This is a genomic window from Citrobacter sp. RHBSTW-00017 (genome assembly GCF_013797615.1).
Taxonomy (GTDB): Bacteria; Pseudomonadota; Gammaproteobacteria; order Enterobacterales; family Enterobacteriaceae; genus Citrobacter; species Citrobacter braakii.
Window position 1 is genome coordinate 4,200,540 of the sequence record NZ_CP056899.1, and the last position, 230,686, is coordinate 4,431,225.

The 230,686-nt window shown below is 53.0% G+C and carries 210 protein-coding genes, 4 tRNA genes, 5 pseudogenes and 1 other annotated feature (2 of these 220 only partly in view); of the genes and pseudogenes, 95 read left to right on the plus strand and 124 right to left on the minus strand.

Features of this window, described 5'->3' with window-relative positions:
• A protein-coding gene (locus HV037_RS20250; protein ID WP_103283461.1) for a sodium:alanine symporter family protein crosses the window boundary here: on the plus strand, positions 1-1,139 show its 3' portion. The gene continues 292 nt to the left of window position 1, outside the view; 1,139 of the gene's 1,431 nt are visible here — the last part of the coding sequence; its start codon lies off the left edge, out of view; the stop codon is at positions 1,137-1,139.
• A 77-nt stretch (positions 1,140-1,216) separates the two neighbouring features.
• Complete coding sequence (gene yaaA, locus HV037_RS20255; protein WP_016155647.1) at positions 1,217-1,990, plus strand: peroxide stress protein YaaA; 774 nt, start codon at positions 1,217-1,219, stop codon at positions 1,988-1,990.
• 84 nt (positions 1,991-2,074) lie between these two features.
• On the opposite strand, the gene thrC is transcribed toward yaaA, so the two are convergent.
• The 6 genes from thrC to yjjY form a co-directional block, all read right to left on the minus strand.
• Positions 2,075-3,361, minus strand: coding sequence for a threonine synthase (thrC, locus tag HV037_RS20260; RefSeq protein ID WP_016155646.1), 1,287 nt, complete (start codon positions 3,359-3,361; stop codon positions 2,075-2,077).
• A 3-nt stretch (positions 3,362-3,364) separates the two neighbouring features.
• On the minus strand, positions 3,365-4,294 hold the full coding sequence (gene thrB, locus HV037_RS20265) for a homoserine kinase (protein ID WP_016155645.1): 930 nt from the start codon (positions 4,292-4,294) through the stop codon (positions 3,365-3,367).
• 1 nt (position 4,295) lies between these two features.
• Complete coding sequence (gene thrA, locus HV037_RS20270; RefSeq protein ID WP_075847926.1) at positions 4,296-6,758, minus strand: bifunctional aspartate kinase/homoserine dehydrogenase I; 2,463 nt, start codon at positions 6,756-6,758, stop codon at positions 4,296-4,298.
• A gap of 23 nt (positions 6,759-6,781) precedes the next feature.
• Positions 6,782-6,908, minus strand: a sequence feature (Thr leader region).
• A complete protein-coding gene (gene thrL, locus HV037_RS20275; protein ID WP_032337689.1) occupies positions 6,838-6,903 on the minus strand; it encodes a thr operon leader peptide in 66 nt (21 codons plus the stop codon). (Overlaps the previous feature by 66 nt.)
• Positions 6,909-7,114: 206 nt before the next feature.
• Positions 7,115-7,801, minus strand: a complete 687-nt coding sequence (locus HV037_RS20280; protein ID WP_016155643.1) for a tRNA/rRNA methyltransferase — start codon at positions 7,799-7,801, stop codon at positions 7,115-7,117.
• A gap of 399 nt (positions 7,802-8,200) precedes the next feature.
• Positions 8,201-8,341 carry a protein YjjY gene (gene yjjY / locus HV037_RS20285; RefSeq protein ID WP_042998021.1) on the minus strand — a complete coding sequence of 47 codons (141 nt, stop codon included), beginning with the start codon at positions 8,339-8,341 and terminating at the stop codon, positions 8,201-8,203.
• Between the two features lie 95 nt (positions 8,342-8,436).
• Here yjjY and arcA (HV037_RS20290) point away from each other — a divergent pair, with 95 nt between their 5' ends.
• Entirely contained in the window at positions 8,437-9,153 is a 717-nt protein-coding gene (arcA, locus tag HV037_RS20290) for a two-component system response regulator ArcA (RefSeq protein WP_001194359.1), read from the plus strand.
• A 60-nt stretch (positions 9,154-9,213) separates the two neighbouring features.
• On the opposite strand, the gene creD is transcribed toward arcA (HV037_RS20290), so the two are convergent.
• From creD to creA, 4 genes are read right to left on the minus strand one after another with little or no spacing between them, the layout of a single operon-like run.
• On the minus strand, positions 9,214-10,581 hold the full coding sequence (gene creD, locus HV037_RS20295; protein ID WP_103283460.1) for a cell envelope integrity protein CreD: 1,368 nt from the start codon (positions 10,579-10,581) through the stop codon (positions 9,214-9,216).
• A gap of 57 nt (positions 10,582-10,638) precedes the next feature.
• Complete coding sequence (gene creC / locus HV037_RS20300; protein WP_094760799.1) at positions 10,639-12,063, minus strand: two-component system sensor histidine kinase CreC; 1,425 nt, start codon at positions 12,061-12,063, stop codon at positions 10,639-10,641.
• On the minus strand, positions 12,063-12,752 hold the full coding sequence (gene creB, locus HV037_RS20305; RefSeq protein ID WP_016151622.1) for a two-component system response regulator CreB: 690 nt from the start codon (positions 12,750-12,752) through the stop codon (positions 12,063-12,065). Before creB ends, creC begins: the two co-directional genes overlap by 1 nt.
• A 12-nt stretch (positions 12,753-12,764) precedes the next feature.
• Entirely contained in the window at positions 12,765-13,238 is a 474-nt protein-coding gene (gene creA / locus HV037_RS20310; protein WP_016151621.1) for a protein CreA, read from the minus strand.
• A 211-nt stretch (positions 13,239-13,449) separates the two neighbouring features.
• On the opposite strand from creA, the gene robA reads away from it, so the two are divergent.
• Positions 13,450-14,319 (plus strand): MDR efflux pump AcrAB transcriptional activator RobA, encoded by an 870-nt coding sequence (gene robA / locus HV037_RS20315; RefSeq protein ID WP_003837295.1) that lies wholly within the window; start codon positions 13,450-13,452, stop codon positions 14,317-14,319.
• Here robA and gpmB read toward each other — a convergent pair.
• Positions 14,316-14,963: a 2,3-diphosphoglycerate-dependent phosphoglycerate mutase GpmB gene (gpmB, locus tag HV037_RS20320; protein WP_016151619.1), complete on the minus strand. Its 648-nt coding sequence runs from the start codon at positions 14,961-14,963 to the stop codon at positions 14,316-14,318. The two genes, robA and gpmB, sit on opposite strands and share 4 nt — an antisense overlap.
• 52 nt (positions 14,964-15,015) lie before the next feature.
• On the opposite strand from gpmB, the gene yjjX reads away from it, so the two are divergent.
• Positions 15,016-15,531, plus strand: a complete 516-nt coding sequence (gene yjjX / locus HV037_RS20325) for an inosine/xanthosine triphosphatase (RefSeq protein ID WP_016151618.1) — start codon at positions 15,016-15,018, stop codon at positions 15,529-15,531.
• A 76-nt stretch (positions 15,532-15,607) separates the two neighbouring features.
• On the opposite strand, the gene trpR is transcribed toward yjjX, so the two are convergent.
• Both trpR and sltY read right to left on the minus strand, forming a co-directional pair.
• Entirely contained in the window at positions 15,608-15,934 is a 327-nt protein-coding gene (gene trpR / locus HV037_RS20330; protein WP_019078321.1) for a trp operon repressor, read from the minus strand.
• Between the two features lie 89 nt (positions 15,935-16,023).
• Positions 16,024-17,961 carry a murein transglycosylase gene (gene sltY / locus HV037_RS20335; RefSeq protein WP_047358370.1) on the minus strand — a complete coding sequence of 646 codons (1,938 nt, stop codon included), beginning with the start codon at positions 17,959-17,961 and terminating at the stop codon, positions 16,024-16,026.
• Positions 17,962-18,369: 408 nt separating this feature from the next.
• Between sltY and ettA the strand changes: the two genes are divergently transcribed.
• Positions 18,370-20,037: an energy-dependent translational throttle protein EttA gene (ettA, locus tag HV037_RS20340; RefSeq protein WP_003019019.1), complete on the plus strand. Its 1,668-nt coding sequence runs from the start codon at positions 18,370-18,372 to the stop codon at positions 20,035-20,037.
• 99 nt (positions 20,038-20,136) lie between these two features.
• Here ettA and nadR read toward each other — a convergent pair whose 3' ends face one another.
• From nadR to serB, 3 genes are all read right to left on the minus strand, one after another.
• A complete protein-coding gene (nadR, locus tag HV037_RS20345) occupies positions 20,137-21,366 on the minus strand; it encodes a multifunctional transcriptional regulator/nicotinamide-nucleotide adenylyltransferase/ribosylnicotinamide kinase NadR (RefSeq protein WP_016151614.1) in 1,230 nt (409 codons plus the stop codon).
• A 65-nt stretch (positions 21,367-21,431) separates the two neighbouring features.
• The gene (radA, locus tag HV037_RS20350) at positions 21,432-22,814 is read right to left on the minus strand and encodes a DNA repair protein RadA (RefSeq protein ID WP_016151613.1); all 1,383 of its coding nucleotides are present in this window, start codon (positions 22,812-22,814) and stop codon (positions 21,432-21,434) included.
• Positions 22,815-22,897: 83 nt separating this feature from the next.
• Positions 22,898-23,866 carry a phosphoserine phosphatase gene (serB, locus tag HV037_RS20355; protein WP_003829946.1) on the minus strand — a complete coding sequence of 323 codons (969 nt, stop codon included), beginning with the start codon at positions 23,864-23,866 and terminating at the stop codon, positions 22,898-22,900.
• 115 nt (positions 23,867-23,981) lie between these two features.
• On the opposite strand from serB, the gene HV037_RS20360 reads away from it, so the two are divergent.
• A complete protein-coding gene (locus HV037_RS20360) occupies positions 23,982-24,623 on the plus strand; it encodes a YtjB family periplasmic protein (protein WP_103283459.1) in 642 nt (213 codons plus the stop codon).
• A 20-nt stretch (positions 24,624-24,643) separates the two neighbouring features.
• On the plus strand, positions 24,644-25,660 hold the full coding sequence (gene lplA / locus HV037_RS20365) for a lipoate--protein ligase LplA (protein ID WP_103283458.1): 1,017 nt from the start codon (positions 24,644-24,646) through the stop codon (positions 25,658-25,660).
• An 85-nt stretch (positions 25,661-25,745) separates the two neighbouring features.
• On the opposite strand, the gene deoD is transcribed toward lplA, so the two are convergent.
• From deoD to deoC, 4 genes are all read right to left on the minus strand, one after another.
• Complete coding sequence (gene deoD, locus HV037_RS20370) at positions 25,746-26,465, minus strand: purine-nucleoside phosphorylase (RefSeq protein ID WP_000224864.1); 720 nt, start codon at positions 26,463-26,465, stop codon at positions 25,746-25,748.
• Between the two features lie 199 nt (positions 26,466-26,664).
• Entirely contained in the window at positions 26,665-27,888 is a 1,224-nt protein-coding gene (deoB, locus tag HV037_RS20375; protein WP_016151610.1) for a phosphopentomutase, read from the minus strand.
• A gap of 50 nt (positions 27,889-27,938) precedes the next feature.
• The gene (gene deoA, locus HV037_RS20380) at positions 27,939-29,261 is read right to left on the minus strand and encodes a thymidine phosphorylase (RefSeq protein WP_016151609.1); all 1,323 of its coding nucleotides are present in this window, start codon (positions 29,259-29,261) and stop codon (positions 27,939-27,941) included.
• 179 nt (positions 29,262-29,440) lie between these two features.
• Entirely contained in the window at positions 29,441-30,220 is a 780-nt protein-coding gene (gene deoC, locus HV037_RS20385; protein WP_016155634.1) for a deoxyribose-phosphate aldolase, read from the minus strand.
• 261 nt (positions 30,221-30,481) lie between these two features.
• Here deoC and HV037_RS20390 point away from each other — a divergent pair, with 261 nt between their 5' ends.
• Both HV037_RS20390 and HV037_RS20395 read left to right on the plus strand, forming a co-directional pair.
• Positions 30,482-32,032, plus strand: a complete 1,551-nt coding sequence (locus HV037_RS20390; RefSeq protein WP_047358374.1) for a YjjI family glycine radical enzyme — start codon at positions 30,482-30,484, stop codon at positions 32,030-32,032.
• A complete protein-coding gene (locus HV037_RS20395) occupies positions 32,004-32,867 on the plus strand; it encodes a YjjW family glycine radical enzyme activase (RefSeq protein WP_029139758.1) in 864 nt (287 codons plus the stop codon). Before HV037_RS20390 ends, HV037_RS20395 begins: the two co-directional genes overlap by 29 nt.
• 32 nt (positions 32,868-32,899) lie before the next feature.
• Here HV037_RS20395 and HV037_RS20400 read toward each other — a convergent pair whose 3' ends face one another.
• The 8 genes from HV037_RS20400 to holD form a co-directional block, all read right to left on the minus strand.
• Positions 32,900-33,676, minus strand: a complete 777-nt coding sequence (locus tag HV037_RS20400; protein WP_053389011.1) for a metal-dependent hydrolase — start codon at positions 33,674-33,676, stop codon at positions 32,900-32,902.
• A complete protein-coding gene (locus HV037_RS20405) occupies positions 33,673-34,746 on the minus strand; it encodes a patatin family protein (protein ID WP_019078315.1) in 1,074 nt (357 codons plus the stop codon). The genes HV037_RS20400 and HV037_RS20405 overlap by 4 nt, the downstream gene beginning before the upstream one ends.
• A gap of 250 nt (positions 34,747-34,996) precedes the next feature.
• The gene (locus HV037_RS20410; protein WP_003019081.1) at positions 34,997-35,158 is read right to left on the minus strand and encodes a DUF1328 family protein; all 162 of its coding nucleotides are present in this window, start codon (positions 35,156-35,158) and stop codon (positions 34,997-34,999) included.
• Positions 35,159-35,285: 127 nt separating this feature from the next.
• Positions 35,286-35,903 carry a molecular chaperone OsmY gene (osmY, locus tag HV037_RS20415; RefSeq protein ID WP_016151602.1) on the minus strand — a complete coding sequence of 206 codons (618 nt, stop codon included), beginning with the start codon at positions 35,901-35,903 and terminating at the stop codon, positions 35,286-35,288.
• 306 nt (positions 35,904-36,209) lie between these two features.
• Complete coding sequence (prfC, locus tag HV037_RS20420; RefSeq protein WP_016151601.1) at positions 36,210-37,799, minus strand: peptide chain release factor 3; 1,590 nt, start codon at positions 37,797-37,799, stop codon at positions 36,210-36,212.
• Positions 37,800-37,891: 92 nt separating this feature from the next.
• Positions 37,892-38,572 (minus strand): pyrimidine 5'-nucleotidase, encoded by a 681-nt coding sequence (yjjG, locus tag HV037_RS20425; protein ID WP_016151600.1) that lies wholly within the window; start codon positions 38,570-38,572, stop codon positions 37,892-37,894.
• Between the two features lie 14 nt (positions 38,573-38,586).
• Positions 38,587-39,033: a ribosomal protein S18-alanine N-acetyltransferase gene (gene rimI, locus HV037_RS20430; protein WP_005123887.1), complete on the minus strand. Its 447-nt coding sequence runs from the start codon at positions 39,031-39,033 to the stop codon at positions 38,587-38,589.
• Positions 39,002-39,415 (minus strand): DNA polymerase III subunit psi, encoded by a 414-nt coding sequence (gene holD, locus HV037_RS20435; protein ID WP_003837254.1) that lies wholly within the window; start codon positions 39,413-39,415, stop codon positions 39,002-39,004. The genes rimI and holD overlap by 32 nt, the downstream gene beginning before the upstream one ends.
• A 103-nt stretch (positions 39,416-39,518) precedes the next feature.
• Between holD and rsmC the strand changes: the two genes are divergently transcribed.
• The 4 genes from rsmC to HV037_RS20455 all read left to right on the plus strand — a co-directional run bounded on the left by rsmC (position 39,519) and on the right by HV037_RS20455 (position 41,074).
• Positions 39,519-40,547, plus strand: coding sequence for a 16S rRNA (guanine(1207)-N(2))-methyltransferase RsmC (rsmC, locus tag HV037_RS20440; RefSeq protein WP_103283457.1), 1,029 nt, complete (start codon positions 39,519-39,521; stop codon positions 40,545-40,547).
• Positions 40,548-40,756: 209 nt separating this feature from the next.
• Positions 40,757-40,843: transfer RNA gene (locus HV037_RS20445), tRNA-Leu, on the plus strand.
• 28 nt (positions 40,844-40,871) lie between these two features.
• Positions 40,872-40,957, plus strand: a tRNA-Leu gene (locus HV037_RS20450).
• A gap of 31 nt (positions 40,958-40,988) precedes the next feature.
• Positions 40,989-41,074, plus strand: a tRNA-Leu gene (locus HV037_RS20455).
• Between the two features lie 38 nt (positions 41,075-41,112).
• Here the strand turns inward: HV037_RS20455 and HV037_RS20460 are convergent.
• Positions 41,113-41,388, minus strand: a complete 276-nt coding sequence (locus tag HV037_RS20460) for a DUF1435 domain-containing protein (RefSeq protein WP_032931271.1) — start codon at positions 41,386-41,388, stop codon at positions 41,113-41,115.
• Between the two features lie 216 nt (positions 41,389-41,604).
• Here HV037_RS20460 and HV037_RS20465 point away from each other — a divergent pair, with 216 nt between their 5' ends.
• A complete protein-coding gene (locus HV037_RS20465) occupies positions 41,605-42,681 on the plus strand; it encodes a GGDEF domain-containing protein (protein ID WP_016151597.1) in 1,077 nt (358 codons plus the stop codon).
• 108 nt (positions 42,682-42,789) lie between these two features.
• Positions 42,790-43,578: a siderophore-iron reductase FhuF gene (gene fhuF / locus HV037_RS20470; RefSeq protein WP_047414505.1), complete on the plus strand. Its 789-nt coding sequence runs from the start codon at positions 42,790-42,792 to the stop codon at positions 43,576-43,578.
• 29 nt (positions 43,579-43,607) lie between these two features.
• On the opposite strand, the gene HV037_RS20475 is transcribed toward fhuF, so the two are convergent.
• Together HV037_RS20475 and HV037_RS20480 are read right to left on the minus strand one after the other, a co-directional pair.
• Entirely contained in the window at positions 43,608-44,951 is a 1,344-nt protein-coding gene (locus HV037_RS20475) for a PTS sugar transporter subunit IIC (protein ID WP_016151595.1), read from the minus strand.
• Positions 44,941-45,081: a hypothetical protein gene (locus HV037_RS20480; protein ID WP_181022902.1), complete on the minus strand. Its 141-nt coding sequence runs from the start codon at positions 45,079-45,081 to the stop codon at positions 44,941-44,943. The genes HV037_RS20475 and HV037_RS20480 overlap by 11 nt, the downstream gene beginning before the upstream one ends.
• 235 nt (positions 45,082-45,316) lie before the next feature.
• Between HV037_RS20480 and HV037_RS20485 the strand changes: the two genes are divergently transcribed.
• On the plus strand, positions 45,317-45,778 hold the full coding sequence (locus HV037_RS20485) for a YbaK/EbsC family protein (RefSeq protein WP_016151593.1): 462 nt from the start codon (positions 45,317-45,319) through the stop codon (positions 45,776-45,778).
• A gap of 54 nt (positions 45,779-45,832) precedes the next feature.
• On the opposite strand, the gene bglJ is transcribed toward HV037_RS20485, so the two are convergent.
• The gene (gene bglJ, locus HV037_RS20490; RefSeq protein WP_029139757.1) at positions 45,833-46,510 is read right to left on the minus strand and encodes a DNA-binding transcriptional activator BglJ; all 678 of its coding nucleotides are present in this window, start codon (positions 46,508-46,510) and stop codon (positions 45,833-45,835) included.
• A complete protein-coding gene (locus HV037_RS20495; protein ID WP_016151591.1) occupies positions 46,471-47,196 on the minus strand; it encodes a response regulator transcription factor in 726 nt (241 codons plus the stop codon). Before HV037_RS20495 ends, bglJ begins: the two co-directional genes overlap by 40 nt.
• A 458-nt stretch (positions 47,197-47,654) precedes the next feature.
• Between HV037_RS20495 and HV037_RS20500 the strand changes: the two genes are divergently transcribed.
• From HV037_RS20500 to opgB, 6 genes are all read left to right on the plus strand, one after another.
• A complete protein-coding gene (locus HV037_RS20500; RefSeq protein WP_016155624.1) occupies positions 47,655-48,431 on the plus strand; it encodes a threonine/serine exporter ThrE family protein in 777 nt (258 codons plus the stop codon).
• Positions 48,422-48,895, plus strand: coding sequence for a threonine/serine exporter (locus tag HV037_RS20505; RefSeq protein WP_016151589.1), 474 nt, complete (start codon positions 48,422-48,424; stop codon positions 48,893-48,895). The genes HV037_RS20500 and HV037_RS20505 overlap by 10 nt, the downstream gene beginning before the upstream one ends.
• Positions 48,896-49,019: 124 nt before the next feature.
• Complete coding sequence (gene dnaT, locus HV037_RS20510) at positions 49,020-49,559, plus strand: primosomal protein DnaT (RefSeq protein WP_103283456.1); 540 nt, start codon at positions 49,020-49,022, stop codon at positions 49,557-49,559.
• Positions 49,560-49,561: 2 nt separating this feature from the next.
• Entirely contained in the window at positions 49,562-50,299 is a 738-nt protein-coding gene (dnaC, locus tag HV037_RS20515) for a DNA replication protein DnaC (protein WP_101700348.1), read from the plus strand.
• A gap of 70 nt (positions 50,300-50,369) precedes the next feature.
• Positions 50,370-50,861, plus strand: a complete 492-nt coding sequence (locus tag HV037_RS20520; protein ID WP_016151586.1) for a DUF2501 domain-containing protein — start codon at positions 50,370-50,372, stop codon at positions 50,859-50,861.
• A gap of 229 nt (positions 50,862-51,090) precedes the next feature.
• Positions 51,091-53,382 (plus strand): phosphatidylglycerol--membrane-oligosaccharide glycerophosphotransferase, encoded by a 2,292-nt coding sequence (gene opgB, locus HV037_RS20525; RefSeq protein ID WP_103283455.1) that lies wholly within the window; start codon positions 51,091-51,093, stop codon positions 53,380-53,382.
• A 106-nt stretch (positions 53,383-53,488) separates the two neighbouring features.
• Here opgB and HV037_RS20530 read toward each other — a convergent pair whose 3' ends face one another.
• Both HV037_RS20530 and HV037_RS20535 read right to left on the minus strand, forming a co-directional pair.
• Positions 53,489-54,934 carry a tagaturonate reductase gene (locus HV037_RS20530; RefSeq protein ID WP_019078309.1) on the minus strand — a complete coding sequence of 482 codons (1,446 nt, stop codon included), beginning with the start codon at positions 54,932-54,934 and terminating at the stop codon, positions 53,489-53,491.
• 13 nt (positions 54,935-54,947) lie between these two features.
• A complete protein-coding gene (locus tag HV037_RS20535; RefSeq protein ID WP_181500138.1) occupies positions 54,948-55,970 on the minus strand; it encodes a zinc-binding alcohol dehydrogenase family protein in 1,023 nt (340 codons plus the stop codon).
• A gap of 137 nt (positions 55,971-56,107) precedes the next feature.
• On the opposite strand from HV037_RS20535, the gene HV037_RS20540 reads away from it, so the two are divergent.
• From HV037_RS20540 to HV037_RS20550, 3 genes are all read left to right on the plus strand, one after another.
• Positions 56,108-57,022, plus strand: a complete 915-nt coding sequence (locus HV037_RS20540) for a GntR family transcriptional regulator (RefSeq protein ID WP_047414521.1) — start codon at positions 56,108-56,110, stop codon at positions 57,020-57,022.
• A 211-nt stretch (positions 57,023-57,233) separates the two neighbouring features.
• Positions 57,234-58,595 carry an MFS transporter gene (locus HV037_RS20545; RefSeq protein ID WP_016155619.1) on the plus strand — a complete coding sequence of 454 codons (1,362 nt, stop codon included), beginning with the start codon at positions 57,234-57,236 and terminating at the stop codon, positions 58,593-58,595.
• A 52-nt stretch (positions 58,596-58,647) separates the two neighbouring features.
• The gene (locus HV037_RS20550) at positions 58,648-59,163 is read left to right on the plus strand and encodes a GNAT family N-acetyltransferase (protein WP_019078305.1); all 516 of its coding nucleotides are present in this window, start codon (positions 58,648-58,650) and stop codon (positions 59,161-59,163) included.
• 39 nt (positions 59,164-59,202) lie between these two features.
• Here HV037_RS20550 and tsr read toward each other — a convergent pair whose 3' ends face one another.
• The gene (gene tsr / locus HV037_RS20555; RefSeq protein ID WP_181545566.1) at positions 59,203-60,864 is read right to left on the minus strand and encodes a methyl-accepting chemotaxis protein; all 1,662 of its coding nucleotides are present in this window, start codon (positions 60,862-60,864) and stop codon (positions 59,203-59,205) included.
• A 365-nt stretch (positions 60,865-61,229) separates the two neighbouring features.
• Here tsr and btsT point away from each other — a divergent pair, with 365 nt between their 5' ends.
• The 4 genes from btsT (at position 61,230) to HV037_RS20575 (ending at position 66,390) form a co-directional block, all read left to right on the plus strand.
• Positions 61,230-63,380 carry a pyruvate/proton symporter BtsT gene (btsT, locus tag HV037_RS20560; RefSeq protein ID WP_003830033.1) on the plus strand — a complete coding sequence of 717 codons (2,151 nt, stop codon included), beginning with the start codon at positions 61,230-61,232 and terminating at the stop codon, positions 63,378-63,380.
• Positions 63,381-63,429: 49 nt separating this feature from the next.
• On the plus strand, positions 63,430-63,624 hold the full coding sequence (locus tag HV037_RS20565) for a YbdD/YjiX family protein (protein ID WP_181500139.1): 195 nt from the start codon (positions 63,430-63,432) through the stop codon (positions 63,622-63,624).
• Positions 63,625-63,636: 12 nt separating this feature from the next.
• Positions 63,637-64,593: a GTPase gene (gene yjiA, locus HV037_RS20570; RefSeq protein ID WP_049040419.1), complete on the plus strand. Its 957-nt coding sequence runs from the start codon at positions 63,637-63,639 to the stop codon at positions 64,591-64,593.
• Positions 64,594-64,779: 186 nt separating this feature from the next.
• Positions 64,780-66,390, plus strand: a complete 1,611-nt coding sequence (locus HV037_RS20575; protein WP_249414951.1) for an NERD domain-containing protein/DEAD/DEAH box helicase — start codon at positions 64,780-64,782, stop codon at positions 66,388-66,390.
• Here the strand turns inward: HV037_RS20575 and HV037_RS20580 are convergent.
• A protein-coding gene (locus tag HV037_RS20580) for an IS3-like element ISSen4 family transposase (protein WP_103283453.1) occupies positions 66,383-67,503 on the minus strand; the annotation gives its coding sequence in 2 pieces (ribosomal slippage) (positions 66,383-67,245 and positions 67,245-67,503; 1,122 coding nt in all). The genes HV037_RS20575 and HV037_RS20580 overlap by 8 nt on opposite strands.
• 70 nt (positions 67,504-67,573) lie before the next feature.
• Between HV037_RS20580 and HV037_RS20585 the strand changes: the two are divergent.
• Positions 67,574-67,852: pseudogene (locus HV037_RS20585) on the plus strand (3'-5' exonuclease); the annotation flags it as partial.
• Positions 67,853-68,159: 307 nt separating this feature from the next.
• Here HV037_RS20585 and HV037_RS20590 read toward each other — a convergent pair.
• Both HV037_RS20590 and HV037_RS20595 read right to left on the minus strand, forming a co-directional pair.
• The gene (locus tag HV037_RS20590) at positions 68,160-68,462 is read right to left on the minus strand and encodes a BrnA antitoxin family protein (RefSeq protein WP_016155614.1); all 303 of its coding nucleotides are present in this window, start codon (positions 68,460-68,462) and stop codon (positions 68,160-68,162) included.
• Complete coding sequence (locus HV037_RS20595; protein ID WP_049269953.1) at positions 68,449-68,736, minus strand: BrnT family toxin; 288 nt, start codon at positions 68,734-68,736, stop codon at positions 68,449-68,451. The genes HV037_RS20590 and HV037_RS20595 overlap by 14 nt, the downstream gene beginning before the upstream one ends.
• A gap of 231 nt (positions 68,737-68,967) precedes the next feature.
• On the opposite strand from HV037_RS20595, the gene HV037_RS20600 reads away from it, so the two are divergent.
• From HV037_RS20600 to HV037_RS20610, 3 genes and pseudogenes are all read left to right on the plus strand, one after another.
• Positions 68,968-70,134: a restriction endonuclease gene (locus HV037_RS20600; RefSeq protein WP_019078303.1), complete on the plus strand. Its 1,167-nt coding sequence runs from the start codon at positions 68,968-68,970 to the stop codon at positions 70,132-70,134.
• 95 nt (positions 70,135-70,229) lie between these two features.
• Positions 70,230-70,385: pseudogene (locus HV037_RS24705) on the plus strand (type I restriction endonuclease subunit R); the annotation flags it as partial.
• Positions 70,366-70,598 (plus strand): annotated as a pseudogene (locus HV037_RS20610) (SymE family type I addiction module toxin); the annotation flags it as partial. The pseudogenes HV037_RS24705 and HV037_RS20610, both read left to right, overlap by 20 nt.
• A gap of 130 nt (positions 70,599-70,728) precedes the next feature.
• Here HV037_RS20610 and tssD (HV037_RS20615) read toward each other — a convergent pair.
• The 7 genes from tssD (HV037_RS20615) to HV037_RS20645 form a co-directional block, all read right to left on the minus strand.
• Positions 70,729-71,220 carry a type VI secretion system tube protein TssD gene (gene tssD / locus HV037_RS20615; RefSeq protein ID WP_016151575.1) on the minus strand — a complete coding sequence of 164 codons (492 nt, stop codon included), beginning with the start codon at positions 71,218-71,220 and terminating at the stop codon, positions 70,729-70,731.
• Positions 71,221-71,727, minus strand: a complete 507-nt coding sequence (locus HV037_RS20620) for a hypothetical protein (RefSeq protein WP_047414535.1) — start codon at positions 71,725-71,727, stop codon at positions 71,221-71,223. It abuts the gene before it with no gap.
• On the minus strand, positions 71,727-72,158 hold the full coding sequence (locus HV037_RS20625) for a tlde1 domain-containing protein (protein ID WP_249414952.1): 432 nt from the start codon (positions 72,156-72,158) through the stop codon (positions 71,727-71,729). Before HV037_RS20625 ends, HV037_RS20620 begins: the two co-directional genes overlap by 1 nt.
• A gap of 205 nt (positions 72,159-72,363) precedes the next feature.
• Positions 72,364-73,428 (minus strand): DUF2955 domain-containing protein, encoded by a 1,065-nt coding sequence (locus tag HV037_RS20630; protein ID WP_049041982.1) that lies wholly within the window; start codon positions 73,426-73,428, stop codon positions 72,364-72,366.
• Positions 73,418-74,485, minus strand: a complete 1,068-nt coding sequence (locus HV037_RS20635; RefSeq protein WP_049041984.1) for an HlyD family secretion protein — start codon at positions 74,483-74,485, stop codon at positions 73,418-73,420. The genes HV037_RS20630 and HV037_RS20635 overlap by 11 nt, the downstream gene beginning before the upstream one ends.
• A 5-nt stretch (positions 74,486-74,490) precedes the next feature.
• The gene (locus HV037_RS20640; protein WP_049041985.1) at positions 74,491-74,955 is read right to left on the minus strand and encodes a MarR family transcriptional regulator; all 465 of its coding nucleotides are present in this window, start codon (positions 74,953-74,955) and stop codon (positions 74,491-74,493) included.
• 148 nt (positions 74,956-75,103) lie between these two features.
• Positions 75,104-75,268, minus strand: coding sequence for a DUF1127 domain-containing protein (locus HV037_RS20645; RefSeq protein ID WP_016155606.1), 165 nt, complete (start codon positions 75,266-75,268; stop codon positions 75,104-75,106).
• A gap of 177 nt (positions 75,269-75,445) precedes the next feature.
• Here HV037_RS20645 and HV037_RS20650 point away from each other — a divergent pair, with 177 nt between their 5' ends.
• Entirely contained in the window at positions 75,446-76,858 is a 1,413-nt protein-coding gene (locus HV037_RS20650) for a PLP-dependent aminotransferase family protein (protein WP_047414541.1), read from the plus strand.
• Between the two features lie 51 nt (positions 76,859-76,909).
• Here the strand turns inward: HV037_RS20650 and HV037_RS20655 are convergent, their stop codons facing one another.
• Positions 76,910-77,413 (minus strand): Rpn family recombination-promoting nuclease/putative transposase, encoded by a 504-nt coding sequence (locus HV037_RS20655; RefSeq protein WP_103283452.1) that lies wholly within the window; start codon positions 77,411-77,413, stop codon positions 76,910-76,912.
• A 230-nt stretch (positions 77,414-77,643) separates the two neighbouring features.
• On the opposite strand from HV037_RS20655, the gene HV037_RS20660 reads away from it, so the two are divergent.
• The 3 genes from HV037_RS20660 to mdtM all read left to right on the plus strand — a co-directional run bounded on the left by HV037_RS20660 (position 77,644) and on the right by mdtM (position 80,723).
• Positions 77,644-78,459 (plus strand): AraC family transcriptional regulator, encoded by an 816-nt coding sequence (locus tag HV037_RS20660; RefSeq protein WP_103283451.1) that lies wholly within the window; start codon positions 77,644-77,646, stop codon positions 78,457-78,459.
• A gap of 48 nt (positions 78,460-78,507) precedes the next feature.
• Complete coding sequence (locus HV037_RS20665) at positions 78,508-79,158, plus strand: LysE family translocator (RefSeq protein WP_103283450.1); 651 nt, start codon at positions 78,508-78,510, stop codon at positions 79,156-79,158.
• 323 nt (positions 79,159-79,481) lie between these two features.
• Positions 79,482-80,723 carry a multidrug efflux MFS transporter MdtM gene (mdtM, locus tag HV037_RS20670; protein WP_075847890.1) on the plus strand — a complete coding sequence of 414 codons (1,242 nt, stop codon included), beginning with the start codon at positions 79,482-79,484 and terminating at the stop codon, positions 80,721-80,723.
• Between the two features lie 92 nt (positions 80,724-80,815).
• Here mdtM and metC read toward each other — a convergent pair whose 3' ends face one another.
• Entirely contained in the window at positions 80,816-82,006 is a 1,191-nt protein-coding gene (gene metC, locus HV037_RS20675; RefSeq protein WP_103283449.1) for a cystathionine beta-lyase, read from the minus strand.
• 30 nt (positions 82,007-82,036) lie between these two features.
• A complete protein-coding gene (locus HV037_RS20680; RefSeq protein ID WP_003019196.1) occupies positions 82,037-83,269 on the minus strand; it encodes a dicarboxylate/amino acid:cation symporter in 1,233 nt (410 codons plus the stop codon).
• 219 nt (positions 83,270-83,488) lie between these two features.
• Here HV037_RS20680 and HV037_RS20685 point away from each other — a divergent pair, with 219 nt between their 5' ends.
• From HV037_RS20685 to HV037_RS20700, 4 genes are all read left to right on the plus strand, one after another.
• Complete coding sequence (locus HV037_RS20685) at positions 83,489-84,415, plus strand: LysR family transcriptional regulator (protein ID WP_103283448.1); 927 nt, start codon at positions 83,489-83,491, stop codon at positions 84,413-84,415.
• Between the two features lie 75 nt (positions 84,416-84,490).
• Positions 84,491-85,771 carry a DUF445 domain-containing protein gene (locus tag HV037_RS20690; protein WP_016151562.1) on the plus strand — a complete coding sequence of 427 codons (1,281 nt, stop codon included), beginning with the start codon at positions 84,491-84,493 and terminating at the stop codon, positions 85,769-85,771.
• A gap of 97 nt (positions 85,772-85,868) precedes the next feature.
• The gene (locus tag HV037_RS20695; RefSeq protein WP_103283447.1) at positions 85,869-87,056 is read left to right on the plus strand and encodes an MFS transporter; all 1,188 of its coding nucleotides are present in this window, start codon (positions 85,869-85,871) and stop codon (positions 87,054-87,056) included.
• A gap of 190 nt (positions 87,057-87,246) precedes the next feature.
• The gene (locus HV037_RS20700) at positions 87,247-87,648 is read left to right on the plus strand and encodes a hypothetical protein (protein WP_094168650.1); all 402 of its coding nucleotides are present in this window, start codon (positions 87,247-87,249) and stop codon (positions 87,646-87,648) included.
• Positions 87,649-87,709: 61 nt separating this feature from the next.
• On the opposite strand, the pseudogene HV037_RS20705 reads toward HV037_RS20700, so the two are convergent.
• Positions 87,710-88,682: pseudogene (locus tag HV037_RS20705) on the minus strand (porin).
• A 45-nt stretch (positions 88,683-88,727) separates the two neighbouring features.
• On the opposite strand from HV037_RS20705, the gene HV037_RS20710 reads away from it, so the two are divergent.
• Positions 88,728-89,759: an IS630-like element ISEc33 family transposase gene (locus tag HV037_RS20710; protein WP_001752311.1), complete on the plus strand. Its 1,032-nt coding sequence runs from the start codon at positions 88,728-88,730 to the stop codon at positions 89,757-89,759.
• A 17-nt stretch (positions 89,760-89,776) separates the two neighbouring features.
• Here the strand turns inward: HV037_RS20710 and HV037_RS24710 are convergent.
• The 5 genes and pseudogenes from HV037_RS24710 to uxuA form a co-directional block, all read right to left on the minus strand.
• Positions 89,777-89,872 (minus strand): annotated as a pseudogene (locus tag HV037_RS24710) (porin); the annotation flags it as partial.
• Positions 89,873-90,048: 176 nt separating this feature from the next.
• Positions 90,049-90,258 carry a hypothetical protein gene (locus HV037_RS20715; RefSeq protein WP_016151558.1) on the minus strand — a complete coding sequence of 70 codons (210 nt, stop codon included), beginning with the start codon at positions 90,256-90,258 and terminating at the stop codon, positions 90,049-90,051.
• A gap of 647 nt (positions 90,259-90,905) precedes the next feature.
• Entirely contained in the window at positions 90,906-91,679 is a 774-nt protein-coding gene (gene uxuR, locus HV037_RS20720; protein WP_065554582.1) for a Uxu operon transcriptional regulator, read from the minus strand.
• 221 nt (positions 91,680-91,900) lie between these two features.
• The gene (locus HV037_RS20725; RefSeq protein WP_103283446.1) at positions 91,901-93,376 is read right to left on the minus strand and encodes a fructuronate reductase; all 1,476 of its coding nucleotides are present in this window, start codon (positions 93,374-93,376) and stop codon (positions 91,901-91,903) included.
• A gap of 78 nt (positions 93,377-93,454) precedes the next feature.
• Positions 93,455-94,639, minus strand: coding sequence for a mannonate dehydratase (uxuA, locus tag HV037_RS20730; protein ID WP_016151555.1), 1,185 nt, complete (start codon positions 94,637-94,639; stop codon positions 93,455-93,457).
• A gap of 260 nt (positions 94,640-94,899) precedes the next feature.
• Between uxuA and gntP the strand changes: the two genes are divergently transcribed.
• Positions 94,900-96,243 (plus strand): gluconate permease GntP, encoded by a 1,344-nt coding sequence (gene gntP / locus HV037_RS20735; protein ID WP_016151554.1) that lies wholly within the window; start codon positions 94,900-94,902, stop codon positions 96,241-96,243.
• A 48-nt stretch (positions 96,244-96,291) separates the two neighbouring features.
• Here gntP and HV037_RS20740 read toward each other — a convergent pair whose 3' ends face one another.
• From HV037_RS20740 to HV037_RS20750, 3 genes are read right to left on the minus strand one after another with little or no spacing between them, the layout of a single operon-like run.
• Positions 96,292-96,984: a lactate utilization protein C gene (locus HV037_RS20740; protein WP_103283445.1), complete on the minus strand. Its 693-nt coding sequence runs from the start codon at positions 96,982-96,984 to the stop codon at positions 96,292-96,294.
• On the minus strand, positions 96,977-98,404 hold the full coding sequence (locus HV037_RS20745) for a LutB/LldF family L-lactate oxidation iron-sulfur protein (RefSeq protein WP_103283444.1): 1,428 nt from the start codon (positions 98,402-98,404) through the stop codon (positions 96,977-96,979). Before HV037_RS20745 ends, HV037_RS20740 begins: the two co-directional genes overlap by 8 nt.
• A gap of 10 nt (positions 98,405-98,414) precedes the next feature.
• Positions 98,415-99,134, minus strand: coding sequence for a (Fe-S)-binding protein (locus HV037_RS20750; protein WP_016155592.1), 720 nt, complete (start codon positions 99,132-99,134; stop codon positions 98,415-98,417).
• 580 nt (positions 99,135-99,714) lie between these two features.
• Here HV037_RS20750 and HV037_RS20755 point away from each other — a divergent pair.
• Positions 99,715-101,268 (plus strand): L-lactate permease, encoded by a 1,554-nt coding sequence (locus HV037_RS20755; RefSeq protein WP_016151550.1) that lies wholly within the window; start codon positions 99,715-99,717, stop codon positions 101,266-101,268.
• A gap of 471 nt (positions 101,269-101,739) precedes the next feature.
• On the opposite strand, the gene pdxY is transcribed toward HV037_RS20755, so the two are convergent.
• From pdxY to HV037_RS20770, 3 genes are all read right to left on the minus strand, one after another.
• A complete protein-coding gene (gene pdxY, locus HV037_RS20760; RefSeq protein ID WP_016151549.1) occupies positions 101,740-102,597 on the minus strand; it encodes a pyridoxal kinase PdxY in 858 nt (285 codons plus the stop codon).
• A gap of 11 nt (positions 102,598-102,608) precedes the next feature.
• Positions 102,609-103,874: an aromatic amino acid transporter gene (locus HV037_RS20765; protein ID WP_016151548.1), complete on the minus strand. Its 1,266-nt coding sequence runs from the start codon at positions 103,872-103,874 to the stop codon at positions 102,609-102,611.
• Positions 103,875-104,062: 188 nt separating this feature from the next.
• On the minus strand, positions 104,063-105,433 hold the full coding sequence (locus HV037_RS20770) for a tyrosine phenol-lyase (RefSeq protein WP_016155590.1): 1,371 nt from the start codon (positions 105,431-105,433) through the stop codon (positions 104,063-104,065).
• A 778-nt stretch (positions 105,434-106,211) separates the two neighbouring features.
• On the opposite strand from HV037_RS20770, the gene symE reads away from it, so the two are divergent.
• On the plus strand, positions 106,212-106,574 hold the full coding sequence (symE, locus tag HV037_RS20775; protein WP_016155589.1) for an endoribonuclease SymE: 363 nt from the start codon (positions 106,212-106,214) through the stop codon (positions 106,572-106,574).
• 57 nt (positions 106,575-106,631) lie between these two features.
• Here symE and tssD (HV037_RS20780) read toward each other — a convergent pair whose 3' ends face one another.
• The 3 genes from tssD (HV037_RS20780) to HV037_RS20790 are packed head-to-tail and all read right to left on the minus strand — an operon-like array spanning position 106,632 to position 107,905.
• Positions 106,632-107,117, minus strand: a complete 486-nt coding sequence (gene tssD, locus HV037_RS20780; RefSeq protein ID WP_016151545.1) for a type VI secretion system tube protein TssD — start codon at positions 107,115-107,117, stop codon at positions 106,632-106,634.
• A gap of 18 nt (positions 107,118-107,135) precedes the next feature.
• A complete protein-coding gene (locus HV037_RS20785; RefSeq protein ID WP_016155588.1) occupies positions 107,136-107,462 on the minus strand; it encodes a DUF1493 family protein in 327 nt (108 codons plus the stop codon).
• A complete protein-coding gene (locus tag HV037_RS20790) occupies positions 107,456-107,905 on the minus strand; it encodes an STM2901 family protein (RefSeq protein ID WP_003830103.1) in 450 nt (149 codons plus the stop codon). The genes HV037_RS20785 and HV037_RS20790 overlap by 7 nt, the downstream gene beginning before the upstream one ends.
• Before the next feature lie 258 nt (positions 107,906-108,163).
• On the opposite strand from HV037_RS20790, the gene HV037_RS20795 reads away from it, so the two are divergent.
• Positions 108,164-109,036 carry a phosphorothioated DNA-binding restriction endonuclease gene (locus HV037_RS20795; RefSeq protein ID WP_103283443.1) on the plus strand — a complete coding sequence of 291 codons (873 nt, stop codon included), beginning with the start codon at positions 108,164-108,166 and terminating at the stop codon, positions 109,034-109,036.
• 569 nt (positions 109,037-109,605) lie between these two features.
• On the opposite strand, the gene HV037_RS20800 is transcribed toward HV037_RS20795, so the two are convergent.
• From HV037_RS20800 to HV037_RS20820, 5 genes are read right to left on the minus strand one after another with little or no spacing between them, the layout of a single operon-like run.
• Positions 109,606-111,939, minus strand: coding sequence for a primase-helicase zinc-binding domain-containing protein (locus HV037_RS20800; RefSeq protein WP_103283442.1), 2,334 nt, complete (start codon positions 111,937-111,939; stop codon positions 109,606-109,608).
• 14 nt (positions 111,940-111,953) lie between these two features.
• Positions 111,954-112,274, minus strand: coding sequence for a DUF5375 domain-containing protein (locus tag HV037_RS20805; RefSeq protein ID WP_103283441.1), 321 nt, complete (start codon positions 112,272-112,274; stop codon positions 111,954-111,956).
• Positions 112,271-112,498, minus strand: a complete 228-nt coding sequence (locus tag HV037_RS20810; protein WP_001216599.1) for a hypothetical protein — start codon at positions 112,496-112,498, stop codon at positions 112,271-112,273. Before HV037_RS20810 ends, HV037_RS20805 begins: the two co-directional genes overlap by 4 nt.
• Positions 112,495-113,046 carry a host cell division inhibitor Icd-like protein gene (locus HV037_RS20815; RefSeq protein ID WP_181624246.1) on the minus strand — a complete coding sequence of 184 codons (552 nt, stop codon included), beginning with the start codon at positions 113,044-113,046 and terminating at the stop codon, positions 112,495-112,497. The genes HV037_RS20810 and HV037_RS20815 overlap by 4 nt, the downstream gene beginning before the upstream one ends.
• On the minus strand, positions 113,043-113,309 hold the full coding sequence (locus tag HV037_RS20820; protein WP_181022907.1) for an AlpA family transcriptional regulator: 267 nt from the start codon (positions 113,307-113,309) through the stop codon (positions 113,043-113,045). The genes HV037_RS20815 and HV037_RS20820 overlap by 4 nt, the downstream gene beginning before the upstream one ends.
• Positions 113,310-113,848: 539 nt before the next feature.
• Here HV037_RS20820 and HV037_RS20825 point away from each other — a divergent pair.
• The 4 genes from HV037_RS20825 to HV037_RS20840 all read left to right on the plus strand — a co-directional run bounded on the left by HV037_RS20825 (position 113,849) and on the right by HV037_RS20840 (position 118,513).
• The gene (locus HV037_RS20825) at positions 113,849-114,592 is read left to right on the plus strand and encodes a capsid protein (protein ID WP_181022908.1); all 744 of its coding nucleotides are present in this window, start codon (positions 113,849-113,851) and stop codon (positions 114,590-114,592) included.
• A 3-nt stretch (positions 114,593-114,595) separates the two neighbouring features.
• On the plus strand, positions 114,596-114,835 hold the full coding sequence (locus HV037_RS20830; RefSeq protein WP_000468230.1) for an ogr/Delta-like zinc finger family protein: 240 nt from the start codon (positions 114,596-114,598) through the stop codon (positions 114,833-114,835).
• A gap of 15 nt (positions 114,836-114,850) precedes the next feature.
• The gene (locus HV037_RS20835) at positions 114,851-115,417 is read left to right on the plus strand and encodes a phage polarity suppression protein (RefSeq protein WP_103283438.1); all 567 of its coding nucleotides are present in this window, start codon (positions 114,851-114,853) and stop codon (positions 115,415-115,417) included.
• A gap of 342 nt (positions 115,418-115,759) precedes the next feature.
• A complete protein-coding gene (locus tag HV037_RS20840) occupies positions 115,760-118,513 on the plus strand; it encodes a TrlF family AAA-like ATPase (RefSeq protein WP_103283436.1) in 2,754 nt (917 codons plus the stop codon).
• 46 nt (positions 118,514-118,559) lie between these two features.
• Here the strand turns inward: HV037_RS20840 and HV037_RS20845 are convergent, their stop codons facing one another.
• Together HV037_RS20845 and HV037_RS20850 are read right to left on the minus strand one after the other, a co-directional pair.
• On the minus strand, positions 118,560-119,831 hold the full coding sequence (locus HV037_RS20845; protein ID WP_103283435.1) for an integrase arm-type DNA-binding domain-containing protein: 1,272 nt from the start codon (positions 119,829-119,831) through the stop codon (positions 118,560-118,562).
• 163 nt (positions 119,832-119,994) lie between these two features.
• Positions 119,995-120,079 (minus strand) — tRNA-Leu (locus tag HV037_RS20850).
• 220 nt (positions 120,080-120,299) lie between these two features.
• Between HV037_RS20850 and HV037_RS20855 the strand changes: the two genes are divergently transcribed.
• Positions 120,300-121,319 carry an NAD(P)-dependent alcohol dehydrogenase gene (locus HV037_RS20855; protein WP_103283431.1) on the plus strand — a complete coding sequence of 340 codons (1,020 nt, stop codon included), beginning with the start codon at positions 120,300-120,302 and terminating at the stop codon, positions 121,317-121,319.
• Between the two features lie 30 nt (positions 121,320-121,349).
• On the opposite strand, the gene idnK is transcribed toward HV037_RS20855, so the two are convergent.
• Positions 121,350-121,871, minus strand: a complete 522-nt coding sequence (idnK, locus tag HV037_RS20860) for a gluconokinase (RefSeq protein ID WP_049268591.1) — start codon at positions 121,869-121,871, stop codon at positions 121,350-121,352.
• A 217-nt stretch (positions 121,872-122,088) separates the two neighbouring features.
• On the opposite strand from idnK, the gene idnD reads away from it, so the two are divergent.
• From idnD to HV037_RS20885, 5 genes are all read left to right on the plus strand, one after another.
• A complete protein-coding gene (gene idnD, locus HV037_RS20865; protein ID WP_049268592.1) occupies positions 122,089-123,132 on the plus strand; it encodes an L-idonate 5-dehydrogenase in 1,044 nt (347 codons plus the stop codon).
• Positions 123,133-123,143: 11 nt separating this feature from the next.
• The gene (gene idnO / locus HV037_RS20870; RefSeq protein ID WP_016151510.1) at positions 123,144-123,908 is read left to right on the plus strand and encodes a gluconate 5-dehydrogenase; all 765 of its coding nucleotides are present in this window, start codon (positions 123,144-123,146) and stop codon (positions 123,906-123,908) included.
• A 187-nt stretch (positions 123,909-124,095) separates the two neighbouring features.
• Positions 124,096-125,415: a gnt-II system L-idonate transporter gene (gene idnT, locus HV037_RS20875; protein ID WP_016155581.1), complete on the plus strand. Its 1,320-nt coding sequence runs from the start codon at positions 124,096-124,098 to the stop codon at positions 125,413-125,415.
• A 52-nt stretch (positions 125,416-125,467) separates the two neighbouring features.
• Positions 125,468-126,466: a LacI family DNA-binding transcriptional regulator gene (locus HV037_RS20880; RefSeq protein ID WP_047358548.1), complete on the plus strand. Its 999-nt coding sequence runs from the start codon at positions 125,468-125,470 to the stop codon at positions 126,464-126,466.
• Positions 126,467-126,545: 79 nt separating this feature from the next.
• Positions 126,546-128,048 (plus strand): helicase HerA-like C-terminal domain-containing protein, encoded by a 1,503-nt coding sequence (locus HV037_RS20885; RefSeq protein ID WP_046275851.1) that lies wholly within the window; start codon positions 126,546-126,548, stop codon positions 128,046-128,048.
• A gap of 39 nt (positions 128,049-128,087) precedes the next feature.
• Here the strand turns inward: HV037_RS20885 and lptG are convergent, their stop codons facing one another.
• From lptG to HV037_RS24460, 3 genes are all read right to left on the minus strand, one after another.
• On the minus strand, positions 128,088-129,170 hold the full coding sequence (lptG, locus tag HV037_RS20890) for an LPS export ABC transporter permease LptG (protein WP_008786067.1): 1,083 nt from the start codon (positions 129,168-129,170) through the stop codon (positions 128,088-128,090).
• A complete protein-coding gene (gene lptF / locus HV037_RS20895; protein WP_016151506.1) occupies positions 129,170-130,270 on the minus strand; it encodes an LPS export ABC transporter permease LptF in 1,101 nt (366 codons plus the stop codon). Before lptF ends, lptG begins: the two co-directional genes overlap by 1 nt.
• 62 nt (positions 130,271-130,332) lie before the next feature.
• Positions 130,333-130,383: a hypothetical protein gene (locus HV037_RS24460; RefSeq protein ID WP_212723231.1), complete on the minus strand. Its 51-nt coding sequence runs from the start codon at positions 130,381-130,383 to the stop codon at positions 130,333-130,335.
• Positions 130,384-130,536: 153 nt separating this feature from the next.
• Between HV037_RS24460 and pepA the strand changes: the two genes are divergently transcribed.
• From pepA to HV037_RS20910, 3 genes are all read left to right on the plus strand, one after another.
• Positions 130,537-132,048, plus strand: coding sequence for a leucyl aminopeptidase (gene pepA, locus HV037_RS20900; protein ID WP_003025870.1), 1,512 nt, complete (start codon positions 130,537-130,539; stop codon positions 132,046-132,048).
• Between the two features lie 110 nt (positions 132,049-132,158).
• Complete coding sequence (gene holC, locus HV037_RS20905; RefSeq protein WP_181022909.1) at positions 132,159-132,602, plus strand: DNA polymerase III subunit chi; 444 nt, start codon at positions 132,159-132,161, stop codon at positions 132,600-132,602.
• Positions 132,602-135,457 (plus strand): valine--tRNA ligase, encoded by a 2,856-nt coding sequence (locus HV037_RS20910; RefSeq protein WP_016151504.1) that lies wholly within the window; start codon positions 132,602-132,604, stop codon positions 135,455-135,457. The genes holC and HV037_RS20910 overlap by 1 nt, the downstream gene beginning before the upstream one ends.
• A gap of 55 nt (positions 135,458-135,512) precedes the next feature.
• Here the strand turns inward: HV037_RS20910 and HV037_RS20915 are convergent, their stop codons facing one another.
• Positions 135,513-136,703 carry a DUF898 family protein gene (locus HV037_RS20915; RefSeq protein ID WP_103283429.1) on the minus strand — a complete coding sequence of 397 codons (1,191 nt, stop codon included), beginning with the start codon at positions 136,701-136,703 and terminating at the stop codon, positions 135,513-135,515.
• A 193-nt stretch (positions 136,704-136,896) separates the two neighbouring features.
• Here HV037_RS20915 and HV037_RS20920 point away from each other — a divergent pair, with 193 nt between their 5' ends.
• On the plus strand, positions 136,897-137,400 hold the full coding sequence (locus tag HV037_RS20920; RefSeq protein ID WP_016155577.1) for a GNAT family N-acetyltransferase: 504 nt from the start codon (positions 136,897-136,899) through the stop codon (positions 137,398-137,400).
• A 26-nt stretch (positions 137,401-137,426) separates the two neighbouring features.
• On the opposite strand, the gene HV037_RS20925 is transcribed toward HV037_RS20920, so the two are convergent.
• The 3 genes from HV037_RS20925 to rraB all read right to left on the minus strand — a co-directional run bounded on the left by HV037_RS20925 (position 137,427) and on the right by rraB (position 139,658).
• Positions 137,427-138,257, minus strand: coding sequence for a hypothetical protein (locus tag HV037_RS20925; RefSeq protein ID WP_019078255.1), 831 nt, complete (start codon positions 138,255-138,257; stop codon positions 137,427-137,429).
• A gap of 165 nt (positions 138,258-138,422) precedes the next feature.
• On the minus strand, positions 138,423-139,181 hold the full coding sequence (gene miaE / locus HV037_RS20930) for a tRNA isopentenyl-2-thiomethyl-A-37 hydroxylase MiaE (protein ID WP_019078254.1): 759 nt from the start codon (positions 139,179-139,181) through the stop codon (positions 138,423-138,425).
• A gap of 51 nt (positions 139,182-139,232) precedes the next feature.
• Entirely contained in the window at positions 139,233-139,658 is a 426-nt protein-coding gene (gene rraB, locus HV037_RS20935) for a ribonuclease E inhibitor RraB (RefSeq protein ID WP_016151501.1), read from the minus strand.
• A gap of 163 nt (positions 139,659-139,821) precedes the next feature.
• On the opposite strand from rraB, the gene argF (HV037_RS20940) reads away from it, so the two are divergent.
• Positions 139,822-140,829 (plus strand): ornithine carbamoyltransferase, encoded by a 1,008-nt coding sequence (gene argF / locus HV037_RS20940; RefSeq protein ID WP_103283428.1) that lies wholly within the window; start codon positions 139,822-139,824, stop codon positions 140,827-140,829.
• A 99-nt stretch (positions 140,830-140,928) separates the two neighbouring features.
• Here argF (HV037_RS20940) and HV037_RS20945 read toward each other — a convergent pair whose 3' ends face one another.
• On the minus strand, positions 140,929-141,381 hold the full coding sequence (locus tag HV037_RS20945) for a YhcH/YjgK/YiaL family protein (RefSeq protein WP_103283427.1): 453 nt from the start codon (positions 141,379-141,381) through the stop codon (positions 140,929-140,931).
• A gap of 487 nt (positions 141,382-141,868) precedes the next feature.
• Between HV037_RS20945 and HV037_RS20950 the strand changes: the two genes are divergently transcribed.
• From HV037_RS20950 to HV037_RS20975, 6 genes are all read left to right on the plus strand, one after another.
• Positions 141,869-142,849 (plus strand): IS5-like element IS5 family transposase, encoded by a 981-nt coding sequence (locus tag HV037_RS20950; protein ID WP_220131381.1) that lies wholly within the window; start codon positions 141,869-141,871, stop codon positions 142,847-142,849.
• A 404-nt stretch (positions 142,850-143,253) separates the two neighbouring features.
• A complete protein-coding gene (arcA, locus tag HV037_RS20955; protein WP_016151497.1) occupies positions 143,254-144,474 on the plus strand; it encodes an arginine deiminase in 1,221 nt (406 codons plus the stop codon).
• A gap of 9 nt (positions 144,475-144,483) precedes the next feature.
• Entirely contained in the window at positions 144,484-145,416 is a 933-nt protein-coding gene (arcC, locus tag HV037_RS20960) for a carbamate kinase (protein WP_019078251.1), read from the plus strand.
• Between the two features lie 55 nt (positions 145,417-145,471).
• The gene (gene argF / locus HV037_RS20965; protein ID WP_046275811.1) at positions 145,472-146,476 is read left to right on the plus strand and encodes an ornithine carbamoyltransferase; all 1,005 of its coding nucleotides are present in this window, start codon (positions 145,472-145,474) and stop codon (positions 146,474-146,476) included.
• 55 nt (positions 146,477-146,531) lie between these two features.
• On the plus strand, positions 146,532-147,935 hold the full coding sequence (locus tag HV037_RS20970; RefSeq protein WP_047499900.1) for a YfcC family protein: 1,404 nt from the start codon (positions 146,532-146,534) through the stop codon (positions 147,933-147,935).
• A gap of 144 nt (positions 147,936-148,079) precedes the next feature.
• Positions 148,080-148,559, plus strand: a complete 480-nt coding sequence (locus HV037_RS20975; RefSeq protein ID WP_003839609.1) for an arginine repressor — start codon at positions 148,080-148,082, stop codon at positions 148,557-148,559.
• Here HV037_RS20975 and HV037_RS20980 read toward each other — a convergent pair.
• On the minus strand, positions 148,556-148,678 hold the full coding sequence (locus HV037_RS20980; RefSeq protein WP_085951096.1) for a hypothetical protein: 123 nt from the start codon (positions 148,676-148,678) through the stop codon (positions 148,556-148,558). The genes HV037_RS20975 and HV037_RS20980 overlap by 4 nt on opposite strands.
• Here HV037_RS20980 and pyrL point away from each other — a divergent pair.
• The 4 genes from pyrL to ridA all read left to right on the plus strand — a co-directional run bounded on the left by pyrL (position 148,658) and on the right by ridA (position 150,669).
• Positions 148,658-148,759 (plus strand): pyr operon leader peptide, encoded by a 102-nt coding sequence (pyrL, locus tag HV037_RS20985; RefSeq protein WP_003025819.1) that lies wholly within the window; start codon positions 148,658-148,660, stop codon positions 148,757-148,759. The genes HV037_RS20980 and pyrL overlap by 21 nt on opposite strands.
• A 36-nt stretch (positions 148,760-148,795) precedes the next feature.
• Positions 148,796-149,731 carry an aspartate carbamoyltransferase gene (gene pyrB / locus HV037_RS20995; RefSeq protein ID WP_016151493.1) on the plus strand — a complete coding sequence of 312 codons (936 nt, stop codon included), beginning with the start codon at positions 148,796-148,798 and terminating at the stop codon, positions 149,729-149,731.
• A 13-nt stretch (positions 149,732-149,744) separates the two neighbouring features.
• Positions 149,745-150,206 carry an aspartate carbamoyltransferase regulatory subunit gene (gene pyrI, locus HV037_RS21000; protein ID WP_016151492.1) on the plus strand — a complete coding sequence of 154 codons (462 nt, stop codon included), beginning with the start codon at positions 149,745-149,747 and terminating at the stop codon, positions 150,204-150,206.
• Between the two features lie 76 nt (positions 150,207-150,282).
• Positions 150,283-150,669: a 2-iminobutanoate/2-iminopropanoate deaminase gene (gene ridA / locus HV037_RS21005; RefSeq protein ID WP_016151491.1), complete on the plus strand. Its 387-nt coding sequence runs from the start codon at positions 150,283-150,285 to the stop codon at positions 150,667-150,669.
• Between the two features lie 118 nt (positions 150,670-150,787).
• On the opposite strand, the gene HV037_RS21010 is transcribed toward ridA, so the two are convergent.
• Together HV037_RS21010 and mgtA are read right to left on the minus strand one after the other, a co-directional pair.
• Positions 150,788-156,889: an autotransporter outer membrane beta-barrel domain-containing protein gene (locus HV037_RS21010; protein WP_181500156.1), complete on the minus strand. Its 6,102-nt coding sequence runs from the start codon at positions 156,887-156,889 to the stop codon at positions 150,788-150,790.
• Between the two features lie 558 nt (positions 156,890-157,447).
• Positions 157,448-160,156 carry a magnesium-translocating P-type ATPase gene (gene mgtA / locus HV037_RS21015; RefSeq protein ID WP_103283425.1) on the minus strand — a complete coding sequence of 903 codons (2,709 nt, stop codon included), beginning with the start codon at positions 160,154-160,156 and terminating at the stop codon, positions 157,448-157,450.
• A 389-nt stretch (positions 160,157-160,545) separates the two neighbouring features.
• Here mgtA and treR point away from each other — a divergent pair, with 389 nt between their 5' ends.
• The 5 genes from treR to nrdG all read left to right on the plus strand — a co-directional run bounded on the left by treR (position 160,546) and on the right by nrdG (position 167,959).
• Positions 160,546-161,493: a trehalose operon repressor TreR gene (gene treR / locus HV037_RS21020; protein ID WP_016155565.1), complete on the plus strand. Its 948-nt coding sequence runs from the start codon at positions 160,546-160,548 to the stop codon at positions 161,491-161,493.
• 157 nt (positions 161,494-161,650) lie between these two features.
• Entirely contained in the window at positions 161,651-163,069 is a 1,419-nt protein-coding gene (gene treB / locus HV037_RS21025; protein ID WP_103283424.1) for a PTS trehalose transporter subunit IIBC, read from the plus strand.
• A 49-nt stretch (positions 163,070-163,118) separates the two neighbouring features.
• On the plus strand, positions 163,119-164,771 hold the full coding sequence (treC, locus tag HV037_RS21030; protein ID WP_103283423.1) for an alpha,alpha-phosphotrehalase: 1,653 nt from the start codon (positions 163,119-163,121) through the stop codon (positions 164,769-164,771).
• A 409-nt stretch (positions 164,772-165,180) separates the two neighbouring features.
• Positions 165,181-167,319, plus strand: coding sequence for an anaerobic ribonucleoside-triphosphate reductase (gene nrdD, locus HV037_RS21035; protein ID WP_016151477.1), 2,139 nt, complete (start codon positions 165,181-165,183; stop codon positions 167,317-167,319).
• A 175-nt stretch (positions 167,320-167,494) separates the two neighbouring features.
• Entirely contained in the window at positions 167,495-167,959 is a 465-nt protein-coding gene (gene nrdG, locus HV037_RS21040) for an anaerobic ribonucleoside-triphosphate reductase-activating protein (RefSeq protein WP_016151476.1), read from the plus strand.
• 21 nt (positions 167,960-167,980) lie between these two features.
• Here nrdG and HV037_RS21045 read toward each other — a convergent pair whose 3' ends face one another.
• The 13 genes from HV037_RS21045 to tssB form a co-directional block, all read right to left on the minus strand.
• Positions 167,981-168,502 (minus strand): hypothetical protein, encoded by a 522-nt coding sequence (locus tag HV037_RS21045; protein ID WP_049270665.1) that lies wholly within the window; start codon positions 168,500-168,502, stop codon positions 167,981-167,983.
• Positions 168,502-170,466, minus strand: a complete 1,965-nt coding sequence (gene tssI, locus HV037_RS21050; protein WP_103283422.1) for a type VI secretion system tip protein TssI/VgrG — start codon at positions 170,464-170,466, stop codon at positions 168,502-168,504. Before tssI ends, HV037_RS21045 begins: the two co-directional genes overlap by 1 nt.
• A gap of 27 nt (positions 170,467-170,493) precedes the next feature.
• Positions 170,494-170,775 (minus strand): type II toxin-antitoxin system RelE/ParE family toxin, encoded by a 282-nt coding sequence (locus HV037_RS21055; RefSeq protein ID WP_019078244.1) that lies wholly within the window; start codon positions 170,773-170,775, stop codon positions 170,494-170,496.
• On the minus strand, positions 170,765-171,013 hold the full coding sequence (locus HV037_RS21060; protein WP_103283421.1) for a plasmid stabilization protein: 249 nt from the start codon (positions 171,011-171,013) through the stop codon (positions 170,765-170,767). The genes HV037_RS21055 and HV037_RS21060 overlap by 11 nt, the downstream gene beginning before the upstream one ends.
• Before the next feature lie 97 nt (positions 171,014-171,110).
• Complete coding sequence (locus tag HV037_RS24765) at positions 171,111-171,239, minus strand: hypothetical protein (protein ID WP_016155557.1); 129 nt, start codon at positions 171,237-171,239, stop codon at positions 171,111-171,113.
• Between the two features lie 68 nt (positions 171,240-171,307).
• The gene (locus tag HV037_RS21065; RefSeq protein WP_016155556.1) at positions 171,308-171,781 is read right to left on the minus strand and encodes a hypothetical protein; all 474 of its coding nucleotides are present in this window, start codon (positions 171,779-171,781) and stop codon (positions 171,308-171,310) included.
• 42 nt (positions 171,782-171,823) lie between these two features.
• Entirely contained in the window at positions 171,824-174,325 is a 2,502-nt protein-coding gene (gene tssH / locus HV037_RS21070; RefSeq protein ID WP_103283420.1) for a type VI secretion system ATPase TssH, read from the minus strand.
• The gene (tssG, locus tag HV037_RS21075; RefSeq protein WP_103284439.1) at positions 174,316-175,263 is read right to left on the minus strand and encodes a type VI secretion system baseplate subunit TssG; all 948 of its coding nucleotides are present in this window, start codon (positions 175,261-175,263) and stop codon (positions 174,316-174,318) included. Before tssG ends, tssH begins: the two co-directional genes overlap by 10 nt.
• Positions 175,227-176,948, minus strand: coding sequence for a type VI secretion system baseplate subunit TssF (tssF, locus tag HV037_RS21080; protein WP_047414727.1), 1,722 nt, complete (start codon positions 176,946-176,948; stop codon positions 175,227-175,229). Before tssF ends, tssG begins: the two co-directional genes overlap by 37 nt.
• Positions 176,949-176,967: 19 nt before the next feature.
• Entirely contained in the window at positions 176,968-177,348 is a 381-nt protein-coding gene (locus HV037_RS21085) for a GPW/gp25 family protein (RefSeq protein WP_019078239.1), read from the minus strand.
• The gene (locus HV037_RS21090; protein ID WP_016155551.1) at positions 177,348-177,833 is read right to left on the minus strand and encodes an Hcp family type VI secretion system effector; all 486 of its coding nucleotides are present in this window, start codon (positions 177,831-177,833) and stop codon (positions 177,348-177,350) included. The genes HV037_RS21085 and HV037_RS21090 overlap by 1 nt, the downstream gene beginning before the upstream one ends.
• Before the next feature lie 18 nt (positions 177,834-177,851).
• Complete coding sequence (gene tssC, locus HV037_RS21095; RefSeq protein WP_016155550.1) at positions 177,852-179,333, minus strand: type VI secretion system contractile sheath large subunit; 1,482 nt, start codon at positions 179,331-179,333, stop codon at positions 177,852-177,854.
• Positions 179,334-179,352: 19 nt separating this feature from the next.
• The gene (gene tssB, locus HV037_RS21100; protein WP_016155549.1) at positions 179,353-179,865 is read right to left on the minus strand and encodes a type VI secretion system contractile sheath small subunit; all 513 of its coding nucleotides are present in this window, start codon (positions 179,863-179,865) and stop codon (positions 179,353-179,355) included.
• Between the two features lie 466 nt (positions 179,866-180,331).
• Here tssB and HV037_RS21105 point away from each other — a divergent pair, with 466 nt between their 5' ends.
• The 6 genes from HV037_RS21105 to HV037_RS21130 are packed head-to-tail and all read left to right on the plus strand — an operon-like array spanning position 180,332 to position 187,627.
• Positions 180,332-180,700 (plus strand): T6SS protein Cts2N, encoded by a 369-nt coding sequence (locus HV037_RS21105; RefSeq protein WP_233896679.1) that lies wholly within the window; start codon positions 180,332-180,334, stop codon positions 180,698-180,700.
• Positions 180,701-180,714: 14 nt separating this feature from the next.
• Complete coding sequence (gene tssK, locus HV037_RS21110) at positions 180,715-182,052, plus strand: type VI secretion system baseplate subunit TssK (RefSeq protein WP_103283418.1); 1,338 nt, start codon at positions 180,715-180,717, stop codon at positions 182,050-182,052.
• Positions 182,033-182,782 (plus strand): DotU family type IV/VI secretion system protein, encoded by a 750-nt coding sequence (locus HV037_RS21115; protein ID WP_103283417.1) that lies wholly within the window; start codon positions 182,033-182,035, stop codon positions 182,780-182,782. Before tssK ends, HV037_RS21115 begins: the two co-directional genes overlap by 20 nt.
• Positions 182,779-186,318 (plus strand): type VI secretion protein IcmF/TssM N-terminal domain-containing protein, encoded by a 3,540-nt coding sequence (locus HV037_RS21120; protein ID WP_103283416.1) that lies wholly within the window; start codon positions 182,779-182,781, stop codon positions 186,316-186,318. Before HV037_RS21115 ends, HV037_RS21120 begins: the two co-directional genes overlap by 4 nt.
• Positions 186,315-187,238 carry a type VI secretion system ImpA family N-terminal domain-containing protein gene (locus HV037_RS21125; protein ID WP_249414953.1) on the plus strand — a complete coding sequence of 308 codons (924 nt, stop codon included), beginning with the start codon at positions 186,315-186,317 and terminating at the stop codon, positions 187,236-187,238. The genes HV037_RS21120 and HV037_RS21125 overlap by 4 nt, the downstream gene beginning before the upstream one ends.
• The gene (locus HV037_RS21130) at positions 187,235-187,627 is read left to right on the plus strand and encodes a DUF4280 domain-containing protein (protein WP_016155543.1); all 393 of its coding nucleotides are present in this window, start codon (positions 187,235-187,237) and stop codon (positions 187,625-187,627) included. The genes HV037_RS21125 and HV037_RS21130 overlap by 4 nt, the downstream gene beginning before the upstream one ends.
• Before the next feature lie 66 nt (positions 187,628-187,693).
• Here the strand turns inward: HV037_RS21130 and HV037_RS21135 are convergent, their stop codons facing one another.
• The 11 genes from HV037_RS21135 to pmbA all read right to left on the minus strand — a co-directional run bounded on the left by HV037_RS21135 (position 187,694) and on the right by pmbA (position 197,215).
• Positions 187,694-189,607 (minus strand): PRD domain-containing protein, encoded by a 1,914-nt coding sequence (locus HV037_RS21135; protein ID WP_103283414.1) that lies wholly within the window; start codon positions 189,605-189,607, stop codon positions 187,694-187,696.
• A gap of 21 nt (positions 189,608-189,628) precedes the next feature.
• The gene (locus HV037_RS21140; protein WP_016151471.1) at positions 189,629-190,369 is read right to left on the minus strand and encodes a KDGP aldolase family protein; all 741 of its coding nucleotides are present in this window, start codon (positions 190,367-190,369) and stop codon (positions 189,629-189,631) included.
• Positions 190,366-191,484, minus strand: coding sequence for a DgaE family pyridoxal phosphate-dependent ammonia lyase (locus HV037_RS21145; protein WP_103283413.1), 1,119 nt, complete (start codon positions 191,482-191,484; stop codon positions 190,366-190,368). The genes HV037_RS21140 and HV037_RS21145 overlap by 4 nt, the downstream gene beginning before the upstream one ends.
• Positions 191,468-192,601: an amidohydrolase/deacetylase family metallohydrolase gene (locus HV037_RS21150; RefSeq protein WP_016151469.1), complete on the minus strand. Its 1,134-nt coding sequence runs from the start codon at positions 192,599-192,601 to the stop codon at positions 191,468-191,470. The genes HV037_RS21145 and HV037_RS21150 overlap by 17 nt, the downstream gene beginning before the upstream one ends.
• A gap of 58 nt (positions 192,602-192,659) precedes the next feature.
• A complete protein-coding gene (locus HV037_RS21155) occupies positions 192,660-193,304 on the minus strand; it encodes a DUF4310 family protein (protein WP_003830379.1) in 645 nt (214 codons plus the stop codon).
• An 11-nt stretch (positions 193,305-193,315) separates the two neighbouring features.
• Positions 193,316-194,092, minus strand: a complete 777-nt coding sequence (locus tag HV037_RS21160) for a DUF4311 domain-containing protein (protein WP_005134210.1) — start codon at positions 194,090-194,092, stop codon at positions 193,316-193,318.
• 22 nt (positions 194,093-194,114) lie between these two features.
• Complete coding sequence (locus HV037_RS21165) at positions 194,115-194,414, minus strand: DUF4312 family protein (protein ID WP_103283412.1); 300 nt, start codon at positions 194,412-194,414, stop codon at positions 194,115-194,117.
• 2 nt (positions 194,415-194,416) lie between these two features.
• Positions 194,417-194,779: an SFCGS family glycine-rich protein gene (locus tag HV037_RS21170; protein WP_003830384.1), complete on the minus strand. Its 363-nt coding sequence runs from the start codon at positions 194,777-194,779 to the stop codon at positions 194,417-194,419.
• Positions 194,780-194,789: 10 nt separating this feature from the next.
• Positions 194,790-195,098: a PRD domain-containing protein gene (locus HV037_RS21175; protein ID WP_016151467.1), complete on the minus strand. Its 309-nt coding sequence runs from the start codon at positions 195,096-195,098 to the stop codon at positions 194,790-194,792.
• A gap of 330 nt (positions 195,099-195,428) precedes the next feature.
• A complete protein-coding gene (gene cybC, locus HV037_RS21180; RefSeq protein ID WP_016155540.1) occupies positions 195,429-195,815 on the minus strand; it encodes a cytochrome b562 in 387 nt (128 codons plus the stop codon).
• Between the two features lie 47 nt (positions 195,816-195,862).
• On the minus strand, positions 195,863-197,215 hold the full coding sequence (gene pmbA, locus HV037_RS21185; protein WP_047358563.1) for a metalloprotease PmbA: 1,353 nt from the start codon (positions 197,213-197,215) through the stop codon (positions 195,863-195,865).
• Between the two features lie 95 nt (positions 197,216-197,310).
• Between pmbA and yjgA the strand changes: the two genes are divergently transcribed.
• Entirely contained in the window at positions 197,311-197,862 is a 552-nt protein-coding gene (yjgA, locus tag HV037_RS21190) for a ribosome biogenesis factor YjgA (protein WP_053389026.1), read from the plus strand.
• 63 nt (positions 197,863-197,925) lie between these two features.
• Here yjgA and HV037_RS21195 read toward each other — a convergent pair whose 3' ends face one another.
• From HV037_RS21195 to mpl, 5 genes are all read right to left on the minus strand, one after another.
• Positions 197,926-199,242 (minus strand): PTS transporter subunit EIIC, encoded by a 1,317-nt coding sequence (locus HV037_RS21195; RefSeq protein WP_049270638.1) that lies wholly within the window; start codon positions 199,240-199,242, stop codon positions 197,926-197,928.
• A 6-nt stretch (positions 199,243-199,248) separates the two neighbouring features.
• A complete protein-coding gene (locus HV037_RS21200) occupies positions 199,249-199,938 on the minus strand; it encodes a 6-phosphogluconolactonase (RefSeq protein WP_016155538.1) in 690 nt (229 codons plus the stop codon).
• Between the two features lie 16 nt (positions 199,939-199,954).
• A complete protein-coding gene (locus HV037_RS21205) occupies positions 199,955-201,277 on the minus strand; it encodes a 6-phospho-beta-glucosidase (RefSeq protein WP_103283411.1) in 1,323 nt (440 codons plus the stop codon).
• On the minus strand, positions 201,277-202,029 hold the full coding sequence (locus tag HV037_RS21210) for a MurR/RpiR family transcriptional regulator (RefSeq protein ID WP_049041861.1): 753 nt from the start codon (positions 202,027-202,029) through the stop codon (positions 201,277-201,279). The genes HV037_RS21205 and HV037_RS21210 overlap by 1 nt, the downstream gene beginning before the upstream one ends.
• 287 nt (positions 202,030-202,316) lie before the next feature.
• Positions 202,317-203,693 carry a UDP-N-acetylmuramate:L-alanyl-gamma-D-glutamyl-meso-diaminopimelate ligase gene (gene mpl, locus HV037_RS21215; protein ID WP_016151460.1) on the minus strand — a complete coding sequence of 459 codons (1,377 nt, stop codon included), beginning with the start codon at positions 203,691-203,693 and terminating at the stop codon, positions 202,317-202,319.
• Positions 203,694-203,868: 175 nt separating this feature from the next.
• Between mpl and fbp the strand changes: the two genes are divergently transcribed.
• The gene (fbp, locus tag HV037_RS21220; RefSeq protein WP_016151459.1) at positions 203,869-204,867 is read left to right on the plus strand and encodes a class 1 fructose-bisphosphatase; all 999 of its coding nucleotides are present in this window, start codon (positions 203,869-203,871) and stop codon (positions 204,865-204,867) included.
• Positions 204,868-204,919: 52 nt separating this feature from the next.
• On the opposite strand, the gene HV037_RS21225 is transcribed toward fbp, so the two are convergent.
• The 5 genes from HV037_RS21225 to ytfQ form a co-directional block, all read right to left on the minus strand.
• The gene (locus HV037_RS21225; RefSeq protein WP_016155535.1) at positions 204,920-206,032 is read right to left on the minus strand and encodes a methyl-accepting chemotaxis protein; all 1,113 of its coding nucleotides are present in this window, start codon (positions 206,030-206,032) and stop codon (positions 204,920-204,922) included.
• A 103-nt stretch (positions 206,033-206,135) separates the two neighbouring features.
• Positions 206,136-207,137: a galactofuranose ABC transporter, permease protein YjfF gene (yjfF, locus tag HV037_RS21230; protein ID WP_016151457.1), complete on the minus strand. Its 1,002-nt coding sequence runs from the start codon at positions 207,135-207,137 to the stop codon at positions 206,136-206,138.
• The gene (gene ytfT, locus HV037_RS21235; RefSeq protein ID WP_016155534.1) at positions 207,124-208,146 is read right to left on the minus strand and encodes a galactofuranose ABC transporter, ATP-binding protein YtfT; all 1,023 of its coding nucleotides are present in this window, start codon (positions 208,144-208,146) and stop codon (positions 207,124-207,126) included. Before ytfT ends, yjfF begins: the two co-directional genes overlap by 14 nt.
• 13 nt (positions 208,147-208,159) lie before the next feature.
• A complete protein-coding gene (gene ytfR, locus HV037_RS21240) occupies positions 208,160-209,662 on the minus strand; it encodes a galactofuranose ABC transporter, ATP-binding protein YtfR (protein ID WP_103283409.1) in 1,503 nt (500 codons plus the stop codon).
• A gap of 85 nt (positions 209,663-209,747) precedes the next feature.
• Entirely contained in the window at positions 209,748-210,704 is a 957-nt protein-coding gene (gene ytfQ / locus HV037_RS21245) for a galactofuranose ABC transporter substrate-binding protein YtfQ (RefSeq protein WP_016151454.1), read from the minus strand.
• A gap of 309 nt (positions 210,705-211,013) precedes the next feature.
• Here ytfQ and ppa point away from each other — a divergent pair, with 309 nt between their 5' ends.
• The 3 genes from ppa to HV037_RS21260 all read left to right on the plus strand — a co-directional run bounded on the left by ppa (position 211,014) and on the right by HV037_RS21260 (position 214,904).
• Complete coding sequence (ppa, locus tag HV037_RS21250; protein ID WP_003025726.1) at positions 211,014-211,541, plus strand: inorganic diphosphatase; 528 nt, start codon at positions 211,014-211,016, stop codon at positions 211,539-211,541.
• Positions 211,542-211,740: 199 nt separating this feature from the next.
• On the plus strand, positions 211,741-212,811 hold the full coding sequence (locus tag HV037_RS21255) for a YncE family protein (protein WP_103283408.1): 1,071 nt from the start codon (positions 211,741-211,743) through the stop codon (positions 212,809-212,811).
• A gap of 83 nt (positions 212,812-212,894) precedes the next feature.
• On the plus strand, positions 212,895-214,904 hold the full coding sequence (locus tag HV037_RS21260) for a TonB-dependent receptor (RefSeq protein WP_101700311.1): 2,010 nt from the start codon (positions 212,895-212,897) through the stop codon (positions 214,902-214,904).
• 42 nt (positions 214,905-214,946) lie between these two features.
• Here the strand turns inward: HV037_RS21260 and HV037_RS21265 are convergent, their stop codons facing one another.
• Genes HV037_RS21265 through tamA form a run of 3 tightly spaced genes read right to left on the minus strand, consistent with a single transcriptional unit; the run spans position 214,947 to position 220,800 of the window.
• A complete protein-coding gene (locus HV037_RS21265) occupies positions 214,947-215,291 on the minus strand; it encodes a gamma-glutamylcyclotransferase (RefSeq protein ID WP_029139743.1) in 345 nt (114 codons plus the stop codon).
• A 2-nt stretch (positions 215,292-215,293) separates the two neighbouring features.
• Entirely contained in the window at positions 215,294-219,070 is a 3,777-nt protein-coding gene (tamB, locus tag HV037_RS21270) for an autotransporter assembly complex protein TamB (protein ID WP_103283407.1), read from the minus strand.
• Positions 219,067-220,800 (minus strand): autotransporter assembly complex protein TamA, encoded by a 1,734-nt coding sequence (gene tamA / locus HV037_RS21275; protein ID WP_016155528.1) that lies wholly within the window; start codon positions 220,798-220,800, stop codon positions 219,067-219,069. The genes tamB and tamA overlap by 4 nt, the downstream gene beginning before the upstream one ends.
• A gap of 212 nt (positions 220,801-221,012) precedes the next feature.
• Between tamA and msrA the strand changes: the two genes are divergently transcribed.
• Together msrA and HV037_RS21285 are read left to right on the plus strand one after the other, a co-directional pair.
• A complete protein-coding gene (gene msrA, locus HV037_RS21280; protein WP_016155527.1) occupies positions 221,013-221,651 on the plus strand; it encodes a peptide-methionine (S)-S-oxide reductase MsrA in 639 nt (212 codons plus the stop codon).
• Positions 221,652-221,803: 152 nt separating this feature from the next.
• Positions 221,804-223,144, plus strand: a complete 1,341-nt coding sequence (locus HV037_RS21285; protein ID WP_003830418.1) for a hemolysin family protein — start codon at positions 221,804-221,806, stop codon at positions 223,142-223,144.
• A 67-nt stretch (positions 223,145-223,211) separates the two neighbouring features.
• Here HV037_RS21285 and HV037_RS21290 read toward each other — a convergent pair whose 3' ends face one another.
• Positions 223,212-223,418, minus strand: coding sequence for a DUF1107 domain-containing protein (locus HV037_RS21290; RefSeq protein WP_003025710.1), 207 nt, complete (start codon positions 223,416-223,418; stop codon positions 223,212-223,214).
• Between the two features lie 327 nt (positions 223,419-223,745).
• Between HV037_RS21290 and HV037_RS21295 the strand changes: the two genes are divergently transcribed.
• Positions 223,746-224,303 carry a YtfJ family protein gene (locus HV037_RS21295; protein ID WP_047358569.1) on the plus strand — a complete coding sequence of 186 codons (558 nt, stop codon included), beginning with the start codon at positions 223,746-223,748 and terminating at the stop codon, positions 224,301-224,303.
• On the opposite strand, the gene cysQ is transcribed toward HV037_RS21295, so the two are convergent.
• The gene (gene cysQ, locus HV037_RS21300) at positions 224,293-225,033 is read right to left on the minus strand and encodes a 3'(2'),5'-bisphosphate nucleotidase CysQ (RefSeq protein WP_016151445.1); all 741 of its coding nucleotides are present in this window, start codon (positions 225,031-225,033) and stop codon (positions 224,293-224,295) included. The genes HV037_RS21295 and cysQ overlap by 11 nt on opposite strands.
• Positions 225,034-225,220: 187 nt before the next feature.
• Here cysQ and cpdB point away from each other — a divergent pair, with 187 nt between their 5' ends.
• Positions 225,221-227,164: a 2',3'-cyclic-nucleotide 2'-phosphodiesterase gene (cpdB, locus tag HV037_RS21305; protein WP_016155525.1), complete on the plus strand. Its 1,944-nt coding sequence runs from the start codon at positions 225,221-225,223 to the stop codon at positions 227,162-227,164.
• Between the two features lie 48 nt (positions 227,165-227,212).
• Here the strand turns inward: cpdB and HV037_RS21310 are convergent, their stop codons facing one another.
• The gene (locus tag HV037_RS21310; protein WP_168188439.1) at positions 227,213-227,617 is read right to left on the minus strand and encodes a helix-turn-helix domain-containing protein; all 405 of its coding nucleotides are present in this window, start codon (positions 227,615-227,617) and stop codon (positions 227,213-227,215) included.
• An 85-nt stretch (positions 227,618-227,702) separates the two neighbouring features.
• Between HV037_RS21310 and HV037_RS21315 the strand changes: the two genes are divergently transcribed.
• From HV037_RS21315 to HV037_RS21325, 3 genes are all read left to right on the plus strand, one after another.
• A complete protein-coding gene (locus tag HV037_RS21315; protein ID WP_046275833.1) occupies positions 227,703-228,551 on the plus strand; it encodes an SDR family oxidoreductase in 849 nt (282 codons plus the stop codon).
• Positions 228,552-228,632: 81 nt separating this feature from the next.
• Positions 228,633-229,457, plus strand: coding sequence for an AraC family transcriptional regulator (locus HV037_RS21320; protein ID WP_047414772.1), 825 nt, complete (start codon positions 228,633-228,635; stop codon positions 229,455-229,457).
• Positions 229,458-229,533: 76 nt separating this feature from the next.
• Positions 229,534-230,499, plus strand: coding sequence for a DMT family transporter (locus HV037_RS21325; RefSeq protein ID WP_016151440.1), 966 nt, complete (start codon positions 229,534-229,536; stop codon positions 230,497-230,499).
• A 63-nt stretch (positions 230,500-230,562) separates the two neighbouring features.
• Here the strand turns inward: HV037_RS21325 and HV037_RS21330 are convergent, their stop codons facing one another.
• Positions 230,563-230,686, minus strand: the 3' portion of a protein-coding gene (locus tag HV037_RS21330) for a methyl-accepting chemotaxis protein (RefSeq protein ID WP_046275835.1). 1,430 nt of this gene lie beyond the right edge of the window; only the last 124 of its 1,554 coding nucleotides appear in the window; the start codon falls outside the window, past its right edge; the stop codon is at positions 230,563-230,565.

Genomic DNA, 230,686 nt, shown 5'->3' on the forward strand with positions numbered 1-230,686 from the left:
CGGCGATCATTGGTATGGCGACGTCATTTGCCGAGAGCTCTCTTGCCCAACTGTATAAAGAGCGCGACAGCAAGGGACAGTTTCGCGGCGGTCCTGCGTGGTATATGGAGCGTGGGCTGGGCATGCGCTGGATGGGCGTTCTTTTTGCCATCTTTTTACTCATTGCTTATGGTCTGATTTTTAACAGCGTTCAGGCAAATTCGGTCTCTCATGCGCTGACCTTTGCTTTTGATATCCCTCCCCTCTTTACCGGTATCGCACTGGCAATAGTGTCATTATTGGCAATCATTGGCGGCATTAAAGGCGTTGCCCGCCTGATGCAATGGTTCGTTCCGATGATGGCGCTGTTGTGGGTCGGTTGCAGCATCGTCATCTGTCTGTGGCATTTCGGACAGCTCCCCGGCATTATCATGACCATTATAAAAAGTGCCTTTGGCTGGCAGGAAGCCGCAGCCGGTGCCGCCGGGTATACACTAAGCCAGGCCATTGCCAGCGGCTTTCAACGCGGTATGTTTTCTAATGAGGCCGGAATGGGATCAACTCCGAACGCGGCCGCGTCAGCAGCATCCTGGCCTCCGCATCCTGCGGCACAAGGCATTGTGCAAATGATCGGAGTATTAGTTGATACGCTGATTCTCTGTACGGCCAGCGCGATAATTGTTCTGTTGGCTGGTAATGACGCCAGCTATGTACCGATGGAAGGCATCCAGTTACTCCAGAAAGCGATGGTTTCAGTGACGGGAGAATGGGGTGCCGGATTCGTGGCGTTAATTGTGATTCTGTTTGCCTTTAGCTCTATCGTGGCCAACTACATCTATGCGGAAAACAACCTCGTTTTCCTGAAGCTGGACAATATCCGCGTCATCTGGCTATTACGGATCGCCACCGTTAGCACCGTTATCGGCGGAACGTTAGTCAGCGTTCCGCTGATCTGGCAGTTGGCGGACATCATTATGGCGTGTATGGCCATCACTAACCTGACGGCGATTCTGCTGCTTTCACCGGTTGTGCAGACTATCGCCTGCGACTATCTACGCCAACGCAAACTCGGGGTGCGCCCAGAATTCGATCCGCGCCGTTATCCTGATATCAGACAACAACTTGCGCCCGAAAGCTGGGATGAGACGCCGCGCGGATAGCGCGGCAATCGCAACCATCGATCAATTCTGTCGTTTTTTTTGCTAAAGTCGCAGTAAATTTCCTGCAAGGACTGGATATGCTGATTCTGATTTCACCTGCAAAAACGCTCGACTACCAAAGTCCGCTGGCAACGACACGTCATACATTGCCCGAACTGCTGGATCACTCTCAGCAGCTTATTCACGTGGCGCGCCAACTCTCTGCTCCGCAAATTGGCAAGCTGATGGGAATTAGCGACAAGCTGGCGGATCTGAACGCCACGCGTTTCCATGACTGGCAGCCTGACTTCACGCCGGAAAACGCACGCCAGGCCATTCTGGCGTTTAAAGGCGACGTGTATACCGGACTGCAGGCTGAAACCTTCAGCGAAGCGGATTTCGACTTCGCTCAGCAACATTTACGGATGTTGTCCGGGCTGTATGGCGTTTTGCGTCCACTGGATTTGATGCAGCCTTACCGTCTGGAGATGGGTATTCGTCTGGCCAATGCGAAAGGTAAAGATCTCTACCAGTTCTGGGGAGATACCATCACCGATAAACTTAACGAAGCGCTGGAAGCGCAAGGCGACAGCGTAGTGATTAACCTCGCCTCGGATGAGTATTTTAAATCCGTGAAGCCGAAAAAGCTCAATGCGGAGCTTATCAAACCGGTCTTCCTCGACGAGAAGAACGGTAAGTTCAAAGTCATCAGCTTCTATGCCAAAAAAGCGCGCGGCCTGATGAGTCGCTACATTATTGAGAACCGCTTAACGCAGCCAGAACAGCTGACCGCCTTTAACAGCGAAGGCTATTTCTTTGATGAAGAAGCGTCAGGAAATGGCGAACTGGTGTTTAAGCGCCAGGAGCAGTAGTAAAAAGGCCGGATGGCGGCGAACGCCCCATCCGGCCGACAGGTTTTGTAGACCCGCTAAGCAAAGCACCAGCGGGCACAACCGTTAACCGCGGGTCATCATCAGCTTGCGCAGTTCAGCAAAATCAGCAGGCAGGTGATGAGAAAGCAGCGGCAGGTCCGCGCGTTCCGCCAGCGCTTTTGGCAGAGCCAGCGTCAGGTCAAGAATCTCTTCAACGCTTTCTTTAAACTTGGCCGGATGCGCAGTGCCGAGGAACAGGCCGTACTCGCCAGGGTTCAGTTGGTCACGCAGCGCACGGTAAGCCACCGCCGCATGCGGTTCTGAGGTGTACCCCATCTCATGCAGCTCACGCATCGTGTCCTGAGTAGTGGCATCGTCAACAGCGGCATAACCCAGCTCATTCAGACGCCAGATTTTACGGCGGAACAGTTCTTCCACCCGCGGCCAGTTATTTGGCTGGCTGACATCCATCGCATTCGACAACGTCGCCTGAGTCGCTTTCGGCGCCCACTCACCTTGTGCAAGAAAGCGTGGAACCGTATCGTTGACGTTGGTCGCCGCGATAAAACGCTTCACCGGCAAGCCCAGTGATTTTGCCAGCAGCCCGGCAGTCAGATCGCCAAAGTTGCCGCTGGGAACGGAAATAACCAGCTGATTACGCGCCTCTTGCGGCAGTTGAGCCACGGCCTCAAAGTAGTAACAGATTTGCGCCAGCAGACGGCTAATGTTGATTGAGTTAGCCGAATTCAGCCCCAAAGCTACCTTCAGCTCTTCGTCATCAAACGCCTGTTTCACCAGCGCCTGACAGGCATCAAAATCGCCATCAATCGCCACGGTTTCAATATTGCCACCCAGTGTACAGAACAGTTTTTCCTGTAATGGGCTAATCTTGCCGTTCGGATAAAGGATCACCACGCGCACATTTTTCAGGCCATAAAAGGCATGTGCGACTGCCGCACCAGTGTCTCCAGAGGTCGCCGTCAGAATGGTGACCGGTTTGTCGCCGCTGATATGCGTCAGCATCTGCGCCATAAAGCGCCCGCCAAAGTCTTTAAATGCAAGCGTTGGGCCGTGGAACAGCTCCAGACAGCCGATATCCGTGGCAACCTGAGCAACCGGCGCCGGGAAGGCAAACGCCGCACGCACGCGCTGTTCCAGAATCTCCTGTGGGATTTCATCACCGATAAATGCGGAAAGGATCTTCGCGCTGCGGCTAACGAAATCCTGGTTCAACATCTCATCGACTTCTGACAGATTGAATTCCGGCAAATCGTGCGGAAAAAACAATCCCTGATTCTTGCCAAGCCCTTGCGTGACGGCCTGTGCAAAGCTGACCTGTTCGTTATGATCTTTCAGATTATACAGTTTCATTGATTATCCCAGTACCCGTGCGCCCGCCGTGTCCAACCGGCAAATATGAACAAAGCCTTCCTGATTTTGCAGATAATTTTTACCCAGCCAGTCTGCTACACGCTGCGCCGTATCCGGCTTGTCGCACAAAGCGAACAGCGTCGGCCCCGAACCGGAGATGCCGCTGGCCAGCGCCCCGATTTCCGCTACCGCCTGACGCGCCTGGCTAAAGCCTGGCAGCAGGCGGGTACGGTATGGCTCAGCAATGACATCTTTCATCAGCTTCGCGGCAAGCCCTGGCTGACGGGAATAGCAGGCATGGATAAACCCAGCCAGATGCCGCCCGTGGGCGATACAGTCCTGACGGCGATACTGCGCAGGTAAAATCGCCCGCGCTTCTGCCGTCGACACTTTAATCCCCGGATACGCGAGGACCCACAGCCACTCATCAAAGCCTGGCACCTGCTGGCTGATAATGCCGTTTTCTTCGATCATTAACTGCATACCGCCTAAAAAGCACGGGGCGACGTTATCGTAATGAATACTGCCGGAGATACGCCCTTCCAGCTCACCCATTATCGCCAACAGGCGCGTATCGTTGAGCGGTTTACCGCAATGCTCGTTCATGGCGACCAGCGCCGCTACAACGGAACAAGCGCTGGAGCCTAACCCGGAGCCAATCGGCATATTTTTTTCCAGCGTCATCGCCACCGGAACGCTTTTACCCAGCTCCTGACAGAATCGCTCCCAGCACTGGTAGACAATATTTTCTCGCGGCTCAGGCGGCAGCTTATTGGCAAAGCGACCAAGGTTGTTAAGGCTGAAATGGTCAGCCGCCTCAACGGATACCACATCGCCTAACAGCGAACCGTCCACCGGAGTTACCGCTGCTCCGAGCACATCAAACCCGACGCTCATATTGGCGCTGGAAGCCGGGGCATAAACTCTCACCATGTCAGACTCCTAACTTCCATGAAAGGGTGCGTAGCAGGTCGGCAAATACGCCCGCCGCCGTCACGTCGTTACCCGCGCCGTATCCGCGCAGAACCAACGGTAGCGGCTGATAATAGTGGCTGTAAAACGCCAACGCGTTTTCACCGTTTTTCACTTTGAACAGCGGATCGTTGCCGTCTACTGCTTCTATTTTTACGCGACAGACGCCATCCTCTTCAATATTGCCAACATAGCGTAATACTTTCCCCTCATCACGGGCTTTCGCCACACGCGCGGCAAAGGCGTCATCCAGCTGCGACAATTTAGCCATAAACGCGGAAACATCACCGGAATCATCAAACTCTTTTGGCAGGACCGGCTCAATAACAATGTCAGAAAGCTCCAGCTCACGACCGGTTTCACGGGCCAGGATCAACAGCTTACGCGCCACGTCCGTACCGGATAGATCGTCACGCGGATCGGGTTCGGTATAGCCCAGCTCACGCGCCATGGTGGTGGCCTCGGAGAAGCTCATGCCTTCATCCAGCTTGCCGAAAATAAACGACAGCGAACCAGAAAGAATGCCGGAGAAACGTTGCAGTTCATCGCCCGCGCTGAGCAGATTTTGCAGGTTCTCAATTACCGGCAAGCCCGCGCCTACGTTGGTGTCGTACAGGAATTTACGACGAGACTTCGCCGCAGCAAAACGCAGCTGATGGTAGTAATCCATCGACGACGTGTTGGCCTTTTTGTTCGGCGTAACCACATGGAAGCCTTCGCGCAGGAAATCCGCATACTGATCCGCAACCGCCTGACTTGACGTACAGTCGACAATCACCGGATTGAGCAGATGATATTCTTTCACCAGACGAATTAAGCGCCCCAGGTTGAAAGGCTCTTTCGCGCTTTCCAGCTCCGACTGCCAGTTTTCCAGATTCAGACCATGGACGTTGGTCAGCAGGGCCTTCGAGTTCGCCACACCGCACACACGCAGATCGATATGCTTCTTTTTAAGCCAGGTTTGCTGACGTTTAAGCTGCTCCAGCAGCGCACCGCCCACGCCGCCAACGCCAATGACAAATACTTCAATCACCTGATCGGTGTTGAACAGCATCTGATGGGTCACTCGCACGCCAGTGGTCGCGTCATCGTTGTTCACCACAACCGAAATGGAACGCTCAGACGAGCCCTGGGCGATTGCCACGATATTGATGTTCGCGCGAGCCAGCGCGGCAAAAAATTTCGCCGAGATGCCACGCAACGTGCGCATACCATCGCCAACGACCGAGATGATCGCCAGACGCTCAGTCACCGCCAGCGGCTCCAGCAAGCCTTCTTTCAATTCGAGATAGAATTCATCCTGCATGGCGCGTTGCGCACGCGCGCAGTCGCCCTGCGGGACGCAGAAGCTGATGCTATATTCAGAAGAGGATTGGGTGATCAGCACCACCGAGATTCCCGCGCGCGACATCACGGCAAAAACTCGCGCCGCCATCCCCACCATGCCTTTCATCCCAGGGCCGGAGACGCTAAACATCGCCATGTTATTGAGGTTAGAAATCCCTTTTACCGGCAAATCGTCATCATCACTGCTGGCACCGATAAGCGTGCCGGGCGCTTGTGGATTGCCGGTATTTTTAATCAGGCACGGGATCTGGAACTGGGCAATAGGGGTAATGGTGCGCGGGTGCAGCACTTTAGCGCCGAAGTAAGAAAGCTCCATCGCTTCCTGATAAGACATCGACTTCAGCAGTCGGGCGTCGGGTACCTGGCGCGGATCGCAGGTATATACGCCATCGACATCGGTCCAGATCTCACAACAATCGGCGCGCAAACAGGCGGCCAGTACGGCGGCAGAGTAGTCAGAGCCATTACGCCCCAGCACCACTAACTCACCTTTCTCATTCCCGGCGGTAAATCCTGCCATCAGAATCATATGGTCCGCAGGAATACGGCTGGCGGCAATGCGGCGCGTAGATTCGGCGATATCAACGGTAGATTCGAGGTAATGGCCTACCGCTAGCAATTTCTCTACCGGGTCGATGACCGTCACGTTGTGCCCGCGCGCTTCCAGCAGGCCAGCCATGATGGCGATCGACATTTTTTCACCACGGCAAATAAGCGCGGCATTGATGCTGTCCGGGCACTGACCCAGCAGGCTGATACCGTGCAGGACGTGCCTAATCTGTGCAAACTCTTGTTCAACAAAGGCTTTGAGCGGAGCCTGCGGGAAACCCGGTTGCGCGGCGGCAAGACCCACCAACAGCTCAGAGAAAATGCGTTCGGCGTCGCTGATATTGGCTAAAGCATCCTGACCACCGATGGTCTTCTCAATCATCGCCACCAGATGGTTGGTAATTTTTGCGGGGGCAGAAAGAACGGTCGCGACCTGCCCCTGTCTGGCATTGCTTTCCAGAATATCGGCAACCCGCAGAAAGCGCTCTGCATTTGCCACTGATGTACCGCCGAACTTCAACACTCGCATGGTTTACCTCATTGCCTTTGGTCGAAAAAAAAGCCCGCACTGTTTAGGTGCGGGCTTTTTCTTGTGTTTCCTGTACGCGTCAGCCCGCACCGTTACCTGTGGTAATGGTGATGGTTGTGGTAATGGTGATGCTGATGCGTTTCATGATGTTGTGTGCTCTGTAATTATTTATTATCTGTCCTGTATTCTTTTAGGGTTAAAGTATCTGCTGACCTAAGTCAATAAATTTTTAAATTGGTCACATTCCGAAACTTGTTCACGAGCGACTGCTTGCCCTTTTAGTTTCGACCAATACAGTATGTTACCCCTACTTGAATCCAGAGCAAAACACCACAAAACAAATGCAGTTCGATATTTTATTTTGTGATGCTTTTTTCTATATCATGTAAAAAACGGTGCAACATTGCCGTATCTCGCTGCCCTAACAGACCCATTCGCTGTTGCAGCCAGTCCGTCAACTTGATGTCGTCAGAAACATTCAGCGTGGCTAATAAACGCAAAACGCGCGCGCGCAATGCCTGTAGCTGAAGCTCATCCGTCACCTCAATGTTTTTGACGGGTTGTTGTATTAAACCTGCTAATTGATAGCAATACACCATCACCGCCTGCCCCAAATTGAGTGAAGGATAGTCAGCCACCATAGGTACACCGGTGAGTACATCCGCCAGGGCCAATTCTTCGTTGGTCAGCCCTGAATCTTCACGACCAAAAACCAGCGCGGCATGATCCATCCACGTTGATTTTTCCTGCAGCAGAGGAACCAGTTCGACCGGCGTAGCGTAGTAATGGAACTTCGCCCGACTACGCGCAGTGGTCGCGACGGTAAAATCTACGTCGTGCAGCGCCTCCGCTAACGTTGAAAAAACGCTAATATTATCAATAATATCGCCAGAACCATGCGCGACCCATCGCGTGGCGGGTTCCAGGTGGGCTTCGCTGTCAACGATGCGTAATTGGGTGAACCCCATGGTCTTCATAGCGCGGGCAGCCGCACCAATATTTTCCGCTCTGGCGGGGGCAACCAGAATAATTGTTAAACGCATTTCGATACTCTTTTTGGCCAGTCTGCAAGGAAAAATGTGACGTGCTTCAACATATTACGCAGTGCGAATTTACATATTTTTAACAAAAATCACTGAAAAAGCATTTCGCATCCATTAAAAAATGCTAAACTATTTCCCGGGTGTACTATTGCTTTTTATGTTAACAAAAGTTGCATATCCCTCTGTTTATCCATGATAATTTAATTTAAAATGGATCGCACCGGTTGGATTCATTACATTTATTAATTTGCTCGTGCAACTAGTTGTAATATTGCAATTTTGTGATGAAAGCAAACATTTGGATACGTTGATTTCATCAAACTGTTAACGTGCTACAATTGAACTTGATATATGTCAACGAAGCGTAGTTTTATTGGGTGTCCGGCATGTCTTAGCCTGTTATGTTGCTGTTAAAATGGTTAGGATGACAGCCGTTTTTGACACTGTCGGGTCCAGAGGGAAACTACCCACGACCAAGCTAATGATGTTGTTGACGTTGATGGAAAGTGCATCAAGAACGCAATTACGTACTTTAGTCATGTTACGCCGATCATGTTAATTTACGGCATGCATCAGGCAGGTCAGGGACTTTTGTACTTCCTGTTTCGATTTAGTTGGCAATTTAGGTAGCAAACATGCAGACCCCGCACATTCTTATCGTTGAAGACGAGTTAGTAACACGCAACACGTTGAAAAGCATTTTCGAAGCAGAAGGCTATGATGTATTCGAAGCGACAGATGGCGCGGAAATGCATCAGATTCTCTCTGAATATGATATCAACCTTGTGATTATGGATATCAATCTGCCTGGGAAAAATGGCCTGCTGTTAGCGCGCGAACTTCGCGAACAAGCTAACGTTGCGCTGATGTTCCTGACGGGCCGTGATAACGAAGTCGATAAAATTCTCGGCCTCGAAATCGGCGCAGACGATTACATCACCAAGCCGTTTAACCCGCGCGAACTGACTATCCGTGCTCGTAACCTGCTGTCCCGTACCATGAACCTGGGTACTGTCAGCGAAGAACGCCGTAGCGTCGAAAGCTACAAGTTCAATGGCTGGGAGCTGGACATCAACAGCCGCTCTCTGATTGGTCCTGACGGTGAGCAGTATAAACTGCCACGCAGCGAATTCCGCGCCATGCTTCACTTCTGTGAGAATCCGGGCAAAATCCAGTCTCGCGCAGAACTGCTGAAAAAAATGACCGGTCGCGAACTGAAGCCGCATGACCGTACCGTTGACGTGACGATCCGCCGCATTCGTAAGCATTTCGAATCAACGCCGGATACGCCAGAAATCATCGCCACCATTCACGGTGAAGGCTACCGTTTCTGCGGCGACCTGCAGGATTAATTCAATCCTCACTGGTATAAAAACGGCGCTTGATGCGCCGTTTTTCATTTCCCTACCGCTCTATTTCCACAAGCGAAATTCGTCGCACTGCGCAGGCTGAAGCTCTGGAAGTTCTGTAGATTTTGGCTTTGTTTTTGGCTGTGCCAGCGAGTGCCAGTCAAGATGACGCGTCAGGAACATGACCCCACAAAGCGCGAACAACAGCACGCCGGTTCCCAGCAGTAAAGAGCTATCCTGTGAACGTAGCAGCACCCACATCACACCATCCAGCCCCAGCAGCGCCACGGTGAACAAAATACTGTTCCGCCAGCCCTGCAAAATCGCCTGCAGATACACACCGTTCATCAACGCCCCCACCAGACTTGCCGTTATCCACGCCGCCGTAAAACCGATGTGTTCCGACAGTGCCAGCAGCAGCAGATAAAACATTACCAGCGATAGCCCCACCAGCAGATACTGCATCGGGTGCAGGCGCAGATTGGTCATACTTTCAAGGACGAAGAAAGACATAAAGGTCAGCACAATCAGCAGGATGGCATACTTTGTTGCCCTGTCCGTTAACTGGTACTGATCTGCTGGCGTGGCGACGGCGACGCTAAACGCTGGCATGCCCAGCCAACCAATCTTTTCGTCGTTAAAGCGCTCGCCGAGGTTGTTCGCAAACCAGCTGCTTTGCCACTGAGCCTTGAATCCTGATTCGCTAATTTCGCGCTTAGCCGGGAGGAAGTCCCCAAGAAAGTTGGGATGCGGCCAGTTGCTGGTTAAGGTCATTTCACTGTTACGTCCAACCGGAACGACGGAGAAATCGCCGGTTCCGCTCAAATTAAGCGACAACGCTATGCTCAGATTTTGCTCAGCCCAGCTCGCATCGGGTAGCGGAATGTGGATCCCCTGCGCACGTCCATCCAGCCCCGTCCCAGGCTCAACGGCCAGCGACGTTCCATTGACCTGCGGCGCTTTTACCACACCAATCCCACGCGCGTCCCCCACGCCAACCACAATAAACGGTTTGCCGATGCTGATATTTGGATGATTTAAATCACTTAACCGTTCGGCGTTAAACTCAGCCTTCACCGAAACATCATTGTGCCAGACCTGGCCCTCATAAATACCGATTTTACGTGCTTCAACGTTCTGATTCCCCTCAACTACCAACGACTCCGGCAGCCAGAAATGGATATAGCTACGCTTACGCTGGATTTCTTTGCCATCCTCCAGTGAGGTGTAAAGTTCCGTTAGCGGAATGGCTATCAACGGTCCTACCATCTTTTGCGGCCCGCTGGTGCTCTGTCGGATAGCATCTTCGACTTCATCGCGGTAATCCGATCGCTCCACGATGATCTGCCTGACCATCGTCAGCGGAATTAACAGCAGCAGTATTGCGCCACCTAAGGTGACTATTTTCCAAAACAGGGGTGATTTAAACATAGCGCTCTCCTTTACAATATCAGCAAGGTAGAACAGCTATGTGCGGAGAATTTGAAGTTATGTGAAGTGAGCGTGAAGCGTAAACGAGGCCTGTGCGCCGCCTTGTGGTCGGTTGCACAATGTCACCGTCCCCTCGTGCAGTCGCGCAACCTCACTGACAAACGCCAGCCCTAAACCGCTACTCTTATGCCCATTTTCACGGGGCAGCGAATAGAAACGCTCAAAAATACGCGGCAACGCGAAGTCGGGGATCCCGCTGCCGCTGTCGATTATCTGCAACGTGACCAGTTCATCCTGCTGATGCGCGCTCAGCGTAATCGTCCCGTCCTGTGGCGTGAAGTCGATAGCGTTGTCGAGCAAATTCCCCACTGCCTGCTCCAGTAACGCAGGATCGGCGGCGACGCTAAGCGATGAAGGCATAATGGTAAGCGTGATGTTTTTTGCCGCCAGTTGCACGCTACGCGCCTCTTTGAGCTGAGCAAACAGCGCATCTACCGCCACTGGCGTCAACGTAATGTCCTGTCGATTCTCCAGCCGCGCCTGGCGTAACAGGGTTTCGACCAGCGCCTGCATGCGCGCATTTTGCGTCAGAATATTATCGGTAAAGCGCGCAACCACGTTCGGCGGCGGACCTTCGCGCAAAATCTCAGCCGCGCCGCGAATGGCCGCCAGCGGACTTTTCAGTTCATGCGTTAACGCATAAACATACTGCTCAATGTAGTTTTTGCCCTCCAGCTTCAGTCGCATACTTTCCAGCGCCTGCGCCAGTTTACGTAGCTCGCTGCTGCCTAAATCAGGCAGTGGGACGGGGCGATTCTCGGTAACGGAGTCGGCATAGCGCGCCAGCCGGGCGATGGAGCGGTTTATCCACCATACCATCCCGATGCCAATCACTAAGGCAATGCCCAGCAATACGGCGCTGGCCCACAGCATCCGCCGTTCACTGCGTTTAATCACCGGCGCCATCGCCGCGTTCGGTTTACCGACACTAAGCACTCCGATAATACGTCCGCCGTCTACGATCGGCGCGGCCACGTACATCACTGAACTTTCCGGATCGTTCGGGTTTTGCGGCGTACTGCGGGCGCCATATTGCCCACGCAGGGTTAACCACACGTCGTTCCAGCGAGAATAGTCCTGACCGACAGCCTGGTTTGCGGAATCAAACAACACTTTACCCTGCGCGTCCGTCATGTAGACATGGTATTCATTACGGACTTTGTTAATGCCGCTGATATTGGCGCTGAATGGGCGGTTATGCAGTTGCGAAAATGCCTGCGCCAGCTTGCCGTTGGCGGGAGAGTCAGAGAGCAAGTCATCGCGCGCCAGCGCAGCCAGCAGCGTGGCGGTATCAATCAAAGTGCCTTCGGTTGCCCGGCGGACGCCTGGTTTAATTTCCTGTACAAAGATCGACAAAACGAACCAGGCGGCGACGGCAACAATCAGAAAATAGCCGAGCAACAAACGCATGCCAATGCGCATCAGACGCTCCTCAGGCTATATCCCATACCGCGATGCGTATTGATGGGGGAAAGCTCAGGGTTGATAGCCCGCAGCTTGGCGCGCAGCGTTTTAATGTGAGTATCGACCGTTCTGTCAAAGGTGTCCTGTGCATCGGCCCAGACTAAATCCATCAACTGCTGGCGTGAGTAAATGCGCCCCGGCGACAATAGCAACGTTTTCAGCAACAGAAATTCATAGCGCGTCAGGTTTAACGGCTTGCCGAACCAGGTAATCTGCGCGGCCAGCTCATTAAGTTCAAAATCGCCGCAACGCGTCGTCGATGAAGGAGCAGAGAATTTCTGCACCCGCCGCAGCAGCGTACGCACGCGGGCACACACCTCGCGCGGTGAGAAAGGCTTGGCAACATAGTCATCCGCGCCAATTTCCAGCCCCAGCAGGCGATCCACCTCATCGCTACGCGCGGTCAGAAACAGGATCGGCAACGCTGGATGCCGCTCCAGCAGGCGTCGACACAGTTCAAAACCGCTGATATCCGGTAGTCCGACATCCAGAATGATCGCATCAGGACAACGCTGGCGAGATTTCTCCAGCGCAGGTAACCCGCGCTCAAACGCTTCCACGCTAAAACCTTCCTGCTGCAGCATGTAGATGAGCGTATCGGCGATGCCCTGCTCATCCTCAACCAACCAGATCAACGGTTGTTGCATTTTGCTTCCTTGTTATTCCCGCCACGGCATGATGGGCACCGCGCTGATGGCATTTTTGGGCGATCCATCGACCACTTTATCTGAATAGGCCAGATAGGCCAGGGCATTACGTTTCGCGTCGTAAAAACGCACGACCTGTAAGGATTTAAACACCAGCGAGGTACGTTTTTTAAATACCACTTCGCCCTGCGCTTTGCCGTTCTTGATTCTGTCGCTCAGTTCTACCGGCCCCACCTGCTGACAGGAAATGGCGGCATCGGAGGTATCTTCCGCCAGCCCCAGCCCACCTTTGATGCCGCCGGTCTTCGCCCGGCTCACGTAGCAGGTCACGTTGGTAACATCTGGATCGTCAAACGCTTCGACCACAATTTTATGATCCGGCCCAAACATTTTGAACACCGTATCGACAGATCCAATCTGCTCCGCATGGGCGACCTGCGCTAACATCAGCAGAATTGAGGAAATGATTAAGCTCTTATATTTCATATTGTTACCATTTTTAAAAGTTACTCTGTGTAATTATTCGACATTCTAAGATAAAACGTATACAGATCACAGGATTACAATAATCACGCTTTCGAATGATCGAAAAAAGCATTTATGAGCAAAAAAAACACTGAATGCTAAAACAGCAAAAAATGCTATTATCCTCATACCTGACGTCAGGTACTCGTTGTTGAAAGGATGAGGATATTTTATGGATCAGGCTGGCATTATTCGCGACCTATTAATCTGGCTGGAAGGTCATCTGGATCAGCCTTTGTCGCTTGACAATGTGGCGGCAAAAGCAGGCTATTCCAAGTGGCACCTGCAGAGAATGTTTAAGGACGTGACGGGCCATGCTATTGGCGCCTATATCCGCGCCCGTCGTTTATCGAAATCCGCAGTGGCGCTGCGCCTGACTGCACGCCCAATTCTGGATATTGCGCTGCAATATCGCTTTGACTCTCAACAAACCTTTACCCGCGCGTTCAAGAAACAGTTTTCCCAGACGCCTGCGCTGTATCGCCGTTCGCCGGAATGGAGCGCGTTTGGTATTCGCCCGCCTATGCGACTGGGTGAATTTGCCATGCCTGCGCACGAGTTTGTTACGCTGGAAGATACGCAACTGCTTGGCACCACGCAAAGCTATTCCTGCTCGCTGGAGCAGATTTCAGATTTCCGTCATGAAATGCGAATTCAGTTCTGGCGCGACTTCCTTAGCCAGGCTCCTGCGATCCCACCGGTGCTGTACGGGCTGAACGAAACGCGTCCGAGCATTGAAAAAGATGATGAGCAGGAAGTGTTTTACACCACAGCACTGACGCCGGAACAGGCCAATGGTTATGTGCCGTCGGCACAGCCTATCCTGCTACAGGGCGGCGAGTATGTGATGTTTACCTATGAAGGGCTGGGGACCGGTGTACAGGAGTTTATCCTGACGGTTTACGGCACATGCATGCCAATGCTGAACCTGACGCGCCGTAAAGGGCAGGATATCGAGCGATACTACCCGGCAGAAGATGCCAAAGCGGGAGATCGCCCGATCAACCTGCGCTGCGAATTCCTGATTCCGATTCGCCGCTAGCGCTGCAGTTCGTCTAACGCAGGGGCGTCCAGATGTGAGATGTCCCCTGCCGTTTCAACTACCCATCCCGGCGCAAGCCACAAACTTTCCTGGTAATCGACGCGAGAAATAGAACAGTTGCGCAGACGCAGGCGACGTTCAGCCCATGCCGGTAATCCCAGAATCGTACTCACCAGACAACCCAGTGCAATACCGTGACTGACCAGCAGCGGACGACTCCCCGGCGGCAGTTCCAGACAGGATGCCAGCGCCGCGTGGACGCGATCGCTCAGTTCCTGCATCGATTCCCCTTCCGGAATACGCCCCTCCACCGTACCGTTCACCAACTGGCGACGCCAGCCCTCTTCTTCCGACGTCAGCGTATCGATATGACGTTGCTCCAGCACGCCCATATTCAGCTCGCGCAAACGTGAGTCATAGGTGATATCACAGCCACAGGCCTGGGCGATGATTTCTGCGGTGCGTCGTGTACGACCTAAATCGCTACTGATGACATGCGTAATACCAAACGTGCGGGCGCGTTCGCCCACCTGCATGGCTTGCTGTTCACCTTTAGCGGTCAGTGGGCTGTCTGACTGGCCTTGAATACGTCGCTCGGCGTTCCACTGCGTTTCGCCATGGCGAACAAGGTATACCTGTAACATGCTTTTTTTCCGTTATACTGCGATGCGATGAATTTTCAAACTGAGCTTAATTATGCACAAGGTTATCTCTGCGACCACCAATCCTGCCAAAATTCAGGCAATTCTGCGGGCATTTGAAGAGATTTTCGGGGAAGGATCCTGCCATATTGAACCCGTCGCCGTCGAGAGTGGCGTGCCGGAACAACCTTTCGGAAACCAGGAAACGCGCACTGGCGCACGAAATCGCGTTGATAATGCGCGCCGTCTGCACCCGCAGGCTGATTTCTGGGTCGCTATTGAAGCGGGAATTGACGACGATGCGACCTTCAGTTGGGTGGTGATTGATAATGGCGTCCAGCGCGGCGAAGCCCGTTCAGCCACGCTGCCATTGCCAGCTGTCATTCTCGACAGAGTCCGTCAGGGCGAAGCGCTCGGTCCGGTGATGTCGGACTACACGGGTATTGATGAGATTGGCCGTAAAGAGGGCGCTATCGGCGTCTTTACCGCGGGCAAGCTGACGCGCTCAAGCGTATACCACCAGGCGGTGATTCTGGCGCTCAGCCCGTTTCATAACGCAGTGTATTTATAGCGTTGTGCCGGATGGCGGCTTCGCCTTATCCGGCCACAACCGCGCCACATCCTTAGGCCTGATAAGCGAAGTGCCATCAGGCATTTTTTAGCAGCACCTGCTCCAGCCAATGACGCAGATCCACCGGTGCAGATTTGAGGCTGTTCGACCCCCGAGTAATGGTGGCGATCCCCGCCCCGAGCTCGTTTTTAAGCTCGCGCTGACTCATCTCGCCGCGCAGCAGCTCTTCAATGATACGCACGCGCGTGCCCAGCGCTTCGCGCTCATCCGGCGTTAACATCAAATTGAGCAGGGGCAGGTGTAAGTCTTGTTCATAGGCGTGTTTAAGCAGATCGACAAAACGTAACCACTCCTGGTGACGCTGTTCTGCCATCTCTGCCGAATAGGGTGATTGCTGAGTCATAAGTTATCGCCATCGTTGCGGGGGAAGCGTGCTTGCCTCCCCCTTTTGTACTCTTTAACGAGTACGATAGCATAACACAACCGACACGATCAGTAACGACGTTGCCATTCTGCGTCGCTCATCAACTCCGGTTTGTCACCGAGGAAATAGCGATAGTACGCATCGTAAGCCAGCACGTTCTTCACGTAGCCACGCGTCTCAGAGAATGGAATGCTTTCGACAAACGCGACAGCATCGATACGACCCGCGCTATTGCCAAGCCAGGTGCGAACGCGCCCCGGTCCGGCGTTATAGGCCGCCGACGCGAAAATGCGGTTATTGCCGAATTGCTGATAGACATACTGTAAATAGCTGGTACCAATGTTGATGTTGGTATCAGGATCCAGTAGTTGGCTCGGGCTGCTGTAACCTGGAATCGAGAACATTTTCACCGTATGCGTCGCCGTACCCGGCATAATCTGCATCAGCCCGCTGGCACCAACCGGCGATTTTACTTTCGGGTTCCAGGCGCTTTCCTGACGCGCTATCGCCATCGCATAGCTTGGCGGAATATCCTTGCCGCTGGTGTAGCGTGTAAACAGATCCTTGTAGGCCAGCGGGAAGCGCTCTTCCAGATGATCCCACAGCTTACCGGCGATCGTCGCTTGTACGCTCAGATCCCACCAGTGATTGTTGAACGCGTAACGCGCCAGCTGAGCCTGCTCAGACTTCGTGCGACTGGTGACCAGATTCGCCCATTCACTGCGCGCGGTATTGTCCAGGTTCCAGTACATTAGCTCGCGCACACGTGCCATTTCCGGTCCCTGAGTCAGCGCAGAGTCAACGTTTGCCGGGGCTTTATCCACTTTCAGCTCGTACTCTTCACCCAGACGCTGTGCCGCCACCATCGGATAGAAACCGCGCTGCTGCATGAGCTGGTGCAGGATCTCTTTGGCTTCCGCCTCGCGCCCGCGCTCAAGCAGCAGATCCGCCTGCCAGTAACGCCACTCATCTTTCTCTTTTGCTTCCATTGGCAGACGCGCCAGCCAGGTATTCAGACCACGACGATCGCCGGTTCCCAGCGCCATGCGCACACGGCGTTCCACAAGCGAGGTGGAATTCGAGCGCATAATGGCGTCATCGCGCCATTTGGCCTGCTCATCGGTAACGTCATTGCCCATCAGACGCCAGGCGACGATGTCGCGCAGTTCCTGGGTTTGCTCGTCATTCAGCTGTTGCGCCTGCGCCAGAGACGGGATCATCAGGCGGGCGTTTTCCGCATCCTGACGCGCCACGCTGGAAAAAGCCACCGCCGCCATCTGTCGGGTGAAATCCGTCGCGCCAGTGGTGCGTGCAAAGGTCATCACCGAATTCGGGTCGTTGGCCAGCGCGATGATCGCCGAAGCGATAGTTTGGTATTGCGCGGGCATTTGTCCAGCCAACGCCGTGACCAGACCGGTATTCCCGGCTTTCATCGCCAGACGAATACGCTCCAGATACGCCAGCGGATCCTGAGTTCCTGAGGCGCGCCATACACCGAATAATTTGTCACAGGCGTTCGGCTGGCTTTTCCCGCTCAACCACAGTTCTTTCGCGCCCTGCCAGGCCTCTTCGGTTTGCCCGGTGCTCCATTTCGCAAAGTAATAGTTGCATTGCGCTTCCGTGGTACCCGGTTTTTCTGGGCTGAACGCCAGTAGTCCACGCCAGTCCTCCCGTCGCGCCAGTTCATTCACGAAACGTGATTGCAGAGTACGCGCGGGGGGCAGCGTCGGGTTGGCGCGCACAAAATTGGTAACGGTAATGGTGGGCTGATTCATCAGATCGTCAGTAATCTGACGATATTCCAGATAAGGATACAGAGGATAATTCTTCAGGCCGGGCATCATCTGCTCTACGACATCCATCTGTCGGTTATCCCAGGCCTGTTTAATTTGCGCATAGCGACTGCGCTGCTCATCCAGGGAATCGGCTCGCGCCACTTGACTGACCGTCAGCAGACATACGCTGGCCGCCAGCAGGCGCCAGGTAAATTGATTGGCTTTGTCCACAAGCTCTTCCTCTTCTCATGTTACGTCTGTGCAGCATCATGCCGCTTAATTAGTTCATGCTAACCAGACATTGCAGAATGCGCCACGTCACGGACACTTTTTTACTTTTGTTGCGAGTGAGATCTGCTGGCTGGGATTGGGCAATGAAAAAGGCTACACTTCGCCTTTGATAACTATTTACCAATAATTAGCCCTAAATAATTCAAGTTGCAGCAAGGCGGCGAGGGAGTAAATCCCCTGAGCGTACAAAGTGCGTGACTGGGGGGAACGACAAATCTGTCAGGAACAGATTTGAACGCTGCGGAGCAGCGGCCCGCAAGGGCGAGGCTCATGGATGAGCCGAGTAACTCACAGCCAACGCATCTGTAGCTTGAAGTATGACGGGATAAATAAAGAGGCGAGTCCAACGTGGCCCAATTTGTTTATACCATGCATCGTGTCGGCAAAGTCGTTCCGCCGAAACGTCATATTCTTAAAAACATCTCACTGAGCTTCTTCCCTGGCGCCAAAATCGGTGTTCTTGGTCTGAACGGCGCGGGTAAATCGACCCTGCTGCGCATCATGGCCGGCATTGATACCGATATCGAAGGTGAAGCTCGCCCACAGCCTGGCATTAAAATCGGTTACCTGCCGCAGGAACCGAAACTGAACCCGGAACATACCGTTCGTGAATCCGTGGAAGAAGCGGTTGCCGAAGTGGTTAACGCGCTGAAAGGTCTGGATGAAGTGTACGCAAAGTACGCCGAGCCGGACGCCGACTTCGATAAACTCGCTGCGCAACAGGGCAAGTTTGAAGAGATCATTCAGGCGCACGACGGTCATAACCTGAACGTGCAGCTTGAGCGTGCCGCTGACGCCCTGCGTCTGCCGGACTGGGACGCTAAAATTGAGAACCTCTCTGGTGGTGAACGCCGCCGCGTCGCGCTGTGCCGCCTGCTGCTGGAAAAACCAGACATGCTGCTGCTCGACGAACCGACTAACCACCTGGACGCCGAATCCGTTGCGTGGCTGGAACGCTTCCTGCACGACTTCGAAGGCACCGTGGTGGCGATTACCCACGACCGTTACTTCCTCGACAACGTTGCGGGCTGGATTCTGGAGCTTGACCGCGGCGAAGGTATTCCATGGGAAGGCAACTACTCCTCTTGGCTGGAGCAGAAAGATCAGCGTCTGGCGCAGGAAGCGTCTCAGGAAGCGGCTCGCCGTAAATCCATTGAGAAAGAGCTGGAGTGGGTGCGTCAGGGCGCTAAAGGCCGTCAGTCTAAGGGTAAAGCCCGTCTGGCACGTTTTGAAGAGCTGAACAACACCGAATACCAGAAGCGTAACGAAACCAACGAACTGTTTATCCCGCCTGGAGCACGTCTGGGTGATAAAGTCGTTGAAGTAACCAATCTGCGTAAATCCTACGGCGATCGCGTTCTGATTGACGACCTGAGCTTCTCCGTACCGAAAGGCGCTATCGTCGGCATCATCGGTCCGAACGGCGCGGGTAAATCTACCCTGTTCCGTATGATGTCCGGTCAGGAACAGCCAGACAGCGGCACCATCACGCTGGGTGAAACCGTCAAGCTGGCTTCCGTTGACCAGTTCCGTGACGCCATGGACAACAGCAAAACCGTGTGGGAAGAAGTTTCCGGCGGGCTGGATATCATGAAGATCGGCAACACCGAGATGCCAAGCCGCGCCTACGTAGGCCGCTTCAACTTTAAAGGTGTTGATCAGGGTAAACGCGTAGGCGAACTCTCCGGCGGTGAGCGCGGTCGTCTGCACCTGGCGAAGCTGCTGCAGGTTGGCGGCAACATGCTGCTGCTTGATGAACCAACCAACGACCTGGATATCGAAACCCTGCGCGCGCTGGAAAACGCCCTGCTGGAGTTCCCGGGCTGCGCGATGGTTATCTCGCACGACCGTTGGTTCCTCGACCGTATCGCAACCCACATTCTGGATTACCAGGATGAAGGTAAGGTTGAGTTCTTCGAAGGTAACTTTACCGAATACGAAGAGTACAAGAAACGCACGCTGGGCGCAGATGCGCTGGAGCCGAAGCGTATTAAGTACAAGCGTATTTCGAAGTAATTACCGTTAAGCGCCGGATGGCGGCGTTACGCCTCATCCGGCCTACGAGGTGAGTGCGACTTGTAGGCCGGATAAGCGCAACGCCATCCGGCATTTACGCTATCTCTGCTCGCCCATCAACTCTTTCACCAACTCCACGCAGCGCAGAAATCGACCGTCATAGTCGGGCTCCTGAACGTGCACAAAATTGATATTGTTTTCCTGCAGCATCTCGACCAGCAGCGACTGAAACGCTTTTCTGTCAACCGAACTGCCGAGACTGCGTAAGCCATCCGCCACCCATGGAGTATTGTTCTCCAGCAGGATCACCAGGTCAAAGCGATACTCGTCAATCAGGGCCTGCACAAACGGGTGTTCACGCCCTTCATACTTTTTGCAGAAGGCCTGAGTGGTAACGAAATCGGTGTCGATAAACGCCACTTTATTGGCATACTTGACAGCAAAATCAATGTATTGGGCTTGTCCCAGGGCGATTTTATCGTAGTCGGAATACTGCAACGCCATCTCATCACCGCCCAAATGGGAGAAGACGTAATCACGCCCATATTCCCACGCACTGGTAGTGTTAAAGATATTGGCGAGCTTGTTCACCAGCGTCGATTTTCCGCTCGACTCTCCGCCGAGGATCGCCACAGTGCGCACGAAAAACGGCTTCACTTCTGTAGGAATATACTCCCAGTAGCGAAACGGGTTCTCACGGATTTGCCCGCCGCTGATGTTCATAAACGTTCGTTTGGGATCCACCAGCACGGTTTCGATCCCCAGATGTTCCAGATACTGCGGGGCATCTGACTCTTCAGAGGTGTAAATCCAGTTAGGCTGGATCCCTTTCTCCTGCATAAACGTTTTGATCCCGTTGCTCCACACATCCCAACCGTGTGGATACGGCTCCATACCCTCTTCGTTGAAGGCATGAATACGGATATTTTTCTGATACTTAAAGGTTTGCAGCAGCCAGCGTAGACGATCGGGCACCGTGGGCTGTTGCGACATAGCACTGTCTTCAAACAGGCTGCGATCGCGCGTGTCGTCATACCCCATGATGATATGCAGTTCATCGACCTGACTACACGCGCGCTGGATAAGATAGATATGGCCGGTATGCAGCGGATAAAACTTACCGAATACCACACCGATATTCTTCTGCTGGCGCGGAAACTCCAGCCCGAGAAACCGGTGCAACGCCTCCAGCTTTTGCGCGCTGGGGCTTTTAATTTTGGCATTCAGCAGTTGACTTAAATATCCCTTGGTCATGCCACTGGCATCTGCCACCTGTTGCAGGGTACAGCCCTTTTGCTTAATGGCAGTTTTCAGATAATCAAATGACACAAGAGCCTCCTGCTGTAAAAATAAACGTAATACCCAATACCGCCGGAAAGACGGCGGGTATTTTATTATAGGTCGTCAAACACGCTTAAAGCATCCGTAAGCTTCTTAACGCCAAAGACCTGCATCCCTTCCGGCACTTTTTTCGGCACGTTGGCGGCAGGAACAATCGCCCGACGAAAGCCGTGCTTCGCCGCTTCGGAAATACGCTCCTGGCCGCTGGGTACCGGACGGATTTCGCCCGCCAGTCCCACTTCGCCAAAGACCACTAAGTCCTGCGGCAGCGGTCGGTCGCGCAGGCTGGAAACCATTGCCAGTAGCAGTGCCAGATCGGCGCTGGTTTCGGTAACCTTCACACCGCCGACCACGTTGACGAACACGTCCTGATCCGCCATCTGCAAGCCGCCGTGACGATGCAGCACGGCCAGCAGAATCGCCAGACGGTTCTGCTCCAGACCGACCGCCACACGACGCGGATTCGCCATCATCGAATGGTCGACCAGCGCCTGAATCTCCACCAGCAACGGGCGCGTACCTTCCCAGACCACCATCACCGAACTGCCGGAGGTGACTTCATCGCCACGGCTTAAGAAGATAGCGGAAGGGTTGCTAACTTCGCGCAGCCCCTGTTCGGTCATGGCAAAGACGCCCAACTCATTCACCGCGCCAAAGCGATTTTTATGGCTACGCAGAGTACGGAAACGGGAATCGGCGTCGCCGTCGAGCAGAACCGAGCAGTCAATACAGTGCTCCAGCACCTTTGGACCGGCCAGCGAGCCGTCTTTGGTGACGTGGCCGACCATGACAATCGCCACGCCGCGCGTTTTGGCGAAGCGGGTCAGGTAAGCCGCTGTTTCGCGCACCTGTGCCACGCTGCCCGGCGAAGACTGAATATCCGCCATATGCATCACCTGAATGGAGTCGATAACCATCAGCCTCGGCTGTTCTTCTTCGGCAATCAGGCAAATTTGTTCGATGCTGGTTTCCGACAGCATGTTCAGATTCGCCGTCGGCAGACCGAGTCGATGCGCGCGCATCGCCACCTGTTGCAAAGACTCTTCGCCGGTAACGTACAGGGTTTTCATCTGCTCAGCGAGCTTGCACAGCGTTTGCAGCAGCAGCGTTGATTTCCCTGCGCCGGGGTTACCGCCAATCAGGATGGCGCTGCCGGGCACCACACCGCCGCCCAGCACGCGGTCAAACTCTTTAAATCCGGTGGAAAAACGCGGCAACTCTTCAAGGCTGATATCAGACAGCTTCTGCACTTTTGCGATGCCCGCATTCCCGGCATAGCCGCTGAGCCGCTCGTTACGCGCCACCGTTGGTGACGCGGCAAGGCGTACCTCGGTAATGGTGTTCCAGGCCTGACAGGCGCTGCATTGCCCTTGCCAGCGCGGGTAATCGGCCCCGCATTCGTTACAAACAAAGGCGCGTTTTGGAGCTTTGGCCACGTTTTACCTCTTTCGTTAGCGCGTTTACCGGACAGCGTGGGCGCTTATCCGGCCTACGGTCACTTTGCCATCAGGCAATTAAATCATTTCTGGTTCATGCTACCAGAGAGAATGCAGAACACGCCCATCAGGTCAGCGTGACGGATCGTAATCTCCGTCTTTTCATTCACTTTGGGTTTGGCATGATACGCTATACCCAGTCCAGCCGTTTTGATCATCGGCAGATCGTTGGCGCCATCGCCGATCGCCACCGTCTGCGCCATCGGGATCTCATACTCCTGCGCCAGGCGGGTCAGGGTGTTGGCTTTGTACTGCGCATCGACGATATCGCCGATCACGTTGCCGGTGAATTTACCGTCCATGATCTCCAGCTCGTTTGCCACAGCCGCCGTCAGACGTAGTTTGTTACGCAGATAATCGGCAAAGAAGGTAAAACCGCCGGAGGCAATTGCCACTTTCCAGCCGAGCGTTTCCAGTTTTAACACCAGTTGAGTCAGGCCAGGCATCAGTGGTAGCGTTTCGCGCACCTGGTGCAAAATATTGGCATCAGCGCCCTTCAACGTCGCCACGCGGCTGCGCAAGCTGGCGGTAAAGTCCAGCTCGCCGCGCATCGCGCGTTCGGTGACTTCGGCAACCATTTCGCCGGTTCCAGCCAGTTTGGCAATTTCATCAATACACTCGATCTGGATAGCCGTTGAATCCATGTCCATCACCAGCAAACCCGGCGTGCGCAAATGCGGAATTTTACCCAGTGGCGCAACATCCAGTTTGGCATCATGCGCCAGTTTTGCCGCACGTGGCGTTAACGAGCCCGCCAGACGAATCACCTGATAATCCTCAACGCACCACGCCGCCACGATCACCATCGCCGCACCCAGTTTGCTCTGGTATTGCGTTAACCGTTGTTTATCCAGCCCACGTCCGTACAGCAGCCAGCCACTGCGGCCCGCGTGGTAATCCAGCGGCATGACTTCATCACCGCTTAAAGAGAGAGGCAGACCTGGCCACAGAGAAACATCTTCAGGTAGATCGCACCAGGTAATGTTAGGCATTAAAGCTCCTGTAAAATCGTTCGGGTCGGAATCATCAGGGGAAAATAACGCATGAGGCTACCCTGTAACCAGCGCTTCTGGCAACATTAAGTCTCAAATTTTCAGCAGGTGGAATATGGCTCGCACAAAACTGAAATTCCGACTTCATCGTGCAGTGATTGTATTGTCCTGCCTTGCGCTGCTCGTTGCTCTGATGCAGGGCGCGTCCTGGTTTAGTCAAAGCCACCAACAGCAGCGTAATCCGCAGCTCGAAGAGCTGGCGCGCACGCTGGCTCGCCAGGTCTCCTTGAACGTCGCCCCGCTGATGCGTACCGAAACGCCGGATGAAAAGCGCATTAAAGCGGTACTCTCGCAACTCACGGAAAGTAGCCGTATTCTGGATGCGGGGGTCTACGATGAACAGGGAGACCTGATTACACGCACCGGTGAGAGCGTCAACGTTCGAGACCGACTTGCGTTGGACGGTAAAAAAGCCGGGGGCTATTTTAACCAGCAGATTGTCGAGCCCATTCAGGGAAAAAATGGTCCACTGGGCTATCTACGCCTGACGCTGGATACCCACACGCTCGCCACCGAAGCCAAGCAGGTGGATAACACCACCAACATCTTACGCCTAATGCTGCTTCTGTCACTGGCAATTGGCGTGGTGCTCACCCGTACCTTATTGCAAGGCAAGCGCACCCGCTGGCAGCAATCCCCTTTCCTGCTGACCGCCAATAAACCGGTACAGGAAGAAGACAACGAGAAGAAAGAGTAATAACAGAAAGGAAATCGACCATGACGACACTACGCCTGCTTATCTCAGACTCTTACGATCCGTGGTTTAACCTCGCGGTCGAAGAGTGCATTTTTCGACAGATGCCCGCCACGCAGCGCGTCCTGTTCTTGTGGCGTAACGCCGATACGGTGGTGATTGGCCGGGCGCAAAACCCGTGGAAAGAGTGTAATACCCGCCGTATGGAAGAAGACAACGTGCGGCTCGCCCGTCGCAGCAGCGGCGGCGGCGCGGTGTTCCATGACTTAGGCAATACCTGCTTTACCTTTATGGCCGGTAAACCGGAGTACGACAAAACCATCTCTACCGCTATTGTCCTCCATGCCCTGAACGCGCTGGGCGTAGACGCCGACGCCTCCGGGCGTAACGATCTGGTCGTGAAAACGCCAGACGGCGATCGCAAAGTTTCCGGCTCTGCTTTTCGGGAAACGAAAGACCGCGGATTCCACCACGGCACGCTGTTGTTGAACGCCGATCTCAGCCGCCTGGCAAACTATCTCAATCCGGATAAAAAGAAACTCGCCGCCAAAGGCATCACCTCGGTTCGCTCACGCGTAGCGAATCTAACGGAGCTGTTGCCGGGCATCACCCATCAACAGGTCTGTCAGGCTATCACGGAAGCCTTTTTTGCCCACTACGGCGAACGTGTCGAAGCGGAAATTATCTCGCCGGACAAAACCCCGGATCTGCCGAACTTTGCCGAAACCTTTGCCCGTCAGAGCAGTTGGGAGTGGAATTTTGGTCAGGCGCCTGCGTTCTCGCACCTTCTGGACGAGCGTTTCACCTGGGGCGGCGTTGAGCTGCATTTCGACGTGGAAAAAGGTCATATCACCCGTACGCAGGTCTTTACCGACAGCCTCAATCCCGCGCCGTTAGAAGCGCTGGCGGGTCGTCTGCAGGGGTGTTTGTACCGTGCGGATATGCTGCAACAGGAGTGCGAAGCGCTGCTGGTTGATTTCCCACAGCAGGAGAAAGAGTTACGCGAGCTGTCAGCGTGGATTGCCAGTGCAGTGAGCTAAACGCTGGCCTGAAAATGCCGGATGGCGGTCCGGCATACATCGATTGTATGCCCGGTAAGCGCAGCGCTACCGGGCATCACAACACTTACTCTTTATCGCCCAGCAGAACGGATTCCAGTGCGATTTTGATCATGTCGTTGAAGGTCGTCTGACGTTCAGCGGCAGTGGTCTGCTCGTGAGTACGGATATGGTCGGACACGGTGCAGATGGTCAGCGCTTTCGCACCAAACTCAGCCGCAACGCCGTAGATACCCGCCGCTTCCATTTCCACGCCCAGCACGCCGTATTTTTCCATTACGTCGAACATTTCGCCGTCCGGAGAGTAGAACAGGTCAGCGGAGAACAGGTTGCCCACGCGCGCGTCTACGCCCAGCGCTTTTGCCGCATCAACTGCATTACGCACCATGTCGAAGTCAGCGATAGCTGCGAAGTCATGATCTTTAAAACGGATACGGTTTACTTTGGAGTCGGTGCAGGCGCCCATACCGATAACCACGTCACGCAGTTTAACGTCCATACGCACAGCGCCGCAGGAGCCTACGCGAATGATTTTCTTCACGCCAAAATCGGTGATCAGCTCTTTGGTGTAGATAGAGCAGGACGGGATACCCATCCCGTGACCCATAACGGAGATCTTACGGCCTTTGTAAGTACCGGTGAAACCTAACATGCCGCGAACGTTGTTCACTTCACGAACATCTTCGAGGAAAGTTTCAGCAATATGCTTTGCGCGCAGCGGGTCGCCCGGCATCAATACGACGTCAGCGAAATCACCCATTTCTGCATTAATATGTGGAGTTGCCATCTTCAGTTCCCTTTTGATTTATTGTTTTTGTCGAGGGGGTAGCAATACCTTACCCAACCGACAAAACGAATTCAAATACCCTAAGGATTTCGCGTTGTTGGAAGGCGACGAATTCGGTACCCCCGGGAGCATAGATTACCTATGTGACCGGGGTGAGCGAATGAAGTCAACGCATCTACAGCGCGAAAGACAACGGGTATCACAGCATGTTTTTACCGTAGTCCATCGGCGATGTACCAAAGTAGCTCGCCAGCGTCTGGCCAATATCCGCGAAAGTTTCACGGTGACCTAAAGAACCTGGTTTCACTTTCGGGCCGTAAACCAGCACCGGAATGTGCTCACGGGTGTGGTCAGTGCCGGTCCAGCTCGGGTCACAGCCGTGGTCAGCGGTCAGGATCAGAATGTCATCTTCACCCACCAGTTCCATCAGTTCAGGCAAACGGCGGTCGAACAGTTCCAGACCTGCAGCGTAACCGGCGATATCGCGACGATGTCCCCAGGAAGAGTCGAAATCAACGAAGTTAGTGAAGACAATGGTCTTATCACCCGCTTCTTTCATCTCTTTGATGGTGGCGTCGAACAGCGCGTCCAGGCCAGTAGCTTTCACTTTTTTGGTGATGCCACAGTTAGCGTAGATATCCGCGATTTTACCGACGGAAACCACGTGACCGTCTTTCTCGTCGACCAGTTTCTGCAGCACGGTCGGTGCTGGCGGCTCAACGGCCAGATCGTGACGGTTACCGGTACGCTGGAAATTACCCGCTTTATCACCGATAAACGGACGCGCGATAACACGACCGATGTTGTAACCACCTTCGGTCAGTTCTTCACGAGCGATTTCACACAGTTCGTAGAGTTTATCCAGGCCAAAAGTCTCTTCGTGACAGGCAATCTGGAACACGGAGTCTGCAGAAGTATAGAAAATCGGCTTGCCGGTTTTCATATGCTCTTCACCCAGTTGATCCAGGATCACGGTACCGGAAGAGTGGCAGTTGCCGAGGTAGCCCGGCAGGTTGGCACGTTTGACCAGTTTATCCAGCAGTTCCTGCGGGAAGCTGTTGTCATGATCGGAGAAATAACCCCAGTCAAACAGAACCGGAACACCCGCGATTTCCCAGTGGCCAGACGGCGTGTCTTTCCCGGAAGAGAGTTCATGCGCCCAGGCGTAGGCACCAATCACTTCCGCGTTACCGTCCATACCAGCAGCAATTTTACCGGTAGAACCTTCGTGAGCTTTCACCAGGCCCAGACGGGTCAGGTTAGGCAGATTCAGTGGACCTTTGCGACCCTTGTCAGCTTCGCCTTTCGCACAGGCTTCCGCAATGTGTCCCATAGTGTCTGAGCCTACGTCGCCAAAGCGATCCGCATCTTCAGTCGCACCAATACCAAAGGAGTCCAGCACCATAATAAATGCACGTTTCATCTTGTTCTCCAACATCTGCGCCGCAAAAAAGCGATCAGATCAGTATACAGTTATTCGGTAATACGACGATAGACTGTCGGTGTAATTTCTGGCGCTTTATCGTCAAGGCTAATTGCCGCTTTGACCGCTTTCGCCGCTTCCTGCCAGCTGGCTTCGTCTTTGGCGTGGATCACCGCCAGCGGACGCTGTCCGTCTACGCTGTCGCCCAGACGCGCCATGTCGCTAAAGCCAACGCTGTAATCAATGGTGTCCGAAGCCTGACGACGACCGCCGCCCATGGAAACAACCGCCATTCCCAGCGCCCGGGTATCCATAGCGCTGACAAAACCTTCGGTATCAGCATATACCGCTTTGCTGAGCATTGCCGTCGGCAGGTACTTCGCATAATTTTCGACGAAATCGGTCGGGCCTTTCTGCGCCGCAACCATGCGACCAAAAATCTCTGCCGCTTTGCCGTTATCCAGCACCGCCTGCAATTTCGCACGGGCTTCGGCATCGTCTTTCGCCAGATTGCCGGAGATCAGCATTTCCACGCACAGCGCCATCGTGACGTCTAACAGACGTGGATTGCGGTATTCACCTGTCAGGAACTGCACCGCTTCGCGGACTTCAACCGCGTTACCTGCGCTGGATGCCAGTACCTGGTTCATATCGGTTAACAGCGCGGTGGTACGTACACCCGCTCCGTTCGCCACGCCGACAATCGCTTCGGCAAGCGCTTCAGAAAGCTCATAGGTCGGCATAAAAGCGCCGCTGCCTACTTTCACGTCCATCACCAGCGCATCCAGCCCTTCCGCCAGCTTTTTCGCCAGGATAGAGCCGGTAATCAGCGGGATGGAATCCACCGTCGCGGTAATATCGCGGGTGGCATAAAAACGTTTGTCCGCCGGTGCGAGCGAGCTGGTTTGCCCAATAATCGCCACACCCACGTCTTTAATAATTTCACGGAAACGCGCATCGTCCGGGAAGATGTCAAACCCTGGGATGGCTTCCAGTTTATCGAGCGTACCGCCGGTATGCCCCAGACCACGTCCGGAGATCATCGGAATATAACCGCCGCATGCAGCGACCATTGGGCCTAACATCAGTGACGTTACGTCACCCACGCCGCCGGTAGAGTGTTTATCCACAATCGGGCCGTTCAGCTGCAGGCTTTTCCAGTCCAGCACGGTTCCTGAATCACGCATTGCCATGGTCAGCGAAACACGCTCAGGCATTGTCATATCGTGGAAGAAAATGGTCATCGCCAGGGCGGCGATTTGCCCTTCAGAGATGGTGTTGTCGCGAATCCCATTGATAAAGAAACGAATCTCTTCATCGCTCAGCGCATGACCATCACGTTTTTTACGAATAATTTCTTGTGCGAGAAACATGGTAACCCCCGATAAATCAGGTTAAATGCAGCGGAAAACCCACTGCAATGAATGATTACTCTAAACAATTCGAGTCGCAGGAAGCGGCAAGGAAGCTCATCCCCAGGCGCTTACTACAGTAAGTGACTGGGGTGAGGGAGTGCAGCTAACGCACCTGCGGCTTGAAGTATGACGAGTAATTAGTAGCTGCTTGCGCTCTTACCATCGCCGTGCCCCAGCGCTTTCAGCAGGCTCGCCAGCAGGCTGGATGCGCCAAAACGATAGTGACGGGAATCGGCCCAGTCAGCGCCAAACAGTTCGTCGGCAATCGCCAGGAACTGCTGTGCATCTTCTGCGGTACGCACGCCGCCTGCCGGTTTGAAACCTACAGTTTTAGAAACGCCCATGTCGCGGATCACTTCCATCATGATGCGTGCGCTTTCCGGCGTCGCATTTACCGGCACTTTACCGGTAGAGGTTTTGATGAAATCAGCACCCGCTTTGATGGAGATTTCAGACGCTTTACGGATAAGACTCTCTTCTTTCAGCTCACCGGTTTCGATGATCACTTTCAGCAGCACGTTTGCCGCCGCACACGCATCTTTACATGCTTTAACCAGATCAAAACCAACCTGCTCGTTACCGGCGATCAGGGCACGGTAAGGGAACACCACGTCAACTTCATCCGCGCCGTAGGCAATCGCCGCGCGGGTTTCAGCCAGCGCAATCTCGATGTCGTCGTTGCCGTGCGGGAAGTTGGTCACGGTTGCAATACGGATGTCCGGAGTGCCTTGCTCTTTCAGCGTCTTACGCGCGATAGGGATGAAACGCGGATAGATGCAAATAGCGGCAGTGTTGCCTACCGGGGTCTTCGCCTGATGACACAGCGCGATCACTTTTTCATTGGTGTCGTCGTCATTCAGGGTGGTCAGGTCCATCAGTTTCAGTGCACGCAGGCTGCTTGCTGTTAAATCGGTCATAACATTCTCCAACGGCATCGCCGTATAAAATTTCACCTTGCGAGTTTGTTAGTATTCTAACATCCGCTCGCTATTACACTTCGATATACATCACAGTTAATGAAAACCACATACAGATTTGCATTACTCTAATGAGATCTACTTCAAATAAATCACCTTTCAGGAAGGGATGCGGTGGCATCAGGCGCATCCGGATCAAAGGTTGTGGCGGCGTTGCTTTCTACAATGGCGTTACACCTTCGGGATAAAAAGGAATCAACGATGCCCACTTCAAGCGAACTCGCGCTGCAACAGCGTTGCCAACAAATCGTGACCAGTCCGGTGCTCAGCCCTGAGCAGAAACGCCACTTCCTGGCGCTGGAGGCTGAAAACGCGCTGCCTTACCCGCAACTACCTGCTGAGGCTCGCCAGGCGCTGGATGACGGGGTGATCTGCGATATGTATGAAGGTCATGCCCCGTTCAAACCGCGCTATGTTTTACCCGACTACGCGCGTTTTCTGGCCAACGGTTCCTCATGGCTGGAACTGGAAGGAGCCAGGGATCTTGATGACGCGTTATCCTTACTCACCATCCTGTATCACCACGTTCCGTCAGTCACCTCGATGCCGGTCTATCTCGGCCAGCTCGACGTTCTGTTGCAACCGTATGTTAGAATTCTAACACAAGATGAGATCGATATTCGAATAAAACGTTTCTGGCGTTATCTCGACAGAACCCTGCCAGACGCATTTATGCATGCCAATATCGGCCCCGCAGATACGCCTGTCACCCGTGCAATTTTACGCGCAGACGCAGAGTTAAAGCAGGTTTCGCCTAATCTAACGTTCATTTATGATCCGCAAATTACACCTGACGACCTGCTGCTCAACGTGGCGCAAAATATCTGCGAGTGCAGTAAGCCGCACATTTCCAACGGCCCCGAAAATGATAAAATTTTCACAAAAGGTCAGTATGGCGTCGTCAGCTGTTACAACTCGTTGCCGCTCGCCGGGGGTGGAAGCACGCTGGTCAGGCTCAATCTGAAAGCCATCGCAGAGCGCAGCACCTCTGTCGATGACTTCTTTACGCGCACCCTACCGCACTATTGCCAGCAGCAAATCGCCATCATTGATTCACGATGTGAATTCCTCTATGAAAAATCACATTTCTTTGAGAATAGCTTCCTGGTGCAGGAAGGGTTGATTGATCCCGAACGTTTTGTCCCTATGTTCGGCATGTATGGCCTGGCGGAGGCGGTGAACCTGCTGTGCGATAAGGCGGGGCAGAATGCTCGCTACGGAAAAGACGAGGTCGCCAATCAGCTCGGGTATCGTATCAGCGCCCAACTGGCGGAGTTTGTAGAAAGTAGCCCGGTGAAATTTGGCTGGAAGCAGCGCGCAATGCTGCACGCACAGTCAGGGATCAGTTCTGACATCGGCACCACGCCGGGCGCGCGTCTGCCCTACGGCGATGAGCCGGATCCGATCACTCACCTGCAAACCGTCGCGCCGCATCATGCGTATTATCACGCTGGGATCAGCGACATTCTCACGCTGGATGAAACCATCAAGCGCAATCCTCAGGCGCTGGTGCAATTGTGCCTCGGGGCGTTTAAAGCTGGGATGCGTGAGTTTACCGCCAACGTGAGTGGTAACGATTTGGTCCGCGTCACCGGCTATATGGTACGCCTGTCGGATCTGGAAAAATATCGCGCGGAAGGTTCACGCACCAACACCACCTGGCTGGGCGAAGAAGCCGCGCGCAATACGCGCATTCTGGAACGACAACCTCGCGTGATTAGCCATGAACAGCAGATGCGCTTCAGTAAGTAAGATCATTCCTTTCTCCTGCGTCGACGGGCCGGGCAGTCGCCTGGCTCTGTTTCTGCAAGGATGTAACCTGCGCTGTAAAAATTGCCACAATCCGTGGACGATGGGACGCTGCAACGACTGCGGGGAATGTGTCCTGCATTGCCCGCATGAGGCGCTGAGCCTGAGTGAGGGGAAAGTGAGATGGCAATCCGACGTATGTCAGCAGTGCGATACCTGCCTGCACATGTGCCCACAGCAGGCCACGCCGATGGCGCAAACCCTGAGCGTTGATGAAGTGCTGCAGCATATTCGCAAGGCGGTGCTGTTTATTGAAGGAATTACGGTCAGCGGCGGCGAAGCGACCACCCAGTTGCCGTTTATCGTGGCGCTGTTTAACGCGATCAAAACCGATCCGCAGCTGCAACACCTGACCTGCATGGTAGACAGCAACGGCATGCTGAGCGAAACCGGCTGGCAAAAACTGCTGCCGGTATGCGACGGCGTAATGCTCGATTTAAAAGCCTGGGATAGCGCGTGTCATCGACAGTTGACTGGCCGCGATAACACGCTGATTAAACAAAGCATTACCTTTTTGTCCGGGCAGGGAAAACTTGCGGAACTGCGCCTGCTGGTTATTCCTGGCCACGTGGATTATCTACAGCATATCGATGCACTGGCGGCGTTTATCAAACGTTCAGGTGATGTACCAGTGCGGCTAAATGCCTTTCATGCGCACGGGGTGTACGGCGAAGCGAAGGACTGGCCGAGCGCCACGCCTGAGGATGTGGAGCAACTGGCGCAAGGATTGCGCGAGCGCGGAGTGGATAATTTGATCTTCCCGGCGCTGTACCTGTAATTGCCGGATGCGACGTATCCGTCGTCCGGCAATTAAAAATCAAATAACGCCGTCGTATTGCGATACAGCGCATCAGCGATAACATCCGCAGGTTCCGGGCGCAGCTCGCAGAGGACATCAAAGACTCTGACCACCTGCTCCGGGCGATTCGGCTGTCCCTGAAAGCCGTTGAGCGGCATATCCGGCGCGTCAGTTTCCAGCAGCAGTGAGTCCAGCGGCAGTTGCGCCATTACCTCGCGGGTTTTACTGGCGCGCGGATAGGTAATGGTGCCGCCCACGCCAATTTTGTAGCCCAGTTGCACAAAACGTTCGGCCTGCTGCACGCTCCCGGAAAATCCATGCACCACGCCGGTTCGCGGTAAAGCATGGCGTTTCAGGTGCATCGCCAGCTTGTCATGAGTGCGCCGCGAATGCAGGATCACCGGCAATTCGTAACGCTTCGCCAGCTTAAGCTGCGCTTCCAGCAGCCGCTCTTGCTTATCGAATTGCGGATCGTCCCGATAAAGATCCAGCCCAATCTCACCTACCGCCACCAGCTTTTGCGGACGCTTATCCAGCGCCTGCTGCAACTGCTCCAGGCAGTCATCGCTATGTTGCTCAATAACAATGGGGTGCAGCCCCAGGGCGGCAAACAATGGAGGGTAATTTTCCGCTAACGCCAGTACACGGGAAAAATTTGCCGCCTGGGTGGCCGGAACGATAATGCTTTGCACGCCGACGTCAGTCGCGCCCTGAATACTGGCAGATTCATCGCCCGTAAACGGCGGAAAATCAAAGTGACAATGCGTATCAATAAAACGATAACTCACGCCAAATCCTCATTATTAAACGTCGTGTCGTTAGCCTGAGGCGCATTGGTCACCACGGGGGCGTGAGCGTCGTTAGCCACCGGCGCAGGTGGAACCACGACCGGTCCCGGCACCATAATCTTCGGCGTCTGACGAGGCAACGGCGCATTTTTCGCCAACAGCTTGCCGACGGTTGCCAGGAAGTAACGACCACACAGGCGTCCGGTCTTGTAATCTTCCCGCAGCGCCGGAATACGGCTTCCTAATGCCATGCTATGGAGCGGTTTGGGCGGGTAGATCTCAAAGATACGCAGCTTGCCCGGCGGTTTCTCAATAAAACTCTGAATCGCGCGATAGCTGGCTTCATGGTGCTGGACCAGATTCAGCAGCGGTTGCAGGCTGCTTTCGCCCAGCCAGCGTTCCATACGCTTGAACCACTGCGGGGTGTAATACATTTGCGAAGGCACGGTGCGGATAACCACCAGCGTTTTTGCCCCCTGCTTCGCCGCTTCCTGCACGGGAATGGCGTCGCTGACTCCTCCATCGAGATAATTCACACCATCCAGCGCAACCCCGGCGCGGTAGAACCCGGGAATAGCGCTGGAGGCACGAATAAGATCGAGCCAGTTTTGCCGGTTCGGCGAAAAATAGCCTGGCGTGTAGTCATCGCCCCGACAGGCGCACATATAAAACGATTTCCCTGCGGCAAACAGGCGCTCGGCGTTATCCATCGCCAGCGGCATCTGGGATGCAGTCGAATCCACCAGCCAATCGAGATCGATTAAATTTCCCCCGCGCACAAAGCGCACCGGGTCAAAAAATTCACGTCGGGTAGTGTAACGCATGATGACTTTACGGCCGTAACCCGGCTGGTTACAAAGATAGGCTGAAAGGTTTTGCGCGCCAGCGGAGGTCCCGTAGAAGAGATCAAAAGGATTGAACTGCGCGCGCATGAATTCATCCAGTACGCCAGCGGTGAAGATGCCTCTTTGTCCGCCGCCCTCACACACCAGCGCCATACTGCCTGGTTGAAACGGACGTAACGATAACGGCGCAATATTACCGAGCGTGACGGGTATTCTCTGCCCCACCTCTGCCTTCCTGTTGTTTTTGTAATAGAACAACAAAGTAACGCAAATTGCCTGATGCTAAAACCGTAAAAGCCAGTCCGGTGGACTGGACTGGCTTAGTAGCAAGTTATCTTTACGGTTAATCCCCAAAATAATTCGAGTTACAAGAAGGCGGCAAGGGCGTGAATCCCGATCTGCTTACTCTGGTAAGTGATACGGGCGAGCACGCGTAGCCAGCGCACCTTTAACTTGAAGAATAAAGGGGATGTCGCTAGGGCCGTTTACGACCTGTAAACAGGCTGACCAGAAACAGAATGATCCCCACCACAAAAACAATTTTCGCTGCGCCAGCAGCGGTACCCGCCAGTCCACCAAAACCCAGTGCAGCGGCAATTAACGCGATAACCAGAAATATGATGCCCCATCGAAACATGCGCTTCTCCTTTACCATAGTTAATGTCACCGCTTGATATGAGCACTCAGGCTGCCCATCGGCGATATTTTCAGTGTGGTGCACAACACGCCTCCCGACAAACGTCGGGAGGACGAATTAAGTCTAATTAGTGAGTTTTAAGATCGTTTTTGACGCTTTTCACGCCATCAATCGCTTTGGCGATGCTCTCAGCACGATCGCTTTGAGCCTGTGATTCAACGGTTCCTGAAAGCTGTACCACGCCATCGGTGGTTTCAACTTTCACTTTGCGGGAAGGGACAATATCATCGGCTAGCAGCTTGGCTTTTACCTCACTGGTGATTGCCGTATCGCCCGCATAGCCTTTTACAGAAGTGTCTTTGCTATCACGTACGTGCAGTTTGTCGCTAACGGAGGTCACACCCTCAACGCCTTTGGCGACTTTAACTGCCTCTTCGGCCTGTGCCTGGCTTTCAACAAACCCGCTTAGCGTCACCACCTTCTGGTCGGTTTTAACGGAAATGTCGGTGCTCTTAATGCTATCGTGATCCACCAGCGCGGCTTTTACTTTCGCAGTGATGGTGCTGTCATCCATGAAATTACCGACTTTGTTCATGGAGCTATCGACTTTCTGCCCCGCACTTTCGACGCCGGATTGCGTTTTATCCGTCGTGGAGTTTTCTGCATAAGCAGAACCCGTTGCAACAGCGGAGGTCAGCATCACGGCCAGCAGCGTTTTAGAAATCTTAAGTCCTGTCATTGTCATCGATGTATTCCTGTATGTTTGCTAAAAGCTGCGCTCTGCCGTAAAACGGCTTGAGCCAGCAACTAATCTTGTAAGTGGAATAAATATCAGCAATAGAAGCTGCAACAGGCAGCCTAAAAAGCATTTAACGCCGACATTTATGTCATCACATTGTTAAATATAGTTCAGGATTTCGTGATCGCAGTCCAGATTGACTAAAAAACGTGCAAACAAAAGAAAAACGAGAGGTTTTAAGAACATTCCGCAAGGGATTTAAAAGACAGGAAAAGTTGTAGGGCACGGCGGATACCGTGCCCTGAAGGTCGATTAGTGTTCGCGCGTTTTGCGGAACTGAACGTCAGGGTAACGTTCCTGGGTGAGATTCAGGTTAACCATGGTCGGCGCGATATAGGTGAGGTTATCGCCGCCATCCAGCGCCAGCTGAATTTCGTTTTTACGCTTGAATTCTTCGAATTTCTTCACGTCAGAACACTCTACCCAGCGTGCTGTCGCTACGTTGACCGACTCATAAATCGCTTCAACGTTGTATTCGCTCTTCAGGCGTGAAACCACCACGTCGAACTGCAGCACACCAACAGCGCCCACGATCAGATCGTTATTAGCGATCGGACGGAAAACCTGCACTGCGCCCTCTTCGGACAGCTGAACCAGCCCTTTCAGCAGCTGTTTCTGCTTCAACGGATCCTTCAGACGAATGCGACGGAACAGCTCCGGCGCGAAGTTCGGAATACCAGTGAACTTCATCATTTCGCCTTGGGTAAAGGTATCGCCAATCTGGATAGTGCCGTGGTTGTGCAGACCCAGAATATCGCCCGGATACGCCTCTTCCACGTGAGAACGGTCACCGGCCATAAAAGTCAGCGCATCGGAGATAACCACGTCTTTACCAATGCGCACCTGGCGCATTTTCATACCTTTCTCGTACTTGCCGGACACCACGCGCATAAACGCCACGCGGTCACGGTGTTTCGGGTCCATGTTGGCCTGAATTTTAAACACGAAGCCGGTGAACTTCTCTTCTGAGGCTTCAACGACGCGGGTGTCGGTTTTACGCGGCATCGGCGCAGGCGCCCACTCCACTAAGCCATCCAGCATATGATCAACGCCGAAGTTACCGAGCGCGGTACCGAAGAATACCGGGGTGATTTCGCCCGCGAGGAACAGCTCATGGTCGAACTCGTTAGACGCGCCCTGCACCAGCTCCAGCTCGTCGCGCAGCTGCTGCGCCAGGTCTTCCCCCACGGCGGCATCGAGTTCCGGGTTGTTCAGACCTTTAACAATGCGCACTTCCTGAATGGTGTGGCCTTTACCCGTCTGGTACAGGTAAGTTTCGTCTTTATATAGGTGATAGACGCCTTTGAACAACTTACCGCAGCCAATCGGCCAGGTGATCGGCGCACAGCCGATTTTCAGTTCATTCTCGACTTCATCCAGCAGCTCCATCGGATCGCGGATGTCACGGTCGAGTTTGTTCATAAAGGTCAGGATCGGGGTATCACGCAGACGGGTAACTTCCATCAGCTTACGGGTCCGGTCTTCAACACCTTTTGCGGCGTCGATGACCATCAGGCAGCAGTCCACCGCCGTCAGAGTACGGTATGTATCTTCAGAGAAGTCTTCGTGCCCTGGGGTGTCCAGCAGGTTTACCAGGCAGTCATGATATGGAAACTGCATCACAGAAGTGGTAATGGAGATACCACGCTGCTTTTCCATTTCCATCCAGTCAGATTTCGCATGCTGGCTGGAGCCACGGCCTTTTACCGTACCGGCGGTCTGGATCGCCTGTCCGAATAACAGTACCTTTTCAGTAATTGTCGTTTTACCGGCATCCGGGTGAGAAATAATGGCAAAAGTGCGGCGTTTGGCCACCTCTTGCAAATAAGGAGACAACGTCATAGTCAAATCTTCTTAGGTAAGCACGGCAACAGGCCGTGCAAGTTGAATACGAAAAATTGCGGCTATTTTACCCATCAACGGGGGGGAGGCAATCAGTGTTTACACAGGAGCCGCTCCAGTTCACTTAATGACGCCACGGTCCAGGTCGGCTGAATGCCCGCTGGCTGCTCGCGGTGGTGCGTATTTAGCCAGCAGGTGGATAGCCCGGCGTTAATGCCGCCAAGAATATCGGACTCTGCGGTGTCGCCCACCATCAGTACGCGAGAACGCTCAGGATTGCCCGCCTGCTCCAGCGCATGGTCAAAAATACGGGGATCGGGTTTTGCCACGCCAACCTGCTCAGAAATCACCAGCAGGTCGAAATAGTCGCGCAGCCCCGTCCGCTCAAGGCGGATTTGCTGCAACGCCGTAAAGCCGTTAGTAATAATACCGATTTTTGTTTTATCACGAATCGCATTGAGCAGAGAAACCGCCCCTGGCAACGGCGAGCAAATCTCCGCCATCGCATTGATAAAGGCGTCATTAAGCTGGCCTGGCTCAACCTTCAGGCGTTCAGCCCAGCTCTGAAAACGAGCGTGCTGGAGTTGTAATGAGGTAATCGCACCGTTTTGATAATCCACCCACAGCGGTTTATTTACGGCCTGGTAGTCCTGAAAATCTTCAGCGGTAAAGGTAATGCTATAGTCGAGAAACATCCGCTGTAAGCCGGTAAACGAGTCAAACGTAAACAGCGTTTCGTCGGCATCAAAGAAAATCCAGTCCCACTTCTTCATCATTACACCTTGTCTTACATGCTGATTGGCAATGCCATTATAATGGCGTCTTCATGACCATCGGCCGTCGGATAGTAATTGCGCCGGATCGTCGCCTCGTTAAAGCCCAGGCTTTCGTACAGCGCGATAGCGGCAGCATTTGAGGCGCGTACTTCAAGCCACAGTGTCAAAATGCCACGCTTTTCCAGCTCATCGATCAGGTATTCCAGTAGCTCACGCCCCAGGCCCCGGCGCTGAAAGTCAGGATCGACGGCAATATTGAACAGCGTAGCTTCATCCAGCACGACCTGTGTAATCGCAAAGGCGGCCATTACGTCGTCAACCCTCAACTGAAAATTGAGGTAGCGATCGCCCTGGTTGCTGGCAAATGTTTTTTCACTCCACGGAAAAGCGTGAGCGCGTTTTTCAATCTGAAATGCTGCAGGTAAATCAGTCGGTTCGAGGGAAGAAATCGTGTTCATATGCGCAGATTTGTTGCCATAACGCGGCGCGGGCCGCGGGGTTTTCCCGTAATTCATTAAAGGCAGGACTCTCGACCTGAGCGCCCTCCAGCAGCAGCGGCTCTTCGGTTCCCAGCCGCCAGCTATTACAGCGACTGCCCTGCGGCAGCATGGCGACACGGTCAGGCGTCAGTTGTAAAACCTGATCCGGGCTGACGGTTAATGCGCGTAAAATATCGCTCATCAACGGTTCGGTTAGTGCGGGTAATTGTGCAGCAACCATCACCAAACGGACGTGCGCAGGAATTGAAATCGCGATCTCGCCCTGCAGTGCGCCGGGACGACGCAATGACCACTGCGTAATGCCCAGTTGCTGTAACTGCCAGTCTCGTCGGGATGTCATAGCGAAACACTCCTGTCTATCAGGGGCGCAAATATAGCAAATTTGTCGAATCCGTGCCATCAAACAACTATAATCCCCCGCTGTACAATTTAAGGAGCACTCCATGTCTGCTTTTACCCCGGCAAGTGAAGTCTTGCTGCGCCACAGTGATGATTTCGAACAAAGCCGTATTCTGTTTGCCGGTGATTTGCAGGATGACCTGCCTGCCCATTTTGAATGCGCCGCCAGCCGTGCGCACACTCAGCAGCTTCACCACTGGCAGGTGCTTAACCGCCAGATGGGTGACAACGTTCGCTTTAGCCTCGTCGCGCAGGCCGATGACGTTGCCGATAGCGATACGCTGATCTACTACTGGCCGAAGAATAAGCCGGAAGCCCAGTTCCAGTTGATGAACATTCTGTCACTGTTACCGGTGGGCACCGATATTTTTGTTGTTGGTGAGAACCGCAGCGGCGTACGTAGCGCAGAGCAGATGCTGGCCGAATACGCACCGCTGAACAAAGTCGACAGCGCGCGTCGCTGTGGCCTGTACCATGGTCGTCTGGAAAAACAGCCGGTCTTTGATGCAGAAAAATACTGGGATGAATACCAGACCGAAAATCTGACCATCAAAACGCTGCCGGGCGTATTCAGCCGTGACGGCCTGGATGTTGGCAGCCAACTGCTGCTCTCCACGCTGACGCCGCACACCAAAGGCAAAGTTCTGGATGTCGGCTGTGGTGCAGGCGTACTCTCCGTCGCCTTAGCCAGCCACTCGCCAAAAGTGCGTTTAACCCTGTGCGATGTTAGTGCCGCCGCCGTTGAAGCCAGCCGCGCAACGCTTGCTGCCAACGGTATTGAAGGAGACGTAATCGCCAGTAACGTCTTTTCTGACGTGACGGGTCGCTTTGATATGATCATCTCCAACCCACCGTTCCACGACGGGATGCAGACCAGCCTCGATGCCGCGCAAACGCTGATTCGCGGCGCAGTGCGCCACCTCAACAGCGGCGGTGAACTGCGTATCGTGGCGAACGCCTTCCTGCCTTATCCGAAGGTACTGGATGAAGTGTTTGGCTTCCACGAAGTTATCGCGCAGACCGGTCGCTTCAAGGTCTATCGCATCATCATGACGCGTCAGGCGAAGAAGTAGAACGGCCATCCCATGCCGGATAAGGTGCCTGCACCGCCATCCGGCAGGGTTTGCTAAATGCGGGGTGGCACTTCGTTTACACGGCCTGCGTTTAGCGCCCATTTTTACATCAATTAAGCGCGTCCTGGGCAATTAACTATTGACGAAAAGTTGAAAACCACTAGAATGCGCCTCCGTGGTAACGATACTTTTTTGAGTGTCGATGGTATGCGAAGGTGGCGGAATTGGTAGACGCGCTAGCTTCAGGTGTTAGTGTCCTTTCGGACGTGGGGGTTCAAGTCCCCCCCCTCGCACCATAATCCACGTTGATATTGCTCGCACTGGGCGAAGGTGGCGGAATTGGTAGACGCGCTAGCTTCAGGTGTTAGTGTCCTTAGGATGTGGGGGTTCGAGTCCCCCCCCTCGCACCAACGAGGCGATATCAAAAAATAAGATGACTGTGCGAAGGTGGCGGAATTGGTAGACGCGCTAGCTTCAGGTGTTAGTGTCCTTAGGATGTGGGGGTTCGAGTCCCCCCCCTCGCACCAATTATCTTATTTCCCTCTCGATTTCTTCCCTGTTTTGTTCATCCCTGATTCCCGTTCATCATCACCAGAACAATGCCGCCGATCAGCGCCGCACATGAAGGCAACAGGACAAAATGCCGCAAACGCTTGTGGTACAGCATGAGTGAAGTCAACAGTAATCCTAATACAATCATCGCCTTCCATACGTAGATCGACAGGTCGCTAAATGCCATCCCGGCAATCAGTATTCCCGGCAGCAGAACACCCCATCCACTGCCCAGCGTACGTTGCAACATGGTACCACCTATGACACTGATAATGATAACCAATATCATATGATAAATTTTCTCATTTGTCAGCTGGGAGGCACTATCAATTATATGAGTTTTACTTAACGATTGATGACATGAATAATTTAAGGTGATAAATTGCTCGCCGGTTAGCTTTTCAACTAAAAACAATAAAAACCTCTGCGAATGATACCCCGTTCGTTATTTGTTTTATTTACCAACACACCTTCGTACATTGCAGATAACTAACAATATTTACCTATGACAGTACAATCCTGGCGAGCTCTGCGCACCAAAAAATACCAACTCTCTTTACGATTATTTCTGCTGCTCAACGCAGTCTCCGCACTGTTTACGCTTTTTTTTCCCCTGTTTGCCGTCAAAGCGTTGTCAGTACCGGCATTGCTGATTCTCGTGATGAGTACATTGTTGCTGGCATGGCATAGGAAATATGTGGATAAAAGAATTAATCTTCCTTTTATTTCAATCGTTTTTGGTTTGCTATGGGCATTACATATTTTCCTGAAATATAACGCTCTGGGTCATAATGATTATTATTTTCTATTAATCGCGCTTCTCAGCGTGCTGTTTATTGGTTCTATCGCTTTTGCCAATAATATCATCGCGTTTACGCTTCACTCATTGCCTTCCGTCGCCGTCTGTTTATGGCTGAATGGCAGCGAGCATGGTTTGCGAATTATCTATTTTATGGCGCTGCCCATGGCCGGGATCGCCATCCAGCATGTGATACAAAAGCGCTACGATGGCTTCGCCCAGCAGCTGATGTATAAACTGCTGGAAGAACGGGAAACCCTGAACGGGCTCAGCATGCTCGACCCGCTAACCGGTTTGTACAATCGTCGGGGGCTACAACACCGACTCGATACGCTGTTGGCCTTGAGCAACGCGAAGCACTACGTCTTGCTGCTGGATATCGACCACTTCAAAGCCTATAACGATCACTACGGTCATATGATGGGAGATCAGGCGCTGATCCGCGTCTCTGCCGCGATTCGTGACTCCGTGCGCTCCCGGGACGTGGTGGCGCGCTTTGGTGGGGAAGAGTTTATGGTTTTGCTGACCGCGGTCGATCCCCAGCAGGCCCAGGCTGCCGCCGAACGTATTCGCCAGAAGGTGTACGACCTTAAAATTCCTCACATGTTTAACGAGAGCGTGGCAACCAACGTAACCGTGAGTATTGGTATTGCGCCTCTGGTCGAGCAGGATATTGATGCCGCTGTTGCCCGAGCGGATAAAGCCCTTTATGAGGCCAAGAGCCTTGGGCGCAACAGTACGCTGGTTAGCGATGACCTGCGGGTAAACTGCCCTTCTGCCTGAGCTATCTGTGCGGTGTCTCCCGGGATGGCGACAAAGATCTTGCCATCGCTCAATGTCAATTATAGGATTAGCAATCATTATCATTAAGATTAACATCCTTATATCGACATGGCTTATCGTTCCGCACCGATCGTTGAAGATGTCATCTGGCGTAGCCCTCTGCCTGCAAAGATGCCCTCGCTGGCTGCTGCCGTACGCGCAACGATAGCCAACACCCGTGAGCACCTGCTGGACTTCATTCGTCTTGACGAAACGCCCGTGCCAGGTGCGATGACGCTACATGAATGGACGCAATCAACGACGCTAAGTTCATTGCTGGCTGTCTATTCAGACCATATTTATCGCAATCAGCCCACGCTGCCACGCGAAAATAAGCCGCTGATTTCTCTCTGGGCGCAGTGGTATATCGGCCTGATGATGCCTCCGCTCATGGTGGCCCTGCTGACGCAAAAAGAGGCCATCGATGTCTCTCCTGAACACATGCACGTAGAATTCCACGAAACAGGCCGTGCTGCCTGCTTCTGGATCGACGTGCATCAGGATCACCAGGTCACGGCCCAGTCTCCTCAGCAACGCATGGAAACGCTGATTCTCTCGGCGCTGACGCCGGTTGTGCAGGCGCTGGAAGCGACAGGCGAGATCAATGCGAAGCTTATCTGGAGCAACACCGGATATTTAATTCACTGGTATTTAACGGAAATGAAGCCGTTATTAGGTGAAGAACTGCTGACCACACTGCGCCAGACCTGTTTTTTTGAGAAGCAACTCTCCTGCGGTCAGGATAATCCCCTGTGGCGTACCGTTGTTCCGCGCGAGGGACTGTTAGTGCGCAGAACCTGCTGCCAGCGCTATCGCCTGCCCGATGTCCAGCAATGCGGTGACTGCACGCTGAAGTAAGCGAGGAGCCGTAGCCCCTCGCCCGTCAGTTATGCAACCTGCTGATTTTCTTCTTCTATACGCTGTGCTTCTTCTTTTTCCTGCGCTAATAGCTGCTTTTCGTAAACCTTAAAGAATGGGAAGTAGATGACGGCAGACACCAGTGCCAGCAGGACAACCAGAATGGCCGCACGATAATCCCAGCCTAACGCCCATGCCGCGCCAACCGGTGCCGGGGCCGTCCAGGGAACCACTGAAATCACCCGCCCAATTAAATCCAGCTTCATCGCCGCCCAGGCCAGCACTGCGTTCACCATAGGGGCCAGCAGGAAGGGAATAAAGAACACTGGGTTCATGACAATCGGCGTACCGAAAATCACCGGTTCGTTAATATTAAAAATGCTCGGGACAACGCTCAAACGCCCGATCGATCGCAGATGGGCCGAGCGGCTACGCAGATAGCAAATCACCAGCCCCATCGTCGCGCCGGAACCTCCAACCACAATAAAGAACGTCCAGAACGCTTCCATAAAGATATGCGGTAAAGGCGCGCCCTGCGCCAGCGCCGACTGGTTCATCCCGAGATTGGTGAGCCAGAACATTTGCAGCATTCCCGACACAATTGCCGCGCCATGAATACCCGCAAACCACAGCAGATGGCCGATCAGCACCGCCAGCAGTATCGCTGGCAGAGAATCCGCTGCAGACACCAGTGGTTTAAAGATGGCCATGATGGCCTGCGGGATCAGCATGTCAAACTGCGACTGAATCACCAGACTCAGCGGGTACAGCGTCAGCACCACCACCAGCACAGGGATCAGCAGATCGAAGGAGTTTTTGATCATCGGCGGCACCTGATCGGGTAAACGAATGCCGATGTTGTGCGCCTTCAGGAAGCGCATCATTTCAACGCAGTAAATAGCCACCAGGATGGCAGTGAAAATCCCCGTACCGCCCAGGCTATCAACCGGCATCGTGCCTTTAGTTTTCGGTGCAGCAATCAGCAAAAAAGCCATGATCGATAGCATCGCACACATGAAGGGATCTAGCTGATGCGACTTCACATAGTGCTTGCCCAGGTTATAAGCGATAGCCGCACATATGTAGACTGACATGATCCCCATCGTCATATCAAACGGTGTGAGGATTTGGCCTTCAAACTGTTTCGCCATATCCAGCCACGCACGTGCAAACCCCCAGGTGGTATCCGGAGAGAAAGGTGGATAGGCGAAAACCAGCAGAAACGAGCCTACAATCATAAAGGGCATCGCCGAAATAAACCCATCACGGATAGCCATCACATGACGTTGTGAAGAGATGCGCCCGGCAACAGGGCTGACGTAATTTTCAACGAAGCGGAAAATCACATTAAACACAGCATGATTAGTTGACATAGCCGTTCTCCCGTTGTGCAAAACCCTGCAACCGTGCTGGTATCAACACCACCACGTAAAGCCCCTTACTGCTTTTCGCAACCGTGCCAGGAGGAACGCCAGCGCTACTGCATTTTGAGTTCAGTTTCATAGATGGCTCTTATTATGTAATACAGAGGAAGTGACAACTTCAGTATTAATCCCCATTTGAGCATTCTGCAACCGGTTACTGTAACCGGTTTCTTTGATTGTGAAGACGATCGAAAAACTGCCAATGTTGCCATGTTGTTACATTAAAATATTTACAGCGAGCTTGCCCCTATGACAAATTACGCCATGCGGTTTTCTGCTGGATGGAGCTGCCTGTAGGCGATTTGGAGAGAAGAATGAGTTTGCAATCTGTACGCCAATTTTTAGCGCAATATGCACCAGATATTGAGATTATCGAATTAGATCAGAGCACAGCTACCGTCGATCTGGCAGCGAAAGCCCATAACGTCGAACCTGGCCAGATCGCGAAAACGCTTTCGCTGAAGGTCAAGAACGACATTATTCTGGTCGTCGCCAAAGGTGATGCCCGACTGGATAACAAAAAGCTAAAGAGCACTTTCGGTGCCAAAGCCCGTATGTTGAGTAGCGATGAAGTAGTGAACGCGACGGGCCATCCCGTTGGCGGCGTTTGCCCTTTCGGACTGGAAACGCCGATTTCGGTGTACTGCGATGTTTCGTTGAAGCATTACGCTGAAGTGCTTCCCGCCGCAGGCGCCATCCACAGCGCCGTTCGTATCACGCCAGAAAGGATGGCTGAGCTGACTTCCGCCACCTGGGTGGATGTGTGTCAGGGATGATTCACGTTCCGTGCCGATAACGAAACCCGGCACGAAACGATCTAACATTACCCGTTAAGAAGCCGCCTGTAGAAAAGGTGCAGGTTCACCTGCACGCAGGTACAGCAGGATATCTGCAGCATCCAGCAGTCCGGCATCTGAGCTCACGCCCAGCTTGGACATCACATTAAATTTATGTGCCCGAATGGTTTTAATATTCCGCTCTAACTGAGCAGCGATCTGCGGCATTGAATAGCCATTCGACATAAAGCGCAGTATTTCTCGTTCTGTTGGACTGAGCATACGGCTTTGATTGATATACCAATGGTTTTTAGAACCTTCGGTTCCCCGATTGGGGCCGTTCAATACCGTAAATAACGCGTCCTGCAGTACCGTTAATGAAGAAGATTTGCTCACAACGCCATCTAACGGCAACGGTGACAAAGAGCCGATTAATCGCGCTTCAGCGTCATCATCAGCAATCACCACCCGGCGAATACGCGGAAAATTTACAGCCAGTTCCGTCAGATAAGCTAACCCGGCCCTGCGATCGGTTCTGATTGCAGAGAGGGAGAAAATAACCGCCGAAAACGACGTTTTTAACATAACCTGACTAAATGCAGGCTGGCTCGAAAAGATATGTAGTTCGTATTGGTTATCCGGCATGGTATTAAACAGGCTCTTAATACCGACGCTACTCATCGCGCACTTCTCTACCAGCGCAACGTTTCTTTTGATGCTTCGGCTTTCCATTCCGTGGTTTCTCCATAAACTGAAGGTAAATTCAATTCTCGCGATCCTTGAGAACTGTTTATCCAGGCGTACATTTCTGCATTGCTATGTATCGACAAGCGGCGCATAGCACTGTTCTTTTGGGCGCTAATCGTTTTATTGCTTTTCTTCAGCAATGTCGCAATCTGATTAATTCCCCAACCTTTTCCCAGGAGTCTCAGCACTTTCCTCTCCGAGAGGGTAAGTACAATTGAGCGGGCGCTATGGTCTGCTAATTCTGGCATCACGGGCGGAGAGAGCAGCGACTTGCTAATTCTCTCGGCACGGCTATTTCCTGCGTGAATAACATTCACCAAACTTTCAATCGTCTCGGCATCAGATAACAGCGAACTGACAGGACACATCAGCAATTCAATGGCCAGCGGATAAAAAACACGAGAAACGAGAAATACCCAGTGAATATCGCGGTATTGAGATAATAAAGAATAATACTGTTCGCAGACTGAACGTGGATGATTACAGTCTCCGGATAAATCAGCAATCACCAAATCGGCACAACGCAGCTGCAGCAACGTCAATTCTTCGACGGAGCGGCAGTAGGTAAGTTCATAATCAGCGAACTGCCCCTGCATTACACCTTTAAGTCCGGTTTGTACGATCGGTAATTTACTAATAATAATTGCGTTTTTGCAGCGTCCTGGCAACATATCTCCTCCACACTCACCAGTCCGTATTCGCACTTATTAAAAATCCCCTGATAAATTAAAAGTATTAATTAACAGGAAACCCTAAAAAATAGACGAGGTGAATTGTTTATCCTTGGCTTTTATTTATAAACAAAGTTATACCGCTACAATCCCAGTAGCATCAAACTATTGAACCATCATGCCAATAATTACTCATGAATACACTCTTTGTACAATTAAAAGAACTACAATAGATCGTTAGCGTTGCTTACGTATTTTCCATCCTGATAAATAACATTACATTTTCATAAGCGCTGTCTTTATTGATAAGCAAGTGAGGTGTGCAAACGCATCAGACGTACGATCTGCATCTTTTTTCGACGCAAAGATTGATCTTAGCCAGAGCCAACAGGATCATGCTTCATGATAAAAAGAAGACATCCGCCACGCAAAGAGATCCTTTTCAGTCAGAGCGAGTCATGCAAACAGAGCAGTCGTCACAGCGAACGGTTACACGGTTATGTATTCAATGCGGTCTTTTTTTACTTCAGCATGGGGCAGAAAGTGCGCTGGTTGACGAGCTATCCACCCGCCTCGGGCTGGCGCTTGGCATGGATAGCGTAGAAAGCGCTATCTCCTCTAACGCCATCGTCCTGACCACCATTAAAGACGGGCAGTGCCTGACTTCAACGCGAAAAAATCAGGATCGCGGAATTAACATGCACGTCGTGACGGAGGTGCAGCACATCGTTATTCTGGCGGAACACAAACTGCTGGATGTTAAAGGCGTTGAGAAACGCTTTAGCCAGATTAAACCGCTGCGCTATCCAAGATGGTTGGTCGCCTTTATGGTCGGCTTGTCCTGCGCCTGCTTTTGTAAACTCAATAATGGCGGATGGGATGGCGCGGTGATCACCTTTTTCGCCAGTATGGTGGCAATGTATATTCGCCAGATTCTGGCGTCCCGGCATTTGCACCCGCAAATCAACTTCTGCATTACTGCGTTTGTGGCAACCTCGATTTCTGGTCTGCTGCTGACCTTGCCGACGTTTAACCACACACCAACCATCGCCATGGCCGCCAGCGTGCTGCTGTTGGTTCCGGGTTTTCCGTTGATCAACTCCGTCGCGGATATGTTTAAGGGACACATTAATACTGGGCTCGCTCGCTGGGCTATTGCCAGTCTGCTGACGCTGGCGACCTGCATTGGCGTAGTCATGTCGATGACCTTATGGGGGCTTCGCGGATGGGCGTGATCGATTTCATTTTGGCGCTAATGCAGGACATGATCCTGTCGGCAATACCTGCGCTTGGTTTTGCCATGGTATTTAACGTACCACATCGGGCGCTCCCCTGGTGCGCGTTACTCGGCGCACTCGGCCACGGTTCACGAATGGTGATGATGAGCGCAGGATTTAATATCGAATGGTCAACCTTTATGGCGTCGCTACTGGTGGGCTGCATTGGGATCCAGTGGTCACGCTGGTATCTGGCGCATCCGAAAGTCTTCACCGTTGCGGCAGTAATCCCCATGTTCCCTGGGATCTCGGCCTATACCGCCATGATCTCGGCGGTAAAAATCGGCCATTTTGGTTACAGCGAAGCGCTGATGATCACGCTGTTGACCAATTTCCTGAAAGCCTCATCGATTGTCGGAGCGCTCTCTATCGGGCTATCCGTACCGGGATTATGGCTGTATCGCAAACGCCCGCGTGTTTAGCGGCACGCTTTGTTAGCTCCTCGCAGAGAGGGGAATCGCCCCCCTCATCTGCTGCTCTCCTTCTTCTCTGTGTTACTATAAAAGCAGTCCCCTTCTCGGTTGTTGTTCAGTATTGAGAAACATTATGCCCAGCAAAATTTTGACGCCGGACGTCACTAGCATTGACGCCTTACTACACGATCACCACACGGTGCTGGCCAGGTCTGCGGACGGCGCCGTAGCCGTATTCGCCAATAACGCGCCAGCATTTTACGCGGTGACGCCTGCACGACTGGCCGAGTTGTTAGCGCTTGAAGAGAAGCTGTCACGCCCGGGAAGCGATGTGACGCTGGATGCACAATTTTATGAAGAGCCGCAAACCGCTCCTGTTGTCGTGCCAATGGGGAAATTTGCGATGTACGCTGACTGGCAGCCCGATGCCGACTTTCAGCGCCAGGCCGCCCTGTGGGGCGTGGCGTTAAGAGAACCGATCACCGCCGAGGAACTGGCCTCATTTGTCGCCTACTGGCAGGCCGAAGGCAAAGTCTTTCACCATATTCAGTGGCAGCAAAAACTGGCACGCAGCATCCAGATTGGCCGGGCCAGCAATGGCGGAATGCCGAAGCGCGATGTGAACAGTGTCAGCGAGCCTGACAACCATATTCCACCGGGTTTTAGAGGATAACGATGAAAAACGTTGGCGACCTGATGAAACGTCTGCAAAAAATGATGCCGGCTAATGTCGAGCCAGCCTTTAAAACGGGCGAGGAGCTGCTGGCATGGCAAAAAGAGCAAGGTGAAATTCGCGCCGCAGCGCTGGCCCGTGAAAACCGAGCCATGAAAATGCAGCGCACATTCAACCGTTCCGGTATTCGTCCACTGCATCAGAACTGTTCGTTCGATAACTATCGGGTGGAATGCGAAGGTCAGATGAACGCCCTGAGCAAAGCTCGCCAGTACGTTGAAGAGTTTGACGGCAACATCGCCAGTTTTATTTTCTCTGGCAAGCCCGGCACCGGCAAAAACCATCTGGCCGCCGCTATCTGCAACGAACTGCTGCTGCGCGGCAAGTCGGTGCTGATTATCACCGTTGCGGACATTATGTCAGCCATGAAAGATACCTTCAGCAACCGTGAAACCAGCGAAGAACAGCTACTCAACGATCTCAGCAATGTCGATTTGCTGGTGATCGACGAAATCGGGGTGCAGACCGAATCCCGCTATGAAAAGGTGATCATCAACCAGATCGTCGATCGTCGCTCGTCCTCTAAACGGCCAACCGGTATGCTGACCAACCTGACCATGGATGAAATGAATAAACTTCTCGGCGAACGGGTCATGGATCGTATGCGCTTAGGCAATAGCTTATGGGTAAACTTCAACTGGGAAAGCTACCGTAGTCGGGTAACCGGTAAAGAGTATTAACGTATTAGGACCACTCCTAAGACTGCCGGCGCTATACTGCGCTGAAAAGGCATAACACGAGTTGCATATAATGATGAAAACAACCAAACGTCTGCTGTGCTGTGCGCTTGCCGCCAGCACGCTCATCTCGACCAGCGTTTTCGCCGCCTCCTGGCAGGATTCGCTCTCCAGCGCGGCCAGCGAACTGAGCAAACAAAGCTCCGGCTCGCAGGGCGGCTCGTCGCTCTCTTCCCTGACCAGTCTACTGAATGGCAGCAATCAGTCGCTGACCTCCAGCAGCATGAATAACGCCGCCGGGATCCTGGAATATTGCGCGAAACAGAAACTGGCCTCGGTCACCGACACGCAGAACGTCAAAAACCAGGTGCTGGATAAACTGGGCCTCAGTGCTCCAGAGCAGAAACAAGACACCAACTATATGGACGGCATTCAGGGGCTGCTCAACGCCAAAGATGGTCAACAACTGGACCTGAACACAATTGGCAACAGCTCGCTGGCGAAGCAGGTAAAAACCAAGGCCTGCGATCTGGTGTTAAAACAGGGTATGAACTTCATTTCCTGACGCACGACATGCCGCGTATATCCTGCGCGGCATCAACCTGCTCCCCATAAAATTCACACGTCAAATAATCAGTAAATCCCCGCAAAAAACACGCATATCTAAACCAATTCTGAATAACAACGTAATTTAATGTCACTACAATTGCAGCAATGCAACATCGCTATTACATTGTGCTTTCCCAAAATCATTAGCCTGCCTGGCGTTTGCCCGGTTTACTGAGGATCGCTCGTTGTCAGAACTCATCTCCATCACTCTGTTTCTCGCTTCAGTGCTGATTTACGCCTGGAAAGCGGGTCGCAATACCTGGTGGTTTGCTGCCACGTTAACGGTACTGGGGATTTTTATTGTCTTGAATATCACGCTGTATGCCAGTGACTATTTCACCGGCGACGGTATCAATGACGCGGTTCTGTACACGCTGACCAACAGCCTGACCGGCGCGGGAATTGGAAAATATATCTTACCTGGTGTCGGGATTGCGCTGGTCCTGACGACCGTTTTTGTCGCTCTCGGCTGGATTCTGCGCCGCCGTCGCCATCATCCGCATCATGTGGGTTACAGTCTGCTGGCCCTGCTGCTGGCGCTGGCCTCCGTAGATGCCAGCCCGGCGTTTCACCAGATAACCGAACTGGTAAAGTCGCAGTCGCGCGATGGCGATCCGGATTTCCCAACCTATTATAAAGAGCCGTCAAAAACGATTCCCAACCCGAAGCTGAACCTGGTTTATATCTATGGCGAAAGCCTCGAGCGCACCTATTTTAACAATGACGCGTTCCCGGATCTGACCCCGGAACTCGGTGCGTTGAAAAACGAAGGGCTGGATTTCAGCAATACCATGCAACTGCCGGGTACCGATTACACCATCGCTGGCATGGTCGCCTCCCAGTGCGGTATTCCGCTGTTTGCGCCGTTTGAAGGTAACGCCTCGGCATCGGTCTCCAGCTTCTTCCCCAACAATATCTGTCTGGGCGATATCCTGAAAAACTCCGGCTATCAAAACTACTTTGTGCAGGGAGCCAACCTGCGCTTTGCCGGCAAAGACGTGTTCCTGAAATCTCACGGTTTTGATCATCTCTACGGTGCGGAAGAGTTAAAAAGCGTGGTTGCGGACCCGGCCTATCGCAACGACTGGGGCTTCTACGACGATACCGTGCTGGATGAAGCATGGAAAAAATTCGAAGAGCTTTCGCGTTCGGGCCAGCGCTTTTCACTATTTACGCTGACCGTGGATACCCATCATCCAGATGGATTTATCTCACGTAGCTGCAACCGTAAACGTTATGACATCGACGGGATGGCCAACCAATCCTTCAGCGCGGTCAGCTGCAGCCAGGAAAACATTGCCGAATTTATCAATAAGATCAAAGCCTCACCGTGGTTCAAAGATACCGTTATCGTGGTTTCTTCCGATCATCTGGCGATGAACAACACCGCATGGAAGTATCTGAACAAGCAGGATCGCAACAACCTGTTCTTCGTGCTGCGCGGCGACCAGCCACAGCAGGAGACGCTGGCGGTGAAGCGTAACACGATGGATAACGGGGCAACGGTACTGGATATTCTCGGTGGCGATAACTTTATCGGTCTTGGCCGCAGCAGTTTGTCGAGCGAATCCGTGTCTGAAGTGTTCCTGAACATCAAAGAAAAAATGCTGGCGTGGAAGCCCGATATCATCCGCCTGTGGAATTTCCCGAAAGAGATGAAAGAGTTCACCGTCGACCAGGACAAAAACATGATCTCTTTCTCCGGCAGCCATTTCCGCCTGCCGTTGCTGCTGCGCGTATCGGACAAACGCGTCGAGCCGCTGCCGGAAAGCGAATACTCGGCCCCGCTGCGCTTCCAACTGGCAGATTTCGCGCCGCGAGATAACTTTGTCTGGGTTGATCGCTGCTACAAAATGGCGCAGCTATGGGCCCCGGAGCTGGCGCTCTCCACCGACTGGTGCGTATCGCAAGGCCAGTTAGGCGGACAGCAAATCGTGCAGCACGTCGACAAAGCCAAATGGAAAAGTAAAACCGTGTTTAAAGACACGGTGATCGACATGGAGCGCTACAAAGGTAACGTTGATACGCTGAAAATTGTCGATAACGACATTCGCTACAAAGCCGACAGCTTCGTCTTCAACGTGGCGGGCGCGCCGGAAGAGGTTAAACAGTTTAGCGGCATTTCACGCCCCGAATCCTGGGGACGCTGGTCCAATGCGCAGCTCAGCAAAGAGGTGACCATCGAGTACAAGGCCCCGCTGCCGAAGAAATTCGATCTGGTCATTACAGCGAAAGCCTTCGGCGACAACGCCAATCGCCCTATTCCCGTACGCGTTGGCCACGAGGAACAGACGCTGGTGTTAGGCCATGATGTCACTACCACTACCTTGCATTTTGATAACCCGGCGGATGCCGATACGCTGGTGATTGTCCCGCCCGATCCGGTCGCCACCAACGAGGGCAATATTCTCGGCCACTCGCCGCGTAAACTGGGGATCGGGATGGTTGAAATCAAAGTGGTCGCTCAGGGCTCGTAACATGAAATGGCTGATGGCGCTTCGCTTATCAGTCTTACAGCTAGCCGCATTTATTGTCTGAAAAAAAAACAGCGCCCAACACCACACCGGGCGCTGCATGGCAACCTTATTCCAGACTTTTCACTGCCTGGCGCATACCCTGCACCAGAATCATTTCCAGGTTTGCCGTCACCAGCCCGGCAAGCCCGGGCAGCAACGTCAAATCTTCACCCCAGTGCGCCGCATCGCCGAGCACAGTATCCACCAGTTCACGCAGCGTTAAATCTTTGCCAACTCGCGGCCACAGACTGGCATACAGGCTAACCCACTGCTCATCATCCTGTATCGGATAGCGTTCTCCCTCCCGCTCTGCGCGATAAAACGCCAGCAGCGCCGCGAGGGCGAACGTTAACCGCACGGGCCAGCGCCCATTTTGCTGGCCCGCCAGCAGTTGCGGCAAAATTCGGGTACGGAATTTGGTCATCCCGTTAAGCGCAATGGAAAGCAACTGGTGACGAATGTAGGGGTTTTGAAAACGCCCACTCACCGCGTCGGCAAATTCACGCAGTTCATCCGCCGGGAGATCCAATACCGGTATAATTTCCTCGCTAATCGCCCGCTCGATAAAGTGACGGACATCGGCATCCTGCATCGCTTCGCCGACAGTCTCCAGGCCACACAGCCAGGCCACCGGCACCAACGCCGTATGCGCGCCATTGAGAATGGCGACCTTACGCTCTTTGTACGGTTTGATATCGCTCACTACCCGTATGTTCAGCGGGCACTGCGCCAGATTCAGCTCCTCGGCCAGCCACTGCGGCCCCTGAATCACAAACAGGTAAAAATGCTCCGCGGTATCGAGAAACGCATCGTGATAGCCAAGCGAAGCTTCCAGCGCGGCGGCTTCTTCTCGCGGGTAGCCAGTGACAATGCGGTCGACCAGCGTGGAACAGAAGGTGTTTGCCGTCGCCACCCAGTCGGCAAACGCCGGGGGAAGCTGCCACTCCTGTGCATACCGCAGTACCAGCGTTTTGAGCGCCTCACCGTTATAGTCGATAAGCTCGCACGGGATAATGACCCAGCCCTTATCCACTGCGCCCTCAAAATGATTAAAACGTTCCAGCAGCAGACGCGTCAGTTTAGCCGGAAAGCTTACCGGCGGCGCATCATCGACCCGGTCTGCCGCGTGATAGCTAATTCCGGCTTCGGTGGTATTTGAAAACACAAAGCGAATATCCGCATTGTGGGCCAGCGCCAGATACGCCGCGAAGTCCTGATACGGATTGATTTCGTTATTCACCGAACGGATCAGCCGCGCCTCGCTCACCGCTTCGCCCTGCGCGTTTAGCCCGCGAATAAGCGTGGTATACAGCCCGTCCTGGGTATTCAGCGACGGTGGAAAATCGCTATTGATCGGGCGAACGATGGTCACGCCAGCGTTCAAAAAGGTTTGCTCGTTGAGGATATCCAGTTGCCAGTCGACAAACGCCCGCAGGAAATTCCCTTCACCAAACTGGATCACGCGCGTTGGGTAACTGGTTCCCGGAAAATCACGTCGATTCAATGTCTTCATCGCATTTCCCCTCTCAGAACGTGATCACGCCTTTAATCAGCTCACGGTTGTTAATCACATCCCGTTCGTAGATTTCTACCAGTGTGGCAAACGCGTAACGGTGCGTGAGCATCATGTCGGCGGTCAGTTTGCCTTCCGACATCAGGCGGCCTACCTTGGCGAAATCTTCCGGTGTGGCGTTGCGACTGCCCATCATGGTGGTCTCTTTTTTGTGGAACTCCGGATCGGAGAACTGCAAATCGCCTTTGAATAGCCCAACGAAAACAATGCTGCCGCCATGGCGAATCAAATTCACCGTGTTGTTCATCGCATGCTGATTGCCCGTGGCATCAATGACCTTTTGCGCCAGCGAACCACCAAACTGGTCACGCAGTTGCGCATCAAAATCTTCAGCAGACGGATCGATAACCGGGAGCCCCAACCGGGAAACCACATGCTCCCGGCGAGCCGGACTGGTATCGGCGACCACCACCTGTGCGCCATCGGCTTTGGCAATCGCCGCCGCGCCCAGACCAATCGGACCGGCACCGACCACCAGCACCTGCTCACCCGGAGCCACCGCCGCCCGGCGTACCGCATGCGCACTAATGGCATAAGGCTCAATCAGCGCCGCCGCCTGCGGATCAATTCCCTGCGCATCCAACAGGTTGGTGACCGGTACGGACAGGTATTCGCTGAAGCCGCCATCCTGATGCACGCCAATCACCGAAATCTTCTCGCAGCAGTTAGTGCGCCCGCTCAGACAGGCCGGACACTGCTGGCAGGCCACGTAAGGAATAACCGCCACCTGCTGACCATTTTTCAGATTCTGTATATTTTTGCCCAGCCCGACAATTTCCCCACATATTTCATGACCCAGTACACGTGGATAGCTGAAAAATGGCTGATTGCCACCCCAGGCATGAATATCGGTACCGCAAATCCCGACTGATTTAATTTTTATTAATGCTTCACCCTCACCCGGAATAGGTATTTCACGCTCTTTCCAGACTAATTTTTTAGGTTCCTGGCAAATCAACGTATTCATCGTAGACATGATTCTGCTCTCCTGTTTTTTTGTTGCCTCAGATATCAACGAAAATAAAAAAGCCGGAGAAAGCAGAAACACAATCTGTGAATCCCAGCGCATAAAAATGTTTTAAATCGGGTTTTAATACGCAAAAAGGAGAAGCCATGAGCCGTTCGCAGAACTTACGTCACAATGTGATTAACCAGATGATTGACGATATGGCGCGTGGCCATATCCCTTCCCCCCTCCCGTCGCAGAGCGCGCTGGCGGAGATGTACAACATCAGCCGCACCACCGTGCGCCATATGCTGAGCCACTTAGGCGAGTGCGGCGTGCTGACCCAGGTCGGCAGCCACTATGTCATCGTACGTAAACCCGACCATGACGACGGTTTTGCCTGTACAACCGCCTCCATGACTGAGCAAAACCGGATTTTTGAGCAGGCTTTTTTCACCATGATCAACCAGCGTCAGCTACGCGCAGGGGAGAGTTTCTCCGAACTACAGCTTGCCAGAGCTGCGGGGGTCAGCCCGGTGGTGGTGAGAGAATATCTTTTAAAATTCGAACGTTACAATCTGATCAAAAACGAAAAACGCGGCCATTGGAGCATGAAGCAGTTCGATCAGGCCTATGCGGAACAGCTGTTTGAACTCAGAGAGATGCTGGAAACCCATTCCCTGCAGCATTTTCTCAATCTGCCCGACGATGACCCGCGCTGGTTGCAGGCTAAAACACTGCTTGAGCGCCACCGGGTCCTGCGCGACAGCATCGGCAGCAGCTTTCGTATGTTCTCGCAGTTAGACCGTGAGTTTCATGCTTTACTGCTCTCCGCAGCAGATAATATATTTTTTAATCAATCACTTGAAATTATCTCCGTGATTTTCCACTTTCATTATCAGTGGGATGAAAGCGACCTCAAGCAGCGCAATATCATTGCCATTGATGAGCATATGACCATCCTCAGCGCACTGATTTGCCGCAGCGACCTGGATGCCACCCTGGCGCTCTGTAACCATTTGAATTCAGCCAAACAATCGATGATTCGCTCCATCAACCAAAGCCATAGCGCCGCTCATTAAGTACCGATAAAAAACAGCAAACCATTACCGGGAGCACGATTTTATAAAAATAAAAACGCCGGAAAAATACCGCTTGCCTATGCTCACGCTAAGTCGACTGCATTAAAAACTTTTGTGAGCGGTGATGAGCAAATTGATTCATCACTGGTATTTTTCAATACTGCACAGCCCGGCTGTGTGAAAATAAATTATTGAGGTTCAGGAGTCCGGCGTGGAAAAAAATAATATTACCCTCGACCCGAGTTCTTCGTTTGGCACGTCGTCATCTGCGGATATTAACGTTCCGCCTGAGGGCATGGTGCAACGCAGTAGCCGAATAAAACGTATTCAGACCACAGCAATGATTTTATTATTTTTTGCTGCGGTGATTAATTATCTCGACCGCAGTTCACTGTCGGTCGCCAACTTAACGATTCGTGAAGAACTGGGGCTGAGCGCCACGCAAATCGGCGTACTGCTGTCAGTGTTTTCTCTCGCTTACGGTATTGCACAGCTGCCCTGCGGCCCGCTGCTGGATCGCAAAGGTCCGCGCATTATGCTGGGGCTGGGGATGTTCTTCTGGTCGCTGTTTCAGGCGATGTCTGGCATGGTTCACAGCTTCACTCAGTTTGTTCTCGTGCGTATCGGGATGGGGATCGGCGAAGCGCCCATGAACCCGTGCGGCGTAAAGGTCATCAACGACTGGTTTAACATCAAAGAGCGCGGTCGCCCAATGGGGTTATTCAACGCTGCTTCCACCATCGGTGTTGCCATTAGCCCGCCGATTCTGGCTGCCATGATGCTGGTGATGGGCTGGCGTTGGATGTTTATTACCATCGGCGTGCTGGGTATTTTCCTCGCCATCGGCTGGTACATGTTGTATCGCAACCGCGAGCAGATTGCGCTGAGCGCTACTGAACAAGCGTATCTGAACGCCGGTAGCGTCAATGCCCGCCGCGATCCGCTGAGCTTTGCCGAATGGCGCAGCCTGTTCCGCAACCGCACTATGTGGGGCATGATGCTGGGCTTTAGCGGCATCAACTACACCGCGTGGTTATATCTGGCGTGGCTGCCAGGCTACCTGCAAACCTCCTACAACCTGGATTTAAAAAGCACCGGATTAATGGCAGCGATCCCATTCCTGTTTGGCGCAGCCGGCATGTTAATTAACGGTTTTGTCACCGACTGGCTGGTGAAAGGCGGTATGGCACCGATTAAGAGCCGTAAGATTTGTATTATCGCCGGGATGTTCTGTTCTGCGGCCTTCACTTTCATCGTGCCGCAGGCCACAACGTCGATGGCCGCCGTATTACTGATCGGTATGGCGCTGTTCTGTATCCACTTCGCCGGCACCTCGTGCTGGGGCCTGATCCACGTAGCCGTCGCCTCACGCATGACCGCCTCCGTGGGCAGTATCCAGAACTTTGCCAGCTTTATCTGCGCGTCGTTTGCACCAATCGTCACCGGATTTATTGTTGATACCACCAACTCTTTCCGTCTGGCGCTGATCATTTGTGGCTGCGTCACCATGGTGGGAGCCCTCGCCTACATCTTCCTGGTGCGCCAACCCATCAGCGATCCGCGTAAAGATTAATCCTCATGATGCCCGATAACACCGCGCTTATCGGGCATGTTATGCTCGACAAATGAACATCACCTTACGCTCCACCACTCTGGCAGAAACTGCCGCTCTTCCCGCCATCGAACGATCTGCGGGGCAACGTTTTTTACTCATCCCCGAACTGGCGTGGATTGCTGACGACCAGACTATATCGGTTGACGAGCATCGGGCATTTGCCGCTGCTGGCATGAGCTGGCTGGCGCAGGTCGACGAGCATCCGGTCGGTTTTTTAGTTGCCGAAACGCTGGGGTCATCGCTGTTTATTGCTGAACTTTCACTGCATCTGGAGTGGCAGGGAAAAGGTATTGGTCGCAGATTGATTGGCTATGTTGCCGAACAGGCGCGCGCGAAAGGTTATACATCGCTCACGCTGACCACCTTCCGCGATGTGCCGTGGAATGCGCCATTGTACGCACGATTGGGGTTTGAAATGCTGGCTGACGAGACGCTTCCTGCTCTGCTGCGCCAGAAAAGAGAAGACGAAGCGGCGCACGGGCAGACGTACGAACTACGCTGCGCCATGCGCCTGATGCTGCGTTAATTGCCCGCGGGCGGCTACGCCTTATCGGGCATTACCAACTTAGAACGTTTCCCAGTTATCCCCAGCATCCGTTACCGCAGCTTTACGCGGCTGGACTGTTGAAACCGGTTTAGCGGCAGCAACATTACGCGCGCGCTGTTGGTCATGCTGAATACGGAACACGGCAACGGCCTGGGTCAGACGGCTGGCCTGCTCTTCCAGCGCCGCAGCGGCGGCGGCGGATTCTTCCACCAGCGAGGCGTTCTGCTGCGTCACACGATCCATCTCAGCAACGGCCAGACCGACCTGGTCGATACCGCGGCTCTGTTCATCAGAAGCAGAGGCGATTTCACCCATGATATCGGTCACGCGGGTTACCGCATTGACGATCTCATCCATGGTTTCACCAGCGCTTTCTACCAGCGTTGAACCCACATCCACACGGCTGACCGAGTCTTCAATCAGGCTCTTGATCTCGCACGCGGCCTGCGCACTACGCTGGGCCAGGTTACGAACTTCACCCGCAACCACTGCAAAACCACGGCCCTGCTCGCCCGCACGCGCAGCTTCTACCGCGGCGTTGAGCGCCAGAATGTTGGTCTGGAAGGCAATGCCGTCGATGACGCTGATAATGTCGGCGATTTTCTGCGAACTGGAAGCGATGTCGCGCATGGTTTGCACCACGTTATCCACCACTTTGCCGCCTTTTTGCGCGGTTTCAGAAGCGCTTAGGGCCAGATGGCTGGCCTGACGCGCGTTTTCGGCGTTCTGCTTCACGGTCGCCGTCAGCTGTTCCATGCTGGCTGCGGTTTCTTCCAGAGATGCAGCCTGCTGCTCGGTACGCGAGGAGAGATCGTTGTTGCCCATCGCAATCTCGCTGGCCCCGCTGTAAATCGCGTTGGCACCGTTACGCACATCACCCACGGTGTTCATCAGCTCACCCTGCATGTGACGCAGACTTTCCGCCAGTTGGCCAATCTCGTTGGAACCTTCCACCTCAATACGCTTCACCAGGTCGCCGCTGGCGATATGACGAATGCTGTCGATCAGACGGTTCATTGGGGAGATAAGAGTCAGTTTGATGCCGAACCAGACCGCAATAATTGCCGCCAGTACGGTAATCAGTACACAGACCAATACCCACATCGCCTGGCTGTAAGAGCTGTTGTTATCTGCCACTGCTATGTCATACAGGCGATCATTCTGCTGCATGTAGTTGATGTATGTCTTCTCAAAACCATCCTGATAGCTCTGCGTGGGTTGATCAAAGAACGCATTGATCTTCCCGTCACCCAGTAACTGGATCAGCTCCGCCAGCGCGCCGTGATAGATGTCATAGGTTCGGTTGATCTCCTGGAACGCGGCTTCACTTTGACGCGGATCGCGCGGGAGCGACTCGTAAATCGCCCAGTTTTTTTCCGTCAGTTTCAGCGCCGTGCTGGCTACCTGCATCAGCTCAGCAACGGTCGCACCGCTGCCGATATTGCTCTGATCCATCATGTAGCGAATACCCGCCCGGTTCAGGGTATTACGCGTTTGCAGCAGCTCAACCCAGGTGGCGTTCAGCGCAGACTGTTGCTGGCGAATGGTTTGCAGAACGGTAAAGTTCTCTTTGTCATTCTTAAGTGAGTTAAAAAACAAGCCGCCGGAGGCGAGCTGTAAAAGGCCAAATAGCGCCAATACCAGCAGTAAGCTGGTAACAATCTTCATTCGTTTTAACATGTTTTCTCTTTCCGCTAGACAGATGTCAGAATTTTCGGCCTGGAAAGGGAAAACTTTATGAAATTTGTGCTAGTTGAATCGATCTCAGCATCGACGATTCGTCGATCCACGCCGTCTGCCAAAGCGCTAAGCGGGTTTATTAGTGATCTCAATCACATAAATATACCCGTTAGTCCCCATTGCTTACCGCTCACTGACACTTGGGACCGCTTAAGCTGACATACAACCGCTCACTTATTTACCTTACTTTACGCGCGTATTTCTCTGGCAAGATCCCCCCAACATAGCAGTCAATTTACCTCCTCAAACACAAGATCAAACCCACGCGGCTTCGGCCAATTATTAATTAGATACCAGGTTTTACTATGGATACGAAAAAGATATTCAAGCACATACCCTGGGTGATTCTCGGAATCATCGGTGCATTCTGCCTCTCGGTAGTGGCATTACGTCGGGGTGAGCACATCAGTGCCCTGTGGATCGTGGTCGCCTCAGTTTCTGTTTATCTGGTGGCCTATCGTTACTACAGTCTGTACATCGCCCAAAAGGTGATGAAACTTGACCCGACGCGTGCCACGCCGGCGGTCATCAACAATGACGGTCTGAACTACGTTCCAACCAACCGTAACGTATTGTTTGGCCACCACTTTGCCGCTATCGCAGGTGCAGGTCCGCTGGTTGGGCCGGTACTGGCCGCGCAGATGGGCTATCTGCCCGGTACGCTGTGGCTGCTGGCGGGTGTCGTGCTGGCCGGTGCGGTGCAGGACTTCATGGTGCTGTTTATCTCTTCACGCCGTAACGGCGCATCTCTAGGTGAGATGATCAAAGAAGAGATGGGCCCGATCCCGGGAACCATTGCGCTGTTCGGCTGCTTCTTAATTATGATCATCATCCTTGCGGTACTGGCGCTGATCGTGGTGAAAGCGCTGGCTGAAAGCCCGTGGGGTGTGTTCACCGTCTGCTCAACCGTACCTATCGCGCTATTCATGGGGATCTACATGCGATTCCTGCGACCGGGTCGTGTGGGCGAAGTGTCGGTGATTGGTATTGTGCTGCTGGTTGCGTCTATCTACTTCGGCGGCGTGATTGCTCACGACCCGTACTGGGGCCCGGCGCTGACCTTTAAAGACACCACCATTACCTTTACCCTGATCGGCTACGCGTTTATCTCTGCGCTGCTGCCGGTATGGCTGATCCTCGCGCCGCGCGACTATCTGGCTACCTTCCTGAAAATCGGCGTTATCGTCGGTCTGGCGGTGGGGATTGTTATCCTCAACCCGGAACTGAAAATGCCGGCGATGACTCAGTACGTTGATGGTACTGGCCCGCTGTGGAAAGGCGCTCTGTTCCCGTTCCTGTTCATCACCATCGCGTGTGGTGCGGTCTCTGGCTTCCACGCGCTGATCGCTTCTGGTACCACACCGAAGCTGCTGGCCTGTGAAACCGACGCGCGCTTTATCGGTTACGGCGCCATGCTGATGGAATCCTTCGTGGCGATTATGGCGCTGGTTGCCGCGTCCATCATCGAACCGGGTCTGTACTTCGCAATGAACACCCCGCCAGCAGGCCTTGGCATCACCATGCCGAACCTGCATGAAATGAGCGGCGAGAACGCCCCGCTGATTATGGCGCAGTTGAAAGACGTAACCGCACATGCGGCGGCGACCGTCAGCTCCTGGGGCTTCGTCATTTCGCCTGAGCAGATCCTACAGACCGCGAAAGACATCGGTGAACCGTCCGTTCTGAACCGCGCAGGTGGCGCGCCGACGCTGGCCGTTGGTATCGCTCACGTGTTCCACAAAGTGCTGCCGATGGCTGATATGGGCTTCTGGTACCACTTCGGTATTCTGTTTGAAGCACTGTTCATCCTGACCGCGCTGGATGCCGGTACCCGTTCTGGCCGCTTTATGCTGCAGGATTTACTGGGTAACTTCGTTCCGTTCCTGAAAAAAACCGACTCTCTGGTTGCGGGCATCATCGGTACTGCGGGCTGCGTAGGCCTGTGGGGTTACCTGCTGTATCAAGGTGTTGTTGACCCGCTGGGCGGCGTTAAGAGCCTGTGGCCGCTGTTCGGTATCTCTAACCAGATGCTGGCTGCCGTGGCACTGGTTCTGGGCACCGTGGTACTGGTTAAAATGCAGCGCACCAAATACATCTGGGTTACCGTTGTTCCGGCTGTATGGCTGCTTATCTGCACCACCTGGGCGCTGGGTCTGAAACTGTTCAGCACTAACCCGCAGATGGAAGGCTTCTTCTTCATGGCGAATCAGTACAAAGAGAAGATTGCTAACGGCGGCGAACTGACCGCTCAGCAGATTGCCAACATGAACCACATCGTTGTCAACAACTACACCAACGCAGGCCTGAGTATTCTGTTCCTGGTGGTGGTGTACAGCATCATTTTCTACGGGTTCCGTACCTGGCAGAAAGCCCGCGCCATCAACGGTCGCTCTGATAAAGAGACGCCGTATGTACCGGTGCCGGAAGGCGGCGTGAAGACCTCTTCACATCACTAACCGTATTCAGCCCCGCTTCGGCGGGGCTTTTCGCTTATCAGGATTGTTTATGTTTGGTACTTTAGGTCAGGCAAAAAAATACCTCGGTCAGGCGGCAAAGATGCTGATTGGCATTCCGGACTACGACAACTACGTCGAGCACATGAAGACCAACCATCCCGATAAGCCGTACATGACCTACGAAGAATTCTTCCGCGAGCGCCAGGAAGCCCGCTACGGTAACGGCGGAAGCAGTTGCTGTTAGAAGGAGAAATGAATGACCCCGATTGCAGTTACCCTACTCACCGGTTTTCTTGGCGCGGGTAAAACCACCCTGTTGCGCCATATTCTCAACGAGCAGCACGGCTATAAGATTGCCGTTATCGAAAACGAATTCGGCGAAGTCTCGGTGGACGATCAGCTGATTGGCGACCGCGCCACGCAGATCAAAACCCTGACCAACGGCTGCATTTGCTGTACCCGCTCCAGTGAGCTGGAAGACGCACTGTTAGATCTGCTCGACAACCTCGACAAAGGCGCCATCCATTTCGACCGTTTGGTGATCGAGTGCACCGGCATGGCCGACCCCGGCCCGATTATCCAGACCTTTTTCTCCCATGAAGTGATTTGCGAACGCTACCTGTTGGACGGTGTGATTGCGCTGGTTGACGCGGTACATGCCGACGATCAGATGAACCAGTTCACCATCGCCCAGTCGCAGGTGGGCTACGCTGACCGCATTCTACTGACCAAAACCGACGTGGCGGGTGAAAGCGAGAAACTGCGTGAGCGCCTGGCGCGCATCAACGCCCGCGCCCCGGTGTATACCGTCACGCATGGTGATATCGACCTCTCCCTGCTGTTCGATACCAACGGTTTCATGCTCGAGGAGAACGTGGTCAGCGCCAAACCACGCTTCCACTTTATCGCCGACAAGCAAAATGATATCTCCTCGATCGTCGTCGAGCTGGATTACCCGGTAAACATCAGTGACGTGTCGCGGGTAATGGAAAATCTGCTGCTGGAATCCGCCGAGAAGCTGCTGCGCTACAAAGGCATGCTGTGGATTGAAGGCGAGCCAAACCGCCTGCTGTTCCAGGGCGTTCAGCGTCTGTACAGTGCCGACTGGGATCGCCCGTGGGGCGACGAACAACCGCACAGCCTGCTGGTGTTTATCGGCATTAACCTGCCGGAAGACGAGATCCGAGCCGCGTTTGCGGGGTTGAAGAAGTAAACAGCCGCTCCCTTTTATTTGTGAAAGGGAGCAAATATCTCTGAAACAAATATCTCGCATCACGCTTTCTGTTTGTAATATTGTCTGTTAATGTCATTACCCATGATGAATTCATGTTTTTATTAATATTTCTCGGAATATTAATTTAACATATTTATATAATTTTCATGAATTGGTAGGCGTAACATGGCAATCATTATTCCCACAATAAGCAGTTGTAGCGAGAAAATTACTGCCGGCGAAAAAAGACTGGCAAGACTTCTTGAGGGGGGACTCAGCGAACAGTGTACCTGCTGGTATGACACCCGAATGGGAGACAAGCAAGAGCATCCGGATTTTGTAATTCTAACCCCCGAAAAAGGTTTGTTATTTATAGAAGTAAAAGACTGGTTTATTACAAAAATTAAATCTGCCAACAAATCACATATTCATTATGAAACTAAAGACGGCATTCAACCGTTCAAGAATCCACTCGAACAGGTTCGTCAATATACCTTTCACACTATCAATAGCCTAAAAAAAGATCCGCTGCTTCGCCAGCAACAAGGTGATTATGAAGGCAGCTTTATTATGCCGTATGGATTTGGTGTTTATTTGAGCAATATCACCCGAGCACAGCTAGAAAAGAGTTTTCCACCCGAAGCGATAAATGAACTATTCCCAGCCAGCCAGGTTATTTGCAAAGACGAACTCAGCGAGTTTATGACCAAGGAACAAATCTCTGCCCGGCTCGAATCCCTTCTCAGACATAACTACGCTCATCACACTACACCACAGCAACTCGACCGTATCCGATGGCATCTATATCCCGATGTACGCATTAACGCATCCGTTACGCAGGTTGATCTGAACAATTTTACGTTCCACACCCCCGATGTGGTTTGCATGATGGACAGGAACCAGGAACAACTCGCCAGAAGCATGGGTGCAGGACACCGTGTTATTCATGGCGTGGCAGGATCCGGTAAAACGCTCATTTTGCACCACCGTTGTATTGAGCTTGCCAACAATATTGAAAACACCAAGCCGATCCTGGTGATTTGCTACAACATCACGCTGGCCAAAAAACTCAAATCACAGCTTGAGCAGCACACTTTAAGACTTCCCGTCGAAGTCATCCATTTTCATGCCTGGTGTTATCAACAGTTAAATACACATCATAGTCTTCCGCCGAAAAGTAAAAACTTTATTGAGCTGATGGAAAATGCACTGACGGTGGCATTTGAAGAGGGGATTATAAAACCGGAGCAATACAGCGCAGTCCTAATAGACGAGGGACACGATTTTAAACCGGAGTGGCTGAGAATACTCGCACGTATGCCAGACAACAAAGATAACTCCCTTCTTTTCCTCTACGATGACGCCCAGTCTATCTACCAGAAAAAGAAAGCCCTCGACTTCACACTCTCTAGTGTCAATATTAAGGCCCTCGGCCGCACTACGATCCTGAATACCAACTATCGTAATACCCGGCAAATACTCCATTTTGCCAGCAACATTGCCTTTAATTATCTCAATAATCACATTGAAGAGGCGCTCAAATACCAGCAACCCGATGCTGGAGGCTTGTCCGGCACTTACCCGGCACTGGCCAGCTTTGATAATCAGGACGAGGAGATTACTCACGTGCTCGATTGGGTGACAAAGCAGCGACAACAAGGTATTGCATGGTCAGAGATCGCCATACTGTGCCCTTCAACATACAGCATTTCGGGGATGCTGGGGCCACGTCTCGCGGCGCGTAGCATCCCCTACCAAATTGACCTGCCCCCACGATTAGATACAACACTCAGTTAGTAACGTCGGAATCTTCATTCTCAGAATGACCCTTTCTCCAGCCCGCTGCAAATTCAGACGGTGTCTGATAATTCAGCGTGGAGTGCGGGCGGCATTCGTTATAATCCTGCCGCCAGTCATTAATAATTTTCCTGGCATGAACGATATCGCTGAACCAGTGCTCATTCAAACATTCATCGCGAAATCGTCCGTTAAAGCTCTCAATATATCCGTTCTGCGTTGGCTTGCCCGGCTGGATTAAGCGCAACTCAACACCATGCTCAAAGGCCCATTGATCCAGTGCACGGCAAGTGAACTCCGGCCCCTGGTCAGTTCTTATCGTCGCCGGATAGCCTCGAAACAGTGCAATGCTGTCCAGAATACGCGTGACCTGAACGCCTGAAATCCCAAAGGCAACAGTGACCGTCAGGCATTCCTTTGTGAAATCATCGACGCAGGTAAGACACTTGATCCTGCGACCGGTGGAAAGTGCGTCCATGACGAAATCCATCGACCAGGTCAGATTGGGCGCCGCCGGACGGAGCAGCGGCAGACGTTCTGTTGCCAGCCCTTTACGACGTCTTCTGCGTTTTACGCCCAGGCCACTGAGGTGATAAAGCCGGTACACGCGCTTATGATTAACATGAAGCCCTTCACGGCGCAGCAACTGCCAAATACGACGGTAGCCAAAACGCCTGCGCTCCAGTGCCAGCTCAGTGATGCGCCCTGATAAATGCGCATCAGCAGCCGGACGGTGAGCCTCATAGCGGCAGGTCGACAGGGATAAACCTGTAAGCCTGCAGGCACGACGTTGCGACAGACCGGTCGCATCACACATCAACATCACGGCTTCCCGCTTCTGGTCTGTCGTCAGTACTTTCGCCCAAGAGCCACCTGAAGCGCCTCTTTATCCAGCATGGCTTCGGCAAGCAGCTTCTTGAGTCTGGCGTTCTCTTCCTTAAGCGACTTCAGGCGCTTAACTTCAGGCACCTCCATACTGCCATACTTCTTACGCCAGGTGTAAAACGTGGCATCGGAAATGGCATGCTTGCGGCAGAGTTCACGGGCGGGTACCCCAGCTTCGGCTTCGCGGAGAATACTGATGATCTGTTCGTCGGAAAAACGCTTCTTCATGGGGATGTCCTCATGTGGCTTATGAAGACATTACTAACATCGGGGTGTACTAATCAACGGGGAGCAGGTCAAAATGATTGTGACCAGCGATGACAAAAAGCACTGGTCGCCGCAAAATGATCTCCTTTGTGTAATGCCTTTACCAAGCAGTAAGGGGCTTGAATTTCACTCAGTGGCTATTATGGATGCCGCAAAGGAAAGGGATGAGGAAGATCTGAGTGACGACATCAAGCGTCTGTATGTCGGATTTACCCGCGCGCGCCAGAATCTTTTGGTGACAATGCACGGAACAGGGAGCTTGCGCGACCATCTTATCAACACCTACGAAAATAGCGCAAAGGTGATCTAACGGAGCCACGCCAGGAATCCGTAAACATTCCCCTCTCCCTACAGCGGAGAGGGGCGAATCCTATTTCAACACGCCCTGCTGCGTTACAACCCACTGTTCACTGGTGGTAATCGGTTTGTCATCTCGGCATGATGCCGCAGGTGTTCCACTAATTTGACAGCTGCGGTTATTTTAGCGGAGAACCGCAGCAGAAATAACCTCGCAGATGCCCGGTGGCGCTACACTTATCGGGCCAGGAAATTCCGCTTCCCGTAGACCGGATCAGGCACAGCCGCCATCCGGCACTCACAGTCCCTGCATATTCTGACTATTTCTTATTTTGCTCGCGCAGCATCGCTTCGCGCAAAATGGCATTGAGACGCGTCTGGTAACCCTTCCCGGGGCGCTTCAGCCATTCCATCACATCGGCATCAATGCGCACCGACGCCTGCGTTTTTAACGGACGAAAAAACTTACCGCGAATGGCCTCTGACCACTGCTTATCTTCGGTCACGGGAATGTCGCTGTAATCGATATCATCGTCCGGTTTATTCGCCAGCGCCTTCAGTTCAGCCTCATGCTGAGCACTCAGCGCGGATACGCTGCCGCGTTTATGTTTAACTATGCTCATAACGATTCCTCTCTTTACGATCTGCCTTTCTGGCGCTGATGATACGAATGACTTCAAAGCGACTTTCAAACCTAACGCTATGGGCAACCAGAATAACCACAATGCCATGAACGAGACCAATGGTCTGCCAGCGATACTCACCGTTCTCATACCGCTCCTGCCGCGACAGATGTTGGGGATCGTCGAAAACCAATATTGCGTCCTCAAAGCGAACACCATGTTTACGGTGGTTACTTTGTGCCTTGTTTGCATCCCACTCAAACTCCATTGGCATGTTCTTTCCCTAATTGTATATACAAAAGTGTATATACAATTATCTTACGATTATAGCGAAATTGTTGGAAATAACATCACATTTTGCTTTTAATAGAGTGAAGTTAGTAGGCCGGATAAGGCGCAGCCGCCATCCGGCACTGGCAGTTTTCATTCCGATAAGTGATTCATCCCATGGAATTTTTCATCTGGTATGGCAAGCTATTGCCATTGCACTCGTTAAGGGACCAACGTGAAAAAGTACAAAGTGATTACCCCGCTTTTTCCAACTTATGATCAGACCCGAGCCATGATGAATGCCGTGGCTGGATGTTCAGTCAAAGCGGTGCGTAATATGATCACCGCCATTCAGGAGCAAACGGGTACGCCACAAAACCCGGTTGACTGGTCAGAGCCGGATAACTGGATTAAAGAACGGCTCAGCGGCGAAGATGCCAAAATAGCCTGGCAGATCTGGAAGATGGATAACCATATTCTCAACCCCCGCCACAGCTATGGCTGCTACATGTTTATCAATAACCCTTTGTTCGATCTTATGCAGACCCACGAAGACGGCGGCTGGTACCCCAGCGAACAGGGGCGATTATTTCTGGATAACGATGAAGCCACACTGCGTAAACTCGACGATACAGAAGGCATGTTGCAACTACTGGAACTGCTCGCCGGCCGGGAGCAGGCCAGACGCGCTGATCTTCTACCCGAGTGGCAGGCATTCTTACATCAGCACTCAAAATTTGCCTCCCCCAGTTCAGTCAAAACTACGCTCTACGCCCGGCTGTACAACCTGGTCGAGCGCGATCTGGTAGCCCGTGAAGGGATGAGCTACAAAATTACCGAGGCTGGTCGAAAATGGCTCGGTAAGGCACTGCCTGAACGTCGAACCGATCCACGTAAGGAGTTGCTGGATGCGGTAAAACGCTATAACCAGCAGCAAAAAGAGCTATTGCGCGACCAGCTCTCCACCATGAATCCGTACAAATTTGAACATCTGGTGGCTCAGCTACTTGAAACAATGGGTTACGAGCAGGTTGAAGTGACCAAAGCCTCCGGCGATAAAGGCGTGGATGTGATTGGTAAGGTTCAGGTGGGCATCACCACCATTACCGAAGTGGTGCAGGTAAAACGGATGCAGAACACCATCACGCGCCCGTATATCGATCAGCTACGCGGCGCACTTCCCTACCACAAAGCCATTCGCGGCACGCTGATCACTACCGGCAAGTTTGCCGCCAAATGCGCGGAAGCAGCGCTGTTCCCAGGCGCCGCGCCGATTACCTTAATCGACGGCGATCGCCTGCTGGAGCTGTTGATTGAAAACAACGTCGGCATTCGACGCAGCAACGCAGTGGAATTGCTGGATGTGGATTTACAGCTGTTTGATGAGCTGGAGATTGAATAACGTGCCAGACGCTGTAGCACAGCCATTTCTGTTCATGGCTTGCATAACAATATTGTGTAAAATCAGAGCAATCCCATTATCGGTAGAGAACGGACATGGCTGACCTGAACCTGAGTACCCTGACGGAAGCAGACATCATCACCAAACGCGTAATGCCCGCCATCCTTGACGCTGGCTGGAACGACACAACGCAAATCAGACAAGAGGTCAAACTCCGGGACGGCAAGGTCATCGTACGCGGCAAAGTCGCGTTATCCGGATTACACGCATGTTCCGACAATTATTATGAAAGGCCAGTGGCTGGAGGCAGCCGGTTTCACCACCGGCTGCAAATTCGATGCCAGAGTGATACCCGGCTGCATTGTGCTGACGGCCAAGCTGCCGGAGCCGGAAGAACTAGCGTTATTACATTCGCTGCGTCGGGTGTGCAAGCTGTCCGCACGTAAGCAACTAAGCAACAGTAGGTGCAGGAGTTTATCGACGTAATTTCGGCGAAACCTGTCAGGCAGAAATAACCGCCCGGATGCCAGACAGCGCTCATGAGTATAAGCCCCGTGTATTGATTGTAACATCATTTTATCCGGAGCCGTTTACTCAAGACCCTAAGCGATAATCCCAATCATCATAGTGGACTATATTCCCATCATGATAGTGCCAGGTAATCTTCTTGTAACGGAGCTGAGCAAGTTCAAGATGGGTCTGTTTTTCGTAATAAGGATCTTTAACATCGTGCATCAGTGAAAAAAGCGTAACGACTTTCACATTTTCCAGGGTTATCGTAAAATAGACCTCTTCCTGACCAGCATAATTTATTCGATAGAGGTCAATAACAGCTTTCCTTAATGTTTCTCCGGTACTTAATGATTTGTACAAAAGCACACTAGAAGCATCAATTTCCTTTTCAATTAAAAATGGACGATGTTGGCGTTTATTCAACACCCTCCCATTATGCAAATCAGAGTTGTAGCTCACATTATGATACAGACCTAAAATCTCGATCTGATTTTCACGGTCTTTTACCATCACACTACCTTTGATAATATTTCCAGCATCATCGATTAATGACATATACCCGGGGATAGCCATTTATAAATCCTTGTTAAATGGAATAGAATTCTCAACACTATTGATCATAACCGCAATACACCGCTTCCCTTCTGTCGTTTTGACCTTATACATTTCCCTGATGGAATTAACAAATAGCTTATTCATTTCTTCTTCTGACTCAGGGTAAGAGGTAAATGCGCATATCTGCTCAATATTCAGCAATGGTCTGTTATCGTTGAGGATAGCCAGAACACCGACTGGGTTATGTGGAATGGCTTCAGAGACCGCCCCCTGTAAATCTTCCGCCGTACTGGCATCAACTCCGGATTCAAGAGCACTTGCTACCGTTAACCAGTCATTATTACCTTTGCTAATTTCAGGAATAATATGGTTCCACCATTCTGACTCACTGCCATCATAAAGTTCGTGTACAACGGTATTTGCTCCTTTTTCATTTATCATCTGCAGAAGCTGTGCTGCAGTATGCACTGCAGCACAGGGAGCACCCGAAAGAATAAATAGAAAGGAGATAAAAATAAATTTCATTATCTTACCACCAAAATTGTGTCACCCGAATCGTAAATGGTTTGGCGCTTATCTTGTCCATTCATAATTATACATCCTGCAGATGCCGTTCCCGGTGGCTGCCCTTTTTTATCACCATGAATTTCGAAATGATCTCTGCCAAAAGTATTTGTCCCTGCAATAGGTTCGAGGATAATAGCGGAGGGACTTTTATGATTATTCCATCCAGCAATAAAATAAACGCTTCGTGGAATGGGGCCCTTGTTACGTATGTGTTCACAGTTCGGTTTATCCTTTGATTCACCAGCACCACTGTAGCAATAAGCAATTAATTTACCGTTATGGCTCAGTATACCTGTCGATACTTTATATTCCCATGTCATATGATTTACACCCTTTAAAATATAATAATTATGCTTATCATATTTAATTGTAAAATTAAATATGTTCATAAAGTCACAATTATTAAAATTCAAAATATTTATAATTCATACATCTTTATTTCTCGAACCAATAAATCGTATTCTGAATAATTAGATAACGGGGAAGCAGCAGGCAATCTGAAAACACCCGGTGGCACGACGCTTACCGGGTCTACAAATTCTGCGTCTCATAGGCCGGATAAGGCGCAGCCGCCATCCGGCATTCACTCCCCACTCACTCGGTAATCACAAACCGCGTCGCGGTAAAGCAGTTCAAAACCCGGTGTACCAGAAATACCATCGTTAGCGTTGCCACCAGCGCGACGGTAACAGAGGTGATGCGGTATAAATCGCTGAACACCAGATCGCTGTCCGGATGCAGGTTCTGGCCGAACATAATCCCGATGGTGGTGATACTGGCAAAACCCACCCCCGCGCCGACTTTTTCCATTACGTGCAGGCGGGCGCTGAACGCCAGCCCGAGGCCGATCAGCGGCATCATCAGCAGCATATGGTTGCTGAAATCATAGATAAGCAGTTGCACCAACAGAATATACAGGCAGGCCTGCACCACGCCGACCACGCGCCAGAGCGAGCTCAACACCGCGCCGCGATAGTGCATAGGAAACAGGATCAAAATGCCCGCCATCAGTGCCGACAGCGAATCGCTCAAATCACAGATCTGGAAGATAACAAAAATCATCGTCGCCACCGTACCGGAAAGCAGCGACTCGTGGCGCACCCGGGTGGCATCTTTCTCAATGCGCGGCGGTAGCTGGCGGGGTTCCACGTCCGGGATCAGATAATGCAGCAGCGCACTCAGCGCCACCGCCATGATGCAGGCTTCCATATTGGAGAACATCAGCGTGTGCCAGTTGGTGGTGGGATAGCTCATAAAGTTGAGCATCGTGCTCTGGCACACCACGCCCATCGAACCAAGCAGAAACAGCGGTCCTTTGCTCATCAAGCGAAAACGCATCACATACAGGCCAAACACCACCAGCGTCATAATCAGCGGCCACTGTGAGAGATAGCCGACGATTAGCACCATTTCGACACAGTTCACCGCCGCGCTGAACACGAACTGTTTTGCCACATGGCGGTTGAACACCGGCACCAGCGACAGCAGCATCAGCGGATAAACCACAAAAAATACGCCGTACTGTACGTTGTAGAAGGTCGAGATACTCAGTGCTATCGTCCCGGCAACGGAGATACGCAAGGTCTGGCGAAAATCATTGGCGGTGTAGACAATGTTCCCGTGCGGCGTAAAGACGTGGGCCAGAGTGTTAATAGACATAATGCAGCCAGCTGACGAGGTGGATCTGCGCCCCGGCAAAGGTACGGGCGAACATCCCCTCGCTGTTATACAGCTGCACCGTGGCGCGCGCCCCGGTCGGTAACGGCGTGTCGAGCGGTTCATTCAGTGCAACGTGAATGCGCATACGCTGGGCATCGCGCACCCAGCGGGTGGACTGTTCCGGTTGCGACAGCAGACCGTTAACCTGTTCCTGACCCGCCAGAATACCGGCATCGCTGCTGGTGACGCGGGCAGAGAAAACTTTGCCCGGCAAGGCGTCGAACACCACGGCGGCATCGGTATCTACCCGAGTGTGGCGCAGGCTTTTCTCTCGAAAGTCGGCCACGATATCGGTCTGATGGCTGACCAGCGCCAGCAGCGGCGTGGCTGCGGTAGCGTAAAGTCCGGGACTAAGCTGAAGGTTACTCACCGTACCGTCGGTCTGTGCATACACTTTGCTCCAGCTGACGTTCAGTTGCGCCTCTTCCAGCGCATTACGGTATTTTTGCAGCGTCACGTTACGCTTGTCATCGAGCTCGCCGCGCTGGATCAGCAGGTTCTGAATGCTGGCATTAAGCGCCGCCACCGACTGCTCGCTGGTTTGCCAGGCGGTACGCACCTTGTCGAGATCGGATTGCGACACGTTCTGCATGGTGGCCAGGCGCTGATAGCGGTCAAAGGTGGTCTTATCGTTACGGGCGCTGAATTGCGCGGTACGCAGGTTGGCGCGCGCGGAGGCTATCTGCGCATCCAACTGTTGATTGCTCAACTTCGCCTGCTCAAGGGCGATTTGCGCAGCCTCGACCTTATTGATAAACGGCGTCGGATCCAGTTCGTACAGCAAATCGCCCTTCTTCACCAGGCTATTATTGTGTACATGCACCTGCGAGACGTAACCGGATACGCGTGAGGAAACGGGCGTTACCACGCGCATCACCGTGGAGTCCGGCGTCAGCGGGATCCAGATATCGGCAACGATAAACCAGGCGAATATTACCAAGAAAGCGGCAATACTCACCCTTACCCAACGGGCAAATTTTTGTTCTGGGGTCATCATAGTTTTTAGTGTTGATTGTCTTCTTCGCGGATTGTCCGCAAATTGCAGGCGAGTTGATTTAAGGTCGCGCTGAATGAGGCAAGCTCCGCTTCGGGAATGGTGCAGGTGACGCGATGTTGATATGTCTCAATCACCCGGTTAAGTTCTTCAAGCCTTGAGCGGCCTTGCGCGGTCAGCGTTAGCAGACGGATGCGTTTGTCATAAGGCGATGTGGAACGCAGCAGATAGCCCTGCTTTTCCAGCTGAGAAAGGGTGCGCATCAGCGGCGGCAGTTCAATGCCCTGCATTTGTGCCAGTTCACTGACCGATACGTTGTCTCCCAGTTGATACAGTTGCATCAGTACCGTCCAGCTTGACTGCGTCAGGCCAGTATCAGTGATGGCAGCATCAATAATGGCCCGCCACTGACGTACCACCATAGCCATGCGCATCCCCATCGGACGGCGGGCAAACAGTTCATCTTCCGTCATCTTACTTTCCCCTCATCGCTGAGAAGAAAATAATGCTTATCAGGGTAAGTATCAAGAAACAGACTGTCCAGAAGCATGAATTGATAAATATTGTGAATATAAAAGAGGCCGGGGCGATAACCCTCCAGCCTCTGTCGATGGAAGAAAATCACTCCACCTGATCGCGTCGCAACCCGACGTCCCGCAGCCGCTCATTACTCATCTGTTGCAATACGCGCCGCGTTTGCGCCCGTAACCGCCACGCCTTATATGCCCGCCAGATCAGAACAAACCCAATAAATGGCTGCTTTGCTTTATTCTCATGAAATTCCATACCTTGCCTCCCCGCCTTGTCTGAGGCTTTATCTTCACGGATTTGGCCCTAAGCAATACAGACTCACAAAGTACTTTTATTTAACATACAGATTGGTTAAAAAGGGTTCTGCATCGCTTTTTTCACGCCAATCTGTACTGGTTTTTTAATCTGTATGATACCCATGAGGGATACAGCATGACGCGTTATCAACATCTGGCCAATCTGCTGGCCGAACGCATTGAGCAGGGGTTGTATCGCCATGGCGAAAAACTGCCTTCGGTACGTAACCTGAGTCAGGAGCACGGGGTTAGTATCAGCACCGTCCAGCAGGCGTATCAGATGCTGGAACAGCGGCAACTGATCACCCCGCAGCCGCGTTCCGGTTATTTTGTCGCGCCGCAAAAAGCGCTGCCGCCCGTACCGCCGATGTCACGCCCGGTGCAGCGTCCGGTCGAGATAACGCAGTGGGATCTGGTGCTGGATATGCTAAAAGGGCATAGCGATAAATCTGTGATCCCCTTCAGCAGCGGCGCACCAGATGTCAGTCAACCGAGCCTGAAACCGCTCTGGCGCGAACTCAGCCGCGTAGTGCAGCATAACCTGAAGGCAGTGCTGGGGTACGACAAGCTTCCCGGCAGCCAGGATCTGCGCCAGCAGATCGCCCGTCTGATGCTGGACAGCGGTTCACTCCTCAACGCCGATGATATTGTGATAACCAACGGGAGCCAGAGCGGAATGTCGCTGGCGCTGCTGGCGGTTTGTCAGCCAGGGGACATTGTCGCCGTTGAATCCCCCACCTACTACGGCACAATGCAGCTACTGCGCGGCCTGGGGATCAAGGTGATTGAGATCCCAACCGATCCGGATACCGGGATCAGCATTGAAGCGCTGGAGCTGGCGCTGGATCAGTGGCCGATCAAAGGCGTGCTGCTGGTACCCAACTGCAACAACCCTCTCGGGTTCATTATGCCGGATGCGCGTAAGCGGGCGGTGCTCGCCCTCGCCCAGCGTCACGACATCGTCATTTTTGAAGATGATGTGTATGGCGAACTGGCCACAGAGTATCCGCGCCCGCGTACGATCCACTCCTGGGACAGTGACGGCCGGGTAATACTCTGCAGTTCGTTTACCAAATCCGTAGCCCCCGGACTGCGCGTGGGTTGGGTGGTTCCCGGTCGCTATTACAACAAACTGCTACACATGAAGTACGCCGTCATTGGTACTAACGTTCCCGCTACGCAGCTGGCAGCAGCCTCCTTTGTACGCGAAGGTCATTACCATCGGCATATCCGGCGTATGCGCCAGATTTATCAGCGTAATATGGAGATCTACACCTGCTGGGTACGGGAATATTTTCCCTGCGGGATCTGCGTCACTCGACCGAAAGGCGGCTTTATGCTGTGGGTCGAGCTGCCGCTCCAGGTCGATATGGTCTGCGTCGCTAAGCAGCTCTGTCGCCTGAAAATCCAGGTCGCACCGGGATCGCTGTTCTCCGCTTCCGGAAAGTATCGCAACTGCGTACGCATCAACTGCGCGTTGCCGCCAAACGAGAAGCATCAGGAAGTGATGCAAAAGCTCGGCGAGGCGGTAAAGATGGCGATAGAGTAAACCGGACCGCCCGGTGATTCCGGGCAGGCGATTATACGATTTAAGTCATATCTAATGACTTAAACCCTGAATATCTTCTGCGGAAAGCCGGGTAATTTTTTGTACCGTGCAGATATCAATACCGTCTGCCAGCATGGTGCGGGCAATACGGAGCGCCTCATCACGTCGTCCTTCTATAAGCCCTTCTTGTCGTCCTTCCTGTAACCCCTCTTGTAACCCTTCCAGCCTGCCTTTTTGTAGCCCTGCCTCATGCAATCTGTCGGCGATCGTCATCAAATGCTCCTTATACTGCGGTGAACGTTCGGCAACCTCACGAATAAACTCACTGAATCGAGGCGCATCGCCAGTTCGTAAAATATAATTAAACAGCGTCTTTCTCTGGCTGTCATTAGTCAGTCCGGTAAGTAGCAGGGAAACAATTTGCTCGACCAGCCCCATTAGGTCGCGCAGCGAAGCGGGAAGATGTATTTGTAGAAAATCCCGAGCTGTCTCAGGGTGGCGCAAAAAGGTTTTAAAGACCGCATCATGCGGGGTGGAAGTCGGTGCTTTGTTCATGGAGATCCATCACCTGGAAATAAGATGCCGTGACTGTAGCGCTGGTAAACCACACCCTCACCTGTAACTTTCTCTCTTTGCGAGGCGATTTCCGGGATAAAAACGCCCCTTTGTAACGTCTGCATTTGTCTGGAACGCATCACGCAAAATCACGACTTCAATGCACATTCCCGCTTTTTCACCGCAGGGCCTGTGCTATAACAAGTCATCACTTTCATGGAGGACACTATGTGACGCATACCCGGGATATTCCACAATCGTTCTGGCGTGATGAGCAACTGCCGTGGCTGGAGCTTCGCAGCACCTGGCAAAGTCAGCAGGCCTATAAGCGCCATCACCACTCTCAGCTCTCGATTGGGGCAATTCTCGAGGGAGGAACCTGCTGCCTGTGCGATGACAAGGAATACCATCTGAAGGTGGGCGATCTCATTGTGATCCCACCACTGGCACCTCACAGCTGTAATCCCGTCAACGGGAAATTTCGCAGCTATCACATGCTTTATCTTGATGCCCGGTGGTGTCTTGCCCATCTGCCTACGCTGAACAGCAATCAACGGCTTTGTACGCGCACTCCTGTTATCCGCGATCCGCAATTATTCCAATGCTACATGCACCTTGTGGCGCTCATGCCGCAACGGCAAACGACGCAGATAACTGATGCCGCACAAGCATTGCTGCGCTCGCTGCCATTGCAGTCGGTAACACCGGAAAACCTAAGCGTCACCAGCCAGTATCTGCGCGAGCGGTTGCAGTCCAGTTTGCTCTCCCCACCCTCGCTGGATGAGCTGGCAAATGAGTGTCACATGCGTAAAGAGACGCTGATTCGGACCTTTAAGCAGGACACCGGGCTGACGCCGGGAAATTATCTGAACATCATGAGGATTGACTATGCCCGTCAGCGGCTACGGGCCGGGGACGAGATTGTCGATGTCGGCTACCAGAGCGGGTTTGCCGACCAGAGCCATTTCCATCGCACCTTTGTTCGCTACACAGCAGCCACACCGCGCCAGTACGCACTGGGACGATCAATATCAGACAATAATTAGCGTTGCGTCAGGCGTACGCTGATCTCTGTTTCATTTTCTGAGGTCGCTATGTCGCTGCTTGCTGAACTTTTTCCGTCTGCTTTTCCCGCGCTGGCGCTGGCGCATTTTGTTGCACTACTCAGCCCAGGGCCGGACTTCTTTTTACTGGTCGGTTACGCCGTACGTTACCGGATGCGCGGCAGCGCCGGACTGTGCGTGGGGATCGCCATCGGCAACGGGCTGTATATTCTGCTGGCGATTATTGGTTGGGGGATCCTGCGCCAGCTTCCCCTGCTGTTTACGGTTATTGAGCTGCTGGGCGCGCTCTATTTATTATGGATTGGCAGCCTACTGATACGCAGCCGCCCGCAAACCCTGACCGGAGCAGACGCCCAGTCTACCTGTCCAGGATTTGGCAAACAGCTGCTGCTGGGATTAGGTTCGTCGTTGCTCAACCCAAAAAATGCGCTGTTCTATCTGGCGCTAATGACCGCCCTGCTCGGCCCGTCGGTGACGCTGCTGCAACAAACCATGAGCGGGATCTGGATGACCAGCGTGGTGTTGTTCTGGGATCTGCTGATCGTGATGTTCATCGGCTTACCGCAGATCCAGCGGCGGTTAACCCGAGGGATATTGTGGATCGAGCGTATCGCTGGCGGCGTGTTGATCATCTTCGGCAGTGCGATCGCGCTGCGTTTTCTGCAGAGCGTCACTTTCTGATAAGCGTGACGATTTTCTGCAAATAAAGCGGATAAACTCGTTTAATTAATATCCAATCCGCATTACACTTTGGGTGGCTATTATCCATTCAACCAATTCTTCTCGAGGTGCGATGTGCTGATTGTTACTTGTAATCGTTACGTTTTCTGACCCGAGTCTGAAAACGTTTCTCCTGTTTGCGCCTCGCGCAGGCAGCGTTTTTGATTACATGAAATTCAGTACATTTGCAGTCTGCTTTTTTCTGTCATCGGTCTGACGTCTCAAAGACGGTATTGAATTTCGCTATTCCCGTTGAGGGTTTTCTCCCGAAAAGGAGCTGTTTTATGCAACGGATTCTCGCGTTTTTCTCCCAACGCACCACGACGCTATTTTTTCCTGTCGCGTTGATTTTATATGACTTCGCCGCTTATCTGTCGACGGACCTGATCCAGCCAGGCATCATCAATGTGGTGCGTGATTTCAACGCCGACGTCAGCCTGGCCCCCGCTGCGGTGAGCCTCTATCTGGCTGGCGGCATGGCGCTGCAATGGCTGCTGGGGCCGCTTTCCGACCGGATTGGCCGTCGACCGGTGCTGATTGCGGGGGCGTTAATCTTTACGCTCGCCTGCGCTGCCACGCTATTGACCACCTCAATGACGCAATTTCTGGTCGCCCGATTTGTACAGGGCACCAGCATCTGCTTTATCGCTACCGTTGGCTATGTCACGGTGCAGGAGGCGTTTGGGCAAACGAAGGCCATTAAGTTAATGGCGATAATCACCTCCATTGTGCTGGTTGCGCCAGTTATCGGCCCGCTCTCCGGCGCAGCGCTGATGCACTTTGTACACTGGAAGGTCCTGTTCGCCATTATCGCCGCCATGGGGCTTATCGCCCTGATAGGGCTAGCGTTAGCAATGCCGGAAACCGTTAAGCGCGGCGCGGTGCCGTTCAGTGCACGCGGCGTACTGCGTGATTTCCGCGACGTTTTCCGTAACCGGGTGTTCTTGTTTGGCGCAGCCACGCTGTCGTTAAGCTATATCCCGATGATGAGCTGGGTGGCGGTCTCGCCGGTGATCCTGATCGACGCTGGCGGTATGAGCACATCAGAGTTCGCCTGGGCGCAGGCACCGGTGTTTGGCGCGGTGATCGTCGCCAATATGGTGGTTGTTCGTTTTGTGAAGGATCCAACCCAGCCACGTTTTATCTGGCGGGCGGCACCCATTCAACTGAGCGGACTGGCGGTGCTGATTGCCGGCAATTTGCTGTGGCCACACGTCTGGCTGTGGTCGGTGCTGGGAACCAGCCTGTATGCGTTTGGCATTGGTATGATCTTTCCGACGCTGTTCCGCTTTACGCTGTTTTCCAACAACTTACCGAAGGGTACGGTCTCGGCGTCGCTGAATATGGTCATCCTGACGGTGATGGCGGTTTCTGTCGAAATCGGACGTTGGCTGTGGTTTAACGGCGGCAGGATTTCGTTTCATCTGCTGGCGGTTGCGGCGGGTATTACTGTCGTCTTTACCCTGGCAGGCTTACTGAAGCGGGTTCGCCAGCATGAAACAACAACGTTAGCCACTGAAAACTAACCTGCCGGATGGCACTAACGCTTATCCGGCCTATGTCGTAGTGATAGGCCGGATAAGGCGCTTGCGCCGCATCCGGCAACCATCACATTATCTTAAGCAATGCGCGCAAACCCTGCTTCCAGATCGGCAATCAGGTCGCCAATATCCTCAAGGCCAATATGCACCCTGACCAGTGTGCCGCTGAAATCTACCTCTCCGGCTGGGCGAATGCTGTTCAGCTCTTCCGGCTGATTCGCCAGAATAAGCGACTCAAATCCGCCCCACGAATAGGCCATATGGAACAGCGAGAAGTTATCGAGGAAATTCGCCATCTGCTCGTCGGTCAGTCTCTTTTTCAGCACAAACGAGAACAGGCCTGAGCTTCCGGCAAAGTCACGCTGAAAATACTCGTGCCCCGGGCATTCCGGTAATGCCGGATGATTCACCCGCGCCACTTCCGGCCTTGCCGACAGCCAGCGAGCAATATGGATGCTGCTCTCCTGATGCTGCTTAAGACGTACCGCCAGGGTGCGCAATCCACGGCTGCCGTTGTAGGCCGTATCAGCATCCAGCGTTTGCCCCATCAAATAGGAGTTCTCGCGCAGACAATCCCAACAACGCGCGTTGGACACCGCCGTGCCCAGCATGCCGTCCGAATGACCGATGGTGTACTTCGTTCCCGCCTGAATGGAAATATCCACGCCATATTCCAGCGCTTTGAACAGCACACCCGCCGCCCAGGTGTTGTCGATCATAATGACAATCTCCGGATTAACCGCGCGGATAGCTTTCACCATCCCCGGTACATCCTGGACTTCCATGGTGATCGAACTTGGCGATTCGAGGAATACAACTTTCGTTTCCGGACGCAGAAGATCAACGATACCAGCACCAATCAACGGATCGTAATACGTTGTTTCCACATTGAATTTACTCAGGATCTTATTGCAAAAATCCTGGGTTGGCTCGTAGGCCGCGCCCGTCATCAAAATATGATCGCCACCCTGAACAAACGCCAGAATCGCATTGGTCACCGCCGCAGCGCCGCACGGGTAAAGCGCGCAGCCAACGCCACCTTCCAGTTCGCTCATTGCCTTCTGGAAGGCAAAGTGGGTGTAGGTTCCGCGGCGACCATAAAACAGCTCGCCATTTGCGCGATTGGCGGTGGCGAATTTTTTGTCTTTCACGGTATCAAACACCAGCGAAGAGGCGCGCTGGATAACCGGATTCACCGCTCCCTGGGTGTAGCGTTTGTCGCGACCCGCAACAACCAACTGCGTCTCAAGCTTCATTGCGTCTTTCATAACATCTCCTGTTCTTAATCCGTGTGAAACCTATACCACCGCAGCAGTAGAGTTTATTTCAGTGTTGGTCTGCTTTTTTCCAGCGAACCGTTCAACAATCTGCGCCGCATTCAAATCATGGATAACGTTAATCAGTGTGGCAGGCGCATCGGTAATCGTGCCCAGCACTACCAACATCGGGATCGCTTCCATTGGCAGGCCCAGCGTAGTGACGATAAAGATTTCACCGAGGAATGCCCCGCCCGGTACGCCGCCGACGATAATGGCGGAGAGCACCGCAATCAGCATGGTCAGGAAGAAGGTCTCGGTGGTGAACTCCATGCCCAGCACGGAATAGATAAAGACAATTTTCAGCGCGGCAATCATCGCCACGCCACCTTTGTTCAGGTTAACCAGTAGCGGAATGGAGACATCAACGATTTCCGGGTTAATCCCCATCGCCTTACCGGCACGCAGCGTCACCGGGAGAGTCCCCAGCGAAGAGCAGGTTCCCAGCGCAGTCGCAGACGGTTCAATCGCATTACGCCAGAAGGCTTTGACCGCCGGAATCCCGCCGCCAATATACGAATAGAGAATCGAGCCAAAAACAAAGTAGACCAGCGTGGCCACCATGAACAGGCCGATGGCGCGAGCAAAGGTCAGCAGCAGTGCAGAGTCCTGACTGGCCATAGTGGCAGCGAAATAGCAGCCCAGGCCAATCGGTGCAACCTTCATAATGATTGAGACGATCTTCATGATCACGGTATTGGCATCTTCCAGCAGCGACGCAATGCGCTTACCGGCCTGATCCGATTGACCAATCGCCACACCAGCAATAATCGCCATCACAATCAGCGCCAGAATATTGGACTTAGAAAACAGTCCGATAAAGTCGCTGGTCGTGATCATGCTGACAAAATCCATCTTACCGCTGCCCGCCTGCACCGACTGCGAAAGATCGATAGTGACGCCCTGCGCCGGGTTATACCATAGCGCCAGCGCAACGATCCCGGCAGCCGGAATAAAGGCCATTGCGATCGAAACAATAAAGATAATCGCCATAATGCGCCCCAGCCTTTTTAGGTCGGTCATACTGGCGATCGAAGACATGACGCTGATCCCCACCAGCGGCACAATAATCATAAATAGCAGATTTAAGAATATCTGGCCGATTGGCTGGAGTTTACTTGCAAACGAGGGGGCATAAATACCTAATAAGCCGCCAATCACCAGAGCAACTAATAAAATAATCGACGATCTGTAGGGTTCGAGTCGTGACCACATAATCGGTACCTTTAGAATAATATTTAATGAGATTAAATTCACAATGTGATGAGTTTCCGTTTCGCCTCCTTTTATTTTGTGACGTAACTCACCTAAGTTGTTATTTTTTCATTTTGCCAGCAAGTTATTTCCTGTGATTCAATAGTTGCATGTTTAAAACGCGAATGTAACGGCCTATTCGTACCGTTTTTGCAAATCACTTGTGAATAAAAGGAAACTATGAGTACGCCGATTTCACTCAAGCATCTGGAGTTTTTCATTAAAATCGTCGACTGCGGAGGATTGTCAGAAGCCGCGGCGCAGCTCAACGTCTCGCCATCTGCGGTCAGCAAAAGCCTGGCGGCAATGGAAGATACGTTAGGCACGACATTAATTAAACGTACCACCCGCAGTATTACCCTGACCGATGCCGGGCAATATCTCTTTAACCGCGCCAATAAGCTTTTGAAAGAATTCGATGAAACGCTGAATACCACCTCCGGTTATTACCACAGCCCGCAAGGTGAATTACGCATAACCTGCTCAATTGCGTTTGGTTATTCCCGGCTGGTGAACCTGATGGATAAATATCGTTCCCAGTTCCCAGATGTGAATCTGTATATCGATCTCAACGATAACTTCGTGAATCTGAACGAAACGGATTTCGACATCGCCCTGCGAATCTCCACCGCACCACCGCAGAACTACGCAATGCGCAAGCTGGTGCCTGTCCGCTGGGCGTACTGCGCCTCACCCGGCTACCTTGCCAAAAAAGGCATGCCCCAGCGTCGTAGCGATCTGGTCAATCATGATTGCCTGGTTTACCCAGGTCTTACGCCGGTGCTGAAGGTGGCGGATGAACAGGATCGTCTGCATCAGTTAAAACTGCATATGCCTATCCAGGCCAACAGCAGTCTGGTATTGCTGAAATCGGTGTTAGAAGATCAGGGAGTGGCGTATTTGCCTACCTATCTGATTGGCGATCATATTCAAAAAGAAGAGATAACGCCGCTGATGCTCGACGGCACCATCACCTGCGAAACCCACGCCCTGTATGCGCTCTATTTTCCCAGTAAGTACAGCAATCCGAAGGTGCGATCGTTTATCGATTTTCTGGTGGCGGAACTCGGCCCCTTACCCGCCTGGGACAACTGGATCCCGGAGTAAGCTTTGCTCGTCTGAAAATGGGAGGCGCTCCACATTTTTTGCGCGATCCCCCCGTCTGGCTCTATCCTTAAGCCTATGAATAAAATTGCTGAACTCAAACGCGCCAAGCGACTGGCGCTCTCATTGCTGCTGATTGCCGCCGCTACCTTCGTCATCACGCTGTTTCTGCCGCCTAACTTCTGGGTGCTCGGGATCAAAGCGATCGCCGAAGCGGCGATGGTCGGCGCGCTGGCGGACTGGTTCGCCGTGGTGGCGCTTTTTCGACGGGTACCAATCCCGTTTATCTCGCAACATACGGCGATTATCCCGCGCAATAAGGATCGGATCGGGGAGAATCTTGGTCAGTTTGTGCAGGAAAAATTTCTCGACACCCAGTCCCTGATCGCCCTGATCCGCCGCCATGAACCGGCGTTGTTGATCGGTAACTGGTTCAGCCAGCCGGAAAACGCCCAGCGAATTGGCCAGCATCTGCTGCAGATCATGAGCGGTTTTCTCGAACTCACCGACGACGCCCGCATTCAGCGGCTGATCAAGCGGGCGGTGCACAAAGCCATCGACAAGGTCGATCTCTCCGGTACCAGCGCGCTGATGCTGGAAAGCATGACCAAAAACAATCGCCATCAGGTGTTGCTCGACACATTGATCGCCCAACTTATCGCCCTGCTCCAGCGCGACAGCTCGCGGGCGTTTATCGCCCGACAGATCGTGCACTGGCTGGAGACCGAGCATCCGCTGAAAGCGAAGATCCTGCCGACTGAATGGCTGGGCGAGCACAGCGCCGAACTGGTGTCTGATGCCGTTAATTCCTTACTGGATGACATCAGCCACGATCGGGCGCATCAGATCCGCCACGCCTTCGATCGCGCCACGTTTAAGCTAATCGATAAGCTCAAACACGATCCGGAGATGGCCGTGCGGGCCGAAAGCATGAAAAACTATCTGAAGGAAGACGAGGCCTTCAACCGTTATCTTGGCGAACTGTGGGCAGACCTGCGCCAGTGGGTGAAAACCGACATTAACGCTGACGATTCGCGCGTGAAGCAGCGCATCGCCAGCGCCGGACAGTGGTTCGGCGAAACACTGGTTGCCGACAGCGCCCTGCGCGCCTCACTGAATGGGCATCTGGAGCAGGCCGCGTATAAAGTTGCGCCGGAGTTCGCCACCTTCCTGACGCGCCATATCAGCGACACGGTGAAAAGCTGGGATGCGCGCGATATGTCGCAGCAAATTGAGCTAAACATCGGCAAAGATTTACAGTTTATCCGCATCAACGGCACGCTGGTCGGCGGTTCTATTGGGCTGGTGTTATATCTGTTGTCGCAAATTCCTTCCCTTCTGACGCTGGCGAATTTTTAAGGAGAAAGTAAAACGCCCATTTTTATTTTACTTTTCATTATCATTTGCGCATGTAATATAACAATTATCAAACTAACAGCGTGAAATGAGAGTCCGTATGTCCCAGGGAAGCCCCGATTCAAATCGTCATGCCATCAGCGTCGCGCTCTTTGGCATGCTGGTCTTAACGCTGGGCATGGGAATTGGACGCTTTCTGTATACGCCGATGCTCCCGGTACTGCTGTCGGAAGGTCAGTTTACGTTTGACCAGCTCTCCTGGATTGCCAGCGCCAACTACGCCGGATATCTGGCGGGAAGCCTGCTCTTCTCCTTCGGGCTCTTCCATCTTCCCTCACGTTTACGCCCGATGTTGTTAACTTCTGCGCTCGCTACCGCAGGATTGATTCTGGCAATGGCAAGCGTTAAGCAGCCCACGCTGGTGATGCTGATCCGTTTTCTGGCAGGCGTCGCCAGTGCCGGTATGATGATTTTTGGTTCGATGATCGTCCTGCATCATACCCGGCATCCCTTCGTGATCGCCGCATTGTTCTCCGGCGTTGGCGCAGGCATTTTGCTGGGCAATGAATATGTCATCAGCGGTCTGCATTTTGCGCTGTCATCACACACGCTCTGGCTGGGGGCAGCGGCAGCCTCCGCGCTGTTCTTTGTGCTACTCGTTATGCTCCTGCCATCTCGCGACCATGCGCTCCCCGCCGCCACACCGGTAAAAACAGAGCATCAGCCTATGTCCTGGTGGCTGCTGGCGCTACTGTATGGGTTGGCCGGATTTGGCTACATCATTGTCGCTACATACCTGCCACTGATGGCGAAAAGTGCCGGGTCGCCGCTGCTGACGGCCCATCTCTGGTCGTTGGTCGGCATATCGATTATTCCGGGTTGTTTCGCCTGGCTGTGGGCTGCCCGACGCTGGGGGGTATTGCAATGCCTGACGGCGAATTTACTGATCCAAAGTGCCTGCGTGGTCATGACGCTCGCCAGCGACTCCTTGCCGCTGCTGGTGATAAGCAGCGTGGGTTTTGGCGCAACGTTTATGGGGACCACTTCGCTGGTCATGCCGCTCGCCCGTCAACTTAGCGTACCGCGCAATATTAATCTGCTGGGCCTGGTCACCCTGACTTACGGCATTGGGCAAATACTCGGACCGCTATTAACCAGCCTGCTGGGAAGCGGCGCTCAAGCGATCGTTAACGCCACGCTATGCGGTGCCGTCGCCTTGTTTATTGCGGCACTGATTAGCCTCACACAATTATACAAACAGCGTTTCGCCTCCCTCAAAAGGGTATAATCGACAACCTTATAAACAGGTATCTTAGGATTAGTCCGCAATCAAATGTCAACATTTAATAAACCACAAATAATCGGCAATTACCCGCCAGACAATTTATAATCCCCGGCAGTTCATTTATAAACTCAATTTAAAATGCGTAAAAATGGACATATTAACTCAGCATCAACACTATCTTCGGGAAAAGTACATGTCATGGTTTAAAAAAATACTACTGGGGTTAATTATTTTGGTGGGTTTAATTGGCACGCTAAAGGATTATAAAGACTTTGGCCTGTTTGGCGCGTTAGGATTGTTTCTTATATTCCTGTTAACAACAACATTTTTATGGCAATGGGCCTCTGGCAGGTTACCAGAGATACCCCAGCTTCAGGCCGTATTTATTTTACTGGCCAGCGCGGTAGCCTCAATTTTTGTTATCAATATGGCAATTGCCGGTAATTTGCATGTGGATTTAATGGAGGTCATGTACGTTACCATTACGCATAATCCACTTTTTTACCTGATTCTCTGCGTGGTCGCATGGGTAAAAGTGGGCATCTGGCAATGGCTGTTTAGCGGTGGACAGGTGAAAGAGAGTCAGCCAGTTTAAACACGGCAGAGGTAAAAAAGGCGTCTTAACTAAGACGCCTTTTACATATCAGAACAAAAACTTAGAACTGATAGGTCAGACCCGCAACAACCTGGTTGTCGTCGTCTTTGCCATCGAGCAGGTTAATTTTGTAACCCACATCAGCCACGATGTTTTTGTTGAAGTAGTAATCCGTGCCCAACGCTACGTATTCAGTCAGGTCATTATTGTTGTTGTCACGCGCGTGAACGTAACCCACGTTCGGACGCAGACCAAAATCAAATACATACGCAGCCATTGCTTCAAAGTGCTCAGCTTTATCCGCATCCTGAATCAGGTTGTGGGACTCGCCGTACATGGTCGCGACGTAGATGGCATTAGCATCATATTTCAGACCCGCGCCCCAGAACTCTGCGTTTTCGCCATCCCAGCCGCTTCGTTTCTGCAGAGCAGTCACCGCACTGGTGGTGTAGGCCGCAATCGCAGATACGCCGGAATCCGCAATATTGTCATAACCCAGGGAGAAGCCATAGCCATTGCCATGCTGTTTTGCCGGGCTAGTGTTAGTGTCATCCTGGCCCTGGTATTGCGCGCCAATGTTCAGACCATCAACGGCTCCAAACAGATTTTTGGTGCGGAGTGTTGCAACGCCAGCAGTACGTGTAGTAAGGAAGCGGTCAGTATCTTCAAAGGAGTCGCCGCCGAACTCTGAAAGAGTGTCAGTGTAAGCTCCCACGTCGTAAGCAATACCGTAGTTACGACCGTAGTCAAAGCTAACGTCATGGCCATAATCCAGGCCAGCAAACGCCAGACGTGTATTGACGCCATTCTGAGAACCTTCTGCTTTAGAGGCATCAAACTGACTTTCAAATTGGCCATAACCGGTCAGTTGATCGTTGATTTGTGTCTCACCGCGAAAACCCAGACGCGCGTATGTACCGTCGGCATCGGTGCCGCCAGTCCAGGAATGGACCGCTTTTACTTTGCCGTACAGATCTAAATAGCTGCGCGGAATAGTAGATCACTGAAAGGGAACTCAGCCCGGATTGTGCGATCTGATCAATCGCCAAACCAACCAAAATCACCAACCGGACTGAGCGATGCCGATCATAGTACCAATACCCCGTGGCGAACGACGCCTGATGCAGAAAGCTATTCATAAAACGCGTGATAAAAATCATGCCCGCAGACTCACGGCCATGCTGATGCTTCATCGGGGTGAACGGGTCAGCGATGTTGCCAGAACTCTCTGTTGTGCCCGTTCATCCGTTGGTCGCTGGATTAACTGGTTTACGCACTCAGGTATTGAAGGCCTGAAATCCTTACCCGCAGGGCGCTCCCGACGCTGGCCTTTTGAACATATCTGCACCCTGTTACGTGAGCTGATAAAGCATTCTCCCGGCGATTTTGGTTATCAACGTTCACGCTGGAGCACCGAATTACTGGCAATAAAAATCAATGAGATAACCGGTTGCCAGTTACATGCAGGAACCGTTCGCCGCTGGTTGCCATCTGCGGGGCTTGTATGGCGCAGGGCCGCGCCAACTCTGCGTATCCGTGACCCACATAAAGATGAAAAGATGGCGGTAATCCACAAAGCGCTGGATGAATGCAGCGCAGAGCATCCGGTATTTTATGAAGATGAAGTGGATATCCACCTTAATCCTAAAATCGGTGCGGACTGGCAGTTGCGCGGACAGCAGAAACGGGTAGTGACGCCGGGGCAGAACGAAAAATACTATCTGGCCGGCGCACTGCACAGTGGCACGGGTAAAGTCAGCTACGTGGGCGGCAACAGCAAAAGTTCAGCGCTGTTTATCGCTCTGCTGAAGCACCTGAAAGCCACTTACCGGCGGGCGAAAACAATCACGCTGATCGTTGATAACTACATTATCCATAAAAGCCGCGAAACACAGCGCTGGTTGAAAGCAAATCCCAAGTTCAGGGTAATTTACCAGCCGGTTTACTCGCCGTGGGTGAATCATGTGGAACAGCTATGGCAGGCACTTCATGACACGATAACCCGTAATCATCAGTGCCGCTCAATGTGGCAGTTACTGAAAAAGGTCCGCCATTTTATGGAAACCGCCAGCCCATTCCCCGGAGGAAAACATGGTCAGGCAAAAGTGTAGCGGTATTAGGCGCAGCTATTTAGTTTGTTGCCATCTTTATTATAAATTTCCGCTGCATGAACGGAGGTTACCCCTAATACCATTACAGCTAATGCCACTGCTGACTTTTTCATGTTATTACTCACTTTTAATTGTGAATTTTGCTATCAACTTTGTTATGAAGGCAGAATACCCGCATAAAAAAGCCCCCTATGGAAAAGGGGAAAACCTCTAACACACCAATGAAGGTAATAATAAAGTGGCAAGACACATATCATTTTGGGTTAAATAAAACCCGAACAGAGAGTAATTACTTGGATTCTTCGTTTACGCTCTCATTAACAGAGCGATATAACATTATTGCTTCGGCAATAATATCTTGTTTACTTTTACGGGTTTCAAATGCCAGCGTACGAACATATTCCCACAGAGAGGTATCGACACGGGCACTTAAAAGAACCATATCTTTTGAACGGGTACCCCTGGCCTTTCTAATATCGGGGTAATCTCGAGAGGGCATTATCATCTCCTGAACGCAAACACGCTTATGGCGATGAAATATGCAGTCAGTGTAAAAACATGTCAACGGCAAAATACAGTGACAATAGTAATGAAACTGTTAATAACGAACAAAAAACTGGAACAGTATTTCAAATGAAAGATAACTTGATTATAGAATAATGTGTAATTTTAACTTTACATATATTCACTTTTATTCATTTGATTAAAAAAGCCAGAACTATTGATAATAAACATGACATCAAATCAAAACATCATTACAGCCAATAGGTTACGTGCCGTTATTAATGTCTACATTTCCGTGAAGCGCCTGTTTTTATGCACTGTTATTCCAGGCTGCCTCGCTCTGACCACCGCGTAAATCAGTTTGATTCTCACTTAACACAGGCCCGTTTTGTCTAAAAATAAGCACGGAAAGGTAAAAATAAGGTAAACAATGCATTTTTTCGCATGCAAAAATAAGTTGTTTTTAATTGATATAAATCAATTTTCACCGCGTAACGACGGCGGAAAAATCATCATCTGAGGTGATGGAAACCTTTTTTTACGTGACGTTCATGACGAGAAAAAAGCGTTGTTATGCAATAAACTTTTGTGCTGAAAAGTGTCGCGCGGGCTGCAACAGCCCGCATGGGAGAGGAAGGAAAATCAGGCGTTAACTTTATCCAGCGGCCAGGAATCAAACAGATAGCCATCAAAGTCGATGTCATCAACATTTGAAAACTCCAGCAGGCGCTGTTTGACGTTTTCCAGATGCTGCCACATTGCCAGCTTGGCTGCGCGGGCATCCTTTTTGATTAATGCCGCCAGGATCTGTTTGTGGTCACCCATCCACTCTTTACGGTAATGGGTATCGTCAAGGTGGCTATGGAGCTGGATCCACATCGGGTTGTTTTCACGCCACTGCCATGACTGGCGAAACAGCTCCACCAGCATGCTGTTATGCGTGGCTTCGGCTATGGCGAGATGGAACTGCATGTCGCCGCTTTCAGAACCGTTCGCTTCGCTGGAGGCCAGCTCCCGCTCTTCCAGCTGTAACGCCTGGCGCATTTTAACGATATCTTCACGGGTAGCCTGCAGCGCGGCGAATTCGGCGATATTGCTTTCCAACAGCTGTCGCGCCTGCAGCAGCTCAAACGGACCCGCGTCATTGCAATGATTGACATCCGTACTGTCGATGGTCTGCGCATCTGCATTGTCGAGTACGTAGATCCCGGCGCCGCGGCGCACGTCCACCAGACCTTTAATTTCCAGCATAATTAACGCTTCGCGAACCACCGTGCGAGTGACATTGAGCATCTCAGCAATTTCACGTTCCGGCGGCAAACGCTCCCCGGGCAGGTACGGCGTCTGGACAATCAGATCGCGGATCATTGCACCCACTTCCTGGTAGGGTCTTTGTTGAGAAGTGTTCGATTTCATCGTGTTATGTCCGTCAGATGCGTCAATTCAGATCCGTAGGCCGGATAAGGCACATGCGCTGCCATCCGGCACCTGTGCCGTTGGCTGATGGCGACGCTGACGCATCTTATCAAGCCTACAAAAAACGTTTTTTCGCCTGAACTATAGCATTTGCGGGAAGCCAAAAACAGAAAACGGGTCAACCAAATCAGCATTTTGATTGACCCGTCATACTTCGGGGATTATGCGTCAGCGCCTAACGCCGCAACGCACTCGCGTGCGCCGTGTTCACACAGCTGTTGATACGTCGCGATAATTGTCTCCACAAAATCAGCGTTTTCCGCCAGATCATGGCCAAAAATGCCGCTCAGCCCCAGCAGCGCCGTCACGCGTTCGGCCCCCTGGAACTGTTGGTTAATGCGCTGGAACTCAGCCAGCAAGGGGTCGACAACATCAATGGCCTGCCCCTGTTCATCCACGCCACGGGTATAGCGCATCCAGCCCGCCACGCCCAGCGCCAGGTGACGCCAGTCGCTGGCGTTTTGCAGATGCAGACGCACCGGATCCAGCAGGCGCTGCGGCAATTTCTGGCTGCCGTCCATCGCAATCTGCCAGGTGCGGTGACGCAGTGATGGGTTGCTGAAACGCTCGATGAGCAGCGTCGCATAGGCGTTAAGATCGGTGCCTTCCGGCATCGACAGCGTCGGCGCTTGCTCCTGCATCATCAGCGCGAACGCCGCTTTGCGGTACGCCGGATTTGTCATGGTATCAGCGATAGTTTCATAGCCGCCGAGATAGCCCAAATACGCGAGGAAAGAGTGGCTGCCGTTGAGCATACGCAGTTTCATCATTTCAAACGGCACCACATCGGCAACGAACTGCGCACCAACGTTGTCCCAGTCAGGGCGACCGTTAACAAAGTTATCTTCGATAACCCACTGACGGAATGGCTCACAGGCGATAGCACACGGATCGTACACGCCCAACTGGTCGGCAATCTCTTGCAACGTTTCTGGCGTCGCCGCCGGAACAATGCGGTCGACCATGGTGCACGGGAAAGTGGCGTTAGCCTCAATCCACTGCGCCAGCTGCGGGTCGCGCGCCTGCGCCAGACCCAGCACCGCGACTTTCGCCACATGACCATTTTCACGCACGTTATCGCAAGACATCACGGTAAAGGCCGCAAGCCCTTGCTCACGACGCAGATGCAGCGCCTGTACGATGTAACCAATCGCCGATTTCGGCGCGCCTGGATTCGCCAGATCGTGTTTAATCAGCGGGTTATTGAGATCTAACTGACCGCTGGCAGCATCGGTGCAGTAGCCTTTTTCCGTGACCGTCAGCGAGACAATTGCCGTCTGCGGGCGCGCCATAGCCTGTAAAATACCATCACAGCCGTCAACCTCCGGGTGCAACGCTTCTTTCATCGAGCCAATCACTTTCAGCACGGTGTTGTCCGCGCCTTTTTCCGCCACGGTATACAGCAGTTGCTGTTTGCGCAGGTTTTCAATCAGCACGCGATCGTTACCCGGCATCAGGTTAACTTCACAGATCCCCCAGTCGCTGTCGGTGGTTTCCAGCAGATGATGGGTGTACAGCGCCTGATGCGCGCGGTGAAATGCGCCGCATCCCAGGTGAACAATGCGGGATTGCAGGCGCGAGCTGTCCCATGCAGGGCGAGCTACCGGCAGGTTGCTATTGGCAATTGTCGTTGTCATCGTGAACTCCAGAACCCGTTGAATGACCAACGGAAGAGAAAAGAAAAAGCCGGCCAGACAGGTGACCGGCAACTCGCTTTAGCGGCTAAAGAAAGCGCGCTGGATAGCCATCTCAACGCCACGCACTTCCGCCAGCCCTTTCAGGCGACCAATCGCGGAGTAGCCTGGGTTGGTTTTCTTTTTCAGATCGTCAAGCATCTGATGGCCGTGGTCCGGACGCATTGGGATCAGGTCCTCTTTACCCTCGGCTTTACGGCGCTGCTCTTCCTCAACGATCGCTTTCACGACTTCGTACATATCGACGTCGCCGTTAAGATGCGCCGCTTCATGGAAGGTTTTCGGGTTATCTTCACGCAGCGTGGAGCGCAGGTGGGTGAAGTAAATGCGTGGGCCAAACTGTTTGATCATGTCGACCAGATCGTTGTCCGCCCGGACACCGTAGGAGCCGGTGCACATGGTAAAACCGTTCGCCATGCTGTTGACCGTATCGACCATCCATTGCATATCTTCCACAGTGGAAACAATGCGCGGCAGGCCGAGGATTGGGCGCGGCGGATCGTCCGGGTGTACCGCCATCCGCACGCCTGCTTCTTCCGCCACAGGAATAATTGCTTTCAGGAAGACGGCAAAGTTCTCACGCAGTGCGGCTTTATCGATATCTTTATAACGCGCAAGATGCTGGCGGAACTGGTCAAGCGTATAGCCCTCTTCCGCGCCTGGCAGACCGGCGATGATATTGCGGGTCAGACGCGCTTTGTCTTCATCGCTCATGGTGGCAAAGCGTTCATTCGCCTGAGCAATCTCTTCGGCGGTGTAATCCGCTTCCGCGCCCGAGCGTTTGAGGATGTGCAGCTCAAAGGCGGCGAATTCAATCTGGTCAAAACGCAGCGCTTTGGAGCCGTCCGGCAGGACGTATTCCAGGTCGGTACGGGTCCAGTCGAGAACCGGCATGAAGTTGTAGCACACGGTACGAATGCCGCACTGGGCCAGGTTACGCAGGCTTTGCTGGTAGTTGGCGATCCACTGCTGATAGTTACCAGAACGGGTTTTAATGTCTTCGTGGATCGGTACGCTTTCGACGACCGACCAGACCAGGCCCGCCTGCTCAATAATGGCTTTACGTTTTAGGATCTCATCAACCGTCCACACTTCCCCGTTCGGGATATGGTGCAAGGCGGTGACCACGCCCGTGGCACCCGCCTGACGTACATCCGCTAAGGTGACCGGATCGTTAGGACCATACCAGCGCCATGTCTGTTCCATCTTTTATTCCTCATTTACGTTATGGACTCGACGATATGGCACATAAATTCCTCCTTTTGGTATGACATGTCAACCTGAAGGAATGAATTGGTTAACCAAATCACGATTTTTGCTGATTAGACCGCCATTTTGCGGCCAGGAAGCGCAGTAAAGATGTAAACATGTAACGCAATGTGACATTCATCGCATCAATGGTTAACCAATGCAGATAACATCTCAACCAAAATCATAATAGTTCAACCAATAAAGGTAGACGTTATATGCATGTTCTCAATATTCTGTGGGTCGTATTCGGCATCGGTCTGATGCTGGTGCTCAATCTAAGATTCAAAATAAACTCGATGGTCGCCCTGCTGCTGGCGGCGCTCTCGGTCGGCATGCTGGCGGGTATGGACTTAATGGCGCTGCTGCACACCATGAAATCCGGCTTTGGCAGCACGCTGGGTGAGTTGGCGATTATCGTGGTATTCGGGGCAGTCATCGGTAAGCTGATGGTCGATTCCGGAGCGGCGCATCAGATTGCTCATACGCTGCTGGCGCGACTCGGTCTGCGCTATGTGCAGCTTTCGGTGATCATTATTGGTCTGATTTTTGGCCTGGCGATGTTCTATGAAGTGGCGTTTATTATGCTGGCGCCGCTGGTGATCGTCATTGCTGCGGAAGCAAAGATCCCGTTCCTCAAGCTGGCGATTCCTGCCGTTGCCGCCGCCACCACTGCCCACTCTCTGTTCCCGCCGCAGCCAGGTCCGGTCGCGCTGGTTAACGCCTACGGCGCTGACATGGGTATGGTCTACATCTACGGTATTCTGGTGACTATTCCGAGCGTGATCTGCGCCGGGCTTATCCTGCCGAAGTTCCTCGGCAACCTCGATCGCCCGACGCCGTCATTCATGAAGGCCGACGTACCGGTTGACCAGAACAATCTACCGTCTTTCGGCATCTCTATTCTGGTTCCGCTGATCCCGGCGATCATCATGATCTCCACCACCATCGCCAACATCTGGCTGGTGAAAGGAACGCAGGCGTGGGAAGTGGTCAACTTCTTAGGCTCCTCGCCAATTGCGATGTTTATCGCCATGATTGTCGCCTTCGTGCTGTTTGGTACCGCGCGTGGTCACGACATGCAGTGGGTGATGAACGCCTTTGAAAACGCGGTGAAAAGCATCGCCATGGTGATCCTGATCATCGGCGCGGGCGGCGTACTGAAGCAGACCATTATTGATACCGGCATTGGCGATACCATCGGTATGCTGATGTCGCACGGCAATATTTCGCCATACATCATGGCGTGGTTGATAACCGTGCTTATTCGTCTGGCAACCGGTCAGGGCGTGGTCTCAGCCATGACGGCAGCGGGGATTATCAGCGCAGCCATTCTCGACCCGGCAACCGGTCAACTGGTGGGCGTCGATCCGGCGTTGCTGGTACTGGCGACGGCGGCAGGCTCCAACACCCTGACCCATATCAACGATGCCTCGTTCTGGCTGTTCAAAGGCTACTTTGACCTGTCGGTGAAGGATACGCTGAAAACCTGGGGTCTGCTGGAGCTGGTGAACTCCGTGGTTGGCCTGGTAATCGTGTTGATCATCAGCATGATTGCATAACGTCGATACCGCTCTGGCCCAAAGCCCAGAGCGGTTCTTTCTCCTGCCTTAACAATCCTCAATAATCAGATACACCGCCTTCACCGGGCCATGCACCCCAACCACCTTGATAAGCTCAATATCCGCCGTCGAGCTGGGTCCACTGATAATGTTAATGCACGACGGCATACGCTCACCGGCCTGCGCTTTCTGATGCAGTTTTTCTGCCAGTTGTGCCACGCGCGGCAGGATGGTGCTTTTACGCAGCACGAAAATCGAGGACTCCGGCAACAGGCTCAAAGAACGCCCGCGCTCCGGCGCGGAAAACAGCACCACACCGCCGGACTCAGTCAGGCCATACTCGGCATACACCACGCCGACTTTCGCCTGCTCGGCCTCGGTAATATTTTTGCTGCCTCGCGCCGGATCCCAGACCACGGCGTTGCATTCCTGTTGCAAGCGTTCGGTGATGCCCAGCGCCACCAGTCGGCTGTCGCCGCTCAGCACTACCGGCTGACCCAATTCTTCACACAGGCGTAGCGCTGCTTCTGCGGCCTGGTCCTCGCGAGTCAGTTCACAGCGGGCCAGCATCACTTCTCTGGCGAACTGGATAAACGCATCGCAGCGCTGCTGCGGGCTAAGTTCAGTCAGGCGCTCGTTGGCATAATTGTTAACCGGCGCGGCATCCGCTTGCGGTTCGAAACGCGGCGGGCGACCCAGCGCCTGGGCGATGGTGTTTAAAAACGCGGTACGGTTATCCATTCTTTTTCTCCTGCGCCTGATGTTTCTTAAACCAGCTGCGGAAGCTCTCGCCGTCAGCATCAGGCAGATCGCGCGCCTCCATCCAGTCACCAATCGCGCCAACCTTGAGCGGGGTTTTCCCGCCATTGATAAACCAGCTTGCCGCATGCGCGCCCGCCATCATCCCGACTTTCCACAGCCCCGGATGGCTATTGGCATAAGCGAACATTTTGATCGCCCTTCGCTCGGCTTTCGGGGTAATGCCCTCCTCGGCCATCACCCGACGATGACGCAGGATCAGTTTTGACAGCGGAATACGCACCGGGCAGACGCTGTCGCAGGCCGTGCATAAGGAACAGGCGTACGGCAGGTCTTTAAAATCTTTATAGCCGCCGAGCAGTGGAGAAATCACCGCGCCAATAGGGCCGGGATAGATGGAGCCATAGCCGTGTCCGCCGATGTGGCGATACGCCGGGCAGGTGTTCATACAGGCTCCGCAGCGGATGCAGCGCAGCACATCGCGAAACTCAGAGCCCAGCACCTGCGAGCGACCGTTATCGACAATCACCAGATGGAACTCTTCCGGTCCGTCCACGTTATGCGCCTCACGCGGGCCGGTCAGCCAGGTGTTATAGCCCGTCAGACGAGCGCCCACGGCGCTGCGCGCCAGCATGGTGATCAGCACATCCACATCAGCAAAGGTTGGCGCGATACGCTCCATGCCCATCACCGCAATGTGCGTTTTCGGCAGCGTGGTGCACATGCGCGCGTTGCCTTCGTTGGTCACCAGGCATACTGAACCGGTTTCCGCCACGGCAAAGTTACAGCCGGTAATACCGATTTCGGCACTCAGGAAATCCTCGCGGATCTTCTGGCGAATGAACAAGGTCATGGCTTCCGGGGTTTCCGGGCCGTCATACCCCAGACGCTCGTTCAGCACGCGGCGGATCTGATAGCGATCTTTATGAATAGCCGGGACCACGACGTGCGAAGGTGGATCCTGATCCAATTGCAGGATGTATTCCCCGAGATCGGTTTCGATCACCTGGATTCCCGCATCCTGCAGGACATGGTTGACGCCGATCTCCTCGGTCACCATCGACTTGGACTTCACCACCTTCTTCGCGTTTTTGCTGCGCGCGACCTGCAGAATGTAGGCGGTGGCCTCTTCTTTGGTTTTGGCGAAATAGACGTGGCCGCCGTTTTGCGTCACTTTCTCGGAGAGTTGATACAGGTAAGCGTCGAGGTTGCTCAGCACGTGATCGCGGATCTGGCTGGCACGATCGCGCCAGTCTTCCCAGTGGCCTAACTCATCGACCATTTTTTGTCGATTTGCGCCAATACGCTCCTGCGCATTGGCCACGGCTTTGCGCATGATCGGATCTTCTATCTGCTGACGAATGCGCAGTTTAAATTCTACATCGCTGGTTTTTATCGACATCTCTTTCCCCTCAGCGGCTCATCAGCACTTCAGCAATATGCATCACTTTGACCGGCTGGCCTTCCCGTTGCAGTCGACCGCCAATGTTCAGCAGGCAACTGACGTCTGCGCCAATCAAATATTCCGGCTGCGCATCCATCAAATGTAAGACTTTCTCTTTCACCATCTCGCCGGATATCTCGGCCATTTTGACAGAGAACGTCCCGCCAAAGCCGCAGCAGGTATCCTGATCGGCAAACGTCAGCAGCTCCAGCCCGCGCACGTTTTTCAGCAGCGTGAGCGGCTCTTCCTTCACCCCCAGCTTTCGAGTCAGGCTACAAGAGGGATGATAGACAGCGCGGCCCTGCAGGCTGGCGCCGACGTCCACCACGCCCAGCTTGTTGACGATAAAGGAGGTGAGATCCTGCATACGCGCGGCAACCTTTTCGGCACGCAGCGCCCATTCCGGTTCATCGGCCAGATACGTCGGATAGCTTTTTACCGCGTAGGTACAGGAGCCTGCTGGCGAGATAATCGGATCGTCGTTGTCTTCCAGGGCGGCGATCAGGTTTTTCATCCCAGGGATCGCCTCTTTGATGTAACCGCTGTTGATGGCTGGCTGACCGCAACACCCTTGCTTCTCGGGGAAATTAACGCGACAACCCAGTTTTTCCAGCAGCAATACGGAGTCTCGTGCCATCCGTGATTTCAGTGCGTCACCAATGCAGGTAACAAAGAAATTTACATTCACAATAACTACTCCATTGCTTCATTTCTGTTTATTGCGCTTGATATCGCGATATCAAGCAAAGGTTCAGCCGTATTTCACGCCCAGTTTTTCTGTTTGCTGTTTTTACTAATGCCTGGGTTCATGGTGATGCTCGGGTCGTTTTCCTCTGATACCGACTCTCCGCTTCTTAAGTCAGGACAGTCGCATATGTCTGTATTTTCATTTGTATGACAAAACCAAATAATCCCCTAATCAACCCCCATATGCAACAACCAGGTTTATTTCTTTCGGTCTCGCTCACATTTTTATATTTAAAACCACAGCATTATGAACACCTTAAAAACAGTTTCAGGTGCTTACTATTCTCATCACCAGCATTATTAAAAAGGTTATCATATAACTATTTATAGGTATTCAGCTTACTCTTAAGTATATTTACCTGGCATTGGATTTTAATTAAAAGATTACAATAGTTACAAAACTACAAATCATAATTACTTTATTCACTGAAGCGATTCAGTTTACATACTTTATTAACCCAGCAATGTAGCCTCCCCACCATAAATATAAATCAGGTTTAATGAACCAATCAGGAATAGCAATGAACGAATATTTTATGTTTGCCCTGGCACTCTCTCCTTTACTACTGATGGTATTTTTAATATTGAAATTGAAAATGCCCATCCATTATTCCGTGTTGATCTCTTTGGTATTCACTGCCGCGCTGTCGGCCATATTCTGGGAAATGCCCGTACAGAATCTGAAAGCCGCGATAGGCTATGGCGCCCTGAAGGGGTTATGGCCGATTGTGATTGTGATCCTCGGCGCCATCTTCAGTTATAACGTCATGCAGGCGACCAAGGCGCTGGATATTCTGCGCGATATTCTCGCCAGCATTAGCGAAGATAAGCGTATTCAGGTGCTACTGATTTCATGGTGCTTCGGCGGATTCCTTGAAGCCGCGGCAGGTTATGGCACTGCGGTCGCCATTCCGATCGGCATTCTTATTGCGCTGGGATTCAACCCGCTGAAGGCGGCGATCGCTTCTCTCGTGGCGAATACCGTTCCCACCGCGTTCGGCGCGGTCGGGATCCCGGTTTCTATTCTGGCGGAACAGGTTAATCTGCCGGTGTATACCTTAGGCGGAACCATTATTCTGCAGCTCGCGCTGTTTAATATCCTGCTGCCGTTTGTCATTGTCTGCATTATTGGCGGCGGCCTGAAAGCCATTCGTGGCGTATTTCTGATCACGCTGATTTGCGGCATCACCACGCTGGTTCCGCAATATTTTGTCGCCATTCATCTTGGCGCGGAATTGCCCGCCTTTGCCGGTAGCCTGGTCAGCCTGTTTGCCGTGGCGATGGTCAGCCGCCTGCGCAAAGGGAAAACCGATCCCGAGTGGCGCATTGAGGTCAGCCATACCCGCGAAACCACGCCGCGCTCGGCAAAAGTGTTGTTCCGCGTAGGCTCTATCTATCTGTTTATTTTTGTTTTTATCCTACTGTGCTCACCGCTGTTCCCGACGATCAAAGGCGCGGCGTCCCAACTGGCCTCGGTGCTGCATTTCACGCTCGCCGACGGCAACACGCTGGCGCTGAAAGTTGAATGGGTGACCACGCCGGGGATGCTGATCATCTTTGCGACCCTTATTGGCGGTTTTATTCAGGGAGCGTCCGCACGCGGGATGCTGGAAGTGTTTATCAAAACCATTTTCCAGCTTAAAAATTCCATTGTGGCGATTATGGCGATTGTCGCGCTGGCCACGGTGATGGATCTCAGCGGGATTATCTCCACGCTGGCCCAGTCGATTGTCGATCTGACCGGCAGTTCCTACGTCTTCCTCGCCCCAGTGATTGGCGCGCTGGGCACGTTTGTTACCGGCAGCGATACCAACTCGAATATTTTGTTCGGCAAACTGCAAACCATTGCCGCCAGTAAACTACATATCGATCCCAACTGGCTCGCGGCGGCGAATACTTCTGGCGCAACGGGAGGGAAAATGATTTCGCCGCAGAGTATCGCCATTGCGGTTTCAGCCACAAAAATGGACGGACAGGCCAACCAGATAATGTCTGGCACCATGAAATACTGCTGCGCCTACATTGTGATCCTCGGCCTGAAAGTCGGTCTCTTTTATTACTGGTTTATGGCGTAATCCATTGTCAACCCCGTCAAATTCACGGCAACCGTATTTGACGACGTGGTGACCAAAAAGGTTTACACCGCTTCAGGATCGAAACGAAGCGACTGGCTTTACGATTTGTCGGCGCTGACTAAAATAGCGCCGATGTTTCAAATCGAGGATTGTTGTTATGTTGTTCTGGAAAAAGATGGTGAAGAAGTTCGACGCCTTTTCCGCGTTGATCCCACCACGCTACTTCCGCGTGTAATGCCTGGCGCTAATGCCTGATGGCGCTTCGCTTATCGGGCCTACGTTTCACGCTCATTTGTAGGCCGGATAAGGCGCAAGCGCCGCATCCGGCAGCAGAGAAAAATGTTCTCCCCTTTCACTTACGCAGCCCGCACGCTCTTAACACCCTGACCCACAGACGAAGCCATGCAAAACGGTAGATCAGCGGATGCTGAAATCGTAGCAGTGTCAGAAACATAGAGCCTCCTTGCGGCGCTACAGCACCGTTGCCTGATAGCGAATTTGCGGCTCCATTATCTGGTGACGCGCGTCTATCAGCCGCAGTTCATACGAGTCGTGCTCTTTCGTCAGCCGCATCACCGCGTCGACGACACTGGTGGTCCGCTCCAGCGCCTGCTTGTCCTCATAACCGTTGAGCAGTGAGGCCAGCATCACACTGCAAATCAGATCCCCAACGCCCACTGGCATTTTGGCAAAGGTATACAGCGGCCGGGCGATGTGTAACGTCTGTTCCGCCGTCACCAGCAGCATTTCAAACGCCTGTTTGTCGCGCGAGCAGTCGCCGAGATGTTTCACCAGCACCTTCTTCACGCCCCACGCCACCAGCTGCTGCGCCGCTTCCACCACCTCGTCAAAACTACGTAGTTGTCTGCCCGTCAGCACGCCCAGCTCATAGAGATTCGGCCCCATCACATCGGCCAGTTGAATGGCGTCATCGACAAAAAAAGACTCCACGCCCTGCGCGACGATGCAGCCTTTTTGCGGGTCGCCCATCACCGGATCACAAAAATAGAGCGCCTGGGGATTACGCTGGCGAATGGTGGTGACCGCGAGCTTCACCTCTTCACAATGGCGTTTGTCCCCGAGATACCCGGACAGCACGGCATCGCATTGCGCCAGTTTTTGCAGATCATCCAGCCCGCTGATGATGGCGCTCAGCTCGCCGTGCGGCATCGCCATGCCCTGCCACATCCCGTACTGGGTGTGGTTGGAAAACTGTACGGTGTAAAACGGCCAGACATCGATCCCCGAGAGCTGCATCGGCAACACGGCGGCTTTATTTCCGGCATAGCCATAAACGACTGACGACTGAACAGACAACACGTTTTTCATTTTGACTCCGTCTAGCGAAACGTTGGCAGCAGACCAAATACGTCCAGAACAACCGTCAGATAGACAACCGCCCCACAGACAATGACCAGATTGAGCACGGTGTTATTACACGGCGCGGTATAGCTGGCGGTCGGAAAACGTTTCCGCGCCGCTTTCACCAGGAACGGCGGCAGGATCACGCTCCAGATGGTAAAGGCCAGACCGGCGTAACCAATGGCGTGGACAAACCCGTTCGGGAAGAAGAAGCACACGGCGGCTGGCGGGAAGTAGGTCACCAGCGCGGTTTTCAGGCGACCCATGCCGTCATCCGGGAAGTGAAACAGGTCGGCGATGTAATCGAACAGGCCAAGCGTCGCCGCCAGCAGGGAACTGGCTACCGCAAAGTTGCCGAAGAAGGTCAGGATCAGATCCATATAACGGCTGGTGAACAGCCCGCTGATAGCCTCGACAAACACGTCGATATTGCCGCCTTTGGCGATAATTGGCGGGAATGAGGAACGGCTGATGTTGCCCATCGTGACGCCCAGCCAGAAGATATACAGCAGCAGGGCAAACAGCGTGCCGATGATAATCGAACGCGTAATATTTGAGATCCCGCTCGTGCCATACAGCTTAACCAGGCTCGGCACGTTACCGTGAAAACCAAACGAGATAATGCAGAACGGCAACGTCATCAGGATATACGGCAGGTACTGCGAATTGGGCAGCGCCACCGCCACGCTGTCGACGAGTTTCGCCACTTCGATATGCCCCACCAGGCCAGAGAAGGTGGCAAAGAACGCGATAAACTTACCGATAATCAACACGGTAGTAATACGTCCAACCAACAAGGAGCTGTACCAGGCAATCGCCCCGACCAGCATACTGACGATCACCACCGAGATATTCGCCGGAAAGCGCACGCCGCTGTATTTGAACACGGTTTGCGCCATCACCGCCGACGAACCAGAGATATAGGCATAGGTCAGAATATACAGCACAAAGCCGAAAGCGATACCGACCACAATATTCCACTTTCGGCCTAATAAATCCTGAGTAAAAGTATTAAAACTGGCACCGGCGCCATAATGCAGGTTAACTTCGACCAGCATCAGACCGGTTAATAACATCATGATGGCGATAAACAGAAGAATAACTGACGCACCGGGGAACCATACGCCAGCCATCGCAATCGGCAGGGAAAACATCCCTCCACCCACTACGGTCGCGATAACCAACATGGTTCCGCTAATCAGTCCGGGGGTACTACTCTGTCGCTCAATGGCATTAATATCCATGATAAATGTTCCTGTAGACTATTCGTTATAATTACAGCTGTCATTTGTACATCATGCGGATAATAAAAATGTCGGAGTCAGGGTTTACTTTTGTAGTTATGTCACGGTAACGGGCACCGCAAAGGCTTCCTGTTCATGGAAAAGAAATACAAAAAAGCCCCATCCTGAGATGGGGCCATAATTATTATTTAGATATAGTCAAAGCGTGCAGTAAAGAAACGGAGCTGCTTCGGCTCGTAAATAAACTTCAGCCCGCGAATATCTTCTTTGTGCTGGTAAAGTTTAATAATACCGTCAGCCACTACATCCATATGCGCGTAAGTATAAACGCGGCGTGGAATAGTCAGACGCACGGTTTCCAGTTTCGGCCTGTGGTGTTCACCAGTCACGTTATTACGGCCCGCAGAGATAATTCCGCGCTCCATACTACGTACGCCGGTTTCCACATAGATACTGGCAGCCAGGCTTTGCGCCGGGAACTCGTCCTGCGTCAGATGCTCGCAGAAGCGACGCGCATCAAGGAATACCGCGTGACCGCCCACCGGTTCAACAATCGGTACACCAGCGGCTTTCAGCTTGTCGCCCAGATAGCGAACCTGCTTCACGCGGTGCTCGATGTACTCATACTGCATGGCTTCGCGCAGACCAATCGCCATGGCTTCCATGTCGCGTCCGGCCAGGCCGCCGTAAGATGGCATGCCTTCGTAGACAACGACTAACTCTTTGGCAGAAGAGAACATTTCGTCATCGTTCATGCACAGGAAGCCGCCGATATTCACCAGACAGTCTTTTTTACCACTCATGGTACAACCGTCGGCGTAGCTGAACATCTCATGCACGATCTCTGCGATGCTCTTGTTCTCAAAGCCCTGCTCTTGCTCTTTGATAAAGTAGGCGTTTTCTACGCAGCGGGTAGCGTCGTAGAACACTTTAATGCCGTGTGCTGCAGTCAGTTCACGCACCGCGCGCATGTTAGCCATGGAGACCGGCTGCCCGCCTGCGAGGTTAACCGTGACTGCCAGGCAAATATAGGCAATATTCTCGGCGCCTTTTTCATCAATCAGTTTTTGTAATTTTTTAAGATCGATATCACCTTTAAAAGCAATATTCAGACCGGCATCGTGCGCTTCGTCACGAACGATATCGACAAACACCGCACCATTTTTTTCCTGGTGATAACGGGTGGTAGTAAAATACATATTCCCGGCAACATATTGCCCCGGTTTAATTGCCAGCTGCGATAACAGGTTTTCTGCGCCGCGCCCCTGGTGAGTAGGAACAATATGTTTAAAGCCAAACAGTTCCTGCACGGTTCTTTCCAGATGATAGAAGTTTTCGCTGCCCGCGTAGGCTTCATCACCCATCATCATTCCGGCCCACTGCTTGTCGCTCATTGCGTTAGTGCCACTGTCTGTCAGCAGGTCAATATAAATATCTTTCGAATTTAACAGGAAAGTATTGTATCCCGCTTCCTGCATTTTCTTAAGGCGTTCATCACGCGGGATCATAGATACAGTTTCAACGCTTTTAATACGGAAGGGTTCTGCCGGATAATTCATTTTGTTTCTCCAGTAACAGTGGTCATGTACGTATTAATGTGAAGTAAAGCATACCTGGTTCATCAATAAATTCTGATGAAATATAACTATTCGCCTCCTGAGTCAGGGGGAGAAATAATGTGGAGGCACTATGCAAGATTTAATTGATTATGGAAATAGCCTGGTCAACATTAATCACTGGCAATAATTTAAAAAGCTGTAAATGTAGGTGATGCAAATCACACGTCGTTTTTTTACCCGTTCATATTCAACAAGTTTTTTTTTGCGTGTTGATTTGCCATTTGCGATGGTGCCCCCGTGGAGAGGGGAAATACTGAAAACTTAACTTTCCAGGCTGTGCTCATACTGTATTGCTGAATGAGTACACCCCATTTTGTGAGAGTCGGATCACTTCACGGGTTTATATTTGTGATTCACATCACTAAAAGTGTAAAGCAAAGTGTACAAAACGGCGTTGTTTCAGAGTTTGCTATTTGCTTCAGTGAGTTAGATCGCATTTTTGGCCTGATACAGATGGGCGTTATTTTCTGGAAATGGCAGGTATCAGGAGGATGGGACAGGAATGAATTTATACGATGAATAATACTATTTTTATTGGGATAGAGAGGATTTCTATTTATTCCGAAAGCGTGCTAATCGCGCTTATTTCATGTTATTTACATCTGGACTTCCCGCCAATTACTGGGGTAATTTACAGGGGTTTTATTAGCGCGATGCGAAGGTGCGCCAACACCTCCGCATCGCTAATCGCAGTAACTATTATCGGAGAATAGTCACCATGACTGATACGCATTGTATTGCAGTTTCATTTGATCCAGAAGTGTACGTCGCAGATAACCGTTGCCTGAAGGTAGGTTATGCGAGCGGTTATCCTGATTACAGCCGTTTGCCGGTGAAGTATGTCCAGTTTCCGTCCATCGTGATGAAGGGCCAGTGGCTTAAAGCCGCCGGATTCGACACCGGCACCCGCGTCGATGTGCGCGTCATGCAAGGCTGCATTGTGTTAACCGCCCGCACGCCCGAACCCGAAGAGTCAGAACTGATGAAATCCCTGCGCGCCGTGGAAAAGCTCTCCGCGCGTAAGCAAAAGCAGGTGCTGGAGTTTATCGGGGTGATTGCGGGGAAAGGGTCGAAGGGGTAACGGTCTTGCTAAAGGCGCCTGTGGGCGCCTTTATTAGGATGTATTGCGTCATCTTTGTTATGCCGTAGTACGTTCGTTCCAGGCGTCGGTATATTGAATATTGCCATCTACAATACACCAGGTGATTTTTTCATAGCGCAGTTGTACGCTTTCCAAATGCCCGGTTCCCGTTACCGTACGTGTGTCATGCACGATTGGTGTCACTGATACAACTTTTACACCTTCAAGCAGGGTATTAAAATATTCCACTTCCTGGCCTGCGTCGTTTATGTGATAGAACTTAAGTTCCGCACTTTGAAGTGTCTGACCTGTCGCAACTGCTTTGTAAAGGTATGGGCTGGAGGAATCGATCTCTTTGTCAAAAAGAAATGGGCCATGTTGGCGTGTGCCGGTTAGCTTCCCGGTAGCACCATCTGTTGGAATGCTAAGGTTATGTGTTAAACCACGTAACTCAATACTGCCTTCACGTCCCTGGACATCCGAGCCTCCACGAATCATCGCGCCACCATCGTCTTTTAAAAATAAATGAACGGGTACAGCCATTTTCAACCCTCCTTGTAATCAATCATATAACCAGCGGCCTGCTCTGGCTGATTCTGCGAACATACGCACAGTAAGCGGTTTTGACACTTGCTTGATGGGTTCTTTGGTAAACCATTTTCGATAGACCGATTCTCTTTCCCACGGGTAATAGGCCTCGAAATCAATCACAGAAACATCAACGTTATATTTCTCTCCAAAATCATCAATGGCATACGGTAATTCATCCCATTCAGCGTAACCTTGCAGCGGCGTATCAAGTTCAATCGGGATAGGCTTGAAAGTAAACGTTACCGCGAGAGATAACTCTCCCCGAAAAAATTCTAATACCTCGTTATCCGTCACCATACGCGATCTTCCTCTCTGGCAATGGTGTTGTAGGTATTCACCGTTTTATAGACAATTTGGGCGACATCACTTGCGAGTAATGCCCAACCAATCACAGGAATTGTTCGTCCAACGAATGCCCCCAGATTGTTAGTCATCATTGGTTTTAAATATTTGATGCTGGCATTGGTGATGGTAGGAAGCCTGACGGACAATGTTACGTTAAGAAACTCACGAGAATATTTGGAGGCAATTGATGTGCCTTGTGTTGCCCCATATGGTTTACCCCGTGTTTTCAGCAATGGTAACCCAAGAATGATACATGACATTGTTACCACATCTTTAATTCCCCCAAATTGTTCATCAATTTTGTCGAGAAAAATCCAGAAAAATAGCTCACCTGCAGAAATGTTACAGACCCCTTTATAAAAGTATGTTCCGTTGAGTTCCTCTACTGTGTCCATCAGAGATCCTTCGATATGCAATAATTTGCATACTTATCGTACTCCTGCGTACCCTGGTGGGGGAACGGTAACTGCCGTGGCGTATGTGTTTTTCAGAAAACATAAAAGTGATGTCGTTGATGTCAGACAACATGCCACGCATAGTGCTTTATCAAATTGATACCAATAAGTGACGTCGATAGCGCATCAACCCGTCTTTGCTTGATCAGGTGATATTTTGCGAGCATCATCGCAATTATTTACCTGATAATGAAATAAATGACTTCCAGTAAAACCCTGCAGCAGGCAATTGCCGACATCACCATCTGGCGTAAAGGCGAGCAGCGTGCGCCGCACAAACCTTTGCTGCTGCTTCATGTGCTGGCGGGTTATCAGCAGGGTCACGGTCGCCTGTTTGACTACGGTTCGGAAGTTCGCGACCCATTGCATAGCCTGCTGGAACGATTTGGACCACAGCGCGCACAGTACCGCCCGGATATGCCCTTCTGGCGCTTACAGGGCGATGGGTTCTGGGAGCTACAAAACGCCGAGCAGTGCTCAACATCCGGCAGCAGTAAACAGCCCCCTGCCGGAGAACTGGTGACGCATAACGTTGCCGGAGGCTTTGATGAACAACATTTTACTCTGCTGAAAAAGAACAAGAACCTCATCAACGCCCTGGCCCAGCAAATCCTCGAAGCGCACTTCACCGAAAGCATTCAGGAAGAAATCGCGGATGAACTGGGGTTTGATATCCTGCAAATCCGCAAACAGCGGGACCCGTTGTTCCGCCAGCAGGTTCTGCGTGCTTATAACTATGAATGCGCCATTTGTGGCTTCAATATGCGCCACGACAGCACTTCAGTTGCGCTTGAAGCGGCGCATATCAAATGGAAACAGCATGGTGGCCCGTGCGAGATTTCAAACGGACTGGCGCTGTGTGCAATCCACCATAAAGCTTTTGATAAAGGTTCGATTGGGCTGGATGAGAGTATGCGAGTTCAGGTGTCACCCGCAGTGAATGGCAGCGGCATGGTGGGCAGACTGTTCTGGGATTTCGACGGTAAATCGATAGCGCTGCCGATGATGCGCGAGAATTATCCAAAAGAAGGGTTTGTAGAGTGGCACAGGAAGGAGGTGTTTAGAGGGTGAGGGTGAGGGTGAGGGTGAGGGTGAGTGCGAAGGCCGGACTCAAAACACAATGTAATAAACTGAAAACAAAGAAAATAAAAAAGAACACATGTTTATGTGCCCCCTTTTGTGCCCCCATGGTTTTTTAAGCCCCTTAAGTTCACAACTGATTGGTATTCAAAAGGAAATTGATATTTTCCCCATCGGTTAGGTTCCGATATACGGATCCTAACCGGGGTAATATTGAACATCAGTAAAATTCTTTTTTTCCATATAACTGTTCACACTGTTCACCTTTTCATTTTTCTTTTTAATATCATAACGATAAGTGGTGAATGGTTGGTGAAGAGTGAACAGTCGACTCTTCACCTTTGTGATTTGTGCTCGTTCTGGAACCGTCCGCTCAGGCGATGTGAGGGGTGATAAAAAGTTTTTTCAGGTTTTACTGTTCACACTGTTCACCTCTGGTTTTTTATCAATAATTTCATGGTGATACAGGGTGAATATACGGTGAAGGGTGAACAGTGGATTGTTCACCCTGTGGCAATGAGCAGAAAGGAAAAGACCGGCTGTTGCCGGTCTGAGGTAGGTTATATCGCTGTGGGTTCGTCGCACTTAGGCAGCCAGTCGCCGTAGCTTTCCTCTTTCAGCGACAGGTTAGTCTGTATCCCCTGCTTGGTGTGCCGCTTCTCATAATTCAGGCCGTACTCTTTCAGCATCATGGGCAGCCCCAGCCCGAACATTTTCAGGCTGAGCACGTTTCTGTATCCGTTGGCCTCCATATAGGCCAGATACGCATGATAGAGATATTTACGATAATTACGCGGGATGATGCTGGCATTCCCCATAAACATCCCGTTGGTCTGCGGGAGCATTTCCAGATAGCCGCAAAAATCAAACGTCGGGTCAGCATCGCGCTTGATGCTGAGTGCCTCGTCGGAGTTCTGCTGCGACTGGAGCAGTGCGCGTGCAGTCATCGGGTCGCTGAATTTCTGCATAAGCTGGCGCACAATCACGGCCAGCTCGCGCGCAATTTTATCCCTGAGCTGCGGGTCGCGTTCCTCCGGCGCAATCTGCTCCGGGAAGTGGATAATCACCCGGCGGCGCGACACACCGCCGCTGCGGTCGGTGAAGCGCATGGGGTTGTTGTTCACGGCCAGAATCACCGCCGGAATATGTGTTGAGTACGGGTTCTGGTATTTCGGGTCAACTGAGACCGCATCGCCGCCGGTGATGGCCTTAAGTCCTGCGCCGTCACCGCTCCATTTTTCCTGGTCTGGCAGACGGATAAGCGAGAAGCCAATCAGGGAGGCACGCTTGCGCGGGTCTTCCAGTGTGTCGATATCGGCTGACGTGGCGTTATCTTCCCCGGCGAGCAGGGTCGCGATTTCGGCCAGAATACTTTTGCCGCTCCCGCCGGGACCGGTGACTTCGAGAAAGAGCTGCCAGTCGTAACGGTTCGCCAGTACCATAAACAGCGCAGCGAGTATCACGTCGCGCTTTTGTGGATTTTTACCGGCCGCCCGGTCGAGCCAGCGCCAGAAGTTCGGCGCGTGGGTTTCCAGCATTTCGCCTTCCACCGGCGGGGTAAAATCCACATCACACAGCGTGCGCAGCCAGTGCGATTTGTGGTGCGGGCTGAATACGCCGCTTTGGGTATCGAGTACCCCGTTGCGAAAACCAATCAGACGGCGCGCCGGTGTATCCTGCTGCGGAATAATCAGTTTCAGGGTCTCCACCACCGAGGCAATTTTCCCGGATGAGAACGGGGCGCGTAAGCGCTGGAATAAATCAGCCACATTCCGTGAAAAAGTGGCGGCAGGGATATTTTTCCAGATGCCGTTTTCATAGCGGGACAGGAGCTGGCCGTTTGCATCCACCGCCAGCGCTTCGCCGTAATGCTCATGCACCCGCAAAGCCTTGTCGCTGGCGCTCATGGCGGTAAATTCCGCCTCACTCATGGTATCAAACGGACTTTGTGCCGGAGGCCGGATAGCGTCATAAATGGCTTTGCGCGTGGCTTCCTCGCCGTACTGTATAAACGCATCATTCCAGTCACCGAACACCGGCGGCAGGGCAACAATGCCCTCACAGGCATCTGCGGCCGCAGCGGCTTTACTCTGGCCGTCGCCGTTAAGGTCACGGTCGGCGGCGAGGACAATCTGACAGGCCGGGGACTTCTGACGGGTAAGGCTCGCCAGAGAAAGGAGGTTCACGGAGGACAGCGCCACCATGACGGTTTCCCCGGTCAGGTGATGCACGGTGAGCGCGGTCGCATAACCTTCCGCAATCCACAGGCGTTTTCCGGCCTGTTTTTTCCCTTCGATGATATGACACGCCCCTTTGACCTGACCGCCTTTCAGGGTGCGTTTGAGACCATCAGCATTGATAAACTGAAGGTTAACCAGTGCGCCGGTATCGTCATACAGCGGGACAACCACATCCCCGGCGCGGAACGTCACGCCGCCGGTTTTATGCATGGCGGTGAGCGTCAGACATTCCAGAGCGGGGAAACCCTTGCGGGTGAGGTAGGCGTTGCCGGTGGCTGGTCGGGTTTTCTCCATGAGCCTGACGGCCAGCGCGGCCGCCGCTTTGCGGTCGGCCACAGTTTCGGCCTCTGCGGCCGCAATCACTTCCGGGGCAACCGGCGACAGATTGCCGGTCACGGCGTTCACCTTCCCGGCAGCTTCTGACGGGGTCACGCCAAACACTTTCTCTACCAGCTTAAGCCCGTCACCTGCGCCACACTGATTGCAGAACCACGTCCCGCGCCCTTCTTTATCGTCAAAGCGGAAACGGTCAGAGCCACCGCACACCGGGCAGGACTGATGGCGGTTTTTAATCACCTTCACACCCAGCGCAGGGAGAATGCGCGGCCAGTGGCCGCACGCCTGTTTTGCCGTTTCTGTTACGTTCATTTTCATGGTTGTTTTCTCCCTCAGTGCAGTACCGGTGCGGTGATATGACGGGCGCAAAGCTCATCCATCACGGCCAGCCCGAGAAAGGACAGCGACGGCGCGGATTTGAGTGGTCCGGCTTCCATTAAATCTTCCAGTAGTGCACAGGCTATCTGGCGGCCTTTTTCTTCGCCGTGCTGGCGCAGGTAGAAGCCCTCCAGCTCGGCGGCAATGGCGCTTTCCAGCGCGTCGAGGGTGAGGTGCGGGTAGCGGTGCTGGCGTTCGCACAGGGTCAGCCATGCACAGGCCACGGCGCGACGATACAGCGCGGCGCGTAATACGGGCGGTAATGGCTTTTTCATACGTTACCCTCCCCGGTCAGCCACTGCTGATTGCAGCGTTCGACCACGCCGTCGAGCTGGGCGGTCATGAGGTAAATCACGGAGGTGAGCTGTAACTGCTGCGCAGGGTCACGACGAACGGTGGCGCAGTCCTGCACCTGCATCAGGTCGCCGACGAGCTGGCCGACGTTGCGCATATGCTCCAGACATTCGAGGTCACGGGCAGTAATGGTGGTGTGTCTCATGCGCGCACCTCCGCAACCGGCAGACGGCCAGCGAACGAGAGGATGTAATCACGAACGAGGGAACGACGTGCAGCGTGTTCATCACCGGCAACGGTGCGGAGCATACAGATACGGGGTTTACGGTCTGCGCGACGAACAGCGGCAAACACAAAGACAAACTGCGGGTGTGACGGGGTGAGGGTCGTAGCCATAAGGGCAACCTCCTTGAAGTAGCGGTTATTGCCACCATCGGAGCTGCAAATCTCATGGGTGGTAGCCCGGACGGGGTTTGCAGTACCGGCCTTCAAGGAAACCGGCCAGCCCGAAGGCTGCCCCGCCCGGACCACCATTATCTGACAGGAGCCAAGGTGTAAGCACCACAGCCCGAAAAATAGGTGTGCCTGAGCAACGACATAAAAAAACACGCTCGGCGCGTGTTGTGTCGCCTTGAAGTTACACGGGCTGCAAATCCCGGCTGCCGATTTTGCGACAGCGGGAAAACTATACCTGGAAACGGCGAAAAGAAGCAAGCCAGAAAAAGGGGCTGTTTGCTGAACGATCATCATCATGCGTCATAGCCCCGGTTACGTTCGGCAATGCGATCTGCCATCCATGCGGTGATTTCAGACTGCGCCCACGCCACGTTTTTCCCACCGAGGGAGATTTGTTTCGGGAAAGATTCCCGGCTGATGAGGTCGTAAATGGTCGAGCGGGACAGGCCGCACAGATGCATCACTTCGGGCAGACGGATAAAGCGCTCGTGAACGGTATCAGAAACCGGCATCAGCGGCGCGGCAGGGGCAGAAGACGGGGAAGAAAAAGCAGTGTGCATCGGGCTACCTCACAAAGTCCATACAGTGCCGGGCGTGTCCGTCCGGCTTCGGGTAGCTCTCTATTTTGTGAATATTTTCCTTCAGGGCAACAAGTCATTTTGTATTACTCCACCACACAACAGAGCGATTTTTATACAGTGGCAAACAGTGACAATTGTTGACAATCTCTGATAACAAAATGGCAAACCGATAATTACTTTTATTTATATATTTATTATTTTTAATCACTAAAAAGTCTAAGTGGCTGACTGGCTGAAAAAACTGAAGGGTGAACAGTGGTGAACAGACGGTGAACAGTCAGACCTTCAACTGTTCACCCTTTAACTTACTGTATTATTTATCTTTTTATTTAAGGTGAACAGTGGTGAATAGTTATAAGTAAAAAAACAAACGGTGAGTAAGGTTTTCCTGCGACCTTTCTCTGGTCAGCCTGATTTTAAGGTCTGTTTGTGCCAGCACTCTGACAACGGCAATGAATCGTGTTGTTGTACAGGAGGCGTCAGAATCATTTCAGGTTGAACACACGGAGAGCCTGAACATGAAACCCGAACTCATTATCAAAGCCATGCAGACCGTTATCAGTAAACAGGATGAAGGCGCGGAACAACGTATTGCCGGTGTGCTGGCCGCACTTAACGAAGCAAAAGACGCACACACGGCCAGCATGGGTAAACTCAGCGACATTGAGGCTTCCATTCAGCGTTGTGAGCAGGAACGACAGACCGCGCTCAGTGAAAGTGCACAGGCCGAACAGGACTGGCGCAGCCGCTTTCGAACTCTGCGCGGCAACCTCACTCCTGAACTGAAAGCTGAACACAGTAAACGTATCGCCAGCCGCGAACTGGCTGATGAGTTCACCGGTCTGATTACCGAGCTGGAGAAAGACAAAGGCCTCGCCATGCTCGACGCATGCTCCTCCGGTACGGCTTATATCAGCGCCCATGAAAAAGCGTTCACCACTTACGCCAACAGCGAGTGGAAGAAGGCGTTAGCCGGTATCAGCCCCGCACTGTTGCGTGCCTTTCTGTTGCGTATACGGTCGCTGGAAATGAGCGGAGAAACCTCGCCGCGTGCGACCGTCACCCACGAGCTGGGTGATGCCCTGAATCTACAGTCATCCCTGTATCATTTTGATATGGAGCAGGAGCCGGTCCTGTCCGTAACGGGCATGAATCGCCCGGTCATAACCGGGGTTGATATGGCGCTGTTAAGAAGCCCGGCCAGACGGATGAAGCTTGCCGCTGAACTGGCCACAAAAGACCACGAACAGGCAGAGGGCTGAATTATGTTTCACTGTCCGTTCTGCAAAAAGACCGCGCACGTTCGTACCAGCCGTTATCTGTCGGAAAACGTCAAACAGCGTTATCACCAGTGTACCAATATTGAATGTTCGGCCACTTTCCGCACCATCGAGTCGGTTGACGGTGTGATACGTGCCGCACCGGAGAAACCCGACCCCGCCCCGGTGACGCCACCGCCGCCGCGTAAAGTACAGGGCTGTTACAGTTCGCCGTTCCGGCATTAATCAGGAGAGAGACACGTGACCACTGTGACATTGCAGCAGGCCTTTGAGGCCTGTCAGACGAACAAAAACACCTGGCTGAAATGTAAAGCCGAACTGGCCGACCTTGAACTTGAATACCGTGAACAGCTCCTTGCCGGTGACGAACAAATCCCGCGCAGAATGCAGGATTTACGCGACAATATCGACGTGAAAAAATGGGAGATTAATCAGGCCGCCGGTCGCTATATCCGCTCACATGAGGAAGTGCAGCACATCAGCATCCGCAACCGGCTCCATGACTTTATGCAGCAGCACGGCGCGGATCTGGCCGCCACGCTGGCGCCTGAGCTGATGGGATATCACGAACAAATTCCCACAGTAAAACAGAGCGCCATGCAGCACTCGGTTGATTATCTGCGTGAAGCCCTGTCGGTGTGGCTGGCCGCAGGTGAAAAAATTAATTATTCCGCGCAGGACAGCGACATTTTAACGGCTATCGGATTCAGGCCTGATGCGGCTTCGCGGGATGATAATCGCCAGAAATTCACCCCGGCACAGAACCTGATTTACACCCGCCGACGTGCAGAACTGGCCGCACGGTAGCACGCGAAAAAATCACCGAAAATTCTGTTATTTTTCCCGAAAAAAGCCATGCATCCATAAGGTGCATGGTTTTGCATGCAAATCCCCGTATTTTTTATCCCACGCAACACCAGTACCGGCGCGGCCTGAGGCCGTTCATGCACCTGCATTAAAAGCGACCTCTTAAGCGGGCAGGCGTGGCGGGGAGAGCATTGCGCGCACGTGCGTATTACTTTTTTTTTCTATATTTTTGGTAGGAAGCATTAAGTGGTAGATAGGAGTAGAGTAGATAACAAGTGAACCCTCAGGGTACCTACTCAAATAAAATAAATACTATCAACGGGTTAAGAAAAGGAGTTTTCTATGCAGCAAATAGGTTCAAAATGGTGGAAATTTGACTTCCACACACACACTCCTGCGTCAATGGACTACGGTAAAGCTGATCACCAAATAAAACAAACCATGACCCCGAGGGGGTGGTTATTGGATTACATTAGCCATGGTATTGAATGTATAGCTGTCACTGATCATAATTCAGGAGCATGGATTGATCTTTTAAAATTAGAGGCAGAGAAATTAAGAGATGAAGGGAATTCAATATATATATTTCCCAGCATAGAAATCACTGCTCATGGCAACATACATATATTAGGCATTTTTGACCCAGAGAAAACATCAAGCCATATATCACAACTCATCGGTGCCATTAATTATACTGGTACAGAAGGAGACAGTGATGCAGTAACTGAAAGTAGCCCGCAGCAAGTTATAGACATAATAATTGATCGTGGCGGCGTAGCTATTCCAGCACATATTGATAAAGCTAGTGGTCTTTGCACAGTTCATTCATCGGGAGCAACATTAAAGCAAATTTTAACAAATGCATCTGCTGTTGAAGTAATTAGAACTCATGATGAATATGAAACTATTCAACCTGGTTCGAGCCCGCTACAAGGATATGTTTCACTGAATACTAGCCTTTCAGAAATACTTGGCTCTGACTCTCATCACCCAAACACAGTTGGTAGAGCATTTACTTGGATAAAAATGGGGACGCCTTCCATTGAAGGATTAAAACTCGCCTTATTTGATGGTATCGACTCTTTAAAAAGATCTGATCAATTCCCTGACTCACCGAATGTTTTTGCGGAAAACCGAATTATATCAATTAAAGTTAATAAAACTAAGTACTGTGGCCGAAGAAATGAATTTTCAATACAATTTCATCCTTGGTTAAACTGTATCATCGGCGGGAGAGGTAGTGGTAAATCAACAGTTTTAGAGTTTATGAGAACTGCTTTAGGAAGAGAAAATGAGCTTGAACAACTATCTTCCAATAAAGAAATGTACAGCACTTATCAAAAGCTTGCTAAAAAAGCAAAAAACCGAGAGGATGATGGTGTTTTTCTCGATGACAGTAGTATTCAAATAGAATATTTAAAGGGGGGGAATAAATATCGTTTAGATTGGACTTATGCTCGTCAGCAAGTATCCATAAATCGTATAGACGATCAAAATATAATCCCAGAAGAAGGAGATGTAATATCTAGATTCCCTGTAAAAATATTTAGTCAAAAACAAATATATGAAATCTCACGCTCCCCAAATTATCTTTTAAATCTTATTGATGAGTCTAGCATTGTAAATATAAATGACTGGCAATATACTTGGGGAAATGAAGTTAACACACTCTCTCAGCTAAGAAGAGAGGTCAAAGATCTCAGAGCCAATATATCTACCAAGACACACTTAATTGGACAACTAAGTGATGTTAATCAAAAGATAACCTCTATTGAGAGATCTAGCCATGCGAGCATTCTCGCAAACTATCAAAAAACATTAAATCAAGAAAGTACTATTAATGACTTCACTTCAAAAAACATTGAATTCTTTGAAGGTCTAATAGAGCATATTACACAATCAAAGCCTAATTCTTTTAGTGCAATCCCATTACTTTTCAGCAATATAAATGAATTAGAAGTGCAAGGTAAAATCCTTGGTATACAACAAAAAATTGAAGATGCAATTCAAGCTGTTAATAACGTAGTCGAAATAACAACAAAAGAAATTACAGATTTACTTGAGTGGTATAGTTCCTGCTCACTTAAACAAGAGGTTACGGCTCATCAAAGCCAATACTCTGCACTAATGGCCACTTTACAAATCAGCGGTGTTAATAATCCTAATGAATATGATTCTCTGATCACTACGAGAAAGCAACTAACAGAACGATTAGATAAGATAAGTGCTGATGAAAAAACCATTGAGACAAAAAAGGCAGAAACAACAGAAAGTTACAAACGATTAGTAGAACTACGAAAAGAACTTACATCTCGCAGAAGACAGTTCCTCATAGATATAAATAATAACAATACTAACTTCAAAGTTAGTGTGGATTTTTGTGCAGATAAACAATTCCTCGAGAGCAGTTTCAGGAACTCCATTGACAAGAAAGACACAACATTTAGCAATGAAATCTATAATGAGGATGAAAATGGTTTTTTAAATTTATTAAACACTCAAATCAAAGAAATATCAGAGAATATGGATGGAATAATCCAAAAAATACAAAAACTAAAAAATGGTTTTTTTGATAAAAGCTCAAATACTATTCTTGATGTAAAATTAAGCAAACGATTTTTTGATTTTAAAAATGAACTAACAGATGAAGTAATTACATCTCTTATCTGCTGGTTCCCTAGTGATGCAATTACTGTAAAATATAATGATGGAAGAAGATTTAAAGATTTATCACAAGGCTCTGCTGGCCAAAAAGCAGCAACTGTTTTAGCATTCTTGCTCTCATATGGTGATGATCCAATAATTTTAGATCAACCTGAGGATGATTTGGATAATCAATTGGTTTATGAACTTATTGTAAAAAAAATAAAAGAAAGTAAAAATAAAAGACAAATACTCATCATCACTCATAATCCTAACATTGTCGTTAATGGGGATTCTGAACTAGTCATTTCATTAAGTCAGCAATCGGGTACTACGGACTTCCTTTCTCTGGGCGGTCTACAAGAACGTGAAGTAAGAAAAACAATTTGTGACATTATGGAGGGAGGTAAAGACGCATTTAGCCAACGTTATAGAAGAATTATAACAGCTTAATGCATGGCTCCCCTCTTATTTTTAAGAGGGGAGCTGTGGCCAATTCTTATACATTATGTGAGTTTTTATTTTTTGCAAAATCATATGGTGTAATTAGTACATTATTATTCGCATCAAGATAATCAGCCCACCACTGAACCATAAGTCTGCGCTCATCCAAATGCTCTGAAGTATGAATATATGCCGCCCGAACATTATTACGCTCAGAGTGGCTTAACTGACGTTCTATAGCATCATCACTCCACAACCCTGACTCACCCATAGCACCACGCGCCATCGTTCTGAATCCATGCCCGCAAACTTCAGTTTTCGTGTCATAGCCCATCGCACGCAATGCGCTGTTTACCGTGTTTTCACTCATAACCTTAGTTGCGTCATGATCCCCCGGGAACAGCAGCTCTTTATCACCACTAATTTGCTTGAGCTGCTCTAATAAAACCATCGCCTGCCGACTGAGAGGAACAATATGCTCCTCTTTCATTTTCATGCCACGATACGAGTAACGCACGCCCTTAATTTCTTCTCGCTTTGCAGGTATACGCCAAAGAGATTTATCGAAGTCGAACTCATCCCAGCGCGCGAAACGCAACTCACTGGAACGCACAAAAGTTAGTAAGGAAAGCTCAACCGCGATCCGTGTCATTACACGGCCACGATATGCAGCAAGACGTGCAAGAAACTCAGGGAACCGGCTAGAGGATAAAGCGGGGTAATGTCGCGCTTTGGTTGTCGATAGCGCACCGGCCATATCACTGGCTGGATTTGAGTCGATGTAATCGTTCTGTACTGCATAACGCATGATAGCCGTGACACGCTGCTGAAGACGCTGCGCGACGTCATGCTTACCACTTGCATCAACTTTTTTAATCGGGGCTAACAGGTGGCTAGTCTTGAGCTGGCGAATGTCGGACGAACCAATATGAGGGAAGATATAAAGCTCAAGATAGCGAAGAACGCGCGATCGATGGTCTTCACTCCAGCGCTTGTTACTGGCGTGCCATTCACGAGCAATGGTTTCGAAAGTATATGCCCCCGAATTCTCGGCCTGAGCTTCTTTCTGCTCGGCTTTTGGGTCAATGCCCTGCACTAGCAGCTTTTTAGCTTCATCGCGCTTTGCTCTTGCCTGAGCAAGCGTCACAGTAGGCCAAACACCAAAAGCGAGGCGATCCTCTTTTTTGTCTGAGGGGCGTCTGTATTTCATGCGCCAGTATTTAGAACCCTTAGCCGAAATCTCGAGATACAAACCGCCGCCATCGGCCATTTTGTAGGTTTTTTCTTTTGGCTTTGCGGTCTCGACCTGTCTGGCGTTGAGCTTCATTTGGGGGCACATTTCTAATCGAAGTTAAGATGCCCCCAATTATGCCCCCAATGGCATCCGGATTTCAACGGACGACCTCGGACGACTCAGGACGTAAAAATCGCTGCAAGCATTGATTTTTAAGGGATAATTGGACTTTCTCGGATGGTCTTGGAAGTGCTAATGGTGCCGAAGGCCGGACTCGAACCGGCACGTATTTCTACGGTTGATTTTGAATCAACTGCGTCTACCGATTTCGCCACTCCGGCACGGAAGGGATGCGGAAAACGTTGTGGATTATACCTGTCATGCGCCACCATGCAAGCACCAGCGTGTGCCTGACTCGCTAAGTGTTGAAAATTTCAGCATTCCCTTTCTCACCTGCAACCATCGTCACAGTTTGTCCCCTTATTAATCCCCCCTTCTGCGAAGCGTCCCGTTTCCCCATGCTCTACACTTCCAGTTCAACACCACACTGAGGGAAACACGATGTCGATGATAAAAAGCTACGCCGCAAAAGCGGCGGGCAGCGAACTCGAACTCTATGAATATGATGCGGGCGAGCTTAAGCCGGAAGATGTCGAAGTCCAGGTCGATTACTGCGGTATCTGCCATTCCGATTTGTCGATGATCGACAACGAATGGGGGTTCTCTCAGTATCCACTGGTTGCCGGGCATGAGGTGATTGGTCGCGTGGCGGCGCTCGGCAGCGCGGCGCAAGATAAAGGTCTGAAGGTTGGTCAGCGCGTCGGCATTGGCTGGACGGCGCGCAGTTGCGGGCATTGCGATGCCTGTATCAGCGGCAATCAGATTAACTGCCTGGAAGGTTCCGTTCCCACTATTCTCAATCGCGGTGGCTTTGCCGAGAAGCTGCGGGCCGACTGGCAATGGGTGATCCCGCTGCCGGAAAGCATCGATCTGGCGGCGGCGGGTCCCTTGTTGTGCGGCGGTATCACGGTGTTCAAACCGCTGCTGATGCACCATATCACCGCCACCAGCCGCGTTGGGGTGATCGGCATCGGCGGCCTGGGGCATATCGCCATTAAGCTGTTACACGCGATGGGGTGCGAAGTGACCGCGTTCAGCTCCAATCCGGCGAAAGAGCAGGAAGTGCTGGCGATGGGGGCGGATAAGGTGGTTAACAGCCGCGATCCGGATGCGCTAAAAGCGCTGGCGGGCCAGTTCGATCTCATTATTAACACGGTTAACGTCGATCTCGACTGGCAGCCGTATTTTGAAGCGCTGGCCTACGGTGGTAACTTCCATACCGTCGGCGCGGTGCTGAAGCCGCTGCCGGTGCCAGCGTTCACCTTAATTGCTGGCGATCGCAGCATCTCCGGTTCGGCAACCGGTACGCCGTTCGAACTGCGCAAGCTGATGAAGTTTGCCGGGCGCAGCAAGGTGTCGCCCACCACCGAACTGTACCCGATGTCGCGAATTAACGACGCTATCCAGCACGTGCGTGACGGCAAAGCCCGCTACCGCGTGGTGCTGAAAGCCGACTTCTGATGCAAGGCTCAGTCCCGCAAGGGGCTGAGCTTATTGCCCGTTACGAAACGCGATCACCGCCTGGCGGCACTGTTCCGTCACATGCTCGATGTCATGGTTCACGTCGATGCGGGCAATATCATGTTCGTCCTCCTGCGGGCACTCCAGCGCATCGAACTGGCTTTTGAGTAATCCCACCGGCATAAAATGCCCTGCCCGACGCTGCATGCGCGCCAGAATGGTCTCGTAATCGCCGTCCAGCCACAAAAAATGCACATTCGGACTGCCCTGTCTCAATATATCGCGATACTGTTTTTTTAATGACGAGCAGACAATAAACCCGGTCTCATTCTTTTTATATAAACTGTATGAAGCGTCATTTAATCGTGCTAACCACGGTAGTCGGTCTTCATCGGTTAATGGAATACCTTCAGACATTTTATCAATATTTTGGGCCGGATGGAGATCGTCACCATCAATGAATTTAGCCGATAATACTGCAGCAATTTTGCTGCCAATTAAAGATTTACCGCTACCCGAAACGCCCATCAAAATATAACTTTCCCCGGCCATTGAAAAAACTCCAGATTCATATTCCATGGCGCGATACTACGCCTTCCACAATGCAGAATTCACCTTTTTTCGGCGTGGCTGAGCAGATTTACAAGGCGCATCACGTTATGCGTAACATTGTAGTGTAACAATTTTCCAGCGTGATCTTTATCACAAATAATAACAATCAAAACCGTTTAAATGCTGCCGAGGTTACTACCTGACCAGTGAGGCATTTATGCAAGTCAAAACCCAATCCTGCGTTGTCGCGGGTAAGAAAACTGTTGCCATTACCGACCAAAATATTGAATGGAATAATAAAGGAACGCTGGTGCAAATTACCCGCGGCGGAATTTGTGGTTCCGACTTACATTATTATCAGGAAGGAAAAGTCGGTAATTTTACCGTTAAAGCACCGATGATTTTAGGCCATGAAGTTATTGGTAAAGTGGTGCACAGCGACTCAAAAGAATTACATGAAGGTCAGTCGGTGGCTATTAATCCGTCGAAGCCCTGTGGCCACTGTAAATACTGTCTGCTGCACGACGAAAACCAGTGCACGGAAATGCGCTTTTTTGGCAGCGCCATGTATTTTCCCCACGTTGACGGCGGCTTTACCCGATTTAAAACCGTCGATACCGCGCAGTGCATCCCCTACCCCCAGCACGCCGATGAAAAAGTCATGGCCTTTGCCGAACCGCTGGCAGTCGCGATCCACGCCGCGCATGAAGCAGGAGACCTGCAGGGCAAGCGCGTGTTTATCTCCGGCGTGGGGCCTATCGGCTGCCTGATCGTCAGCGCGGTGAAAACGCTCGGCGCAGCAGAAATTGTCTGTGCTGATATCAGCCCGCGCTCGCTGTCGCTGGCCCAGCAGATGGGTGCTGACACGCTGATTAACCCGCAGCAGGACTCGCTCGATGAGTGGAAAAAAGAGAAAGGCTACTTCGACGTCAGCTTCGAAGTCTCTGGTCATCCGTCCTCAATCACCACCTGCCTGGAGGTCACCCGCGCGAAAGGCGTGATGGTGCAGGTCGGCATGGGCGGCGCGGTGCCGGACTTCCCGATGATGATGCTGATCGGCAAAGAGATCGCGCTCAAAGGCTCGTTCCGCTTTACCACCGAGTTCAACACCGCGGTGTCGTGGCTGGCGAATAACGTTATCGATCCACTGCCGTTACTCAGCGCTGAATATCCGTTTACCGAGCTTGAACAGGCGCTGATCTTTGCCGGGGATAAAACCCAGGCGGCGAAAGTCCAGCTCGTTTTTGCTGAAACAAAATAAGGAAGAACATAATGAACGATCTTTTTTCACTGGATGGAAAAAATATTCTGATCACCGGTTCGGCCCAGGGTATTGGTTATTTACTGGCGACCGGGCTGGGTAAATATGGCGCGCAGATTATCGTCAATGATATTACGCCGGAGCGCGCAGAGGCTGCCGTCGCCAAACTGCAACAGGAAGGGATCCGCGCCGTTGCCGCGCCGTTTAATGTTACGCAGAAACAGGACATTGATGCCGCCATCGACCATATCGAAAAAGACATTGGCCCAATCGATGTACTGGTGAATAACGCCGGTATTCAGCGCCGCCATCCGTTTACCGAGTTCCCGGAGCAGGACTGGAACGATGTGATTGCCGTTAACCAGACGGCGGTGTTCCTGGTCTCGCAGGCAGTAACGCGTCGCATGGTGGAACGTCAGGCCGGGAAGGTCATCAACATCTGCTCCATGCAGAGCGAACTGGGCCGCGACACCATCACGCCGTATGCCGCCTCGAAAGGCGCGGTGAAAATGCTCACCCGCGGTATGTGCGTTGAGCTGGCACGCCACAATATCCAGGTCAACGGTATCGCACCGGGCTACTTCAAAACCGAGATGACCAAAGCGCTGGTCGAGGATGAAGCCTTCACCGCCTGGCTGTGCAAACGTACGCCAGCCGCGCGCTGGGGCGATCCGCAGGAGTTGATTGGCGCGGCGGTCTTCCTCTCTTCCAAAGCATCCGATTTTGTTAACGGGCACCTGTTGTTTGTCGATGGCGGCATGCTGGTCGCCGTCTGATGCAACACAACGCAACATCACGCAGCGCCCAGGCGCTGCATTTTTGGCCACCCCTAAATAATTCGAGTTGCGGGACGGCGGCAAGTGAATGAACCCGATGAGCTTACTTGAGTAAGTGATTCGGGTGAGTGAGCGTAGCCAACACACCTGCAACTTGAAGTATGACGGGGATATAAGAGAAACGATTATGCCATTAATAATAATTGCGGCAGGCGTCGCGCTGCTCCTGGTCCTGATGATTGGTTTTAAAGTTAACGGCTTTATTGCTCTGGTCCTGGTGGCGGCGGTCGTCGGTTTTGCCGAAGGGATGGATGCCCAGGCCGTTTTGCATTCAATACAAAATGGGATCGGCGGGACGCTCGGCGGTCTGGCGATGATCCTTGGCTTCGGTGCAATGCTCGGTAAGCTGATTTCCGATACCGGCGCGGCTCAGCGCATCGCCACCACGCTGATTGGCACGTTTGGTAAGAAACGCGTGCAGTGGGCGCTGGTGATCACCGGACTGGTGGTAGGTCTGGCGATGTTTTTCGAAGTCGGCTTTGTTCTGCTGCTGCCGCTGGTGTTTACGGTGGTGGCCTCTTCCGGCCTGCCGCTGCTGTATGTTGGCGTCCCGATGGTAGCTGCGCTGTCCGTGACCCACTGTTTTCTGCCACCGCATCCGGGGCCGACCGCGATTGCCACCATTTTCGAGGCTAATCTCGGCACTACCCTGCTGTACGGCTTTATTATTACTATCCCGACGGTGATTGTTGCCGGGCCGCTGTTTTCTAAGCTGCTGACCCGCTTTGAGAAAGCGCCGCCGGAAGGGTTATTCAACCCGCATCTGTTCACCGAAGAAGAGATGCCGTCATTCTGGAACAGTATCTTTGCCGCGGTAATCCCGGTCATACTGATGGCGGTCGCCGCAGTGTGCGAAATCACGCTGCCGAAAACCAACAGCGTACGGGTGTTCTTTGAGTTTATCGGTAACCCTGCGGTCGCGTTGTTTATCGCTATCGTACTCGCCATTTTTACCCTTGGTCGACGTAACGGACGTACGATCGAGCAAATTATGGATATCATTGGCGACTCTATCGGTGCGATTGCGATGATTGTGTTTATCATCGCCGGGGGCGGCGCGTTTAAGCAGGTTCTGGTCGACAGCGGCGTGGGGCAATATATCTCGCACCTGATGACCGGCACGTCGCTTTCTCCGCTGCTGATGTGCTGGACGGTCGCCGCCTTGCTGCGTATCGCGCTCGGTTCAGCCACCGTGGCGGCGATCACCACCGCAGGCGTGGTACTGCCGATTATTAACGTCACCCACGCCGACCCGGCGCTGATGGTGCTGGCTACCGGCGCGGGCAGCGTGATTGCCTCCCACGTTAACGATCCGGGATTCTGGCTGTTTAAAGGCTATTTTAATCTCAGCGTCGGGGAAACGTTGCGTACCTGGACGGTAATGGAGACGCTGATTTCCATTATGGGGCTGCTGGGGGTTCTGGCGCTGAACGCCATTCTGCATTAAGACGGTCATCACCGGGGAGCACAGATCCGCGCTCCCCGGCACTGGAGAGAAAATGAGGAACCACAGAATTTCTTTGCAAGACATCGCCACGCTGGCGGGCGTGACCAAAATGACGGTGAGCCGCTACATTCGCTCGCCAAAAAAGGTCGCAAAGGAAACCGGTGAACGCATCGCGCAGATTATGGAGGAGATTAATTACATCCCCAACCGCGCGCCCGCGATGCTGCTGAATGCGCAAAGCTATACGCTTGGCGTGCTGATCCCCTCGTTTCAAAACCAGCTGTTCGCTGACATTCTGGCCGGCATTGAGTCGGTCACCTCGGACCATAACTATCAGACGCTGATCGCTAACTACAATTACGACCGGGAATCCGAGGAAGAGTCGGTGATCAATCTGCTGTCATACAATATCGACGGCATTATCCTGTCCGAGAAATATCACACCCTGCGTACGGTGAAGTTTCTGCGTTCAGCCAACATTCCGGTGGTGGAGCTGATGGATATTCAGGGCGATCGTCTGGACATGGAAGTAGGCTTCGATAACCGTCAGGCGGCATTTGATATGGTCAGCACCATGCTGGATAAACGCCAGCGGCGCAAAATCCTCTATCTCGGTTCGAAAGACGACGTCCGCGATGAACAGCGCTATCGCGGCTATTGCGATGCCATGACGCGCCGGGGTCTGGTGCCGCTTCGCGTCAATCCGCGTTCTATTTCGTCCATCCATCTCGGCACCCAGATGATGCGGGACGCGCTCGCCGCGCATCCGGATTTAGACGGCGTTTTTTGCACCAACGACGATATTGCGATGGGCGCGCTGCTGCTGTGCCGCGAGCGCGATCTGGCCGTTCCGGAACAGATCTCAATTGCCGGTTTTCACGGGCTGGAAATGGGCAGGCAGATGATCCCAAGCCTCGCCAGCGTGATCACCCCGCGTTTTGACATTGGCCGCATGGCAGCGCAGATGTTGCTGAGCAAAATCAAGAACAACGACCATAACCACAACACCGTGGATTTGGGGTACCAGATTTATCACGGCAATACGCTTTAAGTCATTTTCTCCGGCCATCGCATACTCTCTTTGATGGACATTGCCTATACTCCAGGCAAGATAAATGGAGGAAATCTCAATGAGCACACCCCTGCTAATTGCCCGCACGCCGGACACCGAACTGTTTTTACTGCCAGGCATGGCCAACCGTCACGGACTGATTACCGGCGCGACCGGGACCGGTAAAACCGTCACGCTACAGAAGCTGGCCGAATCGCTGTCTGAAATTGGCGTACCGGTATTTATGGCCGATGTGAAAGGCGACTTAACCGGCGTGGCCGAGGAAGGGCAGGCCTCTGAAAAGCTGCTCGCCCGCCTGAAAAATATCGGCATTACCGACTGGCAACCGCATGCTAATCCGGTCACGGTGTGGGATATCTTCGGCGAAAAAGGTCACCCCGTGCGGGCCACGGTATCTGACCTCGGCCCGCTGCTGCTGGCCCGTTTGTTGAACCTCAACGACGTGCAGTCCGGCGTGCTGGATATTATCTTCCGCATTGCTGATGACCAGGGCCTGCTGCTGCTCGATTTCAAAGACCTGCGAGCTATTACCCAGTACATCGGCGATAACGCCAAATCCTTCCAGAATCAGTATGGCAATATCAGCAGCGCCTCGGTCGGGGCAATCCAGCGTGGACTGCTGTCGCTGGAGCAACAGGGGGCGGCGCACTTCTTTGGCGAACCGATGCTGGACATCAAAGACTGGATGCGAACTGACGCCAGCGGCAAAGGGATGATCAACATCCTCAGCGCAGAGAAGCTCTACCAGATGCCCAAACTGTACGCCGCCAGCCTGCTGTGGATGCTCTCCGAACTGTACGAACAGCTGCCGGAAGCAGGCGATCTGGAGAAGCCAAAACTGGTGTTCTTCTTCGATGAAGCTCACCTGCTGTTCAACGACGCCCCGCAGGTACTGCTGGATAAAATCGAACAGGTGATCCGCCTGATCCGCTCGAAAGGGGTCGGCGTGTGGTTCGTCTCGCAAAACCCGTCAGATATTCCAGACAACGTGCTCGGTCAGTTGGGGAACCGCGTGCAGCACGCCCTGCGCGCGTTCACACCGAAGGATCAGAAAGCGGTGAAAACCGCGGCACAAACCATGCGCGCCAACCCGGCATTTGATACCGAAAAAGCCATTCAGGAACTGGGAACCGGTGAGGCGCTGGTGTCGTTTCTGGACGCCAAAGGCAGCCCGTCGGTGGTTGAACGGGCGATGGTGATTGCGCCGTGCTCGCGGATGGGACCGGTGACGGATGACGAGCGCAACGGGCTGATTAATCACTCCTCGCTGTACGGTAAATATGAAGAACAGATCGACCGCGAGTCCGCCTATGAGCGTTTACAGCAAGGCGTGCAGGCCAGCACCGAGCAGCAAAATACACCTCCCGCCAACGGTAAAGCGATCGATGTGGACGGCGGTATTCTCGGTGGATTGAAGGATATTCTGTTTGGCAGCACCGGACCGCGCGGCGGCAAGCGCGATGGCGTGGTACAGAGCGTGGCGAAGAGCGCGGCGCGACAGGTCACCAATCAGATAATACGCGGCATGTTGGGGAGTTTGATGGGCGGGAGAAAACGCTAGCAGGAAGGCGCCCCTCCCGCACAGCGGGAGGGGCGAATATCAGGACTTACGCAGCATCAGCCACAGGCTTATCAGGAAGAAGCTGGCGCTTGGCAGCAACGCGCCGATAATCGGCGGAATGCCGTACACCAGCGTCAGCGGGCCAAAGATTTGGTCCAGCACATAGAACACAAAGCCGAAGCTAATCCCTGTCACCACGCGCACGCCCATCGGGACGCTACGCAGCGGACCAAAGATAAACGACAGCGCCATCAGCATCATTACCGCCACAGACAGCGGCTGGAAGACTTTGCTCCACATATTGAGCTGGTAGCGTCCGGCGTCCTGGCCGCTCGACTTCAGGTACTTCACGTAGTTATGCAGACCACTAATCGAGAGCGCATCAGGATCCAACGCCACGACGCCGAGCTTGTCGGGTGTAAGGTTGGTTTTCCAGGTGCCGCTCACCGTCTGCGAGCCGGTGATTTGCTTCGGATCGGTCAGGTTGGATTCATCCACCTGCGACAAACGCCAGACCTTCTGCTCCGGGTCAAACGTCGCGCTTGCGGCATAACGGACGGACTGCAAACGGCGCTTGTCGTTAAAGGAGTAGATGCTAATTCCGCCTAACTCGGCGTCACCTTTCACCCGCTCAATGTAGACAAAGCTGTCGCCATCTTTCGCCCACAAACCTTGCTGGGTAGAGAGCAGCGAGCCGCCATACATCTGCTGCGCACGGTAGTTACGCGCCATCTGTTCGCCCTGCGGCGCCACCCATTCGCCGATGGCCATCGTCAGCAACACCAGCGGAATCGCGGTTTTCATCACCGACAACGCCACCTGCATACGGGTAAAGCCAGAAGCCTGCATGACCACCAGTTCACTGCGCTGCGCCAGCATGCCCAGCCCCAGCAAAGCACCCAGCAGCGCCGCCATCGGAAAGAAGATCTGGATATCTTTCGGCGCGCTGAGCAGGGTATACAGCCCGGCGCCCATCGCATCGTAGCTCCCCTGCCCGGCTTTTTTCAGCTGGTCGACAAACTTGATGATCCCGGAGAGCGACACCAGCATGAACAACGTCATCATGATGGTGGTGAAAATGGTTTTACCGATATAGCGGTCAAGTACACCAAAAGGCTGCATTATACCGCTCCTTTACGCATAAAACGGGCACGTAAGCGGCGCATCGGCACCGTATCCCAGAGGTTAAGCACAATTGCCAGCGCCAGATACGCCAGGTTAACCGTCCACATCCAGAACACCGGATCCAGCTTACCTTTGCCGCCGTTCGACTTCAGCGATGTCTGAACCAGGAAGAACAGCAAATAAAGCAGCATTGCTGGCAGCATGGACAGTACGCGACCCTGACGCGGGTTCACCACGCTCAGCGGTACAACCATCAGCGCCATCATAAATACGGTGAATACTAACGTGATACGCCAGGTCAGCTCCGCACGGGCGCGATCGGTGTCGGTCGTCCATAGCGTACGCATGGTCATCTGGTCGGTATCGTTTGGATCCAGCGCCACGGCCTGATGACCGATAATCGCCTGATAATTCTGGAAGTCGGTAATGCGGAAATCGCGCAGCAGCGCGGTCCCTTCAAAACGCGTCCCCTGGTTCAGCGTCACGACCTGGGAGCCATCGCGCAATTGGGTAAGATGACCGGAGTCCGCTACCACCACCGAAGGACGGGCGTTACCTTTCGGGCGGATTTGCGCGAGGAACACATCGTTGAAGTTACTGCCGTCAACGCTTTCGATAAACAGCACCGAGCCGCCGTTAGTCGCCTGCTGGAATTGCCCCTGAGCAAGCGCCGCCATACCGGGGTTCGCTTTCGCCTCCGCCAGGACTTCGTCCTGATGTCTGGAGGACCACGGTCCGGCCCACATCACGTTGACCGCCGCAATAATACTGGTAAACAGCGCCAGCACCATCGCCGCTTTCACTAAGACAGCCTTGCTCAGCCCGCAGGCGTGCATGACCGTAATTTCACTTTCGGTATACAGTTTGCCCAGCGTCATCAGCAGCCCGAGGAACAGGCTTAATGGCAAGATAAGTTGCGCCATTTCTGGCACGCCCAGCCCCAGCAGCGAGAGCACCAGATTCGCCGGGATATCACCGTCAACCGCCGCACCAAGGATCCTGACTAACTTTTGACAAAAGAAGATCAAAAGCAGGATGAATAGGATCGCAAGTTGGCTTTTGAGCGTTTCCCGAACCAGATATCTTATGATTATCACTTTAAATACGCCCGTAAAAACCCGTCTTTTGCCGGAATTTAGCTTGTTTCATGGCTTAAACGTCATTTATTCTCTTGAGTCGTCGAAATCGTCGCTAAGATCATTATACTCAACGGATCCACCTCTCAGAAATTGTTCTGACGTGCCAATGCCGTAATAACGTTAAGATTAACACGAAGTCACCGCAACAGCGGGTATGAGTTACGAAAGCTTGCAATTCTATCCGTAGCCACCGCCGTTGTCTTTAAGATTCAGGAGCGTAGTGCATGGAGTTCAGTGTAAAAAGCGGTAGCCCGGAGAAACAGCGGAGTGCGTGCATCGTCGTGGGTGTCTTTGAACCACGCCGTCTCTCTCCGATTGCAGAGCAGCTCGACAAGATCAGCGACGGGTACATCAGCGCACTGCTGCGTCGTGGCGAACTGGAAGGCAAACCAGGTCAAACCCTGTTGCTGCACCATGTTCCTAACGTTCTGTCTGAGCGAATTCTCCTCATTGGTTGTGGCAAAGAGCGCGAGCTTGATGAGCGCCAGTACAAGCAGGTCATTCAGAAAACCATCAATACGCTGAATGATACTGGCTCAATGGAAGCCGTCTGCTTCCTGACTGAGCTGCACGTCAAAGGGCGCAATAACTACTGGAAAGTGCGTCAGGCCGTTGAGACAGCACAGGAAACGCTGTACAGCTTTGATCAACTGAAGACCAACAAAAGCGAGCCGCGTCGTCCGCTGCGTAAAATGGTCTTCAACGTACCGACCCGCCGGGAACTGACCAGCGGTGAACGTGCGATCCAGCACGGTCTGGCGATCGCCGCCGGCATTAAAGCGGCAAAAGATCTCGGCAACATGCCGCCGAACATCTGTAACGCCGCTTACCTTGCTTCTCAGGCGCGCCAACTAGCAGACAGCTACAGCAAAAATGTTGTAACCCGCGTGATCGGCGAGCAGCAGATGAAAGAGCTGGGCATGCACTCTTATCTGGCCGTCGGTCACGGCTCGCAGAATGAGTCGCTGATGTCGGTCATCGAGTACAAAGGCAATCCATCCGAAGACGCGCGTCCGATCGTGCTGGTCGGTAAAGGGTTAACCTTTGACTCCGGCGGTATCTCCATCAAACCTGCCGAAGGCATGGATGAGATGAAATACGACATGTGCGGCGCGGCAGCGGTATATGGCGTGATGCGCATGGTGGCCGAGCTTCAGCTGCCAATCAATGTCGTCGGCGTGCTGGCAGGCTGCGAAAACATGCCGGGTGGCCGTGCGTATCGTCCAGGCGACGTGCTGACCACCATGTCTGGTCAGACCGTTGAAGTTCTCAATACCGATGCCGAAGGCCGTCTGGTCCTGTGCGACGTATTAACCTACGTCGAGCGCTTTGAGCCAGAAGCGGTGATTGACGTCGCAACCCTGACCGGCGCGTGCGTGATTGCGCTGGGCCATCACATCACTGGCCTGATGTCGAACCACAACCCGCTGGCGCATGAGCTGATCGGTGCGTCCGAACAGGCTGGCGACCGCGCGTGGCGTTTACCGCTGGGTGATGAATACCAGGAGCAGCTAGAGTCCAACTTTGCGGATATGGCGAACATCGGCGGACGTCCTGGCGGCGCCATTACCGCGGGCTGCTTCCTGTCACGCTTTACCCGTAAGTACAACTGGGCGCACCTCGATATCGCCGGTACCGCATGGCGTTCAGGGAAAGCCAAAGGCGCAACCGGTCGTCCGGTGGCGCTGCTGTCGCAGTTCCTGCTCAATCGTGCCGGTTTTAACGGCGAAGAGTAAGGCGGTAAGCACAAGCAATAAGACCCGTAGGCCGGATAAGCTCAACGCCATCCGGCCTACGGTTGTGCATCATGGCAACGCATTTAAATTCACCAGAAGAAGCCCCATATATGAGAAACGCAACTTTCTATCTTCTGGACAATGGCACGCAACACGATGGCTTAAGCGCCGTCGAGCAGTTGGTGTGTGAAATTGCCGCAGAACGTTGGCGTGCTGGCAAGCGCGTGCTGATCGCCTGCGAAAACGAAAAGCAGGCTCTTCGACTGGATGAAGCCCTGTGGGCAAGACCGGCAGAAAGCTTTGTTCCGCATAATCTGGCAGGTGAAGGCCCCAGAGGCGGCGCACCGGTAGAAATTGCCTGGCCGGAGAAACGCAACAGCAGCCCGCGCGACCTGCTTATCAGTTTGCGCGTTGGCTTTGCAGATTTTGCCACCGCTTTCACAGAAGTGATAGACTTCGTTCCTTACGAAGATTCTTTGAAACAATCGGCACGCGATCGCTACAAAGCTTACCGCGTGGCTGGTTTTAACCTGAATACGGCAACCTGGAAATAATGGAAAAGACATACAACCCACAAGATATCGAACAGCCGCTTTACGAGCACTGGGAAAAGCAGGGCTATTTCAAACCTAACGGCGATGAAAGCAAAGAGTCCTTCTGCATCATGATCCCGCCGCCGAACGTCACCGGCAGTTTGCATATGGGTCATGCTTTCCAGCAAACCATCATGGATACCATGATCCGCTACCAGCGCATGCAGGGTAAAAACACCCTGTGGCAGGCCGGTACCGATCACGCGGGTATCGCAACCCAGATGGTGGTTGAGCGTAAGATTGCCGCTGAAGAAGGTAAAACCCGCCACGACTACGGTCGCGAAGCGTTTATCGACAAAATCTGGCAGTGGAAAGCGGAATCCGGCGGCACCATCACCCGCCAGATGCGCCGTCTCGGCAACTCCGTTGACTGGGAGCGCGAGCGCTTCACTATGGACGAAGGTCTTTCCAATGCCGTGAAAGAAGTCTTCGTTCGCCTGTACAAAGAAGACCTGATTTACCGTGGCAAGCGCCTGGTGAACTGGGACCCGAAACTGCGCACCGCAATTTCCGACCTGGAAGTGGAAAACCGCGAGTCGAAAGGCTCAATGTGGCACATCCGCTATCCGCTGGCTGACGGCGCGAAAACCGCTGATGGTAAAGATTACCTGGTCGTCGCCACCACCCGTCCGGAAACCGTACTGGGCGATACCGGCGTGGCCGTCAACCCGGAAGATCCGCGTTATAAAGATCTGATTGGCAAGTTTGTTGTTCTGCCGCTGGTTAACCGCCGCATTCCCATCGTCGGCGATGAACACGCTGATATGGAAAAAGGCACCGGCTGCGTGAAGATCACCCCGGCGCACGACTTTAACGACTACGAAGTCGGGAAACGTCACGGCCTGCCGATGATCAATATTCTGACCTTTGACGGCGACATCCGTGAAACCGCGGAAGTGTACGACACCAAAGGCGAAGAGTCCGACGTTTATTCCAATGAAATCCCGGCTGAGTTCCAGAAGCTGGAGCGCTTTGCCGCGCGTAAAGCGGTGGTTGCCGCCGTTGATGCGCTGGGCCTGCTGGAAGAAATTAAACCGCACGACCTGACCGTGCCTTACGGCGACCGTGGCGGCGTGGTTATTGAACCGATGCTGACCGACCAGTGGTACGTCCGTGCCGACGTGCTGGCGAAACCGGCGGTTGAAGCGGTTGAGAACGGCGACATTCAGTTCGTACCGAAGCAGTACGAAAACATGTACTTCTCCTGGATGCGCGATATTCAGGACTGGTGTATTTCCCGTCAGCTGTGGTGGGGTCACCGTATCCCGGCATGGTATGACAACGACGGCAACGTCTACGTTGGCCGTACCGAAGACGAAGTGCGTCAGGAAAACAACCTCGGTGCCGACGTTCAGCTTCGCCAGGACGAAGACGTTCTCGATACCTGGTTCTCCTCCGCACTGTGGACCTTCTCTACCCTGGGCTGGCCGGAAAACACCGACGCGCTGCGTCAGTTCCACCCAACCAGCGTGATGGTTTCCGGTTTCGACATCATCTTCTTCTGGATTGCCCGCATGATCATGATGACCATGCACTTCATCAAAGATGAAAACGGCAAGCCGCAGGTGCCGTTTAAGACCGTCTACATGACCGGTCTGATCCGCGACGACGAAGGCCAGAAGATGTCCAAATCCAAGGGCAACGTCATTGACCCGCTGGATATGGTCGACGGTATCTCCCTGGCTGAACTGCTGGAGAAACGTACCGGCAACATGATGCAGCCGCAGCTGGCCGAGAAGATTGCCAAGCGTACCGAGAAGCAGTTCCCGGACGGCATCGAGCCGCACGGCACCGACGCACTGCGCTTCACCCTGGCGGCGCTGGCCTCTACCGGTCGCGACATCAACTGGGATATGAAGCGTCTGGAAGGTTACCGTAACTTCTGTAACAAGTTGTGGAATGCCAGCCGCTTTGTGCTGATGAACACCGAAGACCAGGATTGCGGCTTCAACGGCGGCGAAATGACCCTGTCGCTGGCGGATCGCTGGATCCTTGCTGAATTCAACCAGACCATCAAAGCGTACCGCGAAGCGCTGGACAACTTCCGCTTCGACATCGCCGCGGGCATTCTGTACGAATTCACCTGGAACCAGTTCTGCGACTGGTATCTGGAGCTGACCAAGCCGGTAATGAACGGCGGTTCCGAGTCTGAACTGCGCGGCACCCGCAATACGCTGGTCACCGTTCTGGAAGGTCTGCTGCGCCTGGCGCATCCGATCATCCCGTTCATCACCGAGACCATCTGGCAGCGTGTGAAGGTGATTTCCGGTATTACCGCCGACACCATCATGCTGCAGCCGTTCCCGGAATATAACGCCGCACAGGTTGATGAAGCCGCACTGGCTGATACCGAATGGCTGAAGCAGGCGATCGTTGCCGTACGTAACATCCGTGCGGAAATGAACATCGCCCCAGGTAAACCGCTCGAACTGTTGCTGCGCGGTTGCAGCGCTGATGCGATGCGCCGTGTGAACGATAACCGCAGCTTCCTGCTGAACCTGGCGCGTCTGGAAAGCATCACCGTACTGCCAGCCGATGACAAAGGTCCAGTCTCCGTGACCAAAATCATCGACGGCGCCGAGCTGCTGATCCCGATGGCTGGCCTCATCAATAAAGAAGATGAGCTGGCGCGTCTGGCGAAAGAAGTAGCGAAAATCGAAGGTGAGATTGCCCGTATCGAAGGCAAACTTTCCAACGAAGGTTTCGTTGCTCGCGCACCGGAAGCTGTTATCGCCAAAGAGCGTGAGAAGCTGGACGGTTATGCGGAAGCGAAAGCGAAGCTGATTGAGCAGCAGGCGGTCATCGCCGCGCTGTAATTGCCGTTACGTTATACACGTATTAAAGGCCGGAGCATGCTCCGGCCTTGTTGTATCAGATGAACGGGAAGTAGGTCATCACACCACGTGATACCCACATCGCCGGACCTGTTTCCAACGCCTCTGTATGGTCAGTCAGTTCCAGCGCATCCAAATCCCCTTGTACATGGGAGTTACTGGCCAGCCAACTGACCAGCCACATTTTCATCCACGGATAAGCTAGCCCAAACGTGATGCCTGAAATAAACAACACCAGTACAAAACGCCAGATCAGGCCATGTGCAGTGACGGAAGAATGAAAGCGGATTTTGCCCTCGGCCAGCGCCAGGTTATTCATGAACAGATTACGTAGCGTAGTGTATAAATAGCTTCCAACCACAATAATTCCGGCGAAATAGAGAAAATAGCTCGCCATTATTCTGCTCTGATTCTCCCAGATAAATTCGTCGTCGGCCACGCCTAACACTGCCAACATCACCATTTGCAGAAAGATAGGGGCAATTAGCCAGACAATCACAACAACAAATGGCAGCAGTACCAGCACGGCTTTAATACACCCCACTATGCTTGCTTTCATATTGACGTTAATAGTAAAGCGGTGAATACCAAAATTACCGCCATTACCCACTAACTGCATCCATTTTGCATAGGTAATACCGTAGGTGATACCCATGCCCACAATTCCCACCAACGCGATAAATGCTATTCTGATAAGCATTCCAGTACTGCCCTCAATCCAGTCGGTGGCAAGTATCAGAAGATAAATCACTCCCCAGTTCACCACAGCAAGCACCACTGGCACAACCAGTAAAAAAAGCCATGCATGTAATTGTGAGCAGTCAAAACCAAAACGCACACCGTTAAGCGACGTCATCATCGCCTGATACTGCAGGCTTTTTATGGTCATTAATGGAAGGACAGCTACCAGTAAACCAATCAAAGTAAAACCAACGAGAGGGCTGCCGTTAGCAATAGAACTCATGCTGGCACCATAAACCACCATAATCGACAAGAAGCTTACGAATATCGCGCCACCTGTCGCCTTATAGGTAAAGGGTTGGCCATTGAGAGTCATATTCTCGTAAATATAACGCCGACATTTCACTATCGCCCACGGTGTATAAATACCCAGAGTAATACAACACAGCAAAAAATTGACAATGCAAATAATAAAGTACTGCCATCCTTTACCGATAAAAATAAATGTGTGTCGTTGATTTTCCCGACCACCAACAAAATCATTCATGAACAATATCCCTAATATAAATTCCATTAAGATAAAAAATAAAAACCAGTGTTTATTTACTGGTTCGTTTACAATACTATTTTTAATTAGCCAATGTGTTTTAATTTTTTCTGATTCAGGAACGTCTTGCACCCGACAGAAGAGAGTGGTATTAAATAAATATATAAGTGTATTTTTAGAATTGAGCCATATTATGAATGTTGTGCTACCCTCCACGCTTACGCTGCGCCGAATCACCGCAGCAGATAATGCCGCTATCGCTGCGGTGATCCGCAAAGTTTCCGCTGAATATGGGCTTACTGCCGATAAGGGCTATACCGTTGCCGACCCTAATCTGGATGAACTATTCCAGGTTTACAGCCAGCCGGGCGCGGCCTACTGGGTGGTTGAGCAAAACGGTGAAGTCGTGGGCGGCGGCGGCGTTGCGCCGTTAGGATGTAGCGAACCGGACATTTGCGAACTGCAAAAGATGTACTTCCTGTCGAGCGCACGCGGTCAGGGGCTGGCGAAAAAGCTGGCGCTGATGGCCCTCGAACATGCCCGTGAGCAGGGTTTCAAACAGTGCTATCTGGAGACCACGGCGTTTCTGACCGAGGCAATCCGCCTGTATGAACATTTAGGGTTTGAGCATATCAGCGAAGCGCTGGGCTGTACCGGGCACGTGGATTGCGAAGTGCGGATGTTAAAGCCCCTCTGACTTCAGTATGAGGGGCAATGGTTGCGTTACTGCATTTCGGCGGAGAGCATCAGCCGAATGACGCCAGCCGCGCGAGCGGTTGGCAGCGTCAGCACCTGTGACCATAAATCCTGCACCATTTCACAGGCGACTTTCTCTTTGCCCACACCTTTACTCGGATCAGCCATAATCTGGATATCCGGTCCAAAGCGCTGTACCAATCCCGGGCCGATGGATTGCAGATCCTGAAGCGCCAGCTGTTTCTCTTGCGCCGTAACCGTATGTTTGTTCGGGCCATAAGCCGCGTGCATCATACTCATGTCGCTGGCCATACGACGATTCATCAGCTCCCGCGGAATAATACGCACCGGGTTAATCCCGCCTTTCACCGCCGGGAACAGAAAGCGAAAACACTCGTCATCGCCCACTTTTGCCACCGCAGCAATCTGCTCGAGGTTAATTTTCATATACTCAATCACATTGGCATCGGGTGCCTGCTGCAAACGCGCCATCTGTACCTGCAGGATTTGCGGCTGAATAGCGTCGATAATCTGTTGCTCGCTTTTCCCAGCTTCTTTCAGTTGCGTTGCCTGGTTGAGGATATTCTGCCATAACGCGGGTTCCTGCTCTTTAAGTACCTGATAAACAGGCATTGCCAGCATCGCATTTTCAAATTTCTGCGCGTCCGTCAGCCCATAATCAGGGCTTTCGCGCGGGATCAGGTAGTGCACATCAAACAGATTCCACGCGACAATCGCTACCACAAAAACCACCGCGCCGGAGATCTTTCCCAGCCAGCCTTTTTTGCGAAACATGCCAACGACGATAGCAATCACCGCCCCGATATAACCCGCCAACAATACGTGTGCCCAGTTCATTAACCATCCTTATGCAAAACAGTCTCTGTTGCGGGGATATATTTCCCCTTCGTGTGTTTTGATTATTACGGCAGCAGCGAGCGATTTCCAGCCACCAGATTTTGCTAATGGAAACAGGAAAGGTAAAACCGCGCGACGATTAGCGCCGCGCGTCAGAGAAGAGAGTCAGGCTGGCACGCCGCTGTGGAAGCGGAATTCATCGTCGGGAGAAGTAATCAATGCGGCTTCTACTTCGCCAAAGAACCGCACCCGACTACTGATATCGTCGGCAGAAACCTGCTGTGCCAGCGCCAGATAGTCCTGATAGTGCCGCGCCTCGGATCGCAGCAGCGAAAGATAAAATGCCTGTAAATCGTCATCCAAATACGGCGCCAGCGCGGCGAACCGTTCACAAGAACGCGCCTCAATGTAAGCCCCGCAAATCAGTTTGTCGATTAGCGTTAATGGCTCGTGGGTTCGCACCTCTTTGAGCATGCCTTTGGCATAACGGCTGGCGGTAATTTTGACGTAGGGAATGTTGCGGCTCATCATCGCCTCACGCACCTGCCAGAAGTGGTGCAGCTCTTCTTTGATCAGCAAAACCATGCTGTCGATCAGCTTGCGCCCCCACGGGTCGTCAGTTTGCGGCATTACGCTTTTGCTAATCTGTTTATTCAGCGCGATAAAATCCGGTTCATCCCCTTCTCTGAAAGCATACGCTTCATAGGGTTTCAGCCAGTCCAGTAGCGCCTGCGATCCCTGTTTATCTGCAACATACTTACGCACCAGCAGCATGGCCGTTTGCGCCGCTTTCAGCTCGCAGACGAGATGATCCGTCAGTAACAGAGGGAGATTCGCCGGGGCTCGTGCTTTATCAAGCCAGGCCTGGGGCGTTTTACAGTGCAGGAAGTTGTGGATCGGGGAGAGTATTTGCAGGTAATCCATACGTTATCCTTGGCCTACGGCAGCAGACGCTACCGTAGGTCAGCAGATGACTTAGTGACGCACGCCGTCATCATCTTCGTCGACGAGGTCTTCATCGTCGCCGTCTTCACCTTCTTCGCCGTTCGGGTCTTCAAAATAGGTGCCCCAACCGTCGTATTCCACATCAAATTTTTCAGCCAGGTTCATCAGTTGCTCAACCTGAGCGTCGATCAACTCGGCATTCAGAGCACATTCGCTCAGGATGTCACAGCAAATAACCGTGTCGCCCTCTTCCACCTCCAGCTCTTCCGGCTCGGTCACTTCATAACCCAGCTTGAAGGCTTCTACTGCCGCTTTTTCCAGGGTTTCAAAGTCGTCCGCGGAAAGGTGATGCTCGATGGTGTACAGCGCGTCGGGATCGCTGCCATCTTCGAGTAACTCTTCAATAATCAAGCGCGTTTCTTCACGCTGTTCTTCCAGTAGTTCCGGGTTTGCCATGGCTCATTCCTCATAATGTCCTGCCGATACTCTTATTGTCACATACCGCTGTCATTGCCTCCACCTTTCCAGGAAAGATTTGTTAAACAAGGTTGCAAATGAATAAACATCCATATAAATTGAATTTTAATTCAATAAATGGCCTAAGCCATGTGAGGGAACTATGTCTGCGTTTTATCAGAAACATTTTTTGAAACTGCTTGATTTCACCTCTGCTGAACTCACGTCACTGCTCCAGCTCGCCGCGCAGCTCAAGACGGATAAGAAAAACGGTACCGAGGTCGCTAAACTCACCGGTAAAAACATCGCGCTCATCTTCGAAAAAGACTCAACCCGCACCCGTTGCTCTTTCGAAGTTGCCGCATACGATCAGGGCGCGCGCGTGACGTATCTCGGGCCGAGCGGCAGCCAGATTGGTCATAAAGAGTCTATCAAAGACACCGCCCGCGTACTCGGTCGTATGTACGACGGTATTCAGTATCGGGGCCACGGTCAGGAAATTGTCGAGACGCTGGCGGAATATGCCGGAGTTCCGGTTTGGAACGGATTAACCAACGAATTTCACCCCACCCAGTTGCTGGCGGATTTACTCACCATTCAGGAACACCTGCCGGGTAAAGCGTTTAATGAGATGGTGCTGGTCTACACCGGCGATGCCCGCAACAATATGGGCAATTCCATGCTGGAAGCCGCTGCGTTAACCGGACTGGATCTGCGTCTGGTCGCGCCCCAGGCCTGCTGGCCGGAGGAAAGCCTCGTTGCGGAGTGTAAAGCGCTGGCACAGAAAAACGGCGGCAATATAACGCTAACCGAAGATGTCGCCACGGGCGTGAAAGGCGCGGACTTCATCTATACCGACGTATGGGTATCGATGGGCGAAGCGAAAGAGAAATGGGCCGAACGTATTGCGCAGTTGCGTAAGTACCAGGTTAATAGCGCGATGATGGCGTTGACCGGCAATCCGCAGGTGAAATTCCTGCACTGCCTGCCCGCGTTCCATGACGATCAAACCACGCTTGGCAAACAAATGGCGCAGGAATATGGTCTGCACGGCGGCATGGAAGTGACCGACGAGGTGTTTGAGTCACCCGCCAGTATCGTATTTGATCAGGCGGAAAACCGAATGCACACCATCAAAGCGGTGATGGTCGCGACGCTTTCCAAATCATAGCATTGCGTGATTGAATTGCCGGATGGCGATGCTGACGCACCCTATCCGGCCTACCATCGTACTTCCTTAGGCCGGGTAAGTCGCACCCGGCAAACCGGTTTATGCTACCCGCATTTTCACCACGGCTTTGCGTACCAGCGCCGGAGCGCCGACCGCGCACAGCGGTTTATGCACTTCACCCGGATAAAAGACGACGAAGTCACCTTCGTTCAGCACCACCGTTTTCTCCTGTTCGCCTTCCGGCAGGAAGGCGATATCTTTATCCGCCAGCCATTCAGTTTCCGGTGCGCCCGCAGGCTGCGTGCTGAAAGTCATGCCTTCCTGACCTTTGAGCAGGATCTGAATATCCAGATAGCGAGCGTGATATTCGGCGCGGCGCTGCGCAAACGGCTCCGTCATATCTTCAGCAATCAGATAGAACAGACGTTCGCCGTCGATGTCGTGCTTACCCTTTTCCGTCGCATCCGTCACGTGCGCTTTAATGTGCTCAATCGCCTGACGCAGCTCTTCCGGCAGCCAGGCATCCAGGTTGTGAATATTGCCGACAATCATTTCAAACCCCTTAATTAAAACATCGTTTCATTTTTGTTGTTATACGAAAAAACGGTCTGCCATACCACTGCTATTTACCGATATTTTGCGTCAACGCATGTTTATCGCTGATGATGTTAAATAATTGCTAATAGCCAGCAACAGGTTATGCATAAACTCTGCATAACTTTCGTCTCATACTTTTCAACTCAGTCACTAACTCACTGTTATAGAAAGCTTTGTTAGAAAAACCAGCAATCGATCACAGTTTACGTCTCCTTCGTTATCTTTCTTCATCGTCATATTTATTTTGAAATAAACCTTACAGCACAAATAATAAAATAATAGATTCGCATAAAAATTCATTAAATATAGAAAAACACATAAAAATCAACGCACTATTTAATTTATTAAATATTTAAATATGTACATAAAATTAAGGAAGGTGCGAACAAGTCCCTGATATGAGATCATGTTTGTCATCTGGAGCCATGGAACAGGGTTCATCATGAGTCATCAACTTACCTTCGCCGACAGTGAATTCAGCAGTAAGCGCCGTCAGACCAGAAAAGAGATTTTCTTGTCCCGCATGGAGCAGATTCTGCCATGGCAAAACATGGTGGAAGTCATCGAGCCGTTTTACCCCAAGGCTGGTAATGGCCGGCGACCTTATCCGCTGGAAACCATGCTACGCATTCACTGCATGCAGCATTGGTACAACCTGAGCGATGGCGCGATGGAAGATGCTCTGTACGAAATCGCCTCCATGCGTCTGTTTGCCCGGTTATCCCTGGATAGCGCCTTGCCGGACCGCACCACCATCATGAATTTCCGCCACCTGCTGGAGCAGCATCAACTGGCCCGCCAATTGTTCAAGACCATCAATCGCTGGCTGGCCGAAGCAGGCGTCATGATGACTCGAGGCACCTTGGTCGATGCCACCATCATTGAGGCACCCAGCTCGACCAAGAACAAAGAGCAGCAACGCGATCCGGAGATGCATCAGACCAAGAAAGGCAATCAGTGGCACTTTGGCATGAAGGCCCACATTGGTGTCGATGCCAAGAGTGGCCTGACCCACAGCCTGGTCACCACCGCGGCCAACGAGCATGACCTCAATCAGCTGGGTAATCTGCTGCATGGAGAGGAGCAATTTGTCTCAGCCGATGCCGGCTACCAAGGGGCGCCACAGCGCGAGGAGCTGGCCGAGGTGGATGTGGACTGGCTGATCGCCGAGCGCCCCGGCAAGGTAAGAACCTTGAAACAGCATCCACGCAAGAACAAAACGGCCATCAACATCGAATACATGAAAGCCAGCATCCGGGCCAAGGTGGAGCACCCATTTCGCATCATCAAGCGACAGTTCGGCTTCGTGAAAGCCAGATACAAGGGGTTGCTGAAAAACGATAACCAACTGGCGATGTTATTCACGCTGGCCAACCTGTTTCGGGCGGACCAAATGATACGTCAGTGGGAGAGATCTCACTAAAAACTGGGGATAACGCCTTAAATGGCGAAGAAACGGTCTAAATAGGCTGATTCAAGGCATTTACGGGAGAAAAAATCGGCTCAAACATGAAGAAATGAAATGACTGAGTCAGCCGAGAAGAATTTCCCCGCTTATTCGCACCTTCCTTAACACAGTTAAATAACAAGACATATTCCTGAGTAGTAATTCAATTATTCATGTTTTTATTTTTTAAATTCTCAGAGCCATCTCATAAATTAAACAACAAATGCCAAACATCGACCTGACTGTGAAATGAATCACGTTTCTATATCAGATAAGATCTAAATATAGATTCTGAAATCAGCTGAAAAACCATGACTGCAATAAACATTATTTGCAGGCACCTCCTCTTTATTTTTTAAAATTGTATTAAAGGAATAATGATGGAAAAGCATTATGTCGGATCTGAAATCGGTCAATTACGTAGCGTAATGCTACATCGCCCTAACCTCAGCCTAAAAAGGCTGACGCCATCAAATTGCCAGGAATTGCTTTTTGATGATGTTCTTTCGGTAGAACGTGCAGGAGAAGAGCATGACATTTTCGCCAACACGTTACGTCAACAGGGAATTGAGGTTCTGTTACTCACTGATTTATTGACACAAACTCTGGATATCCCCGATGCCAAAAGCTGGCTACTGGATACACAAATTTCTGATTATCGGCTTGGCCCCGCTTTCGCCACGGATATTCGCGCCTGGCTTGCAGATATGCAGCACCGGGAGCTCGCCCGACATTTAAGCGGTGGGCTGACATACGGAGAAATTCCTGCCTCAATCAAAAATATGGTGGTCGATACTCACGATATTAATGACTTTATTATGAAGCCATTACCAAACCACTTATTTACCCGCGACACCTCATGCTGGATATATAACGGCGTATCCATTAATCCGATGGCAAAAACTGCACGTCAACGAGAAACTAATAACTTGCGGGCGATTTACCGTTGGCATCCACAATTTGCCGATGGTGATTTTATTAAATATTTCGGCGATGAAAATATTAATTACGACCACGCCACATTAGAAGGTGGAGATGTACTGGTCATTGGTCGCGGCGCAGTTCTCATCGGTATGTCGGAACGTACCACGCCGCAGGGCATTGAGTTCCTTGCCCAGTCGCTATTTAAGCATCGCCAGGCAGAACGCGTCATCGCAGTCGAACTGCCGAAACATCGCTCCTGTATGCACCTCGATACCGTCATGACCCACATCGATATCGATACCTTCTCCGTCTACCCGGAAGTGGTGCGCCCGGATGTCCAGTGCTGGACCCTGACACCAGACGGGCGCGGCGGCCTGAAACGCACCCAGGAAAGTACGCTGGTACATGCCCTCGAAAAAGCACTTGGCCTCGACCAGATCAATCTGATCACCACCGGTGGCGACGCCTTCGAAGCTGAACGCGAACAGTGGAATGACGCGAACAATGTTCTGACGCTGCGCCCCGGGGTTGTGGTGGGCTACGAACGTAACATCTGGACCAACGAAAAATACGACAAAGCTGGCATCACTGTTTTACCCATTCCTGGCGACGAACTGGGACGTGGGCGCGGCGGTGCGCGCTGCATGAGTTGCCCACTGGAACGCGACGGTATTTAAGGAGACGTTATGGAAAACAAACCTACCCTGGTTGTGGCGCTGGGCGGCAATGCACTACTCAAACGTGGCGAACCACTGGAAGCCGACATCCAACGCAAGAATATTGAGCTGGCGGCAAGAACTCTCGCTCAACTCACGCAGCAGTGGCGCGTAATTCTGGTACACGGCAATGGCCCGCAGGTTGGACTTTTGGCGTTACAAAACAGTGCTTATGCCAACGTCACCCCCTATCCGCTCGATATTCTCGGCGCAGAAAGTCAGGGAATGATTGGCTATATGCTGCAACAGGCCCTGAAAAACCAGCTCCCACAGCGTGAAATTAGTGTCCTGCTGACTCAGGTTGAAGTCGATGCCCACGATCCGGCCTTCAGCAATCCCACCAAATATATCGGGCCGATTTATGACGAACCCCAGGCCCACGCGTTACAGGCGGAAAAAGGCTGGGTTTTCAAAGCCGATGGTAAAGCGTTCCGCCGTGTTGTGCCCTCTCCACAACCCAAACGAATCGTGGAAAGTGACGCCATTCGCACACTGATCGCCCGCGATCATCTGGTTATCTGCAACGGCGGTGGCGGCGTACCGGTGGTGGAAAAAGCCGATGGCTACCACGGTATTGAAGCGGTGATCGACAAAGATCTCTCCGCCGCCCTGCTCGCCAAACAAATCCACGCCGATGCGCTGCTGATCCTGACCGATGCCGATGCGGTGTATCTCGACTGGGGCAAACCTACCCAGCGCCCGCTGGCCCAGGTTACGCCGGAAAGGCTCAGCGAAATGCAATTCGACGCCGGTTCAATGGGCCCCAAAGTCACCGCCTGCGCGGAATTTGTCTCTCACTGTCACGGGATTGCTGGCATCGGCTCGTTGGCTGACGGTTCGGCCATTCTCGCTGGTGACAAAGGCACGCTAATTCGGCGCGAAGCCACTGATGTTAACGCTTAAGGCTTTTTTTGCTGGGTAAAGCGAAGCCTTATCCAGCCTACATAAGGATATTTTCATGACTGTTAACCTGAAAAATCGCAATTTTCTCAAATTGCTGGACTACACCCCAACGGAAATCCAGTACCTGATCGATCTGGCTATCGAGTTAAAAACGGCGAAAAAAGCCGGGCGCGAAAGGCAAACGCTGGTCGGTAAAAATATCGCGCTAATCTTCGAAAAAACGTCAACTCGCACCCGCTGCGCCTTTGAAGTCGGCGCTTTCGATCAGGGCGCACAGGTGACCTACCTTGGCCCAAGCGGCTCGCAGATTGGTCATAAAGAGTCGATGAAAGATACCGCCCGCGTGTTAGGTCGCATGTATGACGGTATTGAATACCGCGGCTACGGCCAGGAGATCGTGGAAGAACTGGGGCAGTTCGCTGGTGTGCCGGTCTGGAACGGGCTGACGAATGAATTCCACCCTACGCAGATCCTCGCGGATCTGATGACCATGCTGGAACACGCCCCGGGTAAAACCTTACCCGAACTGAGCTTCGCTTACCTCGGTGACGCCCGCAATAACATGGGCAATTCGCTGATGGTCGGCGCGGCGAAAATGGGGATGGATATTCGTCTGGTCGCACCGAAATCCTTCTGGCCGGACGAGGCGCTGGTTGCCGAATGCCGTGAAATCGCCAGCGTGACGGGCGCGCGCATTACGCTCACAGAGGATGTTGAGGAAGGTGTTTACGACGTGGACTTTCTCTACACCGATGTCTGGGTTTCGATGGGGGAACCCAAAGAGGCGTGGGCAGAACGCGTCAGCCTGATGACGCCTTATCAAATTAACCAGCAGGTCATCGATGCGACCGGCAATCCCAATGTGAAATTCATGCACTGCCTGCCCGCCTTCCATAACGAGCACACCACAGTGGGCCGTGAAATCGAAGCGGCTTACGGCCTGAAAGGGCTTGAAGTCACGGAGGAGGTATTTGAGTCAGCGCATTCCATCGTCTTCGACGAAGCAGAAAACCGGATGCATACCATTAAAGCGGTCATGGTAGCGACACTCGGCGACTAACCCCAGCGGGCATGTGTCGCCTGGCGGCATATGCCCAAGCTATCCGGAGAACATCATGGGCAAATTCAAATTTCCCAGCGCGTATACCATCCTGTTTATTCTCATTGCGCTCGTCGCCGTTATGACCTGGATTGTCCCTGCCGGGAAATACCAGATGGCGATGAATGCCACCCTGGGCAAAGAAGTGCCGGTTGCCGGTACCTATGCCCCAACAGAGGCGCATCCACAAGGTTTAACGGCTGTACTGCTGGCTCCGATTGACGGGCTTTATAACCACGAAACCTACACCGCAGGCGCGATTGATGTGGCGTTGTTTGTCCTGATTATTGGCGGGTTTCTCGGCGTGGTAAACAAAACGGGCGCCATCGACGCCGGCATCGAACGCGTGACGGTCAGGCTGAACGGCAAAGAAGAGTGGATGATCCCCATCCTGATGGGACTTTTCGCCGCCGGAGGCACGATTTACGGCATGGCGGAAGAATCACTTCCTTTCTACACCTTATTGGTTCCGGTCATGATGGCTGCGCGCTTTGATCCACTGGTTGCTGCTGCAACCGTTTTGCTTGGCGCAGGCATCGGCACCCTCGGTTCAACAATCAACCCTTTCGCAACAGTTATCGCCGCTAACGCCGCCGGGATCCCCTTCACCCAGGGAATGCTGATGCGCATTCTGCTACTGGTCGTCGGCTATGTAATCTGTGTGGTATGGGTCATGCGCTATGCACGGAAAGTTCGCAGCCATCCTGAGCTTTCCATCGTGGCCGATAAAATGGAGGAAAACCGTGCCCATTTTCTCGGTAGTCGCGCCAATACCAATCTTGAATTCACGGCTACGCGTAAGTGGATCCTGCTGATATTCGCCGCCGCCTTTGCAGTGATGATTTATGGCGTCGCGGTGCTCGGCTGGTGGATGGCTGAAATATCTGGGGTTTTTCTGGCATCTGCGATTATCGTCGGCGTAATTGCCCGCATGAGTGAAGAAGCATTCACCAGTACCTTCATTGACGGGGCTCGGGATCTGCTCGGCGTGGCGCTGATTATCGGCATTGCGCGCGGTATCGTCGTGGTGATGGACAACGGCATGATCACCCACACCATTTTGCACAGCGCCGAAAATTTAGTCTCCGGTCTGTCCACCACCATTTTCATCAATGTGACTTACTGGCTGGAAGTCTTGCTCTCCTTCCTGGTCCCTTCCTCGTCTGGCCTGGCGGTGCTCACGATGCCCATTATGGCCCCGCTGGCTGACTTCGCCCATGTGCAAAGGGATCTGGTCGTCACAGCGTATCAATCCGCTTCCGGCATTGTGAATCTGATTACCCCCACCTCAGCGGTTGTGATGGGTGGGTTGGCCATCGCTCGTGTTCCTTATGTGCGCTACCTGAAATGGGTCGCACCACTGCTGCTAATTCTGACGGTGCTGAACATGGTTGTTCTGAGTATCGGCGCGATGCTGTAGTCCTGTTGGCCGTCGGATCCCGACGGCTTTTTTGAGCGCGCTCTCGTTTTTCTGCACAACCGCCCGTTTGAGCCGTTATTGATACTGCAAATGTGGTGAATTTCGCCATCGCATTGATACAAATGATAAATTTAGGGTGTTTTTATGAAGGAATTCGATGATTACTCGACCAAAGAGCAGAAACAGTTGGCGATTTGTCAGCGCCTGATTAGCGAAAAAAGCTACCTGTCTCAGGAAGCGCTTCGCCGCGATCTACAACACCATGGTTTCACCGGGATTAGCCAGTCAACGGTATCTCGTCTGCTGAAACTGCTCGGTGCTATAAAAATAAGAAATACAAAAGGGCAAAAAATTTATTCTGTAAATCCGCAATCACGACCCGCGCCTGATGCTGCCCGATCGATTGCTGAAATGGTGGTCAGCGTGGAACACAATAGCGAGTTTATCCTCATCCACACGGCGGCTGGCTATGGTCGCGCCGTAGCCAGAATCCTCGATTATCACGCGTTGCCAGAAATTCTCGGCGTCATTGCCGGTAGCAGTATTGTCTGGGTCGCGCCGCGGGTGGTACAGCGAACGGGCCTGGTCCACAAGCAGATTAATTATCTATTCAAAATGAATTAAAATTCATAAGAACCGTTTGCGATGAATAAATAGTGCATTTTTCGCTTGATCCCATAACGGAGCTGAGTATAATCGCGGACAATTTGCCGGGAGGATGTATGGTTCAGTGTGTACGACATTTTGTCTTACCGCGTCTGAAAAAGGACGCTGGCCTGCCGTTTTTCTTTCCGTTGATCACCCATTCCGAGCCCCTCAATTGAGGGGCTTTTTTTTTGCCCAGGCGTCAGGAGATAAACATGGCTAACCCGCTCTATCAAAAACACATCATTTCCATAAACGACCTCAGCCGCGATGACCTTAATCTGGTTCTCGCGACGGCGGCGAAATTAAAAGCTAACCCGCAGCCAGAGCTGTTAAAACATAAGGTCATCGCCAGCTGCTTCTTTGAAGCGTCAACCCGCACCCGTTTATCTTTTGAAACCTCCATGCACCGTCTGGGCGCCAGCGTGGTGGGTTTCTCTGACAGCAGCAACACGTCGCTTGGCAAAAAAGGCGAAACTCTGGCCGACACCATTTCCGTCATCAGCACCTATGTCGACGCCATCGTGATGCGTCATCCGCAGGAAGGTGCCGCGCGTCTGGCAACCGAGTTCTCCGGTAACGTGCCGGTACTGAACGCCGGCGACGGTTCCAACCAGCATCCCACCCAAACGCTGCTGGATCTGTTTACCATTCAGGAAACGCAGGGTCGCCTGGACAATCTGCAAATCGCCATGGTGGGTGACCTGAAATATGGCCGCACCGTCCACTCCCTGACCCAGGCGCTGGCAAAGTTCGAAGGTAACCGCTTCTACTTCATCGCCCCGGACGCGCTGGCCATGCCGCAATACATTCTGGATATGCTGAATGAAAAAGGTATCGCCTGGAGCCTGCATGGCACTATCGAAGAGGTAATGGCGGAGGTCGATATCCTCTACATGACCCGCGTACAAAAAGAGCGTCTGGACCCGTCCGAATACGCCAACGTGAAAGCACAGTTTGTTCTGCGTGCCAGCGATCTGAACGGTGCCAGAGCGAACATGAAGGTGCTGCATCCGCTGCCGCGCATCGATGAAATCACCACCGACGTCGACAAGACGCCGCACGCCTGGTATTTCCAGCAGGCTGGCAACGGCATCTTCGCCCGTCAGGCGTTACTGGCACTGGTACTGAATAGCGAACTGGCACTGTAAGGGAGAAAAAGAGATGACACACGATAACAAACTGCAGGTTGAAGCCATCAAACGTGGCACCGTAATTGACCACATTCCCGCACAGGTTGGTTTTAAGCTGCTGACGTTGTTCAAACTGACTGAAACCGACCAGCGTATCACCATCGGCCTGAACCTGCCGTCTGGCGAAATGGGCCGTAAAGACCTGATTAAAATCGAAAATACGTTCCTGACCGACGAGCAGGTAAACCAGCTCTCCCTATACGCTCCGCAGGCAACGGTAAACCGCATTGACGATTATGACGTGGTGGGTAAATCACGTCCGAGCCTGCCTGAACGTATCGATAACGTGCTGGTTTGCCCGAACAGCAACTGCATCAGCCATGCTGAACCAGTATCGTCCAGTTTTTCAGTGAAAAAGCGCGCTGACGACATCGCACTCAAATGCAAATACTGTGAAAAAGAGTTTTCGCATTATGTGGTGCTGGCCAACTAATTGGTGTTGGTAATGATTTCCCGGCTCCCTATAATGGCCGGGAACATTCTATTACCGCTGTAATTCAGGAGAAATCATGAGCAAGACTATCGCGACGGAAAATGCACCAGCAGCAATCGGCCCATACGTTCAGGGCGTTGACCTGGGTAGCATGGTAATCACTTCCGGTCAGATCCCGGTCGATCCGAAAACCGGTGCCGTATCGGAAGACGTGTCCGCTCAGGCGCGTCAGTCGCTGGAAAACGTACAAGCTATCGTTGAAGCAGCAGGCCTGAAAGTGGGCGACATCGTAAAAACTACCGTCTTCGTTAAAGACCTGAACGATTTCGCAACCGTAAACGCGACCTACGAAGCGTTCTTCACCGAGCACAACGCCACTTTCCCGGCGCGTTCTTGCGTGGAAGTTGCCCGTCTGCCGAAAGACGTGAAAATCGAGATTGAAGCGATCGCCGTTCGTCGATAAGCGTAAAAAAAACCGCCGGAAATCACTCCGGCGGTTCTGTTTTTACTCACTCAGGCTGTTATCAGAAATTGTGTTTAATATTCAGCATAAAGCCCTTGTCGCTGATGTTGTCCTCTTTTCAGTGGAAAGCGTCCAGCCCGGCGCTGGTGTTACCGGCGTTATACTTCACACCCACCTGTGCCATGCTGTTGATGCTGCCACCTTTCTGACCGTCGTCAACGTTGAAGCTCTGACCTGCCGCCCCCTGCAGGGACGCTTTTTTACCGGTGCTGACGTAGCTCAGGTTCGGGCCGCCTTCCAGCGTCGCCGTTGCTGCCCAGCCATCCTTACCGGCATAGCTCAGCTTCATACCCACCACTGAATCAACCGCCGTTTCCGTGCTGCTGTTCATGTTCAGGTTAAAGTCGCCAGCACCGCGCTCCTGATAACCGTCTTCCATGGTGTGACGCAGTTTCAGACCAGCATATGGCACAACATCCAGCCCTTCGCTGACGGTGAAGGTTTTACGACCCTCGGTACGCAGCTCCAGGTACTGCTGACGGCTGTCCGCCAGCGCCTGTTTGTTGACATCACCGTAGTTAATGCCGCGTTTGCTGTCGAGCTGATGTACGTCGTAACGCAGGGCGTTGTTCCAGGAGAGACCTTCCTCGCCGAGCGGCATGGCGTGCTCCAGACCCAGGAACTGGCTGTAACCGCCGGTGATACCGTCGCTGCCGGAAGAGACATTGCCTTTACCGTCCAGACGGGCAATACCGTACTCCATGGTCAGCGACTGATTATCGCCAAAGCCCAGTTTCTGACGCAGGGCCATCATGTCGTACTGCGTGTCTTTACCCAGTTCGGCACGCTGGTCGCCTTTCGCCACCAGGTTAAACGACAGACCGTTACCCAGTTCCGGCGCGGCATCCGCCAGCATATCGAAGCGGTTGCTGAGTCTGCGGGCGTCGCGGGAGACGTTCACAGCCTTGTTGCCGCTGATTTGCTTCATCGCCTTCGTCACGTCGGCAGAGGTCTTCAGGTTCAGACTGCTGAACAGCTCGTTGTTGGTGTACGCGGCATCCAGCGCGCCGGCAACACCGCTGACGCTGCTGTCGGTCACCACGTCGGTGTAGGCGTTTTTGGTCATGGTGACGTCAACGTTGCCGTTCGCGTCTTTCTGACCCTGCGCGCTCCACACCACGCTGGTGGATTTGATGTTCTGCTCACCCTGGATATCTTCGCCGACAAACACGTCGTTGAAGGTCTGAGTAGTGGCAGCCGTACCTGCGGTGAAGCCGGTATCCACGTCCACATCGCCCAGGTCAACATAATCGGCGGTCAGCGTACCAGCGGTGCCGCTGGCGCTGGTGCCGATGGTGTACTGGCTGACGCTGGAGCGCAGGCCTTTACTCTGCACAGGAGCCACAGTCGGGTCGGTCGGCAGGGTATAGGAAGCCGCATGGGTTTCCGTGCCGTTGCCGCCGGTGCCGTTACCTTCCACCGTCACATCAGACTCTTTCACCAGCCCGCTGCCGGTACCTTCCAGCAGGACCGTGCCGTTGTTGATGATGCGACCGTTTGCACCCAGGCGGCTGAAGGCGTAAGAGTCTTTGGCGTAAATATTAATCGCGCCGTTGTTCTCAATCACCGCATCAGCCGTGGCACCAGCGTCCAACTGCATGGCAATCATGCCGGTTTCATCCGTACCGGTTGTCCCCAGATTGATGGTGCCGTTGTTGACCAGTTGGGCATTCTTGCTGCCTTTCATACCAATGGCGCCGCTGCCGCTGAGATTCATGGTGCCGTCGTTGATACCCACATAGTTACTGTTGGTCAGGCTGACCGCGCTCTGGCCGGATGCTGTGGCGGTGAAGTTAATCACCCCGTCATCCTGGTTCCAGGCAAAGGCTTTACCTGCCGCAGCGTCTGAGGAAGAGCCGACCAGCGTTTTACCCGTGGCCGTTGCAGTGCCGTCGTTGATAAAGTCCGCGGTGCCGCCCCATATGTTGATACCTGCACCCGTTGAACTATTGGTCACCGTAATGGTGCCGCCCTTCTCGTTCTTCAAGGTACTGTCATTATTCAGATGGACGGCGTTTTTGTTGTTATCAAGGGCAATGGTTCCGCCCGACAGGTTATCAAACACGCTGTTGTTTTTCAGCTCCAGGATGCTGGCATTGCTGGCATCGCTGCTGCTACCCAGCGCGACGGCGCCGCTGTTGGTGACTTTGCCTGATCCGTTCATCGTCGCGCCGCGGGTCATCGTGCCAGTGTTAACCATCTTACCGGAGACTGTGGTCTTGCCGCTAAGGGTACCGCTGTTATTCACCACGCCGCTGGCGTTGACGGTCAACGGCGCGCTGGTCACCGCACCGGTCTGGTTGTTATAGATACCCTCGACAGTCAACGTTGAGGTGCCATCAACCGTGCCGGTGTTGCTGACCGTACTGCCGGACATCACGCTCGCATTTCTGCTCAGGGTGGTGGTGCCCGTCAGAATCGAGCCATCAACAAACTCCTGCGTCTCAAGGTCAGCGCTGTTATCTGCTGTTGCCGGTACGTTGGTGCCCAGATTAATAGCACCGCGGTTGATAATACGGTTATTGACATTGCCATCGCTAAAGAATGCCTGACCATTAGCGGCATTAATGATGATTTGTCCGCTATCGTCGTTAATGATGGTACCGCCGCCAAAGACAGCCATTGCCGCCAGTTGACCATTCGCAGCAGCGGTGGAGTCGCCCGTCAGAGTTATGGTTCCCTTGTTCGTCGCCGTACCGCCAGCAAAGGCCGCCATGCCATAGCCCGCATTGCTGACGTTGATATTCCCCTCATTCACCGCTGATGAATTATTGCCGAAACTGGCTCCGCCCTCGTTACCCGCCATCATGGCTGCGCTCTGATACTTATCACCGACAAGGCCCGCATCCGCTTTGCTGGTTATGACGCCATTTTCATCGGTAACAGGACGGAAGCCATCAAGATTGATCGTTCCTGTTGCTTTATTGACGGCTGAAGAATGATTAGTTACTGCCATCCCCCATGTGGATACCCCGTTGATATTAATCTCACCGGTGTTCTCCAGGGAGGTATTGTCATTGCCGACCATCACATAGTGATGACGCCAGCCAGGACTAAAAGGTGCCTGGTTATGATAGTTGCCTGATCCGACTGCCTTTTCCTGAGTGTTGATCACAGAAATTGTGCCGCTGTTAGTGGCAGTCGCGCCCTTGAATGCACCCATCACGAAATCATCAGCCGTGTCTGCAGACTGCGTCGCGCTCACTGAAGAAACGGATATTGTGCCTTTATTTTCAACACTGGCGCCATTTTCGGCCCCTAATAGCAGGTTACCCACGGTCGGGGTGCTGATGTTACCCATGTTAACAATCGATGACCCTTCTCCGGTACTGCTCATCAGAGCCATATCAGCTTCCATTGACTGATATGTATTATTTGCGTGCTCTGCTATTACATCCACGACCAGTGTCGACGTTGCTGTCAGGTTTAGTTTAGAGCCTCCGGAAACCTTAGCTAACTTAGAGTCACCAGAATGCTGTGTTAAATTAGCCGCTGACGTCATGGTAAACGTAGATTCACCTGAAACATTGACGATATTATTCGCTCCATCAATGCCAATACCTAATAAACCAGAGTTTGACGCTGCTCTTCCGTCAAATAACTGATTGAAACCACCAGTAAGATTAACTGTGTTATTTTCTCCGGAAACATCAAGTGCAACAAGCTTACCAGTGAAATTAGATAAATTACCTTCAACGTCAAAATTCGTTGCGCCGCTGACGGTCAGGTTATTATCGCTCCCGCTGATATGTACTCCAGTGATCTTACCTGCAGAGGAGACCAGGCCAGTTATTGGCTGCGGGGTCTTGAAATCAATCTTTCCGCTGACAGTTACATCAGCATGATTCCCTATGATATCCAGACCGGTACCAGGCTGAAGAGTCCCCTGACCATCCGTTGCGATTGGCAGGGAAATATCACCTCCCTGAGCAACATTTGCGTTATCGCCCGTAATTTTGATACCGGTTGCGTTATCGGATACGGTGATCGCACCTTTATTCGTCACGGTCGCATCATCGCCCGTAATGTTGATACCTGAGGCACCGTTACTGACGTTGATCTCCCCCTCGTTGTCTACAGTTGCCTTGTTGCCGGAGATGTTAACACCAGTGGAATTTTCACCCTCGGCAGTGATATCGCCGGTATTGTTATATTTATTACCATCACCTGTAATATCGGTACCCGTTGCTCCGTTTTTGGCCGAGGTATCGCCTTTGCTGTTGATCGTGTTGTCATCACCGGAAACGTTAGTACCGGTAGAGCCCGCGCCGTCAGCGCTGTTCGCCCCATTATTGTTTATCTCGTTGCCATTACCATCAACGTTAGTACCGGTCGCGCCGCTGGTGGCGCTGGTATCGCCTTCATTGTTAATTTTGTTACCGTCGCCAGTGACATCCGTACCGGTGGAGCCCTCACCATCTGCGGTGTTTTTACCTTTGTTGTCGATGGTGTTGTCGTTGCCATCCACGCTGGTGCCAGTGCCGCCTGCAGCAGCGCTGGTGTCGCCTTCGTTAATGATTTTGTTGCCGTTACCGTCTACATCCGTACCGGTAGAGCCTGCGCCATCGGCAGTGTTGTTACCCTTGTTGTCAATGGTGTTGCCGTCACCAGTGACATCAGTGCCGGTGCCGCCGTTGGTGGCGCCGTTGTCGCCGGTGTTGTTGATGTCGTTACCGTCGCCGGTCACGTCAGTACCGGTGGAGCCTTCACCGTCTGCGGTATTTTTGCCGCCGTTGTTGATGGTGTTGTCGTTGCCGTCCACGTCAGTGCCGGTGCCGCCGCCAGTAGCGCCGTTGTCACCGGTGTTGTTGATGTCGTTGCCGTTGCCGGTCACGTCAGTACCGGTGGAGCCTTCACCGTCTGCGGTGTTTTTGCCGCCGTTGTTGATGGTGTTGTCGTTGCCGTCCACGCCGGTGCCGGTACCGCCGTTGGTGCCGCTGTTATCACCGGTGTTGTTGATGTCGTTGCCGTCGCCAGTCACGTCTGTACCGGTGGAGCCTGCACCGTCGGCGGTGTTGTTGCCACCGTTATCAACTGTGTTGCCGTTGCCGTCCACGTCTGTGCCGGTGCCGCCGTTGGTGGCGCCGTTGTCGCCGGTGTTGTTGATGTCGTTGCCGTCGCCGGTCACGTCTGTACCGGTGGAGCCTTCACCGTCTGCGGTATTTTTGCCGCCGTTGTTGATGGTGTTGTCGTTACCGTCCACGCCGGTGCCAGTACCGCCGTTGGTGCCGCTGTTATCACCGGTGTTGTTGATGTCGTTGCCGTCGCCGGTCACGTCTGTACCGGCGGAGCCTTCACCGTCTGCGGTATTTTTACCGCCGTTGTTGATGGTGTTGTCGTTGCCGTTCACGTCGGTGCCGGTGCCGCCGCCAGTAGCGCCGGTGTCACCATTCACATTAATATCGTTACCATCGCCGTTGATAATCGTCCCGGTATCGCCCGGGCCGCCTGCGGTGGAGCCTCCATCAACTGTTTTCTGCTGCCCGTCGCCGTCAATAACCGTGGTGTCTGGCCCCGCAAGAGTAAGCTTTCCTGCGCGGTTGTACGACCAGAACAGGTTGTTACTGCCGTACGTTCCCTGCATCACCAGCGCATTGCCCATCACGTTCAGGCTGGTCACGGTCAGGGTTTTGCCGTCCGGCGCGGTCAGCAGGTAGCCGTCGCCCTGCTTGGTAATGGCGAAGGTGGTATTGGTATAAGTGACGCCGTTCACCACCAGCGAGGCAAAGGTCAGGGTTTTCGCGCCCCGGTCAAGGGTAACGCCATTGTCATAAACGGAGGGGGGGGTATCAGGTGTAACGGGGTCCACCGGATCGACAGGTGTTACCGGGTCCACAGGTGTTACCGGGTCCACAGGCGTTACTGGATCAACAGGCAACCCGGAGGACGAATGGCTGCTGCCGCCGCCGCCGCTCGCCGCGATACCCACCGTGGCGGCCACAGCAGCGATACCGCCCACCGCCCATGCCCAGCCCTGCTCTAAAACGCTTTCCGTGGCTTTCTGGCACTCCGGCGACAGTTTGGCCAGCTCAGCCTGAGAAAGGCTGCTGATATTTTCGGGACACTGCTTTTTTTTGTCTTCGTTGTTGTTAAGATCGGCGGCAAATGTATTACCGCTTAATGCCAGGGCAATACAAAATGAAATAGCTTTCCTTTGCATAATGTGAGTCTCTCTGATGTGAGCGAAATGATATAGATAAAACGACATAGCGACGAAACACGCCGCCGCAGATTCTCCGAATCTGTAATACAGCGGCACCATATAAATAAATTTATATAGAAGCGAGTATATCCAAAGACATATTTCATAACAACGAATCACCGCCATGAATATATATCTCAACGCATTGTTTTTATTGGGATTGATAAAAATAAGAATAAAGGAATCATTAAAAAAAACATAAAATACAACATGTTGCAATCATAGATTTTTATGTAAATTTTTTAATTCTCGATATTTTGCGGAATGAATGGAGGGGGAGTGCTAAGGCATATCTTATAAATTATAATTTTTAATGTATGAATATTAAAAAACAATATTCTACGTGAATTTATTCACTTATCATTCACATTTATCGAATTAATTATCTTTTAACAGAAATAATAATACGCATGAATTTTCTGCGGCACGAATCATCGGGCGATACCGATATTCCTCCTGCGCCAGGTTACAGCTGCGTTGGCTTTTTAAGGGGCCAACGCAGCCGATATCTTGTGCTTACTGCCAGCCGTAGCGGCGGCTATAAAAACCTTTCACGAGCTGGGTTAATGTCATGTAGCCCGCCAGAATCGCAATCAGCCACGGGAAGTAGCTCAGCGGCAGCGCCTGCAATTGCAGATAGTTGGCCAGCGGCGAGAACGGTAATGCAATGCCTACCACCATGACCACCAGCGTCATCAGCATCAGCGGCCATGCGGCGCGGCTTTGGATGAACGGCACGCGGCGGGTACGGATCATATGCACAATCAGCGTTTGCGACAGCAGGCCTACCACGAACCAGCCAGACTGGAACAACGTCTGATGTTCTGGCGTATTCGCATGGAAGACGAACCACATCAGGCAAAATGTCAGAATGTCGAAGATCGAGCTGATTGGTCCAAAGAAGATCATAAAGCGCCCCAACTCGCTGGGATTCCAGCGCTGCGGCTTTTTGATCTGCTCTTCGTCGACGTTATCAAACGGAATCGCCACCTGGGATACATCGTACAGCAGGTTCTGAATCAGTAAGTGCAGCGGCAACATCGGCAGGAACGGTAAGAAGGCGCTCGCCACCAGCACGCTAAACACATTACCGAAGTTAGAACTGGCCGTCATTTTGATATACTTCAGCATGTTAGAAAAAGTACGGCGTCCTTCGATCACCCCTTCTTCCAGCACCATCAGACTCTTTTCCAGCAGGATGATATCAGCCGCTTCACGCGCAATATCAACCGCGCCGTCAACGGAGATACCAATGTCCGCCGCACGCAGCGCCGGGGCATCGTTAATGCCATCCCCCATAAAGCCAACCACATGACCTTCGCGCTTGAGCAGCGTGACAATGCGCTCTTTGTGCATCGGCGTCAGACGAGCAAACAGCGTGGTGCGCTGGGCCAGCGTTGCCAGCTCATCGTCGCTTAACCCTTCAATGCTGCTGCCGATAACCACATCGCCCGCATCCAGCCCTACTTCATGACACACTTTCGCCGCCACCAGCTCGCTATCGCCAGTCAGGATTTTCACCGTAATACCGCTGGCTTTCAGCGCTTTGAGCGCTGGCGCGGTGGTCTCTTTCGGCGGATCGAGGAACGCAATATAGCCTTCGAGGATCAGATCTGATTCATCAATACGCTGGTAATCGCCCTCACGCGCTGGCAGGTATTTCGTCGCCACTGCTACCACGCGCAGCCCCTGGCGATTCAGCGTATCCGTGACGCGCTTCACCCGACGCAGCATGTTGTCATCTAACGGGACAACCTCACCGCTGTAGCGCACCTGGGTGCAGACGCTGAGGATCTCCTGCAGCGCGCCTTTGCACACCAGCTGATGCACATCGGTTTCTTCAGCGACCACCACCGACATGCGGCGGCGTTCGAAGTCAAACGGGATCTCATCAATTTTCTGCCAGCGGGTAGAGAGCTGGCGGGCTGATTCTTCGTTCACGCCTTCCAGCACTGCCGTATCCAGCAAATTCTTCAGCCCGGTCTGGTAATGGCTGTTCAGCCACGCAGAATGCAGGACGTGCTCGCTGGGTTTACCAGATATATCTGTATGATTCTCAAGTACAATTTTGTCTTGTGTCAGGGTGCCCGTTTTATCAGTACACAGGATATCCATCGCGCCAAAGTTCTGAATGGCGTCGAGGTGTTTGACGATGACCTTTTGTTTTGACAGCTTCACCGCCCCACGCGCCAGCGTCGAGGTGACGATCATCGGCAGCATTTCCGGGGTCAGCCCCACCGCGACAGACAGGGCAAACAGCGCCGCTTCCCACCAGTCGCCTTTGGTATAGCCGTTGATGATGAGCACAATCGGCGCCATCACCAGCATAAAACGGATCAGCAGCATGCTGACGCGGCTGATCCCTTTCTGGAAAGCATTCTGCTCGCTTTCCTGCTCGCTGACGCGCCCCGCCAGTTGCCCGAACCAGGTATTGGCTCCGGTCGCAATCACGATGGCCTGCGCCGTGCCGCTCACCACGTTGGTGCCCATAAAGCACAGGGTATCGCATTCGAGCGGGTTGCTTTGCTGCGGGTCGCGGCTGGTTGCGACTTTCTCCACCGGCAGCGATTCACCGGTCAGCGAAGCCTGGGCCACGAACAGGTCACGAGCCTGCACCACACGCAGATCGGCCGGGATCATATCCCCTGCCGCCAGCTTAATGATATCGCCGGGAACTAACTGGTCGATCGGCAGTTCAACCCAGCCGTTCTCTCCTTTCTCGTTGATAACGCGCAGCACCGTAGCGGTGTTACTGACCATCGCTTTCAGCGCATCTGCCGCTTTGGTGGAACGCGCCTCCTGCACAAAATTCAGTAACGTAGAGATGACGACCATCAGAGCAATGACGCCAGCGGCAAACAGATCTTCGGTGGCATAGGAAATCGCACCGAGGATGGTCAACAAAATATTAAACGGGTTGCGGTAGCAGACCCACAGATGCACCCACCACGGCGACGGCTTCTGCGCCGGCAGTTGGTTCTCGCCATGTAATTCGCGAGCGTTTTCCACTTCTGCGGCGTTTAATCCTTCCGGGTGCGCGCCAAACGTTTTCCACAGCGCGGCTTCGTCCATCAGCGCCATTTTCAGACAATGTTCGCTCAGCGATGGCGGGATCGGCGTGCTGGCAACGGTCTGGGCATTAGGCAACGGATCGCGATGCACCAGACGGTGTGGTAAATGGCGGTTTAGCCGGGCAAATAGCTGGCGAGTAATATTTTTGAACATAGGCAGTCCCTCTGCGCCAGTCTCAACAGGCGCAGTAAATCCTTCAGGCGTGGCAAAGCCTTACCTGATGGCAATATTAAATTCACAACAGGGACGTCAGAACGTCACTGTCTTACTGCTCCGGTAAGACAGTGAAAGACAGGCTTACCGGAAAGGGGAGTTTCTCCATCTCGGGAGAGGGGTGGGATCGGGATCCATATAGCCTCCGGTAAGTGAATGATTTGCGCTGCGGATTATACGCAGAAAACCATAAGGTTTGTGGCAATTATGGCAGTATGATAAACCATGGAAACTAAACCAAACGTATACCAGACTTTGCCCATTGCGCTGCGCTTGAGTAAAGTTATTCTCTATTTGGCATAACTTCACACGCAACACGGGAAAACAGGATGCAAAACCGGCTGACAATTAAAGACATCGCCCGCTTAAGCGGTGTGGGAAAATCAACCGTTTCCCGTGTGCTTAACAATGAAAGCGGCGTGAGCGAACGCACCCGCGAACGCGTTGAAGCGGTGATGAATCAGCACGGTTTTTCCCCTTCCCGCTCCGCACGCGCCATGCGCGGACAAAGTGACAAGGTGGTGGCGATCATCGTCACGCGTCTGGACTCGCTTTCGGAAAATCTCGCCGTACAAACCATGCTGCCCGCCTTTTATGAGCAGGGTTACGACCCGATCATGATGGAAAGCCAGTTCTCGCCCGAGCTGGTTGAAGAGCATCTCGGCATGCTCAGACGCCGCAATATTGACGGCGTGGTGCTGTTTGGTTTTACCGGCATAAGTGAATCCATGCTCGCCTCCTGGCAGGATTCGCTGGTGCTGCTGGCAAGAGATGCCAAAGGCTTTGCCTCCGTCTGCTATGACGATGAAGGCGCCATTCGCACCCTGATGCAGCGTTTATACGATCGCGAGCATCGCCATATCAGCTTTCTTGGCGTTCCCCATAGCGACGTGACCACCGGTAAGCGCCGCCATGAAGCCTACCTGGCGTTCTGTAAGAAACACAAACTGCATCCTGTAGCCGCGCTACCGGGTCTTGCCATGAAGCAGGGTTATGAGCAGGCCGCCAACGTCATCACCCCGGAAACCACTGCCTTAGTCTGCGCGACGGACACCCTCGCCCTTGGTGTCAGCAAATATCTGCAAGAGCAGCGAATTGAGAATCTACAGCTGGCGAGCGTGGGCAGTACGCCGCTGATGAAATTCCTCCATCCGGAAATTATCACCGTCGATCCAGGATATGCCGAAGCCGGACGACAAGCGGCCTCGCAGCTGATCGAGCAGATCAACGGCCGTAGCGAACTACGACAAATCGTTATTCCTTCCACCCTCTCCTGATCGCTTTCTGAGCGTTAATTTGTGATCTTCGCTGCGTTTCGGGAACGTTCCCATTTTTAAAAAATCATCGACGATATACTCTGGCCACAGCAACGAGAGAGTTGCCAGATGGCGATGCTAAAACGTCTTATCCGGCCTACGGGGAACACACATCATCATGAGCAAAATAAAACAAGCAGACATCGACCGGCTGATTGAGCTGGTAGGCGGGCGCGACAATATCGCCACGGTAAGTCACTGCATTACTCGCCTGCGTTTTGTGCTGAATCAACCTGCGAATGCCAGGCCAAAAGAGATCGAACAGTTGCCGATGGTCAAAGGCTGCTTCACCAACGCCGGGCAGTTTCAGGTGGTGATTGGTACCGAAGTGGGCGATTACTACAAAGCGCTACTGGCGACAACCGGTCAGGCCAGCGCCGACAAAGAGCAGGCGAAAAAAGCCGCGCGGCAGAATATGAAATGGCACGAACAGCTGATTTCTCATTTTGCGGAGATCTTCTTCCCGCTGCTGCCAGCGCTGATTAGCGGCGGCTTGATCTTGGGGTTCCGTAATGTGATTGGCGATCTGCCCATGAGCAACGGGCAGACGCTGGCGCAGATGCATCCTTCGCTGAAAACTCTTTACGACTTCCTGTGGCTAATTGGCGAAGCGATCTTCTTCTATCTGCCGGTCGGGATCTGCTGGTCGGCAGTGAAGAAAATGGGCGGTACGCCGATCCTCGGTATTGTGCTGGGTGTGACCCTGGTTTCACCGCAGCTAATGAACGCCTATCTACTCGGTCAACAGGTACCGGAAGTGTGGAACTTCGGCCTGTTCAGCATTGAGAAAGTGGGCTATCAGGCACAGGTTATTCCGGCACTGCTGGCCGGTCTGGCGCTCGGGTTTATTGAAACACGCATGAAAAGCATCGTCCCGGATTATCTGTATCTGGTGATCGTCCCGGTGTGCTCGTTGATCCTCGCGGTATTCCTCGCGCACGCCTTTATTGGTCCGTTTGGCCGCATGATCGGCGACGGTGTCGCGTTTGCGGTCCGTCACCTGCTGACCGGCAGCTTTGCCCCGATTGGCGCAGCGCTGTTCGGCTTCCTGTATGCCCCGCTGGTGATAACCGGCGTGCATCAGACCACGCTGGCTATCGACATGCAGATGATTCAGAGCATGGGCGGTACGCCGGTATGGCCGCTGATCGCACTGTCGAATATCGCTCAGGCCTCTGCGGTAGTCGGGATCATCATCTCCAGTCGCAAACACAATGAACGTGAAATCTCCGTTCCTGCCGCGATCTCCGCCTATCTCGGGGTCACTGAACCGGCCATGTACGGGATCAACCTGAAATACCGCTTCCCGATGCTGTGCGCGATGATCGGTTCCGGTCTCGCCGGACTGCTGTGCGGCCTGAACGGTGTGCTGGCGAACGGAATTGGCGTCGGCGGTTTGCCAGGCATCCTCTCCATCCAGCCGACTTACTGGCAGGTATTTGGCATGGCAATGGTCATTGCGATTGTTATCCCCATGGTACTGACCTCATTCGTTTATCAGCGTAAACACCGTATGGGCACACTACAAATTGTCTAACTTTTCTTCGGGGCGCAGTTGCGCCCCATCGTATTTCCAGGAAACAACCATGAATATTCCCCACTGGTGGCAAAACGGCGTCATCTATCAGGTTTACCCCAAGAGTTTTCAGGACACCACCGGCAGCGGCACCGGCGATTTACGCGGCGTGACGCAGCGTCTCGGCTATCTGCAAACGCTGGGGGTTGATGCCATCTGGCTAACGCCGTTCTATATTTCGCCGCAGGTTGATAACGGCTACGACGTCGCGGATTACATGTCTGTCGATCCGGCCTACGGAACGCTTGCAGACTTTGACGAACTGGTGGCGCAGGCGAAAGCGCGCGGTATCCGTATTATTCTCGATATGGTGTTTAACCACACTTCAACCCAGCACCCCTGGTTTCGCGAGGCGCTGGATAAAGACAGCCCGTATCGTCAGTTTTACCTCTGGCGCGACGGTACGCCAGACAGTCTCCCGAATAACTGGCGCTCCAAATTTGGCGGCAGCGCCTGGGGCTGGCACGCCGAAAGCGAGCAGTACTATCTGCACCTCTTTGCTCCGGAGCAGGCAGACCTGAACTGGGAGAACCCGGCGGTCCGCGCCGAGCTAAAAAAAGTGTGCGAGTTCTGGGCCGATCGCGGCGTGGACGGGCTGCGTCTCGACGTGGTGAATCTTATCTCTAAAGATCAGGACTTCCCGAGCGATCCCGACGGCGATGGGCGGCGTTTTTATACCGACGGCCCGCGTGCGCATGCGTTTTTACGTGAAATGAATCGCGACGTCTTCACGCCCCGCGGCCTGATGACGGTCGGAGAAATGTCCTCCACCACGCTGGAAAACTGCCAGCAGTACGCCGCACTCGATGGCAGCGAACTGTCGATGACCTTCAACTTCCACCACCTGAAAGTGGATTACCCCAACGGTGAGAAGTGGACGTTAGCCAAACCCGACTATGTGGCGCTCAAAACCCTGTTTCGCCACTGGCAACAAGGCATGCACAATCAGGCCTGGAACGCGCTGTTCTGGTGTAACCACGACCAGCCACGCATCGTGTCGCGTTTTGGCGATGAAGGTAAATACCGCGTTCCGGCCGCAAAAATGCTGGCGATGGTGCTGCACGGTATGCAGGGCACGCCCTACATCTACCAGGGTGAAGAGATCGGCATGACCAATCCGCACTTCCGCCAGATTACCGATTATCGCGATGTGGAAAGCTATAACATGTTTGCCGCCCTGAACGGCCAGGGGCGCGATGCGCAAGAGCTGCTGGCGATCCTCGCCAGTAAATCGCGCGATAACAGCCGCACGCCGATGCAGTGGGATGCCAGCAAACACGCGGGCTTCACCCAGGGTGAGCCGTGGATCAATCTGTGCGACAACGCAGCGGATATCAACGTGGCGGCAGCGCTGCGCGATACCGACTCGGTGTTCTATACCTATCAGAAGCTGATCGCATTGCGTAAAGCAGAGCCGGTTATCACCTGGGGCGACTATCAGGATCTGCTACCGGGCAGCCCGCATCTGTGGTGCTATCAACGTGAATGGCAAGGACAGCGGTTGCTGGTCATTGCTAATCTGAGCGATACCTTCCAGAGCTGGCAGCCGACCCAGACCGACGGCAACTGGCAGGTGCTGATGCACAACTATGCCGAGGTCGCCAGCCAACCCACAGACATGACGCTGCGTCCTTTTGAAGCCGTCTGGTGGTTGCAAAAATAGCTTGCAATTATGTTCAGGCCCGGTACGCATAACGCTGCCGGGCTTTGATGCCTACGCTCAGCTTACCTTTCTGTTTTTGTTGAATAATTAATCAGAATTTTCTGCCCACAATTTACAATCGTCTGTAGTGCCCGTCATCTGTACGCTCCGATTTTTACTTTGCGCTACATCAAATAAATCGTAAACATCCTTGATGCAAATCACTACATATAGAACTTAAAATGCACGCCGACCCAATATGTTGTATTAATCGACTACAATTGCTACAACTACAGTGCACCGCTTCACGGTGGAATTGTGGATAAAGTGGGTCAGGATTGCGGGAAGTCATTGGCAATAGAGATGAATAAAGCCCTGATGGCCTCCCCAACCTCTGTGGATAACCTGTTCTTATAAATATGGAGTGATCATGACACCGCATGTGATGAAACGAGATGGCTGTAAAGTGCCGTTTAAATCAGAGCGCATCAAAGAAGCCATTCTGCGTGCAGCTAAAGCAGCGGGAGTCGATGACGCAGATTACTGTGCCACCGTCGCAGAAGTCGTTAGTAGCCAGATGAATGAGCGCAGCAAGGTCGATATCAACGAGATCCAGACAGCGGTAGAAAACCAGCTAATGTCTGGCCCGTACAAACAACTCGCCCGTGCGTACATCGAATATCGCCACGACCGTGATATCCAGCGTGAAAAACGTGGCCGTCTGAACCAGGAAATTCGTGGTCTGGTTGAGCAAACCAACTCTGCTCTGCTGAATGAAAATGCCAACAAAGACAGCAAAGTGATCCCGACCCAGCGCGACCTGCTGGCCGGTATCGTTGCCAAACACTATGCGCGTCAGCACCTGCTGCCGCGTGATGTCGTCCAGGCGCACGAGCGTGGTGATATTCACTATCACGATCTCGACTACTCTCCGTTCTTCCCAATGTTTAACTGCATGCTGATCGACCTGAAAGGCATGCTGACGCAGGGCTTTAAGATGGGTAACGCGGAGATTGAACCGCCAAAATCCATCTCTACCGCGACCGCCGTCACCGCGCAAATTATCGCGCAGGTCGCCAGCCATATTTATGGCGGCACCACCATTAACCGTATTGATGAAGTTCTCGCGCCGTTCGTTACCGAGAGCTTTAATAAACATCGTAAAACCGCTGAAGAGTGGCAGATCCCGGACGCCGACGGTTATGCCCATTCCCGTACCGAGAAAGAGTGCTACGACGCATTCCAGTCTCTCGAGTATGAAGTGAACACCCTGCATACCGCCAACGGTCAGACGCCGTTCGTGACCTTTGGTTTTGGCCTGGGAACCAGCTGGGAATCGCGTTTGATCCAGCAGTCCATTCTGCGTAACCGTATTGCCGGCTTGGGTAAAAATCGTAAAACCGCAGTGTTCCCGAAACTGGTGTTCGCGATTCGTGACGGTCTGAACCACAAGTTTGGCGATCCGAACTACGACATCAAGCAGCTGGCACTGGAGTGCGCGAGCAAGCGTATGTATCCGGACATCCTGAACTACGATCAGGTGGTCAAAGTGACCGGCTCGTTCAAAACGCCAATGGGCTGTCGCAGCTTCCTCGGCGTGTGGGAAAACGAGAACGGCGAGCAGATTCACGACGGACGTAACAACCTCGGCGTTATCAGCCTCAACCTGCCGCGTATCGCGCTGGAAGCGCATGGCGATGAAGCCACCTTCTGGAAACTGCTTGACGATCGTCTGGTGCTGGCGCGTAAAGCGCTGATGACCCGCATTGCGCGCCTGGAAGGCGTGAAGGCCCGCGTGGCGCCAATTCTGTATATGGAAGGGGCCTGCGGCGTGCGTCTGAAAGCGGACGATGACGTGTCAGAAATCTTTAAAAATGGTCGCGCATCCATCTCTCTGGGCTACATCGGTATTCACGAAACCATCAATGCGCTGTTTGGCGACAAGCATGTGTATGACAGCGAGCAGCTGCGCGCCAAAGGTATCGCCATTGTGGAACGCCTGCGCCAAGCGGTCGATCAGTGGAAAGACGAAACTGGCTACGGCTTTAGCCTGTACAGCACGCCAAGTGAAAACCTGTGCGACCGTTTCTGCCGTCTGGATACCGCCGAATTTGGCGTGGTCCCGGGCGTGACCGACAAAGGCTACTACACCAACAGCTTCCACCTCGACGTGGAGAAGAAGGTTAACCCGTACGACAAGATCGATTTCGAAGCGCCGTACCCGCCGCTGGCAAGCGGGGGCTTCATTTGCTACGGCGAATACCCGAATATTCAGCACAACCTGAAAGCGCTGGAAGACGTCTGGGATTACAGCTATCAGCACGTGCCCTATTACGGGACCAACACGCCAATCGATGAATGCTACGAGTGCGGCTTTACCGGTGAATTTGAGTGCACCAGCAAAGGCTTTACCTGCCCGAAATGTGGTAACCACGACGCCGCCCGCGTATCGGTCACCCGCCGCGTCTGCGGTTATTTAGGCAGCCCGGACGCACGTCCGTTTAACGCCGGTAAGCAGGAAGAAGTGAAGCGCCGCGTTAAGCATTTAGGGAACGGGCAGATCGGTTAATTTAGACGATTTTATTGCCCGGCGATGCGACGCTTTTCGGGCCATTATTTCCGCAACGCAATTCACGTCATAGCAAGGCAGCAAATGAGTAAGTCCCGGGGAGCTTACATAAGTAAGTGACTCGGGCGCACGAACGCAGCTATGGCGCGAATTGATAAACGGATGAGAAGCGCAAATGAATTACCATCAGTATTACCCTGTCGACATCGTTAACGGTCCCGGAACCCGCTGCACGCTGTTTGTTTCCGGATGCGTGCATGAATGCCCCGGTTGCTATAACAAAAGCACCTGGCGGCTCAATTCCGGCCAGCCGTTTAGCAAAGAGATGGAAGACAAGATCATTGCCGATCTGAACGACACGCGTATTCACCGTCAGGGGATCTCGCTCTCCGGCGGCGATCCGCTGCATCCACAAAACGTGCCGGATATTCTGCAACTGGTGCAGCGCATTCGCGCTGAGTGTCCGGGAAAAGACATCTGGGTGTGGACCGGCTACAAGCTCGATGAACTCGATGCCGCGCAAATGCAGGTTGTCGATCTCATCAACGTGCTGGTCGATGGCAAATACGTACAGGATCTTAAAGACCCGGCGCTAATCTGGCGCGGGAGCAGCAACCAGGTTGTACATCATTTGCGTTAACACGCGCTCTGGAGAGGCTTTTCACAGCCTCTCCGTCCATTTACTCATTCGCGATTGCGCTTTACCACGGGCATCAATGGCACGCCCATCCGGTAGCCAGCGCTCCACTTCTCCCTCCTGTTTTCCCTGTTCATAAGATTGCCGCTGGGCTGGCGCGCCGTCCGGGTAAAACTGCTCGCTGAGCGAGTGACGCAACCCGTGCCGCCACTGTTCGCGTATCTGCAACTGGCCGGAAGGATAAAAGCTGCAGCATTCACCGTGCAGTTGACCATCAAGCCACTGCTCTTCACGTATCAGCGCTCCCTCTTCTGAAAAATAACGTGCCACGCCCTGTGCCAGACCATCGCGATAGCTCTGCTGCATGGCAAGCTGGCCGTTGGCATGCCAGCTTTCAATCTCGCCATGCAACGCGCCCTGCCGATAGCGCAGCACCGACAGCAGCCGACCATGCTCTTCGATCCGCATTTCGCCGTTCAGCAGACCGTCGGTCAGCTCGGCCTGAAAGCAGGTACTCTCCTGCTGATGTTCCAACACTTCACGCATCAGTTAATTTTCACCATCCCGCCTTTGATGGTCAACATGCCACCGCCGTCCACTGTCTGGGTGGCGCTGGCCTTGCTGGTGAGCGTGGCTTTTGCTTCGTGGGTTATCGTCGCGGCTTTTTGCGTCAGCGAGGCTTTGGCTTCGCTGGCGATGTTGGTGGCGTCCAGTTTCAGACCCGATGCGGCGCTGGCGCTGAGATCCGCTCCGCTTTTCACTTTCAGGGTTTTGCCGCTCTCCAGGGTAAGCGAACCGCTGACCTTAATCGTCAGATTGCCGTCGACATTAAGCGTATAATCCCCTTTCACCTTGTGCGTCTCGTTGCCGTCCACTGCCAGTTCCTGATCGCCCTTCACCGTCACGCTGCGTTTGTCTTTCACCTCCAGCGTGTCGCTGCCCTTCTCAATCTTGACCGTGCGGTTACCCTTTTTCAGGGTGACGGTTTCGTTGCCCTCTTCAACGGTACGTGTGCGGTCGTTTTTGACGTTCTGAATATCGTCATGGCTGATAGTCGTTTTGCTGTCGTTGAGCACCGTAAGTTGGAAGTCTTTCTGCGCCTGCATCGCCAGCAGCTCGGCATCTTTTTTGTCGTCGAAGCGCAGTTCGTTAAAACCTTTTTCACTTTTGGTCTTAATGCCCGACTGGGTTTGATTCGCCGGAAGTGCGTACGGCAGTGCATTCGCGCCGTTGTACACACAGCCGGTAATGAGCGGCTTATCCGGGTCGCCATCGATAAAGCTCACCACCACTTCCTGGCCGATGCGCGGGATAAACTGCGCGCCGAAGCCGTTGCCGCTCCAGGCGGTGGCGACCCGCAGCCAGCAGGAGCTGGTTTCGTCGTTTTTGCCCTCTCTGTCCCACGGGAACTGCACCTTCACCCGACCAAGCTTATCAGTCCAGATTTCTTCTCCGCTTTTACCCACCACCACCGCTGTTTGCGTATGCATAAAAGGCTGCGGCGTCACGGCGAGCGGACGGTACGGCGTGGCCTTCGGGATGGCGGTAAAGCGGTTGCGATAGCGCTCGCCGTCGTATTCGTGGCTGACGGCGATGACCAGCCAGTCGATGTTCAATGCTTTGTCATAGTGATCGGTCAAAGTAAACCAGTGCCCGGCGGTCAGCGCCGCGCAGTCGCTTTCGCCGACCAGCTGTTTCGCCTGCGCCTTCAGGGCGTTAACTTTCCACGCCGCCAGCGCGTCGCCTTCGGCTTTAACGCTAAAACGCCCCGGATGCTGATACTGCATACCACCCTTCTTCTCACCAGCCAGCGCGAACAGCGCCGCTTTCGGCTGCTCGTAGTTATAGTCGCTGCTCTGGAAGCCCTGCGCGGTGGCCTGCAAACGCAGCTCTGCCGAGCGAATCGCCCCGGTTTCCCGCTCGCCGCTCTGTGCCGCCTGATACTTGACCTTTTTCTCACCCGCTATCGGCGGGAAGGCGCTGTTATCATCCGCCAGCACCAGCGTGTGTTTGCCTTCCTTATGGGTGAAGAACCAGAAAATGCCCTCCTGCTCCAGCAGCCGCGAGACAAAATTAAAATCGCTTTCGTTGTATTGCAGGCAGTATTCGCGCTTTTCTGATTTAGTTTTGAGTTTGAACTGATAATCGGTAAATCCGGCGTCCTTAAACACCTTCTCGACGATCTCCTGCGCGCTGAGGTTCTGAAACACGCGGTTATTGCTGGCAAGCGTCAGCCACCACAGCCACGGGCGCAGCACAAACTGATAGCGATCGGCGTTACTGGTCGCCGGAAGCTGGTGCGCCTCGGCAATCAATCCGTCGTAGTCGGCGCTGTTGATGGTGGCGGTCAGATGGGTCGCCAGCGCAGTATCGAGAGTCAACGGCGCGGAGGTGGTTCCCGCGACGGTCGCGGTGGTCAAACTGTTAAGTTGGGAATCGGTGTGCACAGTGGCGGCGGTAAGGCCGGTCAGGGCTGGGGCGGTGAGTGTGATAATGGTGGTATCTGGCATGGGGAAATTCCTTTTTCAACGATAGCGCTAGCGCCGGTTAGCCTGATGATAAACCTCATCACCATCACGTCTGCCCACTGCGATCACAAGAACGACAACCTGCTCGTCCTCGACCTGATAGACCAGACGATACCCGGCACTGCGAAGCTTGATTTTGTAACGGTGTAATTTGCCGGAAAGGCGGGCGGCAGGGACATGGGGATTTTCCAGCCGCTCCGCCAGTTTCTTTTTGAACTGCTCGCGTAATGCAGGGGAAAGCTTGCGCCACTCCTTGAGCGCAATATCTAAAAACTCCAGGTTATAGGTCATTTAAAGACACCTTTATTCGCTTTCCATCTTCACGTTCGTCGGCGATACGGTTCAGCTCGGCGTCTTCTACCAGCTCCAGCAGATACGCATAAACCGCAGGCGGCACGCAGTAAAACGCTGGCTCATTGCGGTTCAGAATCGCCACCGCTTCACCCTCCCCGGCGTTGACTGTCCCCATTGGGTTACGTTTCAGGTCGGTGATACTGGCAGCGGTTTTGGTCAGGATATGAAATGGCATGGTGTTTTCCTCGTTAATGAGGTTTTAGTATAGACCATTAAAAGCACCTTTATAAGCATCATTAATGATGCTTATAACCATGATGTGTGGTTCGTTGTCAGGTTAACGGCGCGGAGGTGGTTCCTGCGATGGTGACGATGGTCAGGCCGTTAAGTTGGAAGTCGGTGTGCGCGGTGGTGGCGGTAAGGACCGGAGCGGTGAGTTTGATAATGGTGGTGTTGGGCATGGGAGAGTCCTTATTATATAATTTCAGTCATATTAAACATTTGTAATAAACAAAAATTCTTCATATATTCACTGATAAAGAGATTTATCAAACTGCCCGTCCAATAAAAAAAGCTCTCTAACTCTAATAAGGTCCTCCGGAGGGTAAATGCACATACGATTAGTAATTAGCAAATCACTAAAGCTTAACTTTCCATCAACTAAAATAGCTTTTCTTGCAAATGCTATCTTATTTGCCTCAATATAATTACAATGAATCTCCATTTGTGTCATAGCATTCGCCTTTGCTCCCTGCGTAGCATGATGCTGATACAGCCATTCCAATATATCTACCCCTGAAGCTACAACCGCATACACATAGCCACCATAACGAGCTGCATAATCCATTGCAATTAGTAGCTCTTTCGTTGTAGAAATACCACCTGTAGCTTGCCCGCCAGGATGAACTATAATCCCGCCAGTATATCTGGGATGAAATCCTTCTTCAAAAATCACCTCGGGGCCACGCAAATCAGCTCTAAATAGCACTCTGTTTCTAAACATATTTCTCATCCAGATAAATTTTAATTTAAATTATACAAAGTATTATCTCATCACTTCCCCAACCACCAGATTCTCAACATCTCTGGCCCCCACGCCCTTACATTTCTCCATCACTCTTTCCACCAATCCATCCTCCATATTTAATTTATCCCCCGTCGCCACAAAATATCTCTGTGATAACTTTTCCAATTTAGCCAACACAATTCCCTTCAATATTTCTTCATCCAGTGCCCGATAGGCCACCGTGGTCATCCGCGCTAAAAACGCCGGACGAAAATGGGTTAATAATTCTGCTCGCAAATCTTCGTTAAACCGCTCGCTGTTTAATTCAGCCGCAGGCGTGTCGAGAATCAGCTCCGCGCCGACGTTGCTGGTCGCCAGCATCACCGTGTTTTTGAAATCAACAATCAGCCCGGTGCCGTCTTCCATTACGCCTTTGTCGAAGACGTTATAGAACGCCTCCAGCACGTCCGGGTGCGCCTTTTCGATTTCGTCGAGCAGTACCACCGAATAAGGTCGACGGCGCATCGCTTCGGTTAACGCCCCGCCGCTGCCGTAGCCCACGTAGCCCGGCGGCGCGCCTTTCAGCTGGCTGACGGTGTGCGCCTCCTGATATTCAGACAGATTAATGGTGATCAGATTACGTTCGCCGCCGTACAGGGCATCCGCCAGCGCATAGGCGGTTTCGGTTTTGCCCACACCGGTTGGCCCCACCAGCAGGAACACGCCGACCGGCTTTTGCGGGTCGGTCAGACCGCTGCGATAAGCACGTAAACGCTGGGCGATAGTCTCCAGCGCCGCCTGCTGCCCCATCACCCGCTCGCTCATTCGCTCAACCAACGTGCGCAGGGCGTGGGCTTCGTCGGTCAGCATCTGGCCGATAGGGATACCGGTCCAGCCGCCAATCACCGCCGCTACCGTGGCGGTATCCACGCAGTCCGGCACCAGCGGCACTTCGTCGCGCAGCTGCGCAGCGGCGGTTTCCAGTTTGCCGATCAGCGCCGCGCACTCCACCAGCTCTTGCTCCAGTTCCTCATCATCGTCCAGCCGTTCGCTGAGATCCAGCATCCGCTGGCGCGTGGACAGCAGTTCACCGACCCGCTGACGCTCATCCTGCCAACGTCCTTCCACTTCCCGCGCCTGAATGTGCAGTTTCTCCGCCAGCGCCTCCAGTTCACAAAGCCTGTCGTGATGATCGACGCCCACCAGCAACTCGCGGTTGAGGCGTTCACTCTCTTCTTCGATGGCCGCCTGCTGCTGACGGATCCCCTCAAGCTGGGGCGGCACGTCATGCTGCGCCAGCGCCACTCTGGCGCAGGCAGTGTCGAGCACGCTGATGGCTTTGTCCGGCAATTGACGCCCGGAGATGTAACGCTGGGAGAGGCGCACCGCTTCGCGGATCGCGGTATCCAGAATTTGCACACCGTGATGCGCCTCCAGCTTGTCGGCCACCGCGCGCAGCATGATCACCGCGCTATTTTCGTCCGGCTCTTCAATCTGGATACGCTGAAAACGTCGGTCCAGCGCCGGATCCTTCTCGAAATATTTTTTGTACTCCTGCCATGTGGTGGCGGCGATGGTGCGCAGTTCCCCACGCGCCAGCGCCGGTTTCAGCAGGTTGGCGGCATCACTGCCCCCCTCGGCACCGCCCGCGCCTATCAGCGTGTGGGCTTCGTCGATAAATAAAATGATCGGCTGCGGGGATTTTTTTACCGCGTCGATTACGCCGCGCAAACGCTGTTCAAACTCGCCTTTCACGCCCGCTCTCGCCTGCAACAAGCCAAGATCGAGAGCCAGCAGAGCGACATCACGCAACGGCGGCGGCACGCTGGCTTCGGCAATGCGTCGCGCCAGCCCTTCGGCGACGGCGGTTTTGCCCACACCTGGCGCCCCCACCAGAATCGGGTTGTTTTGCCTGCGACGCAGCAGGATGTCGATACACTGGCGGATCTCCGCGTCGCGCCCGATGATCGGATCGATCCGCCCTTCCCGCGCGTCACGAGTCAGATCGTGCGTGTATTGATCCAGTACCCCGCCTTCACGCTTCGGGGATTCTCCCTTGTCAGGGTCTGCAGCCTCCTCAACGGAGTTGCGACACCAGGTCTGCCACTGGCTTTCCAGCTCCGCAGCCGGAAGCTGTAACAACAGTGGCATTCCCTGCGCCAACTGGGTACGCAGCCGTTCTCGGGTGAGTAAGGTCAGGAGCAATAAGGCCGAACGAACCAGAGGAATACGCTGGAATGTCGCCTGCAAAATCGCCCCTTCCAGTAGCTCTATCAGTTGTACGGAAAACACCGGCATCCGCGTACAGCCCGCTTTGAACTGCGCCTGAGCACGCTGGATCTCTTCACGTAACGTATCGGTGGAGATAGCCGCGTTGCTCAGGCAATACGCTAAATCACAGTGTTCATCATCCAGTAAAGCCAGCAGCATATGCTCCGGCTCAACGAACCAGTGTCCCTGCGCCCGGCTGCGTTCGGCGGCCTGTTCCAGCGCACGAAAACAAATGGGGTTCAGTCGTTTTACCAGCGCTTTCAAATCCATTTACTGTTCTCCTCAAGATGCTGTTGGCAATGGAACATGGCGGGCTTGCGCCCTGCCAGTTGCGCGGTATACCCCAGACGCGGCGGCGCAGCGCGGGTTAAGCGATGATCCAGCGTCAGGGTTGCGCGCATCATCAATTCCTGCGTTATTCCCGCGCCAAACCAGATTTCCGCTAACTTACTGAGCTGGAGAAAACCCTGACTGCCGGGTAAAAATTCGCGCCACTGCGTAGCGTTTTTAGCACGCAGATGCACCCGTAGCGCCGCATGCTGGTTCCATATTCGCCGACCGGCGACGCTATTGCGCCCCAGCCGACATCCCGTCCGGCTTATTGATGCCTGTGGCAAAGGCTGCCAGCGGCCGACAAATTCTTCGACATGCACGGTGACGTTCAGTACGGCCTCGACCAGCGCCACAAATCCAGCCGTAGAACGCCTGCGATTAGGCAGGTTGCCGCATTGCATCAGCAGACTCTGTACCTGCGCAGATTCATACTTTTCCATGGCGTCGAGCCTGAAACCACACAGCGCACGCATTACAGAAAGCCCTGGCGCATCTTCTCGCCTGGCGTAAGGCCTGGCCAGCCGATGCAGGCTCAGGCTACGGTAGTGATGTTGAAGAAAACGCTGTTGAAACATAAAGATAAAATCCTGCAGTGCGCTGTTTTTATCCTGCGTCGCCTGCTGTAGCCATTCCAGCCAGCCGTAGGGCAATACGCCATCCGCCCCCCCTGGCCCGAGGCTACGCACCTGCACAACGTCTTCGTTCAGCGAACTGACTTCCGCTGGGCTAAATGCCAGCCCCAGATCGCCCCGCAGTTCGGGCGTCTCACCCGCCGCTTCCAGGATGCGGACACACTGCTCCAGCGAGAAGCGCCACGGCTCGGCCTTAAGCTGGGCGATTACGCTATCAGCGTGGTCTGTTCGACGTCTGTCCATAGCGACAGCTCCTCTCCTTCGTCTTGCAATATCGTGTGGATAAAGCAGTTTGCGGTGGCATTACGCGCCAGAAAACGGGCAATAACGCCCGCAAACAACAGTCGGCTGCTTCCAGTAAAGGCTTGTGGATCGAGTTCCAGCGTCACCTTGATACCGTTATGCCAGCCGCGCCAGGCATCCCGCCCCCGATGCTCACTCACCCGTTGGCAACACATCTCGCGGATGCCATTGATCTGCTGCCAGACAGCGGGTGACGCAGAGGAAGGGGCATACAGGGCCAGCAGTTCTTTCAGCGAGTCCAGCGCGCTCTGACCTTCGTTCAATAAGAGATGGTTGAGCGCAAGCGTTGAGAGCAGTTTCCAGCGTGCATCTCGCTGCAACGCAGGCGCTGAAGGCGTGGTCGGCGTTCCCAGTAAATGCACCTGCGCAACCGGGCCGGGTACTTCAAAGGTTAGTGGCGTTCCCGCACAAAGCAGTGCGGCCTGCTCACCGTTGCTGCACCAGAGCGTCGCCGTCAGGCTCGCTTCTTCATCCGGCGCAAACGGGTCGAAACGGCTGTCCACCAGCGTTAACCACAACGCATTGCCCTGCTGGCGGTTGCGTCGTGCATGCCAGAACCAGCGGGACTCGCTATGCCCGTGAGCGGAATAATATGCAGGCACGCACCAGGCTTCTTCACGGCGGCTCATCCACAACGTCTGTACACGGTAGATCTGTACATGTTGATCATGATGATCGGCCACCAGCCGATGCTCGCTGCGAATATGCCCGGCGATCAGCGGCTCAGAGGTCCGGGTGAACAGGTTAACGATAGGCACACACCCCAAACGAATATCACCCGAGTGAATATGCTGCGCCCCCGGCGGAGCGCGATCGAAAGGAATACACAAGATCATGCCGTCGCCCTCCCCCGAAGGCGGCAGCGGCAAATCGAAATACATCAGCGCCTGCGGGCTGTTCATCCAGGCACTGAGCGCCAGCACGCTGGACTCTACGCCCGGTTCGCAGGGCAAAATCTTTTCGGCATTCAGCAGGCCAATGGGATGTGGGCGCAGCGGCCCAATGACATGGGCGTACAACAAATCAAATAGCGTGGCGTTGATTTGCGGCGAACCGCTGAGATGAATGCGTAACTGTGTAACCGCCAACGTCGAAAACTGATGTGGCGGCAGACAACGTAGCTGAATACGCAATGCGCCGCGCGCCCTCGTCAGCCCGGTTAATTGCCGGGCCTGCGCCGCATCGCACCAGGTAACATCGTCAATCTCAATAGGCCACAGCGTTTGCGCCAGCGCGGTACGCCACCAGATCGTTTTACCGCTTTGCGTTAACGCGTAAAGCGGCGTTCCGGCAGGAAGGGCGTAACCCTGACTCAAATCACCTGCCAGCGGATCCGCAGTAAAACTGGCGGTAGCTGTGGAAGGGAAAGGGCGTATCGAATGAGGTGAGAGCTGCTCCAGCAGCGATTCACACAGTTCACCAAAACCATCATCAAGGCGCTGATGCAATTTGGCGCTTTGCAGGGCGAAACCTTCTAAAAGCCTTTCAACGTGGGGATCCGGGCAATCAAATTCGCTCAGCCGCAGACGAGAGGCAACGTGCGGGTGCCGCCGGGCGAACTCGCCGCTGGCGGTACGCAACCATCTCAACTCCTGCAAATAGTCTTCCAGCAATCGATCATCCATTGATCTTCTCCTGCGATAGTCATCGCCAGCTGCCGTGCAGATACGTTAGATCCAGCGTCAACGGATCGTCGTCGTGCCACAACATCACCTCGAGATGCAGCGCCAGCGTCTGATGATGCGCATCTTTCACGCTGACAGTTAGCGCCTGAATCCGCGGCTCGTTGCGTAAAATGGCTGCGCGTAGCTGGCGACAATACCAGTTAAGCACCCGCTCATCGCCCGCGTTACATCCGTGCCATTCCGGGACGCCCCAGCTAAGCAACAGCGGTAGTGCGTCATCATCCGTAGGGGCTCGGGAGTTGAATAATCGATTCAACTCCCGGCACACCGACTCTCGTGGGCTTATCTCCTCATCCAGCAGCCTGTCGAATAGCGCAACCGGGATGAAAGGCTCCACCATTAGCTGCCTTTCTTATTCAGCGCCATATCCCAGACGGATGAACTGGTGCCCTGCTGGGTGCCTTCCGATTTCTGGGCGGTGATTTCCCATTTGATTTTGGTGAAGTTCAGCGACATCGTCTCTACCGGCTTACCGCCGGACCCGCCGCTGACGCTCAGGTGCGAGATCACCACGTTACTCAGGGTATAGACAATAAACGGCAGCATCGCGCTATTGTCGTTACGACAGAGCGTCAACTTCGCTTCTTTGATCACCTTCCCGCTACAGCAATACTCATTGAGCACCGGCGTGGCGAGATCGACAAACTTGGTCAGCGACATTTCACCCACGTGCGCCCGCCCGGAAGTACGTTCGGTATTACTGACGTCGTTAGTGACCTGCATCGCCACGTTATGGCTGTAGGACATGATCTCTATCTGATCTTTGAAGCCATCGGCCTGGCTTTCGCCTTTGATATCGTCAAGCTTTAAAAAAATCGCATCCATGGTCTATCTCCTTAGTAATCAAGCGGCAGCTGGCGGCGGCAGTTCAGCCACCAGACGAATTGAGGTGGTCAACTCTTCTAACTGGAAGTGCGGACGCAGGAATACAACGGCGCGATAAACGCCCGGTTTGCCGGGAACATCACTCACGTCCACCCGTGCTTCACGCAGCGGATAACGCGCTTTAATCTCCTGTGGCGCGCTGTCGCGCAGCAACACATAGTCAGCAATCCAGTTATTGAGGTAGCTCTCAACATCATCGCGGCTCATAAAGCTGCCGACCTTGTCGCGCATAATCACCTTCAGGTAATGCGCAAAACGGGAAGCGGCGAGGATGTAAGGCAGCATTGCGGAGATCCGCGCGTTGGCATTGGCCTCCGGGGTGTTGTAGATCCTTGCCTGATTGGTGGTCTGTCCGCCAAAGAACGCGGCGGTGTTGGTATTCTTCTTATGACACAGCACGATGAATCCCAGATCGTTAAGCTCCTTCTCACGCCTGTCGGTAATGGCTATTTCCGTCGGGCAGCGCAGGCTGATATCGCCGGATGGCGTGGAGAACGTATGCGCCGGGAGATCGGATACCAGGCCGCCGCCTTCCGCACCGCGGATCGCCGCACACCAGCCGTATAAGGCAAAAGCTTCGGTAATACGACTGGCCAGCATCCAGGCGGCATTGCCCCACAGATATTTGCTGGCATCAAGGCCGTCGACGTCCTCGATAAAGTTCACGCCTTCCACCGGCACCGTATCCGGGCCGTAAGGCAGGCGCTGCAACACGTGCGGCAGCACTAATGAGACATAGCGGGAGTCGTCGCTTTCGCGGAATGCCCGCCATTTAATCAGCTCGGTGCTTTCGAAGATCTTCGCCAGATCGCGCGGGACACCTAACTCGAGAAACGATCCCATATCAAACAAACGAGGACTGGCAGCGGCGATAAACGGCGCATGCGCGGCCGCCGCGACCTGGGAAAGTTTTTCCAGTAGCGCCACATCCTGCGGATGACGGCCAAACTCGAAATCACCGACCAGCACGCTATAGGGATTCCCCCCAAAAGTACCGTATTCATCCTCATACAATTTCTTAAACAACGTGCTCTGATCGAACTCAACCGCTTTTTCCAGATCGTCCTGCAGTTCTTTGCGCGAAACGTTTAGCAGACGTAATTTCAGTCGGGTACTGGTCTCCGTATTCATCACAAACTGATGCAGACCGCGCCAGGAGGCTTCCAGTTTCTGCATATCCGGGTGATGCAATACCTCATTCAACTGGCCGCTGATAAGCTCGTCGATCTGCGCGATGCGATGGTTGATCATCGCCACCGTATCGCTTCCTATCGCCATCCCTTCATCAAGAATTTGCGTCGCCAGTTCTTCCAGCATGTCACGCGCGTAGGTCTGTTGTAGCTCATCGCGCGCCATCCGCCCTTCCTGGATAATGCGATCCAGCACGCTCAGCGTGACCGTCTGTCCGCCGTTTTCAGCTTGTTCCTGAACATTTTCCATTGTTCTTCTCCTGATTCAGTTACGCGTTTTCAGCCGGTTTTTCTTCAACGATGGGTCTCAAAGCCTGAAGCTCGGCGTTATCGTTTACCACCTGCTGTAGCAGCGCATCCAAATCGTCGTTACCATCCAGTTTGGTGAGCAGATCGCGCAGACGCTGCCGGGCAAGAAACAGTCGCTGAAGGGGTTTAACCTGATTGATAATATTGAGTGGAGAAAAATCATCGAACTCGTTAAAGCACAGCTCAACGTTCAATTTGCTGCCATCATTAGCCAGACGATTTTCAACCTGTATCGCCAGACGAGGTGAGAGGGAGGAAAGCACATCGTCAAAATTATCACGGTCAATTTCGACAAATCGCCGCTCACGTAATTTAGCGGGTGGGCATGCGGGATGTCCGGATAAATCAGCTAAAATACCAACAACTAAGGGAAGCTCTTTCTTCTCAATCGCGCCACCTGTTTCCACATCATACGTTATTTGCACGCGCGGCGGCCTAATACGGTTGAGTTTATGCTGAATGCTCTCGGCCATATTTAATCCTTTTTATTGCAATAGTATCCCTGGCACGACATTTACCGCACCATTATTCGAAAAGTCATATTCATGAATAACTACCCGCAATATAAAAAACACAACACCCAATAAATATCAACTTAATTTTTTACTTTTCACACAAAAAAATAAATTGTTTGATAAAAATCAATTAACAAAAAATTAACCAATAAAAATCAACATGTTACAATTAAAATTGATTATAAAATAATGCTTTGCACTGAAAATATAAATTTAATGAATATTTAAATGTTAACAGATTTTATTACTTAAGATTCATCCAATGATGATTTAAGTCAAAAAAACAACCCCCGCCATTAATTACCTTATTAATGACAATATAAAAGGATTTTATATGACAAACGGCCTATTCCATTCAGCCAATATAATACTATTCAGTATTTTAATTTTACTGAGTAGCGGTTGTTCATTATGGCAAAACCGTGTGGCATTTAATGATGTGGTCATTGAAACCGCAGCAGATGCAAACGATAACACGCCAGTCGCCGTGGATATTGTCGCGATTGCCGATGATGCGTTACTGCCAACCGTACAATCGCTGAGTGCGACACAGTGGTTTAACGCCAAATCACAACTCCTGCGCGATAGCCCTGACGGGTTGCATGTCTGGTCGCTGGAGCTGGTGCCGGATTCGCGTTTTGTGACCAAAAGCTCCCCTCTGCACGGCGTTAAGGCAGAGGCAATTCTGCTGTTTGCCCGCTACAGCAGCGCAGGAGAACACCGATTAACACTGGAAAAAGCAGATTCACTGCATCTGTTACTAATGACGGATGAAGCCGTCCTGGCACCATGAACAAGGAAGGGACTATGAGCACAATTCCGGCAATGGTTTGCTGGTATGAAGGGATGGCAATGCTACCTCAACATTTCCAGTTGCAGGCATTGCGTAATGAAACACTTTGTGCCGCGCTCACCGGGTGCGCTAATCCGTGGTTCTGGGGCGTCAACCGGCTCCAGATTGACGAGGCTGCGCTGTGTGCAGGAACGCTGCGTATTTTGCGCCTGGAGGCGATGATGCCCGATGGCACGCCGGTCAATTATGACATTAGCGACGATTTATCGCTGGAGTTTGACTGCGCCCGCTTGCTGCCTGCCGCGCCAGACAGTGAACATATCCTTTGGCTGGCGCTGCCGCCGTTAAACCGTGCCGGACAGTGGCAGTTGATGAATAGCCGCTATCGCTCAGTCAACAGCGCCCCGCTACCTGACCTGAGTAGCGGTGAATTCCCCGAGAGCATTTCGCAATGGCAGCCCGTACCGCGTCTGGTTTGCCAGCACGATCGCGCTGATTTCGTCTGTCTGCCGCTGCTGCAGGTTGTGTATAGCGAAGGTGGATTTCGTCAGAGCGAGTGGTTTCCCCCCTCTCCCGCCTTCAACGAAGAGAGTTATCTGGCACGCCAAACCCGACAACTCTGCCTGCAGGCAAGAGAAAAAATTCTGTTTCTGAGCCGTGAAATGCAGTTGGCGCAACACGGACAACGCACCAACGACTGGCTATGGCTTACGCTGTCACTGCATAGTATCCAGGGGGCGTTGCCGCTGGTGGAAAGCTTGCTCAGCAGCGGGCGGCCACATCCACAGGATCTTTACCGCGCGCTGTGTCTCTTTATCGGACAAACGGCAATACTGACTCAGGATAAAACGCTGCCCCTGCTGCCAACCTTTGATTATCAGAACATGCTGCCCGCATTTGCCTCTCTTTTCACCGTACTGAAAAACCAGTTGGCGCATATTCATCGCCGCTATCAGCGGCTGAATTTCAGCAAGCTGGATAACTCTTTTTCACTGCAACTCCCTACAGATATCCACGCGGGAGAGCAGGTGGTGATAGGCCTGCTGATGCCCGGAGACAACGCCTCCAAAGCTGAAAAGTGGTTACAAATGAGTCTTATCACCAGCCAACCCTTTGTACCTGTTCTGCGTCGTCAGCGGATGCACGGGATGACTTTCACGTCGCTGGCTGCAGAGCAGAGCAGTGACTGGGAAATCGACGGCAAGGTGGCCCTGTTTACCCTGACCCTTACCATCCAGTGGTTTGAAAAAGGGACGCCGTTGGTTATTGCCCCATTGCATGAAACAGAGGATATGCCGCAGCAGATCATGCTCTACCGTCAGGAGGATCGCCATGACAATCGCCAATCCTGATATGCCTGCCAGCCGTCTGTTTGATGAGATTTACACCCGCTGGCTGGCGCAGTTTGAACGCTGGAAACGCACTCCGCTACCGCCAGATGAGTTGCATAATCAGGCCCTTGTATACGCCAGTCAGGTGGTAGAAGAGTATAACCGACGCCTGACCCGCGAACTGGGTTCGCCGTTTCAGCAGCAGATTGACGCGTCCGTTTATGCCCTGGTCGCGCTGATTGATGAGTCCGTACTCTATGGTGACTGGCCCGCGCTCTCCCTGTGGCACTCCTGCCCGCTGGAGTATCATTTGTGGCAAACCCATAGCGCTGGGGACCAGATCCCCCGCCAGATCACCGCTCTGCTCAATGAACGTAACCCAGGAAAGCGGGATTTAGCCGCGCTGTATTTGCGCTGCCTGACGCTGGGGTTTGGTTCCCGACGTGGCGATTTTAACCTGCAGAATCATCAGGAAACCTGCCGCCTGCTGTGGCATTTTGCCTTTCAGCATGACGCTCAGCTCAGTGATATTGCCGAACGCATGGAATCGACCGCGCTGGGGACGCCTTTACACCTTCCGGCGCATCGCCGCCTGCCAGACAATTCGCGCCTGCATCTCATCGCCCTCGTAATACTTTTGGCGTTATTGCTGTTGAGTCAGCGACTGTGGCTAAGTATTGAAGATGCCATCGGCGTAAATTCGCTGCCAGATTTCCCGGTAACCCAGTCCTGCCAGGGAGATGATAAGTGACGCAACCCTGGCTTACGCTACTGATTATTCTCCTGGTGCTGTTGGCGATGACTCTCTGGTGCGTCTGGTGGCAATGGGAATACCGAAACGATACGTTCAACCGTGCGCAAAAGGAGATCCAGCGAGCCTGTACCAGTCAGGATCCTTACGACAGCGTGCGAATCCTGATGCTTGGCGACGAAGAGGATAACCGTCTGCTGTGCCGCAGTTGGTCACTTACCGACGGCCAGGAATACTGGTTCGGGCAATGGTGGTTTAATCCTCAGTGCAGCCTTCTGTGCCTGCCGCAAACGCTACAAACCGTTGGGAAGAAGCGGCTAATCCGTCAGAATGACTGGCAGAAGACGCTGTCTGCGTTGGTGAAAAGCCGCCCCCAGCGACCACTGGATGCACTGATTATCACCCTTTCATTAGAGACGCTGCATGACGATGATACCGTCCGCGCCAGCTTATTGCATAACTGTCAGCAGTTGCAGCAGGTGTGCGGACTGAGTCTGCCAATTTACCTGATCATCAGCGGCATGGAATCACTGGAAGGTACAGCCGATCTGCTGGAGCTATTGCCGGAAGATGCTCGCCGCAGTCCGATTGGCAGCACGATTCCGGTCGCCAGAGAAGCCATTTGGAAACCGCAGTGGATCGACAATGCGCTGGACAATACCCGGACTTCGCTGCGGCTGTTCATCACCGAGCTTGGCGCGCTGCGAGGCAACACGCCGGAGGAATTATTCCGCTTGCCAGAAAGCTTCCCGCCGCTTGCCGCACCATTGCATGACGCTTTTGACGCCCTGTTTAACAGTCATGCCCGCGATGAGCCACCGCAGCTGCGCGGGATCTGGTTTGTTGCCCGTACGCTGGACCATGACAAACCACAGATGCAGTTTTGTCAGTCGCTACTGAGCAGCAAAATTACCGCTGAGCGCGGTCTCGCGCTTCCGGTGCGCCGTTTGCTGCGCGTGAATTTACGCCGCCATTTCATCACTCTCGCGTGCTATAGCTGCCTTTGCGTTCTTTGGCTTGTCGCGATGACCTGGAGTTGGCAATACCAGCACACCCATGCCGTACTATTGCACGATCGTCTGCAGGTCCTCGCCACAGCCGTCCGGGCCGATATCACTGGTGAGCGTTCCACCGCACTGTACTGGCGCGTTCTCAATGGCATTCCACAGTGGCAGTTTCGTTCCATCGTCTGGCCCGGCTCGCTGTTCAGCCGCACCGATACAAAATTGCGCGAGACGTTTAACAACGTCACCCTGGCTAGCCTGCTGGTACCAGCCACCAACAGTATCTGCCTGCAAAATCACAATGAAAGGGGCTTTGAGCAGGACGATTTGCTACCCGAAGAGCGTTACCGGCAAATTCAGAACTTGCTCACTCAGGCAAAACAAATGGAGTCGCGCTATTTGCCGTTGCTACAATTAATGCAGATGAAGCAACCGACTGTGCAGACGTTGGCAAACGTCAGCGCCAGCGTTTGGGGCGTGACCGTTGACACCGACTCTTTACCCTCCCAGGAAAAGCTCAACGAGATGTTTGCCACTCTCAATCTCTCGCGTCTGAAATTACCCGACGCTAGCGAGCTGACTCAGCGCAACAGCGTACTTTTTTCTCACGAAACCATGCGCTGGCTGGAGCAAAACTATGGCAATACCAGCCTGGATAACAACGAAGAGCAGCTCGAACAACTGTTGGCGCTGTTTGGCAATGGCACCGGGGTTACCCCCTTGTTCGTCCGCTCGCTGGTCCGCCAGGTCAGCCGCTTACAAGCAACACTGACGACCATTAATAACCTGAGTCGTGACGCAACAAATTCGCCAATCAGACTGCCACTGGATGAGCTGCTCACGCAGGCACGAACCCTTAGGCTTATCGACAACAGCGTGGTTCAGGAACTGCTCCGCCACGAAACCCTACTGCGCCAACGCTTTCTGGCGCAGGTTGATGGCTCCAGGCTGCACTTCTCCTCATTAACCGAGCAATCCCCGGAAGGACAATTCAGCGTATCGCCGGATCTTCTGGCATTACAAAAAAGCTTGCGTGATTTACTTAACCAACCCTTCTGGCAGCAGGGGGCAAGCCAGCCTACCGAGCTCTCCGTCGGTTATCCTGGCAACCTGCAACTTCAGCAGGCGCTGGCGATGTATGGCGGATTTGAACGATTTATGCAGCAGCTTCCAGACAGCATCTGGCGACCTAAAATCATCATGCTGGCGCGACAGGCGGTGGAAAACGCCATACGTCAGACGCTATACACAGGGGCCACCGGAACCCCGGATAACAGCAATGTCAGCACCGCCAGCGCGGATTACATCATTGAAGCCTTCAACCAGCTTAATCGTCCTCAGCTTGCCATCGCATTGCGCCAACAAACGGCGGCCCAGGTGATTGCACGGGTGCGTCAGGACGGCGGCGCGTTACTTCCGCCGATTACCCCTCCGGCGGTCAATTACGCGACGACAGAACAGGCGCAGGCCAGCGGACAGAAAATTATCGGATGGGCTAGCGCCCAGGCAGAACAAATCTCTGGCGCATTAACCCGCTATAAGCAGGATATTGACTGGCTCGATAAACAGCGCCCATGGCTAAGCGCGACGGATAACCAGCTTATCGTTCGCTGGAGCAGTTCACTGGCAACAATGCAACGGTTGCAGCAGCAGGATCCTGGCAGTCCACCGATGCAAATGACCACTCTTGCCGCCGCGTTACCCACACTTTCCGCCCAGAATTGCCAGAGTGAACTGGCGCAGTTTCGCAGCGCTGGCGCTAACGATTTTTACAGCCAATCGCTGAACGCGCTGGTAAACGCATCATGGCAAAAATGTCAGCAGTTACGCCAACAAGCCAGCATTGGCGCGGTACAGAAGATCTTCAATCTGTACAACACCTGGCTTGCAGGGCGCTTCCCGTTTACCGCCGCGGCACACGCACCGGATGCAGATGTCGATCGGGTACGTGAACTGACTCTTTTACTGGCGCAACTCCCCGCCGAAACGCTATCCGAACAGCCGCCACTCATTCAACAACTGGCAGCGGCACAGCCGTTACTGTCGGCGTTGGTCAGCCCTGAAGGCGTGACGTTACGGGTTATCTGGCGGACCTCACGCAACCATGAGGCTGGCGCGGATCAGATTGCCGACTGGCGGCTTGTCGGTAATCAACAATCGATTAGCTACCCCGGCGGCACAACTGACCTGCACTGGCGCAGCAGCGATAGTCTAAACTTTAGTCTGCGTTGGGCAGCCAATTCCGCATGGCGTCCAATGCCAGGCCTGTCACAGACAGGCGTAACGGTAAGCGGTGATACTGGTCGTTGGCGCTGGCAGGGAGCGTGGGCACTGCTCAGGATGATTGAACAACAGCGCGTAGGTGGCGCGCCGACGCAACCGCTGCCGCTGCGTTTTTCGCTCCCCGTGGGCGATGGTCAGAAGCAATTGCAGTCAACCGTATTTTGGCAGGTCACGTTGTTAGATGCACAAAGCAAAGCGCCGCTACCATGGATACCGCTTACCGAGCAGGGATTATCAGGAGGAAAATGATGGAACATATTGAGGCATTACTGGCCCCCATTCAGGCGGATAATCCGTGCGGGGACTCTATCCGTTATTCACCAGAGTTCGACCAGTTGGTCGCCGCCCGCCAGCAGGATGACGAAACGCTGCCCACCGGCGTCTGGCAAAGTACGCCGCGCCGCGCCGACTGGGATGAAGTCGCCAAAATCGCCACTGTGCTGACGAAAACGCTCAGTAAGGATCTGGTCATTATGAGCTGGTTGGGTGAGGCATGGATTAGAGTTCACGGCTTAGCAGCCCTGCCCAATGCGCTGGAATTAGTGACCCTGGCGCTGGAGCAATACCCGGAGCAATTACATCCTAAAATTAAAGAAGGTGACTATGACTATCGCGCCGCGCCACTATGCTGGATAGCGCAACATTACGCCACGCTGGTCGCTGAAGCCCCGCTGTTTATAGCTCATGGGGAAAACATCTCCCTGACCCAGTGGCAGCAGGGAAAATTAGCTGACGTTCCGCTGCCTGGCGCGGACGAGGCCACCATATTATCCCTGACATCCAGCATGGAGTGGCTCCAACGGCTCAACAACGTCTGTCAGAGTTGGCCTACCGAATCGGCACCTTCATTCAAGACACTTGAGCAAAAAATCAAGACCTGTCTGCAGGCGTTGGGCAACACCTTGCCGGAACAGTCGCCACCTGTCGGGCAAGAAACTGCATCAACGGTCAGCAACGGTGCCACGTTTCTTCACCGCGAAGAGGCATATCAGATGATTAAACAGGTAGCCGATTATCTGGCGCGTACCGAGCCCCACAGTCCGGTACCGTATCTACTGCAGCGGGCCTATATCTGGGGACATACGCCACTACCAGAACTGCTCAATGAACTGATTACTGGTGATGAGTCCGCTCGCCGACTGTGGAGACAATTGGGGGTACTGCCATGAGTTGTCCTGCCGTATGTACAGGCGCAATGCTGCACTGCTCGTTTGGCATAGCGCCCGCCACACTGAACGTGTTGCCCACCAGCCGAACTATCGTCAACAGCCTGCCGATGGCGAATATTATGGATAACAAACCATTTGTAAACATTCTGCCGTTCGGGATGTGCAACAGCATCGCCAACCCGACCGTTGCTGCCGCAACCGCCGCGGCGCTCGGCGTGCTGACGCCAATGCCGTGCATTCCTGCCACCATTGCGCCATGGATGCCCGGTTCACCGACGATAATAGTCGGCAATGCGCCGGCTCTTACTGCGCAATCGCAGTTAATGTGCGCCTGGGGTGGGTTGATTCAAATTAGCTTTCCCGGGCAGTTAACGACCGTCGTCGCGTGATGTTATCCTCTTGAAATTAAGGGTAACAGTTGCAGGAGACGACGCAGCAAGATAGTTGCAGCGTCGTTAAAAACGGCTCACACACTCCATTGCAACCGTTTTGAACTCGCTGAAATTCCGGCACGCGCAGAGCCGCGTCATCGCGCGCTCGCGCAGGAAGGTGACGAAAATATCGTAGATCGCCATCGCTTCTTCGTATTCGCTTTTGCTGATGGCGAGCAGGAAGATCACATGCGCCGTTTCATCCCCCCAGGCGATACCCTGCGGGACGAGGATGGTGTAGACCACCGTTTTCTTTGCCAGCAGACCGAGGGCGTGCGGCAGGGCAATGCTGTCACCCAGCATGGTGCTGACGATGGCCTCACGTTCAACCACCGAATCAAGAAACTCCGCATCGACAAAGCCTTCATCCTGCAACTGGCGACATAAAACGTTGAACAACGTTTGTTGATCCATTGGCTCGTCGATCACACGAAAATGGGCGGCATCGAAGAATTTGTTCAACATCCACGGACGGGTTCTGTCGACCAGCACCAGTTTGCCAATTTGCTCCAGTTGATAATCGGTAGGGAACGGTGCAATCATCACCACAGGCTTATCTTTTTCACCAACCCGCGCGGTAGAGATGACGAAATCTTCGCTGATACTTTCCCGCTGTTCGTAGTCGCGTAGCGTCACAGTATCGACGATTTCTATCTGCGGATACTTACGCGCCAGCACCGCTTCAATCATCCGCGCCATCGCATTTCCAGCATCGCATACCAGCAGAACTTTCGGCTGCCTCTGGTAACCGATGTTGTAACTACGCTCCAGCCCGACGCCAATATGCAGCACAAGGAAGCCAATCTCATTTTCACTGATGGTGTACGGCGTATATTTTCCCCATCCCGAGACGGCGGCCAGCGTCATGTCCCACGCCATCGGGTAGTGCTGTTTAATATTTTCCAGTAGCGGATTGGGGATCATTATCTGGTAACGCACCCGGGTGATCATCGTCTTAATATGCGTCAGCAGGTCAGCATGTAACTGTTTGTCATTCAACAGGTTGTAGTTGTACTGGCTGTTGATAAACCGCAGGATGTAATTGACCAGCGCTTCGTCATCATCCGCATTGATGGCGCTGGGGGCGATCTCTTGTACCTGGCGGGCGGCGATATGCACCTGCAGCCAGTTCTCTTCGGAAACGGTAAGCGGTTTATCCGCCAGTCGGTGCAATACCGCTGCGATTTCCCGCGTGGCCAGGCACACCGATTGCTCGGCTTCTTCTGCGGCAAATTCCGGGAGGGGATACCCTTCGCTAATCCGCCGTACCGCCACCGCACAGTACAACCGCAAAAACAGCTCACCCTCATCGGTCAGGCGAATGTGAAAACGGGCAAAAATATCCTGCAAAACAGGTTGTAGCTGTTCAGGGATCCCGGCATTTAGTGCCTCTTGCGTCACTAGCGGGTGCTGTGGATCCTGCTGCGCCAGCGTCCATAGCAGATCGGTCAAACAGGCGCGGATCGCCATCTCGCTGCCAAACAGTTTCATACCGTGACGGGGGCGCGTTTCCAACGTCAGATGATAACGTTGCAGATGCTCGCGCACCTCAGCCATATCGTTTTGCAGCGTCGCGCGGCTGATAAACCATTCATCAGCCAAATCCTCCAGCTTCAGCGAAAAGGCCGACGTCAGAAAACGAACCACCAGCCAGTGCACCCGCTCCTGGCTGGTGCGAGGGATGCGCAGCAACGCGTCTGGTCGCTGCGTTTGCAGGGCATGATAACGTGCCGGGTCGTCAATTTTGAGTTGATAACCGTTACCCCGGCTGAGGACAAACTGCGCGCCGTACTGGGTGAGCAGCGCGTTTAGCGCAGTGATATCCGCCCGTACGGTGCGTGTGGAAACCGACAACCGCTGCGCCAGCTCGTCCTGTGGAAGCGCTTCGTTTTGCAGCATGCCAAACAGCTGCGCTAAACGTTGGTTGGGGAATCGCACGTCAGTTTCCTCATCAGTCAGTTAGCCTACGCAGGCCCGGGTCATCGCCATCAGCTGGCGCACGTCGTCCGGGCGGGTGTTACCACTCACCTTATCAATAATCGAACTATAGATGTGAGGAATAATTTTGCTCACTCCGGCATCCAGGGCGATCTGCAAAATTTCAGTGAAATTATCCAGATCGATACCGCCAGTTGGCTCCAGCCAGAAGTCATGGCGGGCGCAGGCCTGGGCAACTGCAATGTATTCCTCACGGCACTTCAGGCCACCCATTGGGAAGTATTTAATCGAGCTCCCCCCCATGTCTTTGAGCAACGCAATCGCGGTTTCTACCGGCACAATGCCGTCTGGCGTCTGGCTGCTCAGCGGACCGGTGGAGATTTTCACCCTGCCCGGTGTGCCAGTTGGCGAGACCAGACCGTTGACCACCGTCTCCTGCTGACCCAGCAGCGCGCGGCTGGTCGCCACGCCGGTAAAGACCTGATTAACATGCTGTGGCTGCACCTGACGGGAGATTTCACTGACCATCGCCGACTGGTTTGGATCGCCCGCCCCCAGCCCCACGGAGAGGGCATTGTCGATAAGCGCTGCGTATTCACGCATATCCGCAACCGCGCTTGCGACATCCGGGTAATTTTTAGACAACACACCGACCAGCACGTGTCCTTCCGCCGCCGCGTAAATATCCCGGGCATTTTCTTTGGAGCCCGCCAGCACGTTCAGGCAAACGCGGTCGCGATAAAAGTTAGGGGTCAGTTTCATGCTTTTTTCTCCTGCGAAATCACTTCACCAATTCGACGGGCCACAATCTCCAGTTGCGCGCGATCCACGCTGCGCACATCGGCTTCGATAATGCCTTCGTTAGCTTTGTAACCACGGAAGTAAATCGCGTACTCTCCCTGTTTGAGTGCGTCGACCAGTTCACCTGTGGCGATCCCGGTTACCGCTTCGTCAAACTTAATTTCCGTGCGCGCGATGTCGCGCCCTGCGCTGTCCCACACCACGCGGGCACTTACGCCGTGAAGCTGGTTTAACGCATTAATGAACGGCGTCATTTTCTCGACCATCTCCGCGCCGCTCTCTTTCTGCGCGTTCAGATACAGTTCGATGGCGCAGGTCAGGCCAAGAATCCCCTCTTTACCCACCTTCATCGCCCGGCCAATCCCCGCGGTCTGGCGCTTCACCCACTCAACGTATTGGGTTTTGCCAATCACCAGGCCGCTGGTTGGCCCTTCAATCGCCTTCGCACCGCTATAAATCACCAGATCCGCACCAACCCGGTAGTAGCACTGCAAATCCTCTTCCGCCGCCGCATCCACGATTAGCGGCAGATTATGCGTACGCGCCACCACCGCAGCCTGATCCACGCTGAGCATACTTTTCTGGACGCAGTGGTGAGATTTGATATACAGAATGGCCGCCGTGCGTGGCGTAATGGCCGCCGCCAGCTGAGCGGCGGAACATTCGTTGGCATAACCCGCTTCCACTAGCTTGCCGCCGCCGAGCGCCACCATGGTGCCAACCGGAGCGCCAAAGTTGACGTTGTGGCCTTTGGGCAGCACGATTTCGTTGTTCTCGATCGGCGCGACGTGCAGGTTCTCCAGCAGCCAGTCGCTGTCCTTAACCAGCACTCCAGCCACTGACAGGGCGATTCCGGCCGAAGCGCAGGAGACGACGGTAGCTCCTTCCACCTCCAGCAATTTCGCAATGTAGTCACCGGTCTTATTGACCAGGTCTTTCATCTCAAAATATTGATTCATCCCCGCCATTGCGGCCTCAACCACTTCTGGTCGTGGCGTAGAAACGCCGAGCGCCGTCATGCGGCCTGAGGTGTTAATCACCTGTTTTAAATTGTATTTCTCAAAAATCGAAGGCATGTTCCGCGCTCCCTTGTTCGGTCATATAGCCCTTGCCCGCACGTATTGCGGCAAGCGGCACCAGCAGTTGTTCAGCCTGCAGGCTGTCGTTTTCTGCATCTACCAGCACGGTTGGCTGGCGCTTAAGCGTAAAGAGGGTTAAATCGGCATCCAGACCAACCTGCAGTCGCCCTTTCTGTTTCAGGCGCAGACCATCGGCGGCATTGGCAGTAACGCACTCAATGACCTGCGGTAGCGACATCCCAATGGCGAGAAATTTCGACATCACATTCGCCAGGGAATACACCGGGCCGCTGATACGGTTGCGACAATAAATATCGGAGCTGATGGTGTGCGGCAAAATGCCCAGACCGATAGCGCGTTTTGCCACCGCAAAGCTCAGGCTGGCAGTGCCATGCCCAACGTCCAGACGCACGCCGCGTGAAATCGCCCGCGTCACTGACGCCCGCAGCTCGCCTTGCGGCGTCAGAATGCGATTCGGCTTACCGTTGTAGCAGTGGGTAATGATGTCGCCCGCGGTCAGGCGTTCGGCGATCTCATCCAGATCCGGCGGATTGTTGCCGATGTGCACCATCAGCGGCAGGTCTCCGTTCTGCGCTTGCATCGCTTTGGCGCGCTCCAGCGGCGTAATGCCGTTTTCACCGACCACGCTGCTGCTCATGCGCGCCTTCAGGCCGACGATAAAATCAGGATGGCGCTTCACCGCCTGTCGCACCGCATCGGCGTCAATGTTGGCCATATTAGCCAGCTCGTTCTGGGCGATAAGCCCAACGCGGGAAATATTCAGCAGCGCATACACTTCGGTGGCCGCTTCCCGGGTCAGGGTATAAAAATCATCGATATCGTCCGCCCCGGTACTGCCCGCATCCACCACCGTGGTAACGCCGGTAGCTATACCGACGCTGTCCGGCTGGTCGTGATAAATCGGGGATTTCGGATAGCAGTGAACGTGGGAATCAATCCAACCTGCGCTGACGTAGTACTCGCCGCCCAGTTCGATGGTTTTCAGCGCCGGGCCATCAACGTCGCCCAACGCCGCAATTTTGCCGTCTTTGAGCGCAATATCGCTCACCGTATCGTCAACGAGGCGCGCACGGCGCAGGAGTAAATCAAACATCGCTCTCTCCTTTGCCGGATGGCGGCGCAACCGCCTCATCCGGCCTACAAATCAACAGTTAGCTAATGGCAATCGGGAAGATGGACCCGAGGATCATCGCCCCAAGGATCGCCCCGCCGGTGATCGGTTTCTGCCACAGGTAAAACAGCAGCGCGCCCGCCAGTGAACCGATGCCGATAGGGATAGACGCCGTCATCGCGCTGAGGATAATCAATGGTCCGAGGAAGCGGCCAGAGGCGTTACCGGCCCCCATCATGACATCTGCACCGTAGGTCGAGTCGCTCTGGTTGATGGTGAACTTACGCGCCAGAATAATGATGTAGCCAATCGCCAGACCAATCACCAGACCGGTGACCAGCGACGCTGCGAAGTTGGCAACCGGGAAGATAATACCTGCGCCCAACAGCAGCGCCGGAACACCTAACCCGACCCCGGTCTGAATAGCCCCGCCAATATCCAGAATCCCCACCAGCGAACCTTCAATGATGCGGGCAAACAGGAAGCTTGCACCAAATGCCGCCACCGCCCCGTAGGAGCCGGTGTCCATTCCCGCCTTCAGCATCGCCACAAAAGCGACTTCGTTAAATGCGCCAATACCGTACAGGTAGTACATGTGCGTTCCGGCAAATACGCCAGAGGAGAGCAGGCCAACGAAGATCGGGAACGACCAGTCAGCGAACCAAAAACCTTTATTCTGTTCCATGATGGCCTCCGTTATTTGCCGCTGAGCGAGTTGTGGATCAGTTCGAGCCAGTTAGGCACGGTCAGATGGAAGGATTCGATCATCTTCATGTCGAAGCCGCGGAAGAAGCCGCTCAGGACAAACAGCGCGACGATAGCCACCATCATCACTTTAGTGACGTGGTTCCAGCCGCTCTCTTCCACGCCTTTACCGATCAGAATGCCAAGGACCAGACCCGGAACGGCGTTGCCCATAATCAGCTGCGCCGCGCCGCCAAAGACGGTGGCCCAGAAGCCTGATTTTTTACCGGCATCGATCGCCGCCAGCCAGAAGATCACCGGCATCACGGTGTTGACCAGCAGGTTAGCCGCAGGCACCAGCACCTTGACGGCGGTCACCTGCAACGCTTCCGGTACGGATGACGCTGTGAGGTTCAGGAAGGTCACGACGATCATCCCGATAACACCGCAGGCAATCGCCATGCGCTTGGGATCGTGCAGCGTTTCACCGACGTTGCGGTTTTTAACCATCAGCGCAGCAGCGCCCCAGTTGGGGATGATGCGATGGTCGACGTCCTGAGTGAACGCCCCCGCCGCAACGGAGGAAGCCCAGGCGTTAAAGAAAAAGCCCAGGCCGAACGAGAAGTGAGAAGCCGGATCCCCTTCGCAGGAATTCAGTTCTCCCAGAGTACGAAACGCGCCCATCCCTTGAGTGGTAGGCGCATGAAACATGCGTGCAGCCCCAGCGCCGACACCGACGCCAACCAGGCCGCCGATGATGAGCGATTTTATTAATATTATCAGGAACATAATTATGCCTTTTAATAAAGAATCAGCGTTGCGTAACGAAATCCACCTTGTCGAGATTGATGGCAGTCACGTTGACGGTCACGTCCAGCTCCACGCTGAAGGTGCGTCTTTCCCGGCGCAAAAAGAGGTATAAAAATGCCTCTTTGCGCACCGATTCACGAGCTTGAACAACCTGCACATCCTGTGGCTCAATACGCAGTAAGATATGCGGCGACGCTTTCATCACCGCTGCCTGAACGTGGTTCAGGGCATCGGCAAAGGCGCGCGCTTTGGCCTCGCCCTTGCCAGTGACTCTCACCGTGGTGGTGAATTGTTCTTTCATGCTTAAGCGCCGTGTTTCTTTTGCCACGCCTGTACCAGGCGCTCACCGAGTTCTTCTTTGTCCATAAAACCGAACCCCAGCACGTTGCAACCTTCGTTGATGGCCGTGACCCCTTCATCAACCGAGCGCATGCCGTATTTCGCCTTGTAGCCGTATTTGGTCTGCGCGGTAATCGCACCCGCGCCGCCACTGCCGCAAAACGAGATGCCAAAGGTGGCGTTTTCCGCTTTCATCACGTCACCCAGCTTCATATCTGCCGCAACGCCCGGCACCACAACCGCACGGCCGCCCGCTTTCTCAACGCCTGCCGCCACTTTCTGGCCTTTACCCAGACGATCGCCAATCACTACGGTAATCTGTTCCATCTTTTGCTCCTTAAAGGTTGTCTTTTGCGACTTCGAAGTGCACCGACAGCAGCCAGGCCTCTTCCTCAGGAAGATTGCCAAACTCAGCGACCACGTCACGGGCAAGCGCCATTGATTCGGCAGAAATTTCATCAAACAAGCTGGCATCGACTTCTGGTAAGGGTTCACCCGTTACCGAGCGGTGCGCCATGGCGCGAACATGCGACGTCAGCATCTGTTCCTGTACAGCGTTGGGAATAATGTGGCGTTCACGCAGCAAGGCATACACCTGCGCCAGCATGCGGTCGGCCAGTTCCACCGATTCCCCCATGTCATTCATTACAGCTCCGTTATTCACTCGTCTTACCCCACTAGTGGCTCTGAGGGTAACTTAGCGGCGGGGGTTAAAAGTTTGTAGCGAGTTGTTTTCCACTTCGAAGTGGAAAGGGGCGCAGCGATAGTGATCTGTGCCGCAAAAAGGGCCAGGACCACGATTAATCACTGGAAGAATGTGATTGAGATCGCAAGAGTGAGCAGCAAAATGGAAGGAAATGCGAACAATGAATGGACGATAAAAATGAAAAAATGTGATGGGGATAGCGTTTACTTATGGGATGCAGGGGCGCAGCGTCTTATCCGGCCTACGGTTATGCAGGCCGGATAGAGTAGATTAGCGGAACTTCTTGTGGTTTTCGTTGCGCGTTTTTTTCAGGTCTTCCGCAACGGCTTTCGCCTCTTTGACTTTACCTTCGTTCGCCAGTTTAAGCGCGCCGTCAATCTGACCGATCAGCGTGTCAAAGCCGTGGCGGAAATCTTTCATCTCCGCACTGTCCGGGGATTTGCTCTCCAGCTTCGGTGGCGTTCCCTTTTGAGCATCCAGCGCGGCTGCACGCATTTTGGTCAACGCGTCTTTTAGTTCAGTCGCATTGTCCGTTTTTTCGACGATCTTCAGGTTGTCGTTGAGGATCCCCATGTCATCTTCGAGATCGGCTGCAAACGCAGAAGAACCAAGAACCAGCGTTGAAGCCGCGACGATCGCTAACAGGTGTTTACGCATTGCTCACTTCCTTTTTTATTATTAAAAAATTAACGCCTTAACGAGTATCATTGCCCGGCGATTTTCATCTCCGGTAACAATACCGAACCACACTGAATATTACTGCGCGTTTCAATATCGTTGCCTACGGTCACAATATTGCGCCACATCTCTTTTAAGTTACCGGCGATGGTAATTTCACTCACCGGATACTGAATTTCGCCGTTTTCGACCCAAAAACCCGCCGCGCCGCGCGAGTAATCGCCGGTAATGCCGCTAACGCCCTGCCCCATCAGCTCGGTAACCACAAGACCTGTGCCCATCTCTTTGAGCAACTGCTCGAAGCTTAGACCCTGTCCCGGAATTCGCCAGTTGTGGATCCCGCCCGCATGACCGGTGCTCTTCAGTCCCAGCTTACGTGCGGAATAGTTGGTCAGCAGCCATTGGGTCAGCACGCCGTCTTTAACAATGTCACGGCGTTCGGTCCGTACGCCTTCGCTGTCGAACGGCGACGACGCCAGCCCTTTCAGCAGGTGCGGATGTTCTTCAATAGTCAGCCATTCCGGCAGAATTTGTTTGCCCAGCGAGTCGAGCAGGAAGGTGGATTTACGGTACACCGAACCACCGGCAATCGCGCCGACCAGATGTCCGAACAGCCCAGTCGCTACTTCGTTGGCAAAAATCACCGGCGCTTTCATGGTGGAAAGTTTACGCGGAGAGAGGCGAGATAAGGTGCGGCGAGCACAGTCTGCCCCCACCCATTCCGGCGTTTGCAGATCGCCCATCGCCCGGCCAATGGTGTAGGCGTAATCACGCTCCATATCGCCATTTTCTTCCGCGATGACGCAGCTGGAAAGAGAGTGACGCGTGGAACAGTAGCCCTGCAGCATCCCGTGACTGTTACCAAACACTTTGATGCCATAGTGGCTGTTAAAACTGCCACCCTCGGTATTGGTGATACGCTTATCGGCCTGCAGCGCCGCCTGTTCAGCGCGGGCTGCCAGTTCGATAGCTTCGTCAGGGGAAACTTCCGCCGGGTGGAACAGATCCAAATCGGGCGCATCAAAGGCCAGCAGTTCTTTATCTGCCACGCCCGCGCACGGGTCCGGTGAGGTGTAACGTGCAATATCCAGCGCGGCCTGCACGGTACGTGCAATCGCCTGCGGGCTTAAATCGGTGGACGATGCGCTGCCCTTACGATTTTGGTGATAAACCGTAATCCCCAGCGCGCCATCGCTATTGAATTCTACGTTCTCCACTTCACCATAACGGGTGCTGACGCTAATACCCGTGGTCTTGCTCACAGCGACTTCCGCGCCATCCGACTTACCTGACGCTAATTCCAGTGCCGTCGAGACCGCTTCTTCCAGAATCTTACGCTGCGCTTCAACTTGTGAGATTACTTTCATCGCAAATGCCATAATGTAGAGAGAGTTTCTCTGAAGTCTAACAGAGAACCGTTTTTCAGTGCGCATCTTAACTGGTAACATTAGCCTCTTTTTTTAAGGAGCCTGACATGACTAAGCAGCCCGAAGACTGGCTCGACGACGTTCCCGGTGATGACATCGAAGACGAAGACGATGAAATTATCTGGGTTAGTAAAAGTGAAATAAAACGTGACGCCGAGGAGTTAAAACACCTGGGTGTGGAACTGGTAAAACTGGGGAAAAACGCGCTGGATAAAATCCCGCTCGACGCGGATTTACGTGCCGCGATTGAGTTGGCCCAGCGTATTAAGATGGAAGGTCGCCGCCGCCAGCTGCAGCTGATTGGCAAAATGTTGCGCCAGCGCGATGTTGATCCTATCCGTCAGGCGCTGGACAAGCTGAAAAACCGTCACAACCAACAGGTTGTACTGTTTCACAAGCTTGAGCAACTGCGCGATCGCCTGATCGCCGAAGGTGATGATGCGGTAGCGGAAGTGCTGAACCTGTGGCCAAACGCCGATCGCCAGCAGCTTCGTTCTCTGGTTCGCAATGCGAAGAAAGAGCTAGAAGGCAACAAGCCGCCGAAATCAGCACGTCAGATTTTCCAGTATCTGCGTGAACTGGCGGAAAACGAAATCTAACCTCTTCGTCTGCAGAAAGTGCCGGATGATGTAAATACTTCATCCGGCCTGGATTCTGCGCTCTTACTGCTGGGGCTGCATTTCGCCCATAGCGTTCTCTGACTGGCTCTCTTCATGCAGATACTGCTTATCTAAAATCTTCACGAACGGTGTATAAATCGCGGTGGCGATAACCAGATTCACGGCCTGTAAAACAATGCCTGAAATCCCGGTGGTGAGGAAACCAGAAATAAAGATCGGCGTTGTCCAGGGAATGGAGATACCAGAGGTGGGGGGAACCCAGCCGAATGCGATAACCACATAAGTAACCGTACACAGCACCATTGGGGTAATGATAAACGGGATAAGCATCAGCGGATTAAGCACGATTGGCAAACCAAAAATAACCGGCTCATTAATGTTAAAAATTGCCGCCGGTGCCGCCAGCCGTGAGAGCTGCTTTAATCGCGTACTTTTGGCAACCATAAAGATGCTAATCAACAGTGCCCCGGTAAAACCCGTACCGCCGGCAATCAAATAGACATCCCTGAACTGCTGAGTAATGATGTTGGTCGCTACCAGCCCGGCCTGAGTTTGCGCCAGGTTCTGCGCACTGAGCGTTTGCCAGATAGGCCCCATTACGGATGTCATGATAGAGTCGCCATGGATCCCAAAGAACCAGAAGAAACTGATCATCATCTCAGCAATCAGTTGCGATAAGAGGGAATTCCCCAGATACAGCAACGGCTGTTGCAGCATGACGCTGATAAATTTCCCTGGCGTACCAAAAGGCGTGTTCTCAAACAGCACCTTGACGATAATCCAGAACAGTAGCACTAAGAAGATAGGTACCAGCGATTTAAACGACCTGGCAATCTCTGGCGGGACACTCGCAGGCATCTTGATGGTAAAAGCCCTGTTTTCCAGAAACTGGACCACCTTGATGGTGACCACAGTGACGATAATCCCTAAGAACATCGATTCAGAGCTAAAGTCGATCAGCGCGTAAGCATCGACGACGATTTCTCCCGATCCTGTCGTAATATGACCAGGCGACATTAAGAAGAAGATCGCCACCGGTAAAATAGCGGAACTTTGGCTGAGATTAAGCTTTTCAACTAACTCCTTTGAGAAGGTGATAATCACCAGCAGCGTCATTAATCCGTAGCTGGCGTTAATCCCGTAATTGAGCTTATCCAGCACGCCTTCCCCTAACAGCGAACTCATAAACTCGTGATAGCCGTTAACAGGAAAGTTGGTTAACAATACGAAAAATGAACCGACAATCAAAAAGGGAATCAGGGCAATAAACGCATTTTTTAGTGCGGTCAGGTAGATGTTTGACGAGATTTTCTCGGCCAGTGGCAACATCTTTTGTTCGAGTAGAGAGGTTATGCTCATGCCCGCTTACCCTATAAGGTTTTTTGTCACGTAATAATTAACCTGCGGGAACTGCTTGATATAGATGGCAGGAACCTGAGTGTGGTGCGCATCGCCGTTAACAATCTCCTGATAAATATCTTTTTTCGTATCGTGGTTGATGATGACAATCACTTTTCCAGCCTTGATGATTTTATTCAGCCCGACGGTAATCCCCTCGGTGAGGGTGACATCTCCGGAGAAGTATTTATGGCTGGCGACGTTAATTGTTACGTCATCCAGTTGAGTTTGTAGATAATCCTCATCAAACGGCACGCCCGGCTCGTTTAAGCCGATATGCCCGTTCATTCCCACGCCCAGAATTACATAGTCAAACTCTTCACCGTTGAGCGCGGTTTGGTAATGGGCAATATTTTGTGCCGTAGAGGCAAACGGATTGAAATGGACTAACCGCACCGGATAGGCACATTTGTGCACAAAGTCCTGATTAATCATGTTCAGGCAGCTGCCATCTGATTCGCTGGGCACGTTGACCCACTCATCCAGCGCAAAGAAGGTAAGGCGTTCGGCAAACGGTGTCGCTGCCAGTGCTTCGTAAATCCAGTGAGGCGTGCTACCGGAGGGGATCAGCACGCGAGAATGTGGTTTGAGCGCGGATAGCTCACTAACGACCTGTTCAGCCAGCGCGGCATTGGTATCAAACGTTGTACATTTCATCCGTTTCTTCTCGCTATTAAAGTGATTCAATCTTTTTGGCGAATAAAGGAAGATACTTTTTATTGGCCAGCAGCATCTCTTTGACTAACGCCACACCCGAAGTATCGCTTGAGCATAATGGGTTGAAAATAAAGGCTGAAATAAGCGCTTGATAATCGCCGGTGGCGGCGGCTTTAACGATCTGCGATTCATAGTCTTTCATCATGGAAACAATCCCTTTCGCAGGAGATGGGATCTCGCCAGTACAAATTGGAATCGGACCATTACGGGTAAGCACACAGTTCACTTCAACTACCGCCTCTTCCGGTAAATTAGTGATAGCACCGCCGTTACGAACGTTGACGGTTTGAATGCTCTTATCGTCGAGGTAAATAGCGCGAATAACGTTCAGCGCGGCGGTGGAATAAAGCGCACCGCCGCGGGCTTCCAGCTCTTTAGGCTTATCCTGAAGCGTAACGTCGCTGTATTTTTTAAACAGTTCGGCTTCGATATTTTTGACGATCTCACCTCGTGATTGCTCGGCTGCTTCCTGCTCGGCCAGCATTTCAGTCGTCTTAAGGTAGTATTTTAAATAGGAAGAGGGGATCAGATTGGTGGCGGCCAGCAGCTCTTTATTAAACTGCTCATTGCTGATGTTTTTAAAGCTCAGTGCATCGACGTCGGCGGCGTTGATTATCTCGATGGTTTCGCGGGTACGGTCGACGCCGTTATGCAAAATTTTGGTAATAAAGTTCATATGGTTGGAGCCTTTGAACTCGACGTATAAATCCTCTACGTTGGCATTCAGCAGCCCGGCCACCTGATGGGTCATATTGACAGGACCATTGCACAGGCCGATGACCCGATTGTTGTGGCTGTATTTGAGTACCGCTTCTGTCACCATGGAAGCTGGATTGGTGAAGTTAATCAGCCAGGCGTTTGGACAAATCGCCTTCATTTCATTCGCTATTTCAATGATGACCGGAATGGTGCGCAGAGCTTTGAACATCCCGCCCGCACCGTTGGTTTCCTGGCCAATAAAACCGTATGACTTCGGCAGTTTTTCATCAACGATTCGGGCATCGATACCACCGACGCGCAGTTGAGTCACCACGAAGTCGGCACCCAGCAGCGCTGTTTTGCGGTCAAAAGTTTGGATGACATCAATTGGTAAATTTGCTTTGGCAAGCATTCTTTTGGTGAGATCGAAAATGATGTTCATTTTCTCTTTACCCATTTCAACGTCGACAAAAGCGATGTGAGAGATGGGAAGCTGGTGGTAGTTTTTAATTACCCCTTCAATCAGTTCTGGCGTATAGCTGCTACCCGCACCAATCACCACGAGTTTTAGTTTTTTCATTAGTCTTCTACTTTTGAATTAAATTTCAACGACACTTTTCTGACATTGGACAAATGGAAAAGCATAATATCTACGATGGCTATCTGGATCGGATAGCTTATATTTTCGAAAGCAGTATCTTTAATAATGGCGTTTTTGTAGATCAAGACCGCATCGGCCTTAAGCGCCAGCGTAGAGTTTTCCCGGCTGGTAATCGCGGCCACCTTGATGCCGTTTTTTCTGGCATTAAAAATTATCTCTTCCAGCATTTCTGACTCACCGCTGTTGGAAACAATCAGCATACAATCGTTAGCGGTCAGAAAGCGGCTGCGGACATTACAGTTGGTGTAGTCTGTTTCATTGAGGATATTAAAGCCCAGCACCATCAGATTATAGCTAACATAGTTCGCCACGCTATCTGATGTACCGTATCCCCAGGTGATAATCGTATTGCAGTCGGACAAAAAATCACAAAAGAATTTGACTTTATTCTCAGACACTCTGGTTAAAGCATCCTGCATTTCTTGTATATATTCGCTAACAAACGCGTTATGGTGCTGCGAGTTTTGCGATCTGGAGAATACGTCCCGAATGTTGACCTTAAACTCCTGGAAATTATTAAAGCCTAATTTCTTTACCAACTTAGAAATAGATGGCGCGGTAGTATAAACGCGATCTGCCAGTTCATGAATTTTCATTTTATAAACATCAGCAGGATTCTCCTGACAGAATTTATAAACTCGCAGTTCATTATTGGTTAAATTTTTTCGCATGGAGCGCACCTTTTATTATGTGGCACTTACGCCACATTGGCTCTCGAGGGGATATTAGCAAGGGAAAAGCGGAAATAGATTTTATGATTTAGAAATTAATTTCTGCGATCTGAGTTATAAATTTCCATATAGAGGCTTCCCATTCCGTTGAGAAGTATGGCGTAACCAGAAGGCCGGATGGCAACGGAGATCGTGCTCCTGAGAAAGTGCCGGATAACGGTGTAAACACCTTATCCGGCCCACAACGGATCGTAAGCCCGGTAAGCGTAGCGCCACCGGGCATTTTTTTACTCTTCTTCTGCCTGGGCTTTCTTCGCCAGGCCATCCAGCAGTTTTTGATGGATGCCACCAAACCCGCCGTTACTCATCACCAGGATGTGATCGCCAGGCTGTGCAGTTTTCACCACCATATCTGCCAGCGCATCCACATCGCCGCTCCAGTGCGCAGGCTGAACGCAGGCTTCAGCGACTTCTGCTACCTGCCACGGAATATGCGGGGGTTGCAGCAGGAACACTTCGTCCGCACGCCCTAACGACGGCGCCAGGTCATCTTTGCACAGGCCCATTTTCATGGTGTTCGAGCGTGGTTCCAGCACCGCGATGATGCGCGCCGTGCCACCCACTTTACCGCGCAGCGCCGCAAGCGTTGCCAGAATGGCCGTTGGGTGATGGGCGAAATCGTCATACACCGTCACGCCATTGGCTTCGCCGCGCAGCTCAAGACGACGACGAGCGTTGATGAACGAGCCCAGCGCATTGGCTGCATCTGCAGGCACGACGCCAACATGGCGCGCGGCAGCAATCGCCATCAGACCGTTGTGCATGTTGTGCTCACCTACCAGGCCCCACTTCACCACGCCAACATTTTCACCGTCCAGCCACACTTCCCATTCGGATGCATCAGTGGTCAGCTTTTTCGCCTGCCAGTGACCTTGTTCACCAACCAGCTCTTGTTCGCTCCAGCAGCCCATCGCCATCGTCTGTTTCAGATTGATGTCGTTTTCCGGGTAGATAATGCGTCCCTGGCCCGGCACGATACGCACCAGGTGGTGGAACTGTTTCTGGATCGCTTTCAGATCGTCAAAGATATCAGCGTGATCGAACTCAAGGTTGTTGAGGATCAGCGTACGCGGGCAGTAATGTACGAATTTAGAACGCTTATCGAAGAAGGCGCAATCGTACTCATCCGCTTCAATAACGAAGAAGTCGCTCTCACCCAGACGCGCGGAAACCTCAAAGTTACCCGGTACGCCGCCGATAACAAAGCCAGGCTTATAGCCGCAGGCTTCGAGGATCCAGGTCGCCATTCCGGCGGTGGTGGTTTTGCCGTGCGTCCCCGCAACCGCCAGTACCCAACGATCGCGCAGTACAAAGTCATGCAGCCACTGCGGGCCGGACATGTACGGAATGTTCTTTTCCAGCACCGCTTCCACACACGGATTACCCCGGGTCATGGCATTGCCAATGATCACCAGGTCCGGCTGCGGATCGAGCTGGCTGGCATCGTAACCCTGAATCAGATCAATGCCTTGCTTCTCAAGTAAGGTACTCATCGGCGGATACACATTGGCGTCCGAACCGGTTACTTCATGACCGAGTGAGCGCGCCAGCATCGCCAGACCGCCCATGAAAGTGCCACAAATTCCCAAAATATGAATGCGCATACGTCACTATCCTTTTTTAATCTGGGTGCCATTTTACGCACATGTCCGGCAAGTGAGAAACGCATTTCAGGATATTCCGTAGTTTGCTGGCGCGATTCACCTAAGCGCGACAATGGAAATATTTGTTAATATTGTTGCGGTCGCTTTACTCCACATAAATTGCAGGGAAAGTGTTATGAAAACGTTAGGTGAATTTATTGTCGAAAAGCAGCACGAGTTTTCTCATGCTACCGGTGAACTCACTGCTTTGTTGTCGGCAATAAAGCTGGGCGCCAAGATCATCCACCGCGATATCAACAAGGCCGGTCTGGTCGATATCCTGGGTGCCAGCGGTGCTGAGAACGTGCAGGGAGAGGTTCAGCAAAAACTCGATCTGTTCGCGAACGAAAAACTGAAAGCTGCACTGAAGGCGCGCGACATTGTGGCGGGCATTGCCTCGGAAGAAGAAGATGAAATCGTCGTCTTTGAAGGCTGTGAACACGCAAAATATGTTGTGCTGATGGATCCTCTGGATGGCTCATCCAACATCGATGTTAACGTCTCTGTCGGTACGATTTTCTCTATTTATCGCCGCGTAACCCCAGTAGGCACGCCGGTCACGGAAGAGGATTTCCTGCAACCAGGCAACAAGCAGGTTGCTGCGGGCTACGTTGTTTATGGTTCTTCCACCATGCTGGTGTATACCACCGGCTGTGGCGTACACGCCTTCACCTACGATCCTTCTCTGGGCGTATTCTGCCTCAGCCAGGAACGTATGCGCTTCCCGGCGAAAGGCAGCACGTACTCCATTAACGAAGGCAACTACATTAAATTCCCGAACGGCGTGAAGAAGTACATTAAATTCTGCCAGGAAGAAGATAAGTCAACTCAGCGCCCGTACACCTCGCGCTACATTGGCTCTCTGGTTGCGGATTTCCATCGTAATCTGCTCAAAGGCGGGATCTACCTGTACCCAAGCACCGCCAGCCACCCGCAAGGGAAGTTGCGCCTGCTGTACGAATGCAATCCGATGGCCTTCCTGGCCGAGCAGGCGGGCGGCAAAGCGAGCGATGGTAAAGATCGCATTCTGGATATCACCCCGGAAAGCCTGCACCAGCGTCGCTCCTTCTTCGTAGGTAACGACCATATGGTTGAAGATGTAGAACGCTTTATCCGCGAATTCCCGGACGCGTAATACGCTTTGCCGGATGAGACGTGTTAACGCCATCATCCGGCAAATTTATCCCCTACGCCGTTTGTACTTTAAACGCCGCCATTGCTTCGAGCAGCGCATGTGACTGCTCTTCCAGCGAGCGGGTAGCCGCTGAAGATTGCTGTACCAGCGCCGCATTTTGCTGCGCCGTTTCATCCATCTGAATCACCGCGATATTCACCTGCTCAATGCCGCGACTCTGTTCCTGCGACGCGCTGGCAATTTCACGCATCAGTTTGGTCATGCGCATCACTTCATTGGCAATCTCATCCATGGTTTCGCCCGCCTGCTGCGCCAGCTCGCTGCCTTCTCCCACGTGGGTGTGTGAATCGCTGATTAACGTGCGGATCTCTTTTGCCGCCTCGGCGCTGCGGCTGGCCAGATTACGCACTTCACCTGCAACGACCGCAAAGCCCCGCCCTTGCTCACCGGCACGCGCCGCTTCAACAGAAGCATTTAGCGCAAGGATATTGGTCTGGAAAGCAATACCGTCGATTACGCTGAGGATGTCGGCGATTCGGCTGGAACTGCCGGAAATATCGCGCATTTTCTCAATCACATAGCACACCATCTCACTGCCGCGATCGGCGGTATCCGACACCGATTTTGCCAACTGGTGTGCCTGTTCCGCGTTCTGCGCATTCTGTTTCACGGTCGCCGTGAGCTCTTCCATACTGGCTGCGGTCTGCTCCAGCGAAGTGGCTGTCGATTCAGTACGTTGCGCCAGATGCTGGTTCCCGGCCGTCAGCTCACGGCTACCAATATCAATTTGTAAACTGGCATCGCGGACACGCTGTACCGAGTCGCCCAACGCATGGCGCATTTCATCCATTGCCGCGTTCAGACGGTTGAATTCGGCGCTGGCCGACAGCGCGGTAACCGGCGACAAATCCCCCGTCGCCAGGCGTTCCAGTTGCTCAACCATATTATCCAGCGGCTTGAGAAACTTATTTCGCAGCATGAACCAAATCACCGCCAGCAACGCGAGGGCAGCCAACATCGAGGCGCTCATAATACCGTGGTAAATCAAAGAAGTAATGATACGGGTAGAGGCATACAGCCCCATACCGCCGGTCAGCAACAGAAGGAACGTCAGCAGAGACAATAACACCAACAAACTTGATCGAATTGAAAGGGATTTTGGCATCGTTATATTTCCGGTTGTAGGGTTAAAACAGACCTGTACAGAACCTATCGACTACAACCGGAAAAAGTTTAGGTATTTAAATGTTTAGTGAAAAATCAGGATGTTACTTTGGTGTTGCCGCCGTCCCCACTCTGGTTACTGGCGAGCTTTGACGATTTTCCCAAAGTACCGTCAGACCGCGCTGTAAGGCAATAAAAATAAACAATAAAATGCCAATCGCGATCTTCGTCCACCAGGAACTTAATGTGCCATCAAAATTAATGTAGGTCTGGATCAACCCCTGAATGGCGACACCAAACAACGTTCCTAACACCGTACCGACCCCACCGCTCAACAGGGTTCCGCCAATCACGACTGAGGCAATCGCATCCAGCTCAACGCCGACGCCCGCCAGCGCATAACCCGCCTGGGTGTAAATTGAAAAGACAATGCCGGCAAGCGTCGCAAGCCCGGTCGACAGCATATAGATACGGATGGTCGTGCTGCGGGTTGAGATCCCCATCAGGTTGGCAGAGGTGGCGTTGCCGCCAATAGCGTAAACCTGATTACCAAAGCGCGTACGGTGCGCCAGGAATATGCCAATGACGACTACCGCCAGCATCAGCAATCCCATTGCACTCAGGCGACCGCCGCCGGGAATTTTCCATGCCAGGCTTGAGAGCATGTCATAAACCGGATGGTTAATTGGGATCGACTCTTCAGACACCAGATAGCTGACGCCGCGCAGGAAGAACATTCCCGCCAGGGTAATAATGAATGCTGGGATCTTCAGCGCATCAATCAGTAACCCCATAAACGCGCCAAACGCGCAGCCCATCAGCAGAATCAGGGGAAACGCCAAAAGCGGAGATATACCCCAGTAGCCAATGGCCTTCGCCAGAAATACGCCGGTAAACGCAATCACCGAGCCAACGGACAGGTCGATCCCGCCAGAGAGAATCACGAAGGTCATGCCCACGGCGATGATGCCCAGAAAAGCGTTATCGGTCAGGATATTGCAGATAACTCTGGTTGAAGCAAAAGCCGGAAACTGTGTCAGGCAGTAGAGGTAACCCAGCACAAACACGCCGAGGGTGATCATCAGCGGTAAATTACGTTTTATCATGACCACGCACTCCTTTTATCAGGCTGATAAAGCGTTGTGATTGCACGACCAGCACACACAACACCACCACGGCTTTGACCACTTGATTTAGTTCTGGCGGGAAGCCCGACAGTAAAATCCCGGTGTTCATGCCCTGAATAATCAATGCCCCGACCACCGACAGCAGCAGATTAAAGCGCCCGCCCATCAGCGAGCCACCGCCGATAACTACCGCCAGGATGGCATCCAGTTCCAGCCACAATCCGGCGTTATTGGCATCTGCCCCGCGGATATCCGCCGTGACGATAATGCCGGCGATAGCCGCACACAGACCGCTCAGCACATAGGTGAGCATCACGATAATGCGCGTGTTCACCCCGGCGTTTTTTGCCGCACGAATGTTGATGCCTACCGCTTCAATAAACATCCCCAGCGCCGTTTTACGCGTCAGTAACCAGAACACCACCAGCGTTAGCAGGGCAATGATCACTGGCGTGGGGAACAGTAAGAGCGAGCCGCTGCCAAACCACGACAGTTCGGGCGAATTGAAGGTGACGATCTGCCCGGAGGTGATAAGCTGCGCCACTCCGCGCCCGGCCACCATCAGGATTAGCGTGGCAACGAACGGTTGGATTTTGAGGATTGCCACCAGAATCCCGTTCCATAACCCTGCCAGAATGCCGGAGCCTAAGGCGGCAAGCAGCACCACCGGCAAACTGTGCCCGGCCACCGTCATCGCCGCGGTGGTGGCACCGGCAATAGCCATGACGGCGCCTACGGAAAGGTCGATGCCGCCGGTGGCAATCACCAGCGTCATGCCAATCGCTAACAGCGCCACGGGGGCGGCACGGTTGAGAATATCAATCGGGCTACCGAACAGCCGACCATCTTGCAAAATCACCTGATAAAAGTGCGGCGCGACCAGGCTATCAACCAGCAGCACCAGCAGTAGCGCCACCAGTTGTGGCATGCCCTTTGGCCAGCGGAATCGCCGTTGCGGCGGAGTGGATTGAGGGAGAGATTGAGGCATCACCATAGTCTCCTTAGGCCGCAATGGCGTTCATGATCGCCGGTACGGACAATTCAGCCAGCGGGATCTCGGCCACCTGTTTGCGATCGCGCATAATAATGACCCGATCGGCATAGCCCACTAACTCTTCCAGTTCGGATGAAATCACCAGCAGCGCCAGACCATCCGCGCACAGCGTTTCGATCAGGCGGATGATCTCGGCATGCGCGCCGACGTCGATCCCACGCGTAGGTTCATCGAGGATCAGGAACTGCGGTTTGGTCAGTAACCAGCGCGAGAGCAATACTTTTTGCTGATTGCCGCCGGAGAGGAATTCGATCGGCTGTTCAGCGTTGGGGGTGCGAATTCCGAGCTGGCGGATAAAACGCTCGGCAATCTCATTTTGTTCTTTCCGCGGAATAGGCCGCAGCCAGCCACGCTGCGCCTGTAATGCCAGAATGATGTTTTCCCGCACCGAGGCGGCGGCGATAATACCATCCGTTTTGCGATCCTCCGGACAGAAGCCGATCCCCAGACACGAAGCCTGATGCGGCGATCGCAAGGTCTGCGCTTTGCCCTTGATCAGCGCACTGCCGCTGTCGGCGGGTTTAATACCGAAGATCACCTCCGCCGTTTCCGTTCGCCCGGATCCCAGCAGTCCAGCGAGACCGACGATCTCACCAGGGCGCACCTGTAGATCAAACGGCGCGATGGTGCCTTTCTTGCCAAAGTCGCTAAAGGCCGCCACTGGTTTATCACTCAGCAACGTACGGCCCGCACGCTGTAGCGCATGGGTATCCAGTTCGCGACCCAGCATCATTTTGACCAGTTCGATCTGTGGCAGCTCGCGGGTTTCACGGCAGCCAACGAAGCCGCCGTTACGCAGGACGGTAATGCGATCGCTGACCTGATAGACCTGATCGAGGAAATGGGTAACGAAGATCAGACTGACGCCCCGATCGCGCAGATGCCGCATCAGGCCGAACAGCATTTCTACTTCCTGGGTATCAAGACTGGCGGTGGGCTCATCGAGGATCAGCACTTTCGCGGAGAGATCGATCGCCCGACAGATAGCGACGATCTGCTGCATCGCCACGGAAAAGCGGTTCAGCGGCTCGCGCACGTCGAGGGAAAAACCGTATGACGCCATCAACTCCGTCGCGCGTTTTTCCATCTGCTTGCGCAGCAGCAGGCCAAAACACCGCGGTTCACGGCCAATAAACAAGTTATCCGCTACCGACATATTGGGCAGCAGATTCACTTCCTGATACACGGTACCGATCCCCAACTGCTGGGCATGGGCGGTATTTTTGGGGGAGATAGGCTGGCCTTCGAGCCAGATCGTGCCGCGATCTGCATGGTAAACGCCGGTCAGCGCTTTGATTAGCGTCGATTTACCGGCTCCGTTTTCTCCCAGCAGCGCCATAATCTCACCGCGACGCAAGCTGAAATCTACGTTATCCAGCGCTTTGACGCCGGGAAAGAATTTGCTTAATCCTTCGGTGCGGAGGATTTCCTGATGGGGGTCGGTGGTCATGGCATTCCTCCGGTACGAAATCACGGCCTTTTCGTAGGCCTGATAAGCGCAACGCCATCAGGCCTACGGAAGACCGGCAGCAAAACTAGTAGCCCATGTTTTTCTTCTTCTCTAACTCTTCTTTCGCCGTATCCGGCAGATAGAGGATCGACTTGGTAATGGTCAGCTTTTCAGGCATCGTGCCGTCTTTTTTGAATTTCTCCAGCGCGTCGAATGCCGGGCCTGCCATATTCGGCGTCAGCTCGACGCTGGCGTTGGCTTCACCGTCAATCATTGCTTTGTAGATATCCGGTACGCCGTCGATGGAACCGGTCAGAATATCTTTGCCGGGTTTCAGGCCCGCTTCTTTAATCGCCTGGATCGCCCCGATCACCATGTCATCGTTATGGGCGTAAACCATGCAGATGTTCTTGCCATTGTTTTCCGCTTTGATAAAGCTCTCCATCACTTCTTTCCCTTTACTGCGGGTGAAGTCGCCGGACTGTGAGCGGATAATCTTAATGTTTGGCGCGTTGGCGATGGCTTCAGCAAACCCTTTTTTACGATCGATGGCCACGCTGGCCCCGACGGTCCCTTGCAGCTCAACGACGTTACACGGCTTGCCGTTCACTTGTTTAATCAACCAGTCGCCGATCAATTTACCTTCCAGCACGTTGTCGGCAGTGACCGTGGTCATATAGAGAGATTTGTCTTTTACATCGATGGAACGATCGAGCAAAAAGACCGGAATGTCGGCATCTTTAGCTTCTTTTAAAACCGGTTCCCAACCCGTTGCCACGACTGGCGCAATAAAGATGGCGTCAACGCCCTGCGCAACAAATGAGCGAACTGCTTTAATCTGGTTTTCCTGCTTTTGCTGGCCGTCAGCGATTTTCAGCGTAATACCACGCTTTTCAGCCTCGCTTTTCGCAACGTTGGTTTCTGCGGCGCGCCAGCCGGATTCAGAGCCAACTTGCGAAAATCCTACGGTTAAAGGGGCTGCCATTGCCATAGACGACATGGCTGCCGAAACTGCTGTGACTAAAAGTAAGCGCTTCCACATAAGTGCGTCCTCGTAGGGTGATTATTGTTGGTTAATAAACCGTCGCGAAAAAACTATAGACAATTGAGCATGTAACGAATTGCGTTACATCACACTTCAAAAAAGTAAATAAAACGTTAATCACAACTTTGTAATCGCTTTCATCCCGCTATGAAAAATGCGGCTGAAGATATGGATTTTTCTGTCACGAGAGAGGGGTAAAAAGAAGAAAATGAGCGCAGAGAAAGCGAAAACAAGCGGAGACATTCAGCGCGAGTTGGCTATAATACCCGCCACTTGTTTGCCATAGCTTATTTAAAGGAAACAGACATGAGCTTACTCAACGTCCCTGCCGGTAAAGACCTGCCGGAAGATATCTACGTTGTTATCGAGATCCCTGCCAATGCAGATCCGATCAAATACGAAGTTGACAAAGAGAGCGGCGCCCTGTTCGTTGACCGCTTCATGTCCACCGCGATGTTCTATCCGTGCAACTACGGTTACATCAACCACACCCTGTCTCTGGACGGTGACCCGGTAGACGTTCTTGTCCCGACTCCGTACCCGCTGGAGCCAGGTTCAGTGATCCGCTGCCGTCCGGTTGGCGTACTGAAAATGACTGACGAATCCGGTGAAGATGCGAAACTGGTTGCGGTTCCGCACACTAAGCTGAGCAAAGAATACGATCACATCAAAGATGTGACCGACCTGCCGGAACTGCTGAAAGCGCAGATCACCCACTTCTTCGAACACTACAAAGATCTCGAAGCGGGCAAATGGGTAAAAGTTGACGGTTGGGACAACGCTGAAGCCGCTAAAGCTGAAATCGTTGCTTCTTTCGAGCGCGCGAAGAAGTAAGTTCGCGTTAGCTTAAAACCCTGAACGCCAGTCTCTGGTTAGTAAGGGTTTTTAAATTTCTACGTTCTACCACCTCTCCCCTTCGCTGTTTTCTTTTTGACCTACCAGAATGGGTAGTCACATTTCATTTATCTTAATTGCGAATGATATTAGATCTCATTATCATTCTCAGTATGTAAATAAATGTGAATAAAAGTCAATGAACCTCCACAATGTGAAGTCCCTGAAACGCTATTCCTGCGTGGCACTCGCCACAGCGCTGTTATTTACCAGCCTGTCCAGCGTGGCGCAGACGCTACCTGAGAAAGATTTTCTGACCCGCGATGTCGGTAACGGCGTGTATGAGCTGGCGGTTGATAGCCAGCAGAATGCACTTTTTGTCGCCTCGTCGCCGTCGTTTGATAAAGATAAAACCAGCGGGCTTATCTACAAACTCGATCTGGAGAAACTCACGACGACTGAAGTCATCGACACCAGTCGTCGTGCCTTTGCCACCGCGCTGGATGAAGAAAACCAGGTGCTGTATGTCGGCAACACGCTGGAAGGTTCAGTAACGCTAGTCGATACCCGCAGCGGTAAAGAGCTGGCGATACTGCAACTGAGCGAAGCCAAAAACCCGAAAGATATTGTTCATACGCGTGAAATGGTGCTCGATAAACAGCACCACCGTCTGTACGTTTCCGGCGTGGCTGAAAAAGGCATAGTCTGGGTGGTGGACACACAAAAGCGCGAGAAAATCGCCACCCTCGAGAACATGGGCCAGTACCCGACCGGCATGGCCGTGGATGCAAATAAGAACCGCCTGTATGTTGTGAATGGCCGAAACGAGCTTATTACGCTGGATACCACCAACCATCAAATTATTAATCGCTTTACCATTGAGCCAGATAAAAAACATTTTTTCCTGAATATTGCCCTGGATGCAAAAAATAACCGCGCATTCCTGACCGATCCGGATTTAGCGGACGTACTGGTTGTTGATCTTAATACCGGTAAGGTTATTGCACCAATTAAGGTTATTAACTCGCTGGCAGTGATATATAACGAAAAACGCCAGGAAGTTTATATCACCCACCGTAATGCTAAACGCATTAGCATTGTGAACAGCAAGACCTACCAGGTAAAACAACGCATTGAAACCAATGCATTACCTAACAGCCTGGCGCTCTCGGCAGATGCTAACACCCTGTACGTCAGCGTCAAACAGTCGGAAAAAATGACAGGTGTGAAGCCCGACTACGTGCTGAAAATCGATCTCTCTAAATATTAATAATTAAAAAACTATCTGCACCTTGCAGCTTTTTTGAGCTGCAAGGTGATGTTTTTATTTTTTACTTTTCAGGTGTCTATATTATGAAAACGCGTCAACTTATTACGCTGACAGGGATCGTTGCATTCTCAGGCGGTGTTATTTTCCCCACCCAGGCAGAAGAACTCACCGAGACCTCACGCACTAGCGAAGATGAAATGGTGATCACCGCATCCGGATTCTCGCAGCAAAAACGCGAAGCGCCGGCCACTATTTCAGTTATCGATCGTAACACGCTGGATATTCAGCCGGACCGTAGCATCGGTGAAGCCATTAAAAACCTTCCCGGCGTCTCGGTCACCAACAGCAGCGGTATGAACGCCGGCAGCATTATGATCCGCGGCATGGACCCGTCCTATACCGCTTTTATGGTCAACAGCGTCAAACAAAATACCGGTGAATCTCGCCCTTACGGACATGATATTGGTACTGAAGCCAACTTCTTACCGCCAATGGAGGCCATTGAGCGTATCGAAGTTATCCGTGGGCCGATGTCCTCGCTGTACGGCTCAGACGCCATCGGCGGTGTGGTTAACGTCATTACCAAAAAACCGTACGGCGCAAAAGAGTGGACCACGGCAATTGCTGCCAATACCTGGCTGCAGGAACACCAGTATTTAGGTAATACCAGCCAGATGAATTTGTTTACCATGGGGCCGATTGTGCCCGATGTTCTCGGCCTTAGCGTGGCGGCCGACTGGCTTGACCGTCGCGATGACGATCGCAATAACTATTTTGGCAAACACAATCGTAAATCCGTTGATATGACATTGGGCCTGGCCGCCAGCGAGAATAACCTGTTCGATCTCAACGTGGTCACCGGTGAGCAGGAAAAAAACCGTACCCAGAAACGCGGTGCGCCGTGGTCATGGCTGTTCGATCGTAACGCCGCCACCCTGACGCATACCGGCTGGTATGCAGACGACACCATCGCGACGACCAACTACATAAACTATGAAAAAGGCCGTTCGAAGTACGTTTATGACGGACAATCCCCGCAGTATGTGCAGATGGAGAACTACGTCGCCAATTCGCAAACCACTTTCACGCTCGACACCCATAAACTGACCGTTGGGGCGAATTTCACGCGCGAAGAGCTGAATGACCGCTTTGATGTGGCCAACAAAACGCTGCCCGGATCTGACCCGGTGACCAAAATCAGCCGTAACGGTTGGGCATTGTTTGCTGAAGACGGCTGGAGCATTGGCGATTTCATCCTGACCACGTCAGCGAGGATGGACCAGGATGACAATTTTGGCACACATATTACGCCGAAAATGTACGGTAACTGGGCCTTTAGCAATGACTGGGCGCTGAAAGGCGGCGTTTCCGCAGGCTATAAAAAACCGGAGCTGCGTGCGACGTCCAGCAACTTCGTAACCCCTTACGGCTCAACCGTACCTTATCCCTTCCTCACCGTTGGTAACGACGACCTGAAACCTGAACAAAGCGTTAACTCTGAACTGGGCCTCTACTGGACGGGAGATGCGCTATCGGTCGACAGCACCGTCTTCTATACGCAGTTCAAAGACAAAATTGCTGAACAAACTATTTGTGAAACCACGTCGACGAACCAGTGCTCCGTCAACGGCTACAACGCGGATTCCGTCAGTAAATACTTCAACGTCAGCGAGGCGGATGTATACGGTATAGAACTGAATGCCGACTGGCAGATTACAGCCGATGTAAAAGCCAACGCTAACTACACCTGGAACCACAGCGAACAAAAAAGCGGCGTTAACAAAGGCTACGCGCTAAACGATTATCCACGCCATATGGCGAATCTGTCGCTGAACTGGGCGGCAACGCAAAGCCTGGACGTATGGAGTACGGTGAATTATCGCAGCAGTAACCGCAACAGCGGCAATAACTATAAATACGATGACTACACGATGGTGGACGTAGGCGTACGTTATCAGCTCAATAAGCACACGCAACTGATGGCTGGAGTCTACAACGTGTTGGATGAAGATCCGAAACTGACAACCGCGTGGAACGAATCCGCACAGGTGGAAGGACGCCGCTATAACCTCGGCGCGCGCGTGGAGTTTTAAATCCAGAATAAAACAACGCCACCCGAGGGTGGCGTGTTCATATCAGTACTGGTCTCGGTCTAACCAGTTACCGCTTTCAATCAGCGTTAAGCCATCAACCGGACGTTGGTACACGTACATCCATGCACTTCCGTACGGCGTTTGAATTAACTGGCGTGCGTATTCACCGCCGCGGGTACGCAGAGCGTCAAGCTCTGCCAGCGTGGCGTTATCAATACGATAAACTTCCCCGTGTACTGTTCCTTTTCCCGGAACGGCGCCTGGATAGTGGCCCAGGCTATACAACTGGTAGTTGTCGATACTGAAATTTCCCAGCAACAGGGCATTGGTCATCCAGTGGCTGTTGCCTTGTTTGGTTCGTAAACTGCCGTAGACAAATATTCGCATTGCTAAAACTCGAACTGATAGAGCAAATCAAGTGCCTGATCTACGCCAGACACTGCTTCCAGATATAGCTTAGGCATCAGACGATAACGTAGCGTGAGTGTCGCTAAGGAGTCAAATATACCCACACCATATTTCACCTGCAGACCTGGCAGTACGTATCCGCTGACAACCACCTGAGATGAATCACCCACCCCTTGTGTGTCCAGTGCCAGATTGCTTACGCCAAATGTCTCCCCGATTTTACCCACAACCTGACCACTTTGTGCAACCCCCAGACCAATAAGCATTGAAGTCATTGCCGCGCTGTCGCTCTGTTCGCTATCCAGTCCTTGTCCGCGTAGCAGGTAGGAAAGCGCCATTTGCTGCGACATCGCCGGGTCGGAGAAGATCTCCGCCTTCGGCTCATCGGCGGTGCCCGTGACGCGAACCCCGGCGATCACGTCGTCTTCGGTGGCTTCCGGGTTACGAATTGCTTCGATGTTGAGTAACGGCTGATCCGGCGGACCGGAGAACAACAGCTCGCCCTTACGCACAATCAGATCCTGACCATAGGCATGGAAACGCCCGCTCGGAATATTAATTTGTCCGTTCAGCCCCAGCCCCTGCTTATCCTGCACCACTTTCAGATCGCCCGTCAGACGCGCTTTCAGACCAAAGGCGTCAATACGCACGTTGTTACCGACGTGGATGTTCAGGTTGCTGTTGATCGGAATACCTGCTGTCTGCGGTTTCTCCGGTTGCAGATTGTTGTTAAGCATGACCATATCGCTGGAAACCCCTACCGCGCTCTCCGGCAGGTCGTGTACCACGATACGCGCCCACGGCACATCCACGTTGCCATCAAGGGTAAACAGGCTCGGCGTGGCTTCAAAGACCACGTCCGGCGATACGTCCAGGCGGACCATCGGCGGCACGGTAATACGAACCCTGCTGCCTTTAGCCGCAACGCGCGCCCGCCAGTTGTCTATCTGACTCCAGTCGGCATCGCCGCTCAGGTTAATTTCGCCCTGCTGCGTACGTACCACGCCCGCCAGCGTTGAGCGTGTTCCGGTGAAGTTAACGGCTAACTGGCTTGGCTGCATGTCAAACGGCATAAAGTTGCCGTCGATATCCAGACCGCTCAGCTGCAGCTGTCCGAGCAGCTGCGGGCTTTGCACATCACCGCCCAGACGTAGGTTGGCGTTGATCACCCCAGCCGCTTTTTCACCGCGCGAGAAAATGGGGTTCACCATCGCCAGATTGAAGTTGCGGATGTTGACGTTGCCGCCGAGACTGCGGCGTCCTTGCGGATCCGTCACCTGCACCTGGCCGTCAAACTGCCCGTTGTTGGTCAGGCGAATCAGCCAGCCCAGCTCGGCACGGTTATTGTGCAGGTCGGCGGTCAGATTCAGCGTTTCAAACGCCACAGGGAGTGGCGCATCGTTTACGCTTTGCGTGACCTTCACGTTACGTCCGCTCAGCGTAACCTGCCCCTGAGGCAGCCCCTCTTTGGTGGTGTCCCAGCTCACATCTGCTTTGCCAGTGAAAACGCCGCTGGCCTGGGTTGTATCCGGCATAAACGGTTTTAGCATCGCCAGGTCAAAGCGGTTAAGGTTCACCACCGCGCGACCTTGTGCACCGGCATCAATGGTTTGCGGTACGCACAGTTCCGCATTCGGGTTGTTCCAGCAGTGCGGCCCAATGCTGATTTTCTGTTCCTGATTGCGATAATCCAGCGCGACAGGGCGGTTAAGGGACCACGGTCCGACCGGCGTCTGGAAGCGGGTATCGCTTAACGCACCTTTCCAGCGCTGCTCTTGGCGATCAAAGCTACCTGCCAGGGAGAGCTGCCCGGAGACCGGTTCCCCCTGAATGCGCAACTTCAGCTCATGCTGCTTTTCGCTACCTTTGGCATTGAGCGTCACCAGGCCAATATTCACGTCAGGCTGTACAATCCGCTCTACGCGAACGTTGAGATTACCAGCGATTTGCTCTGCCGATTTCACGTCGCCTTCGACGCGCACCTGAGCGACGGACAGCTCCTGCCAGCGCAGACCCCGGGCGGTGATATCCGCCAGCAGCTGTGGCGCTTCAACCGTACCGCGAACTTTTACCAGCCCTTTCGCCGTACCGCCCAGTCCCGGCAGCGCGTTATCCAGGCTCGGGGCATCAATCGTCGCGTCGAGATTGAGGTCTTTGACCCCCAGTTCCCCTTTCACATCCGCGCTGTTGCGTCCCAGTTCCAGATGCAGGCCCGGGATCGTCCACTGCAGGTAGCTGTTACCCTTCAGCGAACCGTGCACATTAACCTTGTTCTGCTTCACGTTGCCGGTCAGCTTCAGCTCGGGCACCTCCATCTGCCAGCTTCCGCCGTACAGACTGCCGCGAGTTTTCACCAGGCCATTCAGTTTTGATGGCCACTCCGGGATCGCTTTCGCCGTGTTGATGCCATCCAGCGTTAGCTCCCCGCGCCAGCTGATCGCCTGCTGCCAGTCCACCAGCGCTTTCAGCTCAGTTTTCCCTTCCAGCGCCGCAACGCTGAGTTTGTCGAGATTGATCTGCTGTTCGTTGCCTTTGGCGTCCAGCGTGATGGTAGCCGGAGGAATATCCTGCCCTTTCACAGCGGTACGCATCGACAGCGTATAGTCGGTCATCTTACCGGTCAGTTTGAGCTTGACGTCATCAGCCTGGAACTGCTTGTCGCCGGTAAACGGCCAGTAAACCTGCTTACTCACCACCTCAAGGTTGAGCGGCAATCCGGCTTCCGCCAGACGCGCCTGCGCCCGCAGGTCCATATCCACCGGACCAGACAGATTTACGCCGACTTCCAGCTGTTCACGCAGCGCGCCGCCGACCTTCAGCTTCACCTTTTCGCCTTTTAACGGGTCGACGTTGAGCGTGCTGTTTAACGTAATATCGACCGGCCACGTGTCGGTCAGTTGCGCCGTGCCGCTGGCTTTTACCGTCCCCTGATTCGAGTCGATATCCAGTGCATCGAGTTTCATGTTGCCGTCAATGCTGCTCACTTTCAGCAGCATGTTATGTACCGTTAAATCCGTATCCCCGGTCACGCGCAGCTGCTCGCCGCGAAACGCTTCAATGTTGAGATTGAGCGGCAGATGGACATCGGTCATTTCCGGCAGCACCGGCTTTGAGAACAGATCTTTTAGCGTTTCGCCGAGCGGTTTTTCATCCGGTTGCGGATTTTGAATCTTTGGTTCGACAACCTCTTCCTGCGCCACTTCCGCCACTTTAGGCAGGGCAATCAGCAGCCCCTGTAATGACGTTGGCTTCAGGGTCAGCGTTTTTTCCTGCCAGTTCAGGCCGGAGGTAAATTCCAGCACCGAAACCGTGGTGTCATCGATTTTGATATTGATGTTGTTCAGCGCCACGCGCGAAAGCGTGATTGGGTAAGGTGTGGAAAGGTTAAGCGGACCGCTCTCTTCCTCTTCAACCGGCGCTGATGGCGGCATCTTTTTGCTGTCGATCGCCACGTTGATATTTTTCAGCGACAGATCGTTGACGCACAGGCTGCTGTCCCACAGGCAGTTAAGCCCCACGGCCAGATGCACTTCGCCAGCATTCACCGCCACGCCAGGTTGGTCATAACGAATATTTTTGAGCGATAAATCCCGCCAGCCGCCGGTGACCTGACCAATCTCCAGCCCCGGAACCCAACGATTCGCCGCTTTGAAGATCAGATGCAGGCCCGAAGTGGTGCCGACGAGGAACGCCACCGTGCCTAACAACAGCAGGATAAAAATCAGCACGCCGAGGCTTATCTTCTTCCATAAACTCATAATTCAGGCCCCAGACCGATGTAAAACTGTAAACCATGTTCATCTTTGTCGCCCACAGGGACAGCAAAGTCGAGCTTGATGGGTCCCACTGGCGATTGCCAGCGTACGCCGACCCCGGCACCGGTTTTGAAATCGCTTCTGCGGATATCGCTGACCGCTTCGCCGCTATCGACAAACATCGCGCCCCACCATTTTCCGGTCACGTTGTACTGATATTCCAACGAGCCGGTCGCCAGCTTCGAGGCCCCTTTCAGCTTGCCGTCGCTGCCTTCAGGCGAAATAGATTTGTATTTGTAGCCGCGAATGCTGCGATCGCCCCCGGCGAAGAAACGCAGATCCGGCGGTACTTTGTCGAAGTCCCCGGTTTCGATCCAGCCGAGGTTGCCGCGCATCACAAAGCGATGACGATCGTACAACGTGCGGATCCAGACGTTTTGCGCCTGGAAGACGGAGAAATCAACGTCTGAGCCCCAGGCCGTGTTGGAGTAATCGATGGAATAACGTTGGGAGTCGCCCCAAACTGGCATCAGACCGCCGCGCGAGCGCGTCCGACTGATCATCACGCCCGGATAGAGCAGCATGGTGGTGTTAGTGACGTTACCCTGGGTAAAGTGGTCGAGGCTCCAGCGCAGGTTAATCGCGCGCTGCCAGCCGCTGGAGAGATCCCAGTAGCGGGAAACCGCAAGCGTAGTGGAGTCCTGCTCGGTATCGTTTAAATCGGTACGCTTAAAGCCCCCCTGCACCAGGTAATACTGCTCCAGCGGGTTCTTTAATAGCGGCATTTTATAACTGAAATCAAGAACCTGCTCTGGCGCAGAGATGCTGGCGCTGGTGGTCAGGCTGTGGCCATAGGAGTTCATCCACGGCTTTTTCCACGAGGTCTTCACCCGTGGACCGACGTCAGTTGAGTAACCGACCCCGGTTTCGATGGTATTTTCAGTTCGCGGCGACACCACGCCTTTCAGCGGCAGCACTTTGGTTTCACGGGCTTTATCAAATTCCGGTGCGACGACCACGGAATTAAACCATCCGGTCGCCGACAGACGACGGTTCAGTTCGCCCAGATCTTTCGACTCGTACTCTTCACCCTCTTTAAAGGGCACCAGATTTTGCAGGTACTCATCGCGAATTTGCGAGCCTTCAAAAGTGACATGCCCAAAGCGATAGCGTTCACCGCTGTTGTAATCGATATCCCAGAATGCCTGGCGGCGTTCGAGCGCTATCCCAAGCTGGCTTTTATTAAATTCACTGTCGAAATAGCCTTTGCGCAGCGCCACGCTGGTGAGTGATTTTTTGAAGTTATCATAGTCCCCCTGATTCAGCACGGTGCCGATTGCCGGTCGCGTTTTCAGCAGATCCAGGTAATCTTTATCCGTACGTGCGCCACCGCGCAGAATCACTTCGGTGCCGCCAATCAGCACCGGCTCACCAGGGGTCACTTTGGCAATCAGCACCTGGCGTCCTTTCGCCGGCGGCGGACGCAGCTCAAAATCAATGGTGGGCTCAAAGTAGCCCAGCGCTTTTAGCCCTTCGCGGATGGCATCATCAACGCGCGCACGAAAGCGTCGGTCTGGAGTGACTTCATCACTTTGAATCGTGGATAGCTGCGCACGGACGTTTTTCTCCAGCGGTCCTGATAATCCTTCGACCTGTAAGCGAACATTCGCTGCGGCGGCGGAGCCACTTAAGCACAGTAATCCCACCCAACATAACTGACGGATATGTGGCACATTTTCTCCTGAATATCCTTTTTTCCCACCCCTGGAAAAAAATACTATGCCGTTCCTCGGCTTAACAAAAAATCAACAATAAGAGTTGAAAAACAGACGACAACCCAAATATTTCTTATGTTTAACTCTAGACGTATTCACGCCGTTTATTGTGGGCAAAGACGCGTCTCGTTACAACCTTAACCCAAATGACTGATTTCGGGAGAACGGCCATGAGTTTATTTGATAGAAAGCATCTTGTTACTCAAGCAGATGCCCTACCTGGACGCAACACCCCGATGCCAGTGGCAACGCTGCATGCGGTTAACCAACATTCGATGACCAACGTGCCCGACGGTATGGAGATCGCCTTTTTCGCCATGGGATGTTTCTGGGGCGTTGAACGTTTATTCTGGTCATTACCCGGGGTATACAGCACAGCGGCCGGATATACCGGCGGCTACACCCCTAACCCAACCTATCGGGAAGTGTGTTCCGGCGATACCGGACACGCCGAAGCGGTACGCGTCGTCTATGATCCGCATGTTATCAGCTACGAGCAACTGCTGCAGGTGTTCTGGGAAAATCACGACCCGGCGCAGGGCATGCGTCAGGGGAACGACCAGGGGACGCAGTATCGCTCCGCCATTTACCCGTTAACGCCGGAGCAAACCGTCGCGGCACGGGCAAGCCTTGAGCGTTTTCAGGCAGCAATGACCGCCGCTGGCGACGAGCGCACTATTACAACGGAAATCACTACCGCAACCCCGTTCTACTATGCCGAGGACGACCACCAGCAGTATCTGCATAAAAATCCTTATGGGTACTGTGGCATTGGCGGGATTGGCGTTTGCCTGCCGCCACAAGGATAATCGCCACCCTCTGGCGGCTTTACAGTACCTTACGCTATACTAGCTCCTGAAATTACCGGTCCACTCCCTTCGGACCGGTTTTCAATGTGTATTTCACACGGATTTATCAATTTATCCCTTCCGAGGATCTGGCCTTAACGGTCGGATAAGATATGTTAAACAGTATTTTAGTCATTCTCTGCCTGATCGCCGTGAGTGCGTTTTTCTCGATATCCGAGATCTCGCTTGCTGCATCACGCAAAATAAAACTTAAACTGCTTGCCGATGAAGGCAACGTAAACGCACAACGTGTTTTGAAGATGCAGGAAAACCCCGGCATGTTTTTTACCGTTGTGCAAATAGGCCTTAACGCGGTCGCTATTCTCGGTGGTATTGTCGGTGATGCGGCATTCTCCCCGGCGTTTTACAGCCTTTTCTCGAAGTACTTCACTCCAGAGCTGTCCGAACAGTTAAGCTTTATTCTGTCGTTCTCGCTGGTTACTGGCCTGTTCATCCTGTTCGCGGATTTAACTCCGAAACGCATCGGTATGATTGCGCCAGAAGCTGTGGCTTTGCGTATCATCAACCCGATGCGCTTCTGCCTGCTCGTCTTCCGCCCGCTGGTGTGGTTCTTTAACGGTCTGGCAAATAACATCTTCCGTCTGTTTAAGATCCCGATGGTGCGTAAAGACGACATCACCTCGGACGATATTTACGCCGTGGTCGAAGCGGGTGCGTTGGCAGGGGTTCTGCGTAAGCAGGAACATGAGCTGATTGAAAATGTGTTCGAACTGGAATCCCGTACCGTACCGTCTTCCATGACCTCGCGCGAGAATATTATCTGGTTCGATCTCCACGAAGATGAGCAAAGCCTGAAGAACAAGGTGGCGGAACACCCACACTCCAAATTCCTGGTGTGTAACGAAGATATCGACCACATCATTGGCTATGTCGATTCAAAGGATCTCCTCAACCGCGTACTGGCGAACCAAAGCATGGCGCTGAACAGTGGCGTACAGATCCGCAATACGCTGATTGTGCCGGATACGCTGACGCTCTCTGAAGCGCTGGAAAGCTTCAAAACCGCAGGCGAAGACTTTGCCGTCATCATGAACGAATACGCGCTGGTGGTGGGGATTATCACGCTCAACGACGTTATGACTACGCTGATGGGCGATTTAGTCGGTCAGGGTCTGGAAGAGCAGATCGTGGCGCGCGATGAAAACTCATGGTTAGTCGATGGCGGTACGCCGATTGATGACGTTATGCGCGTCCTGGATATCGATGAGTTCCCGCAGTCCGGCAACTATGAAACCATCGGCGGCTTTATGATGTTCATGCTGCGTAAAATCCCGAAACGCACCGACTCGGTGAAGTATTCAGGCTACAAATTTGAAGTGGTGGATATCGATAACTACAAGATCGATCAGCTGCTGGTGACGCGTCTGGACAGTAAACCTACCGTACTGGTACCGAAACTGCCGGATGCAAAAGAAGAGGCAAAGGCGTCTTAACGTCCTGCAGAAACATCAACGGCTCCCATCCAGGAGCCGTTTTTTTAACTACCGCATAGCACTTTGATCAAGCCATCTCAGTTTGCAGACGCAAGACCTGACGGTTAACTTCGGACATCACGGAAAAATGCAGTTTGTCCTTCACTTTTGGGATAAGAATCTTACCCTTATCAAATTCAAAAGCGCCTACATCCTTGATATATAACCGTCCACGAAACAGGATCTTCACGTACTTCGCCACCTGCAGCGGGTTGTATCGTTGGAAAATTTTCATTGTTGTCTCCTGCTGAGCATTACGCCTTTGCGGTACCACAATCGGTCCGACAATCCTCAGGCGCAAATTTTAATGCCCTATGACTATAGACTATCTCGCTCATGTTTCCAGCGTGTATAAGTTTATTTACCTTCAGGTTACAAATATTCAGAATTATCTTTTCAACGCTTCGCTGTCTTCAGTATAAGCCTTCATTTTTCGCAGGATTTGTGCGCCCGTCCGCAAACTGGCATCGCGCTTGCGGGAAAAAGCATCAATCGCACATATGATTAAATTCCAGACCCAAGTGGTCGGATCACCTGCAAAATAAAGAAAGAAGGAAAACCTATGACCTTACAAAAACTGCTGGCGCTGTCGTGCCTGCTGCTGCCGATGATTGCCGGTGCGCATTCGTTTGAGACTAACCAGCGCGTACCGCCGGTGGGGATCGCCGATCGTGGCGAACTGATTCTCGATAACGATAAGTTTAGCTACAAAAGCTGGAATAGCGCGCAGCTGCCAGGGAAAGTGCGAATTGTGCAACACATTGCCGGACGCACCTCCGCCAAAGAGAAAAATGCTACGCTGATCGAGGCAATCAAGGCGGCCAACCTGCCGCACGACAAATACCAGACCACCACGATCGTCAACACCGATGACGCCATTCCTGGCTCCGGTATGTTTGTGCGCAGCAGTCTGGAGAGCAATAAGAAGCTCTACCCGTGGTCACAATTTATTGTCGACAGCAATGGCATTGCGCGTAAAGCCTGGCAACTGGATGAAGAGAGCTCCGCTATCGCCGTACTTGATAAGGACGGACGCGTTCAGTGGGCAAAAGATGGTGCGTTGACGCAGGAAGAGGTGCAGCAGGTTATTGCCCTGCTGCACAAATTACTCAGTAAATAGCGACGCGAAAGCCGGGGTTGAGGAATGATTCACGTGGGGTGTAATCCAGAGATTTCCCCTGCCAGTCGTGAACGTGCGCCCCGGCAGCTGCGGCAACGGCGTGGCCAGCGGCGGTGTCCCATACGTTAGTTGGCCCAAAACGTGGGTACAGCTGCGCCTGCCCTTCCGCCACCAGGCAGAACTTCAGCGATGAGCCAATCGACGTGGTCTGGTGCTCACCTAACTGTTGCAGATACTCTTTTAACTCATTGTCAGCATGCGAGCGGCTAATCACCACCAACGGCGGACGCGCGTCACGAACATGGATTTGTTTGCGCACGCCGCACTCTTCTTTCCACGCTTTACCTTCTGCCGCGCTGTACATCACTTTCATCACCGGCGCGTAAACCACGCCCAGTACCGGCTTTCCTTGCTCGATAAGCGCAATATTGACGGTGAATTCACCGTTACGCTTAATGAACTCTTTGGTACCGTCCAGCGGGTCTACCAGCCAGTAGCGCTGCCAGTGCTGGCGAACATCCCAGCCAGGAGGCGCTTCTTCAGACAGGACCGGAATATCCGGCGTCAGCGCCAGTAATCCTTCGAGGATCACCGTATGCGCGGCGATATCCGCCGCCGTGACCGGAGAATCGTCCTGCTTGCTGGTAATCTCCATCGGTTTGATTCCATCGTAGACCTGCATAATGGCATCGCCCGCATTCCGTGCAAGCTGGCATACATGTTCTAACATTCTCCACCTCGTTTCTGTCGTGGTGTTAACTCGTTGTTTTACTTATACCCGATCGCCAAAGGATCCGCCAACTGTGATAGCGTCTGCGGTTTTAAACGCTATATTCATGTCATGATTCACAGTTCTGTAAGCAAGAAGATTTATATACATTTTCTTTTGTGGCTTAGATCTTAAAAGGATGCCCCTGATGATTAAGTTTAGTGCAACGTTTCTGGCCACGCTGATTGCAGCCAGCGTCAATGCCGCGACCGTCGATCTGCGTATAATGGAAACCACTGATTTACATAGCAATATGATGGATTTCGATTATTACAAAGATACGCCGACTGAAAAATTTGGCCTGGTTCGTACGGCAAGCCTGATCAACGCAGCACGTGGTGAAGTCAAAAACAGCGTGCTGGTTGATAACGGTGATCTGATTCAGGGCAGCCCGCTCGGGGATTATATGGCGGCCAAAGGGCTGAAAGCGGGCGAAACGCATCCGGTATATAAGGCACTGAATACGCTGGATTACGCAGTGGGTAACCTTGGCAACCATGAATTTAACTACGGTCTTGAGTATCTGCACAACGCGCTAGCCGGGGCGAAGTTCCCTTACGTTAACGCCAATATCATCGACGTTAAGACCAAAAAGCCGCTGTTTACTCCTTATCTGATCAAAGAGACTGAGGTTGTCGATCAGGAAGGAAACAAGCAGACGCTGAAAATTGGCTATATCGGTTTTGTGCCGCCGCAGATCATGACCTGGGATAAAGCCAACCTCAGCGGCAAAGTGACGGTGAATGACATTACGGAAACCGCACGTAAATACGTGCCGGAAATGCGAGCCAAAGGTGCCGATGTCGTGGTGGTGGTTGCTCACTCCGGGCTTTCTGCCGACCCATACCAGGCGATGGCGGAAAACTCCGTTTACTACCTCAGTGAAGTTCCGGGCGTGGATGCCATTATGTTTGGTCACGCTCACGCCGTTTTCCCGGGGAAAGACTTTGCCAACATCAAAGGCGCAGATATCACAACAGGTACGCTCAATGGCGTTCCTGCGGTGATGCCGGGCATGTGGGGCGATCACCTGGGCGTGGTGGATTTAGTGCTGAATAACGACAGCGGTAAATGGCAGGTTACGCAGGGGAAAGCGCAGGCGCGCCCGATTTATGACGCCGCGGCCAAAAAATCACTGGCTGGCGAAGACCAAAAAATCGTTGAGATCCTAAAAGCCGATCACGATGCCACGCGTGAATTTGTCAGCAAGCCAATCGGTAAATCTGCCGACAACATGTACAGCTATCTGGCGCTGGTTCAGGACGACCCGACCGTGCAGGTGGTGAATAACGCGCAGAAAGCCTATGTGGAACATTTTATCCAGGGCGATCCGGACCTGGCGAAACTACCGGTACTTTCCGCCGCTGCACCGTTTAAAGTCGGTGGACGCAAGAACGATCCGGCCAGCTTTGTCGAAGTCGAAAAAGGTCAGCTTACCTTCCGTAACGCCGCTGATTTGTATCTCTATCCCAATACCCTGGTCGTGGTGAAAGCCAGCGGAAAAGAGGTGAAAGAGTGGCTGGAATGTTCTGCCGGGCAGTTTAATCAGATTGATATCCACAGCAGCAAACCACAGTCGTTAATTAACTGGGATGGCTTCCGTACCTATAACTTCGACGTGATTGACGGCGTGAATTATCAGATTGATGTTTCACAACCCGCTCGCTATGACGGTGAATGCCAGACGATTAACCCGCAAGCGGAGCGTATTAAAAATCTGACCTTTAACGGCAAACCTATCGATCCGAACGCAACCTTCCTCGTCGCGACCAACAACTACCGCGCCTACGGCGGTAAGTTTGCCGGGACCGGCGACAGCCACATCGCGTTTGCATCACCAGATGAAAACCGCTCGGTGCTGGCAGCATGGATAGGTTCCCAGACAAAGAGCGCAGGCGAAATTCATCCAGCGGCAGATAACAACTGGCGTTTGGCGCCGATTCACAGCGAGACACAACTGGATATTCGCTTTGAAACATCACCGTCTGATAAAGCCGCTGCGTTTATCAAAGAGAAAGGCCAGTATCCACTGAAGAAAGTCGCTACCGATGACATCGGCTTCGCCATTTATCAGTTGGATTTGAGTAAGTAAGACCACGCCGGGTGGCACTGCGCCATCCGGCAATCCCGACCGGGTCGTTTACGCTGATGTCGGGACGTCTTCGTTCTTAACGGTATGATTTGCCAAAACCTGCGGCAAATTCACCTCTATCCAGTCCGCCAGCGCTGCGACTTTTTCGCTCACCTGCTCACCCAACGGTGTCAGGCTATACTCCACATGCGGCGGTACCACCGGATATGACACCCGATTGATAAACCCGTCCTGTTCTAACGCCTGCAGGGATTGCGCCAGCATTTTTTCACTGACGCCGCCCATCTTACGGCGCAAATCGCTGAAACGGTGCGTACCGTCGCGCAGCGCCACCAGAATCAATACACCCCAGCGGCTGGTGACGTGTTTTAACACCTCGCGGGAGGGACACTGCTCGGCAAACAAGTTGCCATCACGTAATTGCTGGGAGAGCGTCAAAGCTGTCATTTTCATACTAACCTTTTTGTACGTACTTACTAAAAGTAAGTTTAGGTGTTAATGTGATTAAACACAAGACCAATACCAAAGGAGTTATCCTATGATCGCGATTACTGGTGCCACTGGCCAACTGGGCCAACACGTTATTGAAACGCTACTGAAAACCGTTCCTGCCAGCCAGATTGTGGCTATTGTGCGTAATCCTGCTAAAGCGACGGCGCTTAGCCAGCAGGGCATTACCGTTCGTCAGGCGGATTACAGTGATGAAGCTGCCTTTACCACGGCCTTACAGGGGATAGACAAGTTACTGCTAATCTCCTCCAGCGAAGTGGGACAACGTGCCCCGCAGCATCGCAACGTGATTAACGCGGCGAAAGCGGCCCACGTGAAATTTATCGCCTACACCAGCCTGCTGCACGCCGATCGCTCCCCGCTGGGGCTGGCTGATGAGCATGTCGCAACCGAGAAGATGCTGGCTGAATCCGGTATCGCGTACGCGCTGCTGCGTAACGGTTGGTACACCGAAAACTATCTCGCCAGCGCACCAGCCGCGCTGGAACACGGCGTGTTTATTGGGGCGGCGGGAGAAGGCAAAATCGCCTCGGCGACCCGTGCCGACTATGCCGCTGCCGCTGCGCGCGTCATCAGTGAAGACGGTCATGCCGGTAAAATCTACGAACTGGCGGGCGACGCAGGCTGGACCCTGAGCCAGTTGGCGGCCGAACTGGCAAAACAGAGCGGTAAAAAAGTGGTGTATCAAAACCTGAGCGAAGCTGATTTTGCCGCCGCGCTGAAAGGTGTTGGTCTGCCTGCCGGACTGGCGGACATGCTGGCTGACTCAGACGTTGGTGCCTCTAAAGGTGGCCTCTTCGACGACAGCCATACGCTGAGCAAACTGATTGGTCGCCCAACCACGTCGCTGGCAGACAGCGTCAAAGGCATCGTGTAAGTGTTAAAAATTAGTTAATTGTGGTGGCATCCCCGCGCATCCTCTCTGATAATGACATGATGATGCGTGGGGAGAGAATACGTGCAAGGTGTACCTGAGCAGTTTATTGATGAGAAAGACAGCGCCCGCTTTCGCCATCTGGCACAGGTGCCGGGCGTTGAGCTGTATCATGCGCACATCTCGCGTTACGCCTTTGAACCCCACACCCATGAAGCGTTTGGTATTGGCGCGATAGAAGCCGGAGCCGAACGTTTTCGCTATCGCGGCACGCAGTACGTGGCCCCCGCCCATTCCGTCGTCACCATGAATCCCGATGAGCTACATACCGGCGAAGCGGAAACCGCCGACGGCTGGCGCTATCGGATGATCTATCTTGAGCCCGATCTTCTGGAAGAAGTCACCGGGATCCGCCACTGGTGGTTTCATGACGTAACGCGTCACGATCCGCTACGCTCGCGCCAGATCTGCTCGCTGATCCATGGCCTGTGGAACACTGAGGATCCGCTGGCGCAAAAAGGGCTATTACTCGATCTGATCGACACGTTCCAGCCGCTGGCCCGCCATGCGCCGGTATTACCGGAGGGATCGCATCGCTTTGAGCGGGTACGCGAGTATTTGCACGATAATTATATGCACCCGGTAACGCTCGACGAACTGGCGCGGGTTGCAGCGCTGAGCCCCTGGCATTTTCAGCGCCAGTTTAAATCTCATTTCCACGTCACGCCGCACCAGATGCTGATGGCGATTCGCCTGTGGCGAGCCAAAGGTTTTCTCACTCACGGAATGCCCGCCGCGGAGGTCGCTGCCGCAACCGGCCTCACCGACCAGTCGCATCTCACCCGCGCGTTTACCCATCGCTACGGTATTACACCGGTACGTTATCAAAAACAAGTCGTCCGGCGTTGAACAGCAATCTCATACAATACGGCTGCATTTTTCCTGCCTACACTCGACTTATTGTTAAGCGATGTGGATGTCAAAAATGATTAGCGGCGTGTTGTATGCCCTGCTGGCTGGGCTAATGTGGGGATTAATTTTTGTTGGGCCGCTGATCGTACCGGAATATCCGGCGGTATTGCAGTCGATGGGGCGCTATCTGGCGCTGGGGCTAATAGCGTTGCCGATTGCCTGGCTGGGGCGTGTGCGCTTGCGTCAGTTGACGCGTAAAGACTGGGTCACTGCGCTGGCGCTAACGATGATGGGTAATCTGATTTATTACGTTTGCCTGGCAAGCGCCATCCAGCGCACTGGCGCGCCGGTTTCAACGATGATTATTGGTACATTGCCGGTTGTGATCCCGGTCTTCGCTAACCTGCTCTACAGCCAGCGCGACGGCAAATTATCATGGTGGCGTCTGTCGCCTGCGCTGGTGCTGATTGGTATCGGTCTGCTGTGCGTGAATATCTCGGAGCTGAATCAAGGCTTACCCGACTTTAGCGGCTGGCGTTATGGTTCTGGAATCGCGCTGGCGCTGATCTCGGTAGTGTGTTGGGCGTGGTATGCGCTGCGTAATGCCCGCTGGCTGCGCGAGAATCCAGATAAGCACCCGATGATGTGGGCGACGGCCCAGGCACTGGTAACGTTGCCTGTTTCTCTGCTCGGTTATATTGCAGCCTGCCTGTGGCTGAACGGGCAAACGCCGGACTTTGCCCTGCCCTTCGGCCCACGTCCGGGCGTGTTTATCGGCCTGATGATAGCGATTGCGGTATTGTGTTCGTGGGTTGGCGCACTGTGCTGGAACGTCGCCAGCCAAAAATTGCCGACGGTGATCCTCGGCCCGCTGATTGTCTTCGAAACGCTGGCTGGCCTGGTGTACACCTTTATCCTGCGCCAGGAATTCCCGCCGCTGCTGACGGTAAGCGGCATTGCGCTGCTGATTGTTGGGGTGGTGATAGCCGTCAGAGCCAAACCACAGAAACCAAGCGTCGTCGTGGTTCCACAATCATAATGGCCCGGACGGCGCTGCGCTAATCCGACCTACAAGATATTATTTTGTAGGCCGGAGTAGACGTTAAACTTTAAACACCGCTACGGTCTGATTCAGTCGTGCTGCCTGCTCTTCGAGCGCGGCGGCGGCGGAAGCGGACTCCTCCACCAGCGAGGCGTTTTGCTGCGTCACGCGATCCATCTCGGCA

Bases quoted from the DNA above. Each gene is read 5' to 3' on its own strand.
- HV037_RS21060 (WP_103283421.1), bottom strand. From the start codon at position 171,013: ATGCCATTTCATATCCTGACCAAAACCGCTGCCAGTATCACCGACCTG.
- pyrI (WP_016151492.1), top strand. From the start codon at position 149,745: ATGACACACGATAACAAACTGCAGGTTGAAGCCATCAAACGTGGCACC.
- HV037_RS21165 (WP_103283412.1), bottom strand. From the start codon at position 194,414: ATGAAAGAACAATTCACCACCACGGTGAGAGTCACTGGCAAGGGCGAG.
- HV037_RS20755 (WP_016151550.1), top strand. From the start codon at position 99,715: ATGAACGAATATTTTATGTTTGCCCTGGCACTCTCTCCTTTACTACTG.
- HV037_RS20640 (WP_049041985.1), bottom strand. From the start codon at position 74,955: ATGACGGAAGATGAACTGTTTGCCCGCCGTCCGATGGGGATGCGCATG.
- HV037_RS20360 (WP_103283459.1), top strand. From the start codon at position 23,982: ATGGCTCGCACAAAACTGAAATTCCGACTTCATCGTGCAGTGATTGTA.
- HV037_RS20520 (WP_016151586.1), top strand. From the start codon at position 50,370: ATGATGAAAACAACCAAACGTCTGCTGTGCTGTGCGCTTGCCGCCAGC.
- HV037_RS20410 (WP_003019081.1), bottom strand. From the start codon at position 35,158: ATGTTTCGATGGGGCATCATATTTCTGGTTATCGCGTTAATTGCCGCT.
- HV037_RS21310 (WP_168188439.1), bottom strand. From the start codon at position 227,617: ATGAAAATGACAGCTTTGACGCTCTCCCAGCAATTACGTGATGGCAAC.
- HV037_RS20620 (WP_047414535.1), bottom strand. From the start codon at position 71,727: ATGAAATTTATTTTTATCTCCTTTCTATTTATTCTTTCGGGTGCTCCC.
- HV037_RS21175 (WP_016151467.1), bottom strand. From the start codon at position 195,098: ATGAATGACATGGGGGAATCGGTGGAACTGGCCGACCGCATGCTGGCG.
- pdxY (WP_016151549.1), bottom strand. From the start codon at position 102,597: ATGAAAAACGTGTTGTCTGTTCAGTCGTCAGTCGTTTATGGCTATGCC.
- HV037_RS20710 (WP_001752311.1), top strand. From the start codon at position 88,728: ATGCCGATCATAGTACCAATACCCCGTGGCGAACGACGCCTGATGCAG.
- HV037_RS20765 (WP_016151548.1), bottom strand. From the start codon at position 103,874: ATGGATATTAATGCCATTGAGCGACAGAGTAGTACCCCCGGACTGATT.
- HV037_RS20785 (WP_016155588.1), bottom strand. From the start codon at position 107,462: ATGGTGACGGATAACGAGGTATTAGAATTTTTTCGGGGAGAGTTATCT.
- HV037_RS20840 (WP_103283436.1), top strand. From the start codon at position 115,760: ATGCAGCAAATAGGTTCAAAATGGTGGAAATTTGACTTCCACACACAC.
- tssD (WP_016151575.1), bottom strand. From the start codon at position 71,220: ATGGCTATCCCCGGGTATATGTCATTAATCGATGATGCTGGAAATATT.
- HV037_RS21210 (WP_049041861.1), bottom strand. From the start codon at position 202,029: ATGCGAAAAAATTTAACCAATAATGAACTGCGAGTTTATAAATTCTGT.
- HV037_RS20590 (WP_016155614.1), bottom strand. From the start codon at position 68,462: ATGAGCATAGTTAAACATAAACGCGGCAGCGTATCCGCGCTGAGTGCT.
- tsr (WP_181545566.1), bottom strand. From the start codon at position 60,864: ATGTTAAAACGAATGAAGATTGTTACCAGCTTACTGCTGGTATTGGCG.
- ridA (WP_016151491.1), top strand. From the start codon at position 150,283: ATGAGCAAGACTATCGCGACGGAAAATGCACCAGCAGCAATCGGCCCA.
- HV037_RS20460 (WP_032931271.1), bottom strand. From the start codon at position 41,388: ATGATATTGGTTATCATTATCAGTGTCATAGGTGGTACCATGTTGCAA.
- dnaT (WP_103283456.1), top strand. From the start codon at position 49,020: ATGCCCAGCAAAATTTTGACGCCGGACGTCACTAGCATTGACGCCTTA.
- HV037_RS20880 (WP_047358548.1), top strand. From the start codon at position 125,468: ATGAGGAACCACAGAATTTCTTTGCAAGACATCGCCACGCTGGCGGGC.
- HV037_RS21155 (WP_003830379.1), bottom strand. From the start codon at position 193,304: ATGGAACAGAATAAAGGTTTTTGGTTCGCTGACTGGTCGTTCCCGATC.
- HV037_RS21085 (WP_019078239.1), bottom strand. From the start codon at position 177,348: ATGGTGGAGCCTTTCATCCCGGTTGCGCTATTCGACAGGCTGCTGGAT.
- HV037_RS20690 (WP_016151562.1), top strand. From the start codon at position 84,491: ATGAATAAAATTGCTGAACTCAAACGCGCCAAGCGACTGGCGCTCTCA.
- HV037_RS21140 (WP_016151471.1), bottom strand. From the start codon at position 190,369: ATGAAACTGACCCCTAACTTTTATCGCGACCGCGTTTGCCTGAACGTG.
- rsmC (WP_103283457.1), top strand. From the start codon at position 39,519: ATGTCTGCTTTTACCCCGGCAAGTGAAGTCTTGCTGCGCCACAGTGAT.
- HV037_RS20700 (WP_094168650.1), top strand. From the start codon at position 87,247: ATGTCATGGTTTAAAAAAATACTACTGGGGTTAATTATTTTGGTGGGT.
- HV037_RS20950 (WP_220131381.1), top strand. From the start codon at position 141,869: ATGAGTCATCAACTTACCTTCGCCGACAGTGAATTCAGCAGTAAGCGC.
- bglJ (WP_029139757.1), bottom strand. From the start codon at position 46,510: ATGGAAAGCCGAAGCATCAAAAGAAACGTTGCGCTGGTAGAGAAGTGC.
- HV037_RS20550 (WP_019078305.1), top strand. From the start codon at position 58,648: ATGAACATCACCTTACGCTCCACCACTCTGGCAGAAACTGCCGCTCTT.
- HV037_RS21225 (WP_016155535.1), bottom strand. From the start codon at position 206,032: ATGCCAAAATCCCTTTCAATTCGATCAAGTTTGTTGGTGTTATTGTCT.
- HV037_RS20535 (WP_181500138.1), bottom strand. From the start codon at position 55,970: ATGTCTACGATGAATACGTTGATTTGCCAGGAACCTAAAAAATTAGTC.
- argF (WP_046275811.1), top strand. From the start codon at position 145,472: ATGACTGTTAACCTGAAAAATCGCAATTTTCTCAAATTGCTGGACTAC.
- HV037_RS21315 (WP_046275833.1), top strand. From the start codon at position 227,703: ATGATCGCGATTACTGGTGCCACTGGCCAACTGGGCCAACACGTTATT.
- HV037_RS20685 (WP_103283448.1), top strand. From the start codon at position 83,489: ATGAGTACGCCGATTTCACTCAAGCATCTGGAGTTTTTCATTAAAATC.
- holD (WP_003837254.1), bottom strand. From the start codon at position 39,415: ATGACATCCCGACGAGACTGGCAGTTACAGCAACTGGGCATTACGCAG.
- osmY (WP_016151602.1), bottom strand. From the start codon at position 35,903: ATGACAATGACAGGACTTAAGATTTCTAAAACGCTGCTGGCCGTGATG.
- rraB (WP_016151501.1), bottom strand. From the start codon at position 139,658: ATGGCAAACCCGGAACTACTGGAAGAACAGCGTGAAGAAACGCGCTTG.
- HV037_RS20480 (WP_181022902.1), bottom strand. From the start codon at position 45,081: ATGAAACTGAACTCAAAATGCAGTAGCGCTGGCGTTCCTCCTGGCACG.
- mpl (WP_016151460.1), bottom strand. From the start codon at position 203,693: ATGCGCATTCATATTTTGGGAATTTGTGGCACTTTCATGGGCGGTCTG.
- treB (WP_103283424.1), top strand. From the start codon at position 161,651: ATGAGCAAAATAAAACAAGCAGACATCGACCGGCTGATTGAGCTGGTA.
- HV037_RS20505 (WP_016151589.1), top strand. From the start codon at position 48,422: ATGGGCGTGATCGATTTCATTTTGGCGCTAATGCAGGACATGATCCTG.
- tssK (WP_103283418.1), top strand. From the start codon at position 180,715: ATGAGCACAATTCCGGCAATGGTTTGCTGGTATGAAGGGATGGCAATG.
- yjjX (WP_016151618.1), top strand. From the start codon at position 15,016: ATGCACAAGGTTATCTCTGCGACCACCAATCCTGCCAAAATTCAGGCA.
- HV037_RS21150 (WP_016151469.1), bottom strand. From the start codon at position 192,601: ATGTTTGATTTACTCCTGCGCCGTGCGCGCCTCGTTGACGATACGGTG.
- deoC (WP_016155634.1), bottom strand. From the start codon at position 30,220: ATGACCGATTTAACAGCAAGCAGCCTGCGTGCACTGAAACTGATGGAC.
- HV037_RS21265 (WP_029139743.1), bottom strand. From the start codon at position 215,291: ATGCGAATATTTGTCTACGGCAGTTTACGAACCAAACAAGGCAACAGC.
- cybC (WP_016155540.1), bottom strand. From the start codon at position 195,815: ATGCGTAAACACCTGTTAGCGATCGTCGCGGCTTCAACGCTGGTTCTT.
- robA (WP_003837295.1), top strand. From the start codon at position 13,450: ATGGATCAGGCTGGCATTATTCGCGACCTATTAATCTGGCTGGAAGGT.
- HV037_RS20475 (WP_016151595.1), bottom strand. From the start codon at position 44,951: ATGTCAACTAATCATGCTGTGTTTAATGTGATTTTCCGCTTCGTTGAA.
- ytfT (WP_016155534.1), bottom strand. From the start codon at position 208,146: ATGCCTCAATCTCTCCCTCAATCCACTCCGCCGCAACGGCGATTCCGC.
- HV037_RS20970 (WP_047499900.1), top strand. From the start codon at position 146,532: ATGGGCAAATTCAAATTTCCCAGCGCGTATACCATCCTGTTTATTCTC.
- HV037_RS20885 (WP_046275851.1), top strand. From the start codon at position 126,546: ATGAGCACACCCCTGCTAATTGCCCGCACGCCGGACACCGAACTGTTT.
- miaE (WP_019078254.1), bottom strand. From the start codon at position 139,181: ATGGATTACCTGCAAATACTCTCCCCGATCCACAACTTCCTGCACTGT.
- HV037_RS20500 (WP_016155624.1), top strand. From the start codon at position 47,655: ATGCAAACAGAGCAGTCGTCACAGCGAACGGTTACACGGTTATGTATT.
- HV037_RS20680 (WP_003019196.1), bottom strand. From the start codon at position 83,269: ATGTGGTCACGACTCGAACCCTACAGATCGTCGATTATTTTATTAGTT.
- ytfQ (WP_016151454.1), bottom strand. From the start codon at position 210,704: ATGTGGAAGCGCTTACTTTTAGTCACAGCAGTTTCGGCAGCCATGTCG.
- HV037_RS21285 (WP_003830418.1), top strand. From the start codon at position 221,804: ATGTTAAACAGTATTTTAGTCATTCTCTGCCTGATCGCCGTGAGTGCG.
- lptG (WP_008786067.1), bottom strand. From the start codon at position 129,170: ATGCAGCCTTTTGGTGTACTTGACCGCTATATCGGTAAAACCATTTTC.
- holC (WP_181022909.1), top strand. From the start codon at position 132,159: ATGAGAAACGCAACTTTCTATCTTCTGGACAATGGCACGCAACACGAT.
- HV037_RS21255 (WP_103283408.1), top strand. From the start codon at position 211,741: ATGAACCTCCACAATGTGAAGTCCCTGAAACGCTATTCCTGCGTGGCA.
- HV037_RS20595 (WP_049269953.1), bottom strand. From the start codon at position 68,736: ATGCCAATGGAGTTTGAGTGGGATGCAAACAAGGCACAAAGTAACCAC.
- HV037_RS20740 (WP_103283445.1), bottom strand. From the start codon at position 96,984: ATGGATAACCGTACCGCGTTTTTAAACACCATCGCCCAGGCGCTGGGT.
- HV037_RS20635 (WP_049041984.1), bottom strand. From the start codon at position 74,485: ATGATGACCCCAGAACAAAAATTTGCCCGTTGGGTAAGGGTGAGTATT.
- deoA (WP_016151609.1), bottom strand. From the start codon at position 29,261: ATGTTTCTCGCACAAGAAATTATTCGTAAAAAACGTGATGGTCATGCG.
- HV037_RS21290 (WP_003025710.1), bottom strand. From the start codon at position 223,418: ATGAAAATTTTCCAACGATACAACCCGCTGCAGGTGGCGAAGTACGTG.
- HV037_RS21125 (WP_249414953.1), top strand. From the start codon at position 186,315: ATGATGGAACATATTGAGGCATTACTGGCCCCCATTCAGGCGGATAAT.
- deoB (WP_016151610.1), bottom strand. From the start codon at position 27,888: ATGAAACGTGCATTTATTATGGTGCTGGACTCCTTTGGTATTGGTGCG.
- btsT (WP_003830033.1), top strand. From the start codon at position 61,230: ATGGATACGAAAAAGATATTCAAGCACATACCCTGGGTGATTCTCGGA.
- deoD (WP_000224864.1), bottom strand. From the start codon at position 26,465: ATGGCAACTCCACATATTAATGCAGAAATGGGTGATTTCGCTGACGTC.
- tssC (WP_016155550.1), bottom strand. From the start codon at position 179,333: ATGGAAAATGTTCAGGAACAAGCTGAAAACGGCGGACAGACGGTCACG.
- yaaA (WP_016155647.1), top strand. From the start codon at position 1,217: ATGCTGATTCTGATTTCACCTGCAAAAACGCTCGACTACCAAAGTCCG.
- nrdG (WP_016151476.1), top strand. From the start codon at position 167,495: ATGAATTACCATCAGTATTACCCTGTCGACATCGTTAACGGTCCCGGA.
- HV037_RS20465 (WP_016151597.1), top strand. From the start codon at position 41,605: ATGACAGTACAATCCTGGCGAGCTCTGCGCACCAAAAAATACCAACTC.
- HV037_RS20790 (WP_003830103.1), bottom strand. From the start codon at position 107,905: ATGGACACAGTAGAGGAACTCAACGGAACATACTTTTATAAAGGGGTC.
- HV037_RS20530 (WP_019078309.1), bottom strand. From the start codon at position 54,934: ATGAAGACATTGAATCGACGTGATTTTCCGGGAACCAGTTACCCAACG.
- serB (WP_003829946.1), bottom strand. From the start codon at position 23,866: ATGCCTAACATTACCTGGTGCGATCTACCTGAAGATGTTTCTCTGTGG.
- idnD (WP_049268592.1), top strand. From the start codon at position 122,089: ATGCAAGTCAAAACCCAATCCTGCGTTGTCGCGGGTAAGAAAACTGTT.
- lplA (WP_103283458.1), top strand. From the start codon at position 24,644: ATGACGACACTACGCCTGCTTATCTCAGACTCTTACGATCCGTGGTTT.
- tssI (WP_103283422.1), bottom strand. From the start codon at position 170,466: ATGCCAGATACCACCATTATCACACTCACCGCCCCAGCCCTGACCGGC.
- arcA (WP_016151497.1), top strand. From the start codon at position 143,254: ATGGAAAAGCATTATGTCGGATCTGAAATCGGTCAATTACGTAGCGTA.
- HV037_RS21045 (WP_049270665.1), bottom strand. From the start codon at position 168,502: ATGCGTGAAGTGTTGGAACATCAGCAGGAGAGTACCTGCTTTCAGGCC.
- HV037_RS21195 (WP_049270638.1), bottom strand. From the start codon at position 199,242: ATGAGCATAACCTCTCTACTCGAACAAAAGATGTTGCCACTGGCCGAG.
- HV037_RS20770 (WP_016155590.1), bottom strand. From the start codon at position 105,433: ATGAATTATCCGGCAGAACCCTTCCGTATTAAAAGCGTTGAAACTGTA.
- ppa (WP_003025726.1), top strand. From the start codon at position 211,014: ATGAGCTTACTCAACGTCCCTGCCGGTAAAGACCTGCCGGAAGATATC.
- HV037_RS24765 (WP_016155557.1), bottom strand. From the start codon at position 171,239: ATGCCCAACACCACCATTATCAAACTCACCGCTCCGGTCCTTACCGCC.
- dnaC (WP_101700348.1), top strand. From the start codon at position 49,562: ATGAAAAACGTTGGCGACCTGATGAAACGTCTGCAAAAAATGATGCCG.
- HV037_RS20630 (WP_049041982.1), bottom strand. From the start codon at position 73,428: ATGTCTATTAACACTCTGGCCCACGTCTTTACGCCGCACGGGAACATT.
- HV037_RS20820 (WP_181022907.1), bottom strand. From the start codon at position 113,309: ATGCACACTGCTTTTTCTTCCCCGTCTTCTGCCCCTGCCGCGCCGCTG.
- HV037_RS21065 (WP_016155556.1), bottom strand. From the start codon at position 171,781: ATGTTTAGAAACAGAGTGCTATTTAGAGCTGATTTGCGTGGCCCCGAG.
- HV037_RS20715 (WP_016151558.1), bottom strand. From the start codon at position 90,258: ATGCCCTCTCGAGATTACCCCGATATTAGAAAGGCCAGGGGTACCCGT.
- yjiA (WP_049040419.1), top strand. From the start codon at position 63,637: ATGACCCCGATTGCAGTTACCCTACTCACCGGTTTTCTTGGCGCGGGT.
- HV037_RS20485 (WP_016151593.1), top strand. From the start codon at position 45,317: ATGAGTTTGCAATCTGTACGCCAATTTTTAGCGCAATATGCACCAGAT.
- treC (WP_103283423.1), top strand. From the start codon at position 163,119: ATGAATATTCCCCACTGGTGGCAAAACGGCGTCATCTATCAGGTTTAC.
- treR (WP_016155565.1), top strand. From the start codon at position 160,546: ATGCAAAACCGGCTGACAATTAAAGACATCGCCCGCTTAAGCGGTGTG.
- HV037_RS20795 (WP_103283443.1), top strand. From the start codon at position 108,164: ATGACTTCCAGTAAAACCCTGCAGCAGGCAATTGCCGACATCACCATC.
- HV037_RS20565 (WP_181500139.1), top strand. From the start codon at position 63,430: ATGTTTGGTACTTTAGGTCAGGCAAAAAAATACCTCGGTCAGGCGGCA.
- HV037_RS21260 (WP_101700311.1), top strand. From the start codon at position 212,895: ATGAAAACGCGTCAACTTATTACGCTGACAGGGATCGTTGCATTCTCA.
- HV037_RS20980 (WP_085951096.1), bottom strand. From the start codon at position 148,678: ATGTCGTACACACTGAACCATACATCCTCCCGGCAAATTGTCCGCGAT.
- creD (WP_103283460.1), bottom strand. From the start codon at position 10,581: ATGTTTAAATCACCCCTGTTTTGGAAAATAGTCACCTTAGGTGGCGCA.
- HV037_RS20495 (WP_016151591.1), bottom strand. From the start codon at position 47,196: ATGTTGCCAGGACGCTGCAAAAACGCAATTATTATTAGTAAATTACCG.
- HV037_RS20945 (WP_103283427.1), bottom strand. From the start codon at position 141,381: ATGATTGTCGGCAATATTCACAACCTGGATGCCTGGCTGCCGGAAGAG.
- HV037_RS20390 (WP_047358374.1), top strand. From the start codon at position 30,482: ATGCCCACTTCAAGCGAACTCGCGCTGCAACAGCGTTGCCAACAAATC.
- HV037_RS21130 (WP_016155543.1), top strand. From the start codon at position 187,235: ATGAGTTGTCCTGCCGTATGTACAGGCGCAATGCTGCACTGCTCGTTT.
- HV037_RS20915 (WP_103283429.1), bottom strand. From the start codon at position 136,703: ATGAATGATTTTGTTGGTGGTCGGGAAAATCAACGACACACATTTATT.
- HV037_RS20625 (WP_249414952.1), bottom strand. From the start codon at position 72,158: ATGAACATATTTAATTTTACAATTAAATATGATAAGCATAATTATTAT.
- cpdB (WP_016155525.1), top strand. From the start codon at position 225,221: ATGATTAAGTTTAGTGCAACGTTTCTGGCCACGCTGATTGCAGCCAGC.
- HV037_RS20855 (WP_103283431.1), top strand. From the start codon at position 120,300: ATGTCGATGATAAAAAGCTACGCCGCAAAAGCGGCGGGCAGCGAACTC.
- prfC (WP_016151601.1), bottom strand. From the start codon at position 37,799: ATGACGTTGTCTCCTTATTTGCAAGAGGTGGCCAAACGCCGCACTTTT.
- cysQ (WP_016151445.1), bottom strand. From the start codon at position 225,033: ATGTTAGAACATGTATGCCAGCTTGCACGGAATGCGGGCGATGCCATT.
- creA (WP_016151621.1), bottom strand. From the start codon at position 13,238: ATGAAATATAAGAGCTTAATCATTTCCTCAATTCTGCTGATGTTAGCG.
- yjjG (WP_016151600.1), bottom strand. From the start codon at position 38,572: ATGAAGAAGTGGGACTGGATTTTCTTTGATGCCGACGAAACGCTGTTT.
- HV037_RS20815 (WP_181624246.1), bottom strand. From the start codon at position 113,046: ATGATGATGATCGTTCAGCAAACAGCCCCTTTTTCTGGCTTGCTTCTT.
- pepA (WP_003025870.1), top strand. From the start codon at position 130,537: ATGGAGTTCAGTGTAAAAAGCGGTAGCCCGGAGAAACAGCGGAGTGCG.
- HV037_RS20575 (WP_249414951.1), top strand. From the start codon at position 64,780: ATGGCAATCATTATTCCCACAATAAGCAGTTGTAGCGAGAAAATTACT.
- arcA (WP_001194359.1), top strand. From the start codon at position 8,437: ATGCAGACCCCGCACATTCTTATCGTTGAAGACGAGTTAGTAACACGC.
- gpmB (WP_016151619.1), bottom strand. From the start codon at position 14,963: ATGTTACAGGTATACCTTGTTCGCCATGGCGAAACGCAGTGGAACGCC.
- trpR (WP_019078321.1), bottom strand. From the start codon at position 15,934: ATGACTCAGCAATCACCCTATTCGGCAGAGATGGCAGAACAGCGTCAC.
- HV037_RS20830 (WP_000468230.1), top strand. From the start codon at position 114,596: ATGTTTCACTGTCCGTTCTGCAAAAAGACCGCGCACGTTCGTACCAGC.
- tssH (WP_103283420.1), bottom strand. From the start codon at position 174,325: ATGGATTTGAAAGCGCTGGTAAAACGACTGAACCCCATTTGTTTTCGT.
- HV037_RS20280 (WP_016155643.1), bottom strand. From the start codon at position 7,801: ATGCGTTTAACAATTATTCTGGTTGCCCCCGCCAGAGCGGAAAATATT.
- gntP (WP_016151554.1), top strand. From the start codon at position 94,900: ATGCATGTTCTCAATATTCTGTGGGTCGTATTCGGCATCGGTCTGATG.
- HV037_RS20650 (WP_047414541.1), top strand. From the start codon at position 75,446: ATGACGCGTTATCAACATCTGGCCAATCTGCTGGCCGAACGCATTGAG.
- idnK (WP_049268591.1), bottom strand. From the start codon at position 121,871: ATGGCCGGGGAAAGTTATATTTTGATGGGCGTTTCGGGTAGCGGTAAA.
- HV037_RS20645 (WP_016155606.1), bottom strand. From the start codon at position 75,268: ATGGAATTTCATGAGAATAAAGCAAAGCAGCCATTTATTGGGTTTGTT.
- HV037_RS21200 (WP_016155538.1), bottom strand. From the start codon at position 199,938: ATGAAATGTACAACGTTTGATACCAATGCCGCGCTGGCTGAACAGGTC.
- thrB (WP_016155645.1), bottom strand. From the start codon at position 4,294: ATGGTGAGAGTTTATGCCCCGGCTTCCAGCGCCAATATGAGCGTCGGG.
- HV037_RS20395 (WP_029139758.1), top strand. From the start codon at position 32,004: ATGAACAGCAGATGCGCTTCAGTAAGTAAGATCATTCCTTTCTCCTGC.
- HV037_RS20920 (WP_016155577.1), top strand. From the start codon at position 136,897: ATGAATGTTGTGCTACCCTCCACGCTTACGCTGCGCCGAATCACCGCA.
- HV037_RS21170 (WP_003830384.1), bottom strand. From the start codon at position 194,779: ATGGAACAGATTACCGTAGTGATTGGCGATCGTCTGGGTAAAGGCCAG.
- uxuR (WP_065554582.1), bottom strand. From the start codon at position 91,679: ATGAAATCGAACACTTCTCAACAAAGACCCTACCAGGAAGTGGGTGCA.
- HV037_RS20655 (WP_103283452.1), bottom strand. From the start codon at position 77,413: ATGAACAAAGCACCGACTTCCACCCCGCATGATGCGGTCTTTAAAACC.
- thrA (WP_075847926.1), bottom strand. From the start codon at position 6,758: ATGCGAGTGTTGAAGTTCGGCGGTACATCAGTGGCAAATGCAGAGCGC.
- pmbA (WP_047358563.1), bottom strand. From the start codon at position 197,215: ATGGCATTTGCGATGAAAGTAATCTCACAAGTTGAAGCGCAGCGTAAG.
- yjfF (WP_016151457.1), bottom strand. From the start codon at position 207,137: ATGATAAAACGTAATTTACCGCTGATGATCACCCTCGGCGTGTTTGTG.
- creC (WP_094760799.1), bottom strand. From the start codon at position 12,063: ATGCGCATTGGCATGCGTTTGTTGCTCGGCTATTTTCTGATTGTTGCC.
- HV037_RS21325 (WP_016151440.1), top strand. From the start codon at position 229,534: ATGATTAGCGGCGTGTTGTATGCCCTGCTGGCTGGGCTAATGTGGGGA.
- msrA (WP_016155527.1), top strand. From the start codon at position 221,013: ATGAGTTTATTTGATAGAAAGCATCTTGTTACTCAAGCAGATGCCCTA.
- yjgA (WP_053389026.1), top strand. From the start codon at position 197,311: ATGACTAAGCAGCCCGAAGACTGGCTCGACGACGTTCCCGGTGATGAC.
- HV037_RS20540 (WP_047414521.1), top strand. From the start codon at position 56,108: ATGAGCCGTTCGCAGAACTTACGTCACAATGTGATTAACCAGATGATT.
- HV037_RS20825 (WP_181022908.1), top strand. From the start codon at position 113,849: ATGAAACCCGAACTCATTATCAAAGCCATGCAGACCGTTATCAGTAAA.
- HV037_RS21160 (WP_005134210.1), bottom strand. From the start codon at position 194,092: ATGTTCCTGATAATATTAATAAAATCGCTCATCATCGGCGGCCTGGTT.
- HV037_RS20800 (WP_103283442.1), bottom strand. From the start codon at position 111,939: ATGAAAATGAACGTAACAGAAACGGCAAAACAGGCGTGCGGCCACTGG.
- arcC (WP_019078251.1), top strand. From the start codon at position 144,484: ATGGAAAACAAACCTACCCTGGTTGTGGCGCTGGGCGGCAATGCACTA.
- HV037_RS20845 (WP_103283435.1), bottom strand. From the start codon at position 119,831: ATGAAGCTCAACGCCAGACAGGTCGAGACCGCAAAGCCAAAAGAAAAA.
- tssB (WP_016155549.1), bottom strand. From the start codon at position 179,865: ATGGCCGAGAGCATTCAGCATAAACTCAACCGTATTAGGCCGCCGCGC.
- rimI (WP_005123887.1), bottom strand. From the start codon at position 39,033: ATGAACACGATTTCTTCCCTCGAACCGACTGATTTACCTGCAGCATTT.
- fhuF (WP_047414505.1), top strand. From the start codon at position 42,790: ATGGCTTATCGTTCCGCACCGATCGTTGAAGATGTCATCTGGCGTAGC.
- HV037_RS20975 (WP_003839609.1), top strand. From the start codon at position 148,080: ATGAAGGAATTCGATGATTACTCGACCAAAGAGCAGAAACAGTTGGCG.
- HV037_RS20910 (WP_016151504.1), top strand. From the start codon at position 132,602: ATGGAAAAGACATACAACCCACAAGATATCGAACAGCCGCTTTACGAG.
- HV037_RS21010 (WP_181500156.1), bottom strand. From the start codon at position 156,889: ATGCAAAGGAAAGCTATTTCATTTTGTATTGCCCTGGCATTAAGCGGT.
- HV037_RS20745 (WP_103283444.1), bottom strand. From the start codon at position 98,404: ATGTCGATAAAAACCAGCGATGTAGAATTTAAACTGCGCATTCGTCAG.
- uxuA (WP_016151555.1), bottom strand. From the start codon at position 94,639: ATGGAACAGACATGGCGCTGGTATGGTCCTAACGATCCGGTCACCTTA.
- HV037_RS20695 (WP_103283447.1), top strand. From the start codon at position 85,869: ATGTCCCAGGGAAGCCCCGATTCAAATCGTCATGCCATCAGCGTCGCG.
- mdtM (WP_075847890.1), top strand. From the start codon at position 79,482: ATGCAACGGATTCTCGCGTTTTTCTCCCAACGCACCACGACGCTATTT.
- symE (WP_016155589.1), top strand. From the start codon at position 106,212: ATGACTGATACGCATTGTATTGCAGTTTCATTTGATCCAGAAGTGTAC.
- ytfR (WP_103283409.1), bottom strand. From the start codon at position 209,662: ATGACCACCGACCCCCATCAGGAAATCCTCCGCACCGAAGGATTAAGC.
- tssG (WP_103284439.1), bottom strand. From the start codon at position 175,263: ATGGACAGACGTCGAACAGACCACGCTGATAGCGTAATCGCCCAGCTT.
- HV037_RS20925 (WP_019078255.1), bottom strand. From the start codon at position 138,257: ATGAACTGGGCACACGTATTGTTGGCGGGTTATATCGGGGCGGTGATT.
- pyrB (WP_016151493.1), top strand. From the start codon at position 148,796: ATGGCTAACCCGCTCTATCAAAAACACATCATTTCCATAAACGACCTC.
- idnT (WP_016155581.1), top strand. From the start codon at position 124,096: ATGCCATTAATAATAATTGCGGCAGGCGTCGCGCTGCTCCTGGTCCTG.
- HV037_RS21295 (WP_047358569.1), top strand. From the start codon at position 223,746: ATGACCTTACAAAAACTGCTGGCGCTGTCGTGCCTGCTGCTGCCGATG.
- fbp (WP_016151459.1), top strand. From the start codon at position 203,869: ATGAAAACGTTAGGTGAATTTATTGTCGAAAAGCAGCACGAGTTTTCT.
- HV037_RS21055 (WP_019078244.1), bottom strand. From the start codon at position 170,775: ATGACCTATAACCTGGAGTTTTTAGATATTGCGCTCAAGGAGTGGCGC.
- HV037_RS20810 (WP_001216599.1), bottom strand. From the start codon at position 112,498: ATGAGACACACCACCATTACTGCCCGTGACCTCGAATGTCTGGAGCAT.
- HV037_RS20665 (WP_103283450.1), top strand. From the start codon at position 78,508: ATGTCGCTGCTTGCTGAACTTTTTCCGTCTGCTTTTCCCGCGCTGGCG.
- tssD (WP_016151545.1), bottom strand. From the start codon at position 107,117: ATGGCTGTACCCGTTCATTTATTTTTAAAAGACGATGGTGGCGCGATG.
- argF (WP_103283428.1), top strand. From the start codon at position 139,822: ATGTCTGCGTTTTATCAGAAACATTTTTTGAAACTGCTTGATTTCACC.
- yjjY (WP_042998021.1), bottom strand. From the start codon at position 8,341: ATGACTAAAGTACGTAATTGCGTTCTTGATGCACTTTCCATCAACGTC.
- pyrL (WP_003025819.1), top strand. From the start codon at position 148,658: ATGGTTCAGTGTGTACGACATTTTGTCTTACCGCGTCTGAAAAAGGAC.
- HV037_RS21145 (WP_103283413.1), bottom strand. From the start codon at position 191,484: ATGCCTTCGATTTTTGAGAAATACAATTTAAAACAGGTGATTAACACC.
- creB (WP_016151622.1), bottom strand. From the start codon at position 12,752: ATGCAACAACCGTTGATCTGGTTGGTTGAGGATGAGCAGGGCATCGCC.
- idnO (WP_016151510.1), top strand. From the start codon at position 123,144: ATGAACGATCTTTTTTCACTGGATGGAAAAAATATTCTGATCACCGGT.
- HV037_RS21205 (WP_103283411.1), bottom strand. From the start codon at position 201,277: ATGAAAAAACTAAAACTCGTGGTGATTGGTGCGGGTAGCAGCTATACG.
- HV037_RS20805 (WP_103283441.1), bottom strand. From the start codon at position 112,274: ATGAAAAAGCCATTACCGCCCGTATTACGCGCCGCGCTGTATCGTCGC.
- tamB (WP_103283407.1), bottom strand. From the start codon at position 219,070: ATGAGTTTATGGAAGAAGATAAGCCTCGGCGTGCTGATTTTTATCCTG.
- HV037_RS21090 (WP_016155551.1), bottom strand. From the start codon at position 177,833: ATGGATGCGATTTTTTTAAAGCTTGACGATATCAAAGGCGAAAGCCAG.
- HV037_RS21115 (WP_103283417.1), top strand. From the start codon at position 182,033: ATGACAATCGCCAATCCTGATATGCCTGCCAGCCGTCTGTTTGATGAG.
- metC (WP_103283449.1), bottom strand. From the start codon at position 82,006: ATGAAAGACGCAATGAAGCTTGAGACGCAGTTGGTTGTTGCGGGTCGC.
- tssF (WP_047414727.1), bottom strand. From the start codon at position 176,948: ATGGATGATCGATTGCTGGAAGACTATTTGCAGGAGTTGAGATGGTTG.
- nrdD (WP_016151477.1), top strand. From the start codon at position 165,181: ATGACACCGCATGTGATGAAACGAGATGGCTGTAAAGTGCCGTTTAAA.
- HV037_RS20725 (WP_103283446.1), bottom strand. From the start codon at position 93,376: ATGACAACGACAATTGCCAATAGCAACCTGCCGGTAGCTCGCCCTGCA.
- mgtA (WP_103283425.1), bottom strand. From the start codon at position 160,156: ATGTTCAAAAATATTACTCGCCAGCTATTTGCCCGGCTAAACCGCCAT.
- thrC (WP_016155646.1), bottom strand. From the start codon at position 3,361: ATGAAACTGTATAATCTGAAAGATCATAACGAACAGGTCAGCTTTGCA.